Annotated in this window: 224 protein-coding genes and 2 pseudogenes (2 of these 226 running past the window's edge); 93 read left to right on the forward strand and 133 right to left on the reverse strand. The window is 47.2% G+C overall.

Annotation, left to right across the window (positions count from 1 at the left end; all coding sequences use genetic code 11):
- From J8N69_RS05645 to J8N69_RS05665, 5 genes are all read right to left on the reverse strand, one after another.
- On the reverse strand, positions 1-100 hold the 5' portion of the coding sequence (locus J8N69_RS05645; protein ID WP_168827461.1) for an IS5 family transposase. It extends 1,256 nt beyond the left edge of the window; the window shows 100 of its 1,356 coding nt (coding positions 1-100); it begins with the start codon at positions 98-100; the stop codon falls past the left edge of the window.
- A gap of 70 nt (positions 101-170) precedes the next feature.
- Positions 171-1,781 carry an IS66 family transposase gene (gene tnpC, locus J8N69_RS05650; RefSeq protein WP_227803989.1) on the reverse strand — a complete coding sequence of 537 codons (1,611 nt, stop codon included), beginning with the start codon at positions 1,779-1,781 and terminating at the stop codon, positions 171-173.
- Between the two features lie 26 nt (positions 1,782-1,807).
- Entirely contained in the window at positions 1,808-2,170 is a 363-nt protein-coding gene (gene tnpB / locus J8N69_RS05655) for an IS66 family insertion sequence element accessory protein TnpB (protein WP_227803952.1), read from the reverse strand.
- Between the two features lie 309 nt (positions 2,171-2,479).
- Positions 2,480-3,877: a mannose-1-phosphate guanylyltransferase/mannose-6-phosphate isomerase gene (locus J8N69_RS05660; RefSeq protein ID WP_168824725.1), complete on the reverse strand. Its 1,398-nt coding sequence runs from the start codon at positions 3,875-3,877 to the stop codon at positions 2,480-2,482.
- A gap of 118 nt (positions 3,878-3,995) precedes the next feature.
- A complete protein-coding gene (locus J8N69_RS05665; protein ID WP_168824727.1) occupies positions 3,996-4,904 on the reverse strand; it encodes a LysR family transcriptional regulator in 909 nt (302 codons plus the stop codon).
- 489 nt (positions 4,905-5,393) lie between these two features.
- Here J8N69_RS05665 and J8N69_RS05670 point away from each other — a divergent pair, with 489 nt between their 5' ends.
- Together J8N69_RS05670 and J8N69_RS05675 are read left to right on the forward strand one after the other, a co-directional pair.
- Complete coding sequence (locus J8N69_RS05670; RefSeq protein ID WP_168824729.1) at positions 5,394-5,987, forward strand: FMN-dependent NADH-azoreductase; 594 nt, start codon at positions 5,394-5,396, stop codon at positions 5,985-5,987.
- Between the two features lie 201 nt (positions 5,988-6,188).
- Positions 6,189-7,103: a lysine exporter LysO family protein gene (locus tag J8N69_RS05675; RefSeq protein WP_168824731.1), complete on the forward strand. Its 915-nt coding sequence runs from the start codon at positions 6,189-6,191 to the stop codon at positions 7,101-7,103.
- A gap of 26 nt (positions 7,104-7,129) precedes the next feature.
- On the opposite strand, the gene J8N69_RS05680 is transcribed toward J8N69_RS05675, so the two are convergent.
- The 6 genes from J8N69_RS05680 to J8N69_RS05705 all read right to left on the reverse strand — a co-directional run bounded on the left by J8N69_RS05680 (position 7,130) and on the right by J8N69_RS05705 (position 12,334).
- On the reverse strand, positions 7,130-7,765 hold the full coding sequence (locus J8N69_RS05680) for an RpiB/LacA/LacB family sugar-phosphate isomerase (RefSeq protein WP_168824733.1): 636 nt from the start codon (positions 7,763-7,765) through the stop codon (positions 7,130-7,132).
- A gap of 49 nt (positions 7,766-7,814) precedes the next feature.
- Positions 7,815-8,135, reverse strand: coding sequence for a cupin domain-containing protein (locus tag J8N69_RS05685; RefSeq protein WP_168824735.1), 321 nt, complete (start codon positions 8,133-8,135; stop codon positions 7,815-7,817).
- 231 nt (positions 8,136-8,366) lie between these two features.
- On the reverse strand, positions 8,367-9,155 hold the full coding sequence (kdgR, locus tag J8N69_RS05690) for a DNA-binding transcriptional regulator KdgR (protein WP_168824736.1): 789 nt from the start codon (positions 9,153-9,155) through the stop codon (positions 8,367-8,369).
- A 90-nt stretch (positions 9,156-9,245) separates the two neighbouring features.
- Positions 9,246-9,995: a 2-dehydro-3-deoxy-D-gluconate 5-dehydrogenase KduD gene (gene kduD, locus J8N69_RS05695; RefSeq protein WP_168824738.1), complete on the reverse strand. Its 750-nt coding sequence runs from the start codon at positions 9,993-9,995 to the stop codon at positions 9,246-9,248.
- Between the two features lie 272 nt (positions 9,996-10,267).
- Positions 10,268-11,122 carry an S-formylglutathione hydrolase gene (fghA, locus tag J8N69_RS05700; RefSeq protein ID WP_168824740.1) on the reverse strand — a complete coding sequence of 285 codons (855 nt, stop codon included), beginning with the start codon at positions 11,120-11,122 and terminating at the stop codon, positions 10,268-10,270.
- A 96-nt stretch (positions 11,123-11,218) separates the two neighbouring features.
- A complete protein-coding gene (locus J8N69_RS05705) occupies positions 11,219-12,334 on the reverse strand; it encodes an S-(hydroxymethyl)glutathione dehydrogenase/class III alcohol dehydrogenase (protein ID WP_168824741.1) in 1,116 nt (371 codons plus the stop codon).
- A gap of 168 nt (positions 12,335-12,502) precedes the next feature.
- On the opposite strand from J8N69_RS05705, the gene J8N69_RS05710 reads away from it, so the two are divergent.
- Together J8N69_RS05710 and J8N69_RS05715 are read left to right on the forward strand one after the other, a co-directional pair.
- Positions 12,503-13,393 carry a LysR family transcriptional regulator gene (locus J8N69_RS05710; RefSeq protein WP_168824743.1) on the forward strand — a complete coding sequence of 297 codons (891 nt, stop codon included), beginning with the start codon at positions 12,503-12,505 and terminating at the stop codon, positions 13,391-13,393.
- 72 nt (positions 13,394-13,465) lie between these two features.
- Complete coding sequence (locus J8N69_RS05715) at positions 13,466-13,729, forward strand: DUF3820 family protein (RefSeq protein ID WP_168824745.1); 264 nt, start codon at positions 13,466-13,468, stop codon at positions 13,727-13,729.
- On the opposite strand, the gene J8N69_RS05720 is transcribed toward J8N69_RS05715, so the two are convergent.
- On the reverse strand, positions 13,726-14,187 hold the full coding sequence (locus J8N69_RS05720) for a GNAT family N-acetyltransferase (RefSeq protein ID WP_168824747.1): 462 nt from the start codon (positions 14,185-14,187) through the stop codon (positions 13,726-13,728). The genes J8N69_RS05715 and J8N69_RS05720 overlap by 4 nt on opposite strands.
- 458 nt (positions 14,188-14,645) lie before the next feature.
- On the opposite strand from J8N69_RS05720, the gene J8N69_RS05725 reads away from it, so the two are divergent.
- Positions 14,646-15,344 (forward strand): aspartate/glutamate racemase family protein, encoded by a 699-nt coding sequence (locus J8N69_RS05725; protein WP_168824749.1) that lies wholly within the window; start codon positions 14,646-14,648, stop codon positions 15,342-15,344.
- A gap of 98 nt (positions 15,345-15,442) precedes the next feature.
- Here the strand turns inward: J8N69_RS05725 and catA are convergent, their stop codons facing one another.
- On the reverse strand, positions 15,443-16,372 hold the full coding sequence (gene catA, locus J8N69_RS05730) for a catechol 1,2-dioxygenase (RefSeq protein ID WP_168824751.1): 930 nt from the start codon (positions 16,370-16,372) through the stop codon (positions 15,443-15,445).
- Between the two features lie 71 nt (positions 16,373-16,443).
- Positions 16,444-16,494, reverse strand: a complete 51-nt coding sequence (locus J8N69_RS17055; RefSeq protein ID WP_229426430.1) for a hypothetical protein — start codon at positions 16,492-16,494, stop codon at positions 16,444-16,446.
- A gap of 60 nt (positions 16,495-16,554) precedes the next feature.
- Between J8N69_RS17055 and J8N69_RS05740 the strand changes: the two genes are divergently transcribed.
- Entirely contained in the window at positions 16,555-17,145 is a 591-nt protein-coding gene (locus J8N69_RS05740) for a LysR substrate-binding domain-containing protein (RefSeq protein WP_229426432.1), read from the forward strand.
- Positions 17,146-17,258: 113 nt separating this feature from the next.
- Here J8N69_RS05740 and J8N69_RS05745 read toward each other — a convergent pair whose 3' ends face one another.
- From J8N69_RS05745 to J8N69_RS05765, 5 genes are all read right to left on the reverse strand, one after another.
- Positions 17,259-18,635 carry a class II fumarate hydratase gene (locus tag J8N69_RS05745; protein ID WP_269751552.1) on the reverse strand — a complete coding sequence of 459 codons (1,377 nt, stop codon included), beginning with the start codon at positions 18,633-18,635 and terminating at the stop codon, positions 17,259-17,261.
- 3 nt (positions 18,636-18,638) lie between these two features.
- Positions 18,639-19,007: a hypothetical protein gene (locus tag J8N69_RS05750; protein WP_168824757.1), complete on the reverse strand. Its 369-nt coding sequence runs from the start codon at positions 19,005-19,007 to the stop codon at positions 18,639-18,641.
- Positions 19,008-19,231: 224 nt separating this feature from the next.
- A complete protein-coding gene (locus tag J8N69_RS05755; RefSeq protein ID WP_168824759.1) occupies positions 19,232-19,711 on the reverse strand; it encodes an FKBP-type peptidyl-prolyl cis-trans isomerase in 480 nt (159 codons plus the stop codon).
- A gap of 114 nt (positions 19,712-19,825) precedes the next feature.
- Complete coding sequence (locus tag J8N69_RS05760; RefSeq protein ID WP_168824761.1) at positions 19,826-20,413, reverse strand: DUF1439 domain-containing protein; 588 nt, start codon at positions 20,411-20,413, stop codon at positions 19,826-19,828.
- Positions 20,410-21,300, reverse strand: a complete 891-nt coding sequence (locus J8N69_RS05765) for a mechanosensitive ion channel family protein (RefSeq protein WP_168824764.1) — start codon at positions 21,298-21,300, stop codon at positions 20,410-20,412. The genes J8N69_RS05760 and J8N69_RS05765 overlap by 4 nt, the downstream gene beginning before the upstream one ends.
- Positions 21,301-21,426: 126 nt before the next feature.
- Here J8N69_RS05765 and J8N69_RS05770 point away from each other — a divergent pair, with 126 nt between their 5' ends.
- From J8N69_RS05770 to J8N69_RS05780, 3 genes are all read left to right on the forward strand, one after another.
- Complete coding sequence (locus J8N69_RS05770) at positions 21,427-21,843, forward strand: YebG family protein (RefSeq protein WP_168824766.1); 417 nt, start codon at positions 21,427-21,429, stop codon at positions 21,841-21,843.
- A 166-nt stretch (positions 21,844-22,009) separates the two neighbouring features.
- Positions 22,010-22,981 (forward strand): aspartyl/asparaginyl beta-hydroxylase domain-containing protein, encoded by a 972-nt coding sequence (locus tag J8N69_RS05775; protein WP_168824768.1) that lies wholly within the window; start codon positions 22,010-22,012, stop codon positions 22,979-22,981.
- 317 nt (positions 22,982-23,298) lie between these two features.
- The gene (locus J8N69_RS05780; protein WP_168824770.1) at positions 23,299-25,134 is read left to right on the forward strand and encodes an ABC transporter ATP-binding protein; all 1,836 of its coding nucleotides are present in this window, start codon (positions 23,299-23,301) and stop codon (positions 25,132-25,134) included.
- An 81-nt stretch (positions 25,135-25,215) separates the two neighbouring features.
- Here the strand turns inward: J8N69_RS05780 and J8N69_RS05785 are convergent, their stop codons facing one another.
- Positions 25,216-25,566 carry a DUF6172 family protein gene (locus J8N69_RS05785; protein WP_168824772.1) on the reverse strand — a complete coding sequence of 117 codons (351 nt, stop codon included), beginning with the start codon at positions 25,564-25,566 and terminating at the stop codon, positions 25,216-25,218.
- A 361-nt stretch (positions 25,567-25,927) separates the two neighbouring features.
- Positions 25,928-27,001: a zinc-binding metallopeptidase family protein gene (locus J8N69_RS05790; RefSeq protein ID WP_168824774.1), complete on the reverse strand. Its 1,074-nt coding sequence runs from the start codon at positions 26,999-27,001 to the stop codon at positions 25,928-25,930.
- 97 nt (positions 27,002-27,098) lie between these two features.
- Here J8N69_RS05790 and J8N69_RS05795 point away from each other — a divergent pair, with 97 nt between their 5' ends.
- From J8N69_RS05795 to J8N69_RS05820, 6 genes are all read left to right on the forward strand, one after another.
- The gene (locus tag J8N69_RS05795; RefSeq protein WP_168824776.1) at positions 27,099-28,115 is read left to right on the forward strand and encodes a LacI family DNA-binding transcriptional regulator; all 1,017 of its coding nucleotides are present in this window, start codon (positions 27,099-27,101) and stop codon (positions 28,113-28,115) included.
- Between the two features lie 168 nt (positions 28,116-28,283).
- Entirely contained in the window at positions 28,284-29,282 is a 999-nt protein-coding gene (locus J8N69_RS05800) for a TRAP transporter substrate-binding protein (protein ID WP_168824778.1), read from the forward strand.
- 54 nt (positions 29,283-29,336) lie between these two features.
- The gene (locus tag J8N69_RS05805; RefSeq protein WP_168824779.1) at positions 29,337-29,834 is read left to right on the forward strand and encodes a TRAP transporter small permease; all 498 of its coding nucleotides are present in this window, start codon (positions 29,337-29,339) and stop codon (positions 29,832-29,834) included.
- On the forward strand, positions 29,819-31,078 hold the full coding sequence (locus tag J8N69_RS05810; protein WP_168824781.1) for a TRAP transporter large permease: 1,260 nt from the start codon (positions 29,819-29,821) through the stop codon (positions 31,076-31,078). Before J8N69_RS05805 ends, J8N69_RS05810 begins: the two co-directional genes overlap by 16 nt.
- A 27-nt stretch (positions 31,079-31,105) precedes the next feature.
- On the forward strand, positions 31,106-32,065 hold the full coding sequence (locus J8N69_RS05815) for a sugar kinase (protein ID WP_168824783.1): 960 nt from the start codon (positions 31,106-31,108) through the stop codon (positions 32,063-32,065).
- A gap of 1 nt (position 32,066) precedes the next feature.
- The gene (locus J8N69_RS05820) at positions 32,067-33,044 is read left to right on the forward strand and encodes a 2-hydroxyacid dehydrogenase (RefSeq protein ID WP_168824785.1); all 978 of its coding nucleotides are present in this window, start codon (positions 32,067-32,069) and stop codon (positions 33,042-33,044) included.
- 44 nt (positions 33,045-33,088) lie between these two features.
- On the opposite strand, the gene J8N69_RS05825 is transcribed toward J8N69_RS05820, so the two are convergent.
- Both J8N69_RS05825 and J8N69_RS05830 read right to left on the reverse strand, forming a co-directional pair.
- Positions 33,089-33,331 carry a hypothetical protein gene (locus tag J8N69_RS05825; protein ID WP_168824787.1) on the reverse strand — a complete coding sequence of 81 codons (243 nt, stop codon included), beginning with the start codon at positions 33,329-33,331 and terminating at the stop codon, positions 33,089-33,091.
- Between the two features lie 87 nt (positions 33,332-33,418).
- Complete coding sequence (locus J8N69_RS05830; RefSeq protein ID WP_211084978.1) at positions 33,419-34,318, reverse strand: LysR family transcriptional regulator; 900 nt, start codon at positions 34,316-34,318, stop codon at positions 33,419-33,421.
- 116 nt (positions 34,319-34,434) lie between these two features.
- Here J8N69_RS05830 and J8N69_RS05835 point away from each other — a divergent pair, with 116 nt between their 5' ends.
- Positions 34,435-35,583 carry an alpha-hydroxy acid oxidase gene (locus J8N69_RS05835; RefSeq protein ID WP_168824791.1) on the forward strand — a complete coding sequence of 383 codons (1,149 nt, stop codon included), beginning with the start codon at positions 34,435-34,437 and terminating at the stop codon, positions 35,581-35,583.
- 184 nt (positions 35,584-35,767) lie between these two features.
- Here the strand turns inward: J8N69_RS05835 and J8N69_RS05840 are convergent, their stop codons facing one another.
- Both J8N69_RS05840 and J8N69_RS05845 read right to left on the reverse strand, forming a co-directional pair.
- Positions 35,768-36,229 (reverse strand): RES family NAD+ phosphorylase, encoded by a 462-nt coding sequence (locus tag J8N69_RS05840; RefSeq protein ID WP_168824793.1) that lies wholly within the window; start codon positions 36,227-36,229, stop codon positions 35,768-35,770.
- Entirely contained in the window at positions 36,229-36,675 is a 447-nt protein-coding gene (locus J8N69_RS05845) for an antitoxin Xre/MbcA/ParS toxin-binding domain-containing protein (RefSeq protein WP_168824794.1), read from the reverse strand. The genes J8N69_RS05840 and J8N69_RS05845 overlap by 1 nt, the downstream gene beginning before the upstream one ends.
- 255 nt (positions 36,676-36,930) lie before the next feature.
- Here J8N69_RS05845 and J8N69_RS05850 point away from each other — a divergent pair, with 255 nt between their 5' ends.
- Positions 36,931-37,143, forward strand: a complete 213-nt coding sequence (locus J8N69_RS05850; RefSeq protein ID WP_211084980.1) for a helix-turn-helix domain-containing protein — start codon at positions 36,931-36,933, stop codon at positions 37,141-37,143.
- 19 nt (positions 37,144-37,162) lie between these two features.
- Here J8N69_RS05850 and J8N69_RS05855 read toward each other — a convergent pair whose 3' ends face one another.
- Positions 37,163-38,050, reverse strand: coding sequence for a hypothetical protein (locus tag J8N69_RS05855; protein ID WP_227803991.1), 888 nt, complete (start codon positions 38,048-38,050; stop codon positions 37,163-37,165).
- A gap of 237 nt (positions 38,051-38,287) precedes the next feature.
- On the opposite strand from J8N69_RS05855, the gene J8N69_RS05860 reads away from it, so the two are divergent.
- A complete protein-coding gene (locus J8N69_RS05860) occupies positions 38,288-38,752 on the forward strand; it encodes an Lrp/AsnC family transcriptional regulator (protein ID WP_168824796.1) in 465 nt (154 codons plus the stop codon).
- On the opposite strand, the gene J8N69_RS05865 is transcribed toward J8N69_RS05860, so the two are convergent.
- Together J8N69_RS05865 and J8N69_RS05870 are read right to left on the reverse strand one after the other, a co-directional pair.
- Entirely contained in the window at positions 38,726-39,946 is a 1,221-nt protein-coding gene (locus J8N69_RS05865; protein ID WP_168824798.1) for a winged helix-turn-helix domain-containing protein, read from the reverse strand. The two genes, J8N69_RS05860 and J8N69_RS05865, sit on opposite strands and share 27 nt — an antisense overlap.
- 51 nt (positions 39,947-39,997) lie before the next feature.
- Entirely contained in the window at positions 39,998-40,963 is a 966-nt protein-coding gene (locus J8N69_RS05870) for a LysR family transcriptional regulator (RefSeq protein ID WP_168824800.1), read from the reverse strand.
- 176 nt (positions 40,964-41,139) lie between these two features.
- On the opposite strand from J8N69_RS05870, the gene J8N69_RS05875 reads away from it, so the two are divergent.
- Positions 41,140-41,793, forward strand: a complete 654-nt coding sequence (locus J8N69_RS05875; protein WP_168824802.1) for an NAD(P)H-dependent oxidoreductase — start codon at positions 41,140-41,142, stop codon at positions 41,791-41,793.
- Between the two features lie 105 nt (positions 41,794-41,898).
- Here J8N69_RS05875 and J8N69_RS05880 read toward each other — a convergent pair whose 3' ends face one another.
- Positions 41,899-42,570, reverse strand: coding sequence for a GDSL-type esterase/lipase family protein (locus J8N69_RS05880; RefSeq protein ID WP_168824804.1), 672 nt, complete (start codon positions 42,568-42,570; stop codon positions 41,899-41,901).
- Between the two features lie 153 nt (positions 42,571-42,723).
- Here J8N69_RS05880 and J8N69_RS05885 point away from each other — a divergent pair, with 153 nt between their 5' ends.
- Positions 42,724-43,464 carry an ElyC/SanA/YdcF family protein gene (locus J8N69_RS05885; RefSeq protein ID WP_227803992.1) on the forward strand — a complete coding sequence of 247 codons (741 nt, stop codon included), beginning with the start codon at positions 42,724-42,726 and terminating at the stop codon, positions 43,462-43,464.
- Positions 43,465-43,467: 3 nt separating this feature from the next.
- Positions 43,468-43,665, forward strand: coding sequence for a hypothetical protein (locus J8N69_RS05890; protein WP_168824806.1), 198 nt, complete (start codon positions 43,468-43,470; stop codon positions 43,663-43,665).
- Positions 43,666-43,671: 6 nt separating this feature from the next.
- Here the strand turns inward: J8N69_RS05890 and J8N69_RS05895 are convergent, their stop codons facing one another.
- Positions 43,672-43,827, reverse strand: coding sequence for a hypothetical protein (locus J8N69_RS05895; RefSeq protein WP_211084983.1), 156 nt, complete (start codon positions 43,825-43,827; stop codon positions 43,672-43,674).
- Between the two features lie 216 nt (positions 43,828-44,043).
- Between J8N69_RS05895 and J8N69_RS05900 the strand changes: the two genes are divergently transcribed.
- The gene (locus tag J8N69_RS05900; protein ID WP_168824808.1) at positions 44,044-44,397 is read left to right on the forward strand and encodes a helix-turn-helix domain-containing protein; all 354 of its coding nucleotides are present in this window, start codon (positions 44,044-44,046) and stop codon (positions 44,395-44,397) included.
- Positions 44,391-45,704, forward strand: a complete 1,314-nt coding sequence (locus tag J8N69_RS05905) for a type II toxin-antitoxin system HipA family toxin (RefSeq protein ID WP_168824811.1) — start codon at positions 44,391-44,393, stop codon at positions 45,702-45,704. The genes J8N69_RS05900 and J8N69_RS05905 overlap by 7 nt, the downstream gene beginning before the upstream one ends.
- A gap of 175 nt (positions 45,705-45,879) precedes the next feature.
- Here J8N69_RS05905 and hutG read toward each other — a convergent pair whose 3' ends face one another.
- From hutG to hutU, 4 genes are all read right to left on the reverse strand, one after another.
- Complete coding sequence (gene hutG, locus J8N69_RS05910) at positions 45,880-46,695, reverse strand: N-formylglutamate deformylase (protein WP_168824813.1); 816 nt, start codon at positions 46,693-46,695, stop codon at positions 45,880-45,882.
- Positions 46,695-47,975 (reverse strand): imidazolonepropionase, encoded by a 1,281-nt coding sequence (hutI, locus tag J8N69_RS05915; protein WP_168824814.1) that lies wholly within the window; start codon positions 47,973-47,975, stop codon positions 46,695-46,697. The genes hutG and hutI overlap by 1 nt, the downstream gene beginning before the upstream one ends.
- 108 nt (positions 47,976-48,083) lie before the next feature.
- Positions 48,084-49,622, reverse strand: coding sequence for a histidine ammonia-lyase (gene hutH / locus J8N69_RS05920; RefSeq protein WP_168824816.1), 1,539 nt, complete (start codon positions 49,620-49,622; stop codon positions 48,084-48,086).
- 198 nt (positions 49,623-49,820) lie between these two features.
- Positions 49,821-51,518 carry a urocanate hydratase gene (gene hutU / locus J8N69_RS05925; RefSeq protein ID WP_168824818.1) on the reverse strand — a complete coding sequence of 566 codons (1,698 nt, stop codon included), beginning with the start codon at positions 51,516-51,518 and terminating at the stop codon, positions 49,821-49,823.
- Positions 51,519-51,724: 206 nt separating this feature from the next.
- Here hutU and J8N69_RS05930 point away from each other — a divergent pair, with 206 nt between their 5' ends.
- Positions 51,725-53,170: a formimidoylglutamate deiminase gene (locus J8N69_RS05930; protein ID WP_227803993.1), complete on the forward strand. Its 1,446-nt coding sequence runs from the start codon at positions 51,725-51,727 to the stop codon at positions 53,168-53,170.
- The gene (locus J8N69_RS05935) at positions 53,163-53,780 is read left to right on the forward strand and encodes a HutD/Ves family protein (protein WP_168824820.1); all 618 of its coding nucleotides are present in this window, start codon (positions 53,163-53,165) and stop codon (positions 53,778-53,780) included. Before J8N69_RS05930 ends, J8N69_RS05935 begins: the two co-directional genes overlap by 8 nt.
- Here J8N69_RS05935 and hutC read toward each other — a convergent pair.
- Both hutC and J8N69_RS05945 read right to left on the reverse strand, forming a co-directional pair.
- Entirely contained in the window at positions 53,753-54,526 is a 774-nt protein-coding gene (hutC, locus tag J8N69_RS05940; RefSeq protein ID WP_227803994.1) for a histidine utilization repressor, read from the reverse strand. The two genes, J8N69_RS05935 and hutC, sit on opposite strands and share 28 nt — an antisense overlap.
- 93 nt (positions 54,527-54,619) lie before the next feature.
- A complete protein-coding gene (locus J8N69_RS05945) occupies positions 54,620-55,279 on the reverse strand; it encodes a cytochrome b/b6 domain-containing protein (protein WP_168824824.1) in 660 nt (219 codons plus the stop codon).
- Between the two features lie 177 nt (positions 55,280-55,456).
- Here J8N69_RS05945 and J8N69_RS05950 point away from each other — a divergent pair, with 177 nt between their 5' ends.
- The 3 genes from J8N69_RS05950 to J8N69_RS05960 all read left to right on the forward strand — a co-directional run bounded on the left by J8N69_RS05950 (position 55,457) and on the right by J8N69_RS05960 (position 60,661).
- The gene (locus J8N69_RS05950; RefSeq protein ID WP_168824825.1) at positions 55,457-56,488 is read left to right on the forward strand and encodes an SRPBCC family protein; all 1,032 of its coding nucleotides are present in this window, start codon (positions 55,457-55,459) and stop codon (positions 56,486-56,488) included.
- A gap of 369 nt (positions 56,489-56,857) precedes the next feature.
- On the forward strand, positions 56,858-58,183 hold the full coding sequence (gene pepQ / locus J8N69_RS05955) for a Xaa-Pro dipeptidase (RefSeq protein ID WP_168824827.1): 1,326 nt from the start codon (positions 56,858-56,860) through the stop codon (positions 58,181-58,183).
- 336 nt (positions 58,184-58,519) lie between these two features.
- Positions 58,520-60,661, forward strand: a complete 2,142-nt coding sequence (locus J8N69_RS05960; RefSeq protein WP_168824829.1) for a methyl-accepting chemotaxis protein — start codon at positions 58,520-58,522, stop codon at positions 60,659-60,661.
- A gap of 125 nt (positions 60,662-60,786) precedes the next feature.
- On the opposite strand, the gene J8N69_RS05965 is transcribed toward J8N69_RS05960, so the two are convergent.
- Positions 60,787-62,640 carry a bifunctional sugar phosphate isomerase/epimerase/4-hydroxyphenylpyruvate dioxygenase family protein gene (locus tag J8N69_RS05965; RefSeq protein ID WP_168824831.1) on the reverse strand — a complete coding sequence of 618 codons (1,854 nt, stop codon included), beginning with the start codon at positions 62,638-62,640 and terminating at the stop codon, positions 60,787-60,789.
- 315 nt (positions 62,641-62,955) lie between these two features.
- Between J8N69_RS05965 and pcaQ the strand changes: the two genes are divergently transcribed.
- The 3 genes from pcaQ (at position 62,956) to J8N69_RS05975 (ending at position 64,841) form a co-directional block, all read left to right on the forward strand.
- Entirely contained in the window at positions 62,956-63,921 is a 966-nt protein-coding gene (gene pcaQ, locus J8N69_RS05970; protein WP_168824833.1) for a pca operon transcription factor PcaQ, read from the forward strand.
- Between the two features lie 359 nt (positions 63,922-64,280).
- Positions 64,281-64,388, forward strand: coding sequence for a helix-turn-helix domain-containing protein (locus J8N69_RS17105; protein ID WP_269751566.1), 108 nt, complete (start codon positions 64,281-64,283; stop codon positions 64,386-64,388).
- A gap of 141 nt (positions 64,389-64,529) precedes the next feature.
- Positions 64,530-64,841: a cupin domain-containing protein gene (locus tag J8N69_RS05975; RefSeq protein ID WP_168824835.1), complete on the forward strand. Its 312-nt coding sequence runs from the start codon at positions 64,530-64,532 to the stop codon at positions 64,839-64,841.
- 134 nt (positions 64,842-64,975) lie between these two features.
- On the opposite strand, the gene J8N69_RS05980 is transcribed toward J8N69_RS05975, so the two are convergent.
- Together J8N69_RS05980 and J8N69_RS05985 are read right to left on the reverse strand one after the other, a co-directional pair.
- Positions 64,976-65,272 carry a Dabb family protein gene (locus J8N69_RS05980; RefSeq protein ID WP_168824837.1) on the reverse strand — a complete coding sequence of 99 codons (297 nt, stop codon included), beginning with the start codon at positions 65,270-65,272 and terminating at the stop codon, positions 64,976-64,978.
- Between the two features lie 103 nt (positions 65,273-65,375).
- Positions 65,376-66,131 carry an SDR family NAD(P)-dependent oxidoreductase gene (locus tag J8N69_RS05985; protein WP_168824839.1) on the reverse strand — a complete coding sequence of 252 codons (756 nt, stop codon included), beginning with the start codon at positions 66,129-66,131 and terminating at the stop codon, positions 65,376-65,378.
- 126 nt (positions 66,132-66,257) lie between these two features.
- Here J8N69_RS05985 and J8N69_RS05990 point away from each other — a divergent pair, with 126 nt between their 5' ends.
- The 5 genes from J8N69_RS05990 (at position 66,258) to J8N69_RS06010 (ending at position 71,314) form a co-directional block, all read left to right on the forward strand.
- Entirely contained in the window at positions 66,258-67,151 is an 894-nt protein-coding gene (locus J8N69_RS05990; RefSeq protein WP_168824841.1) for a LysR family transcriptional regulator, read from the forward strand.
- 161 nt (positions 67,152-67,312) lie between these two features.
- The gene (cysP, locus tag J8N69_RS05995) at positions 67,313-68,326 is read left to right on the forward strand and encodes a thiosulfate ABC transporter substrate-binding protein CysP (protein WP_168824843.1); all 1,014 of its coding nucleotides are present in this window, start codon (positions 67,313-67,315) and stop codon (positions 68,324-68,326) included.
- 118 nt (positions 68,327-68,444) lie between these two features.
- The gene (gene cysT / locus J8N69_RS06000) at positions 68,445-69,305 is read left to right on the forward strand and encodes a sulfate/thiosulfate ABC transporter permease CysT (RefSeq protein WP_168824845.1); all 861 of its coding nucleotides are present in this window, start codon (positions 68,445-68,447) and stop codon (positions 69,303-69,305) included.
- A gap of 9 nt (positions 69,306-69,314) precedes the next feature.
- Entirely contained in the window at positions 69,315-70,196 is an 882-nt protein-coding gene (cysW, locus tag J8N69_RS06005; RefSeq protein ID WP_168824847.1) for a sulfate ABC transporter permease subunit CysW, read from the forward strand.
- Complete coding sequence (locus J8N69_RS06010; protein WP_168824850.1) at positions 70,193-71,314, forward strand: sulfate/molybdate ABC transporter ATP-binding protein; 1,122 nt, start codon at positions 70,193-70,195, stop codon at positions 71,312-71,314. The genes cysW and J8N69_RS06010 overlap by 4 nt, the downstream gene beginning before the upstream one ends.
- 45 nt (positions 71,315-71,359) lie before the next feature.
- Here J8N69_RS06010 and J8N69_RS06015 read toward each other — a convergent pair whose 3' ends face one another.
- On the reverse strand, positions 71,360-72,283 hold the full coding sequence (locus tag J8N69_RS06015; RefSeq protein WP_168824851.1) for a histone deacetylase family protein: 924 nt from the start codon (positions 72,281-72,283) through the stop codon (positions 71,360-71,362).
- 161 nt (positions 72,284-72,444) lie between these two features.
- Between J8N69_RS06015 and J8N69_RS06020 the strand changes: the two genes are divergently transcribed.
- On the forward strand, positions 72,445-74,916 hold the full coding sequence (locus J8N69_RS06020) for a bifunctional acetate--CoA ligase family protein/GNAT family N-acetyltransferase (RefSeq protein ID WP_168824853.1): 2,472 nt from the start codon (positions 72,445-72,447) through the stop codon (positions 74,914-74,916).
- A 27-nt stretch (positions 74,917-74,943) separates the two neighbouring features.
- Here J8N69_RS06020 and J8N69_RS06025 read toward each other — a convergent pair whose 3' ends face one another.
- A complete protein-coding gene (locus tag J8N69_RS06025; protein ID WP_168824855.1) occupies positions 74,944-75,327 on the reverse strand; it encodes a septal ring lytic transglycosylase RlpA family protein in 384 nt (127 codons plus the stop codon).
- A gap of 116 nt (positions 75,328-75,443) precedes the next feature.
- A complete protein-coding gene (locus J8N69_RS06030; protein WP_168824857.1) occupies positions 75,444-75,641 on the reverse strand; it encodes a hypothetical protein in 198 nt (65 codons plus the stop codon).
- On the opposite strand from J8N69_RS06030, the gene J8N69_RS06035 reads away from it, so the two are divergent.
- The gene (locus tag J8N69_RS06035; RefSeq protein WP_168824859.1) at positions 75,640-76,719 is read left to right on the forward strand and encodes an AbrB family transcriptional regulator; all 1,080 of its coding nucleotides are present in this window, start codon (positions 75,640-75,642) and stop codon (positions 76,717-76,719) included. The two genes, J8N69_RS06030 and J8N69_RS06035, sit on opposite strands and share 2 nt — an antisense overlap.
- Positions 76,720-76,798: 79 nt before the next feature.
- Here the strand turns inward: J8N69_RS06035 and cdd are convergent, their stop codons facing one another.
- The 15 genes from cdd to J8N69_RS06110 all read right to left on the reverse strand — a co-directional run bounded on the left by cdd (position 76,799) and on the right by J8N69_RS06110 (position 89,588).
- A complete protein-coding gene (gene cdd / locus J8N69_RS06040) occupies positions 76,799-77,215 on the reverse strand; it encodes a cytidine deaminase (protein WP_168824861.1) in 417 nt (138 codons plus the stop codon).
- A 17-nt stretch (positions 77,216-77,232) separates the two neighbouring features.
- The gene (locus J8N69_RS06045) at positions 77,233-78,201 is read right to left on the reverse strand and encodes an ABC transporter permease (RefSeq protein WP_168824863.1); all 969 of its coding nucleotides are present in this window, start codon (positions 78,199-78,201) and stop codon (positions 77,233-77,235) included.
- Between the two features lie 9 nt (positions 78,202-78,210).
- Positions 78,211-79,308, reverse strand: a complete 1,098-nt coding sequence (locus J8N69_RS06050; RefSeq protein ID WP_168824865.1) for an ABC transporter permease — start codon at positions 79,306-79,308, stop codon at positions 78,211-78,213.
- Positions 79,305-80,891 carry an ABC transporter ATP-binding protein gene (locus J8N69_RS06055; protein WP_168824867.1) on the reverse strand — a complete coding sequence of 529 codons (1,587 nt, stop codon included), beginning with the start codon at positions 80,889-80,891 and terminating at the stop codon, positions 79,305-79,307. The genes J8N69_RS06050 and J8N69_RS06055 overlap by 4 nt, the downstream gene beginning before the upstream one ends.
- Before the next feature lie 91 nt (positions 80,892-80,982).
- Positions 80,983-81,975: a BMP family lipoprotein gene (locus tag J8N69_RS06060; protein ID WP_168824869.1), complete on the reverse strand. Its 993-nt coding sequence runs from the start codon at positions 81,973-81,975 to the stop codon at positions 80,983-80,985.
- A 244-nt stretch (positions 81,976-82,219) separates the two neighbouring features.
- Entirely contained in the window at positions 82,220-83,038 is an 819-nt protein-coding gene (gene mutM / locus J8N69_RS06065; RefSeq protein WP_168824871.1) for a bifunctional DNA-formamidopyrimidine glycosylase/DNA-(apurinic or apyrimidinic site) lyase, read from the reverse strand.
- Between the two features lie 173 nt (positions 83,039-83,211).
- Positions 83,212-83,382 (reverse strand): 50S ribosomal protein L33, encoded by a 171-nt coding sequence (gene rpmG, locus J8N69_RS06070; RefSeq protein ID WP_011978459.1) that lies wholly within the window; start codon positions 83,380-83,382, stop codon positions 83,212-83,214.
- Between the two features lie 11 nt (positions 83,383-83,393).
- Positions 83,394-83,630 carry a 50S ribosomal protein L28 gene (rpmB, locus tag J8N69_RS06075; protein ID WP_024023742.1) on the reverse strand — a complete coding sequence of 79 codons (237 nt, stop codon included), beginning with the start codon at positions 83,628-83,630 and terminating at the stop codon, positions 83,394-83,396.
- 229 nt (positions 83,631-83,859) lie between these two features.
- Entirely contained in the window at positions 83,860-84,522 is a 663-nt protein-coding gene (locus J8N69_RS06080) for an anthranilate synthase component II (protein ID WP_168824873.1), read from the reverse strand.
- 11 nt (positions 84,523-84,533) lie between these two features.
- A complete protein-coding gene (locus J8N69_RS06085) occupies positions 84,534-85,958 on the reverse strand; it encodes an anthranilate synthase component I family protein (protein WP_168824875.1) in 1,425 nt (474 codons plus the stop codon).
- Positions 85,955-86,185, reverse strand: coding sequence for a Trp family transcriptional regulator (locus J8N69_RS06090; RefSeq protein WP_168824877.1), 231 nt, complete (start codon positions 86,183-86,185; stop codon positions 85,955-85,957). Before J8N69_RS06090 ends, J8N69_RS06085 begins: the two co-directional genes overlap by 4 nt.
- A gap of 227 nt (positions 86,186-86,412) precedes the next feature.
- Positions 86,413-86,865 carry a type II 3-dehydroquinate dehydratase gene (gene aroQ / locus J8N69_RS06095; RefSeq protein WP_168824879.1) on the reverse strand — a complete coding sequence of 151 codons (453 nt, stop codon included), beginning with the start codon at positions 86,863-86,865 and terminating at the stop codon, positions 86,413-86,415.
- Between the two features lie 47 nt (positions 86,866-86,912).
- On the reverse strand, positions 86,913-87,845 hold the full coding sequence (locus J8N69_RS06100; protein WP_168824880.1) for an AEC family transporter: 933 nt from the start codon (positions 87,843-87,845) through the stop codon (positions 86,913-86,915).
- 49 nt (positions 87,846-87,894) lie between these two features.
- Entirely contained in the window at positions 87,895-88,596 is a 702-nt protein-coding gene (locus J8N69_RS06105; RefSeq protein ID WP_168824882.1) for a GntR family transcriptional regulator, read from the reverse strand.
- 131 nt (positions 88,597-88,727) lie between these two features.
- Positions 88,728-89,588 carry a shikimate dehydrogenase family protein gene (locus J8N69_RS06110; RefSeq protein WP_227803995.1) on the reverse strand — a complete coding sequence of 287 codons (861 nt, stop codon included), beginning with the start codon at positions 89,586-89,588 and terminating at the stop codon, positions 88,728-88,730.
- A gap of 338 nt (positions 89,589-89,926) precedes the next feature.
- Between J8N69_RS06110 and J8N69_RS06115 the strand changes: the two genes are divergently transcribed.
- The 3 genes from J8N69_RS06115 (at position 89,927) to J8N69_RS06125 (ending at position 93,332) form a co-directional block, all read left to right on the forward strand.
- Positions 89,927-91,141, forward strand: coding sequence for a LysR family transcriptional regulator (locus J8N69_RS06115; protein WP_168824884.1), 1,215 nt, complete (start codon positions 89,927-89,929; stop codon positions 91,139-91,141).
- 149 nt (positions 91,142-91,290) lie between these two features.
- Positions 91,291-92,238 carry a Gfo/Idh/MocA family oxidoreductase gene (locus J8N69_RS06120; protein ID WP_168824886.1) on the forward strand — a complete coding sequence of 316 codons (948 nt, stop codon included), beginning with the start codon at positions 91,291-91,293 and terminating at the stop codon, positions 92,236-92,238.
- A 113-nt stretch (positions 92,239-92,351) separates the two neighbouring features.
- Entirely contained in the window at positions 92,352-93,332 is a 981-nt protein-coding gene (locus J8N69_RS06125; RefSeq protein ID WP_168824888.1) for an aldo/keto reductase, read from the forward strand.
- A 113-nt stretch (positions 93,333-93,445) separates the two neighbouring features.
- Here the strand turns inward: J8N69_RS06125 and oadA are convergent, their stop codons facing one another.
- Positions 93,446-95,254 (reverse strand): sodium-extruding oxaloacetate decarboxylase subunit alpha, encoded by a 1,809-nt coding sequence (gene oadA, locus J8N69_RS06130; RefSeq protein ID WP_168824890.1) that lies wholly within the window; start codon positions 95,252-95,254, stop codon positions 93,446-93,448.
- 18 nt (positions 95,255-95,272) lie between these two features.
- The gene (locus J8N69_RS06135; protein ID WP_168824892.1) at positions 95,273-96,688 is read right to left on the reverse strand and encodes an acetyl-CoA carboxylase biotin carboxylase subunit; all 1,416 of its coding nucleotides are present in this window, start codon (positions 96,686-96,688) and stop codon (positions 95,273-95,275) included.
- 172 nt (positions 96,689-96,860) lie between these two features.
- On the opposite strand from J8N69_RS06135, the gene J8N69_RS06140 reads away from it, so the two are divergent.
- Positions 96,861-97,811 (forward strand): LysR family transcriptional regulator, encoded by a 951-nt coding sequence (locus J8N69_RS06140; protein ID WP_168824906.1) that lies wholly within the window; start codon positions 96,861-96,863, stop codon positions 97,809-97,811.
- A 111-nt stretch (positions 97,812-97,922) separates the two neighbouring features.
- Here J8N69_RS06140 and J8N69_RS06145 read toward each other — a convergent pair whose 3' ends face one another.
- The 6 genes from J8N69_RS06145 to J8N69_RS06170 all read right to left on the reverse strand — a co-directional run bounded on the left by J8N69_RS06145 (position 97,923) and on the right by J8N69_RS06170 (position 102,960).
- A complete protein-coding gene (locus J8N69_RS06145; protein ID WP_168824908.1) occupies positions 97,923-98,771 on the reverse strand; it encodes a class III extradiol dioxygenase family protein in 849 nt (282 codons plus the stop codon).
- A complete protein-coding gene (locus J8N69_RS06150) occupies positions 98,771-99,133 on the reverse strand; it encodes a protocatechuate 4,5-dioxygenase subunit alpha (RefSeq protein WP_168824910.1) in 363 nt (120 codons plus the stop codon). Before J8N69_RS06150 ends, J8N69_RS06145 begins: the two co-directional genes overlap by 1 nt.
- Positions 99,134-99,177: 44 nt before the next feature.
- Positions 99,178-100,050: an amidohydrolase family protein gene (locus J8N69_RS06155; RefSeq protein WP_211084985.1), complete on the reverse strand. Its 873-nt coding sequence runs from the start codon at positions 100,048-100,050 to the stop codon at positions 99,178-99,180.
- Between the two features lie 114 nt (positions 100,051-100,164).
- Complete coding sequence (locus J8N69_RS06160) at positions 100,165-101,253, reverse strand: 4-oxalomesaconate tautomerase (protein WP_168824911.1); 1,089 nt, start codon at positions 101,251-101,253, stop codon at positions 100,165-100,167.
- Entirely contained in the window at positions 101,246-101,923 is a 678-nt protein-coding gene (locus tag J8N69_RS06165; RefSeq protein WP_168824913.1) for a 4-carboxy-4-hydroxy-2-oxoadipate aldolase/oxaloacetate decarboxylase, read from the reverse strand. The genes J8N69_RS06160 and J8N69_RS06165 overlap by 8 nt, the downstream gene beginning before the upstream one ends.
- Positions 101,924-101,952: 29 nt before the next feature.
- Complete coding sequence (locus J8N69_RS06170; protein WP_168824915.1) at positions 101,953-102,960, reverse strand: amidohydrolase family protein; 1,008 nt, start codon at positions 102,958-102,960, stop codon at positions 101,953-101,955.
- Positions 102,961-103,658: 698 nt separating this feature from the next.
- On the opposite strand from J8N69_RS06170, the gene J8N69_RS06175 reads away from it, so the two are divergent.
- From J8N69_RS06175 to J8N69_RS06185, 3 genes are all read left to right on the forward strand, one after another.
- A complete protein-coding gene (locus J8N69_RS06175) occupies positions 103,659-104,672 on the forward strand; it encodes a DctP family TRAP transporter solute-binding subunit (RefSeq protein ID WP_168824917.1) in 1,014 nt (337 codons plus the stop codon).
- 83 nt (positions 104,673-104,755) lie between these two features.
- The gene (locus J8N69_RS06180) at positions 104,756-105,229 is read left to right on the forward strand and encodes a TRAP transporter small permease (protein ID WP_168824919.1); all 474 of its coding nucleotides are present in this window, start codon (positions 104,756-104,758) and stop codon (positions 105,227-105,229) included.
- Between the two features lie 2 nt (positions 105,230-105,231).
- Complete coding sequence (locus J8N69_RS06185) at positions 105,232-106,500, forward strand: TRAP transporter large permease (RefSeq protein WP_211084986.1); 1,269 nt, start codon at positions 105,232-105,234, stop codon at positions 106,498-106,500.
- A gap of 112 nt (positions 106,501-106,612) precedes the next feature.
- Here the strand turns inward: J8N69_RS06185 and J8N69_RS06190 are convergent, their stop codons facing one another.
- The gene (locus J8N69_RS06190; protein ID WP_168824921.1) at positions 106,613-107,092 is read right to left on the reverse strand and encodes a peroxiredoxin; all 480 of its coding nucleotides are present in this window, start codon (positions 107,090-107,092) and stop codon (positions 106,613-106,615) included.
- Positions 107,093-107,154: 62 nt separating this feature from the next.
- A complete protein-coding gene (locus J8N69_RS06195) occupies positions 107,155-109,131 on the reverse strand; it encodes a methyl-accepting chemotaxis protein (protein ID WP_168824923.1) in 1,977 nt (658 codons plus the stop codon).
- Between the two features lie 215 nt (positions 109,132-109,346).
- On the opposite strand from J8N69_RS06195, the gene J8N69_RS06200 reads away from it, so the two are divergent.
- The 3 genes from J8N69_RS06200 to J8N69_RS06210 all read left to right on the forward strand — a co-directional run bounded on the left by J8N69_RS06200 (position 109,347) and on the right by J8N69_RS06210 (position 112,003).
- Positions 109,347-110,822 carry an aminotransferase-like domain-containing protein gene (locus J8N69_RS06200; RefSeq protein ID WP_227803996.1) on the forward strand — a complete coding sequence of 492 codons (1,476 nt, stop codon included), beginning with the start codon at positions 109,347-109,349 and terminating at the stop codon, positions 110,820-110,822.
- A 220-nt stretch (positions 110,823-111,042) separates the two neighbouring features.
- Positions 111,043-111,453: a PilZ domain-containing protein gene (locus J8N69_RS06205; RefSeq protein WP_168824925.1), complete on the forward strand. Its 411-nt coding sequence runs from the start codon at positions 111,043-111,045 to the stop codon at positions 111,451-111,453.
- A 34-nt stretch (positions 111,454-111,487) separates the two neighbouring features.
- Positions 111,488-112,003 (forward strand): DUF501 domain-containing protein, encoded by a 516-nt coding sequence (locus J8N69_RS06210; RefSeq protein ID WP_168824927.1) that lies wholly within the window; start codon positions 111,488-111,490, stop codon positions 112,001-112,003.
- 105 nt (positions 112,004-112,108) lie between these two features.
- Here J8N69_RS06210 and J8N69_RS06215 read toward each other — a convergent pair whose 3' ends face one another.
- Both J8N69_RS06215 and glpK read right to left on the reverse strand, forming a co-directional pair.
- Positions 112,109-112,399, reverse strand: coding sequence for a hypothetical protein (locus J8N69_RS06215; RefSeq protein ID WP_168824929.1), 291 nt, complete (start codon positions 112,397-112,399; stop codon positions 112,109-112,111).
- A 92-nt stretch (positions 112,400-112,491) separates the two neighbouring features.
- On the reverse strand, positions 112,492-113,976 hold the full coding sequence (glpK, locus tag J8N69_RS06220; protein ID WP_168824931.1) for a glycerol kinase GlpK: 1,485 nt from the start codon (positions 113,974-113,976) through the stop codon (positions 112,492-112,494).
- A gap of 156 nt (positions 113,977-114,132) precedes the next feature.
- On the opposite strand from glpK, the gene J8N69_RS06225 reads away from it, so the two are divergent.
- The 3 genes from J8N69_RS06225 to J8N69_RS06235 all read left to right on the forward strand — a co-directional run bounded on the left by J8N69_RS06225 (position 114,133) and on the right by J8N69_RS06235 (position 117,469).
- Complete coding sequence (locus tag J8N69_RS06225; RefSeq protein ID WP_168824933.1) at positions 114,133-114,903, forward strand: DeoR/GlpR family transcriptional regulator; 771 nt, start codon at positions 114,133-114,135, stop codon at positions 114,901-114,903.
- 194 nt (positions 114,904-115,097) lie between these two features.
- Positions 115,098-116,585, forward strand: a complete 1,488-nt coding sequence (gene glpD, locus J8N69_RS06230) for a glycerol-3-phosphate dehydrogenase (protein WP_168824934.1) — start codon at positions 115,098-115,100, stop codon at positions 116,583-116,585.
- 113 nt (positions 116,586-116,698) lie between these two features.
- Positions 116,699-117,469, forward strand: a complete 771-nt coding sequence (locus J8N69_RS06235) for a TSUP family transporter (protein WP_168824936.1) — start codon at positions 116,699-116,701, stop codon at positions 117,467-117,469.
- Here J8N69_RS06235 and gcvA read toward each other — a convergent pair.
- The 4 genes from gcvA to J8N69_RS06255 all read right to left on the reverse strand — a co-directional run bounded on the left by gcvA (position 117,466) and on the right by J8N69_RS06255 (position 121,475).
- On the reverse strand, positions 117,466-118,404 hold the full coding sequence (gene gcvA, locus J8N69_RS06240; RefSeq protein ID WP_168824938.1) for a transcriptional regulator GcvA: 939 nt from the start codon (positions 118,402-118,404) through the stop codon (positions 117,466-117,468). The genes J8N69_RS06235 and gcvA overlap by 4 nt on opposite strands.
- Before the next feature lie 510 nt (positions 118,405-118,914).
- Complete coding sequence (locus tag J8N69_RS06245; RefSeq protein WP_168824940.1) at positions 118,915-120,288, reverse strand: glyceraldehyde-3-phosphate dehydrogenase; 1,374 nt, start codon at positions 120,286-120,288, stop codon at positions 118,915-118,917.
- Between the two features lie 263 nt (positions 120,289-120,551).
- Positions 120,552-120,878 carry a DUF3392 domain-containing protein gene (locus J8N69_RS06250; RefSeq protein WP_168824942.1) on the reverse strand — a complete coding sequence of 109 codons (327 nt, stop codon included), beginning with the start codon at positions 120,876-120,878 and terminating at the stop codon, positions 120,552-120,554.
- Between the two features lie 27 nt (positions 120,879-120,905).
- Positions 120,906-121,475 carry a uridine kinase gene (locus tag J8N69_RS06255; protein ID WP_168824944.1) on the reverse strand — a complete coding sequence of 190 codons (570 nt, stop codon included), beginning with the start codon at positions 121,473-121,475 and terminating at the stop codon, positions 120,906-120,908.
- A 140-nt stretch (positions 121,476-121,615) separates the two neighbouring features.
- On the opposite strand from J8N69_RS06255, the gene J8N69_RS06260 reads away from it, so the two are divergent.
- Positions 121,616-122,227 (forward strand): uridine kinase family protein, encoded by a 612-nt coding sequence (locus J8N69_RS06260; RefSeq protein WP_168824946.1) that lies wholly within the window; start codon positions 121,616-121,618, stop codon positions 122,225-122,227.
- A gap of 54 nt (positions 122,228-122,281) precedes the next feature.
- On the opposite strand, the gene dnaJ is transcribed toward J8N69_RS06260, so the two are convergent.
- The 3 genes from dnaJ to grpE all read right to left on the reverse strand — a co-directional run bounded on the left by dnaJ (position 122,282) and on the right by grpE (position 126,203).
- Positions 122,282-123,406, reverse strand: a complete 1,125-nt coding sequence (gene dnaJ / locus J8N69_RS06265) for a molecular chaperone DnaJ (RefSeq protein WP_168824948.1) — start codon at positions 123,404-123,406, stop codon at positions 122,282-122,284.
- A 204-nt stretch (positions 123,407-123,610) separates the two neighbouring features.
- Positions 123,611-125,524, reverse strand: a complete 1,914-nt coding sequence (gene dnaK / locus J8N69_RS06270; protein ID WP_168824950.1) for a molecular chaperone DnaK — start codon at positions 125,522-125,524, stop codon at positions 123,611-123,613.
- A gap of 100 nt (positions 125,525-125,624) precedes the next feature.
- Complete coding sequence (gene grpE, locus J8N69_RS06275; protein ID WP_168824952.1) at positions 125,625-126,203, reverse strand: nucleotide exchange factor GrpE; 579 nt, start codon at positions 126,201-126,203, stop codon at positions 125,625-125,627.
- A 352-nt stretch (positions 126,204-126,555) separates the two neighbouring features.
- Here grpE and J8N69_RS06280 point away from each other — a divergent pair, with 352 nt between their 5' ends.
- Complete coding sequence (locus J8N69_RS06280) at positions 126,556-127,086, forward strand: NUDIX hydrolase (protein WP_168824954.1); 531 nt, start codon at positions 126,556-126,558, stop codon at positions 127,084-127,086.
- Between the two features lie 112 nt (positions 127,087-127,198).
- On the opposite strand, the gene J8N69_RS06285 is transcribed toward J8N69_RS06280, so the two are convergent.
- Positions 127,199-127,990 carry a DODA-type extradiol aromatic ring-opening family dioxygenase gene (locus J8N69_RS06285; protein WP_168824956.1) on the reverse strand — a complete coding sequence of 264 codons (792 nt, stop codon included), beginning with the start codon at positions 127,988-127,990 and terminating at the stop codon, positions 127,199-127,201.
- Positions 127,991-128,150: 160 nt separating this feature from the next.
- Positions 128,151-128,588: an Rrf2 family transcriptional regulator gene (locus J8N69_RS06290; protein ID WP_168824958.1), complete on the reverse strand. Its 438-nt coding sequence runs from the start codon at positions 128,586-128,588 to the stop codon at positions 128,151-128,153.
- A gap of 146 nt (positions 128,589-128,734) precedes the next feature.
- Between J8N69_RS06290 and J8N69_RS06295 the strand changes: the two genes are divergently transcribed.
- Together J8N69_RS06295 and J8N69_RS06300 are read left to right on the forward strand one after the other, a co-directional pair.
- Positions 128,735-129,631 (forward strand): NAD(P)/FAD-dependent oxidoreductase, encoded by an 897-nt coding sequence (locus J8N69_RS06295; protein WP_168824960.1) that lies wholly within the window; start codon positions 128,735-128,737, stop codon positions 129,629-129,631.
- A gap of 312 nt (positions 129,632-129,943) precedes the next feature.
- Positions 129,944-131,068: an OmpA family protein gene (locus tag J8N69_RS06300; protein WP_168824962.1), complete on the forward strand. Its 1,125-nt coding sequence runs from the start codon at positions 129,944-129,946 to the stop codon at positions 131,066-131,068.
- Between the two features lie 101 nt (positions 131,069-131,169).
- Here the strand turns inward: J8N69_RS06300 and J8N69_RS06305 are convergent, their stop codons facing one another.
- The gene (locus J8N69_RS06305) at positions 131,170-132,387 is read right to left on the reverse strand and encodes a TIGR03862 family flavoprotein (protein WP_227803997.1); all 1,218 of its coding nucleotides are present in this window, start codon (positions 132,385-132,387) and stop codon (positions 131,170-131,172) included.
- A 127-nt stretch (positions 132,388-132,514) separates the two neighbouring features.
- On the reverse strand, positions 132,515-133,096 hold the full coding sequence (locus J8N69_RS06310) for a DUF502 domain-containing protein (protein WP_168824965.1): 582 nt from the start codon (positions 133,094-133,096) through the stop codon (positions 132,515-132,517).
- Between the two features lie 159 nt (positions 133,097-133,255).
- Between J8N69_RS06310 and J8N69_RS06315 the strand changes: the two genes are divergently transcribed.
- The 14 genes and pseudogenes from J8N69_RS06315 (at position 133,256) to J8N69_RS06380 (ending at position 145,837) form a co-directional block, all read left to right on the forward strand.
- Positions 133,256-134,158 carry a LysR family transcriptional regulator gene (locus J8N69_RS06315; protein ID WP_168824966.1) on the forward strand — a complete coding sequence of 301 codons (903 nt, stop codon included), beginning with the start codon at positions 133,256-133,258 and terminating at the stop codon, positions 134,156-134,158.
- A 106-nt stretch (positions 134,159-134,264) separates the two neighbouring features.
- Positions 134,265-135,065, forward strand: coding sequence for a putative hydro-lyase (locus J8N69_RS06320; protein WP_168824967.1), 801 nt, complete (start codon positions 134,265-134,267; stop codon positions 135,063-135,065).
- 110 nt (positions 135,066-135,175) lie between these two features.
- The gene (locus J8N69_RS06325; RefSeq protein WP_168824968.1) at positions 135,176-136,153 is read left to right on the forward strand and encodes a TRAP transporter substrate-binding protein; all 978 of its coding nucleotides are present in this window, start codon (positions 135,176-135,178) and stop codon (positions 136,151-136,153) included.
- Between the two features lie 180 nt (positions 136,154-136,333).
- On the forward strand, positions 136,334-136,852 hold the full coding sequence (locus tag J8N69_RS06330; protein ID WP_168824969.1) for a TRAP transporter small permease: 519 nt from the start codon (positions 136,334-136,336) through the stop codon (positions 136,850-136,852).
- Positions 136,852-138,159: a TRAP transporter large permease gene (locus tag J8N69_RS06335; RefSeq protein WP_168824970.1), complete on the forward strand. Its 1,308-nt coding sequence runs from the start codon at positions 136,852-136,854 to the stop codon at positions 138,157-138,159. The genes J8N69_RS06330 and J8N69_RS06335 overlap by 1 nt, the downstream gene beginning before the upstream one ends.
- A 35-nt stretch (positions 138,160-138,194) precedes the next feature.
- Positions 138,195-138,962 (forward strand): 5-oxoprolinase subunit PxpA, encoded by a 768-nt coding sequence (locus tag J8N69_RS06340; RefSeq protein WP_168824971.1) that lies wholly within the window; start codon positions 138,195-138,197, stop codon positions 138,960-138,962.
- 3 nt (positions 138,963-138,965) lie between these two features.
- Positions 138,966-139,670, forward strand: coding sequence for a 5-oxoprolinase subunit PxpB (gene pxpB, locus J8N69_RS06345; RefSeq protein ID WP_168824972.1), 705 nt, complete (start codon positions 138,966-138,968; stop codon positions 139,668-139,670).
- Complete coding sequence (locus J8N69_RS06350; RefSeq protein ID WP_168824973.1) at positions 139,660-140,583, forward strand: 5-oxoprolinase subunit C family protein; 924 nt, start codon at positions 139,660-139,662, stop codon at positions 140,581-140,583. Before pxpB ends, J8N69_RS06350 begins: the two co-directional genes overlap by 11 nt.
- A gap of 244 nt (positions 140,584-140,827) precedes the next feature.
- Entirely contained in the window at positions 140,828-141,385 is a 558-nt protein-coding gene (ahpC, locus tag J8N69_RS06355; RefSeq protein WP_011978188.1) for an alkyl hydroperoxide reductase subunit C, read from the forward strand.
- Between the two features lie 92 nt (positions 141,386-141,477).
- Positions 141,478-143,025: an alkyl hydroperoxide reductase subunit F gene (ahpF, locus tag J8N69_RS06360; protein WP_168824975.1), complete on the forward strand. Its 1,548-nt coding sequence runs from the start codon at positions 141,478-141,480 to the stop codon at positions 143,023-143,025.
- Between the two features lie 549 nt (positions 143,026-143,574).
- Entirely contained in the window at positions 143,575-143,847 is a 273-nt protein-coding gene (locus J8N69_RS06365) for a type II toxin-antitoxin system RelE/ParE family toxin (protein WP_229426408.1), read from the forward strand.
- Complete coding sequence (locus J8N69_RS06370) at positions 143,844-144,125, forward strand: helix-turn-helix domain-containing protein (protein WP_168824979.1); 282 nt, start codon at positions 143,844-143,846, stop codon at positions 144,123-144,125. Before J8N69_RS06365 ends, J8N69_RS06370 begins: the two co-directional genes overlap by 4 nt.
- 11 nt (positions 144,126-144,136) lie before the next feature.
- Positions 144,137-144,419: pseudogene (locus tag J8N69_RS06375) on the forward strand (NAD-binding protein); the annotation flags it as partial.
- A 245-nt stretch (positions 144,420-144,664) separates the two neighbouring features.
- Positions 144,665-145,837: a hypothetical protein gene (locus J8N69_RS06380; protein ID WP_211084988.1), complete on the forward strand. Its 1,173-nt coding sequence runs from the start codon at positions 144,665-144,667 to the stop codon at positions 145,835-145,837.
- A gap of 107 nt (positions 145,838-145,944) precedes the next feature.
- Here J8N69_RS06380 and nusB read toward each other — a convergent pair whose 3' ends face one another.
- From nusB to nrdR, 3 genes are all read right to left on the reverse strand, one after another.
- Positions 145,945-146,457, reverse strand: coding sequence for a transcription antitermination factor NusB (gene nusB, locus J8N69_RS06385; protein WP_168824981.1), 513 nt, complete (start codon positions 146,455-146,457; stop codon positions 145,945-145,947).
- A gap of 277 nt (positions 146,458-146,734) precedes the next feature.
- On the reverse strand, positions 146,735-147,886 hold the full coding sequence (gene ribD / locus J8N69_RS06390) for a bifunctional diaminohydroxyphosphoribosylaminopyrimidine deaminase/5-amino-6-(5-phosphoribosylamino)uracil reductase RibD (RefSeq protein WP_168824983.1): 1,152 nt from the start codon (positions 147,884-147,886) through the stop codon (positions 146,735-146,737).
- Complete coding sequence (nrdR, locus tag J8N69_RS06395; RefSeq protein ID WP_168824985.1) at positions 147,883-148,416, reverse strand: transcriptional regulator NrdR; 534 nt, start codon at positions 148,414-148,416, stop codon at positions 147,883-147,885. The genes ribD and nrdR overlap by 4 nt, the downstream gene beginning before the upstream one ends.
- A 163-nt stretch (positions 148,417-148,579) precedes the next feature.
- Between nrdR and J8N69_RS06400 the strand changes: the two genes are divergently transcribed.
- A complete protein-coding gene (locus tag J8N69_RS06400; protein WP_168824987.1) occupies positions 148,580-149,485 on the forward strand; it encodes a DMT family transporter in 906 nt (301 codons plus the stop codon).
- Between the two features lie 152 nt (positions 149,486-149,637).
- Positions 149,638-151,299, forward strand: a complete 1,662-nt coding sequence (gene ettA / locus J8N69_RS06405; protein ID WP_168824989.1) for an energy-dependent translational throttle protein EttA — start codon at positions 149,638-149,640, stop codon at positions 151,297-151,299.
- 62 nt (positions 151,300-151,361) lie between these two features.
- On the opposite strand, the gene J8N69_RS06410 is transcribed toward ettA, so the two are convergent.
- The 8 genes and pseudogenes from J8N69_RS06410 to J8N69_RS06445 form a co-directional block, all read right to left on the reverse strand.
- Positions 151,362-151,784: a hypothetical protein gene (locus J8N69_RS06410; protein ID WP_227803998.1), complete on the reverse strand. Its 423-nt coding sequence runs from the start codon at positions 151,782-151,784 to the stop codon at positions 151,362-151,364.
- Positions 151,785-152,031: 247 nt separating this feature from the next.
- Positions 152,032-153,513 (reverse strand): annotated as a pseudogene (gene tnpC, locus J8N69_RS06415) (IS66 family transposase); the annotation flags it as partial.
- 218 nt (positions 153,514-153,731) lie between these two features.
- Entirely contained in the window at positions 153,732-154,097 is a 366-nt protein-coding gene (gene tnpB, locus J8N69_RS06420; protein ID WP_168827675.1) for an IS66 family insertion sequence element accessory protein TnpB, read from the reverse strand.
- On the reverse strand, positions 154,094-154,417 hold the full coding sequence (tnpA, locus tag J8N69_RS06425) for an IS66 family insertion sequence element accessory protein TnpA (RefSeq protein ID WP_168827677.1): 324 nt from the start codon (positions 154,415-154,417) through the stop codon (positions 154,094-154,096). Before tnpA ends, tnpB (J8N69_RS06420) begins: the two co-directional genes overlap by 4 nt.
- Positions 154,418-154,492: 75 nt before the next feature.
- Positions 154,493-154,903 carry a DUF2971 domain-containing protein gene (locus J8N69_RS06430; protein ID WP_168826331.1) on the reverse strand — a complete coding sequence of 137 codons (411 nt, stop codon included), beginning with the start codon at positions 154,901-154,903 and terminating at the stop codon, positions 154,493-154,495.
- A gap of 263 nt (positions 154,904-155,166) precedes the next feature.
- On the reverse strand, positions 155,167-155,304 hold the full coding sequence (locus J8N69_RS06435; RefSeq protein ID WP_211085116.1) for a hypothetical protein: 138 nt from the start codon (positions 155,302-155,304) through the stop codon (positions 155,167-155,169).
- A 105-nt stretch (positions 155,305-155,409) separates the two neighbouring features.
- Entirely contained in the window at positions 155,410-155,592 is a 183-nt protein-coding gene (locus tag J8N69_RS17170; RefSeq protein WP_408631801.1) for a type II toxin-antitoxin system RelE/ParE family toxin, read from the reverse strand.
- A 137-nt stretch (positions 155,593-155,729) separates the two neighbouring features.
- The gene (locus tag J8N69_RS06445) at positions 155,730-156,407 is read right to left on the reverse strand and encodes a zinc metallopeptidase (RefSeq protein ID WP_168826335.1); all 678 of its coding nucleotides are present in this window, start codon (positions 156,405-156,407) and stop codon (positions 155,730-155,732) included.
- Positions 156,408-156,570: 163 nt separating this feature from the next.
- On the opposite strand from J8N69_RS06445, the gene J8N69_RS06450 reads away from it, so the two are divergent.
- Together J8N69_RS06450 and mltA are read left to right on the forward strand one after the other, a co-directional pair.
- Positions 156,571-157,149: a DNA-J related domain-containing protein gene (locus J8N69_RS06450; protein WP_168826337.1), complete on the forward strand. Its 579-nt coding sequence runs from the start codon at positions 156,571-156,573 to the stop codon at positions 157,147-157,149.
- Between the two features lie 147 nt (positions 157,150-157,296).
- Positions 157,297-158,484, forward strand: coding sequence for a murein transglycosylase A (gene mltA, locus J8N69_RS06455; protein WP_168826339.1), 1,188 nt, complete (start codon positions 157,297-157,299; stop codon positions 158,482-158,484).
- A gap of 122 nt (positions 158,485-158,606) precedes the next feature.
- Here mltA and J8N69_RS06460 read toward each other — a convergent pair whose 3' ends face one another.
- From J8N69_RS06460 to J8N69_RS06500, 9 genes are all read right to left on the reverse strand, one after another.
- Complete coding sequence (locus J8N69_RS06460) at positions 158,607-159,506, reverse strand: energy transducer TonB (RefSeq protein ID WP_168826341.1); 900 nt, start codon at positions 159,504-159,506, stop codon at positions 158,607-158,609.
- Positions 159,503-159,934, reverse strand: coding sequence for an ExbD/TolR family protein (locus tag J8N69_RS06465; protein ID WP_168826343.1), 432 nt, complete (start codon positions 159,932-159,934; stop codon positions 159,503-159,505). The genes J8N69_RS06460 and J8N69_RS06465 overlap by 4 nt, the downstream gene beginning before the upstream one ends.
- Entirely contained in the window at positions 159,931-160,356 is a 426-nt protein-coding gene (locus tag J8N69_RS06470; RefSeq protein ID WP_168826345.1) for an ExbD/TolR family protein, read from the reverse strand. The genes J8N69_RS06465 and J8N69_RS06470 overlap by 4 nt, the downstream gene beginning before the upstream one ends.
- A complete protein-coding gene (locus J8N69_RS06475) occupies positions 160,346-161,023 on the reverse strand; it encodes a MotA/TolQ/ExbB proton channel family protein (RefSeq protein WP_227803999.1) in 678 nt (225 codons plus the stop codon). The genes J8N69_RS06470 and J8N69_RS06475 overlap by 11 nt, the downstream gene beginning before the upstream one ends.
- 213 nt (positions 161,024-161,236) lie before the next feature.
- Complete coding sequence (gene corA, locus J8N69_RS06480; protein ID WP_168826347.1) at positions 161,237-162,190, reverse strand: magnesium/cobalt transporter CorA; 954 nt, start codon at positions 162,188-162,190, stop codon at positions 161,237-161,239.
- Between the two features lie 206 nt (positions 162,191-162,396).
- Positions 162,397-163,038 (reverse strand): DUF305 domain-containing protein, encoded by a 642-nt coding sequence (locus J8N69_RS06485; protein ID WP_168826348.1) that lies wholly within the window; start codon positions 163,036-163,038, stop codon positions 162,397-162,399.
- A 104-nt stretch (positions 163,039-163,142) separates the two neighbouring features.
- Positions 163,143-163,514, reverse strand: a complete 372-nt coding sequence (locus tag J8N69_RS06490; RefSeq protein WP_168826350.1) for a hypothetical protein — start codon at positions 163,512-163,514, stop codon at positions 163,143-163,145.
- Between the two features lie 127 nt (positions 163,515-163,641).
- Complete coding sequence (locus J8N69_RS06495; protein WP_168826352.1) at positions 163,642-165,051, reverse strand: sigma-54-dependent transcriptional regulator; 1,410 nt, start codon at positions 165,049-165,051, stop codon at positions 163,642-163,644.
- On the reverse strand, positions 165,048-166,505 hold the full coding sequence (locus J8N69_RS06500; protein ID WP_168826354.1) for a sensor histidine kinase: 1,458 nt from the start codon (positions 166,503-166,505) through the stop codon (positions 165,048-165,050). The genes J8N69_RS06495 and J8N69_RS06500 overlap by 4 nt, the downstream gene beginning before the upstream one ends.
- A 199-nt stretch (positions 166,506-166,704) precedes the next feature.
- Here J8N69_RS06500 and J8N69_RS06505 point away from each other — a divergent pair, with 199 nt between their 5' ends.
- Positions 166,705-167,088, forward strand: coding sequence for a DUF4168 domain-containing protein (locus J8N69_RS06505; RefSeq protein WP_168826356.1), 384 nt, complete (start codon positions 166,705-166,707; stop codon positions 167,086-167,088).
- Between the two features lie 84 nt (positions 167,089-167,172).
- On the opposite strand, the gene J8N69_RS06510 is transcribed toward J8N69_RS06505, so the two are convergent.
- The 8 genes from J8N69_RS06510 to J8N69_RS06545 form a co-directional block, all read right to left on the reverse strand.
- Positions 167,173-167,757 (reverse strand): LysE family translocator, encoded by a 585-nt coding sequence (locus tag J8N69_RS06510; protein WP_168826358.1) that lies wholly within the window; start codon positions 167,755-167,757, stop codon positions 167,173-167,175.
- Between the two features lie 73 nt (positions 167,758-167,830).
- On the reverse strand, positions 167,831-168,673 hold the full coding sequence (locus tag J8N69_RS06515; RefSeq protein WP_168826360.1) for an AraC family transcriptional regulator: 843 nt from the start codon (positions 168,671-168,673) through the stop codon (positions 167,831-167,833).
- A 162-nt stretch (positions 168,674-168,835) separates the two neighbouring features.
- Positions 168,836-169,351, reverse strand: a complete 516-nt coding sequence (locus J8N69_RS06520; protein ID WP_168826362.1) for a virulence RhuM family protein — start codon at positions 169,349-169,351, stop codon at positions 168,836-168,838.
- 77 nt (positions 169,352-169,428) lie between these two features.
- Positions 169,429-170,754 carry an MATE family efflux transporter gene (locus tag J8N69_RS06525; protein WP_211085118.1) on the reverse strand — a complete coding sequence of 442 codons (1,326 nt, stop codon included), beginning with the start codon at positions 170,752-170,754 and terminating at the stop codon, positions 169,429-169,431.
- Between the two features lie 99 nt (positions 170,755-170,853).
- Positions 170,854-172,080, reverse strand: coding sequence for a multidrug effflux MFS transporter (locus J8N69_RS06530; RefSeq protein WP_227804000.1), 1,227 nt, complete (start codon positions 172,078-172,080; stop codon positions 170,854-170,856).
- A 33-nt stretch (positions 172,081-172,113) separates the two neighbouring features.
- On the reverse strand, positions 172,114-172,518 hold the full coding sequence (locus tag J8N69_RS06535) for a DEAD/DEAH box helicase family protein (RefSeq protein WP_227804001.1): 405 nt from the start codon (positions 172,516-172,518) through the stop codon (positions 172,114-172,116).
- A 26-nt stretch (positions 172,519-172,544) separates the two neighbouring features.
- Positions 172,545-173,381, reverse strand: a complete 837-nt coding sequence (gene dinD / locus J8N69_RS06540) for a DNA damage-inducible protein D (protein ID WP_168826366.1) — start codon at positions 173,379-173,381, stop codon at positions 172,545-172,547.
- Positions 173,382-173,384: 3 nt separating this feature from the next.
- The gene (locus tag J8N69_RS06545) at positions 173,385-173,786 is read right to left on the reverse strand and encodes a virulence RhuM family protein (protein ID WP_168826367.1); all 402 of its coding nucleotides are present in this window, start codon (positions 173,784-173,786) and stop codon (positions 173,385-173,387) included.
- A 263-nt stretch (positions 173,787-174,049) separates the two neighbouring features.
- Here J8N69_RS06545 and J8N69_RS06550 point away from each other — a divergent pair, with 263 nt between their 5' ends.
- Positions 174,050-175,000 (forward strand): LysR family transcriptional regulator, encoded by a 951-nt coding sequence (locus tag J8N69_RS06550; RefSeq protein WP_168826369.1) that lies wholly within the window; start codon positions 174,050-174,052, stop codon positions 174,998-175,000.
- Positions 175,001-175,067: 67 nt separating this feature from the next.
- Here J8N69_RS06550 and J8N69_RS06555 read toward each other — a convergent pair whose 3' ends face one another.
- From J8N69_RS06555 to chvE, 7 genes are all read right to left on the reverse strand, one after another.
- The gene (locus J8N69_RS06555; RefSeq protein ID WP_168826371.1) at positions 175,068-176,576 is read right to left on the reverse strand and encodes an aldehyde dehydrogenase (NADP(+)); all 1,509 of its coding nucleotides are present in this window, start codon (positions 176,574-176,576) and stop codon (positions 175,068-175,070) included.
- A gap of 197 nt (positions 176,577-176,773) precedes the next feature.
- Positions 176,774-178,534: an L-arabinonate dehydratase gene (gene araD, locus J8N69_RS06560; protein WP_168826374.1), complete on the reverse strand. Its 1,761-nt coding sequence runs from the start codon at positions 178,532-178,534 to the stop codon at positions 176,774-176,776.
- On the reverse strand, positions 178,531-179,310 hold the full coding sequence (locus J8N69_RS06565; RefSeq protein ID WP_168826376.1) for an SDR family NAD(P)-dependent oxidoreductase: 780 nt from the start codon (positions 179,308-179,310) through the stop codon (positions 178,531-178,533). The genes araD and J8N69_RS06565 overlap by 4 nt, the downstream gene beginning before the upstream one ends.
- Positions 179,311-179,324: 14 nt before the next feature.
- Positions 179,325-180,293, reverse strand: coding sequence for an AraD1 family protein (gene araD1, locus J8N69_RS06570; protein WP_168826378.1), 969 nt, complete (start codon positions 180,291-180,293; stop codon positions 179,325-179,327).
- A 10-nt stretch (positions 180,294-180,303) separates the two neighbouring features.
- Complete coding sequence (gene mmsB, locus J8N69_RS06575) at positions 180,304-181,506, reverse strand: multiple monosaccharide ABC transporter permease (RefSeq protein ID WP_168826380.1); 1,203 nt, start codon at positions 181,504-181,506, stop codon at positions 180,304-180,306.
- Between the two features lie 44 nt (positions 181,507-181,550).
- Positions 181,551-183,092, reverse strand: coding sequence for a multiple monosaccharide ABC transporter ATP-binding protein (mmsA, locus tag J8N69_RS06580; RefSeq protein WP_168826382.1), 1,542 nt, complete (start codon positions 183,090-183,092; stop codon positions 181,551-181,553).
- A 120-nt stretch (positions 183,093-183,212) separates the two neighbouring features.
- The gene (gene chvE / locus J8N69_RS06585; RefSeq protein WP_168826384.1) at positions 183,213-184,274 is read right to left on the reverse strand and encodes a multiple monosaccharide ABC transporter substrate-binding protein; all 1,062 of its coding nucleotides are present in this window, start codon (positions 184,272-184,274) and stop codon (positions 183,213-183,215) included.
- Positions 184,275-184,568: 294 nt separating this feature from the next.
- Here chvE and J8N69_RS06590 point away from each other — a divergent pair, with 294 nt between their 5' ends.
- On the forward strand, positions 184,569-186,152 hold the full coding sequence (locus J8N69_RS06590) for a cation:proton antiporter family protein (protein ID WP_168826386.1): 1,584 nt from the start codon (positions 184,569-184,571) through the stop codon (positions 186,150-186,152).
- 87 nt (positions 186,153-186,239) lie between these two features.
- Here the strand turns inward: J8N69_RS06590 and J8N69_RS06595 are convergent, their stop codons facing one another.
- The 8 genes from J8N69_RS06595 to J8N69_RS06630 form a co-directional block, all read right to left on the reverse strand.
- On the reverse strand, positions 186,240-187,661 hold the full coding sequence (locus J8N69_RS06595) for an FAD-dependent oxidoreductase (RefSeq protein WP_168826388.1): 1,422 nt from the start codon (positions 187,659-187,661) through the stop codon (positions 186,240-186,242).
- Between the two features lie 119 nt (positions 187,662-187,780).
- Entirely contained in the window at positions 187,781-192,232 is a 4,452-nt protein-coding gene (gene gltB / locus J8N69_RS06600; RefSeq protein ID WP_168826390.1) for a glutamate synthase large subunit, read from the reverse strand.
- Positions 192,233-192,713: 481 nt separating this feature from the next.
- Complete coding sequence (locus J8N69_RS06605; RefSeq protein WP_168826392.1) at positions 192,714-194,243, reverse strand: SPOR domain-containing protein; 1,530 nt, start codon at positions 194,241-194,243, stop codon at positions 192,714-192,716.
- Positions 194,244-194,274: 31 nt separating this feature from the next.
- Entirely contained in the window at positions 194,275-195,381 is a 1,107-nt protein-coding gene (gene aroB / locus J8N69_RS06610; protein ID WP_168826394.1) for a 3-dehydroquinate synthase, read from the reverse strand.
- Entirely contained in the window at positions 195,381-195,929 is a 549-nt protein-coding gene (locus J8N69_RS06615) for a shikimate kinase (RefSeq protein WP_168826397.1), read from the reverse strand. Before J8N69_RS06615 ends, aroB begins: the two co-directional genes overlap by 1 nt.
- Before the next feature lie 42 nt (positions 195,930-195,971).
- The gene (locus J8N69_RS06620) at positions 195,972-197,150 is read right to left on the reverse strand and encodes a type II and III secretion system protein (protein WP_168826399.1); all 1,179 of its coding nucleotides are present in this window, start codon (positions 197,148-197,150) and stop codon (positions 195,972-195,974) included.
- Positions 197,143-197,853 carry a hypothetical protein gene (locus tag J8N69_RS06625; protein ID WP_168826401.1) on the reverse strand — a complete coding sequence of 237 codons (711 nt, stop codon included), beginning with the start codon at positions 197,851-197,853 and terminating at the stop codon, positions 197,143-197,145. The genes J8N69_RS06620 and J8N69_RS06625 overlap by 8 nt, the downstream gene beginning before the upstream one ends.
- Positions 197,825-198,757 carry a hypothetical protein gene (locus J8N69_RS06630; RefSeq protein ID WP_168826403.1) on the reverse strand — a complete coding sequence of 311 codons (933 nt, stop codon included), beginning with the start codon at positions 198,755-198,757 and terminating at the stop codon, positions 197,825-197,827. The genes J8N69_RS06625 and J8N69_RS06630 overlap by 29 nt, the downstream gene beginning before the upstream one ends.
- Before the next feature lie 159 nt (positions 198,758-198,916).
- Between J8N69_RS06630 and J8N69_RS06635 the strand changes: the two genes are divergently transcribed.
- Positions 198,917-201,370 (forward strand): penicillin-binding protein 1A, encoded by a 2,454-nt coding sequence (locus J8N69_RS06635; protein WP_168826405.1) that lies wholly within the window; start codon positions 198,917-198,919, stop codon positions 201,368-201,370.
- Positions 201,371-201,488: 118 nt separating this feature from the next.
- Here J8N69_RS06635 and J8N69_RS06640 read toward each other — a convergent pair whose 3' ends face one another.
- From J8N69_RS06640 to rpmE, 3 genes are all read right to left on the reverse strand, one after another.
- The gene (locus J8N69_RS06640) at positions 201,489-202,757 is read right to left on the reverse strand and encodes a malic enzyme-like NAD(P)-binding protein (protein ID WP_168826408.1); all 1,269 of its coding nucleotides are present in this window, start codon (positions 202,755-202,757) and stop codon (positions 201,489-201,491) included.
- A gap of 166 nt (positions 202,758-202,923) precedes the next feature.
- Positions 202,924-203,661 carry a thermonuclease family protein gene (locus J8N69_RS06645; RefSeq protein WP_227804002.1) on the reverse strand — a complete coding sequence of 246 codons (738 nt, stop codon included), beginning with the start codon at positions 203,659-203,661 and terminating at the stop codon, positions 202,924-202,926.
- A gap of 56 nt (positions 203,662-203,717) precedes the next feature.
- On the reverse strand, positions 203,718-203,933 hold the full coding sequence (rpmE, locus tag J8N69_RS06650) for a 50S ribosomal protein L31 (RefSeq protein ID WP_168826412.1): 216 nt from the start codon (positions 203,931-203,933) through the stop codon (positions 203,718-203,720).
- 266 nt (positions 203,934-204,199) lie between these two features.
- Between rpmE and J8N69_RS06655 the strand changes: the two genes are divergently transcribed.
- The 6 genes from J8N69_RS06655 (at position 204,200) to J8N69_RS06680 (ending at position 210,307) form a co-directional block, all read left to right on the forward strand.
- Positions 204,200-206,431 carry a primosomal protein N' gene (locus J8N69_RS06655; RefSeq protein WP_168826414.1) on the forward strand — a complete coding sequence of 744 codons (2,232 nt, stop codon included), beginning with the start codon at positions 204,200-204,202 and terminating at the stop codon, positions 206,429-206,431.
- Between the two features lie 76 nt (positions 206,432-206,507).
- Positions 206,508-207,143 carry an SPOR domain-containing protein gene (locus tag J8N69_RS06660; RefSeq protein ID WP_168826416.1) on the forward strand — a complete coding sequence of 212 codons (636 nt, stop codon included), beginning with the start codon at positions 206,508-206,510 and terminating at the stop codon, positions 207,141-207,143.
- A gap of 108 nt (positions 207,144-207,251) precedes the next feature.
- Positions 207,252-207,803, forward strand: a complete 552-nt coding sequence (hslV, locus tag J8N69_RS06665) for an ATP-dependent protease subunit HslV (protein WP_168826418.1) — start codon at positions 207,252-207,254, stop codon at positions 207,801-207,803.
- A gap of 55 nt (positions 207,804-207,858) precedes the next feature.
- On the forward strand, positions 207,859-209,181 hold the full coding sequence (gene hslU / locus J8N69_RS06670) for an ATP-dependent protease ATPase subunit HslU (RefSeq protein WP_168826420.1): 1,323 nt from the start codon (positions 207,859-207,861) through the stop codon (positions 209,179-209,181).
- A 79-nt stretch (positions 209,182-209,260) separates the two neighbouring features.
- Entirely contained in the window at positions 209,261-209,644 is a 384-nt protein-coding gene (locus J8N69_RS06675; RefSeq protein WP_168826422.1) for a gamma-butyrobetaine hydroxylase-like domain-containing protein, read from the forward strand.
- Between the two features lie 39 nt (positions 209,645-209,683).
- The gene (locus J8N69_RS06680; protein WP_168826424.1) at positions 209,684-210,307 is read left to right on the forward strand and encodes a ubiquinone biosynthesis accessory factor UbiJ; all 624 of its coding nucleotides are present in this window, start codon (positions 209,684-209,686) and stop codon (positions 210,305-210,307) included.
- 69 nt (positions 210,308-210,376) lie between these two features.
- On the opposite strand, the gene J8N69_RS06685 is transcribed toward J8N69_RS06680, so the two are convergent.
- Positions 210,377-211,222 carry a LysR substrate-binding domain-containing protein gene (locus tag J8N69_RS06685; RefSeq protein WP_168826426.1) on the reverse strand — a complete coding sequence of 282 codons (846 nt, stop codon included), beginning with the start codon at positions 211,220-211,222 and terminating at the stop codon, positions 210,377-210,379.
- A 107-nt stretch (positions 211,223-211,329) separates the two neighbouring features.
- Between J8N69_RS06685 and J8N69_RS06690 the strand changes: the two genes are divergently transcribed.
- The 5 genes from J8N69_RS06690 (at position 211,330) to phnE (J8N69_RS06710) (ending at position 215,952) form a co-directional block, all read left to right on the forward strand.
- A complete protein-coding gene (locus tag J8N69_RS06690; protein WP_168826429.1) occupies positions 211,330-212,247 on the forward strand; it encodes a DMT family transporter in 918 nt (305 codons plus the stop codon).
- A 199-nt stretch (positions 212,248-212,446) separates the two neighbouring features.
- Positions 212,447-213,412, forward strand: a complete 966-nt coding sequence (gene phnD / locus J8N69_RS06695; RefSeq protein WP_168826431.1) for a phosphate/phosphite/phosphonate ABC transporter substrate-binding protein — start codon at positions 212,447-212,449, stop codon at positions 213,410-213,412.
- A 67-nt stretch (positions 213,413-213,479) separates the two neighbouring features.
- A complete protein-coding gene (gene phnC, locus J8N69_RS06700) occupies positions 213,480-214,310 on the forward strand; it encodes a phosphonate ABC transporter ATP-binding protein (RefSeq protein WP_168826433.1) in 831 nt (276 codons plus the stop codon).
- Positions 214,307-215,125, forward strand: coding sequence for a phosphonate ABC transporter, permease protein PhnE (gene phnE, locus J8N69_RS06705; protein ID WP_168826435.1), 819 nt, complete (start codon positions 214,307-214,309; stop codon positions 215,123-215,125). Before phnC ends, phnE (J8N69_RS06705) begins: the two co-directional genes overlap by 4 nt.
- Positions 215,125-215,952 carry a phosphonate ABC transporter, permease protein PhnE gene (phnE, locus tag J8N69_RS06710; protein ID WP_168826438.1) on the forward strand — a complete coding sequence of 276 codons (828 nt, stop codon included), beginning with the start codon at positions 215,125-215,127 and terminating at the stop codon, positions 215,950-215,952. Before phnE (J8N69_RS06705) ends, phnE (J8N69_RS06710) begins: the two co-directional genes overlap by 1 nt.
- Before the next feature lie 245 nt (positions 215,953-216,197).
- On the opposite strand, the gene J8N69_RS06715 is transcribed toward phnE (J8N69_RS06710), so the two are convergent.
- Together J8N69_RS06715 and J8N69_RS06720 are read right to left on the reverse strand one after the other, a co-directional pair.
- Positions 216,198-218,234: an EAL domain-containing protein gene (locus J8N69_RS06715; protein ID WP_168826440.1), complete on the reverse strand. Its 2,037-nt coding sequence runs from the start codon at positions 218,232-218,234 to the stop codon at positions 216,198-216,200.
- 6 nt (positions 218,235-218,240) lie between these two features.
- Positions 218,241-219,797, reverse strand: a complete 1,557-nt coding sequence (locus J8N69_RS06720; RefSeq protein ID WP_168826442.1) for a methyl-accepting chemotaxis protein — start codon at positions 219,795-219,797, stop codon at positions 218,241-218,243.
- A 387-nt stretch (positions 219,798-220,184) separates the two neighbouring features.
- On the opposite strand from J8N69_RS06720, the gene J8N69_RS06725 reads away from it, so the two are divergent.
- Positions 220,185-221,747 carry a cryptochrome/photolyase family protein gene (locus tag J8N69_RS06725; protein ID WP_211085120.1) on the forward strand — a complete coding sequence of 521 codons (1,563 nt, stop codon included), beginning with the start codon at positions 220,185-220,187 and terminating at the stop codon, positions 221,745-221,747.
- A 79-nt stretch (positions 221,748-221,826) separates the two neighbouring features.
- Here the strand turns inward: J8N69_RS06725 and J8N69_RS06730 are convergent, their stop codons facing one another.
- Together J8N69_RS06730 and J8N69_RS06735 are read right to left on the reverse strand one after the other, a co-directional pair.
- Complete coding sequence (locus tag J8N69_RS06730) at positions 221,827-222,345, reverse strand: glycine cleavage system protein R (protein ID WP_168826444.1); 519 nt, start codon at positions 222,343-222,345, stop codon at positions 221,827-221,829.
- Positions 222,346-222,408: 63 nt separating this feature from the next.
- Positions 222,409-223,647: an MFS transporter gene (locus J8N69_RS06735; RefSeq protein WP_168826446.1), complete on the reverse strand. Its 1,239-nt coding sequence runs from the start codon at positions 223,645-223,647 to the stop codon at positions 222,409-222,411.
- Positions 223,648-223,855: 208 nt separating this feature from the next.
- On the opposite strand from J8N69_RS06735, the gene J8N69_RS06740 reads away from it, so the two are divergent.
- Complete coding sequence (locus J8N69_RS06740) at positions 223,856-225,505, forward strand: methyl-accepting chemotaxis protein (RefSeq protein ID WP_211085122.1); 1,650 nt, start codon at positions 223,856-223,858, stop codon at positions 225,503-225,505.
- Between the two features lie 95 nt (positions 225,506-225,600).
- On the opposite strand, the gene sstT is transcribed toward J8N69_RS06740, so the two are convergent.
- The gene (gene sstT, locus J8N69_RS06745; protein WP_168826448.1) at positions 225,601-226,821 is read right to left on the reverse strand and encodes a serine/threonine transporter SstT; all 1,221 of its coding nucleotides are present in this window, start codon (positions 226,819-226,821) and stop codon (positions 225,601-225,603) included.
- 221 nt (positions 226,822-227,042) lie between these two features.
- On the opposite strand from sstT, the gene J8N69_RS06750 reads away from it, so the two are divergent.
- From J8N69_RS06750 to J8N69_RS06760, 3 genes are all read left to right on the forward strand, one after another.
- Positions 227,043-227,681 (forward strand): NAD(P)H-dependent oxidoreductase, encoded by a 639-nt coding sequence (locus J8N69_RS06750; RefSeq protein WP_168826450.1) that lies wholly within the window; start codon positions 227,043-227,045, stop codon positions 227,679-227,681.
- A 208-nt stretch (positions 227,682-227,889) separates the two neighbouring features.
- Positions 227,890-228,426 (forward strand): DUF3750 domain-containing protein, encoded by a 537-nt coding sequence (locus J8N69_RS06755; RefSeq protein ID WP_168826452.1) that lies wholly within the window; start codon positions 227,890-227,892, stop codon positions 228,424-228,426.
- A 204-nt stretch (positions 228,427-228,630) separates the two neighbouring features.
- The gene (locus J8N69_RS06760) at positions 228,631-230,529 is read left to right on the forward strand and encodes an alpha-amylase family protein (RefSeq protein ID WP_227804003.1); all 1,899 of its coding nucleotides are present in this window, start codon (positions 228,631-228,633) and stop codon (positions 230,527-230,529) included.
- 5 nt (positions 230,530-230,534) lie between these two features.
- On the opposite strand, the gene J8N69_RS06765 is transcribed toward J8N69_RS06760, so the two are convergent.
- Positions 230,535-230,686 carry the final stretch of a DMT family transporter gene (locus J8N69_RS06765; protein ID WP_168826455.1) on the reverse strand. 715 nt of this gene lie beyond the right edge of the window, so 152 of the gene's 867 nt are visible here — the last part of the coding sequence; the start codon falls outside the window, past its right edge; the stop codon is at positions 230,535-230,537.

The raw sequence follows: 230,686 nt of genomic DNA on the forward strand, positions 1-230,686 counted from the left end.
TAGCCAGTCGAACTAAAGGATGATTGGGGTTAATGATGTCTAAGAGCTGAGGTTGGAATAAATCCTTTTGCGGGACGATCTTTGACTGACGAGGTTTCATAAAACTCACCCATTCTGCAACTTTTTAGGTCTAAAGGCGTATTTATCGTAAGATTTAGGTATTAACTATCTTATAAAAACGCATTAGATTCAATAGGTTGAGAGATTTTCAGGGACGACTTGATATTCCACGGCAATAAATCGTTTATGTCATCGTTTTCCTTTCTTCTCGGCAGCTCTTCAAACAATCTTACTAAGTAATCATACGGGATAAGTCCATTGGCTTTGGCCGTTTCTATTATACTGTAAAGCGTTGCACTGGATTTTGCACCATTACCCGTATTCGAGAACAGCCAGTTTTTGCGTCCAATCACGAAGGGTTTGATGGCGCGTTCTGCTCGGTTGTTATCGATGTTGACGCGATAGTCGGTCAAGTAAACGGTAAGTTTGTCCCATTGATTGAGATTGTATTGGATGGCTTTACCCAATAAAGATTTCGGCGGCACTTGTTGAGCCGATTTCTCAAGCCAGGCTTTATAGGTCGCTAGTACTTCGGGAGCTTGCTCCTGACGGATTTTAAATGCGCCTTCTGCATTGTCGGCCTGTTGGGCCAGCGTTTCGATGGCGTACAGTTTTTTGATGTGGTTGATCGCCATCGTTGCTTTTCCTGACTTGCCTTTCGGCATGCCTTTTTCCGCTTCGATAAATTTGCGACGTGCGTGGGCCCAGCAACCAGCCAACGTGGCTTGGGTGGATTCATACGCTTGGTAGCCGTCCACATTAAGATAACCATCGAAGCCTTGTAAAAAATCAACAGCACATTGCCCACTTCGTGTTGACTGGTAATCGTATAAGACGATATTCGGGATCGGGTTGTATTTGTCTGGGGCCTCTTTGCCTGTACAGTACACCCACATGTAGCATTTTGAACGAGCTTCTTTGATCACATTCAGGGTGGTTTCATCGGCTTGGATAACGGACTGTTTCAGTAATTCTTGATGTAGTCGTTCATAAAGCGGCTTTAAGGCATCGGCACATTTTTTCATCCAATCTGACATGGTTCGTCGGCTTAACTCAATACCGTATTGTTTAAATAAGGTTTCTTGTCGATAGAGCGGTAAGCTGTATTGGAATTTACCCGTGATAATCTGACTCAGCAGACTTGGGGTCGCGATGCCTTTGGGGATAATACTCGGCGGCATAGCCGCTTGTTTGATGGTGTTCTGTGTTCCCGTTTTTTCACATTCTCGACACGCGTATTTAGGGCGAACGGTTTCGATCACTTTAAGCTGAGCGGGGATAAAATCGAGCTTTTCAGAACGGTCTTCACCTATGCAATGAAGTGCACCTTGGCAACATAAGCAGACTTTGTCTGACTCAGCGATATCCAGTACAACCGTTTCGCGAGGTAAATCCTTTGGCAGGGGCTGACGCTTAGGTTTCGAGCGAGTGTAAGAGACGGTCTGCGTTTCAGTCTCCGTGTCGATGACATCAGATTCGGCCGCCATTTCATCAAACAACTCACCTTGCCCAGGTGAGGTTTCCGAGCTTTTGCCAAATTGCTTTTGCTGCGCCAAACGCCACTGCTCTAAAATGAACGTGTATTTAGATTGCCACTGCGCAAGCAGCGAGTCTTTTTCACTCAGAAGGCTGTCTTTTTTACCCAATAGTAAAGCTTGCTCAAGCAATAGTGCTTTAAGCGCTTCAACGTCATTGGGTAAGTCTTCTGGAAGTATTTTCATAGGTTGGATTATACCAACCTAATGGGCTATGCGTCATGATATCGGTAAGTTAAATGCGGATGTGCCCCTTGGGAACAAATGGGTAGGCCGTCCAACAACCAATTCAGTTGTCGATGAGATATGTGCAGCGATAAATGCTCATCCTCAATGCCAGGCCATTGGAAACGCCCTTTTTCCAATCGTTTGTAATGCAACCAAAAACCATTATTAGACCACTGCAATATTTTGATCTTGTCACGTGCTCGACCACAAAAGACAAAAATGTGCTCACTACAAGGTTCTTTTTTAAGATCGTAGGCGACAATATTGCAAAGTCCATCAATGGCTTTACGCATGTCGGTAGGCCCACAAATCAGTGTAACGTTAAGCTGGGAAGACGCGGTAAACATGAGACTGTTGCTCCGATTTAAAAGACAACAGACTTTAAGGTGTTTGAAGGTAATTAAAATGTGTGGTTTGCCGGACGCTTACTGAAGAACAACCTAAACGAGCTGCACTCAGTAAACCGTGAGCAATAGCACTAAGAGCAATACACCTATAAGAAAGAGCGCACAAATGCAAAGCAAATCTCAGGGGTTAAATCCTTGACCAAACTACGCACACCACATAGCACCGAAAACCACCCCCAATTCATTGCTGAGGTGTTTGACCTGTACATTCGTACTCATGCTACCCATCTCAACGTAACGTCCGCTATCTTAACGACCATAACGGTCACTAAAACGCACTATGTCATCTTCACCCAAGTAACTACCAGACTGGACTTCTATGATTTCCAAAGGTAAATCACTTGGATTTTCTAAAGCATGTACTACACCAACCGGAATGTAAGTCGATTCGTTTTCGGTGAGCAGAATTTCACGATCACCGTTTTGCACCTTCGCCGTACCAGACACCACCACCCAATGCTCTGCACGATGATGATGCATCTGCACACTTAACTTCTCGCCGGGCTTGACCATGATGCGTTTTACTTGATGACGATGACCAAGATCGACTGTTTGATAGGTTCCCCAAGGGCGATGCACAGTGGTGTGATACATATGCTCTTCACGACCTTCGGCTTGGATGCGTTTCACAATCTTCTTCACATCTTGGGCGTTGTTTTTGTCCATCACCAACACCGCATCAGCCGTCTCGACAATCACCAAATCCTGCACACCTACAGCGGCAATCAAACGCGACTCAGAGCGAATCAAACAATTCGTCGAACCTTCGGCCATCACATCGCCAAGCAACACGTTGTCGTCTGCGTCTTTATCCGCGTAATCGTACAAGGAATCCCAAGCACCAATGTCACTCCAATCCCCCGCATAAGGCACGACTTTCGCTTTTTTCGTCGGCTCCATCACCGCGAAATCAATCGACTCTTCAGGGCATTGTGCAAACAACTCGGCGTCGACACGCACAAAATCCAAATCTTCCGAACGCTCTTGGTAGGCTTGGCTCACCGCTTGATAAATATCATCACGATGAACCGCCAACTCACCCAAAAACGCTTTAGCACGGAACAAAAACATCCCACTGTTCCACAGGTAATCACCCGAATCTAAATACGCCTGCGCTTTTTCAAGATTGGGCTTTTCAACAAACTCCGCCACCGCGAAGTGCTCACCAGAGCGAATATAACCATAGCCGGTTTCCGGGCGAGTCGGCTGCACACCAAAGGTCACTAAAGCATCGTCTTTCGCCAGTTCAACCGCTTGCTTAATCGTGGTTTCAAACGCCGCAATATCACGAATCACATGATCCGCAGGCAACACCAACATCAACACATCATCCGCTTGACTGCGCAACGCTTCCAACGCCGCCAAAGCAATCGCTGGCGCGGTATTACGACCTTTAGGTTCTAGAACAATACGGGCGTTTTTAACACCAATAGACTGCAACTGTTGCGCGATTAAAAAGCGATGGTCTTCATTACACACCACGATAGGATCTGCCACTTCCAACGACAAAGTACGCAGCATAGTCTGCTGTAAAAGACTGTAGTGGGCATCTACTAATGCATAACACTGTTTAGGAAAATGGTCACGCGATAACGGCCAAAGGCGACTTCCTATCCCACCGGATAAAATCACAGGAACAATTTTCAAAACAGATCCTTCGCCTATGACAAAATAATCCGCAAGTCTATCAAAACTCTAAGATAAGAAATATAAAAACGCACAAATAAAGGACACCCTGTATTTGACTGGGCCTTAATATGGTTTTTTATACACTTGAGCGTTTGGGACAAGCATTGCATTCTGCCTGCAGCAGTTCGACCAATAAGCGTGTGGCTGGGCCGGTGCGTTCACCTTTGCCAAAAATAGCGTACATGTGAAAGTTGCGTTCACTGCCTGAAATAAGCGGCAATTTTTTGAGTTTGCCGCTTTGCAAGGCGTATTCTAAATCGGCTTTTGGTAACCATGCGAAGCCAATGCCGCTGGTCACAATTTCTAACGCAGATTGCACACTGGATACCGTCCAGCGACGGTCTGTACCAAGCCAGCCTGCGTCGACGGAGGTTTCTGACGCCGAGTCCCGAATCACGATCTGTAGCTCTCGACTCAAACGCTCATTGTTGATGGGGTCGGCTTCTTTATGCAGCACATGTGTACTGGCGGCGACGGCGATCATTTCTACTTCAACAATAGGGTCAGCAAGGTAGCCTTTGGGAACGATGCCACTTAATACTAAATCTGGGCGACCTTTTCGAAGGGCTTCTTCGCCACCACTGAGCACAGATTCTTTCAGCTGAACTTGCGTGCCTCGGCTTTGTGGCTCAAAGGCTTGCAAGGCTCGTAATAAGGCTGGCGTAGGAAACGCCTGATCGACTACCAATTCTAGCTCTGGTTCCCAACCTTGCCCCAACGTATGGGCTAGCTCTTCTAGGTCCACCGCCTCTTTTAATAGATGCCGAGAGCGGCGTAACAACACTTCGCCTCGTTCGGTCAGCTTGGCTTTGCGGCCTTCTATTATGAGCAAGGGATAACCCAGCTGCTCTTGCAGTTTTGCCACTGTATAGCTGATGGAAGATTGACTCTTATGAAGGGCTTCAGCGGCTTGGGCAAAACCACCTCTATCAACAACAGATTGTAAGACTCGCCACTGTTCTAGGGTTACTCTTGGTGCTTTCACGGTGATTCTCTTTGCTGATGTTTGGTTTGGGAGCTTTCGTATTATTTCGTATTATTTCGTATTAGAGAGATTGTCGCTAAACGACTTCCTTCGGTCTTGTCTCGATTTGTCCTTTAAAAATAGTATGCCGACAAGATGTAACTTACCACGACAAATTACGCCTTGTCGGGCTAAAGCCACGACCTACAAAAAAACTGCCATAGGTCAAGACACAACCCCATCCTAGCCTTCCCCTTGGAAGTGATAAGGGGAAGGGACAGTGACAATTCCGGCCTGCTCCTCCCCCTTGTGTCTTGAAGGGGGAGGCTGGGAGGGGGTTATGGTGCCATAGATCAAGACAAACATTTAAGTAACGTAAATGTATCGTTTTTTTCGATTGATATCTTCAGAAAAAGTCACTTTTTTATCGAATAATTTGGTTATACAATGGCTCCATTATCAAATAACGGCGCCAAATAGGCCCCTATTTATTACGGAGAATACTGTTTTATGGCTACTTTACTACGTATCGATTCTAGCGCTTCTGGCGACAATTCAAAATCACGTCAGTTGGCGAATGAGTTTATTGAACAATGGCTTGCTAAAAACCCAGGCGGCAAGGTCGTGGTTCGTGACGTCAATGCCAATCCTCTTCCTCACTTTACGAGCGAAACATTGGGTGCTTTGTTCACTCCAGAAGAAGACCGCAGCGCTGAGCAACAGGCTATTGTGGCGATTGGCGATGAGTTGATTGACGAAATCGAAGCCGCTGATGTGGTGACCATTTCTGCGCCTGTGTACAACTTCGGTATTCCGTCTACGTTGAAGTCTTACTTTGACTACATCGCTCGCGCAGGCCGTACCTTTAAATACACAGAAACTGGCCCTGTCGGTTTGTTGAACAAAGACGCGTACTTGTTTGTTGCTAGCGGTAGCTTTTTAGCGGAAACACCAATGGATCATCAAGTGCCTTACCTGAACACTTTCTTGGGCTTTGTTGGCGTGACCGTCAAAGAAACCTTTATCGCTGGCGGCCAAGCATTGGGCCAACCAGGCGAAGAGTCTTTTAATCAGGCTAAAGCGAAAATCGCCTCAGCGGCGTAACTGCTTAGTGTATAACGGATATTAATATCCCTTCTAAAAACCGGTTAGACATCTGTCTAATCGGTTTTTTTATGGACGCAAACAGTCGTCGTCCGTCGGTATGACTCTTTGCCATAGACAAACCCCATCACTAGCCTTGTGTTTAGCAAGAAATATCGAGAAAATGCCTGTCCACTATTTAATACAAGATTGATTTAATACATGACTATTCTCGTCACTCTCGGCCCCCTGTTGGTCGCTTTGTTTTTTGGTTACTGGGTCAATATCGCTTTATTCACTCCGGCCCGTGTTGCAAAAGGCTTAGAGCAATTGGTCTACGTAATTTTAGGGCTTATTGGCTTCAGTCTTGGTGCCCTGGATAACCTCACCGAAAAGCTGCTCATCGCGGGTTATCAAGCCATTGTGTTTTTCGGGCTGATTAGTGTTTTCAGTCTAGCGGGGCTGTATCTCAGCGGCTTGCGGTTTGGTGGCACTCACGCAGATAGTCTGGCAACAGGGCCGAGTGACAGCAAAAGCCATGCATTGATGGACGCCGCTAAAACCCTTGCTTGGGTGATTGGCGGGGTGTTGGTGGGGATTTTCGCCAGCGATTTACTCACCGGCGTAGATGAACTTGTCACCGGTTTGCTGTATGTGTTGTTGTTTCTAATCGGCTGTCAATTGCGCCAAGGCAACCATCGCTTGCGCAAGCTTTTCCTCAATGCTCAAGGCATGATTATTGCCCTAGTCACTATTTTTACCACCTTATTTGCCGGCTGGATAGGAAGCCTAGTGTTGGGGCTAAACTGGAATCAAGGACTGGCGGTGGTATCCGGTTTTGGTTGGTACAGTTTGTCTGGCATCTTGATCACCGGATTGGGGGATCCCGTGCTTGGCACAACGGCTTTTTTGCTAGATCTAAGTCGCGAAATTCTGGCCTTGATGCTGATTCCGTTTTTGGCGCGTCTCAACAGCCATATGTCGGTTGGATATTCCGGCGCGACGGCCATGGATTTTACCCTGCCAATGCTGGGGAAATTCCATGGCGCGCAGATTGTGCCGGTTTGTATTGCCAGTGGGTTTATTATGAGTATTTTGGTGCCTATTCTGATCCCGTTGTTTTTGGGCATCGGCTAGACATCATCCCACCAGGATAATTTGAATCAGAGCAAAGAGCGTACATAGGCTTCGATCTCAGGGGTTTGGTTGTGGTCGAAGAAGCATTGCTGAAAACGTTCGCCAGACACGGCGGTTTTGACCAGCGCTTGGTCCATGGCTTTTAAACCATCCAAGACGTTGTCTTTCATGGTGGCGGCTTTCACTTGGTTTAAAATACCGGCGTTTTTCACTTGTGGCTCTCTGCGCTCAATCGGGTAACCTTCACCACGAGGGCCAGTGAAAGCCTTCTCAAAAATATAACGCGCGTTTAATTCTGCTGCCCAACCGAAGCCTTTAGCAAAGGCCATGGCAATGGCATTGCCGTTGTTGATTTGGTTAAACAAAAAGGCATCGGACGGTTCTAGGCAGTAGCCGCACACTACACCAGGGTGAGCGTTTAAGGACATCATCGCGCCTTGACCTGTACCGCAACCGGAAACAACAAAGTCGACGGCTTTTGAATTGAGCAACAAGCTCGCCATGATACCAAGATGGATGTAGGTTAGGTGGTGGTCGTTTTCGTCGCTCATGCCAACATTAAATACGTCGTGGTTCAACGGGCCAGCAACCGTATTGAGTTGCTCTAAAATCGTGGCGTTTTTGCCCGCTTGGCTGTTTTCCATCATCAGTGCAATTTTCATTATTTTCTCCTGAATGGGTTCAATTATTTCAATGTCGTCAGTCGCTTGCTTATAAAAAGTCTTTGCGGACTGGGGTGAAGTTGTCGAGCAATACGCCGGGCTCTAAGCAGCGGCAGCCGTGCATGACGTTGGGTTCTTTGTACAAGGTGTCGCCTGGGCCAACGAGTTTGGTTTCGTCACCGATGGTGAATTCAAATTTGCCAGACAAGACGTAGGTTAATTGTTCATGGGGATGATTGTGCAGTGGGCCGATGGCGTCTTTTTCAAAATGCACTTCCACGGTCATGATGTTATCGGAGTAGGCCATGATTTTGCGCGATACGCCAGCGCCAAGGTCTTCCAAAGGGACTTCGTTATTGTAGACAAACATAGGGCAGCTCTTTGTATTCTTGTTTTAGACTGGTTCACTATAGCAGCACTAAAACATTATTCAACATTTTATGAAAAGCTGTTTTATTAAATTTCGTAATATTTGAAACATGCTTCGACATGCAGCCAGACAGTCATCTTGGTCGCACCAAATTCGCCGCTAAAGACAGTCGATAAGACATAAAAAAGCTGGCGTCATGGTGAATGAGGCCAGCTTTTTAACATGGGCTAATTAAGGTTTCTGAGTGTAACCCAATTTTTCCGATATCTTGGTTGTGGCGTCTTGTAATAAGCCGACGTATTTTTCAAATTTCTCTGGCGTATGACGTAGCGTCGGGAAGGATAAACTTAACCCAGCAATCACGTTGCCTAAACGGTCATAAATAGGCGCTGCAATACAGCGTAGGCCTTCTTCTTGTTCTTCGTTGTCGACGCCGTAGCCTTGATTTTTCACTGCCTTTAATTCGACCAATAACGAATCAACCGAAACATGAGTGTTCGCGGTGGAAGGAATAAAGTCAATGTTTTCAAAGGTCTGTCGAATGTCGCTGTCTGGTCGTTCTGCCAGCAACACCTTGCCTATTGCAGTAGAGTAAAGCGGGTTACGGCCACCAATGCGCGACTGCATACGCAAATTGTATTGCGCGTCGACTTTGTAGATATAAATAATGCCGTCGCCATCTCGTACGCCTAAATGCAAGGCTTCTTTGGTTTGCTCGCCAATGCTGGTCATGTAGGGCTCGGTCAATGACACCAGATCCACATGTTCCAGTGCTTTTGAGCTTACTTCAAACAGCTTGAGTGTGAGCCAGTAGCGGTCGTCATCGCCTTGCTGAGACACAAACCCGAGCATTTTCATGGTTTGCAAAAAGCGATAGACGGTGCTTTTGGAGCTCATCACGATTTGCGATAATTCCGTTATACCAAGGGATTTGTGTTCGGCCAATGCAGCAAGAATGGCAAACACCTTCATTACCGACGATACCGGTTCAATTTGTAGCGCGTTGTCTTCGTTTTTCATATGAGTTTCATTATTTTTGAAATGGGTTTTTGTCGTTTAACTATATGACATTTTTTGACCTAACAACACCCCACTCAAGACAAATGCCGGTTAACGCGCCAACCAACCCCCATCCACCGCAATGGTGTAACCGTTCACATAACGCGACGCGTCGGATGCAAGAAACACAATCGGCCCCGCCATGTCATCCGGTGTTCCCCAACGTCCTGCGGGGATACGGTTTAATATCTCGCTAGAACGGTCTTCGTCGGCCCGTAGCGCACTGGTGTTGTCGGTTGCCATGTAACCCGGCGCGATGGCGTTGACATTAATACCGTGTTTAGCCCATTCGTTGGCCAGCAAACGCGTTACGCCCATCACGCCGCTTTTTGACGCCGTGTAAGACGGTACTCGAATCCCGCCTTGATAAGACAACATAGAAGCAATGTTAATAATATTACCGGTGCTGCCCTGAGCGATGACTTGTTTGGCAAAACCTTGAGACATAAAGAAAACGGCTTTGATGTTCACGTCCATTACGTCGTCCCAGTCTTGTTCGGTAAACTCAAGCGCGTCGTTACGGCGAATAATACCGGCGTTATTGACCAAAATATCGACTTTGCCAAACGCCGCGACGGCTTCTTTTACCACACGATCAACGCTGTCCATTTTGCTCATGTCGGCGATCACACTGTGAAATTTCCGGCCGGTGCTTTCCATTAGCGCCATCGTTTCAGTCGGAGCGCTTCTGTTTACACCCACTATGTCTGCCCCCGCCTTGGCCAACGCCAACGCCATTCCTTGTCCAAGCCCAGTATTGCACCCAGTGACAATGGCGACTTTTCCCGTCAAGTCAAACACAGCATTTCCTCTTTATTTGGTTTTGGACAAGCGACCTTTGCTTTTTAGCCGCTTTACGAGGCCATACTAGAAGAACAAACAGAAAATAACAATATCAATTCTATTTTATTGAAACATCTTTTTATTATTTAATAAATCGCCCAACAATAAACAGCAAGAAGAGACAAATAGAGGGGGTCTTTGGGGTCAGATCAAGAAATAGCTGCCTCTCAGAGTTTAAGACTTCCACTATTCTATTTTTTGATCTGACCCCAAACTCCGCCAAACTCCGATTAACCTAACGCGTTAGAATGAAACGCTAGATGTTCGTCGATGAAGCTGGCGATAAAAAAGTAGCTGTGATCGTAACCCGGCTGACGGCGCAGCGTGATCGGGTGTCCGGCTTTTTCACAGGCCGCTTCTAGGGCTTCGGGTTTAAGCTGTTCTGTCAAAAAGTTATCCGCTTCGCCTTGATCGATAAACAAAGGTAAGCGTTCACTGGCTTTTTCAACTTGGCTTTCTACTAGATTTTCTACAAGACAAGTCGCGTCCCATTCCTTCCACGTGGCTTTGTCTTCACCCAAGTATCCGGTGAAGGCTTTTTCTCCCCAAGGACAGTCAGTGGGGTTGGCAATTGGCGCAAAGGCGGAAACGGATTGATACTTGCCCGGATTCTTCAAGGCACAAATCAAGGCGCCGTGACCACCCATTGAGTGACCAGAGATCGAACGCTTGTCTGTCACCGGGAAGTTCGCTTCCACCAAATGCGGCAGTTCTTGCACGACGTAGTCATACATATGGTAGGTATTCGCATAAGGTTCCACCGTGGCGTTGAGATAAAACCCTGCCGCGGAACCAAAGTCATAGCTTTCATGTTCGTGTGGATAATCCGTACCGCGTGGGCTGGTATCGGGACAAACGATAGCCAAACCTAGCTCAGCGGCTTTACGAAAAGCACCGGCTTTTTGAGTAAAGTTTTCATCGTTACAGGTCAGACCTGACAACCAATACAAAACCGGGACTTTTTGCGTTTCCGCCTGTGGTGGTAGATAAATCGCAAAAGTCATCTCGCTTTTTACGGACAAGCTTTCATGCTTATAACGCTTCAACCAACCACCGAAGCTTTTGGTGCTCGATAACAGTTCCATAGCTGTCTCCTTAACTGTGTTAAAAAAGCCCGCTCAGCGGGCTTATCAAAACGGTGTGATAACGATTATTTATCGAAAGCTTACTTATACAAAAGCTTACTTATCAAACAGAATGACAGTACGAATACTCTCGCCTTTGTGCATCAAATCAAACGCTTCGTTGATGCGCTCCAGCGGCATAGTGTGGGTAACAAATGGGTCGATTTCGATCTTGCCATTCATGTAGTCTTCGACATACCCTGGCAATTGGCTGCGACCTTTTACGCCACCAAAAGCAGAACCCTTCCAGACTCGACCGGTGACCAACTGGAATGGACGCGTAGAGATTTCTTGACCGGCTCCCGCCACACCAATAACGATGGATTCGCCCCAGCCTTTGTGACAGCACTCAAGCGCTTGACGCATCACTTGCACGTTACCGATGCATTCGAAAGAATAATCCACACCGCCGTCAGTCATATCAACAATGACTTGCTGAATCGGCGCCTCGAAGTTTTTCGGATTAATGCAATCGGTCGCACCAAACTGCTTCGCCATGTCGAATTTAGATTCGTTAATGTCGATGGCAATAATACGAGACGCCCCTGCCATGCGAGCGCCTTGAATGACTGACAAACCAATACCACCCAAACCAAACACCGCAACCGTCGCGCCTTCTTCGACTTTCGCGGTGTTTAGTACGGCACCAATACCCGTGGTGATGCCACAACCTAGCAAGCAGACTTTTTCTAGCGGTGCATCCACGTGGATTTTCGCCAACGAAATTTCAGCAACCACGCTGTATTCAGAGAAGGTAGAAGTCCCCATATAATGGTAGATTGGCTCGCCGTTGATGCTAAAACGGCTGGTACCGTCTGGCATTAGGCCTTTACCTTGTGTTTCACGCACCGCTTGGCAAAGGTTGGTTTTGCCCGATTTGCAGAACTTGCACTCGCCACATTCTGCGGTATAAAGAGGAATAACGTGATCGCCGACTTTTAGCGTGGTAACGCCTTCACCGACGGCTTCGACGACCCCCGCTCCTTCATGACCAAGAATAGCCGGGAAAATGCCTTCTGGATCTTCACCCGACAAGGTAAACGCATCGGTGTGACAAACACCTGTTGCGACCATGCGAACCAGCACTTCGCCTTTTTGCGGATCCTGAACATCTACTTCTTCAATTTTAAGGGGTTGGCCTGGGCCCCAAGCAACAGCGGCTTTACATTTCATTGCGTACTCCAAAGTGTGTTTTGAATCATTTTCGATGCCCACAGTGTAGACGCAAATGATTACCAGGATAATGCTCAATTTGGAAAATGATTATTGCCATACAGCAACAATCATTTTTTACTTCATCGAAAGTGAGTTAATCTAAGCTTTTTAATGGCAGGGGATAAAATGAAAAACTGGGAAGCCATGGAAGCCTTTATCGAGGTCGTTAGACAAGGCAGTTTTTCCGCTGCCGCGATAAAACTCGGCGTATCGGCGTCTCACATGAGTCGCTTAATCACGCAACTCGAAGCGGAACTTGGCACCACACTGTTATTTCGCACCACAAGACGCATTCGTTTAAGCGACGCCGGAGAGCTGTATTATCAGCATTGCCGAGGTTTACCCGAAGCGTTAAGCAGCGCCGAGGAAATGATTTCAACCTTAAACCAAGCCCCCATTGGCGCCGTCAAAATGACCTGTGCCACGACCTTTGGCGAGCGCTACATTGCCCCTTTGATGAATGATTTTTTATTAAATCACCCAAAGATCGAGCTGGATTTTCATCTTACCAATCGTTCGGTGGATTTAATCGAAGAAGGTTACGATCTGGCGATTCGCATGGGGGCGATGAAGGATTCTAGCCATTTGTCTCGACGTTTGTGTGATCGTGTGGAATACCTTTGCGCCTCGCGGGAATACATAGACCAACACGGTATGCCGCATACGTTAGCCGAACTGAACAAACACAGCTGCTTGATCGGTTCCAAAAACCACTGGCTGTTTCAACAAGATGGGCAACGCAAAGAAATGAAAGTCGCCAGCCAATGGCGCAGCAATTCTGGCCCCGCCTTGCTCGATGCGGTACGAAAAGGCTTAGGGATCGCACAACTGCCGGATTATTATGTGGGTGACGATCTCGCCAGCGGCAAACTCATCCCCTTGTTGACGCAATATCAGTATCCGTACAGTGGCGTTTGGTTGGTTTATCCCAAAGTACGTCAGCCCTCCCCCAAACTACAAAGCATTTGTGACTACCTGATTCAGCGCTTTAAGGAAAACCCACCATTTGCCAAATAACTCGGCTATGTTTAAATACACGTACAAAGTTTAAATACACATACAAACTCAACCCATCATTAAGCGAAGCCCATGTTTTCACAACAAGATCTCGTTCAAGTTGCTCGTCAAACCATGCCCTTTGGAAAATACCAAGGCCGTATTTTAATCGACCTACCGGAAGACTATTTGCTGTGGTTTGCGAAAAAAGGTTGGCCGAATGGCAATCTAGGGCAATGGCTGCAACTGGCGTTGGAGATTAAAATCAATGGCTTGGAAAAACTGGTCGATCCGTTGCGCAAACCGACCGAGAAAAAAACCAACGAGCCTAAAGTCCGCATTCGCTTTGGTGATTAAACTAGCGAGCTGGACTGTCTAAAAAACACATAATACAAAACACCGCTCTCTTCTTTGTCAAAGGCAAAACCCGCGCGCTCAACGACTTTGATAGAAGCCATATTGTCGCTTCTCACTTGCGCCACCAAGGGCCCATCAAGATAACTCACCAAAACCGATAGCATCTGATGAGCAACGCCTTTTCCGCGAGCTTCTGGCGCCACCGTCCAAGACAACTCCCACCTGTTTTCCACGCGATCCGCTCGGCACGTCCCGACAGCCTTACCCATCATCTCAGCTACCCACAAACGCCTTTGATCAGGCTTACTTAATGAGGCCTCGAGCCAAATGAGATGAGAGCTCAAAACCACTTCATCGGTATTATGCGACGCTTGACGTGTCTCAACATCATTACGCCACAGTAATAAAAGATCGGCATCTGCCATCTCAGCGGGTCGTAAAATTAATTGCTTTGTCATATCCATTTCGTTGCTCACAGCGACAGATCGAATAACACAAATTATAAATGCACCAGCCTCATAAACAAAACATCTTGTTTCGCAGGCCGGATGAGGAAGGCACGACCGTTATCCGGCGTGGATGTTATTTAGCCTGCAATTGGTTGATTTATATTGTTTTTTGTAGGTCGTGGCTTTAGCCCGACAAGGCGTAATTTGTCGTGGTAAGTTACATCTTGTCGGCATACTATTTTTAAAGGATAAATCGCGACCGACAAGATTAACGGAAGTCGTTTAGCGACAGGCTCTTGGAGGGGGTTATTTGGATGGCTAAGTACTTCCAGCGTTTTTATGACAAAAGAGCGTTGTAAAGCCTGCCATCACAGTTGGCTTTGTTATTCTGACTGTCTGTGCATTACGATCTTTCCATAAGCGCGTTAGACTTCATGGTTTGGTTATCCACATTAAAGGACGCAAGCATGAAAACAATCGGTATTATTGGCGGGATGAGCTGGGAGTCTTCTGCTCTGTATTACCAAAATATCAACGAGCTGACTAAGCAGCAACTTGGTGGCTTGCATTCGGCTAAGATAATCTTATCCAGTGTCGATTTTGCTGATATTGAGCGTCTGCAACATCAAGCTGATTGGGGGCAGTTAGGCGACATTCTCGCCGCAGAAGCCAAACGTTTAGAACAAGCGCAGGCCGATTTCATTCTTATCGCCACCAACACCATGCATAAGGTGGCTGATGCTGTGCAAAGTGCCATACAGATTCCGTTACTGCACATTGCCGATGCCACCGCGAAAGAACTGGTTAAACAACAGCATCAAAAAGTCGCTTTTATCGGCACTCGCTATTCGATGGAAGAAGATTTTTATATTAAACGACTTGAAGATCAATATGGTTTAGACGTTATTACGCCTTCAAAACCAGACCGAGACAGCATACATCGCGTTATTTACGAGGAGCTATACCTCGGAAAAATACGGCCTGAATCAAGAGCCGTTTATATCGATATCGTCAATCGACTCCAAGATGCTGGCGCAGAAGCCGTCATCGCAGGCTGTACAGAAATTACGCTTTTATTAAAGCAAGAGCACGTCTCTGTGCCTTTATTTGACACTGCGTATATTCACGCCAAAGCGGCGGTGGATGAGGCGTTGAATGGCTTTTAATGGTTTGGTTTTCTGGCAATAAAAAATCCCCGCTAGCATAGCGTCTAGCGGGGATTAAGGTTTTTATAAGAACATCATCTTACTGACAAGAGAGTCTCTTAAACCAGTGATACTCGTGCTCGGGTGTGTTTGTCTTCCAATTCCGTTTTTTCGGATTTGATCAAGGTAATGTTGAATTCTACGTCTAAATACTCACCGTCGAATTCGTGCTTTTTGATCATTTCAGGATCATTAGAGGGTACGGCTTCCACCACCAATTCATTGCGTGTTGCAAAGGCAAAGTCATCGTACGTGTATTTGTCACCCGCTAGGTTAATTTGTGTTGTTAAGTGCTTACGGCCCGGTTTAGAGACGAAATAGTGAATGTGCGCTGGGCGATTTCCGTGACGTCCAAGTAGGTTTAGCACCTTCATAGACGAGCCTTCTGGTGGGCAGCCATAGCCACTTGGTACAATGCTGCGGGCGAAGTAATGGCCATTTTCATCCGTCAGTACTTTACGGCGCAAGTTAAGCTCGCTCTGCGTCGTATCAAAGAATGAATAGCCGCCTTTGGTATCGGCATGCCAAATATCAACCAGTGCTCCGGCAATAGGCTGACCATTTTCATCTCTTACTTGACCGTGCAACCACATACCCTGCCCAGGTGTGTTGCCGTCGTCCATACGAGTTTCTGTTTGAGAAGTAGGCGCGCCTTCAACATACAAAGGGCCTTCAATCGTGCGTGGCGTACCACCCGCCAGTCCAGCGGCCTCGTCTTTAGCGTCTTCACGAATGTCTAAAAAGTGATCGAACCCTAGACCTGGCGCTAATAATACGGCTTCTTTATTCGTCCCTAGTTCATTTAGGTAGTTCGCAGCATGCCAAAATTCATCCGGCGTAATATCAAGATCTTCGATGATTTTATAGATATCAGACATCAATCGATACATGATTTCTTTTGCGCGTGGGCTACCTTGATCATTATCTAGACCCGCTACTTTTTTCAGTAACTCTTGTACTGCTGCTGTTTGAATTGTTTTAACAGTCATTTTTATCTCTCCGCTTTGATGTGTTTAATAAACACTTAGATTTATTGTTATTTTTACCAATAATCGTTTTTTTATTTAATGGAAGAAGGGTGCTGACAAAGCGCCACGACATTCATTTCCATAAAAGGATACAGGGGCAGTCCAGTTAACACCTCGTGCGGGTGGGACTAACACCAGTGACCATGGTGACTTTTTTTCCGTCTATTTATCGACAGTTTACCCAAGCCTTACCCGACGCCAGCTTGAGTTTAAAAGAAGGTTTATTGACGGGTATTATCCCTGACTTATTAGAAGGCAGACTGGATTTTGGTGTCGCCATTGCCGCCTCCACTCAGCTGCCCTCCGAATTAAGCTTCACGCCTATGGTTGCTATTCGCTCCTGCGTGGCGGGACGAGAAGCGCACCCCATGGCGCATTCACATGACTGGCCCACGTTATTACAGCAACGCTGGGTGCTAAATTTAAGCCAAGGCAGTAGTTCAAACCTTTTTCTGACTTGGCTTACGCAACAGAATTTACCTCATCCAGCACACATCGTTGAATGCTCCTCCCCCTTTTTAATGCTAGAAATGATGCGACGCACCGACTTGATAGGTTATGGCCCGGCACGTTTATTTGATGATCCACTCTGCGGCAACGGCGTACAAACGTTTGATATATCGCCTCAGCCGGGTGATGTCACCGTGGGAATTATTCGACTCCGTGGCACGCCTCTAACGCCAACCGCACAGGTCTTGGAAACCTTATTCAAACGTGATCTGGCGCATCTTTAAGTGAGGTAAAAACAAGTGTGCTAGACAAAAAAAGCCAGCGCGGACGCTGGCTTGTTTTCGTTATTTGGCAAGGGAATCAATCAATCAATCAACGAAACCTTGTTGGCCCTGTACTAGAGTCCGCCGCGGGTTAACTTGGCAGGATCCAGCAAAGCCAGCAATTCGTCTCGGCTTAGCTCGGTTTCTTCCTCAGCGACATCGACCACCGGGCGGCCTTCTTGGTAGGCTTTTTTGGCAATTTCGGCGGCTTTGCTATAACCGATTATTGGGTTCAACGCCGTGACCAAAATAGGATTACGATGCAGCGCTTGGCTCAATTTGCCTTCATTCACCGTCAAGGTCGCTATGGCGTTATCCGCCAAAAGCTGGCCACTGTTTGCCAAGAGTTTAATGCTGTTTAGCAGGTTCTTCGCGATCATTGGCAACATGACGTTGAGCTCAAAATTCCCCGACTGTCCACCAATGGTAATCGCCGCGTCGTTACCAATCACTTGAGCCGCCACCATGGCGGTTGCTTCTGGAATCACGGGATTCACTTTGCCCGGCATAATGGAGGAACCCGGCTGCAACGCCTGTAATGTAATTTCGCCTAGCCCCGCCAAGGGGCCGGAGTTCATCCAGCGCAGGTCGTTGGCGATTTTCATGTAAGTTACCGCAACGGCTTTTAACTGACCCGACAAGGCAACCGCTGTATCTTGGGAGCTGATCAAGGCGAAAAAATTGCGCCCTTTGCTAAAGGTCACCTTGGTCAAATCAGACAGCTCCTTGGCAAACAAATCGGCGAATTCGGGATGGGCATTAATACCGCTTCCAACGGCGGTGCCACCTTGGGCCAGTTGCGTGGTTTTACTTTCTAAATAGGTTAAATTATCAATATTGTCTTGCAGTTGTGCGGCCCAAGCGTGAAAGGTTTGATCCAATCGCACCGGCATGGCGTCCATCAAATGGGTGCGACCCGTTTTGGTGTAGCCTGCTAGGGCGTCGCCTTTTTCAACAATGGTCTCTTTTAGATGCACTAACGCGGGCAACAAATGACCGGTTAATTCCAACGTGGCGCTGACATGAATCGCACTGGGAATCACGTCATTGCTGCTTTGGCCATAGTTCACATGGTCATTCGGATTAACGGCTGAGCCGTGATGTGCGCTCGCTAGTGTCGCAATCACCTCATTGGCGTTCATGTTCGAGCTGGTGCCAGAGCCGGTTTGGAAAACATCCACAGGAAAATGCTGCATCAAATCATCGGTATTTAAAAGCTCATCACAGGCCTTTTGGATGGCTTGAGACAATTCAGGCGTTAGGCATTTAAGGGTCTCATTAGCGCGTGCCGCGGCGGCCTTGATCAAAATAAGCGAGCGAATAAAGGCTTCAGGAAGTGGCTCATCGCTAATGGGGAAGTTGTTAATGGCGCGTTGTGTTTGCGCGCCGTAGAGCGCTTTTTCAGGAACCTCTAACGCCCCCATGCTGTCTTTTTCAATACGCATATTCACCTCTCAATGTGGCTCTTGTTGCTCGAAAGAAGAAAGAAAATAATGGCTCAAAATTCGCAGATTGTGCTCCATTCTGAAATAGCTTTTCGCATCTTGATACGTCACGATTAAGTGCTTGAGATGCGACAAAGGCAAATACACCTTGTCTAAACAGATTTGACGCCAGTGCGGCGCAAGGCTGGTATCGCACACTGTGTCTAATAAGACATTGAACACTCGCTGGTGTAACAAAGTGGCATCGGTAATATTCAAACGCTCAGCGTATTCTTCTGTCAGGTTTAAATAATGATAGAGCACTTCTGGCGAGTCTGCGCACTGACCGGCTTGAATGGTTTGCTCGAGCACTGAAAATGGCACTAGATAATGGCTCATCACTTTATCCTCCAAACATATAAATGATAATTATTATCAATAATGTGCGGAGGAATCGACGCTGTCAAGGTGTTGATAACGATTCTTATTAAAATTTAATATTTGCTGCGCTTAGTTGATTAAAATCAACCCACGCCATAGACATAACAAACCTTAAAGCACAAAAGCCCCTGCTACGGCATCCATAACAGGGGCTTTAGGTAAATAAATTAGCTCAATAAAGCTTAGTGGTGGTGACCACCAACGCCATGGGCATGACCATGGGCGATTTCATCATTGGTGGCTTCACGAGCGTCTACGATTTGGATATTGAAGGTCAAATCTTTGCCAGACAAAGGGTGGTTTAAATCCACTGTCGCACGCTTCAAACCCACTTTTACCACGGTAACCTGACGCATACCTTTATCGGTTTGCACCATGGCAACCATGCCAGCTTTCCAGCGTTTCGCGCCTTGCAAGTGTTTGACTGGCACTTGTTGCTGACGGTCTTCATGGCGCTCGCCATACGCATCGGCACAGGCAACCGTCACCTCAAATTCGTCACCGACTTGTTTTCCTTCCATGGCTTTTTCAAGCCCTGGAATAACATTGCCGTGGCCATGTAAATACGCCGCGGCGTCTTTACCCGCCGAGGTTTCGATCAATTCTTCGCCGTGGCGCAAGGTGTAGTGAAATTGAACCACTTGATTGTCTGCAATCGACATGTTGTTTCCTCATTTTTAATTCAACGATTAAGCGTTACCGCTCATTTTATCGCGGCATTATAAAGCCAACTCTCAGCCTTGCCTAATAAAGAAACGCAGCCCAACAAAAGCGCATTAGAAAATTGACAATTCGAGAGAATCTTCGGTGATAATAATGTCTTTCACCAGCCTTGCCGCGGTTTTTTCAAACGGCGAGTGATTGAGCACATACACTGGGTGTTCATCAAAATACGCGACAAGGGCTTTTTCAAAGTCGTCATGTAAAGAGCCTAAAGTCGAGCGCAGCATTTGGTCATTAAAACTCGCGCCCTCGACGTCAATTTTGATGATTTTCGGGGCCACTAAATACAGACGATCTTCTTCAATGCGCACACCCGATTCAAAAGACGGATTGACTTTTGTCGTCAACGAAAATGTCTGACCGAATGCCATTAACGTACCTGTCATATTGCTAGTTAAATCAACCAGAACCAAGCCACCATCGCGTTCGGTAAAATCAATATCCGCCCCGGTCACCAGCAAATCCAAATTCAAGGTATTGCCATTTAACAAAAGCTTAATCGGCGTGTCTTGCTGCTGAGCCAGCTGCTTGGCGACTTCAGTGTTGACGTCATTTTCGCTCACACGAAAGCTATTGCACCCCGCTAACAATAACGACATGCCCACCACAAAAAGTGTGCTAATACGCAGGCCAACCATCATCCTTCCCCCCTAATCGCAATCGCCCTCGCATCGCGCTTCTCAAACCAAAATGCCATAAACGCTTCGGTGACTTTTTGTTCAATTTCCACCGCTTCTTCCGTCGGACAAAATAAAGACACGGTAAACACATTGTAACCATCTCGTGTCGTGGTGATGCGTACTCTTGGCTCAGGGCCAGATATTTTAATGTCTAAGCGCTTTTCAATCAGACTGTTATAGCGAATGGCCACGTCATGAAAATGCTCACTGTATTCACGAATTTTTTCCAGTATTTGCTCTTTTATTAAATATAAATTCACATCATCGGTTTGCCGTGAAATAGAAAACGTGTGGGTAACATAGCGCCGCATATAGTTCAGATTTTGTACGGTATGGACCAGCAATACACTATTAGGAACCACGGTGGTACGGCCTGTATAGGTATAACTTCCGCCTTTTAAGTCGACTTCAAACAAGGTTGTCGATAGCCAATCACTGTCTGTCACCTCACCTTCATAGTTAGCGATTCGTATCCAATCGCCTACTTGATAAGGTCGTGTGCTAGCACGATAGAACGCCCCTACAATACAAGCGATAAACTCTTTCGTGGCAATCACCAATGCCACCATAAAAGCCGCAATAGAAATGGCAATGTTTTGCAGTTCAGATGACCAAATCAACACCAAACCCACCACCAAAAACAGGTTAAAAAGATTATCGACCGTATTAATTCGTTGCCGTTTTTGGTCGTGTTCAATTTTTTGATGTGAACGAATTGCTCGTTTGGTATAACGGCGCATAACGTAAAAAAGCAGGACCCACGCTAATGTAAGCGCAATTTCCGCGTGCTCTGAGATAATAGAAAAATCCCATTGGGGGAAATCTATTTGAGAAAAGTCAAATGGCATAAACACAGCTTCCTTTATCAAGGGCGCTACTTTAGCATTATTGTCTCGATCAACAAATTAAAAGCACTGGACAAGGCGGGAAATAATACTGTACATTTATACAGTATTATTTCCATGAGGTGGATCATGCCTGTCATTATAAAATATGTAGTAGAACGCGATGGAATCGAAAAAATGACGTTTACTTCAAAAGCGCAAGCCGATGTTTATGACAAATTATTGGATACAGCAGAAGCTCTATACGACATTTTAGACCAAAGCCAACTAGCGAACGATCGCAGCCAGAAGGAAGCTCTTTCCATGTACCTGGCTGAACACAAAGACCTTCTCTTAGAGGTGTTAAGCAATAAGAAAAAAACCACACCAAAATCGAAAAAAAGCGCCACTAAAACCGCCCAACTCGACCTAACCGAGTCATCTCCTAAAAAGCCCCTTGAAGATCTTGTGATAGAACCGGACGAAGATGTCCTGTACGAAGAAGAGGAAAGCAATGTGGTGTTTGACGATGACAGCAGCGAGTTCGCTGAAAGCGATGCGGCATAAAGCCGCATCAAATTCACCTTTGACACCATAATCACTCAAATAAATACATCAATACGAAATTAAAGAGCAGATAAATGCATACCTCATTTGAGGTATTCACATTTCATGACGATTGGTAAATAATTAGCAAATAAAGAGACCGATCATCAAGAAATAGGAAATAAAAATGCAGCTTGCCGCAATCCTACTCGTCATTGCCACTTTTAGCATGTGCTCTATGTATTACATTTATACGCACAGAGGAAATATTCGCTATAACAGCTGGTCGGAATATTTTCGTAAAGGCTGGCCAATCTTCGCGCCATTAAATTGCCTGCTCTACCTATTTTCTTGCCGAAAGGTCCGCCATCCTATTATTGATACTCTCCAGTATAAAGAATTGGATGCATTGCGTGAGAACTGGGAAATAATACGGGACGAGGCTCTAGCACTCCAGCAGAAAGGGGAGCTAGAAAATATTAATAAACAAGGTTCAGATGCCTATTACGATGTAGGGTTTCGAACCTTCCACAAGTATGGCTGGAGAAAATTTTATCTAAAATGGTATGGCTACACACATACCTCAGCTCAAAATATGTGCCCTAAAACGACAGAAATTTTGAGTAAAATAAAAAATATCAATGGGGCGATGTTTGCCTTTATGCCACCTAATTCAGAGCTCACACGCCATCTTGATCCTGTCGCCTGTTCGTTACGCTACCATTTAGGCCTGGAAACGCCCAACACTCAAAGCTGTTTCATTAATATCGATGGACAACAGTATTCATGGCAAGATGGCAAGGATCTGTTATTTGATGAAACCTACTTACATTTCGTCAAAAACAACACAGATCAAAGTAGACTGATTTTAATGTGTGATTTTGACCGTCCCGTTAATCCCCTCGGTAAGATGATTAATTTTTGCTATAAAATTCTGATGAAGGCATCCATCGTTCCCAACACCAGTGACGATAAAAGCGGCCTGGCGAATAAAATATTCAAAACAGTGGCACCCCTACTAGCACAAAGTAAAACATTGAAACAGACTAATCGAAAAGCCTATAAACGCTTAAAATACACCGTTAATAGCCTGCTCCTACTAATATTAGCAGGCGCTATTATAGGGATAATTCAACTTATTTCTTGGCTGCTTTTCTAAAAAAAAGATAAGGCCTACAAAACCATAACTTACACCAACCCGTAGGCCGGATGAATCAAGGAACGAAGATGTAATCCGGCATCACAACCCCCACACAACCCAACGCCTGATAACGGTCGTGCCTCCCTCATCAGGCCTACAACACTTATCCAACCTTCGATGATTACCTTCTGCGACACCTTCTTTAACGGCCTTACAAAATCTATTTTTATTCCCACCAGCGGTTTAGGTGCGCAATTCATTAACAAATGATTAAACTTCTAATAGTTTGTACTATATAGCGTTTTAATGTTGCTATCTAACAGCTAGGACGGTTAATGAAACCCGCTAATACTCCCAACAATACACTTGATAAAAATATGCTTGGTGTCTTCCGTTACAGTCGTCGCGCCATTGAGTTGGTGTGGCAAACGTCACCCGCGTTAACCATCGGGCTAGCGCTTGCCACTTTAATTGCGGGTGTCTTGCCAGCGGCTATGGCGTACATTGGACAATTAATTGTCGATGCCGTGCTCGCCGCGATGAAACGCTACCAGCAAGATCAGGTACTGCATTATCAAACCGCGCTCAACTATGTGCTATTAGAAGGCATTTTGGTGCTGGTGATTGCCGCGGCCCAACGTTCATTAACCGCTCAGCAAGCCATATTGCAGGGGTTGTTAGGGCAAAAAGTCAACGTGATGATTTTGGACAAAGCACAAAGTCTCACCCTGTCGCATTTTGAAGATTCTGAATTTTACGACAAGCTGGTGCAAGCACGCCGCGAGGCTTCCAGTCGTCCACTCGCCTTAGTGAACAAGACCTTTACCTTGCTGCAAAATGCCATTTCTTTATCCAGTTTTGCGGTGTTGCTCTGGCATTTTTCCCCATGGGCGCTGCTGTTATTGATCTGTGGTGCCTTGCCCGCGTTTGTGGCCGAAGCGAAGTTTTCTGGTGATGCCTTTTTAATGTTTCGTTGGCGCTCACCAGAAGTCCGTCAGCAAAACTATTTAGAAACCTTGCTGGCGCGGGAAGACAACATCAAAGAAGTTCGCCTTTATCAATTAGGGGAACGTTTTTTACAGCGCTATACCGACATTTTTTTAAAGCTCTTCAAAGAAAGTAAACGGCTTATTTTACGTCGAGAAAGCTGGGGCTTTGCCCTTGGCGTGATCAGCACCTTGGTGTTTTACGGTGCCTATGCTTGGATCGTCAGCGACACCATTGTTGGCGCCATTACCTTGGGTCAAATGACCATGTATTTGCTCTTGTTTAAACAGGGCCAAAGCGCAGTATCGTCATCGTTAACCGCCATTAGTGGCATGTACGAAGACAACTTGTATCTGTCTAATCTCTACGAATATTTAGAGCAAGAAACGCCACTGGCGACCAATGGCCAGCTGATTGGCCCCAACCCCAACGACGGCATCCGTTTTGAAAACGTCACCTTCCAATATCCGGGCAGCGAACGGCCCGCCCTTGCTGACATCAACCTTCACATTCGCCCTGGACACAGCCTCGCCATTGTCGGTGAAAACGGCTCTGGTAAAACCACACTAATCAAACTGCTGACGCGCCTTTATAACCCAACGCAAGGGCGAATTTTATTGGATGGGTTAGACTTGCTCGACTGGGACGAAACCGCTTTACTCAAACGGGTCGGGGTGATTTTCCAAGACTTTGTGCGTTATCAGTTTACCGTTGGTGAAAACATTGGCGCGGGCGACAATGATAGATTTACGGACCAAACCGGTTGGGCAAAAGCCGCTGAATTAGGCAAAGCCACTGACTTTATCCGCGAACTTGAACAGGGCTATCAGACGCAGCTAGGGCGTTGGTTTAAAGGCGGGCAAGAATTGTCTGGCGGGCAATGGCAAAAAGTCGCCTTGGCACGCGCCTTCATGCGCGAAGACGCGGATATATTGGTGCTCGACGAACCCACCGCAGCGATGGACGCTCAAGCCGAAGCCAATATTTTCCAACATTTCCAACAACACACTAAGGATAAAATGGCGATTCTGATTTCCCATCGCTTTTCTACCGTGCGTTTAGCCCATGAAATCATCGTCATGGAACATGGGCAAATCAAAGAGCACGGCACCCACGAGTCATTACTGGCTCAACAAGGTCAATACGCGCATTTGTTTACCTTGCAAGCGCAAGGTTATCGTTGATAAACGAGCTCCTCAAACAAAAGCGCCAGAGCAAGGTCACTTGATCTGGCGTTTTTATTATCTGTGATCTAATCGCAGAGCTTATCGCTCTTCGTCGTTCTCTTCTGGCGCTTCGCTCTCTGCGTCTTCGTCTTGCTCGTCAGTCTCTTCACGCTTTGTACGTTGTGCTGGCGCGGCTAGAATTTCAAGGTAAAACTCAGTCCATTCTTGGCTTTCAGCAAAGCTGATTTTTTCGTTAATTTGAGCGACATGAATCTCTTCAGCCAACGCTTCGGTTTGACCAAAACGGCAATCAAATCCCCAAAAATCAGCGTACTCAGGCAAGGCTTTATTACGCTCTCTTTTTAGGTATTTTTTGACCTCGCTTTTCGTGGCTTCAATTAAGCGCGGGTATTTGATGGTGGGATGAGATAGTTTAAATGTCTTTTTCATTAGGATCCTAAAGAGTAAAAGTCAGGCGGCGGCGTTACACACGCCCATTAGCGAGCATGATAACGGATCGCCTTATTTGTCGCCATGAATAAGTCGTAAAATACACCACAGATAACAATTCACCACCCACTACGAGGGTGTCGCTAAACGACTTCCGTCGGTCTTGTAGGTCGCGATTTATCCTAAAAAAATAGCAGACCGACAAAAAAGCTTGTGACGACAAATTACGCCTTGTCAGGCTGAAGCCACGACCGACAAAAAAACAATATAAATCAGCCCATTGTAGGCTAAATAACGTCACACGCCTGATCACGGTCGTACCGCCCTCATCAGGCCTACAAAACCATCTCTTGTCGCGCCTTTATGCAGCTTGATAAGCCACTAACAAGCGATGAATAAAAGCCAATTTATTACGTACCGCTGGCACCAAGATAAAAGGATACAAATCCGGTTGTCCCATCCCTCGGTTCAGGTTGTTTACCGCAAAGGTTAACGGCACATATTGCGCCAAAATATCATCGAAATTATCGTGCCGGTACGGGTCAATATTCACCATTACCGACAAACTTTGGCGGTTCGATCCCACAGGCTGCAAACTCAAGCCCAGATCGCTGGCCATTTCCAAGGTGTCGACAATATGCAGATAATGCGCCCAGGTTTCCGCCCAGTCTTCCCAAGCGTGCGATGACGCATAGACACTCACAAAGGACTGCTGCCAATTAGCATTCGGGGCCTCATAATGCGCTTTGAGCGCTTCGGCATAATTGGCTTGATCGTCGCCAAAAATAGCCCGAAAATCAGCCAAAACCTGCTCATCTTCCAGAACTAGCCAATCCCAATAATAATGCCCAATTTCATGACGAAAATGCCCAATCACCGTCCGATAAGACTCATTCATGTCTTCGCGCATTTGCTCACGGTCAACCGAATTGCCTTCAGCGGCATTGATCGTCACCTGTCCAGAAGCATGGCCTGTCATGGCACTGGCATCTTCTGGCACTTGGTTATTTTCGGAAATAAAATCAAAGGATAAACCGTCTTCAGGTTCTGTTTTTTTGCTCACCAAAGGCAAGCCAAGGCGCAGCAAAGAATACACCAAGCGATGCTTGGCAAACTCAAGTTGCTGCCACGCCTGACGTTCTTCTATTTTGCCCAAATTGGGAATATGACGATTCAGTTCACAGGCCACACAAAACGTACTTCCGCCTTCCTCCACCAGCCAATTACACACTTGATGCTGATGATTTTCACAGTAATACCAACGCTTGGCAGGAATCGATTTATCCGCCATTGCGTACCAAGCGTTATCCACCGATTTTAACGCACTGATCACTAACTGATCGGGCAAAAAACCCAATGACGACGAACATTGCTCGCAGTGCGTGTTTTCAAATAACACCGTCTGTCCACATTGCTGACAACTGAAAATTTTCATAATACTCCGGCTTTCAAAAACGAGGCGCAATTGCACCTAACTGGGATCATAGTTTACAGTAGCGAAAAAATACCCACCCAATGATTGAGGCAACACCTTGCTGAAAAAGAATAATAAAGGTTTCACCACCATTTCAGACGTGGCCAACTACGCCAAGGTCGGCAAGACCAGTGTTTCACGGTATCTCAATGGAGAACAAGACAAATTATCAGACGCGTTGCGAGAAAAAATCGCACAAGCCATCGCTCATCTGGATTTTCGTCCCAATCATTCAGCCCGTATGCTCAGAGCGGGGCATTCGAAGCTGATTGGTTTAATGCTGGCCGATGTGACTAACCCTTACTCCATTGATGTATTGCAAGGCGTCGAACATGTTTGCCGGCGCGAAGGGTACATGTTGATGGTCTGCAATACGGACAACACAGAAGAGCTACAAGACCGCTATTTATCCTTACTCGAAGCTCACCGAGTGGATGGCATCATCGTCAATACGGCGGGCATGGCACAAAAACAAGTCAGTAATTTGCAACGCACCTCCTGCCCTTTGGTTCTCGTTGACCGGATCAATACGTCGCTCGGCTTCGACACCGTAGGCCTAGACAACGAAGCCGCCGCAAAAACCGCTTGCGAGCACTTACAAGGCCTAGATTATGACGCTATTTTGGTGATCACCGAATCCATTGCCATTGACCCGCGCCAAACACGCGTCGACGCGATTCAAGCCTTCAGCAAAGAAAACAACAACATCACTTGCGATGTGATTGAAATCGAAAAAATGGGCGTTGGCTTGTTAGTCAAGGCCATTGAAGGCTTTATCGCCGCTCATCCCGATCGTAAAAAAGCCATCTTCACCACCAACGGTGTTGCCATGATGAGCACCGCAAAAGCGTTGAAGCAGCTCGACATTCGCATCGGCTCGCAAATAGGCTTAATCAGCATCGACGACCCAGAATGGGCACAACTTTTTGAAGGCGGCATCACCGTCATGCGTCAACCCACCCAATTCATCGGCCAAACCGCTTGCGAGCGCTTGCTTGCTAGAGTCCAAGGCAACAACGAACCACCACAACATATCAAGCTCAAAGCCGAACTCATTATTCGTCATTCGACCTAGTGCCTTTACAGCAAAAGCCTTTAAACAAAATCATCTAGGACAAAAAACAACCACATAATACTCAAAAGCAAATAACAGACCCTATTCATGGAATCGATTCCATGATATCGTCTTTTACCTAAAGTGTGATCACCATAATCATAAAAATCGATCCATAATGGAGTTATCATGAAAAAATTATTTACTCTGCTCACCGCTGCCGCTGCCCTTTCTCTCGCTGGATGCAGCGATGACCCGGCGACATCAGACACGATCAAACTCGTTGCTGCCCACAACCAAACCAACCTTTCTAGCCCATACCAAACGGGCATGCTAAAACTGAAAGACGTTGCGGATAAATCCGGTCTTTTCAATGTAGAAGTACACGCTGGAACCATTGGCACCAATGAAAACGAACTGGTTGAAAAGCTGGTGCTTGGTGGTGCTGATATGGTGCTGGTGTCACCTGGTTTTATGACTTCCTCTGGCATTGAAGAAGTGGATCTGTTTTCTTTACTGTACCTATTCAATGATTACAGCCATTGGGAAAAAGTCGTGGATGGCAAAGTAGGCACCGATATTGCCGACATCATCTACAGCAAATCCGGTGAAAAATACCGAGTGGCAGCGTATTGGACCGCCGGGGTTCGTCATTGGTATGGCAAACAGCCAGTGAATACTTTTGCCGATGTAAAAGGCATGACAATCCGAACTCAAACTTCTGGTGTGGTATCTCAATATTGGAAAGAAATCGGCGCGGTACCCACCTCTGTTGCTTGGGCTGAACTTTACCAAGCCTTATCAAGTAACGTCGTGGACGCTGCTGAAAACGCGTATCCCTACTTCATTCCAATGGAACACCACAAAACGTCAAACGGTAAGTACATTTCTGAAACCGGACATGACTACACCACTCGCCTTCTGTTAGTGCGTAATTCTGTGTGGGAAAACTTCAATGATGAACAACGCACGGTGTTCAACCAAGCCGTAACAGAAGCGACTCAAGCAGAACGCCAAGCGCTGTACAGTGAAGAGTCCACCTACAAGCAACAAGCCATTGATGATGGCGCCATCATCAATACGCTAGACCGCACTCCTTTCATTGAAAAAGCCCTGTCTATCCAAGATCAATGGGCGGCAAAAAATGGCATGACAGAAGTACTTGAAACCATCCGTCAGACTAAATAACGCTCTCTGCTAGCCTAGCTCCGAGGACACCTCGGAGCGTCAAGGATATATGGTATGAAAATACTGACTACTTTTATTGCTCGACTCCAACTAAGCCTAGGCGTTTTGCTGCTGGTGATTTTTCTCGTCGCAACCTTAGTTCAGGTCATGACTCGTTATCTTGGTATTTCGGTGTTATGGACAGAAGAAGTCGCCGTAAATTCCTTTATCTGGGCCATGTTCCTTGGCACAGCGGTGATGGTAAAAGAAAACAAACACTTCGGTTTCGACGTGCTTACGCACTATTTTCAAGGCGATAAACGCGCCATTTTAGTGATAATTCAGAACACCATCATGCTGATTTTTTGTCTGCTCTGTTCACTATACAGCGTGGAAATCACTCAAGCTTTTTGGAACTCGCGCTGGATCAGCATCCCTGAATTTCGACAAGGCTATGTGTGGTTAATCATGCCAATCACCTTTATTAGCTCCAGTGTTTATCTGGTAGATAACATCTATAACGAAGCAAAAACATTGTCTTGCTTTAAGGGGGCTTCATGGAACTCGCGCTAATCACCTTATTGTTTATTGGTCTTATTATTCTAGGAATACCCATTGCGTTTTCCATTGGTATCGCCTCTTTGGTTGGCATCGGCACCATGACGGGCGCACCCGCCACCATGATTCCAATGAAGATGTTCTACGGTCTTAACTCTTATGTGTTGCTCGCGGTACCACTCTTTGTGTTAACCGCCAATATTATGAACAGCGGCCAAATATCGCACCGTTTAATCAACTTCTCTATCGCTTTGGTCGGTCGTAAACCGGGCGGCTTAGGCCATGCTAACGTGTTGGTATCCATGCTGTTTGCGGGGGTCAGTGGCTCTTCTACTGCGGACACCGCTGGCGTCGGCAAAATCCTCATTCCGAACATGATCAACAAAGGCTACAGCCGTGAAATGTCTGTGGGCGTCACCGCTGCGTCATCGACTATTGGCGGCATTATTCCCCCCAGTATTACCATGGTCATTTATGGTGGATTAACCAACACCTCCGTTGGTCAACTGTTTATCGGCGGCATGATTCCAGGTGTTCTGATTGGTCTTGGCATGATGTTTGTCATTAGCCTTATTGCCAAACGTGACAACTTACCAAAAGCCGAGAAAATCAGTCGCACGGAGTTTATCGCCTTAACCAAAGACGCCATTCCAGCGATGATCACACCGCTAATTATCATTGGCGGTATTGTCTTTGGCGTGTTCACGCCGACAGAAGCGGCCGCGTTCTCGGCGGTGTATGCTTACTTCGTTAGCGCGTTTTACTACCGATCTATTAGCCTCAAAGATTTGCCAAAGATTTTCACCGAAACCTTAAAACTTAGCTGTTTATCGCTCTTTGCTTTAGCCGCCGCATCGGCGCTCGGGGAGTTCCTTGGCTACTATCAAATCAACGCGCTGGTCTCAGGCTTTTTCAGTGGCATTGGTAGCAATGAATACGTGTTCTTATTCATTATTGTCGCCTTCTTCCTATTTGTTGGCACCTTTATGGATGCGATTCCAGCCATGGTGCTATTTGTGCCGGTTGTTTACCCTGTCGCGCTCACGTTAGGCGTCGACCCCGTTCAGCTTGGCATAGTCGTTATCATCACTTTATCCATTGGCTTAATTACACCGCCTTATGGTTTATGCTTGTTAATCGCCAGCGCCATTGGCGAGCTGTCCATAGACAAGTCATTCAAAGCCGTCATGCCCTATATTTCGGTGATTGTACTGGTACTGGTGGTGGTTATATTCATGCCATTTATTTTATTGACCTAAGAGAAAAACAAGAAGGAATCATCCATTATGGAAACCAATCCAACACATTCTTTTATCACTCTTGGCGAAGCCATGACCATGTTTGTGGCGAAAACACCCGGCCAACTGGCGGATATCGAGGAGTTTCATCGCTCTTTAGCGGGGGCGGAAGTCAACGTCGCGATCGGTATGGCGCGCTTGGGTTTTGAAGCCAGTTATATCAGTAAAGTCGGTCAAGACAGCTTTGGGCAGTTCATCCGCCAAGCCATCAGCAAAGAAAACATTCGCACAGATTGGATTTCTGACAGCGCCAATCACGCTACCGGTTTTATGCTGAAATCCAATGTCACCGATGGCAGCGACCCTAAGGTCGAGTACTTCCGCAAAAATTCGGCCGCTTCCACGCTGAGCCCAGCCGACATCGACAAAGCCTTATTCAAAACGGGTACTCACTTACACTTAACCGGTGTCGCGGCGGCGGTCTCTGTGCCTATGCGCGACGCCGCGAAACACGCCCTAACACTCGCTAAAGAACAAGGCTGCAGTGTGTCTTTTGATACCAACTTGCGCCCTTCCCTCTGGCCTGATCAAGCCACCATGGTGGCCACTATTAACGAATTTGCCTTTGCCAGCGACATTGTCTTACCGGGTATCGAAGAAGGCAAAATTCTCGCTGGCAGTGATCAACCAGAAGTAATTGCGGATTTTTATCTTCAACAGGGCGTCAAAACCGTGATCGTTAAACTGGGTAGCAAAGGCGCGTACTTTAAAACCAGCCAGGGGGACTCTGGCACGGTGGCTGGCTTCCCGGTAGCAAAAGTCGTTGATACAGTGGGGGCAGGCGATAGCTTTGCCGTCGGGGTAATATCGGCGCTACTCGATGGCAAAACCATGCAACAAGCCGCTCGACGCGGTAATCTGCTAGGCTCGTTAACGGTGCAAGTGCGTGGCGACAGCGAAGGCTTACCCACTAGAGCCACATTAAACAAGCTAGAACAGGAGTCATAGGATGAAGAAGAAAGTCATTTTATACCGAGACATTCCAGCACCAGAACGCCAGCGACTAGAAGCACAATGCGACGTTACCTTCTTTGATGGGATCAACCAAGACAATCAGCAGGCATTTGTAAGCGCCCTTGCCGACGCCGACGGCTTGATAGGCTCTAGTACCGATATGCGTCCTGAACTATTAGACCGTGCGCCCAAGCTCAAAGCTGCGTCGACCATTTCCGTTGGCACAGATCAATACGACCTAAACTATCTCGCCAAGCGCAATATCCCCCTCATGCACACACCGGGCGTGCTGAATGAAACCACCGCCGACACTTTGTTTACCCTGATCATGTGTACGGCAAGACGCGCGATAGAGTTGTCTAATATGGTGCGAGAAGGCCGCTGGACCAGCAACATAGGCGAATCCCTTTACGGCACAGACGTACATGGCAAAACCCTTGGCATTATTGGTATGGGGCGCATTGGTTACGCGATTGCCAAACGCGGACATTTTGGTTTTGACATGAAGATTCAATACAGCAACCGCAGCCGCAAACCCGACGCGGAACAAGACTTGCACGCCACTTACATGGACATGGAAACGCTGCTGAAAACCTCAGATTTTGTCTGTGTAATGACGCCATTAACCGCACAAACTGAACGATTAATTGGTGCGAAAGAGTTCGCCCTGATGAAGAAAAGTGCCATTTTCATCAACGGCTCCCGTGGTAAGGTGATTGACGAAGCGGCTCTTGTCGATGCTCTTAGCAATGGCACTATTCGCGCTGCCGGTTTAGACGTCTTTGAAGTCGAACCACTGTCAGGCGACTCACCGCTTTGTAAATTGGACAACGCCGTCTTGTTTCCACACATTGGCTCAGCAACCGCCGAAACGCGTCTTGCTATGATCACCTGCGCGGTGGACAACTTGCTCAATGCGCTAAATGGCGACCTCTCGCAGAACTGCGCCAATCTGCATTTATTGAACAGATAGCCTATTGGCTATCTGTGTTTTTCAGCTTGCTCTGCCCTCGTACCCTATAGAACTTGGCGAATTCGAGAAAAACGTGCCGCGTCGATAATCGACCAAATATGCAATATACCGCCAACCAACCACATGAAGAACAAAATCACCGTCGCACCTAAGGCATAGCTCACAAACGTCGCTACGAAGAAAAACAGCGCCATCAAAAAACGCCCCTGAACCAATTGGCCTAATCCAGGAATAAACACATTACAAAGCGCAGCCAATACATTGCCACCAGAACCTTGACCAGACATAAGTCATCCTAATCTAAAAAACCGTTGAAAAAGCAAGAATAAGGACAAAACAACCAAATGGAAAGCTTCTTTTTTTCAGCCATTTAGTCAAAAATATTCCGCCTTATCTTGGTAAGCCTGTTTAATGTGTTCTATTAGTAATCTCAGTTTTTCTGGCAGGTATTTGGTAAAGGGATAAATGGCGTAAACGCCGAGTCGACGCGGTTGGTAATCCGTCAAAATAGCGACCAGCTTGCCTTGCTGCAGATCTTCGTACACACAGCAGCGTGGCACATAGACAATACCGAAACCAGCCAAGGCGGCTTTGCGCAGGGCTTGGGCGTTATTCGTGGCGAAGCTGCCACTGATGCGCACACTTTCTTCAATGCCATTTCTGGTAAAGCGCCAATCAAAGGAACCTTGTGCTTGATAGGTATAGGCTAGGCAATTATGGTCTTTCAATGCTTCTAAGTCTCTGACTTTACCATGACGCTCGATGTAACTCGGCGAGCAACAAACCACCCAATTAGATTGAATCAAAGGCTTAGCAATCAGACTCGAATCTTCCAACTTACCGGTGCGAATCGCCAAATCCAAACCTTCACCCACGAGATCCACGAAGTCATTTTCAAGGCGCATATCCACGGTGATATTGGGGTATTTTTGACAAAACTCGGCAATGGCTTCGGCCAATAATAGCTCACCCGAAATGGTCGGCACCGACATTTTTATCGTCCCCGTTAAGCCTTGGCTAAACGCCGACACCGAGGCAATCGCATCGCTCACTTGGCCTTCAATATTTTTGGCGTGAACGTATAAACTTTCCCCCGCTTCGGTCAAACTGAGCCGTCTTGTGGTGCGATGAATCAACTGCGCGCCGAGGTCTTGTTCCAGCTTGCTAATACGTTTGCTGAGGGCGGGCGTCGATAATCCGGCTAATTCAGCGGCTTTATTAAACGAGCCTGAATCAGCAACATTAACGAACAATGTTAGATCTGTGGCGTTCAATGACATTACCTCACTAAATTAAGACGTTTTCCGAAAGAGTTTATTAGTTTATGTCGTATTTATTATAAATAGAACACAGTCTATAGTGAATGAATACAATAAAAGGAGCAAAACCCATGCGTCTTAAAGATTGCCATAACTTCCAAGATTTTCGTACATTGGCCAAAAAACGCCTACCAGGCCCGATCTTCAATTACATTGATGGCGGTGCTGACGACGAAACAACTTACCGCCGTAACACAGCCGCCTTTGAAACCTGCGACCTTATTCCCAGTGTTCTCGCAGGCGTAAAAGACGTGGACTTGTCTGTCACTGTGATGGGACAAAAACTCGCCCTGCCCATCTATTGCTCGCCCACCGCACTACAACGCTTATTCCATCATGATGGCGAAAGAGCGGTCGCGGGTGCGGCGGAAAAATACGGCACCATGTTTGGCGTTTCCTCCCTTGGCACCGTGAGCATGGAAGAAATCGCCAAGCAAACTACCACGCCTCAGGTCTATCAGTTTTACTTCCATAAAGACCGCGCACTGAATCGCGCCATGATGCAACGAGCCAAAGACTCTGGCATACAAGTGATGATGCTGACGGTGGATTCCATTACTGGCGGCAACCGAGAACGGGACCTGCGCACAGGGTTTTCCATTCCGTTTCGTCTTAATTTTAGCGGCTTGCTGCAATTTATCCTCAAGCCAATGTGGGGGATTAACTACGTCACCCACGAAAAATTTCGCTTGCCGCAATTGGAAGAACACGTCGACATGGGCAATGGCGCGACATCGATTGGCGACTACTTTACCAACATGCTCGACCCATCAATGAACTGGGACGACGTAGCAGAAATGGTGAAATTCTGGGACGGCCAGTTCTGCTTAAAAGGTATCATGAGCCGAGAAGACGCCCGCAAAGCCGTGGAAATTGGCTGCACCGGCATCATCATTTCCAACCATGGCGGTCGTCAACTGGATGGCTCGCGCAGCTCCTTCGATCAACTGGCGGAAATCGTCGATGAAGTGGGCGATGAAATAGACGTCATCTTCGACAGCGGCGTACAACGCGGCACCCACGTACTCAAAGCCTTATCCCTCGGCGCCAAAGCCGTCGGCATCGGCCGCATGTACTTATACCCACTCGCCGCTGCAGGGCAACCTGGCGTCGAACGCGCACTCGGACTGATGAAAGCCGAACTCGAACGCGACATGAAACTCATGGGTAAAACATCGATCGACCAGCTCAATAGAGAAAACCTACGGTTTCGGTCTTAGCTTTCCCTTATGTCTTTCAGAGGGTATAGCTGAAGATAGTCAGCGAAGGTCGGATACGTTTTGTAGGCCTGATGAGGGAGGCACGACCGTGATCAGGCGTGAAGTGCTATTTAACCTACAATTGGTGGATTTATATTGGTTTTTGCGACGCCCTCTTTCAAGGGGAGGGATTAATTACCGACTACTATCGTGGCGCTAACCTTGGATCGATAGAGAACGCGACTCGTTGAGCAATTGCTGTAAATTCTCGGCATTGATGGTGTTTTGGGTTTAATAACGCACAAAAGTCACCCGATATAACACTAGGCACCAACAAAACAAGGCTTTCAGCATTCTCAAGCCATTCAGCACCCATATCAGCTAACTCTTGCGGTGCTGGATAATCTCTCCAATTTTCTGGTAGATCACTCTCTTGAAACTCCATAATCAGTTCTTCTGGAACCTCGATGGACAGCATCGCGTACTGATCTAAGGCTTTTGCGTCAGTCAAATGTGCCATCGTCTCAAGTAGACAAACAGACTTTGATTCACCTAAATAAACACAATCCAACCCTTTTGGATTCCAGCGACCACCATAAGTTCTAGCGCCATAACCATCAAACGCAGTATCGGCAAACTCCATTTTGCACAAACGATAGAGCTTCATTAGATGATGACCCCATACTTAATTCGACCTATAAGATCTATCACCGCTTCTTGTCCTAGCGGATATTTCGCGTAATCGGCAGGACATATGCCGCCGAGGGCAATTGCGGGTGTATTTAGCCAGTTTTCTGCCTTTTGTTTGTCTTGATCAAACAAATTTAATGCGGCGTCAATAATCCGAGCCGCGTTATAGACCTTGATCGCAGAAGCCCCTGTCCACTTTGTACGCGCTCTTGTGTGGCGGCTCAACGTCCCTCGGTCAATTCCTGCCGTTTTCATCACTGTGGCCTGCTTGATCTGAGCTTGCTTAACAATGCGTCCAATAAAAGAAGAGTCAAACCCTTCTACCAATTGATTTGACGCGCTCACTGGATCATTAGACAACGCCAAGGCATGCAGAAGCCCTACTTTTTCTTTTTTACTGGGTTTAAACGCGCGAATTGTCATCGTACCTCCGAATACTGCTGCAACTGCAACATTTATTGTAGCACCTGCATCAAACTACGCAAGCCACACTCGTCTCTGATTATCCTATCTAGTCAAATTACCCTTTCCCCTACCCTCATAAAGTTTACCGCTATGTAAACATTCACTCTTTAAAAAGTTCACTTTAGCGTTAACGTCTAAGCATGTGGAATATGAAATTTGACCTCACAGTGGAGGCCAAACTTCCAAAGGCTGGTCTTATTTCGAGGCAGAAACATGAGTGATTTGAAAAAGTATTTAACAAACCGAAAAGCCATCGATAAGGATTTTGATGACGGTTACGACGAGGGTTATCAAGCCTTTAAATTTGGTGTGTTGCTCAAAGAAGCACGCAAAAATGCAGGGCTAACACAAGATGAGTTAGCGTTAAAATGCATACTCAAAAAAGCGCTATTTCTCGCATTGAAAACCACTAACAACGCCTCATGAAGTGTTCTTGCAATAAGCGTTACTCGCTGATTTTTTTGTACAAGTATTTACGACAAGTGTTTTCATCCAACCGTTTAAGAACAAAGACTAAAATCCCAATCACGGTCACTGAAAACACAATCCGCCCCCAAAAAATGGTCATAAAGTCCGCGCCAATCAACAAAATCAGTAGTGTATCTTCAATCAAGCTGTGGAGTAGGTTGAGCAGCATCATGGCGACAAAAATATCCCGTGGGGAAATATGCCCTCGTTTTGCCTCGCTAATCAGCAAACCGCCACCAAAAGACACGCCTAGCGTGATGCCAACAATGGTCAAATTTGTGGCTTCTCGGCTGATACCCAGTACTGACAAAATCGGTTTTAGCAGAACCGCCATCAGCTTTTCGATACCTAGCAGTTTGAGTAATCGTAAAAATGTCATTAACGCCGCAATGACCACAAAGATCATCGCGAGGTTTTTAAGCTGATCCATTGCCCAAACCACATAACTGGGATCACTCACTGGCGCATGTCGCCAAATCACGTCAGCAGGCGTATTGAGTAAGTCTCCGCCTTGGTAGGTTTGATGTAAAATCCAGCCCATCAGCAAGCTACCACCAAGGCGAATAACGAGTGTTGCTACCACGCCAACGCCTGCTTTTTTAGCCACCGCCACTTCAATAGGGAGCGAATGGGCGAGCAACATCAAGGTGCCAAGAATCGAGACTTGAGCGACGGTCAAATCGACATCTGTACTCATAAATACCACAAGTCCAGCGTACATATTAGTGACCAGCGTGGTTGCCCACACCAAGCCCATTTCACTGGGCAAACCTACCAGCGACATAACTGGACTCAGCCATTGGCTCAGTAGCTCAATGCCGCCAAACGCTTCAACGACCTTGATGATAATAATCATCGGGATCATGATTTTATAAAGCGTCCATGTGACATCAAGGATTTCTTGCTACAGCCCATTCAATAACAGCCCAACCCAATGGGACATTCGTTTATTCACTTGTCTTTCTCCAAACGGTTTATGGAGGAAGTGTATTGAGATAACAAGAAATATGCCGATCAATTTAATGATTGATAACATCAAATATTTTTAATATAAACACGATTGAGAAATTTTTAATCATAAAAATATGATTGTGAGAAATTCATGGAATTAGACAAGATAGACAGAAAGATCCTAGCCATCTTGCAGCGTAATAATCGTATGGCAAACGTTGATCTGGCCGAAGAGGTAGGTCTATCGCCACCCGCTTGTCATAAAAGAGTAAAACGACTGAGAGATGACAACATCATTGTGGGGGATGTTTCTCTGGTGAACCCAGAATTGAGTGGCAATAAACTGACTTTACTGGTGTCGGTCGAAATGGAGCGAGATCGAAAAGATGTGTATGACGCCTTTAAACGCGTCATTAGCAAGGCATCAGAAGTAAGACACTGCTACCAAATAACAGGCAACTACGATTTTATGATGGTCGTTACCGTAACGGATATACAAGCTTATGAAAGCTTCGTCGACCGAGTGCTTCATACTGAAGCGAATATTCGAAAATTCCAGACATCTGTGTCCCTTCGAACAGTGAAAACCTCAACAGAGATTCATTTGATCGAATAGGTTACGCAAAGCTTGGCTTAAATACTTCGGTTCAACGGACGTTAGGGTGACAGAATCGCATTGTTGGAATTGGCTAAAGGCTTTAGTCGCTTCGACAAAAGCGTTAACTATTATGTCGTCATCCAAGCTCTGTTTTTCCAGGTATAGAGATTTGATTTCTAAACGGCGCTCTTTGCGATGGGCTTTGCAATCCATTCGCCCAATAAACTCACCGCGAAACAATAACGGCAAGCAAAAGTAACCGTACTGGCGTTTTGGCTCTGGCACGTAGCATTCGATCTGGTAATCGTATTGGAATACATGCTTGAGCCGATCCCGTTGAATCACGCTGTTATCAAATGGCGAGAGGATTAACAAACGCTGATTCAAGTTCGGCAAACGACGTTCCAATGCGCCCGTTTCAATAAAATACACCTCGCCATTGTGTAGCACGACTTGCTCTAACAAACCTTGCGACAGGCGCTCGTTGACTAAGGTTTTCATGGCGTGGCGCAGTTCTGTATTACGGCGTAAATAGGTTAAGCCTTTCAGCGACACCACCCCATGACATCGCAACTGCTGATCCAGCATGTGCGTGACAAATTCGCCCAGACTGGGCATAAGGGTATTCACCTGATTCGGCAAAACACGCTCGGTTAGATCGTAGTTTTTTTGAAAGCCAACGCGATCTTTTACCATCAAATCGCCTTCCATAAACAACTGTTCGAGTGCTTTTTTCGCAGGCTTCCAATCCCACCAGCCAGCACGATTACTGGCTTTGGTTTCAACATCACGCGAACGCAACGGCCCTTCCGCACGAATACGCGCTAATAATTCGGCCATTAGCTTTCGATCAGGGTGCTTGTTCCAATGGGTTTGACCGCTTTTAATCGCCTGTTTGTAAGGCAGTGAAAAACGAAAGTCATCAATCGGCAAAAACGCCGCCGCGTGGGACCAATATTCGAATATACCTCCCTCCACTAGCATCTGATTCATCATCGTTGGCTCAAACTTGGGCACTCTAGAATGCAACACATGATGATGCGCTCGCTCCACCACCGAAATAGTATCGATCTGTACATAACCTAAATGATTCACCGCCTGACGCGCCCCAGCCAAACCTCGCCCAAAGGGCTGCGCCTGCAGCAAACCTTGCGATGCCAGCGCTAAACGACGAAGGCGAAATACGTCCTTGGGAGATTTCAGTTCAATCATGGTTGAAAACCTTATTGTGCATTGAAGTATGTCATCGTGAAATAATCCACATCAAAACCCTTTTCCGTCGTCTTCCAACACATGACGTTCGATAAAACCTTGCTCTACTAATTGCGTCAACAACGCTTTGGTTCGCTCTCGGAACATATCTCGTAACAGCCGAACGGTAGGCGTGATTGACTGACGGCTCGGGCTAATCAACCAAAGCTCACCTTGTGGGAGATTATACTCAGGCATCAGCGACACCACGCGCCCAGCCAGTAGATCCTGAGCAATATCCAAGCAAGACTTAACCGCCACACCTTTACCAGCCACGCACCAACGCCTCACTAAATCCCCATCATTTGACGCACAATAGGCGCTGGGCTTAATTTTGTAAGAGCGCTCGGCGCCAGACTCTTTACATGAGAAGTGCCACGTGTCGTTCAAAATATTCTGTAATTGATAAAACAGACATTGATGATTTAACAAATCTTTTGGCTGCGTAGGTGTGCCATGTAATTCAAGATACTCAGGACTCGCCACCAGCAATCTAGGCACATTACAAATTTTAAAACCATACAAATTCGAGTCGGCAGGCGCGCCATAACGCAGTGCAATATCCAACGCATCACGATAGAAATCGACATTGCTGTCGCTCACGTGCGCTCTAAGAGTAACCTGTGGATACTGCACCATAAAATCATCGACCCAAGGAATGGCGATATTTCGGCCCAAATCCGATGACACCGCAAGACGAATCTCGCCACTAATAATGCCCAAATCATTATGAATGGTTTGCTTTGCCTGATCCAACATAGACAGCGCCGCCGTGCATTGCGGCAAATAACGTTCGCCCGCAGTAGAAAGGCGCAAATGGCGCGTCGTACGCACAAAAAGCTCCACTCCTAACGCCACCTCCACACGCTTAACAGCTGCGCTGGCCGTCGCCATCTGCATATCCAAATGGGTGGCCGCCGCCGTAATGCTGCGAAACTCCGCCACTTTAAGCACAACCCGCAAATCTTCTAGCTGCATTATTCGACCTTATAGAGGAGTAATAAACACCTTATTATCAAATAATATTTGATAATAATTCAATAAAACCCCTGTTCTTCATTTAATAAAGCCTCGTTACTATAGCGCCATTCCTTTTAGCACTTCTTATTTTGTAGAGAAGGCTGAGTTATTTTATCCATCTTGGAGATCAGAACATGCCACACCCGATTATCGCAGACTTAGAAAAACGCCATACCGCCAAGCATTACGATGAAAACAAACGCATTTCAGCGGATGACTTGGCCATCATTTATGAAGCCTTGCGCTTGTCGCCTTCTTCTATTAACTCGCAACCGTGGAAATTTATCGTGATTGAAAGCGACAATGCAAAACAACGCTTTAATGATACCTTTGCGAACAAATTTCAGTTTAACCAAAAACACGCAAAAGCGGCCTCGCACACGATTTTATTTGCCCACAAAACCCACTACAAGCGTGACGATTACGCAAAAGTCGTCGACAAAGGCATTAAAGACGGTCGCACCAAAGCTGAAAATCGAGAACAAGCCTTTGGTGGATTCGCGTTCGCAGAATTAAACACAGATAAGAATGGCAACACTGGCGCGTGGACCAAAGCACAAACATACCTAGCGCTTGGTAACCTAATGCACACATTAGTACGTTTAGGCATTGATTCCACGCCGATGGAAGGCGTTGATCCAGAACTGATTAGCCAATTATTCCCTGAGCTTGAAGGCTACCAATGCGACGTGGCACTCGCCATCGGCTACCATCATGCAGACGAAGACTACAACGCCGCGCTGCCAAAATCGCGCCTAGCGCTAGAAGATGTAGTGACCGTTTTATAATTCGAGAGGCAAAAGAGCAAGCCATAAACAAGCTTGCTCTTTTTTTATAGCAATATTTTGATACTGATAGCCTCATGCTATAAACGCCCCGTCAGCGCCACTCGCTTAATCTGAAGCCATTAATTCAATAATATAAGGCTCTATTGCATCGGCAAAAAATTGATATTGGCTAGCATTAGGGTGTAAAAAATCGTTCATCACATCACTGGTGAGCTGACCTTTTTCGTCTAAAAATAGCGAATTTATATCGAGGAAAAACACCTTTTTATCGTCCGCATAAGTGCGAATAAGCTGATTCACCTCGTTGTTCAATGTTCTGAGTTTTTGCCTTGGTTTGGCGCTACGAGGGAAAATCGCCAACAGCAACACTTTAGTCTTCGGTAATTTTTCGGCCAACACAGACAAGATTTGCTTTATTCCTAACGCCGTGTCCTCGGCTTTGTCCATACGATGACCCGTGTTGTTTGTTCCAATCAATAAAACCAATAACTTAGGCTGAATGTTATCGACTTCACCATTAGCCAGCCGCCACAAAACATTCTCGGTTTTATCGCCATTAAAGCCCAAATTCAGCGCCTGCCTAGATTGATAAAAAGCCTGCCAAACGTCAGCGCCTTCTTGTTCCCAAGCTTGCGTAATAGAATCGCCAAGAAACACCAAATCGACTCGCTCCATGGCGTTTTTCTGTGCCAGTTTTACTTCATGGCGAGGCAACCACCAAAGCGTATCTTGCGGTGCGGGTTGCACTGACAAGGGCACTTTGTCTTCCTTATTCACAGCCTCTCCTTACGTTAAAAATCTAATGGTCAAAATAATACCGACAAAACAGGCTCAAAAACAAAACTTAATAGCGCCCTTTACGCTTTAAGGCAAAACCATACTGCTTTATGATCCTTGCATTCTAAAATGACATGATTAAAGAGATACGCAGTGAGTCTTATTCTTTTTTACTTCAAAAAAGTCATCGGCATGATGCTGATGCCCATTCCACTGACCTTAGTGGCTATGTGCCTCGCGTTTTTGCTAATGAAGAAATGGCCCAAAATCGCTAAGCTTTTCTTATTCTGTGGGATCTTATTATTGGGATTAACCAGCTGGAGCCCAGTGGCGGATAAACTCATCGCCACGATAGAACACGACTACCCTGTATTTGACATTCAACAGCCAGTGGATGTGGTTATCGTCCTTGGTAGCGGCCACAAAGACCTTAACAATACGCCTGAGATCATGAAGTTAGGCAACAGCGCATTGTTCCGACTTGAGGAAGGTTTGCGCATTCTACAAGCCAACCCCAACGCGCAATTATTTGTGTCTGGTTATTCTGGCGACATGACAGAACCTCACGCAGAAATCATGCGCAAAGCAGCAATGGAATTAGGCGTAAACCCCGATCGAATTAAAACCTTTGCTCTCGCCAAAGACACAGAAGAGGAAGCCAATAGCATGAAACCTTACCTAGACGGAAAACGCGCCGCGCTGGTCACCGAAGCCTCACACCTTAAACGAGCCTCTACCTTCTTCGAACAAGCTGGTATCAACATCATCCCAGCGCCCGCCATGTATTTAGGCTCAGAAAATAGCGACTGGCAAATCGACGCCAACGCCGCCTACAAAAGCCAACGCGCCTTTTACGAATGGCTTGGACGTGGCTGGCAATGGATTAAGGGGTAAGCAATGACATCTAAAGAGACATTTGAATCGGATAAAAAAGATAAGCAGATATCTCACGATACTTGGTTAATACAGCGAGTTAACGCCGCTTTCGACAAAATGGAAAACGGCCTTGCTATCTTTGTGTCGAACGAAGAAGCCAATGCTCAAATGGAAGATTTTAAAGCGAAAATCAGAGCCAGAAATAAGCCTTTATCTTAAACAGTTTTACAAGTTAAACCCATAATGACTGCCATCAGGTAATTCAACATCCACGGTGAGTTTGCCACCGGCCCCTTCAACATATCGCTTTAGGGTCAATAGCTTTACATCACGGCCTTTGCGTTCCATGCCTGCAATCGTTGGCTGCTTTATTGCAAGCACTGCTTATCCTTCATTTATGAGCAGAAATCGTTAAATGAACGTGTTAACTCTAGAACACAATTAATGGGTGTATTTTAGGTCATAATTTGAATTTTAAATAGATAATGATCTATATTTAGATCATTATATTTCACTAAATAGCATGAGCCTATGCAATGATCTAGAATACGGTCATAATGCGATTTTTATGTTCTATTGACTTTAAGGTAGGTCGTTATGACATCTAAAAACATATATTCCATGTCAGATGAGGCGCTCTCACTAGAACTTGGCCAACGAATTGAGAGGCGAAGACTTGATAGCCGCGCTGCTTTAACTCAGTCTCAGCTCGCTAAGAAAGCTGGCATTAGTCGCTCCACCTATCAGAACATGATAGAGGGTAAAGCAACCCTAGTGAATGTGATTAAAGTCCTCAGGGAATTAGAAGATCTAGAAGGAATTGAGTCATTCTTGCCTGATCCAGGTATCAGTCCAGTACAGCTATTGAAGATGCGAGGAAAGGTTAGACAGCGAGTGAGAGCCACAGGCGAAAAATCGAAAAGTGATGATGAGGAGGGCCTAGATTGGTAGTTCAAAAATACGATACGGCCAAGGTGAGTATCTTTGGTATGGATGTTGGTGCTTTGGCAATGAATCCAGATACCGGTGTCATAAGCTTCGAATATTTCGAGGACTGGCGGAAAAAAGGGTTCGCGATTTCTCATAAGCTACCTTTAGAGGCTGGCGTATTTAGTTTTCCAAACCTGAGTTACCCAACATATAAAGGATTGCCGGCTGCATTTGCGGATACCTTACCCGATGATTTTGGTAATGCTGTTATCAATGCTTGGCTTGCAAGGCAGGGTCGTGGTCCTCAGTCTTTCAGCGCATTAGAGCGATTGCTTTATACTGGTACTAGAGGAATGGGGGCGCTTGAGTACACACCAGCTCTAGTGGATGGCGTAACAAATAGCAGCGAACCATTAAAAATAGACTCCCTTGTGGCAATGGCACAATCGGTTCTCGATCAGCGTAATAACATAAGTGAAACGATTAATAATGACGATGCTGAACATGCGTTGTCAGGCATTGTTCAGGTTGGTACCTCGGCAGGCGGTGCGCGTGCAAAGGCCGTAATTGCCGTCAATGCAAACCGTACTCAGCTGCGTTCTGGGCAAGTAGACAGCCCTGATGGATTTGAACACTACTTAATTAAGTTTGACGGAGTCGTAGAGCGCTCTTCAAGCAGAGAGATTTTTGGTGATCCGAAAGGGTTTGGTTTGATGGAGTTTGCTTATTATCTAATGGCTAAAGAGGCGGGCATTTATATTTCGCATTGTGAGCTACTTAGAGAGAATGGACGAGCCCACTTCATGACGAAGCGATTTGATCGGATTGGTAATAGAAAGGTGCATTATCAATCCCTGTGCGCGATGGATCACGCCGATTTTAAAAAGCCTGGAACCTATAGCTACGAAGAACTATTTGTACTCTTACGAACACTTAGATTGGATCGAAAGGCTGCGCTCGAGGTATTTAGGCGCATGGCTTTTAATGTCATCGCTCGAAATCATGATGATCACACCAAAAATTGGGGATTTATTATCAATGACCATCGAAGATGGGCTTTAGCTCCAGCTTTCGATTTAGCATACAGCTACAAACCCGGTTCTCCATGGGTGGATAGCCATCAGATGACCATTAATGGCAAGCGCGATAACTTTGTTAAACAAGATTTGATAGGTGTTCTACCTGGATCTTTGAGAGACGAAGCGGAGGAAGTCTTGAAAGAAGTCCATGAAGCAATTTTGGGCTGGCGGGAAATCGCGAAAAATGTCGGTGTTGAAGGGCTGTTTATAGATGAGATTGAGTCCAACCATCGCCTTTCATTGATATAGGTTAGATCGCTTTGAACATATAAAAATTCCTTTTCCTATGGAATTTGATAAAACAACGATGACGCTCCATTGCACTATCGTCAAGAAAAAAGAGGCTAGATATCATCTAGCCATAAAAAAATCCCCATGACGCTTCTGGCATCATGGGGATTTTTAAACACTGACAACAAAGAGATTAAAAAGACACCTGCAGGCAGGCTTCTATCACGTCTTTCAGTTGTTGTGTGATCAACGGCTGTTTGTTTTCATCCAGTTTATATTCTGACTGTTTTGCCAGCTCGTCGTTTAGATAAGTCGCTTGAGACAGTTCAAGTTGAATAGCGTGGATGCCGTCGTTTGGTTGGCCGAAATGGCGGGTGATGTAGCCGCCTTTGAAGCGACCATTGAGTACCTGCGTGTAGTGTGGTCGCAGTATTTGTGTGACGACATTGGCTAGGTTTTCATCACAAGCCTTACCTTCGTTGGTGCCCCAGTTAAAGTCTGGCAGCGTTCCTTCAAACAACATAGGCACTTCGGCAGCAATGCTGTGAGCATCGAACAAGATAGCGTAGCCAAATTTGGCTTTTAGTCGCGCCAGTTCTTGCTCAATCGTACCGTGATAGGGCTTCCAGATGTGTTCTTTGCAAAAAGCTTTATGTTCGCCATTGGGCGCTTTGCCTTCGACAAAAACCGGGCTGTCTTCAAATAAAACATCCGGAAACAAGCCGGTGGTTTTGGTCGCGTAAAGCGGTTTGTCGTCATAAGGGCGATTCAGGTCGATGACAAATCGAGAGTAATTTGCCTTGATAAAACCCACTCCTAACGATTCCAAAAAGTCATAAAGCTCGGGGATAAACCAATCGGTATCCGGCAGCTTTTTGGCTTGATCGGTTAAACCCGCTTGCACTTCCTCGGTTAGGTTTAAGCCCGAATGCGGCATACTGACCAATACAGGCGAATCGCCTTGCACAAAGTTAAAGGCTGGTACCGTTAATACGTTATGTGTTGCCATTATGCTGTTTCCCCTTGGCTATTTTTACCTAGGCTATTTTTACCTAGGCTATTTTTACCGTCAGATTGTTTGCCTTCGTAGACCCTGGTTTTCACTAGGTCGCCGCCTAACCAATAACTGAGCTCGCCGGGGCTTTCTACGTCCCAGCAGATAAAGTCTGCGACTTTTCCGACGTCTAAACTACCATGAGAATCGGCTAGTCCCAATGCGCTTGCCGCATGAATGGTCGCACCAGCCAAGGCCTCTTCTGGCGTCAATGCAAATAAAGTACAGGCCATGTTCATCATCAATCGAAGCGATAACGCGGGCGAGGTGCCGGGATTAGCGTCCGTGGCAATCGCCATTGGCACGCCATATTGACGCAGCAAAGCAATTGGCGGGCGCTGCGTTTCTTTTAGAGTAAAAAACGCCCCCGGCAATAACACCGCCACCGTGCCGGACTCTGCCATGGCTTGCACATCGGCTTCTTCAATAAATTCAATATGATCCGCCGATAAGGCCTTAAAAGACGCCGCCATTCGAGTGCCGCCCAATGACGACAACTGCTCCGCATGGATTTTCACTGGCAAACCTAACGACTTTGCGGTGTTGAAATAACGCGCCACCTGCTCGGTACTAAAGGCAATGCCTTCACAAAACGCGTCTACCGCATCGGCCATGCCCAGTTTAGCGACTTTCGGTAAAACCGTGTCGCAGAGGTAATCAATATAGGCGTCTTTATCGTCAAATTCTGGCGGCATGGCATGGGCCGCCAAACAGGTTCGCTTGATGGTCACTGGAAAATCATTTTCTAACGCGGTCGCCACACGCAGCATTTTCAACTCGGAGTCGAGAGACAAGCCGTAGCCTGATTTGATCTCAACTGTGGTCACGCCATCGGCCATTAAGCTTTTTAAGCGCCGTGATGCACTGGCAACCAGCTCTGCTTCGCTGGCGTCACGCGTTGCTCTCACAGACGAAGCAATACCGCCGCCTTGCTTGGCGATTTCTTGATAACTCACACCATTTAAGCGTTGTTCGAATTCTCCCGCACGATTGCCGCCAAACACCAGATGCGTATGGCAATCGATCAAGCCAGGGGTGATCCAACCGCCGCCCAAATCGTGTTCGTTTTGAGCGTCATAGACGGGAAGTTTTTGCGCTTCGCCAATCCAAACGATACGACCGCCGACGACGCCAATTGCGGCGTTTTCGATGAGGCTATATTGGCCATTTTGCATGGTGGCAACATGCGCACCGCGCCATAAGCTGTGTAATTTCATGGGAGAATCGTGTGTCATATCGTGTACCATAGCCCCTCTTTTTCGCTCAAATTGTCAAAACTGCCATTAATGCAAAACGAAAAAGCAGCGCCTAAAGCACTGCTTTTTTCACCTGATTCAAATGCGTTATACCATCAAACTTGGCAACAAGCCTGCTGGCATGGTGTCGTTATGTACCGCTTCCAACAAGAGTTCATTGGCTTTTTCGATGTCTGGCGCAAAATAACGGTCTTTGTCATAGAAAGGCACGCGCGCGCGCAAAGTCGCCCGAGCGTTTTCCAAGCGTTTGCTGGATTTCAATGGCGCACGGAAGTCCAAACCTTGTACCGCCGACAAAATTTCCACCGCCAAAATACCACGGGTGTTTTCCGCCATGTCTTTCAAACGGCGCGCCGCGAAGGTTGCCATAGAAACATGGTCTTCTTGGTTCGCCGAGGTTGGCAAGCTGTCTACCGACGCTGGGTGCGCGTAGCTTTTGTTCTCACTCGCCAAGGCCGCGGCCGTGACTTGAGCAATCATAAAACCAGAGTTGACACCGCCGTTGTCCACTAAAAATGGCGGCAATTTACTCAGATTACTGTCGATCAACAGGGCCATACGACGCTCTGACAAACTGCCGATTTCGGCAATCGCCAAGGCCAAGTTATCTGCCGCCATGGCAACCGGTTCCGCATGGAAGTTACCACCGGAAATAATGTCGCCTTGCTCTGCAAACACCAATGGATTGTCCGATACCGAATTCGCTTCGATACACAACACGCTCGACGTGCTGCGAATTTGCTCCAAACACGCGCCCATTACTTGTGGCTGACAACGTAGTGAATACGGGTCTTGGACTTTTTCACAACCTTGATGCGAATCGCCCAGCTCAGACGTTTCGCCTAACAAATGACGATACGCCGCGGCCGCATCAATTTGTGTTTGATGGCCACGCACTTCATGAATACGCGCATCGAATGGACTACGGCTGCCAAGCGCCGCTTCGACCGACAAAGACCCACAAACAATGGCAGAGGCGAACAAATCTTCCGCTTCAAACAAACCTTCCAAGGCAAACGCCGTAGACGCTTGTGTGCCGTTCAGCAGCGCCAAGCCTTCTTTTGGCGCCAAAGCGATGGGCTCTAACCCTGCGATAGACAAGGCAGCACGACCAGAAATCACTTCGCCACGGTAGCGGGCTTTGCCTTCCCCTAATAAAACCGTGCTCATATGTGCCAAGGGGGCTAAATCACCCGATGCGCCGACTGAGCCTTTTTTCGGAATACAGGGATAGACTTCTTTGTTGATCAAAGTCAGCAAGGCCTGAATCACTTCAAGACGAATCCCAGAAAAACCACGTGCCAAACTATTTACCTTCAACGCCATAATCAGCTTAACGGTTTTGTCTTCCATCAAGGCACCAATACCGGCCGCATGAGACAATACAATACTGCGCTGCAATTCATCCAAATCCTCTGGTGCAATACGCGTATTCGCCAACAAACCAAAACCGGTGTTAATACCGTACACCGTACGGTTTTCGGCAATCACATCGTTGACCACTTGTGTGCTGGCGTGAATCGCCGGAAACGCACTTTCGTCTAGCGCTAATTTAACGTGACGACGACTGATTTGACGCAATTCATTAAGCGTCAATTGACCGGGTTTTATGGTTAATTCAAACATGGTGTTCCTCAATTTTTATATCCGCTGCGTTTAGGTGCTAATCACATTAACGCTTACCATTTTTTATAAGATGTCTTTGCTTACCAATCACAACAAGGTGTGAAAAAAGCCGCGCCCAAGGATGGGCGCAGTAGACCATTGCCTACATGGATGTAGGCTGGTCGGCGTTTTCTATCCTTGTTGACGACCCACAACAAATTATTTCGCTTGAGCGCCCGTGATCATCGGCAAGTTTAGCCCCTGCTCTTTCGCGCATTCGATGGCAATATCATAACCTGCATCCGCATGGCGCATCACGCCTGTCGCCGGATCGTTATGCAATACACGGGCAATACGTGCCGCCGCATCGTCGCTACCATCACACACAATCACCATACCAGAATGCTGTGAGAAGCCCATGCCAACGCCGCCGCCGTGGTGCAAAGACACCCAAGTCGCGCCAGAGGCGGTGTTCAACAAGGCGTTCAATAGTGGCCAATCCGATACCGCATCTGAACCATCTTGCATGCCTTCGGTTTCACGGTTTGGACTAGCAACCGAACCTGAATCCAAATGATCACGGCCAATCACGATAGGCGCTGACAATTCGCCGCTACGCACCATTTCGTTAAAGGCTAAACCCAATTTGGCGCGCTGACCAAGACCAACCCAACAAATACGCGCTGGCAAACCTTGGAACTGAATACGCTCACGAGCCATGTCCAACCAATGATGCAAATGCTCATCATCGGCGATCAGCTCTTTTACCTTGGCATCGGTTTTATAGATATCTTCCGGATCACCCGACAAGGCCGCCCAACGGAAAGGCCCAATACCACGACAAAACAAAGGACGAATGTAAGCTGGCACGAAACCTGGGAAATCAAAGGCGTTTTCTACCCCTTCTTCCATCGCCATTTGACGAATGTTGTTACCATAATCAAAGGTCGGCACACCCATTTTTTGGAAATCCAACATGGCTTGAACATGTTTCGCCATGGATTTTTTCGCCGCGGTGACGATTTCTTTTGGCTGAGTTTGCGCTTTCTCGCGGTACTCTTCCCAACTCATGCCCAATGGTAAATAGCCATTGAGTGGATCATGGGCTGAGGTTTGGTCGGTCACCATATCGGGACGAATACCACGCTTAACCATTTCAGGCAGGATCTCTGCGGCATTACCGCAAAGCGCGATAGACACTGCTTTGCCTTCGTCTGTGTATTTTTTAATGCGCGCCATGGCATCGTCTAAATCCGTCGCTTGCTCGTCCACATAACGAGTCCGCAAACGGAAATCAATGCGGCTTTGCTGACATTCAATGTTCAATGAACAGGCGCCTGCCAAGGTGGCCGCCAATGGCTGAGCGCCACCCATACCACCTAAACCAGCGGTTAATACCCAACGACCTGCCAGTTTGCCATCGTAATGTTGACGACCGGCTTCAACGAAGGTTTCGTAGGTGCCTTGCACTATGCCTTGGCTACCAATGTAGATCCAAGAACCAGCGGTCATTTGGCCATACATCGCCAAACCTTTGGCATCTAGCTCGTTAAAGTGTTCCCAGTTCGCCCAATGCGGCACGAGGTTTGAGTTAGCAATCAACACACGCGGCGCATTGCTGTGCGTTTTAAACACGCCCACTGGCTTGCCCGATTGCACTAATAAGGTTTCGTCTTCTTCAAGCTCTTTTAGGGATTCAACTATCTTGTCATAGCATTCCCAGTCACGCGCCGCACGACCAATACCACCGTAAACCACCAATTCTTCTGGGTTTTCTGCTACATCTGGATCGAGGTTGTTCATTAGCATGCGCATCGGCGCTTCGGTGAACCAAGATTTCGCCGTCAGAGTGTTGCCGGTCGCCGCTCTTACTTCGCCAGCACGAAAACGTTTTTGAGAAATTGTTTGTTTTGTCATTATTTTACACCTTTCCAAAAAGACCATAGGTGGCTTATTAAAGCCATTTATACGCCAGATAAATTCGACATGTATATACAACTAAAATAAAGATAAGAGCTAATTATCTATCTTGCAAGTTATTTTTAAAAAATAATAAAACAAACTTGTCTATACAACATAATTTACTTTACACTCAGATCATCTGGCCAACCGAGAATGGGATTATGACAACGCATCAATCGATAACAGACACTTCTGCGACAGACACGTCTAATACAAATACATCCGCCCTACACACCAAGCCGCGCGACTATTTTGCCGCGCGCGCTTTATTGGCTTCTGGCTGGGCGAACAATGTGCTGTTCTCGGTCAAAGACGGTCAATTTCACTCTTTTGAGGCAAATAGCACGCCGACAAAAGATTGCCATGTGTTATCTGGCCCTGTTTTACCCACGCTGGCTAATGTGCATTCTCATGCCTTCCAACGCGTGATGGCGGGCGCGGCCGAAGTCAGCCTAAACCCAAATGATAGTTTTTGGAGTTGGCGCGATTTGATGTACAAGATTGTGCAAAAACTCACGCCAGACGACGCACGCATTATTGCCACACAGCTTTACATCGACATGCTAAAAGCCGGTTACACCCAAGTGGGGGAATTTCACTATTTGCACCACGACATTGGCGGCAAGCAATATGCTCAAGTCGGTGAAATGTCGAATCAAATCATTGCCGCAGCGGATGACTCGGGCATGGGTTTAACCTTGTTGCCGGTGCTGTATTCTCATTCTGGCTTTGGTGGGCAAACCCCCAACGCGGGTCAAGCGCGCTTTATCAACACCACCGATTCCTATTTGGCTTTGCACCAAGCTTGCGATAAAGCGCTCGCAAACCATGCGCGCCATAAGTTAGGTATTTGCTTTCATTCGCTGCGCGCGGTGACCAAAACGCAAATCGAAACTGTTTTGCAATCTCTAGCGAAAGATTGCCCCGTTCACATTCATATCGCCGAGCAACAAAAAGAAGTGCAAGACAGTCTTGCCTTCAGCGGACAACGCCCAGTCGAATGGCTTAATAACGAAATCGGTTTAAACGAGCGCTGGTGTCTCGTTCACGCCACGCATCTCACCGATGCCGAACGCCACGCCATCGCCAAAAGCCAAGCGGTCGCGGGGCTTTGTCCTACCACGGAAGCGAACTTGGGTGACGGTATTTTCCCGGCAGTAGAATTCGAGAAAGAAAATGGCCGTTGGGGCATAGGCTCCGACAGCCATGTGAGCTTATCGATTGTTGAAGAGCTTCGCACACTGGAATACGGGCAACGCCTGCGTGATCAGCAACGTAATCGCCTCTATCGACCCGCGCAAAACAGCATCGGTGACAATCTTTACCAGCAAGCCTTATTGGGCGGTAATCAAGCTTGCGGCGTGGCATTGGGACTGACGAAAGGCAACCGTGCTGACTTTATGGTACTGGACGAATCTCACCCCTTTATCGCCGCCAGCGAGTCAAAAGACCTACTCAACCGCTGGTTATTTGCCACCAATGAGAACCTTGTCAAAGACGTGTTTGTGGCCGGTCAACAGCGCATCAAAGACTTTCACCACCAGCAAGAAGACAGCAGCCGTCAGGCCTTTATTCAAGTGATTAAAAAGGTCATGTACCATGCCTAATGTCATTATTATCGAGCAAGCACAATACCTGCGAATGCCATGGAAAAACGGCCTTGGCGAAACCCTCGAAATTCAACGCAATGAAGATGAAAACGGCCTACGCTTTCGTATCAGCCAAGCGTCTGTGGTTGAAGATGGCGTGTTTTCCGACTTCAGCGGCCTGCATCGCACCCTAGTCTTACTGTCGGGTGACGGCATGACACTCGAACACTCAGGCAGAAACACCGCCCAAGACTCAAGACATATTCATGTGCTAAGCAAAACATTAGACATGGCGCGCTTTTGCGGCGGCGATGAAACCCACGCCACCCTCAAAAACGGCAAGATTGAAGACCTCAATATTATGGTGCGAGAAACCGACACCCAAGCCAACGTAGAGGCTTGCGCCGCGCCTTGTTCGCTCTTATTTTCAAACGACGGCACCTTGCTCTGTGGCTTCTACGCGAGTGAAGAGAGCTTGCTTGAAATTGATGACGCCGATGCTGTAACAATCAACGCACACAGCATGGTCGTTTTCTCACCAAACACCACCGCAAGATTAACTAAGGGACTTGGTGTTTTTGTGCGTATAAGCGAATTAAATCACCGCCCAAAATGCCCAAATAACTGAAAGCGCGAGCCGGGGTGAAGCAAACGTGCGGCGGTGACGATGTCATCGCCCGCCCATGTGCGACGTTTGATTTGTAAACAGGGTTCTGATGTTTGGATTTGTAAACGCTCGCATTCACTGGTGTTGGGCAAAATGGCTTCCACCAAATGCTCGCCTTCTGTCATCGGCGCGACGCTCATTAAATATTCATAAGGCGTGTGCTTAGCAAAGTCTTGTTTAGCGTATTCTGGCGCCAATGTGGCGTTCACTATGCGTTCTTCAATTTGTATAGGCAGGTCATTTTCAAAATGCAGCACCACAGAACGAAAAATTCCATGATTGGTGCGAACGCCTAAGGTCATGGCTTCTTCCATGGAGGCTTTGGCAGACTCCAATACCAGCAATTCAGAACGATGTTGGTGGCCACGAGCTGCCACTTCTTCGGCGATGTTATGTACTTCAAATAACGCCGAGTGGGCTTTTTTCTCAGCCACAAACGTGCCTAATCCCTGATGGCGCACGAGAAAACCCTCAGCGGTCAATTCACGCAACGCTCGGTTCACCGTCATACGGCTTACACCCAAGGCTTTTACCACTTCGGCTTCCGATGGAATCCGTTGATTGGTCTGCCATTCACCGGATGAAATTTTCATCGTAATGGCCAGCTTCAGCTTGGCGTAAATGGGCAGAGGCGCATCCGGCAAATCATCGAACAAATTGGCGAGATGAGAGCTTGTTACATCAGACACTCTTGTTACATCAGACACTAAGGGTTCCATCTATTCATGTGTTTAGAAATTTTAACGAGCGGCAATGATAGCAAATAACCCGCCTGTCTATACATTTAAAAATCGACTGTTTTAGATGGGCATCATCCAAAGCGCCGCTAACCAAGCCAACCCCATTAATAAAGAAAAAATCACGCCCCAGCGAGGGGTTTGCACCCTAACCGAAGCGGCGACAGGGTGTTTTTTGCGGCCATGAATCATCGCCTCAATCAATCGTTCTTTAAGACACAGCTCATGATAAAGCACGGCGAGTACATGCAAGGCCACCAGCCCTAACAATACATTGGGTAAAAAACGATGGATAGACGCTAATTCACTTGCCCAAGCGTCTGGAATAAGCCCATAAAAAGGCCCAAACCAAAAAATCTCGTCGCTGGTAAACAGCCCTGTTCCCCACTGCACCGAAAGCCCCAATAACAGTGTCACGACCATTAGCCCGCCGAGCGGATTGTGTCCTAGGTATTTTTTCGGCTGAGCCGATAGCAGCGATTTAACGAACGTGAGCGCGGCGTTTGGCCCTCGGACAAACTGGCAAAAACGGGCGTAATACGAACCACAAAAACCATACAGAACACGGGCAACAATCACCGCTGACAACCCGTAACCCATGTGAAAATGATATTGAACATAGTCTGCTGTTGATTTGCCCGTGAGGATCAAACCGGTAAACAGCAGCACCATAAGCCAGTGCAATATGCGCACAGGCCAATCCCACACCAATGTCGATTTCATCCAAACCGCCCTTTGCTTCTATTCTAAAATTGCCCGCTCAAATAACGCCCACTTGCCAAAGAGTGACATTAAACACTATGCTTTGAAAAGTATTATTCATCTTGCTTGATTGTCGAACATGAAGGAAGACGCACCTTTCAACCTAACCGCCTTGTAACGCCATAAAGGATAAGACGAATGCTTGTCATACTGTGCTTGATTACATTGTTTTGCCTGCTCCTGCCGGCTTATTTTTTATTATTTACAGGGCGGTTTTTTAGTCGCGAAAACACCGTGATCGATGCGCCTATCGAGGCGATCGCTGAGGATTTAGGTGACCTAAACAACTGGCAAAACTGGCTACCTTGGTTAATCTATGAACCCTCAGCCGAGGTGACCTACGAGTACCTCAATTCCGGTATGCACTCGGTTTTTCCGTCCTGTCTGGTGTGGCGAGGTAAGCACATCAAAGAAGGCTATATGTCGCTGGAACCCACTCGCTCCAGCGCCCATTATTTCCACACTTTATTAGAAGCACCAGCATTTTTCCCCAATGATGTGCATTTCAATATTGACCTCACCAAGCAAAAAGAGCGCACCTTAATCACCCTACAAATAACCGGAAAACTGCCCTTTTTAAGGCGCTGGAAACAAAAAGACTATCAACTCCGAGCCGCCAAAGACACCGAACTGGCGCTTCTCAAACTCTTAGCCTATTTGGCTAAACACAACACCAATCCAAGCCATGAATACCATCAACCTGACTTTGCATGGCTCGGCCAAACAAGGCTCAACAACATAGACGCGGTCACTCGTCCGTTTGTGGTGAGCAACCAACCCATGTCACAAAAAATGGACCAAGGATTTCACGATTTAATGGTTGAGCTTGGTTCCGATAACCCCCCTGCTGGGCCAAGTTTTGCCCTGTATAAAAAAGTCGATATCGCCCATCATTTCTTTTCGGGGCGCTTAGGCATTCCCGTGCAAAATATGGTACCGTGCGAGCTTTGCCCCGAACGCATCGTGTTGCGTGGCGACTATCTACACCTTCGTTATACGGGGCGTTATCAAAGTTTATCGCTGGCGTGGCACGTGCTTTATAATTTTATGCGACTGCATAACCTAACGCCGCACCCGCGTCGCCATGGCGTGGAAGTTTTTGAAGTGGGTCCGGCAGACACCAGCCATTCGAAAGATTATGTTACTTCTGTTTATCTGCCCATCAAATAATTGGCTTAGGCGCTCTTTTGTGGGACAGTCTAGGTTTTAACATCAATAAGGAACATCAAATTGGTCACGTCACCCAAGGTTATGCAATTGGTCGAGAGTCTTTTGCGCATCATTTTAACGATTGTTTTCTTCTATGCGTTTAAAGGCTTATTTGATGTCGAAAATGATTTATTGTTGGCATTCTTTTCCGTACTTTGTGCTTTCATCCTCTTTAGAGGATTGGTGCTCGGCTTCAATAAATTGACCGCCAAAAAATAGTGCCAAAGCACCGTTAACTTAGCGTATCCTTATCTTTTCACTCCCCCTGAAAAACATAAAGCAGACAGAATGGACACCAGTCTGCGTTCTAGCTAACACTTGCAGATAAACATGAGTCCTTCTATGACCACACTCTATCAACAACATCTCGTCATTCTCACCACTCGATACGACAATGCCATGGCGCATTTCGGTCTCGATGCCATCGTTTTAGCCTCAGGGGAAAAAAGTTATTACTTTCAGGATGATCATACTCACCCTTTTCACGCTTATTCAGGCGCGCAGCAATGGCTACCTTTTACCCTAGGAGCGGACACTTATATCGTCCTGCAAGCAGGCAAAAAACCTACCTTGGTGTGGCCTGTGCGTGACGACTTTTGGCACGCGCCTAACCCAGTGCCGAGCGGCGATTGGCAAGCAAACTGGGACATTGTCAGCGCGAAGAAAACCGATCAATGGTGCGTCGGCTTACCTAAACAAACCGCTTGGCTGGGTCCAAACGCCATGCCATTTGCGGTCGCTTGTGAGGGCTTAAAAGCCTATGTGGATTTCGCCAAGGCGGTGAAAACGGACTTTGAAATTCACGCCATGCGCCAAGCCAATCTACGCGGTGCCGCTGGGCACATGGCCGCAAAAGAGGCTTTTTTAGCGGGCACGAGCGAACTCGAAATTCATCTTGCCTTTTTAAACGCCAGCCAACAGAGTGCCTTTCAAGAACCTTATCCTGGCATTGTCGGCTTAAACGAGCACGCGGCGGTGCTGCATTATGAGCATAAATCGACAGCAAAAATGCCAGCATCTCGCACGCTGTTGATTGATGCCGGAGCAAACGAACACGGCTACGCCAGCGACATTACGCGCACTTTCACCCGTCACAATGATGATTTTCGTGCCTTAGTCAATGACCTAGACGCCATGGAGCAAACCCTTTGCCGTAGCGCCCTGTCTGGCGTTAGCTTCCGAGATTTGCACCAAGAAACACTGGTGGGCATTGCTACGTTACTTCACCAACATAAAATTTGCTCATTGAGTGTTGAAGCGCAACTCGCCAAACGCATCCCGCAAGTTTTCTTCCCTCACGGCTTGGGTCACTTGCTGGGCTTACAGGTTCACGACGTAGGCGGCCATCAAATAGATCAAGCTGGCACATTAAGCTTGCCAGACGAGCAAGCGCCGTTCCTCAGACTCACCAGAACACTTGAACAAAACATGGTGATCACCATCGAGCCCGGTGTGTACTTCATCCCCATGTTGATAGACAAGATGCAAGCAGAAATCAACAACCACGGCTGCGACATGGCACGTATAGCGCACTTTATGCCCTATGGTGGCATTCGCATAGAAGATAACATAGTGGTAAAACACGACCGACCTGAAAACCTGACTCGTGAGGCGGGCTTTAGTCAGCTCTCACCAGAAGCGTTTGGCAGCCATTGAAATCACCCCATTTGACAATAAGTTAGATGCGACGCTAGGTTCACTCCATCCTCATTGGTAAAAATCTAAAACGGGTGAACCTAGCGCCTGCCCAACCATGAAGCAAAACAGGCAAAAAAATACTATTTTGGTGCACCACAAGCATTCTCCTACCTTGGACATTCACTGCTTTTTCCAATATATCCAGTCGAATGCCAATGCATTTTTCTCTGCTCGCAGAACATCAAACTAAAGTTTCGACTATCAATACAAATGGCAAATATCTTGCTTTTTTAAAAGCTCCCCCTAAGCATCTGCAACGACGTAGCGCTTACTGCAATGGAGCAAAAGTTCAAGATGAATTTAAAAAGCAATCATATGTCACTGTCATCAGCAGAACGCCGCTGGCTACCTTGGTTTGGCAGCAATGGTCGGTTCTCGCTTTTCAGATCATGCTACTTAAACAAAAACACTTATCAAAATGTCGAAAAAACCTTTGAAAATATTGCCAATACACGAGTCAAACTGCTCAATAATTGGGTCAATACTCAGTGGTCTCAGTTGGATGTTTTACTGGAAATCGTCGGCAGCTCTTTTCCAGCTATTGAACAAGACGCCCTAGACGAACGCTTAAACATCGTGCCCGACGTATCAGAATACTTTGTCATAGACACCCAAGGCAAAGTGCTAAAATCCACCTATCAACCTCGTATCCATTCAACCGATTTACCTGCCGCAGCGATAGCCGCAGGATTAAAAGACACATTTCTTCACGGCCCTTATATTGACCCAAACACCTTAACGATTGGCGCCTCTAGCTCAAAATTTCATGACGCTGTCACTCTGATGTTTTACCTGCCCATCAAGAAAAACGGTGTCTGTGTTGGTGCCATTTGTGCTCGCGTGCCCAATGATGTTGTTGGCGATATTATCCAACGAGAAGCCGGACACATTTACAAAGAATCCGGCGACAACTACTTATTCATGGTGAAATCAGAATTTGATCAATCCCTCTCACCCGGCACCGCCCTGTCTCGCTCACGCTTTGAAGACAACACCTTCAGCCACGGCGAAAATCTAAAAAGCGGCATTAATACAAAATTCGGTACCGTGAAAGTTCAAAAGCACACAGAGTTTGAAATCCGCTTTACCGACCCTGCAACAAAAGCATTGCACCCCGGTGTTCGAGAAACCATCAAAAACGGCCAAAACCTTTTTGTCACTTACCCGGGCTATTCCGACTATCGACACATTCCGGTTATCGGCAAAGGCGTGACCTTTCAGTTAAAAGGCAGCCCAGATACGTGGGGCATGATGTGCGAAGGCGATTTAGAAGAAGTCTATCGGCGTCGTTCTATCAACTTAAAACTCATGCGCAGCTACTTACTCGCCTCCAGTGTGCCTCTTGTCATCAGCAGCTCATTACAGGCTTACACCAATTTGTCTATTCTCATGACGAGCGTGGTGGCTTTCGCTAGCTTAGGTGTGGCGGGATTGCTTTTTAACCGACTTAGCACGAAAAAAATAAGTAACCGCATGAGCCAAATGACCGAAGTGATTCAGACCATTGCAGAAGGCGAAGGCAACCTTAAACAACGCCTTGACGACAACCTTGCCAATGACGAAACCGGTGATATGGGACGCTGGATGAACAGCTTTATTGATAATCTAGACAACACCATGGGACAAGTTATTTCCGCCAGCACCAACGTCAAAAAATCCAACGACTTTATGATTCGCACCAATGAAGAAGCTCGGCAAGCTTCGCACTACCTTGAAGCCACCGTCGAAAGCATGCTGACCGTGTTCCAACAGCAAATAGACGAAGTGCAAAGCGCCTCACAAACCGCCGAAGCCCTGAAACAAACCATGGATCAAGTGGTGGCAGAAACCCAATCACGCCTAAAAGAGGCTAAAGCAGGCACACAAGAAATTCGCGATGTGGTACGAACCACAGCCGAGTCGGTAAAATCACTGGATCAGAAAACCAATGAAATCGCTGGCATTATCACCACCATCTCGGACATCACCAGTCAAACCAATCTACTGGCACTCAATGCCGCCATTGAAGCCGCCAGAGCCGGGGAACATGGGCGTGGGTTTTCTGTCGTGGCCGACGAAGTGCGCAGCTTAGCCTCCAAAACCGCCGCCGCGGCCGAAAAGATACAAACCATGTTAGAAGGCATTCAAGAAGAAACCCGCAGTGCCGTGAGTTTTATGGAAAAAGGCGCGGAAAACGTCGACAGAAATCTCATGGCAAACGAGCAAACCAACACGGGAGACAGCGCCTTGTATGAACTCGTCGACACCATATTTGACGCCATTTTATTGCTAAACGACAGCAACCAAGAAAACGCCAATACCGCACAGGAAATGGGCGCCGCAACCGAGCAAATGCGACGCTCAATCGCGGCCTTACAAAGACGTTCATCCCGCGTTGGATTGTCCGCGTTAAAGCTCGATTCTCTGGTGGGGCAATTTCAAGTAACCGCCAAATAACAAAAAGATGCAGCTGTCTTTTCCACTTTTTAAAGCAAAAAAAGCCGGAGGAAGTTTCCTTCCTCCGGCATAATTTCCTCACAAAAAGACGCCAACAATCAATCATTCCCCGCAATGACAATGATTTATTGTTTCTCTTGGCGCGCCTGTGAGGCAAGACGAACAAACGCATTCGCTTCACCGTAACGGCTGTAATCACCCACCCGTTGCACCACTTCAAAAAACACGCCATGCACTTCTTCCGTATAGAAATGGAAGAATTCACCTTCGTCGTTTTTGTCGTACATAATATTGTGCAACTGCAATGTCTTAATCAGATCGGAAGACAAGCCAAAACGCGCTTCTATATCACGGTAATAATTCGGTGGAATGGGCAGCTGTTTCTCGCTATCAATGTTCTTTGCCGCCGCAAAAATATCATCACAAGCAAACGCAATTTGGTGCACTCCAGAACCCTTTGATTTCTGAATAAAGCGCTGCGCTGACGCACCACGAGCGTTGGTCATATTCAATGGAATACGCACCCGCTTGTCTTTGCTTAACGCAGTACGGCTCACCACTAAGCCATGAATATCAGGCAAGTCTTGGCTGGCATCGATGTCGAAACCAAACAAGGATTTGTAAAAGAAAGTCGCCGACAAAAAGTCCGTGTTGGACACCGTTTGACCGATGTGATCGAAACGCGTTAAACCAACGCCAGTTTCGCCTTGAATGCCTTGAATGGGTTTAAAATCTACCTCGAAAAAACGCACGGCCGCATCCGCCGACACCAGATACACCAAGCTATCGCCAATACCGCGAAGCGCTGGGATATTTAATTCACCAGGACCAGCCTGATTTTCAAAACGCTCCACCCGATAGCGCGCAGCCAACGACAAGGTGGCTTTAACGTTTTCCGAAGCAAACGCCATCGCGCACACCGACACACCGTGTTTCTGAAAATGCTCGTGGGCTTGGCTTTTCGGCTCGCGGTTGAGGATCAGGTTAATGTTTCCCTGACGCATCAAACTCACGTTTTTAGAACGGTGTTTGTGGGTTTCATGAAAACCCAACTGAGCTAAGGTATTGGTCAGCGCTTCTCCACTCTCACCTTCTATCGCAAACTCAATAAACTCCACATCGCTCACTTGTGGCGCCACAATCGGAGCGGTTTTTTCTTCACGCTTGCTCACCGTTTGATCGTCTAACCAAATCAAGGAACGCATGCCATCAATGGCTTTTTCTAATGGCGAAGAAGAACGAAACTCATCGTTGAAAATTTCATGGGACAAATAATCGTCAAAGCCTTTGTCTTTCAGCACTTGTAAAAACGCGACCACTGGCATGTCGCCTTGACCGGGGAAACAACGAAAATGTCGGCTGTATTGCAACACATCCATTTGTAGGCTGGGCGCATCGGCGACTTGCACCAGCGCAATTTTGTTTAACGGAATCTCATCACGTAGCACATCTAATGTATTACCACGGGAAAACATATGAAAAGTGTCTAAAATAATGCCCAAATTTGGATGGTCAACACGCTTCACCAGATCCCATGCGTCATGGTAATCGGCAATATAATAGCCCCAAGCAAGAGCTTCATAGCCCAACATAATGCCTTCTTTTTTGGCTATTTCAGCAAGAGCAAATAAATCCGCCGCGCAAACGTCACGATCCGCAGAAGAGTAAGGCTGCACATTACTGCAAAATAACAAACGATTCGTACCCAACTCATGAGCTACATCGATTTTGTGCTGCAACATCTTTGCCTTTTGCGAGCGCATTGGCTCAGGCATACCTTCCATATCACGGAATGGTTGCAAAGCAATAATTTCCAAGCCTAGATCTTGCGCCATACGACGCACATCTTTTGGCGTACCATCAAACTGAGTTAAGTCATTCTCGAAGATTTCCACGCCTTGGAAACCGGCTTTTGCCGCCGCTTCGAATTTTTCTCTCAGCGTGCCAGATATGGTAACGGTTGCGAGTGCTGTCTTCATTCTTACGCCCTGACTGTCTACATTTCATAACGAAAACGATATATGAGAAACAAACCTGATTTTTGCTTCTATATTTACTAATATTGATGCTAGCACAAGATTTTTACTTTTTGCGTCAACTTAACAATGAAATAAAACACTAAAAATATATCGAAAAAGGAATACATAAGCTCTTTTAAAAGGCGCAGGATAAGAGTGTAATATAACAAAATTATTCCCTTATTAGCGCTTGCGATGAGCCTGATTCTTTAGTGTTTCTGACTTAGCGGCTAATCACTGCCGACTAAACCATGCGTATACGATGGGAGACTTTTTATGTTAGAAAACCGTATTAAATATCGTCACTTACAATGCTTTTTAGAGGTCACTCGCCAAGGTAGCGTAGTGCGTGCCGCCGATGTATTGGCGCTCACCCAGCCCGCCGTATCGAAAAAACTCAAAGAATTAGAAGACATTCTTGGTGTTCGGTTACTAGAAAGAAGCAAAAAAGGCGTTGAACTGACGCCTTTTGGCAATGTGTTTCTGGAACACGCCAGCACCAGCGTGGCGGCATTACGAGAGGGCACAGAACGTGTCGCCCAAGCCCAACAAAAAGGCATCAGCCGCATCAGTATTGGCGTACTGCCGACGGTGGCCACAAGCATTTTGCCAGAGTCTGTGAAGCGTTTTCGCACCGGGGGAATGGATGCTCGTCTGCATTTGGTTTCTGGCCCAAATGCGTTGTTAATGAGCCAGTTACGCGTTGGCGAATTAGACTTAGTGGTCGGCCGTTTAGGCGTTCCTGAAGCCATGTCTGGCTTGTCATTCCAGCATTTGTATTCTGAACAAGTGACCTTTACCGTGCGCCCAAATCACCCATTGCTCACAAAAGAAAATTTCCAAATCAGCGACATTGCCCATTACACCGTGCTCTATCCGCCCAAAGGTTCCATTACCGCGCCCTACGTGGATCGCTTTTTATTGTCCCAAGGCGTTGGCACTCTCACCGATAGAATCGACACCGTATCCGACTCTTTTGGTAAAGAGTTTATTCGCAACAACGATGCGGTGTGGATCATTTCTCGTGGCGTCGTCGCGCGGGAAATTTCCGATGGAGAACTGGATGAACTGCCCATCGACACCAAAGAAACCTTAGGCGCCGTTGGCCTCACCACGCGAGCGGATTCCATTCCATCGATGGCCTTAAAACTGTTTATGAACGCGGTTCGCGACACCGCTCAAACCTTAGACAGCTATTACAAACCCATTGAACATCATCATAAAGACAGCCCTGCCATTTGATTCAAGACACAGGCGACCTCCGTAAAGTCAGAATGGCAGTAGGTAACCAAGTAAAGCGGCAATATAAGAGTTGTGTACTTCTTGGCAACAAAAGAAATTATCTACTGAATCATGGCGCGAAAGATAGCCTGACGAATGCAGAGAAAGCTGAACTGAAAAAGCTATTGAAGAAAGAGGTTTAACATCAGTATTTTTAATGAATAAAAATCGTCATTAGAAGAGGCGGTAGACATCCGCCAAGGCCGTCATGAAGCGTCCCGTATTACTCGCTTTGAAATCACGGATGTAAAGTCTATTCGCGATAGTCTTCAAGTTTCTCAGCTGAATTTGCCAAAGCGCTAGGCACCAGCGAGGATACGATTAAACGCTGGGAAAGCCGGCGCCACAATCCAACAGGTTTGTCTGCCAAAGTGCTGGCAACGATTCAAGATAACCCAAGTTTTTATCAAGAGTTATCGGCTCACTAACAACACATTCCCTCTACTCCCTGATAAAACGTCGCTTTCACCGTCAGAGTGACGTTTTATCGCTTTCTCGCTTGGCTAACGATTAAGTAGCTTGTACTTTTTACGTATCAAACAATTTCTCAACGTCAAAAAGGTCAGTTCATGACATTCATCAAAGCCAAAGACTTCACTGCCGATCGCCCTTGGGGCGCTTTGGACATTGCTAATATGAACGGTGTGACGACGCGTTTACATTGGACGAATCAGCCTTACAAATGGCATATCAACGATGGTGAAGAAGTGTTTGTGGTGTTAGATGGCGAGGTGAATATGCATTATCGAGTCGATGGAAAAGAGCATATTCAGCTGATGACCATAGGTGATATTTTCTTCGCGGCGATTGGTACAGAACACGTGGCGTACCCGATTGGTGAAGCCCGTATTTTGGTGATTGAAAAAGAAGGCAGTATTTAACCAACCTAATACCGAAATTTTTTGCATGAGTCATAAGAAAAAAGACACAGAAATAAAAGCCCTCACGTATGAAGTGTCCAACTTTATAAGGCCACTTCACATAGAGGGCTTTTGGAAAGCATATAAAGAGGCTTTTAAATACTGTAATCAATAATAATCATATCACTGAGCAACGGACCTAGTAGTTTTTTTATCTCGTCATGCGCTGCATGCGGCAAATAATGATTGCGTGCCGCTTCATCGATAAAGGTCATCATCACACAATGTGTAAACCCTTTATTAGCCCCTTCGTTACTATTATTTACGCCCCATTCTATTGACGCAATCCCCTCTACCCTCTCGGTGATGCTATCGAGTGTTTCAAAAAATATTGAGATATTTGAGAGCGCTGCAAATTCATTAAACTGAATAAGTAAAATATGCCGAATCATAATACGTATCTCCAAATTACAGTGGTTTTGCCTCGATAAAAGTACACAAGGCGTTCATTTATTTGTGTTAATAATAAAGTCACTTAATTATTAGTCTGGCCAACTAGAGAAACATCCCGCCAGACGCTTCAATACGTTGTCCCGTAATCCAGCCGCTACCTTCACTCAACAACATGGCAACTGCGTTACCAATATCATCGGCTTCACCGACACGACCAAGTGCCGTGATAGACGACACCATTTGATTCATTTGTGGGTTATCACGTACATTACCATCGCGAAAATCCGTCGCGATTGCTCCCGGTGCCAAGGTATTTACACGAATTTGTCGATTTGCGAACTCTTTTGCCATATAACGCGTCATGACTTCTACTGCACCTTTGGCTATAGCGTAGGCACTTGAACCTGACATACTAAAACGTGCCAAGCCAGAAGAAACATTCAGAATGTGTCCGCCGTTTTTAATAAAGGGCAATAACGCCTGTGTTAAAAAGAACGGGCCTTTCACATGAATAGCCAACATATCTTCCAACTCTTCATAAGTCGTGTCTTCAAGACTGGCATGCATGCCTGTACCTGCGTTGTTGAGTAAATAGTCCACATCCGAACGCCCAAATTCACGCTCTAGTATGATGCCTAATTGACTAATAAAGACCTCAAACGCTGCCACATCTCGTGTATCCAGCTGAACAGCAAATGCTTTTTGGCCTTTTTGCTGAATGGTCTCAACCACGTCGTCAGCCGCTGCTTTATTTTGGTGGTAGGTAAACAGCACATCGACGTCTTTGTCCGCCAGAGCTAATGCGCTGCTTTTTCCTAATCCTCTGCTTGCACCTGTGATGATCGCTAACTTTTTCATAGTCTATTCCTCGTTGTTTATTTGTTCGGTTGTCGAAACACAAGTGCAGAATAAAGATTTTATTAATCTGGATATACGTACCAAAAGTGATAACATTGTTCGCATTAGGCGAACAAAGGAAAAGTAATGGACAAGTTTGAAGCTATGCAACGTTTTGTCTTAGTCGCTCAATTTGGTAGTTTCACTAAAGCAGCAGATGCTCTTGGCTTGCCAAAATCGAGCATCTCCAGTGCAGTCCAAGGTCTTGAACGTGAACTGGGGACACGACTTTTGCATCGCAGCACTCGCAATATCACGTTAACCCAAGACGGTGAGATCTATTTACCACAGTGCCGAGCATTACTCGCTAATTTAGACGCACTAGACAGCCAATTCCAACGAGAACCAAGTGATGTTCGCGGTGTACTTCGAGTCGACATGCCAAGCCGCTTTGCAACCACTGTCGTTATTCCCCAATTAGCAAAGTTTATCGATCAATATCCAAACATCCGCCTAAAGATAAGTAGTGCGGATTATCGAGTAGATATGATTAAAGAAGGCATTGATTGCGTCATTCGAGTGGGTAATCTTGCTGACAGCAGTCTTATCGCTCGTCCCTTAACACAGTACAAAAGCCTAAACTGTGTATCACCCTGCTACGTGAAAAAGTTTGGCATCCCACAAACGCTTGCAGAATTAACCAATCATAAGCTGATCGAATATTCCCATTCACTAGGCAATCTCGATGCACAATTTGAGTACATGGAAGACAACAAGGTAAAACAACAATCCATGCCAAGCAGCCTAGCGGTTAATGGCACAGACGCCTATTTGAATGCTTGTTTGTCGGGTCTTGGTATTGCACAACTCCCTGTAATTGGTGCGGAAGGTTTCATCGAAAAAGGCCTGCTTATTCCTGTATTAACTCAATTCGAAGCAGAGCCAATGCCGGTATCTTTGCTCTATCCATCACGCAGACAACCAACCAAACGCCTGACTGTCTTTATGGATTGGCTACAGTCAATAATGCTAACGAAATAAAAAAAGTCACAACTCATTTCATTAAATTATCAAAAAGCATTTGTTTTGAATAATTGTCCTATCTATATTCCAAAAAAGTTTATTTATGGACATTGTAATAACTAAATCTTTTAAGTAACCTCTTTCTTAATGAAATATTAAGCTTCCCAGACGAGGGTACTATGAAATCTAAACCACGCTTTTTGAAATCCATTATTGGTACATTGTTGTTGAGCGGCGCCGTACAAGCGTCGGCGGCGGATCAAACCATTCTTAACACGTCTTACGACATCGCTCGTGAGTTGTTCGCGGCTTACAACCCAACTTTTGAGCAACATTGGTTGGACAAAACCGGCAAAACCATCGAGATCAAACAGTCTCACTCGGGTTCTTCCAAACAAGCAAACGCCATCATGAATGGTTTGTCTGCTGATGTGGTGACCTTCAACCAAGTCACCGACGTGCAAGTCTTGCATGACAAAGGCAAGATGATCCCAGGCGATTGGAAAGAGCAATTCCCTAATGCCAGCTCGCCTTACTATTCAACGATTGCCTTCCTTGTTCGTAAGGGCAATCCTAAAAACATTCAAAACTGGGGCGATTTAGCGGCGCAAGATGTGGCTTTGGTATTTCCTAACCCAAAAACCTCTGGCAACGGTCGCTATACTTTCCTAGCCGCTCAGGGTTATGCACAAAAAACCTTCGGTAAAAACAACGAAGCACAAGTCGACGATTTCCTAGGCACGTTTCTGAAAAACGTCTCTGTGTTTGATACCGGCGGTCGTGGCGCGACGACAACCTTCGTTGAGCGTGGTATCGGTGATGTATTGATTACGTTTGAGTCCGAAGTAAACAACATCCGTAACCAATACGGTGCCGATAACTACGAAGTCGTGGTACCAAAAACCTCTATCTTGGCGGAATTTCCCGTGGCCGTGGTTGAGAAAAATGTTAAAAAGAACGGCACCGAAGACGTGTCTCGTGAATACCTGAGCTACTTGTACAGCGAAGCATCCCAGCGTCTATTAGCGGGTTTTAACTACCGTGTTCACAACGATGTAGTGAAAAAAGAATTCGCAGACACCTTCCCTGAAGTAGATTTGTTAACCGTCGAAAATATTGCTGGCGGCTGGCCACAAGCGACTAAAGACATCTTCACTAATGGTGGTAAACTAGACCGACTTCAGCGTCGCTAATATCAAAACAGATAACAACTAGCCGGATACGCTTGCGTGTTCGGCTTTTCTGTCTTTAATTTTCTGTCTTTAAAGTCACTAGCGCCTTCATTGCAACACTGTTATCGAGACCATAAACATGGCAACACATTTAAGCGCGGCCGACACGCGACCTCGCCATAAGCGAGTCTTGCCCGGACTCAGTTTAAGCTTGGGAACCTCTCTGCTGTTTATCAGTTTGATTCTGCTCCTGCCCATGACAGGGCTGATCATGCAATCTGTCGATATGGGTTGGGACAGATATTGGCAAGTAATCAGCGATGAACGTGTGGTCGCCAGTTACAAGGTCACCCTATGGGCGGCGTTATTGGCGTCTATTTTTAACGGTTTCTTTGGTCTATTGCTCGCGTGGGTTTTAGTCCGTTATGAATTCCCCGGACGTCGCATTTTAGACGCGTTAGTGGATTTGCCCTTTGCGTTACCAACCGCGGTTGCCGGTATTACCTTAGCCACCTTGTACGCACAAAACGGCTGGTACGGTGACATACTCGAAAGCCTAGGGCTCAAAGTCGCTTATACGCCGTGGGGCATTGTGCTTGCCATGGCCTTCACCAGTATTCCCTTTGTGGTCAGAACCGTGCAACCGGTTTTGGAAGAGCTGTCCCCCGAAGAAGAGGAAGCGGGTATGACTTTAGGCGCGTCCGATTGGTCGGTGTTTCGTCGGGTGATTTTTCCGGCCTTGTGGCCAGCCTTGATGACGGGCATTGCCTTGTCGTTTACCCGTAGCTTAGGCGAATTTGGCGCGGTCATTTTCATCGCGGGCAACATGCCTTACGTCAGTGAAATTACTTCCTTGATGATTTTTGTCAGCTTACAAGAATTTGATTTTGCGGCGGCCAGCGCCATTGCGTCCGTTGTCTTAATGGCGTCCTTGGTACTGCTGTTCGCGATTAACCTCTGGCAAGCACGGTATTTACGCCGTCTTCATGGACGCAGTTAGGAAGAGATTATGTCATCTACGAAAAACGTATCTAGCCAGCTAAGAGTCGGCGACAGCCCTTGGGTAAAATGGTCGCTCATTGGCATTACCCTGTTTCTGACGGCCATTTTGTTAGTGGTGCCACTCATTGCCATCTTTCAACAAGCCTTTATGGAAGGCGCGGCGCATTACTTTAGCAGTTTAATCGAAGCCGACACCTTGCACGCCATAGGATTAACACTGCTCGTTGTGCTTCTAACCGTGCCCATTAACTTGGTTTTCGGCGTCATGCTGGCGTGGGCTGTGACCCGCTTTGAATTCCCCGGCCGTAAATTATTAATGACCCTGATGGACATTCCGTTTGCGGTATCGCCTGTGGTGGCGGGTCTGCTTTACCTTTTGCTGTACGGCAACAACGGTTGGATCGGCTCATGGCTATATGACCAAGACATCCAGCTGATGTTCGCGTGGCCCGGCATTGTCATGGTGACGGTGTTTGTCACTTGTCCGTTTGTGGCGCGTGAATTAATCCCCTTGATGCAACAACAAGGTCGAGAAGACGAAGAAGCCGCCGTAATTTTAGGCGCGTCTGGCTGGCAATTGTTCCGCCGCGTTACCTTGCCGAATATCAAATGGGCGCTGATTTATGGGGTGATTCTCACCAATGCTCGAGCGGTGGGGGAATTCGGTGCTGTGTCTGTGGTGTCCGGTAATATTCGTGGTGAAACCAACACCTTGCCATTATTGGTGCAAGCGCAATATGAAGACTATCAAGCGGCAGCGGCCTTTGCCAGTGCGTCTCTACTAGCCATGCTCGCTTTACTAACCTTGCTGCTTAAAGCCTTCATCGAATGGCGTCTGGAACGCAGTTTAAAAATTGAAGCTGAAAAAGAAAAACAGGTGACACAATGAGTATTTTGATTGAAAACATCTCCAAGAAATTTGGCCACTTTCAAGCCTTGTCACCTTTGTCATTGGATATTAACGAAGGCGAAATGATTGGCTTACTGGGGCCGTCCGGCTCGGGCAAAACCACCCTATTGCGTATTATCGCGGGGCTTGAAGGCGCCGATACAGGACGCATTCAATTTGGTGACCGAGACGTGACCAACTTACACGTGCGCGATCGACGCGTAGGCTTTGTGTTCCAAAACTACGCCTTGTTCCGCCACATGACAGTGGCTGACAACGTAGCCTTTGGCCTAGAAGTCTTGCCTCGTAAAGAGCGGCCCAGCGCCACTGAAATCAAAACACGGGTGATGCATTTATTGGAAATGGTGCAGCTTGAGCACCTTGCCAACCGTTTTCCATCCCAGCTTTCTGGCGGGCAAAAACAACGTATCGCCTTGGCGCGTGCTTTGGCGACACAGCCCGAAGTCTTGTTGCTAGACGAACCCTTCGGCGCCTTGGATGCCAAGGTGCGCAAAGAACTGCGTCGCTGGTTGCGTGGCTTACACGATGAACTTGGCTTCACCAGTGTCTTTGTCACCCACGACCAAGAAGAAGCCTTAGAATTGTCAGATCGCGTTGTGGTGATGAGCAATGGACACATTGAACAAATCGACCAACCGGGTGCGCTTTACGCCTCACCGAACAGCCGCTTTGTGTTCGACTTCCTTGGCAACGCCAATGTTTTTGACGGCAAAATCGACAGCGGCAAATGGCACAATGGATCGGCTAATATCGCTTTACCGACCACGACCGAGCTAAAAGACGGTCAGTTATATATACGCTCCCACGAGTTTTTTGTTTCTAAAGCGCCAACAACGCAAGCCAACTTGCCACTGAGAGTGATTGCCATCAACCCGATTGGCGCCGAAGTCCGCCTCGAACTCACCCCAATCGACTGGCAAAGCAACGACGTCTGGGAAATCGACCTGCCCCACAAGGCGTTTGACAAAAACGGCTTCGAGAAAGGCCAAACCTTGTACGTCACCCCGAAAGCCGGCTATTTCTTCGCCCATGACGCACAACAAGCAGTGCAATTGAACTGGGAAGCAGAAAAAACAATCACCGCGGGAAATGTCTAATTAACCTCAACCTAAGAGCGACACTTATAGTGTCGCTCTATTGCGTTAAAGCCTCATCAGGCTTTTGATATGACAAAACGCGGCGCGGCCGAGGGCGTCTATGTTGTAGCCGCCTTCCAATACCGAGACGACTTTCCCGCCGCAATGGCGATCTGCTACGTCCATCAAAAGATCGGTAATCCAGGTAAAGTCCGACTCGCTCAATCTAAGCTGCCCCATGGGGTCTTCTTTATGAGCATCAAAGCCAGCTGAAATCATAATAAGCTGAGGTTTAAACGCATCGAGCGCTGGAAGCAGTTGCTCAGTCATCATCGTTTGAAAGGCTTCACTACCGGAACCTGCGGCCAAAGGCATGTGTAGAATATTATCGTGGGAAGCGCCGGGGTCGCTGTAGGGATAAAACGGGTGTTGATAGCTGGACGCATAAAGCACGTTAGGATCGGTCTTAAAAATGTCTTCGGTGCCGTTGCCGTGATGTACGTCAAAATCCACAATCGCCACGCGCTCCAAACCGTATTGCTCGATGGCATAACGGGTGCCAACGGCGATGTTATTAAACAAGCAGAAACCCATGGCTTTGTCGTATTCTGCATGATGACCCGGTGGGCGAATCGCACAAAACGCATTGTCCATCTCGCCTGACATGACTAAATCGACCGCTTTAATCACCGAACCTGCTGCATACAGTGCCGCGTCTAACGTGTGCGGCATCATCAAGGTTTCTGGCTCCAGTTCCACATGACCTTCTTCTGGCGCGCGGGCAAAAATAGAATCCACATAGGCTGTATCATGGGCGAGAATTAGCTGGTCACGCGTTGCTGGATCGGACTCCAATCGACGCAAAAAATCCATTAACTGCCCCATGATCAAGCGATTTTGAATCGCGCCAAGCCGCAGTGGCGATTCAGGATGATCGTCGCCCATATCATGTTTGTCACAATACGTGTGTGTGATGTAAGCCGTTGTCATTGGATGTCTCTGAATTTTTATTTTTCTATAGTTGTTATGACTGTGTCTTGTATCAAGCCACAAATGAAAAAGACAATCCATCCTACCATGGTCTACCATTCATACGGATGAAGACTATGCTACTGTCATAAGATGTACATTGAGTTTATGGAGAAGATCAGGTGAGCCAACACGCATTACAGTCTCTACTCGCCCCGACCTCTATGGTGGTGCTCACGGGCAACGACGCCCACGACCCTCTCATGTTGGCGCTGTTAAACGCCTTATCTAACACACAAAAGTCGCACCCAGAAAAGTCGTATCAAGAGTCCAGTGCAGCAAAATCTTGTCCTGTGAGTCTGGTTGGCGTTCGGCCCGCCACAGCGTTTGCTTTTCCGCTGTATTCAACGCTCAGCGAATTACCCCAAAGCCCTGATCTTGCGGTGTTGGTCGGCTCTTATGCTGCCCAAGAAAGCCAACCTTCCATGGAAGACATTATTGCCGCCTGCGGCGCGGCGGGCATTGGTTCCTTATTAATGCTGTCGTGGACAGGCGATAGCCAAGCATCACTGGTCGACTCGTTACGCAAACACAATGTGCGTTTACTGGGCCCAAACAGCTTTGGTATTTGTCGCCCGAAACAAGGCGTGTTTGCTTGGCTTGGCTTGACTCAGCCATTATCGGGGCGTTTGGCGCTGATGTCGCAATCGGGCACGGTGGCCAGTGCGCTTGTAGATTGGGCCACATGGCAAGGTATCGGCTTTTCCCAAGTGGTTTCCATGGGAACACCGGTCGATGTGATGCCGTCACAAGTCTTGGACTATTTATCCAATGATTTCGACAGTCAGGCGATCTTGATGTATTTGCAGAAAATAGGCCATCCGACACGTTTTCTTAGCAGCTTACGCGCCACAGGTCGAAGCAAACCCGTTGCGGTGGTCACCGAACACTCGGTCGGTGCTGATGAACGGGTGCTCGACGCCGCGCTCAGCCGAACCGGTGCGGTACGTGGTCGACGTTTAAATGATTTAATCGCGGCGGCTTCCGTGATGACCAATGCCCGTCGAGTCAAAGACGGCTCGCTGCTCATTATCGGCAATGGCGCAGGCCCTGGGGAGCTGGCCGCACAAAGAGCCATGGAACTGGGCATTGACCTACTCACGCCAGCAGGCGAACTACACGACAGATTAGAAGCCACCATGGCCGGTCGCGGTGGCATTGGCCCCGTCACAACCGTGTGGGCCAGTTGCGCCACGGATCTATTCATCGATCTCGCGGTCGATGCCTTGCAAAACAAGGATTGCGGCGCGGTATTACTGACGCTCAGCCCAACCGCGCTGATCGACATTGATTCCTTGTACGATCTGATCATCAAGTTGCATCGGACACAGAAAAAGCTCGTTATGGTGTGTTTGCTGGGCGGCGGTAATATGACCAATATGCGCACGCGCATTAATGAAGCCGGCATTCCAACCTTTAGAACCCCCGAAACCGCTATTGAAGGCTTTCAGTTTTTGGTGCAATTCCAACGCAACCAATTACTCGCTAAACAATCGCCTGACAGCCATGCGTTTCGTTTTAAAATTGATGTCTCAGAAGCCACCAAAACCCTTAATCAGCTTTTTGAACAAGAACGTAAACAAGAGCTAAAACAAGGTGACAAAATTCCCCAAACCGATACGTTAAGAGACGTTTTTGAACTGTTCCATATTCGCTTAATTACCCGTCGTCAGCCTGCTCATCAGTTATCCGCGCCGATCCATTTACGCGTCTTTCAAGATGCCATTTTTGGCCCTGCCATTGGTTTGTCTTTAGAAGGTGCTCAGCAACACAAACAAGCCGAAGCCGTTGCCTTGCCGCCACTCAACACGATTTTGGCGAAAGATTTAATCCAGCGCGCCTTTCCCGGCGAAGCGTCCTTTGAGCTGGAAAGTCTACTGCGCAACTTATCCACCATGGTGTGTGAATTACCCGAAATTGAAAGCCTAGAACTGGCCGATGTCAGACTCCACGACAGTGGCAGTGTGTACGCTGACGTTACCGCCAATCTGCGACTTTGCAAACATTGGCGGCGCTATGAACATCTCGCGATTCACCCTTACCCAAGACAATGGGTATCAGAAAAAGTATTGAAAAATGACGAAATCGCCACCGTTAGGCCGGTTTTACCCAGAGATTCCGGCATATTGGCGGATTTTGTCCGCAGCATGTCCCACGAAACGCGATACTTTCGCTTCATCTCCAATATCGAAGAACTCACGCCACGTATGCTCGCCAGCATGTCGCATATCGACTACGACCGAGAAATGGCGTTACTCGCGGTCATTAACCGTGACGGACAAGATTTACTCATCGGCACCGCACGCTACATAGACAACTTCGACGATCAAAGCTGCGAATTTGCCGTCGTGCTAGGCGATGCATTCCAAGGCCTAGGCTTGGCGTCTTACCTGATGCGACAACTGTTTCAAGTCGCCGCTGACAAAGGCGTTCGTGTGATGAAAGGCATTGTCCTAGCAGAGAACAAACGCATGATCGAGTTTTGCAAACATTTAGGTTTCAGCATACAAAGAGACCCAGACGATTTTAGTCAAGTGATCGCCAGTATTAAACTAACGCCAAACTTACTTGAAAAGTGTCGAGACGCTTGCTGATAAATAGTAGAGCTGAATATCACGAGGCTAGCGAAGCACCTCAATCTCAACTTCTACAACACCATCCCGAGTATTGCCGATACGTTGGAAGGCGGATTTACTCAAATCAATAATGCGACCACGAACGAATGGCCCACGATCATTGACGCGTACCACGACGTTTTTGCCATTCTCGACGTTGGTCACTTTAACTTTAGAGCCAAATGGCAAGCGCTTATGGGCGGCGGTCATGGCGTTTTGATCAAACAATTCACCGCTGGCGGTTTTACGCCCTTGGTACTTCATCGCGTAATAACTGGCTTTACCACTTTCTTCGAATCCAACTGAATCCGAGCGACTGATTGGACCGCTCGCGCAGGCCGTCAGCATCAGCGGCAAGATTGCCCAACATAAAATACGGATTGTTCGCATGGTTTTTCATTCCCTTTAAGTGGCTTTGCTTTTAAGTGACTTTGCTTTTAAGTGACTTTAATTGTCAGATGCTATGCTCTTAGTCTCATAGTAACAGATACGTCCGCCTAGCAAACTCAACCTAACGAAACATTGGTCAGCTTGTTGTCAGGTTTCTGCAGTATATTGTTTTTCTTTGCCTGAATGATGCCCAACCGCTCAGCAACATAAGCTGAGAGTATGCTTAACATCACCAGAGACGCCAATCGTGCCAGTCTATTTAAGGTATGCTTTGCACCCTTGTAACCCCATTGATTTTTTTGAATAATTAGCATGATTTCCTGTCTTTTATCTCGTTGTAAAACGCCCTCAAGTTGGACAACGCCTTGGCGATTAACCGTCTTATTGGTTGTCTCTTTTGTTTTAGTAGTTTGCTTTGAATATGCAAATTTGCCCGCGGCGCTGCTGCTTGGCCCTATGATTACTGCCATTATGTTAGCCACCAGCGGCGCTGGCATTACGCTACCCAAGCCAATGTTTTTAATGGCGCAGGGCATTTTGGGGATGATGATAGCGAACAGTTTGCCGTTAACGGTTTTCGCAAAAATCTCACAAGAATGGCCGTTGTTTCTCATTGGTACCGTGTCGACCATTGTGACATCCAGCTTTTTGGGGTGGTTACTCAGCCGCACCGGCTTATTACCCGGTACCACCGCGATTTGGGGATCGTCGCCCGGCGCAGCATCGGCCATGACCATTATGTCGGAATCCTACGGCGCCGATATGCGACTGGTGGCCTTCATGCAGTATTTGCGCGTCGCTTGTTGCGCCATTGCCGCTACCGTCGTTGCGACGGTGTTTCATGTGGATGAGTTAATTGTCGAACCCACAGATTGGCTGGGAGTTTCATCTTGGTCAGGTTTTACCCTCACGTTGGCTATCATTTTAGTCGCCTGCGTTGCGGGGGTGATTTTACGCTTGCCTAGCGGCCCCATGCTACTGGCCCTCGCTGTAGGCTTGATGATTAAATTCTCCGGCATTCTGCCCATTGTCTTACCCAATTGGTGTTTAGCGATCAGTTTTGCGGTGTTAGGTTGGTCGATTGGCTTTCGCTTCACTCGCCAAGTATTACGACATGCGTGGTATGTTTTCCCTCACGTATTAGGGGCCATCCTCGCGCTGATTGCGATCAATGCTTGTGTTGCCATGCTGTTGATTAGCTTTGCGGATATCGACCCACTCACAGCCTTTCTCGCCACCAGCCCAGGTGGGGCCGACTCCGTTGCTATTATCGCCGCGTCCACCCGTGCGGATGTGTCGTTTGTGATGGCGATGCAGGTAGCGCGCTTTTTATTGGTGCTGCTTGCTGGGCCAATGCTCGCCCGCTGGCTTTCGAGCATTAAAGCAATCTAAAACGAAAGCAATCTAAAATAAAAACAGCCTAAAACGAAAAAACCACCCGAAGGTGGTTTTTAAAAACAACAATTAAGCGCTAGCTGGCTTGTTCAAGATTTTCCGGACCAAATGAAAAAGGCAATAGCTCGTTCAGAGTAAGGGATTTTCTTACCCCTTCTGCGCCGCAAATATGAACCTTGGTATCCACCGAAGAAAATTCACGAATCTTTTGCCGACAACCACCGCAAGGCGTAACCAATCCGTCGCCTTTGCCTATAACGTAAATGTCTTGAATTTGCGTTTCACCATCCAGCACCATAGCGGCAATCGCCCCCGCTTCAGCACAGGTGCCTTCTGGGTAAGCAGCGTTTTCCACATTGCAACCAGAGTAACGCTTACCACTGGCGGTCAAAATAGCCGCACCAACAGGAAAGTGAGAATAAGGCACGTACGCCTTATTCATCGCGTCTTTCGCAAGTTCAAACAATTTAGCACCTTGTTTTACATCAGGCATGGTTTAAATCCAACATATTAAGCTCGCTCTTTCACATAGGGTCGACCAATGGCTTTTGGCGCAATGGCTTTACCGATAAAACCCGCCAGCAACAACACAGTCAACACATAAGGTAAGACTTCAATGGCTTGCACTGGCACTTGGCCAATACCTGGAATCTCAACACCTTGCATACGCACTGCAACCGCGTCTAAGAAGCCAAATAACAAACAGGCTAATAGCACAGGAACCGGACGCCATTTACCAAAGATCAACGCCGCTAACGCCATATAGCCTTTACCGGCACTCATGTCTTTTAAAAAACCCGCATTATGGGCGGTCGACAAATACGCGCCTGCCAAGCCACATAAAATGCCACACACGATCAAAGCGCGATAACGAATTAAAGCAACGGAAATGCCCGCCGTATCCACCGCATGAGGGTTTTCCCCCACCGCCCGCAAACGCAAACCAAAGCGCGTTTTGTAAATCACCCAATAGGTCACAGGCACCATGGCAAACGCCAAGTACACCAGGATATTATGCCCACTGAGCAAATTCGAATAAATCGCGCCAATCACCGGCACATCTTGCAAGGCATCGGCAAAGGGGAAGGTGATGTCTAAGAAACGTTCGTTCCCAGACAACGCCGGAGTTTGTCCGCCCATACCAAACCAATGCATCGACAAGGTAACGGTCAACCCCGCCACAATGGTATTAATCGCCACACCCGACACAATATGATCGCCGCGGTGCGTAATACAGGCAAAACCGTGGATCATCGCCAAGGAGACCGAGGCTAAAATACCAAAGCACAAGCCAATCCAGGCTGAACCAAATATCGCCGCCCCTGCGGCAGCGGCAAACGCGCTACCAAGAATTTTCCCTTCTAAGCCGATGTCGACAATCCCCGCGCGCTCAGAAAACAAGCCCGCCAACGCGGCGAAAATAAGCGGCGTAGAAACGCGCATTGTCGCGTCTAACATGAGTATCAATGTTTCAAACATAATTGTCCCCTACGCGACCGCTCTGCGAATAAAAAAGCCTTCGATACGATCTTTAAACATATGCTCAAGCGCACCTGAAAATAAGATCACCAAACCTTGAATCACCACGACAATTTCAGGCGTAATGGTGGGAATCTCAAACGCCAACTCAGCCCCACCTTGATACAAGGCGCCAAACAGTACCGCCGCTAAAACAATACCAATCGGATGATTACGTCCCATCAAGGCCACCGCAATCCCCGCAAAACCATACCCTGCGGTAAAGTTTAGCAATAGGCTATGGTTTACCCCCATGATTTCATTTAGGCCCACAAAACCCGCCAAACCGCCCGATATCAACATCGCCCAAATGGTCACTTTCGCGGTATCAATCCCAGCGTAACGCGCCGCGCTAGGGCTGGTTCCTAATGTACGCAACTGATAACCCCAACGCGTATGCCAAATTAATCCCCACACAAACACACAACAAATCAGTGCCCAAATAAACGCCAGATTCAAGGGGGAATCACCGATATCTATCCCCAAAGGAGAGAAGATTTCATGCAAATACGGTAGCCATGCATTCTCTTCAAACGTTCGGCTATTGGGCGCCATGCGACCGTCTTCTTTTAGCCAATTGACAATTAAGTAAACCATCAAAGACGAGGCAATAAAGTTGAACATAATGGTGGTGATAACAATGTGACTACCACGGCGCGCTTGTAAATACGCTGGAATATAGCCCCATGCCGCCCCAAATACCGCGGCACCAATAACAGCCAAAGGCGCAATCACGTAAAAGGGCATGGTGTGATCCAATGATAAACAGATCAAGCCAACCCCTAAACCACCAATATAGGCTTGGCCTTCACCACCGATATTGAACAAGCCGCCTTTAAAGGCCACCGATACGGCCAAGCCAGTAAAGATAAGATTGGTGGCGTAATACAAGGTGTAACCCACACCTTCGCTATAACCAAATGCGCCGTAGATTAAGTAACCCGCGGCTTCAATGGGGTTTTCGCCAATCGCCAGAATCACCAAACCAGACACAAAAAACGCCAGTGACACATTTAAAATAGGAATAAGGGCCATGTTGACCCAAGCTGGAACTTTTGCCTGACTCATACGGACTCCCCTTCTTTTTCTGTGCCTTCTTTTTCTGTGCCTTCTTTTTCTGTGTAATGGGCATTCGCCATCATTAAGCCAAGGGTTCGTTCGTCAGCGTCTTTTGCATCAAGCTCACCCACCACCGCACCATCAAACATCACTATAATGCGATCACTCAGTGCCATAATTTCATCCAATTCAACCGACACCAGCAAAATGGCTTTGCCCGCATCGCGTAATTTAACAATTTGCTCGTGAATATTTTCTATCGCGCCGATGTCCACCCCGCGGGTTGGCTGACCAATCAGCAACACTTCAGGGTTTTGTTCCACTTCACGGGCAATCACAATTTTTTGCTGATTACCGCCTGAAAAATTAGCGGTTTTCAAATATGGGTTAGGTGGACGAACGTCCCACGCCGTCATGCGCTCATTACATTCATCAAGCATCGCCTTGCGATTCATCAAGACTTTGCCGTTGTAAGCAGAGGAATTATGATAACCCAACACCGCGGCTTCATAGGCTTCAAAGCCCGTAACCAAGCCCATTTTATGGCGATCTTCTGGCACATGAGCCATTTTCAGATCACGCATTTGGGCGGCGTCTTTTGGCGCTTTCGCGGTAATCACTTGACCGGCAAAATGAATTTCGCCTTCGTCCATCGCAGTGATACCAGAGAGCACATTCAGCAGCTCACTTTGTCCGTTACCAGACACACCCGCAATGCCTAAAATCTCACCCGCACGCAGCTCTAGACTGACATTTTTCAGACGCTTAACGCCTTGGCTGTCCAATTGAGACAGGTTCTGCGCAGACAGCAAAACCTGACTCGGCTTGGCCTCGCCTTTATTAACCGTAAGGCGAACTTTCTTACCCACCATTAATTCGGCAAGCTCTTCCTTGCTGGTCTGAGCCGTTTCACGATGGGCGACCATTTCACCTTGGCGCATCACTGACACATTGTCGGTGGAAGCCATGATTTCACGTAATTTGTGGGTGATTAACAAGACAGTAACGCCCTGATCTTTTAGGGCTTTTAAAATACGGAATAGATGATCCGCTTCTTGCGGTGTCAACACACCGGTGGGCTCATCTAGAATCAGAATACGGGCACCACGATACAGTGCTTTTAAGATCTCAACTCGCTGCTGTAAACCCACCGGAAGTTCTTCTACTATGGCGTCGACATCAATATCCAAGCTATATTCGTGGGCTAAGCGTTGTAGCTCTACACGCGCCGCGCCAATGCCATTTTTTAGCAAGGCGCCGCCTTCGGCTCCCAGCATCACGTTTTCAAGTACGCTGAAGTTTTCCACTAACATAAAATGCTGATGCACCATGCCGATACCCGCATTGATCGCGTCTTGCGAACTGCGAATATCAACACGCTTACCATCGACTTCAATATGTCCGGTATCGGCCTCATAAAAGCCATAAATGATACTCATCAAAGTGGATTTACCCGCGCCGTTTTCACCGATAATTCCGTGAATCGTACCCACCGGCACTTGTAAGCAAATGTCTTTATTGGCCTGAACGGCACCAAAACGTTTACTGATGTCTCGCAACTCAATTGCGTATGGCATTGTTTTATTTGTCATATCAAAAAGGAATTCATCTGCTTATAAATAAAAATACTAGGGCAAAAAAAACAGCTACCTACCAACGTAGATAACTGTTTCCGTCTGCAACTTAGTAGTTACACGTATTATCAGACATGTAATCGTGTACTTTAATGTCACCGCTGATAATTTTCGCACGAATATCACTGACCTTCGTTTTCATTTCCTCGGTAATGAGATTCACATTATGCTCATCCTGAGCCCAATCAACACCACCTTCGGCTAAACCAAGTACCACTAAACCCGGCTCCCAAGTACCCGCCGCCGCGTCTTTGTAAGTCTTATAGGCCGCTTCATCCACTCGCTTAACCATAGAGGTCAACATGGTGCCTGGCTGAATGTGGTTTTGGTTTGAATCGACACCAATCGCCAATTTGCCTTCGTCTTTTGCCGCTTGGTACACACCGATACCTGTGCCGCCCGCCGCCGCAAAGACAACATCTGCGCCTTTAGAGAACTGGCTCTTAGCAAGTTCAGAGCCCTTTGTTGGGTCATTAAAGGCCGCGCCAGTGGAACCCGTCATATTTTGCAGAATGGTCGCGCTAGGCGACGCGTATTTCACCCCTTGCTCGTAACCACAACCAAACTTACGAATCAGAGGAATATCCATCCCACCGACAAAACCAACCGTATTGGTTTTCGATGCCATAGACGCTAGGGCACCAATCAAAAAGGACCCTTCATGTTCTTTAAACACCACCGACTGAACATTTGGCAGGTCAATCACACCATCAATAATAGTGAACTGAACGTCTGGAAAATCTTTCGCGACCTTCTCTACCGCCGACGTCATATTGAAGCCAACGGTAACAATAGGAGAATAACCGCGCTTAGCAAGACGACGTAAACCTTGTTCTACCTGTGCTTCGTTTTTCGGTTCAAATTCGCGTACTTTAATACCAGTATCCGCGATGTACTTTTTAACGCCGTTGTAAACACCTTCATTAAAAGACTTATCGAATTTACCAGCTTGGTCATAAACCACTGCAGGTTCGGTTGCCGCGTGAGCCATGCCCGATGAGATGGCCAGCGCCGTGACTGACGCAAGAAAGACTGCTTTCATTCCAATTCCTCTTATATGTAATTTAATCTAGGTACAATTTAATCAAGGCAATAAATCTTGCCTAACTGGTCAAAAATAAACCCATTAGCAGAATACCGCAATGTAATCTGCACATTTCAAGCAACATTTTTACGCCTATCGTCCATCTGATAGGCGTTTTTCGCAGACCGACACGCTCAACCTTCGCATACCGGTACTTCAACCATAGTCGATAGCAATTCTTATGCCTACTATACACAAATGGTCAAGATTGGCATTGGCTACAAAATACCGTACTGCGCTGGGCTTGGCGGATCTCTTTAAGGGGAGCGCTACAGACTAAACAAGGCTTTTCCGCTCGACCATAAACCGCCAGCTCCTGCTTAAAATAACCTGGCTTACCATCACCACCAACAAAGTCTTTTAACGTCGTACCGCCCTGTTTAATAGCCGCCGCCAGCACCACTTTAATGCACTCAACCAAACGCGCCAAACGGGCTTTACTAACCTTACCAGCCAAACGATCAGGACGAATCCCCGCTTTAAACAAGGCCTCATTGGCGTAAATATTGCCAACTCCCACCACAACCTTACTGTCCATAATAAAGGTCTTAATGGGAACCTTACGACCTTTGGCACGCGCAGATAACATATCGACATTAAACGCTTCAGATAAAGGCTCAGGCCCCAGATGCTTTATTAGCGCATGTTCGTTCCAGTCATCTGTGGTCCACAGAATCGCACCAAAGCGACGAGGGTCGGTATACCTTAGCCATACGTCATCATCGGCAAAACAAAAATCCACATGATCGTGAAACAGCGGCGGCGTCTCGGCAGGGACAAAATACAAGCTACCTGACATGCCTAAATGAACAATCAAGGTGCCTTTTGAGGTATGAATACCAATGTATTTGCCACGTCGAGAAAGATGCGTGATCTCTTGACCCAGCATCTCTGAGCTTAGCTCTGGTGTAATCAACCAACGCAGCTTTGGCTGACGAATATCGACCCTAGCAAGCGAACGCCCCACTAGCTTGGGCTCAATGCCTCGTAACGTGGTTTCTACTTCTGGTAATTCTGGCATGATTGACCTCAATGATGACCAAGTACAGACAATACTGAGTAAATAAATAAAGCGCCGCTAACAACGACAGAAAACATACTGACCAAATGAACAACTTTCTTCTACTACTATCTTTATACTAGATACAAAAAAACCGACTCAATGAGTCGGTTCTTTTTGACAAAAAACAAAAATTATTTAATTTTCGCTTCTTTGTACATAACGTGCTTACGTACCACTGGGTCAAACTTTTTCATTTCAAGTTTGTCAGGAGTATTTCGCTTGTTCTTGTCAGTTGTGTAAAAGTGACCAGTACCAGCAGAAGATACCATGCGAATTAGATCGCGAGCGCCTTTAGAAGCCATGATTCAGATCCTTATACTTTTTCGCCGTTAGCGCGCATTTCAACAAGTACTGTTTCAATGCCCTTTTTATCGATAATACGCATACCTTTAGAAGATACACGTAAACGGATGTAGCGGTTTTCACCTTCGACCCAAAAACGGTGCCAATGAAGGTTAGGAAGAAAACGGCGCTTAGTACGACGCTTTGAGTGAGAAACGTTATTACCTGTAATAGGACGTTTCCCAGTAACTTGACATACGCGAGACATAATTAAATACCTTTTGCTATCCAGAAAGATTATTGGAAGTGTTTCACTTCCTCAGGCGGAGCATGATTCCTTATGAATCAAAAAAATCCCATACCGAGGATATAGCGGCGCGCATTTTCCCATAAGCTCACCCATTGAGCAATTCTTTTGTTAAAAAATGATCAATTCAACAACCTAATGCGAAGCGAGGCTTGGATTCAGCAACGACTCCCCAACCCTCTCCCGTCCATCAAACCTGAAACAGGAAGTTTTTGATCAGGTCTTTACCGCCTTCTGTTGCGAAGGATTCTGGGTGAAATTGAATGCCTTGAATCGGGTATGCTTTGTGGCGAACGCCCATCAGTTCAAATGCTCCGCCTTGATGAATCGTGGCGATATCCTTGAAGTCGGCTGCTTTTAAATCTCCCACCGAGGCAGTGACTTCCAATACGTCTGGAAAGCTTTCGGCTTGCGCGATGAGCGAGTGATAACGCATGACTTCAAGCTGATCTGGAATGTCATGAAAGATGCCTTCGCCGTTGTGCGTAATCGGGCTGGTCTTGCCATGCATTGGCAAGGGCGCTTTCACCACCTTGCCGCCGAACACATGACAAATACCCTGCATGCCTAAGCAAACACCCAGCAATGGAATGCTTTTGCCAAACTCTAAAATCACCTCTGCACAGACACCAAAGTAAGCCTTGTCGTCTGGCGAGCCTGGCCCTGGAGAGATAATAATCCGATCTGGCGCCGCGGCACGAATGTCATCTAATGTCACTTCGTCGTTGCGTTTGACGATCACCTCAAAGGCGTCCATCTTGCCACGGCTTTTTTCGGTTTCCAGCACTTCACCAATAAACTGATACAGGTTGTAAGTGAAGGAATCGTAGTTGTCGATAATATACACTTTCATGTCGGCTTCCCTTACGCTTTGTCTTGTGTGTTGGCTGGTGCAAAACTGTCTAGCACACGTTTGGTGCCCGCAAATTTGCGTTGGATTTCTTCGTATTCGTCTTCAGCGTTTGAGTCATAGACGTTACCGCCACAAGTTTGCACATAGGCTTTGTTGCCCTTGGCGAAAACAGTACGAATTGGAATGGCAAACATGCAATCGCCATTGAAAGAGAACTGACCGACCGCACCGCCATAAGGGCCGCGGCCGTCGTTTTCCAAATCGTCGATGATCTTCATCGCTTCGATTTTCGGCGCGCCCGTCAAGGTTCCGGCAGGAAAGTTACTCGCCAATGCGGAGAACATGTCGTGATCTTCCGCCATAATGCCGACAATTTCGCTGGAAATGTGTTGAACGTGGCTAAAACGTTTAATGTCCATCAAACTACGCACTTTCACTGTACCGAAGCGCGCCACGCGGCCAATGTCGTTACGGTGCAAGTCGACAATCATATTGTGCTCGGCGATTTCTTTTGGATCATTCAACAAAGCACGAGCCAATGCCGTGTCTTCTGCCGCGTCTTTACCACGCTTCGCCGTGCCTGCTAATGGAAAGGTTTCCATTTCCCCTTGGCGCACACGGAACAACAATTCTGGACTTGCGCCAATCACTTTTTGCTCACCAAACTTGATGTAATACATTTGCGGTGAAGGATTCACTTCGCGCAATTGTTCGTACAAATTAATAGTATCGCCTTCCATATCGAACCATTTTTTAAAGCCCACTTCACACTGAAAGATTTTACCTTCGATGATGTCTTGCTTCACCTTAGCGACTGCATTCGCATGATCCGCTTTGCTCATGGACTCACCCGCTGGCGTGACCACAAAGGGACCATTTGCAGGCGTTGGTTCTGCCATCATGGCGTTCACCAAGCCCACACGGTTTGCGTCACCAGACTCGTCTTCATAGTAGAAGTAAAAAACTTCGCCTGTCATCTTGTCCAAAATCAGACCGTCTTTGTACAAACCAAAACGAAACGCATCAAACATCTCGCTCGATTGCAGATCCAAAGTCGGCTCAAAATAGTTCATGCTGTCGTAACCAATATAACCCGTTAAACCACCAGCAAAACCGCGCGACAAAATATTCTGCGGCACAATGTCACGCAGCAAATAATAAGGGTTATCGGATTCGAAAGATTCCGTGCGGCCGTCCCGTTCTTGGATAAACAGCTGTTTACCTTCGGCCCAGATCAGCTTTTCAGGGTCAAAACCAATAATCGAATGGCGGGAAATAAAACTCTCTTCGCCAAGGGATTCCAACATAAAGCAGTTCTCAAAACGCTTCTCGACCTTCTTAAACAAGTCAAAAAAATCACCGCTAGAACTGATAGTGACGTACTTAGGCTTACGCGGCAGCGAGATGCGCTGCGGCTTTTTATGGTATGAATTCATGCTTCTTTTAATTCCTTTAATGCTCGGGAACCACGGGTCACCGTGGCAATGCCCACCCCCAATTGCTTGGCAATATCGCGCTGTGGCACGCCTTGCTCCAATAGGGAAAATATTTGTAATCTGTGCTGCATCTCGTTGATTTCATTCGGCGTTAACAAGGCTTTTAAACGCTTTTCCAACACCGCGTCATCACCGGCCTCGGTTAAAAACTGGAGCAAATCTTTCATAGGTACTTCTACTTAATAAAGCAGTTATGTATTCACGTACTAGTACATTATATTTTTACGCATTATTAAGCAATAGCTGAGCGTTAAGCGGATGTTCTTTTTCGATCTGATTTTTCACTCAATAAAAGCGTACCAGAATGAGGTTGAGAGCGAAAAAAATACCGAATGCCTTCTGCACAATCAGCAGTAGCATTCGGTATTTTTGTTTTCTCTATTTGAACTGAGTCTTAGGCTTTGAGTTTATGCACTAACCCTTGAATACCTAATACATAACCTTGCACGCCCATGCCGACTACAATTCCTGCAGCGGCAGGCGAGATATAGGAATGATGACGAAATGCTTCACGAGCGTGTACGTTGGAAATGTGTACTTCGATTACCGGCACGTCGGCGCCTTTTATTGCGTCGTGAAGGGCAATAGAAGTATGCGTGTAAGCACCTGGGTTGAAGACCACACCCAACACGTCACCGGCTTTAATACGACGACCCGCTTCATGAATGAGGTCAATCAGCACGCCTTCATGATTTGATTGGTGACATTCTACCTTGTGGCCTAGTTTTTCTGCAGCATCACCACACATACTTTCCACGTCGGCTAGGGTTTCGTAGCCATACGTTGCTGGCTCACGAGTTCCCAGTAGGTTTAAGTTTGGGCCGTTTAATATCATAATAGTAGACATAGTAATTTTTCCTTAACATCCGCGTAAAAATGCAATCGTCCGTGCCGTTACACCAAAAAGCGCAGCAACACGCTTAACGTAAAAAACGACAATACCGTTGTGATCAGCAAGGTGCTCGCACAAAAACTCTGCTCACCATATTCTCCCCCCACAATCGGATAAATACTTAACATCGGTACCGAAGCCAAAATAATCATCGCTGTTTTTAAATCGTTTGGCATATTAGGCGCCAATAACAAGAGTGCTGCCACCACCATGGGGAAGAAAATCAATTTCGCAAACGCCACCAAAGACATTTCGCCAATGCTGCCTTTTATTGACAACCCCACTAATGAACCACCGATCACAATCAATGCCGCTGGGGCGGAGCCCATCGCAAGCATGTCTAGGCCTCGCATCATAAATACCGGAAAGCTCACTCCCAGCAAAGCACATACGATCCCACTAAACACCGCCAAGATAATAGGATTACTGACAACTCGCTTCAGCACTGGCAGCAAAACGCCTTGACCATTTGCGCTGCGTTTTCCCAATACCGTTTCGATAAAAATAAGACTCACAGGAAACAAAATGATATTTTCCACCATCACGGCCATCGCAAAAGCATGCACCATTGAATGATCGAAAAACTGCAACAATATGGGAAAGCCTATAAACGCGCTGTTTGGCATCGCGGCGCCAAGCCCGCGAAGGCCGCAACGCTCCCATTGCCTACGAAACACCATTCGGCTCAATAGGACGGTAAACACAAAGGACGACAGCCCGCCTGCAGCGTAAATTAAAATATAGTCTGGGTTAATTAACGCTTGAAGATCCATACTCAGCAGCTTGGTAAAAACCAACGCTGGCAAGGCAAAATACATGACAAATTTACTCAGCCCCGGCAAAAATTCTTTGGCAATAAAACCAAGGCGAATCCCCAAATAACCAAGCAAAATCAGAAAAAAAATCGGGGCAGTAATATTGATTACGGCTTCCATGTCACGCGGTCCTCACTGTGTTTCATCATTCGTCGACTAGCTCCTTTCATTAAGCAGACACTCTCGTTTTGACAGGCGTAGCTTCTGGGTCTGGCAAGACCAAGCCTTTTTGAATATGTGAATCTAACATGGCCAATACCGCATCAAGATCATCATCAAGAAGGGATTTGAGCAGCTTTTGATGCTCTTGCACCGACGCTTGCCCACGAAAGGGACGACGGTGCAACGCCAACACTTGATAACGCATATACAGCTCAATCACTGACGCGTGATAACGAATCAACTGTTGCGAACCACAATGGGACACCATGGTCACATGAAAGTCCCGATCCGCTTTTTCCCATGCCTGAACATGGCTGGCTTCATCATCCAACATCTGCTTTTCAACACAATTTAAGCGAAAATGCGCGCTGATCAGTGCGGATTTCCATTCCATATGACCTTGTTTGTTCGCCATCGATTTACACACGCCTGACAACTCTAGCATTTGTCTCAGCTCTAATAATTCACGCAAATCTGCAGTAGAAACCGGCTTTACCGAAAAGCCTTTTTGATCAACGAACAACACAAAGCCGTCTGACACTAAGCGCATCAAGGTTTCACGCAAGGTATTCACACTGGCACCATAACGAATACGCAAAGCGTTTAATTTCAGCTTTTCACTTGGCGCCAACTTGCCCGTCACTATGTCTGAACGCAGCTGTTCATAGACAGATTGCCCAACCAATTTGCGCTCATCAGAATTAATCATAAAAAATCTATCGGCCTTTTCGTTTTTATAGTAATCGCCAAAAAGTAACCACATTAAAAAACGCCATGCGGCGTCTTTAATTGTGTCTTCTCATTGGTCATTCTATGAATTTATTGGCGTGCCAACAATCTCTAGATCAACGAACTCGTCACATCGTACTTTTTACGAAACTGATCCCAAACCGGCTTCACATCCGTCACTGCTTGGCCGGTGAAAATTTCGAAAGCATCAATACCTTGATAAAAGAACAAATCAAAACCTGACACTATTTGCAGACCTTTTTTATTCGCAGCCACCAAAAATTCCGTATCCATTGGGGTATAAACCGCGTCAAACGCCCATTTTTGACCTTGAATCAGCTCAGCCGCCAATGGCATGCCGGGGCTTTTCAAATGGCCAACGGGGGTACAATTTACCAACCCATCGACTTGCGCCGCCGCTTCAGCAATGTCCTCTTTCGCCACGACACGCGCCTTGTAACCCGCTTCGTTAATAGCATCCACCAACGACTGCGCGCTGCGCTCGCTCAAATCGGTCACTAAAACTTCTGTTGCGCCCACTTCAAACAAAGCAAAACCAATCGCACGACCGACACCACCCGCGCCAATCATCAGCACTTTACCAGCGCGGGAATGTCCCATTCGACTTTTATAGCCGCGAATAAACCCAGTGTAATCAGTATTAAACGCACAGACTTTGCCGTCTTTTAATAACAAGGTATTACTGGCACCCACCTTCTTCACCGCGTCGTTTACTTCGTCTGCGCTGTCGATGGCGATTTGCTTATAGGGAAAAGTAACGTTAGTACCGACAAAGCCTAAGGCACGAATTTCCGCCAACTTGGCATGAAAAGACGCCGCCGTATCGTCTTCCGGCACCTGCAACTGGTAATCCACCGGCAACTGATTAAGCTCACCCAACATCATGTGTAAAGAAGGAGATCGAGAAGCGGCAATTGCCTGACCAATTAAACCTAAATGTAACATTGTCATTGTCTCCAACGTATTCCAAAAAAGATAGCAGAAGCCTATACCAAAACTCGCGTTTTGTTGTATGACAATTTGGACTGTATTTTGAGTGGAAAAATTATATCAGTATTGGCAACCACTAAACGGCATCGTTTGTTATGGCGACAAACCTTGATCCATATCCAGTTTTTCCTATTTGAAAAATAGAATAGCCTAATTAAACAGTATATTATCAATAGGATAAAACTCACCCTATAGAGTAAGAAACAGCCTTTTTATGGGTTGTTTATATTCATTCAGTGTCCATTTAACACCCATTTAGCATTCATTTTTGATATAGTTATTAAAAATAAGGAGGTCTTATGGAGATCGCAATTCCCAACTTACGACACTTGCGTGTCTTTCTCGCGGTAACGGAGTTAAAAAGCATCACCCGAGCTTCCGAAAGCATTTTTTTATCTCAGCCCGCTATCACGCAAGCTATCGCCAAGCTAGAAGGCTTACTTGGCGCGGCCTTGTTTGAGCGCCACTCCGATGGCATGTACCCCACGCCCTCTGGCGATATATGGCAAAAACGTGTCAGTCGTGCACTCGACCATATTCATAGCGCGACACAAGAGATAGTCAAAGACAACAGCCCCAAAGATCGCAGTCCAAAAAACTTAATGTCCTTAATCAGCACCACGCAGTTAAGAGCGTTAGTTGCCGTCAGTGAAGCGCAAAACTTTAGTATTGCCAGTCGTAACTTGTCGGTATCTCAATCGTCGGTGCACCGTGCTGCTCGCGACTTAGAAAAGTTACTTGGCGTGGTGTTATTCGAAAAAAACAGCCTAGGCACCAATGTAACAAAAGCGGCACAAACTTTAGCGAAAGCCACTAAATTAGCCTTCAGTGAACTACGCCAAGGCATTTACGAAATCAATGCGTTACAACGCAAAGACGTCAGTATGATCACTGTCGGCAGTATGCCTTTGGCGCGGATGACAATTCTACCCAAATCGATTTTGCAATTTAACGAGCGCCACCCCGACGTCAATATCAACGTCACCGAAGGTCCGTATGCTGATTTACTGCATCACTTACGCCAAGGCGACATTGATATTATCTTGGGCGCATTGCGTCACCCGTCTCCCGCTGACGATGTGGTGCAAGAAGAGTTGTGGGCGCCGCCGCTGTCTGTGGTGGCTCGTAAAGATCATCCCTTAATGAACAAAAACACCATTAGCGCAAAAGATCTGGCTGAGTTTTCCTGGGTGGTTCCCGCCAAAGGCACACCGACTCGACACGCTTTCGAAGACATTTTCAAAGACGCTGGTGTCGCCTTGCCAACACGCTTGGTTGAATCCAGTTCACAGATACTGATTCGTGAATTGTTAATCGAAAGCGATCGATTAACCCTAATTTCAGCACACCAGGTGGAGCGAGAAATTAATATTGAATTGCTCAGCGTGATCCCCTTTCCGCTGGAGCACACACGTCGACCGATTGGGCTTTGTGTGCGCAAAAGCTGGCTTCCCACTCTCACTCAGTCTCACTTTCTGAGTTTATTACGAAAAATTTCAGAGCATTTTCGTTAACAGCGTATCGATGCCATTGCAAAAAATGAATATCCCATGCGGTTAATGGATTATCCCGATCGGGGATCGAATGTTAGATTTGTCATTAATATAGACTTGAGGATGTCATTTCCTCACCACTAAACCCTCGTATTTTTAGGAGCAGACGAATGAGAATTTGTATCGCTGGTGCATCAGGCGCTTTTGGCATGAAACACATGGACGCCATTGCGGCGATCGAAGGCGCAGAAGTCGTTTCTGTGGTTGGCACAAAAATCGAGACGATTAAAGCCTTCGCCGAAGAGCGTGGCGTTATCCACTACACAACAGACCTCGCTGAAAGCTTGGCTCGTGACGATGTCGATGCCGTTATCCTAGCCACCCCAACGCAAATGCACGCGGCACAAACTATCCAGTGTCTTGAAGCGGGCAAACACGTCATGTCTGAAATCCCCATGGCAGACAACATTGAAGACGCGCGCAAAGTAGTCGCAGTACAGAAGAAAACCGGCCTAGTGGCCATGGCAGGTCACACTCGTCGTTTCAACCCTTCACACCAATGGATTCATAACAAAGTCATGGCGGGCGAACTCACCGTCCAACAAATGGACGTGCAAACCTACTTTTTCCGCCGTTCCAACAAAAATGCCCTTGGCCAAGCGCGCTCTTGGACAGACCATCTACTATGGCACCATGCTTGCCATACAGTAGATTTGTTCCAATACCAAACCGGTGAAACCGCCAGCAAGGTACAAGCACTACAAGGTCCAATCCACCCTGGACTTGGCATTGCCATGGACATGAGTATTGGCCTAAAGGTGCCTAACGGCGCTATTTGTACTCTGTCTTTGTCTTTTAATAACGACGGTCCATTCGGTACTTTCTTCCGTTACATCTGCGACAATGGCACCTATATCGCCCGTTATGACGATTTGTTCGACGGCAGCGAAAACAAGATTGATCTCTCTGGCGTGGCGGTGTCAAACAACGGCATCGAATTACAAGACCGCGAATTCATTGCGGCGATTCAGGAAGGCCGCGCGCCAAACGCTTGCGTCACTCAAGCCATTGACGCCATGGAAACCTTACACCGCCTAGAAGAATGTCTAGAAGCCTAAGTCGCCATGTTCTAAAATGACTCAACGACACTTTAAAGCGACAGTGCTCTAAAACGACTCAACAACACTCAAACAGGGAGCTTCGGCTCCCTGTTTTTATCAAGGATTTTGTTATGTCAAAACATCCCCATTTAGCCAACCCAAACATCGGCCTAGGCTGCATGAATTTATCCCATGCTTATGGCTCACCCGTGGCCGAAGAACAAGCCATCGAAGCCCTTCATCAAGCCTTTGAAATGGGCTATCGCCACTTTGATACCGCGACCTTGTATGGCGCTGGTAACAATGAATTATTGGTCGGCAAAGCACTGAAAGACCGCCGCGATGAATTCTTCCTTGCCAGCAAATGTGGCATGGCCATGGTGGATGGCAAAAAACAGATTAACGGCCGACCTGAAAACATTCGTAAGCAATGCGAAGACAGCTTAAAACGCCTACAAACAGACCACATAGACTTGTACTATTTGCATCGCTTAGACTTTAACGTGCCCATCGAAGAAACCACAGGCGCGCTGGGCGAGTTAGTCAAAGAAGGCAAAATCGGTGCGATTGGCTTATCGGAAGTGTCAGCAGACACCCTAACCCGTGCTCATAACGAATTCCCCATTAGCGCCATTCAGTCTGAATATTCATTGTGGACACGCAACCCAGAAATCGCCGTGTTAGAAGCCTGCAAACGACTGGATATTACCTTTGTGGCTTTCAGCCCATTGGCGCGTGGTTTTTTAACCGGCACATTACAAGACGTTGCTGATTTAGAAGCCAAAGACATTCGTAACAACATGCCACGCTTTAACGCCGAGCATTACCCTAACAATTTGGCGTTGTTAAACGACTACTTTGCCCTTGCCAAAGACATTGGCTGCACACCAGCGCAACTGGCCTTGGCTTGGCTGACCGCAAAAGACAGCAATATTGTCCCTATTCCGGGCACTCGTTCGGTTAACCATATGAAAGACAATTTTGAATCCGCGCAATTGAAGCTGGATGCCAAACAAGTCAGCTTGCTTGATGAAATGATCCATCAAAATAACGTCCATGGCACGCGCTATACCGCCGCGCAACAAGCCGAAATAGACACCGAAGAGTTCTAAAAACGAAAGCGCTCTAACAGCAAAAAACGGCTAACAAAAAGCCCCTTTACTATTTATCTAGCAAAGGGGCTTTGTTTACAAACGCTTTTTCAGGACATTAACCGTGCTTCGATTTACACAATCTCAATCAGTGTTTCACCCGGCGTGACTCGGTCGCCTTTTTTAACGAAAACGCCTTTTACCGTCCCCGCCACATTGGCGTGCACTTCGGTTTCCATCTTCATGGCTTCCGTGACCAGTACCGCTTGACCCGCCGTCACTGTGTCGCCTTCGGCTACCAAGACATCAATAATATTACCCGGCATGGCCGCGCTAACGTGACCTGGTTCCGTCGCGCGAGATCGGCCTGTGCTGCCTTCCGACACGTATTCATTCAGCGATTCAAACACCACTTCTTCTGGCATACCGTCCAAAGACAAATAGAGCTTGCGTTTGCCAACCCCAAAGTCACCCACGCCGGTGATTTCGACATTGTAGATTTCACCATGCACATCGATCTTATACTCAGTTGCCAAACCACCCGCTACTGCGCCTTGGCCCGCTTGCTCTGGTGGCAACAAGACTTCTGGCACCAAGCTGCCATCGGCACGTTGTTGCAAGAATTCACGGCCTAACTCAGGGAACATCGCATAGGTCAGCACGTCTTCTTCCGATTTTGCTAACGCGCCAATGTCATTGCGTAATTTATAGAGTTCAGGCGACAACGAATCCGCTGGGCGAGTGTCGTTCACCGATTCGTTACCCACGGCTTTTTTCTGCACGTCTGGATTCACCGTGGCGGGCGGTTGTCCGTAGCCACCCAGTAAATAGCGTTTTACTTCATTAGTGATGGTTTTATATCGCTGACCCGCCAACACATTATAAACCGCCTGCGTGCCAACGATTTGCGAGGTTGGCGTGACCAATGGCGGATAACCAAGATCTGCTCGAACACGCGGAATTTCGGCAAATACTTCACGAATTTTGTCTAAGGCATTTTGCTCTTTTAACTGATTCGCCAAGTTCGACATCATCCCGCCCGGTACTTGGTTGATCTGCACCGACACATCTTCGCGAGTAAATTCGCTTTCAAATTGATGGTACTTTTTGCGCACCTCGCGGAAGTAATCGGCAATCTCTGACAACAAGGCCAAATCCAGCCCAGTGTCGTAATCCGTGTCTTTTAATGCCGCCACTTGAGATTCGGTCGCCGGATGGCTGGTTCCGCCACCAAAGGACGAAATAGCGGTATCAATACGATCGGCACCGGCCTCGATGGCTTTAAGCTGACACAAAGGCGCCAAACCTGAGGTTGAATGGCTGTGTACCACCAAAGGCAAATCCACCGCGTCCTTGATCGCTTTAACCAAATCATAGGTCGCGTAAGGCGTTAACAAGCCAGCCATGTCTTTGATGGCGATAGAATCCGCGCCCATGGTTTGCATGGCTTTGGCTTGCTCAACAAACAATGCCAGCGTGTGAACAGGGCTAGTCGTGTAACAAATGGTCCCTTGGGCATGTTTACCAGCTTTTTTCACCGCTTTCATCGCGGTTTCGATATTGCGCAGATCGTTTAAGGCATCAAAAATACGGAACACATCGATACCGTTATCGGCCGCTTTTTGTACAAAAGTTTCCACCACATCGTCAGCATAATGGCGATAGCCCAGCAGGTTTTGACCGCGCAGCAGCATTTGCAAACGCGTATTGGGCAAAGCGGCACGCAATTGGCGCAAACGCTCCCAAGGGTCTTCTTTCAAAAAACGCACGCAAGCATCAAAGGTTGCGCCGCCCCACACTTCTAACGACCAAAAGCCCACTTGATCGAGCTTTTCACAAATCGGCAGCATGTCTTCCGTACGCATACGCGTGGCGATAAGGGATTGATGCGCATCACGCAAGGTCACATCTGTCACTTGTATTTTTTGTTTAATCTGACTCATTTTCTTCCTCCTGCGGATTTATCGACCAAGGTGCGCGGCAATAGCGGCGGCAAGCACAAGTGCAATGTCACTTGGATCACGTTTAACGGAATAATTTAACAATTCTGGGTGCGCTGGCACGAACCCTGTATTGAACTTACCTTTAATAAAGTCGGGGTGTTTGAGAATTTGCTGATAATAATTCGCCGTGGTTTTGATGCCATGCAACCGCATATCATCAATGGCACGACGACCTCGCGCCACCATTTCATCCCAGGTCAAAGCCCAGACCACCAGCTTCAAACACATGGAATCAAAATACGGCGGAATCTCGTAACCGGTGTAAATCGCCGTATCAACACGAACCCCCGGACCGCCCGGCGCATAATAATGGGTAATGCGGCCAAAACTGGGTAAAAAATCGTTCTTCGGGTCTTCTGCATTAATACGAAATTGCATCGCATAGCCACGATAATGAATGTCTTCTTGACGAAAACTGAGCGGCAAACCCGCCGCAATACGAAGCTGCTCACGCACAATATCGACACCGGTAATTTGCTCGGTAATAGTGTGCTCAACCTGTACCCGCGTATTCATTTCCATGAAATACACTTCATTGCCAGACAGCAAAAATTCCACCGTACCGGCGTTAACATAGTTCACCGCTTTGGCAGCCCGCACCGCGAGATCACAAATATATTGACGTTGCTCTGGTGTTAGTTGAGGGCTTGGGGCAATTTCGATCAGCTTTTGATTGCGACGCTGAATCGAGCAATCGCGCTCAAACAAATGCACCGTATTGCCTTGAGAGTCGGCTAATATCTGCACTTCGATATGGCTAGGATCAACAATGCATTTTTCTAAAAACACTTCCGCAGAACCAAAGGCTTTGGTGGCTTCTGAAATAACCCGAGGATATTGAGAGGTTAACTCTTCTGGCGTGTCGCAACGTCGAATACCTCGACCGCCACCACCAGAGGTGGCCTTGATCATCACCGGATAACCCACTTTCCCGGCTAAGGCGATGGCTTCATCAAGGTTCGCCAAGTTGCCTTCTGACCCCGGAGTAATCGGAATTCCTGCCGCGCGCATGCTGTCTCGAGCTTGGGTTTTATCGCCCATTTTGTGAATAACAGACGAATGAGGGCCGATAAACGCCACGCCTTTTTGCTCACACAATTCAGCAAAATGCGCATTTTCAGACAAAAAACCATAGCCTGGATGAATCGCATCACAGCCCGTCTCGACGGCTAAATTGACCAAACGCAAAGGATCTAAATACCCGGCAAGTGGATCATCACCCAATGAATAAGACTCGTCCGCGCGCTTAACATGCAGAGCGTATCGATCCGGCTCGGTAAAGATCGCCACAGAGCGAATCCCCGCTTCTGAACAAGCGCGAATGATACGAACCGCAATTTCACCTCGGTTAGCGATCAACACTTTTTTTAACATGAGTCACTCCTTTCTTGTTGGAAAAGACCAGTGCACAGCTTTTGCACAATGTCTCTGTCTATTCAGACTACTCAAAGACTAACCAAAGTAAAAATTGATATTTCGACAGCTATGTATAAGCTATACCTGATAGATAAGGGTCTGATAGATAAACCAAGAGGAATCAAAAACAATGCCTCAAAGCGTACAAAGTTTGGTCAGCCGTCTTACGTTTAGACAACTGCAAGTGTTTAAGAGTGTTTATGAATTGAGCAGCTACAGCCGAGCAGGCGACATGCTAGGCTTGAGCCAACCCGCCGTTAGTCACCAAATACGACAACTTGAGCAAGCACTTCAACAACCGCTGTTTGAATACGTCGGTCGCCAGCTTTACAGCACCGCAACCGCTAATCGTCTCGCACAATGTATTGGCGCTATGTTTAATGAAATCCAAAGCTTTCAAGATGACTTATCCGCAGAAACGGGGCTGATTGCAGGTGAATTAACCTTGGTGGCGGTTAGCACGGCACAGTACGTCGTGCCCTATTTGCTTCGAGCCTATACCAGCTTGCACCCCAAGGTAACCATCAATGTTAAGGTTATGAACCGCGCCGCTGCCATTGAACGGCTCAATGAAAGCCATGACGAATTAACGATTATGGGCTTGGTGCCAAATGACAAGCCTATCGTTAGCATCCCTTTTTTAAACAACGAGCTGGTCGCCGTGGTGCCTCGAAATCACCCTCTTCTCGCGCAGCAAGAGGTCACGTTAAATCATTTTTTAGAACACAATGTATTACTAAGAGAAGCGGGCTCTGGCAGCCGATTAGCGCTAGAACTGCACTGCCAAAAACAACGTGTTCGCCTACAAGCGGAGATGGAAATTGGCTCGAATGACGCCATAAAACACGCGGTTATTGCAGGGCTTGGTGTGGCGGTATTACCAAAGCTGGGCATTCTTTCCGAACTGACTCTGGGCGCCTTGGTCGAAGTCCCTATCAAAGACTTTCCCCTACGTCGTTCTTGGTGCCTAATCCATCCGCAAGCTCGTCACCCAACTCCAGCCATGCGCTCTTTTATCGATTATATCCAACAAAATATTGGTCAATTTGAAACCATGTTCTCTCGAATGGCAGACATCTAATCGCCACCACAAGATGCCACTCAAAAAAATCCGCTACGGCGGCGACCATAACGGATTTTTATTCTAGAGGTTGTTTCACAAGCGTTGTTTAAATACTTTTAGCTTAAGAGGTTATTTCGGCATCTCGTGCTCAAGCAACAGCAGCCCTGCACCGGTATTGGAAATCGGGGCATGATAATTACGATGCAACTCCGTTACCTTACCGCGTAACACGCCACGCATGGCGATCCACATGTTCAGCTCAACGGTTTGCGCGCCGCCGATTTTGACCAAATCTAAGTTAGAGTATTTGGTTAATTCTTCAGGGTTCGTCACCAGTTTATCCATGCACTCAAGGTCAAACTTGCGATTAAGTGTCCCCGCCGCTTCACCGTCTAATTGATGGGACAATCCTCCTGTGCCGAAAATAGCCACGGTCATGTCCGAATCAAACGACTCAATCGCCTTACCAATCGCTTTACCCAATTCAAAACAGCGCCAAGGCTGCGGCATCGGGTATTGTTCGCAGTTAATGCAAACTGGAATCACCTTCACATGGCCATAATTATTACCCGGCCACATCAAGCTCAGCGGCACCGTCAAACCATGGTCAACTTTCATTTCTTGGCAAATGGTCATATCAAAACCATCGTCTACCAAACTGTTGGCAATGTGCCATGACAATTCAGATTCGCCGGTGACAGGCGGAATGGTCGCAATCCCCCAACCTTCATCCGAATTGTGGTATTCGTCTGCTACGCCGATGGCAAACGTGGGCTTTTTATCAATAAAAAACTCCAAACCATGATCGTTATAAAACAACACAATCACGTCTGGTTTTTTCTCATTTAACCATTTACGCACCGGAGGATAACCATCAAAAAACGGTTTCCAATAAGGCGTGTCTTCTGCTTTATTGGCCATTGCATTAGCAATCGCTGGGATATGGGACGTTGTGACCGCGCCAATAATATTCGCCATTATTCTTCTCCTGAACCGCGTTTAACCAACATCGCTTTAAAGTCATCAAGACTCATACCCGTTTGGATTGCGCCGATGTCTTGCATGTTGAGTTTGAGAAGGCCGGCGAATTTCGCCACGTAATAAATACTGCCACCTTCTTGTAATAAGCCAATGATATCGCGCTCATGAATGGCTTCAATCTGTTTTTGGGTTAAGCCAAACTTTGCGCAGTAAGCATCTGGGTCTTTATTGAACTCATCGCGAGCGCTTTGCTCGTTAAAAGAGAAGCACATTTTATTCAGCCCATAGCCTTTCTTCGCCATCTTGCCATCGAACAGGTAAGTACCGGGAACAGGCTGAGAAGGATCTTTAATTGTCATGGTTAACACCTTTTATTTTGTTTATTCGTCTTTCGATTAAAAAGTTATGACCAGTAAAGACGCATAGGATTGTCCACCAACAGCGCTTGTTGCAGCGCTTTGGTTGGCGCAATGTGAGGAATCACATCGACAAGATGTCCATCATTAGGCGCTTCCACTTTCATGTTTGGGTGCGGCCAGTCAGTGCCCCACAACACACGATCAGAGAACTTCTCCACTAAGGTACGAGCAAAAGGATAAACATCAGAATAGTCCGGCGCGTGTTGCGTCAAACGTTCTGGGCAACTTACTTTGCACCAGACATTGTCGTTGTCGGCCATAAAATTAACAAAACGCTGGAAGTCTGGGTGATCCACGCCATTGGCCACACTGGGTGTGCCCATGTGATCCACCACAATCGTCGTGTTCAACTCTTTTAGGAAGGGAATCAGATCTTCTAAATCCGCCGCCTCAAAGTAGACCACAATGTGCCAGCCGAACGGACGAATCTTATCCGCGATGGAGAAAAACACCTCTCTTGGCGTGCTGTCTACAAGGCGTTTTACAAAGTTAAAACGCACGCCACGAACACCCGCCGCGTGCATTTTTTCGATTTCTTCGTGAGTGATAGAATCATCCACAAATGCCACACCACGGGCCAAGTCACCGGCCGTTTCTAAGGCATCAATCAAGGCCGAGTTATCCGTGCTATGACAAGATGCTTGCACGATCACATTACGTGAAAAGCCTAGATGATCGCGCAAAGCAAACAATTGCTCTTTAGAGGCATCGCAAGGCGTGTATTTGCGTTTTGGGTGATAGGGGAATTTATCCGCCGGGCCAAAAACGTGACAATGCGCATCTACCGCACCCGCTGGCGCTGTAAAAGCCGGTTTGCTTGGGTTTGCGTGAAATGGAATATAATCTTTGTCCATCATGTTCAAATACCTGTTTTATTATTCGTTTTATTTAATAAGTCGTTATGATCAATAAAAAGCACGCGCTACAAGGAATAAGTAGCCTAGTGATGGCAAGCACCAAGCCTAAGGCATCTACAGACCATTACTATGAGCAAATACCCGACCATCGAACAGCTTTCTCGCGGTACGTAAAATGGCCGCCGAGCCAACGTCGCCGTTCTCGTCTTGATCTAAAATCACCGTCATCGCACCAATCGGATGCTCAACATCTAGCGTCATTCGAGTGCTTGGCGCATAACTGGCGACTTCATTGGCTGGCGAGCCTTTCAAAACAGCCGCTGTCGCCACACTCACCGCGCCCAATACACCAATCGATGCGTGACAACGATGAGGAATAAAAGTACGCGTGGAAATCGCGCCGCCCTTGGTCGCCGCACTCACCATGGTCATTTTAGGCACGGACTTTTCTGTCACGTCACCCAAATTCATCATCGGGCCAACTTGCAAGCGAATGGATTCTAGCTTGGCACGCAGCACATCATTGGCTTCCAGTTCTTCGCGGGATTCCGTACCCGTAATCCCCATGTCCGCCGCGCGCAGAATGACGACTGGCATACCGTTATCGATGCAGGTGACTTCGATACCATCAATGACATCCACCACATTACCAGTTGGCAACAAAGCGCCACAGCTTGATCCCGCTGTATCTTGGAACACAATCGGCACCGCCGCCGAAAAACCCGGTACGCCATCAATACGGGCATCACCTTCGTACTGCACTTCGCCGTCTTTTATAGCGACACGCGCCACAGCGATTTGACCGGTGTTTTCCATGAAGATACGTACCGACGTCTCGCCTTCTTCCGCCGCAACCAAACCACGTTCAATCGCAAAGGGCGCAATGCCCGCTAGAATGTTGCCGCAGTTTTGTGCGTCAGTAACAATAGCTTGATCCACAAACACCTGCAGAAACAAATAATCTACATCGGCGTCGTCTCGGTCGGACTTTTTCACTACCGCGACCTTGGATGCCAACGGATCAGCGCCACCAATGCCGTCGATCTGACGTTCATCAGGCGAGCCCATCACACGCAATAAAAACTGCGCGCGCGTCTCAATATCGGCCGGTAAATCTTCTGCCAAGAAGTACGCCCCTTTCGACGTACCGCCACGCATCCACATACAAGGCGCACTTTTTATAACGCCTGCCTGCTTAGACATATTTTAGACCTTTCTCTTTTAGACGTGGGCGCATTTCATAAATGTCTAAACCCAATTCGCCATTCGCCATGCGGACGCGTTTTGCTTCTTCGTTGGCCATACGTTTACGCGCCAGTTCCAATACTTCGGCGGCATTCTCACGACGCACCACCACCACACCGTCATCGTCCGCCACAATCACATCACCCGGATTGATCAAGGCATCTGCGCAGACCATAGGGATATTGACCGAGCCGACAGTTTCTTTAATCGTACCTTCAGAAAACACCGCTTTTGACCAAACAGGAAAGTTCATCTGACGTAAATCGCGCGTATCACGTACGCCACCGTCAATGATCAAACCGACCACGCCACGAGACTGGGCTGACGTCGCCAGCAAATCCCCAAAGAAACCGTGATTTGAAGGCGATGTAGGCGCAAACACCATGACATCACCGGCTTTACATTGCTCAATCGCCACGTGCATCATCCAGTTATCACCGGCCGCACCAGAAATCGTGATCGCCGAGCCAGCAATGGTTTTGTCCATTTGAATAGGACGCATGTAATGCGCCAATAAGCCAACACGGCCTTGAGACTCGTGAATCGTCGCGACGCCGCATTCTGCTAAACCATCGATGACGGCCTGATCAGCACGTTCGATATGTTGTACTACTACATTATTTCGCATTATATGTTCCTTCCCTTAAATCGAGAGCCTTAGGCTTTCAAACGACTAAATACACGACGAGCATTGCCTTCAAAAATCGCTTGTTTCTGTTCAGCAGATAACACAGCGCTGTTGTCGATATAACGTTTGGTGTCGTCAAAATAATGACCTGTTTCTGGGTCAATACCACGCACTGCGCCAATCATTTCAGAGGCAAACAAGATGTTCTTTGTTGGAATAATGTCTAACAGCAAATCAATCCCGCGCTGATGGTAAACACAGGTATCAAAATAAATGTTGTTTAACACTCGCTCGGCTAGATCAAAGCCTTGATCCAACGCCATACCACGGAAACGTCCCCAGTGATAAGGCACCGCGCCACCGCCATGAGGAATGATGATTTTTAATTCAGGAAAGTCTTTGAACACATCCGACATCATCAACTGTTGGAAGCCGGTGGTGTCAGCGCCTAAATAATGAGAGCCCGTGGTGTGGAAACAATCGTTACAGGCCGCGCTCACGTGGATCATCGCTGGAATGTCGTATTCGCACATTTTTTCGTAGATAGGGTAGAAAGAGCGATCCGCCAAGGATTTATCTTGCCAGTAACCGCCACTTGGATCTGGGTTCAAGTTGATGCCGATAAAGCCCATTTCTTCAACCGTACGCACGATTTCAGCTACCGATTTACCAGGATCAACACCTGGAGATTGTGGCAGTTGCGCAACAGGCGCAAAGTTTTCAGGAAATAAATCACACACGCGACGAATCAAGTCATTTTGGTGTTCTGTCCAATATTGGCTCGTGTACTCATTGCCAATATGGTGTCCCATCCAGCTGGCGCGAGGAGAAAAAATAGTCAGGTCCGTGCCGCGTTCTTGTTGTAAGCGCAGCTGATTATTGATGATGCTGTCACGGATCTCGTCATCCGAAACCACAACCTTACCTTTCTCACCCACAAAAGCAGGATCTTTAGCGACCTGTGCTTTTTGCTTATCGCGGTATTCGCCAACACCGGCGGGCGTCGTCGTATAATGTCCGTGGCAATCTATAATCATCTTAGTACTCTCTATTTTTTAAGGCTGTTCTTATTAAAGCCGCTTTATATTTAGGCAATACGTACGGTGAAACGGCAAGCCAAACATCGCATGTCATCTTGTCAATTTACCCTTGCCAACACCGCCATTCCATCACAATCCTTGAAGAGTATTGTTTTCCACCATCAATTTGGCTATTTCAATTTAACCAAAAGGGTATTGTATTTTGATATAGCGTCTTTTTAACGCAGAGAAAATGCCTATTTATTTAAGATATTTATAACCGATATCCGCCACAAACAGACGAGCACTGACACCCAAAAAATGCCATTAACACCTTGAAAAAACTCGTTTTTCCAAAAACAAATTCACTCTGTTGGCTTTTAGTATTCCCTTTTCGATATATATGAGACATTAAAAATTCATTTCTAAAAAAACAATATTTACGACATTTTGGTGTTGTTGCCTAATGAAAGAGCAAATATTGCACAGAGCATCATGACCCCTTTCTAACGTTAGACTGGATTTAACCGTGCTTGGCTTTCAGTAAAAAATATAGGGTATTTTCTGAATGATCCTATATTATTTAAAGCCTTAAAAACGTAAATTGCGTAGGTGAGAAGCACTACTCCTAACTGCCAATGCGCAGAAAAGCCGAGTAGACAATACAAAAATAAGACTATCTGGGTACTCAACCCCTTGAATTTGGAGAGATAAAAATGAATCTAACAAAAAAAATCACGCTTAGCTTAATGGCCGCCGGTGCCGTCAGTGTTGCCAGCGCAGCAGACCTGACCTTAACCCTTGCACATGTTGACCCTCAAGAATGGACCAACTCGAAGAAAGGCGCCGCTACAGAGGTGTTCAAAAACCTAGTGGAAGCCGAATCGGGTGGCCGTATTGAAGTAAATGTTTACCCTTCTGGACAACTTGGCGGTGAAACCGACCTAGTCCAATCCACTCAAGAAGGTACTTTAAGCATGACGATGGTGTCTGGCGCGTTTGCGAAAGTGTGTAAAGAAGCCTCCGTGTTAGAAATCCCTTATTTATTCCCTTCTGCGCCGATTGCCTGGGAAGTATTGGATGGCGAGTTCGGCAAAGCGCTATCTGAGCATTGCTTAAAAGAAAGCGGCTTGCGCACTCTTGCCTATGGCGAAACGGGCTTTCGTAACTTCACTAACTCTAAACGCCCTGTAGCAGAACCAAAAGATTTAGAAGGTTTGAAAATTCGCGTTCAAACCTTGCCATTGTACGTTGAAATGGTAAAAGCCATGGGCGCAGAACCAACCCCCATCGCATGGCCAGAAGTACCTTCTGCACTCACAACCGGCGTGGTGGATGGACAAGAAAACCCTGTTAGTGTGATTGAAGCAAACAAGTTCTATGAATTCCAAAAATACCTAACACTAGATGGTCACGTTTATGGCACAGATTTCTTGCTGATCAATGAAGATATCTATCAATCATTGAGCGATGAAGACCGCACCATCATTGACCGTGCCGCTAAAGTAGCGGGCGTTTTAGGCCGTGCAGTACAGCAATTCAATTCAGCAAAAGGCTTAAAATCTCTTGCCGAAAACGGTATGCAAATTACCACACCGACACCAGAACAATTAGCGAAGTTTCGTGATGTAGCGCAGCCAGCCGTCATTAACTGGCTAAAAGGGGAAGTACAGCCTGAGTGGATCGAACGCGCTCAGATGTCTGTTAAAGTGGTCAGTAATTCGCAATAATCTACACCTTGTAATCCGATAACCGAAGGTGACGACACTCACTTTCGGTTATTCTCCTTTTGTCACAGCCCGGAAAGCTCACCATGAAGCGCCTCTATAAAAATACTCTTGCAACCTTAACTGGCACCTCCCTATTCGTTATCTTTGGCGTTGTGTTAGTTAGTAGTTTGAGCCGTTACTTATTTAACTCACCGATTCAATGGAGCGAGGAAGTCGCGAAATACGCCATGATCTACGGCACTATGTTTGGCATGGCATTGTGTTATTTAGAAGGCATTCACATTCGCTTTACCTTCCTAGAAGACATGGTGTCGGCCAAAGTTCGTCATATTTTGCATATTATTTCTGATCTCATCGCGCTGATTAGCGGTGCTGTCTTTGTTTATTCTGGCTATCTCTTCATGATGAAACGAGGCGCGATACAAGCCCCCGGAACCGGCATTCAAATGTACTATTTTCAAGTGGCCATGGTTATTGGCGGCGTCTGCTTGGTTATCGCAGCGCTGATACGACTTGCCGACTATTTTCAACCCAAAAACACATCGGAAGGACAATAATCATGTTAGGCATCGGAATTCTTATTGTTCTTTTAGTGATTGGCAGCCCTATTGCCTTCGCGATTTTATTAGGCGTTGTTGGCCATGTTTATACCCTGCCTTTTAATGTTAGTTTGGTGGCTCAGCGCGTTTTTAGTGGGCTGGATTCTTTTTCTATTTTGGCCATTCCGCTTTTCGTTTTAGCGGGTGAACTGATGAATGAAAGCGGCATAACCGGTCGCATCATTAATTTTGCCAATGCGCTAGTCGGTCACATGCGAGCTGGCCTTGCTCATGTCAACATTTGGGCGTCGGTGATTTTTGCGGGGCTTTCTGGTTCTGCCGTTGCTGACACATCAGCTCTAGGGCGGGTGTTTATTCCGACCATGGAAAAAGAAGGCTATCCACGCGCCTTTGCGGCGGCGTTGACAGCCGCATCGTCGGTGATCGGGCCGATGATTCCACCCAGCATTCCAGTAATTATTTACGCCTTAATCACCACCGGCGTCTCGGTACCAGCGCTCTTTCTTGCGGGTGTCACGCCGGGGTTATTTCTTGCCACCGGCTTGTCGGTTTATGTCTACTTTTTTGCGGGTCATTACGCGCCACTCAAAGCAAAACTGTCGATGAAAGAACGCCTACAAGCCTTTGTTAATGCGTGGATTCCGCTGTTCATGCCGGTCTTTATTGTTGGCTCTATCTTGACGGGCATTGTGACGCCAACCGAAGCGGCCGCATTCGCCGCCGCCTATGCATTATTAGCCGGTATGTTTATTCTGAAAAGCCTGAAGGTTTCTGATCTTCCGCGCATTTTCATTCGAGCCATGCGTGACTCATCCGTCATATTGATCGTCATCGCCGTGGTGGCCGCCGCCAATTGGCTACTGACGTTTTCAAGAGTGCCGCAAACCGTTAGTCAGATGGTGCTAGAGCACGTTTCAAGTCCTTGGGTGTTTTTAATTCTAGTCAATGGGATATTGCTGGTCGTCGGTCTGTTCCTTGAAGGCATCGCCGCAATGTTGATATTGCTACCGATTCTACATCCTATTGCAATGAGCTTAGGCATCGACCCGGTACACTTTGGCATTGTGGTGATTTTCAACTTGATGATCGGCCTTATCACCCCGCCAATGGGGATATGTTTATTCGTTTCCAATTCGATTGCGAATGTTGGTATCGCCGCTATTTCGAGACAAATCATGCCACTATTCTTAGTCGAATTAGCGGTTCTGATATTAATCACCTTTGTGCCTAGTACGGTAACCTTCTTGCCAACGCTATTTGGTTACTAACCATAATCAGTAGACGTCAACACTCGACAGATATAAAAAACGACGCACTGGGCGTCGTTTTTTATTGAATGGCTTATTTGAGCGGCTTAGGCTTAGCTCAGAAAAGTGAGATCTACAGCTGAGACAATACGTATTCGGCGGAGCTAACGTTGTACTCACCCGGCTCGTCTAGCCAAAGTTGCTGAACAATGCCATTCGTGACTAGCATGGCGTAACGACGACTGCGAATGCCCATTTTAGCCGCGGAAATATCCAACTCTAAGCCCATGGAACAGGTAAATTCAGCCAAACCATCGGCGGCCATAATGAGGTTTTCGGCGTTATTCGCCTTGCCCCATGCATTCATCACGAACACATCATTAACAGAAAGACAGACAATCTCGTCTACGCCTTTTTCTTTCAGTGCATCAAAGTGCACCACAAAACCAGGCAAGTGGCTGGCGCTGCAAGTGGGTGTAAACGCCCCCGGCAAGGCAAACATCAGTACGGTTTTACCCGCAAAGAACTCGGTCACATCAAGGGTTTCAGGGCCTTCTTCAGCCATTACTTGAAACGTACCGTGGGGCAACATATCACCAACAAGAATCGACATAGACGTTATCTCCGAAAAGTTAAGATGCGTTTATCTTAACGCAACCTTTCGTAAAAAAACCATTAAACAATCTTAAATTGGCTAAGCAGTTGTTTTTGATGAGAGGCTAGTTTTGCTAAACCCTCACTGTCCCTCTCACTTTGATCCGCTCCCAATGCCGCTTGTTCGGACATGCCCGAGATCTCTAAGACATGATGCTTGATCTCTTGCGCAACGGCAGATTGCTCTTCCGCTGCGGTGGCAATTTGCGTGCTCAGGTCGCGAATCTCAGCCATACTCGTTTGCACTTCGGCCAGTGATAAGCCCACAGAACGAGCCTCTTCAACGCTCGAATTGGCGCTATTACGACTGACTTCCATGCTACCAACCGTTTTCGTCACGCCTTGCTGTAACTGCGTAATCACCAATTGGATTTCTTCTGTCGAACGGTGCGTTCTGGTTGCCAGCGTGCGAACCTCATCCGCCACCACCGCGAAACCTCGACCCTGCTCCCCAGCTCGGGCCGCCTCGATCGCCGCATTCAGTGCCAATAAATTGGTTTGCTCGGCTATTTCTTGAATCACATCCAAAATACGATCAATATTCTTCGAGTGTTCATCGAGCTGATTCACCACCGCTGTCGATGCTTCTATTTGCTCAAGCAAACGCTCAATTTTTTCAATATTGGCGTCCATCTGCACACGGCTTTGATGGCTGGTTTGATCAACCGTCTGAATCTGATGCAAAATCACTTCCGAACTTTTCGCTACCTGATCCACCGTAGACACCATCTCTGACATAGAGGATGCGACTTCCGTTGTGCGTTGGTTTTGTGCGCCCATTAAACGCTTAGCGTCGCTCGCCAAACGCACATTATTACCGGCTGACTCCGCCACATTGTTAGACGCTTGATCAATCTCAGTCATCACACTTTGCAATTTAGCCACCAAGCTATTGACCCAAGCAGACAGCTCACCAAACTCGTCTTTGGTGTTGACCTTGCTGCGCTGCGTAAAATCGCCATCGGAAATTTTCCCCAGTACCGTCATCACCTCTTTTAATGGCTGACGAATACTGCGGCTGACCCACAACGCCACCAGCACCGCAATCACAATCGAAATAATCAGCACTAGGCCAATAATCAGCGTAGACAAGGAGGCCGCATCGTTTGCCTCTTGCTGAGCATTTTGCCCTATTAGGCGCATTTCGGCTAACAAGGTCTGAGCGGACACATCAATAAGCGTCATACTGTCTGACAATTGCTTAGCCAGTACCTCAGCCGCTTGTGCCAAACGGGCATTTTCATAGTGCTTTGCGATCACCCCATCCGCGGTGGTCACCGCCACGTCTATTTCTCGAACCAAGTCATCAATATTGTCGTCATTCACATAAGCTTGCTTGTCTTTCAAACTGGTAATAATAGTCGCCATTGACGTGCGCAGCGCCTGCATATTATCCAAACCACGCACATCAAAATAATCACTCACTGAAACCAGCAAACTTTCGACCTGACTCTGCATATAGGAAGCGGCAAATTGGATTTCTGAGGTGTCACCATCACTGACCAGCATGGCTAGATCTTCCGCAGCAAAGCTAATCACATCTTTTAGATCGAGCTTTTCATCAGGCAAAACCGCCTGCAACTCCAACCTGGTTTTGTGGTTTGAGAAGGCCACATCGGTCTGTGCAAAAAAGCGCGTCACGTCATTATTGATGGCATCCAAGGTTTGTTGCATTTGCGGAAAATCTTGCAGTTGGGTGGAAAGCTGCGCAGAAACTTCGCTATATTCGGTTTTATAATGCAAAAATCGCTCAGACAAGCTTTCTAATGAACTCGGTGCGTTACTCAACAAATACTGCAACACCGCACCATTCGCCAAACTCACATTCTCTTTTAGCGCGTTACTGGTCGACGAAATACGCTCCACCGGCCCGGTTACAACATTTAATCTATCTTCAATTTTCTGAATACCAACAAAGCCCGAAGCGGCAATCATCAGTAAAAGTAACAATAAAATACCAAAGCCAAATAGGATCCTTTGGATCACAGATAACGACATAACCGACCTCTACATTATTTACGTGGTTATTATGAGCTCCATAACGAAGTTCACATAACGACAAAGCTGACTAAGGATACAGGAATAACATAACATTTTGTTGACCAATGGAGATCTCTACCAAGGTCAGTTTAGCTGAGATTTTGCCTTGGCAGCGTCATCTTATCCTCACCGCGCCGCCATGATTCCTTTCACCCCTCCAATCTGGTAAATTTATGGCTTCTTCTTATGACCCAATTGACCAGCGCTTTATGGAATGCCCTCTCTACGAAAAAATCGCCAAGCAAATTGAACAACAAGTTCACGAAGGTATTTTCTTACCGGGCGCAAAAATCCCATCGGTGCGAAAGTCCAGCAAACAAATGGAAGTCAGCGTTGCGACGGTACTGCAAGCGTACAGCTTGCTAGAAGACAGAGGAGTCATAAAAGCGCGTCCACAAAAAGGCTATTTTGTACAAGAGAACCAACTCCAAGCACTTCCTTTAGCAAAAATTACGCCGACTAAAAACGACGGCAGCATACACGCACTCTTGCGCCGCTTACTGCACGCTTCGCAAGATGAGAATATTATTCAGTTTGGCGCCGCCATTCCCAAAAGCCAATTTTTACCCATACGGCAGCTACAACGTTCCGTTGGGCGTTTAATGCGCCTAGAGCCTGAGATTTGTGCGGCGTATGAATTTACCCCCGGCTCCCCCAGCCTACGCCGTCAAATTGCCATACGCATGCTCGATAGCGGCTGCCAGTTGCAACCAGACGACATCACCATCACTTTAGGCTGCCAAAACGCCCTCATGCTGTCACTGCAAGTCGTCGCAAAAGCCGGCGACACGATTGCCATAGAAAGCCCGGCTTACCATGGCGTCTTACAAGCCATCGAAGTGCTAAATTTAAAAGCGGTCGAAATCCCCTGCTCTCCTAGCACAGGGATCGATCTAGCGCTTTTAGAAAGCGCGGCCATTGAATGGAACATAAAAGCCTGCATCGTAACGCCCAACAATCAGAACCCGGTCGGGGCGACACTCAATCAGCAGGCAAGACAACAACTCATTGATCAATCAATAACACATAATTTCACCTTGATTGAAGACGACGTATACGGTGAATTGAGCTATGCCGATCGGCGCGAGCGCGCCCTAAAAGCCGATGACAAACAAGGCACAGTGATTTATTGCAGTTCATTTTCAAAAAGTATTGCACCGGGCTTTCGCATTGGCTGGGTTGTTGGCGGTCGCTTTCAAACACAAATCGAACATTACGCTTATGTACAATCTCTCGCTATTCCGACACTCACACAAACCGCCATCGCCAATTTTCTAGAAAATGGCGCCTACGATCGTCACTTGCGCAAGACTCGACTCGCCTATCAAGACAACCTCGCCCGTTGTCAGGCTCTCATTGAGGAGCATTTTCCAGCAGGCACCCAGACATCCAGCCCCAAAGGCGGTTTTTTATTGTGGGTCATACTGCCTGACAGCATCAACGCCATGACACTTCATACCCAAGCCTTAGAAAAAGACATTGGTGTATTACCCGGATTAGCCTTCAGTTTAACGGCACAATTCAGCCATCATTTTCGGCTTAATTACGCCCTAAATTGGGACAATAAAACCGATGCCGCATTAAAAGAGCTCGGTCGGCTTTGCCAACAACAAATACAGCCACAAACGCCACAACAAATACAAGCGTAAACGCCACCAGAACCGCCATCAATGGCAGTGAACAACAGAACAAGACGCGCCGGAAATAAAAGAGCGCTTTCATATAAGCGGAGGTTATGAACTTTCACTCAGGCATCTTAAAATCCATCTGTACAGACAGGGCAAAAAGCGTACAATTCGCATTCTTTTTTAAACACTCTGCCTTATTGGCCGATAACATGAATATCTAAATAGTAGCTGGCTTGTTGCGATGGAATTTGTTGCCCATCCGAGAGACCTTCCATTAGACATTACGCTAATTGAAGATCAACCCTTTCCTCCCGTAAACGAGGCAAGAGTTGGGTTTGTCGGTATCACATACACTACCCTTCATCCTTTCGATAATGGACGTTCGGTTAGAATTACATTAGAAGAAATAGACCCCAATTTTTGCGTCTCTGGGCGTATTGTTTGGTGTCGAAAAGAAGCCGACGGCTATCAAATTGCGATTGACTTCCCCAGCAACGAAGAATGCTACTGTGTGCGCATGATTGAGCAACTCTCTCAAATAGAACACTATCGACGTCAAGCCAAAAGCGAAGGTCGACGACTGAACTACAATGAAGCCGCCGCGGAATGGATTCAAAAGTTTGCCGCGAGCTTTCCGACCTTCTCTGTTTGATTTTCTCACTTTTATTTTCAGTTAATAAGACATTATGACAACCACACTTTCTCAGCGTGATATTGATATCATCACGGCACAGCTTGGACGAGCGCCTAGTGGCATCAACGCCATCGCCCATTACTCACCTAACGGCACACCACAAGTACTGGAAATGGAAACCTGGGTATTTGATCAGCCTTTCCCAACGCTCTACTGGCTCTCAAGCAAAGCCATCGACAAAGCCTTAGCGAAAATAGAAAGCCATGGCGTCGTCAAAGAGCTTGAACAACGCATCAAAGATGACGAAACATTACGTGAAGCCCACCACGCTTCCCATCGGGATTACATCGCAAGACGCTGGGCCGTCATGAGCGATGAACACAAAGCCATTATTGAAGCAAAAGGCTTTAAGCCATTGTTTGATAAACTGGGCATTGGCGGGATTGCAAATTGGGATCAGGTTCGATGCTTGCACATGCAATACGCTCATCACCTTGCTGGCAACAACGTCATTGGCCAAATTTTGGATGCCGAATACGGCATGAAAGCCATCGCTGACGCAGAATAACCTCGATTAAAAAACACAAAAAAAAGGGGAATAGCCAATGACTATTCCCCTTTTTTATATTATTTAGCCAAAGACTCGCTTTGGTCTTGGTTGCGTTAAAGCGTTTTACTTTGGACTTTTTAACATGACTCTTAGCTCTTCCGGGGTGGACGCCTTTGGCAACAGCTCCCGAATACGATTAAATGCCGCTTGCGCAACCGCCGCACGTTGCGCGTAAGTGGTTAGCGCCCCGCCCGTCCAACCGGCCAACTTTACCATCTCATTTTTGAAATGATTGCCACCAACCCCATGCCCCCCTAGCGTCATTAAGGCATCTTCAATGTCTAAATAACTGGGGCGTTCACCGCCAAATTTCATAAAATCATCTTGCTGCACTTCGGTAAACTGCTTTGACATTCTGCAAACCCTTTGTAAAAAAATATTCTTCCCTAAAATTAGCGATTATTACCTTGTCGTACAAGCGATGACATGTATCAAATCGTAAAGCATTAATCTCGTGTGCGCACTCGATCTACCGCTTTCTGCCAGCCACGATATAATGTATCTCCCGTGCCTTTTTCCATGGCGGGTTCAAAGCATTTATCCGCTTGCCATAAAAGCGCCACCTCATCCAACGATTGATACAACCCGACCTGCAAGCCCGCTAAAAATGCCGCGCCCAGCGCCGTTGTTTCCGTGACACAAGGACGCTCTACGGTAATCTCTAATAGGTCGCTTAAAAACTGTACCATGACATCGTTAATCACCATGCCACCGTCCACACGCAAGGTGCTAAAGGTTGCGCCATCTTGCGCCATCGCTCCCACAAGGTCTCTGGTCTGATAACACACAGAACGCAACCCCGCACTCACGATATCGGCCACGCTAGTGTCCCGAGTTAAACCAATCATTGCACCACGCGCATCAGGATCCCAATAAGGCGCCCCTAACCCCGTAAAGGCAGGCACGAGGTAAACCGAATCATCGTTTAAAGCCTGTTGCGCCAAGCTTTGCGTCTCTTTCGCATCAGAAAACAGCTTCAACCCATCTCGTAACCATTGGATCGCCGCGCCCGCCACAAAAATGCTGCCTTCTAAGGCGTACGTCACCTTACCATTTAAACGATAACCCACCGTGGTAAGCAACTTATGCTCGGAGCGAATGGCCTCATCGCCAGTATTCAGAATCATAAAACACCCAGTGCCATAGGTGCTTTTCACCATGCCAGGCGTAAAACAAGCTTGCCCAATCAACGCCGCTTGTTGGTCCCCTGCAATACCATTCACCGGAACCTCAGCACCCAACCAAGACGCATCAATGACACCAAAGTCAGCACTGCAATCCATCACCTCTGGGAATAACACATCGCCGATGCCTAACAGATCAATCAGTTCCTGATCCCATTCTTGCGTATGAATATTAAACGCCATGGTGCGTGCCGCATTGGTCGCATCGGTTTTATGCGATTGCCCATTGGTCAATCGCCACAATAAAAAGCTATCAACCGTGCCAAACGCCAAACGCCCTGCTTGGGCTTTTTCACGCGCGCCCTCAACATTGTCTAATATCCAGCGAATTTTCGTCGCCGAAAAATAAGGGTCGATTAATAAGCCCGTTTTGGCCTGTACCTTCTCGCCCAAACCTTGCTTACTCAATGTTTGGCAAAATTCACTAGTGCGTCTATCCTGCCAAACAATCGCATTATAAATCGGCTTACCGGTTTCGGTATCCCACAAAATGGTGGTTTCACGCTGATTGGTGATGCCGATGGTTGCTATCGCTTGCGCGTCGATCCCTGTATCCTTCAGAACAGATCGACAAACCGACAGTGTTGACGACCAAATATCTTCTGGATCATGCTCTACCCAGCCATCGTGCGGGAAAATTTGCGGGAACTCTTGTTGAGATTGGCCAATACGCGCGCCTTTCTCATCAAACAAAATAGCTCGTGAACTGGTAGTGCCTTGATCGATAGCCAGAATATAATGCGTCATAGTGAATTCTCTTTGAAACCACAGTCACTCAGAGAGTAACCTTTATTGTTGTTTTGTTTTTTGAACATGAATATTCAAATGCGAATATTCTACATTAAAAACCAATGCGCACTCATTTAGCAAGCAGTAACCTTTTTTTAGGGGGAATAAAACCAGATGGGGCAACTTTCTCGCCAAGACAACATAGTCGCAATAGTCAAAGAAAAGGGCTACGTGACCATAGACGAACTGGCCAACCAATTTTCTGTCACGCCACAAACTATTCGTCGTGATATTAACGAATTAGCCAAGTCAGGCCACATTCGTCGACACCATGGTGGCGCCAGTAACGACTCCAGTACCACCAACGTTGCTTACGCCACTCGACAAATTTTACAACTTCCCGCGAAAGAACAAATAGCCAAACGCATCGCGGCTGAAATCCCTAATAACGCCTCTCTTTTTATTAACATTGGCACCACCACAGAAACCGTCGCTCGCGCTCTGTTGAATCATCAGGGCTTACAGATCATCACCAACAATCTCAATGTAGCCGCCATTTTAAGCAGTAAAGAAGACTTTACCGTGATTATCGCCGGCGGCACGGTGCGCTCACGCGACGGCGGTGTCATGGGGGAAGCGACCATTGATTTTATTAATCAATTCCGTGTCGACTTTGGCATCGTGGGGATCAGTGGCATTGACCCAAACGACGGCTCATTGTTGGATTACGATTACCAAGAAGTCCGCGTTGCACAAAGTATCATACATAACTCCCGCACTGTTTTTCTTGCGGCAGACAGCGCTAAATTTGGCCGCAACGCCGTCGTACGATTGGGCAATATTACCCAAGTCGACCGCCTGTTCACAGACGAACAGCCTCCCAAAACCATTATCAAGCTAATGAAAGAGCACAAGGTTCGTCTGGAACTCTGTACGCCCAAGTAACCCTTGGGCGCTACCGCTCGCCTCTTTGACACAACTTCTCGCCGCGTTGACACACAAGCAACCTCACCCGAGCGCACAAATTTTCATCAAAACTTCATACTATGACCTTGTCATATGACCCATAGGGGTTTAATATCGAAAATAAATGTTCACTTTCGAACATATGTATTCGAACTTTAATCGTGAGGCTTTGTATGAATCACTCCCATTTTGACCTATTTGTAGTTGGTGGCGGCATAAACGGCACGGGGATTGCCGCAGACGCAGCAGGGCGAGGCCTAACCGTTGGCCTTTGTGAAATGGGAGACTTAGCACACGCGACGTCATCGTCGAGTAGTAAATTAATTCATGGCGGCCTGCGCTATCTGGAGCACTACGAATTTCGCCTTGTAAAAGAAGCGCTAACAGAACGTGAGGTATTGCTCAAAGTCGCGCCACATCTAGTGACCCCCATGCGTTTTCAAATGCCACATCGACCGCATTTACGCCCAGCGTGGTTGATCCGCATTGGTTTATTCCTTTACGACAACCTTGGCAAGCGTGAAACATTGCCAGCGTCAAAAGGTGTCAAATACGGCATAGACAGCCCACTTAAAGCCGACATAACACAGGGATTCGAATACTCAGACTGTTGGGTTGATGACGCCAGACTGGTCGTCACCAATGCCCTAAGCGCACAACAACATGGCGCCGCCATTTTCGCCCGCACGCGCTGCACCGCCGCAAAACGCGTCGATAATCTGTGGAAAATCCGTTTAGAAGATCAGATCACAAAAGAAACCCATGACATCACCGCAAAAGCATTAGTGAACGCCGCTGGGCCCTGGGTATCATCCTTTATCGAAACCAAGCTAGACCGCAAGGCCCCTTATGGCATTCGGATGATCAAGGGTAGCCATATTGTGGTGCCTAAACTGCACTCTCAACCTAATGCCTTTATCATGCAAAATACCGATAAACGCATCGTCTTCGCCATTCCGTACCGCGAGCATTACACCCTGCTCGGCACCACCGATGTGGAATACAAAGGCGATCCCAATGATGTCGCCATCTCCGCAGCGGAAACCCAATACATTCTGCAAGTGGCAAACGACCACTTCAAAAAAACCCTGACCCCCGCCGATGTGGTGTGGAGTTACTCTGGCGTTCGGCCTTTACTGGAAGATGAGTCGTCTGACCCATCCGCCGTGACCAGAGACTACACTCTACATTTAGAAGACCAAGCACAACACGCGCCCTTATTGAGTATTTTTGGCGGTAAAATCACCACTTATCGCAAACTGGCGTTATCCGCGCTGAAAAAGCTGGCGCCTTATTTTGATAATCTTGGGGACGAATGGACTCACAGCAAGCCGCTTCCTGGTGGGGATTTGGGCATGTCATTGGATGCTTTTGCCATGAAACTTCAGCAAGACTACCCTTTTATAGGGCCATCACTTGCCCGCCGTTTCGCAAACAGTTACGGCACACTCACTCACACCATGCTCAATAAAGCACATTCAATAACCGAGCTTGGGCTACATTTTGGCAACCAGCTTTATCAACAAGAAGTAGATTATTTGATACAGCATGAATGGGCTCGCTCAGCAGAAGACATTCTATGGCGCCGCACTAAGTTGGGCCTTGAGTTCAGCGCAGAGCAAACCAGCGCGCTTGAGGATTACATCAAGGCAAACGCTTGATTCTGCAAACACAATAAATCTTTTATTAGCCCGTCTAAATAATTGTCTAGACGGGCTTTTTTTGTTTAACTAAAACGCTTCGTAACCGCCTCTCAAACAGGAACCAAGACACAATGGACTTTGTTTTTTTCGATATCTCTATTTGGATTTATTTAGCCTTGTTTGGCGCGGCATTTCTTGCGGGTGTCATTGATGCCATTGCCGGTGGTGGTGGCTTGATTACCGTTCCCGTTTTATTGGCCGCTGGACTGTCGCCGGCCGAAGCCCTTGCCACCAATAAGTTACAAGGCTGCGCAGGCACAGTATCAGCGTCTTATCATTTTGTAAAAAAGGGCCAAGTGAAACTTGCCGATATGAAACTCCCCATTGCCATGACCGCCATCGGGGCGATTTTGGGGACGCTGCTGGTCTCTTATTTAGACAGCAGTCTATTGCTAAAAGCGGTGCCGGTTATCTTGATTGCCGTGGCGATTTTCTTTTTCTTTTTGCCAAAACTACAACCCTATATTGCCAGCAAATTTTCGCTCAGCCATGTTCAGTTTGCGCTGATTATTGGCACCAGCATTGGCTTTTATGATGGCTTAATTGGCCCTGGTACGGGCGCTTTTTTCTCAACTGCTTACTTATGCTTGATGGGATTAACCGTGGTATCAGCCACGGCGCACACAAAAGTACTCAACGCCACCAGCAATCTAGCGTCTTTGGCGATGTTCGCTTTTAGTGGTCATCTCATTTGGGCATTAGGCATTGTCATGGGCATAGGCCAATGGTTTGGCGCACAAATTGGTTCTCGCCTTGTGATCACCAAAGGCGCCAAACTGATTCGCCCTATGGTGATCATTATGTGTTTGGCCATTTCCGTTAAACTGCTACTGGACAACTAGTTCAGATCATCAGGCGTCGTCAAAGCATCTTCCGGTGAATACTGGTAGCACTCTGTTACCAGCCAACTGAGCAACTGCTGAACCGGCTCTCGCTGACGCTGCATATCAGGACAGGCAAACAAATACGCATGACCTTCGTCTAACACTGGCGAAAATGGCATAACCAAGCGCCCTTGCTGAATATCATCCATCACCAGCGGCGTTCTCCCCAAGGCGACGCCTTGTCCTGCAATGGCGGCTTGCACCGCAAGATCACCGCGATTGAAGCTGATGCCGCGCGATGGCTTCACGCCTTTTGCATTGGCCAATAACAGCCATTTTTCCCATTCCGCGTATGGGCTGGAAAAACGCCACTCAGAGTCATCATTCAATAAAGGCACTTGTGCCAACTGGCTAGGCTCCGCCAAGGCGCGCGACTGTGCAAATGCAGGACTGCAAACCGGAAACACCTTGTCTTTCATTAGGGGGACAATGTGCCCTTTAGAGTGATGAACATGACTGTGTACGATGGCCACATCAATCCTATCGCGCTGGAAATTAACCTCTCTATCATTGGCCTGAATCCGCAATTGCAAATCAGGGTAAGCCTCCTGCAAATTGCCCAAACGAGGAATCAGCCATTTGGTCGCAAACGACGGCATGACTGAAACGGTCAAAATATTAGAGGTTTCCTCTTCCTGCAGTTCTAGAATTAATTCATTGATATCATGAAAACTGTGATTCAGCTGCACCGCTAAACGCGCACCCGCCACCGTTAACGCCAAGCGCCGGTGATAACGAATAAACAAAGAAAGCCCCAAACGCTCTTCCAACTGGCGCATTTGCTGACTCACCGCGCCCTGTGTTAAGTGCATTTCTTGCGCGGCCTTGGTAAAGCTTAAATGACGCGCCGCAATCGCAAACGTCCCCAGCCCAGACAAAGGAATCGATTTCATAAAACAACCACCATAGACAAGCTGAACTACTGCAAAGCAAAAAAGCCGTTAATATTAAGCGATACAAGAAAACTTGATAAGTTATTGATAAAACAGCAACTTAGAGCTTTATATTTTTCGGCACTCTAGACAAGAATACACACAACGCGAATCCGATGACATTTTGCATTAATTTAGCTAATCCAACAAATCAATTTATATCGTTTGTCACTTTTATCTAACAAGATAGAATGCTTGCATCTCTTAGGTTGAACAGCGACCTAATATTGACCAATACAGCCCTAACTGTATTGCCCCTGAAACAGGTCCCACAGTCGTGTTTCAGGTGAATATCAGCATTCCCCACAGGATGATGTTATTCGCAACCGCTAGTTACTTTTGTTGAAGCCGGACTTGTCCGGCTTTTTTTTGCTTACAATTCGGGCACGTCTTTGGTCTTTAAAGCAAAAAACGGCGACCCAAAGGCCGCCGTTAAATAACACAAGTGACTGTGTCCAATCATTTCATTGCTTAAGCTGCTTTCGATTCAAGCAACTCAGCCTGAGTAAAATTTGCTAGGGCAAGTTTCTCCATCAAGCGCACTACTTGGCAGCTGTAACCGTATTCGTTATCGTACCAAACGTATAAAATTGCCTGATTACCGCGAACCTTGGTTGATAGCGAATCTAAAATTCCCGCCTGTTGCGAACCGATAAAGTCAGAACTGACGGCATCTGCACCATCGCTGTAGCCAATCTGTCCGGTTAGCTCAGCGCTATTTGATGCCGCTTTTAAAAGCTGATTAATCTCTTCAACCGAGGTTGCCGTTTTCAGATTTAAACTTAATACCGCGATAGAAACGTTAATCACAGGAACACGAATCGCGCTGCCGCTCAGCTTACCTTCTAAAGAAGGAATGGCTTTCGATACCGCTTTTGCCGCGCCAGTTTCTGTCATCACCATGTTCATACCTGCGGCACGACCACGACGATCCCCTTTATGAATATTGTCGATCAGGTTTTGATCGTTGGTGTAAGCATGGACGGTTTCGACATGGCCAGACTCAATACCAAAGGTTTTTTCCAACACCGACAAAATGGGGGTAATGGCATTCGTGGTACAAGACGCCGCGGATACAATACGATCGGCATCGGTTACATCACTGTCGTTGACACCAAATACGATGTTTTTCATCTGCTTGCCTGGCGCTGTCAGCACCACACGCTCAATGCCGGGACGATTCAAGTGAACACTCAAACCATCGTGGTCACGCCAGCGGCCCGTATTATCAACTAACAACGCATTATTAATACCGTGTGCTTGATAATCCACTTCTGCGGGGTCAGAAGCATAAATGACTTTTACGGTTGCACCATTGATGACTAAAGCTTGATTCTCTTCATCCACCTTAACCAGACCATCATACACACCATGAACAGAATCGTATTTCAGCAAGCTGGCACGCTTAACAAGGTCATTATCACACGCTTTGCGCACCACGATGGCAGCAAGCGCCATGCCTGGCGTCGTATGGCCAAGCGCGCACATGCGACGCGCAAGTAAACGACCAATGCGACCAAATCCGTATAATACCACTGGGGTTTCTGTGCCATCGTTTGACTGAACCGCTAACACAGAGGCGACATCGGCTTCAGCAACCAAAGACTCTAACTCAACCACGGTGTGGGTGGTGTCACTCGCCAACACTTGCTCTAACACTTGATACACTTGGACCAGATCCAATTCAGGATGTTGATCAAAAGCGGCCATTAAACCAGTGACAGAATCCGCCATTAAGGTGTTGCCTGCCAATTGAACTTTGACGGCCTTTTCACGCCCCAATTTGCCTAAAAGAGGAATCATAGATTCTGCTTGCGAAAGTGCTTGTAACCAAGTGTTTGTCATTTTCTGCCCCCGAAAAAAGACGCTGTTTATATCAATATGGACGCAGTCTAACGACAGATAAGGACAAAAACAAATTGTAAGAAGGCAACGAAAAACCTTTAAAAACGGGCATTTAGCGCATTATTTTATAGAAATAACGAAATTACCCGAAAGGTCTAGAAACTTTACTACATAATCTGAATATTAAGCGCTGAATCACCAGAGACAGTCTGATTATGTTGTAATTTGGCAACGAAAACTGACAGGAAATTTCATCAATTATTTTATAAATGACGCTTTCTTTCCGCTAAAATCCCCAAAAAACAAAAACATCCCACCACTAACGCTGGCCGATAAATCAAATCCACCTGCACAATCCCCCAATACACCAGCGGTTGACTCCACAAGGTCAGAAGACCATAGCCAAAAGTACACATCAAAATAAACGTCATCACTCTGGCAATAAACACCCAAGAAGACACCAATTTTTTGAGCGACGCATTGACCTTATCTCCGTAAATAACCAAACAAGTGGCGACCAAGGCCAGTGAGATATCCTGAAGATAAGGTTGCATAAAATGCGCTAGGCGAAGATTCAGATCAATAAACATAAGTACAACGACACCAATAAGGTAAAACTACGGATTCTCGCGCGACAAGGCTTCAACATCAATTTGACCAGAGCGAATTACCACTCGTGGGCGCTCATCCACATACAAGACAGACACATCAAACGTACTGTTACGCAATTCAATCCTGGTACTGTCCTGAAATAGCCATATGGCATGACCCATACCACTCTGCAGATCGCCATCACTCGGATCGCCATACTTTTTTTCCAATAGCTGACCTAATGCCTTACGTTGTTCGCGGCTTTCAATCACCCCAGACAATAGCGCTTGGTGCACATAACCCGACGTATTAGAATGCAGCGTGGCATTGGTGACCCCTAAAATCCCTTCTGGGCCTAAGCCATAACTCACCACACCGTCTTTATAAGACGGGTCACTGCGCAATCCCATGCCACTCAACTGGTTTTCTAAACGCGACAAACTCAAATCATTAAAAGGCAAAGCAAACAGTTCCGCTTTTTTAGAAATACGAGGGCCGATATCCTTTTGCGCCGCAGTCAGCGCCGTATTGGCGAACACCCCGCTTGTCGCCAACAAAGCGACCATCGTCACTATCAGCGTAATTTTTCTTGGCATTAGGTTTTCCTATAAAGTTCCAACATTCAGACACCATGATTCAGTTTAGCAAGTCAAAAAGATCCGAACTAATATATAATGAGACCTGATAAACGCCTCAAACTCAAGGCGTGCAAACACTTTATTTACCGAGGTAATACATGGCTCTTGTTATTGGCATTACAGGCGTATCCGGCAGCGGAAAAAGCCGACTTTGTTCTCTATTAGCAGAAGGTCAAGCTGACAAAATCACCATTCTATGCCAAGACAGTTTTTACAATGGATGCGGTAATATTGACCCAAATGTGTATAACTTTGATGATTTAAGCTCCTTAGATCTTGAAAGCCTAATGCTGGCCATTCACAACTGTAAAAACCGCCAACAGCCTAATGACATTCCAGTTTACGATCACTCACAACATAGGCGCACAGGTTACCGTAACCTAGACCCGACCCACGTCGTACTCGTGGAAGGCCACATGATGTTTCAAGATGCGGGGATTCGTGACGCAGTGGATTATTTATTGTACGTCGATACAGACATGGACATCGCCGTGGTACGACGTTTGAAGCGCGACATTGCCGAACGTGGCCGCGACGTCAACGAAGTCACTGGTCGCTACATGCGCCATGTTCGCCAAGCGTCGCTCAAGACCATCGACATTCGCAGCAAAGCGGACTTTATCATCCCAAACAATAAAAGCTTCACCAACGCCGCCAGCTTATTGCGCAACCACATTGATTATTTACTAAAAGAAAAAGGCGCCAAATAAGCGCCTTTTTCTTTTGCCGTACATTGCTCAACATCCGTCGTTCAATCGACAATATTACTTTTTAATATCATCGAAAAAACGCTTCACACCATCAAACCAGCTTTTTTGCTTAGGAGAATGATTGGTGCCTTCCCCCATGCTTTCTGCCAATTCGGTGAACAACTCTTTTTGACGAGACGTCAAGTTGACTGGCGTTTCTATCACCGCTTTGCAAATCAAGTCACCCACTGGACCACCACGAACCGGCTTAACGCCCTTGTTACGCAAACGGAACAACTTGCCTGACTGACACTCAGCCGTCACTTTCAAACGCACACGACCATCTAGCGTCGGCACATCAATTTCGCCACCCAGTGCCGCGGTGGTAAAACTGATCGGCACTTCACAATACAAGTTGGCGCCATCGCGCTCAAAGATACTATGCGCTTTGACAGATACTTGAACAAATAAATCGCCCGCTGGGCCGCCATGCGTCCCCGCTTCGCCTTCACCAGACAAGCGAATACGATCACCCGTATCCACGCCCGCTGGAATTTTTACATTAAGGGTCTTGTACTCTTGTATACGGCCTTGACCATGACAATCTGAACATGGATCAGAAATAACCTGACCTGCGCCATGACACTCAGGGCACGCTTGTTGAACCGAGAAAAAGCCTTGTGACATCCGCACTTGGCCTGCGCCACCACAAGTGCCACAAGTTTTCGGCGTCGAACCTTTTTTAGCACCAGAACCATCGCATGTATTGCAATTGACCAGCGTTGGAATACGGATTTTTTCTTCGCACCCCCATACCGCTTGCTCAAGATCCAGCTCTAATGTGTAGCGTAAATCGGAGCCGCGGCGCGTTCGGCTTTGACCGCCACCACCGCCAAAAATATCACCGAATACATCGCCAAAAATATCACTAAAACCGCCCGCTCCAGCGCCGCCGCCATAACCACCCGCTTGCCCATTTACCCCGTCATGCCCAAAACGGTCATAAGCGGCACGCTTGTCATCAGAAGACAAAATTTCATACGCTTCCGCCAGCTCTTTGAATTTATCAAGTGCTTCTGGGTTATCTGGGTTTTTATCTGGATGGTACTTATTCGCTAAAGAACGATAAGCTTTTTTAATGTCTTTCTTATCCGCGCCTTTGGCCACCCCAAGAACGTCGTAATAGTCTCTTTTGCTCATCGCAGCAATTCCTGAATTAAAAAGCCTGAATTTAAAAGTTCGAATTAAAAAGCTCGAATTTAAAAGTTCGAATTGAAAAATTAAATACGGAACTTTGAAGTAAAGTAGAAGCCTGCAAAACAGCAAAGCACGGTCATAAAACCGTGCTTGCTATTTTTTGCAATGCTCTTAAAGAAGAGGCAAAAACAAGGTAGTCACTAACGCTTATTTTTTATCGTCTTTCACTTCTTCGAATTCCGCATCAACCGCGTCATCCTGAGACTTGGCCTGCTCACCTTCAGCAGACTGAGCACCCGCTTCGGCGTCAGCGTACATCTTCTGAGCCAAAGTGCCAGACGCTTGAGTCAAGGCGTTGGTTTTCTCTTCGATCTTCTCTTTGTCGTTAGACGTTAGCGCTTCTTCCAGTTCAGTGATCGCTGTTTCAATCGCTTCTTTCTCTTCCGCTGTTGCTTTATCGCCAGCATCAACTAAGGTCTTACGCGTTGCGTGGATCATGCCATCCGCGGTGTTGCGAACCTGTACAAGCTCTTCGAACTTACGGTCTTCTTCCGCATTCGCTTCAGCGTCTTGAACCATTTTTTCCACTTCTTCATCGCTCAAACCAGAAGACGATTTGATCACGATAGACTGCTCTTTACCTGTTGCCTTGTCTTTCGCAGACACGCTCAAGATACCGTTAGCATCAATGTCGAAGCTTACTTCGATTTGTGGCACACCACGTGGTGCAGGTGGAATGTCGGCCAAATCAAAACGACCTAGCGATTTGTTCTGCGACGCTTGTTTACGCTCACCTTGCAATGCGTGGATAGTCACCGCATTTTGGTTGTCTTCTGCGGTTGAGAACGTCTGAGATTTCTTCGTCGGAATCGTCGTGTTTTTCTCGATCAATGCGGTCATAACGCCACCCATGGTCTCAATACCTAGAGACAGAGGCGTCACGTCTAGAAGCAACACGTCTTTTACATCACCAGACAATACGGCACCTTGGATAGACGCACCGATTGCAACGGCTTCGTCTGGGTTGACGTCTTTACGTGGCTCTTTACCGAAGAATTCAGTGACTTTCGCTTGCACAAGTGGCATACGAGTCTGACCACCAACCAAGATAACTTCATCGATATCAGCGGCTGTCAGATCGGCATCTTTCAACGCTTGGCGGCAAGGTTCAAGAGATTTCAATACCAACTCTTCAACCAAAGACTCTAGCTTAGAGCGCGTCAATTTAACGTTCAAGTGCTTAGGACCAGAAGCGTCGGCAGTGATGTAAGGCAAGTTCACTTCTGTTTGAGAAGAAGAAGACAACTCAACTTTGGCTTTCTCACCGGCTTCTTTCAAACGTTGTAGTGCCAATGGATCGTTGTGTAGATCGATGCCAGATGATTTTTTAAATTCAGCGGCCAAAAATTCGATAACACGCATATCGAAATCTTCACCACCTAGGAAAGTATCACCGTTGGTAGACAATACTTCGAATTGCTTTTCGCCATCAACGTCGGCGATTTCGATGATAGAAATATCGAATGTACCACCACCCAAGTCAAAAACTGCGATAGTAGAATCGCCAGTGCTCTTGTCTAGACCATAAGCCAAGGCCGCCGCTGTTGGCTCGTTGATAATACGTTTAACATCAAGACCCGCGATTTTACCGGCATCTTTGGTTGCTTGACGCTGAGAATCGTTGAAGTAAGCAGGCACAGTGATAACCGCTTCAGTGACTTTCTCACCTAGGTAATCTTCTGCTGTTTTCTTCATTTTCTTCAGTACTTCAGCGGAAATTTGTGGTGGCGCTTTTTTGTCGCCTTTTACTTCTACCCACGCATCGCCGTTATCAGCCGCAACAATTTTGTAAGGCACCATAGAGATGTCTTTTTGAACCACGTCGTCTTTAAACTTACGACCGATCAAACGCTTAACCGCAAACAAGGTATTTGTTGGGTTAGTGACCGCTTGACGTTTAGCAGATTGACCCACCAACACTTCACCGTCTTCAGCAAAGGCAACAATCGAAGGCGTAGTGCGATCGCCTTCTGCGTTTTCAATAACACGTGCTTTTTCGCCATCTAGTACAGCAACACAAGAGTTCGTTGTACCTAAGTCAATACCAATGATTCTACCCATGGTTTGTATCTCCAATAAATTCGTTTATAACAATGATAATTCTGTATTTGGGTTCGCTTATGAGTATTTCAAGCGTCAGTGTCAAAAAAATGACAGGTATTTACGCAGCGCTTGAAACCACGACCATCGCTGGGCGTAATAAGCGGCCATTAATGGTGTAACCCTTCTGCACAACATCCATAACGGTGTTCGCTTCTAGTTCAGGGTTTGGCACCATAGTGATGGCTTGATGCAACTCTGGATTGAACGGTTCGCCATGTGGATCAACCACTTTCACTTCAAAACGCGCCAAGGTTTCCAGCAAATCTTTTAATGTCAGCTCAACACCTTCGCGTACCGGGTCAGGCTCACCTGAGTCGGGTGCCGACGTCAAAGCGCGCTCAAGATTGTCCGCCACGTTCACAATCGATTTAGCAAACTTTTCTAAACCAAATTTGTGCGCTTTCTCGACATCTTGTTCAGCACGACGGCGTACGTTTTGCGCGTCGGCATGAGCACGAAGTGCCGCTTCTTTGTACTGAGCGACTTCTTCTAATGCTTTTGCAAGCTCGTCATTTTCAGTCACTTCTTCTAAAGTCTCTACCTCAGGCTCTAAAAGCGCTTCTACTGCTTCGTTTTGCGTTTCGCTGTTCAAATCTTGCTCCGCGTCTAGATTAGGTTTTTTTTGCTGTTCACTCATTCTTCAACTCCAAATAACAGAAACAATTCTTCGTCTGTGCTGGATATATGGGGACAGCTTTTAACCTTTCAACGCTAAAGCCGCATTAATTTTATGGGAATGTGAAGGGTAAATTGTAAAAAGGCAAAGTGGGACGACAGACAAGGTTTTATCCGTGTATTGACATAGAAGCGCTCACTCAACAGTAAAAGAAACATCCGCTGTGATAGCCTAGCTTATCTCTTTCTGTTATCGGATCCACTTCCTAACACCACCTCCCAACACCACTTCCTAACACCAAAGAACGCAAGCCATGCATTTTGCTCACGATCCACGTAAAATGCCTACTTTTTACAGGTTACGGATTAGCGCCATGAAACTGATTAAAGAACTGGTTCACCCAGAGCTAAGCTCTATGGAAGGACGAGTCCTACGTCGTCACGCTGCGCGTGGCATTGTGTTGCGTGATGACAATATTCTATTGCTGTTTACTGAGCGCTATAACGATTTCAGTTTACCCGGTGGCGGGGTGGATGATGGCGAGGACATACAAGCGGCGCTAAAACGCGAGTTAGAAGAAGAAACGGGGGCGCGCGATGTTAAGGTCAATGCCCATTACGGCTTTATCGAAGAGTACCGTCCCTATTGGAAACCCGAATACGATCTGATGCACATGACATCGCACTTTTTTATTTGCGATGTGGCACCAGAGCTGGCGGAAGTCCGTATGGAGCATTATGAAATTGCGAACGGCATGCGCCCCGTCTGGATATCTGTCAACGACGCCATCCTTCATAATCGTCAGGTGATGTCTCGCCAAGAAAAAACCATGGGGCAATCCATCCAACGCGAAACCTTCATGCTGGAAAAAATCGCCTTGGAACGGGCGTCTCTCACTCGCTAAGATAAGAAACAATGGCCACTTACTCGAAAAAAGCCTTAGCACTCTGCTAAGGCTTTTCCGCTAAAACCACTCTGCTAGACAGCCACAGCGCAATAGGCTGCATGCTTAACGATTAATCAAACCGAAAGCTAGACGCGGTCCAGCCGCCAAAGAGTCCTTCGTCATGATAAACACAGGTTGCTTTGCCATTTTCAGCGGCACCAAGAGCAACCATAAGCGGGATAAGATGATCCTCCCTAGGATGACAGAGACGAGCATAAGGTGCCTTATCCCATTCCACTAAACGTGCGCTGCGATCTGCAGGCGCGGACGCTAATAAGGTCTCTTGTAACCAAGCATCGAACGCATTAGAAGGTTTGATCGCTTGTGGACCTCTTAACCCAAGATTATGAAAGCTCAAACCACTACCGACAATTAATATGCCTTCTTCCCGCAAGGGTGCCAATGCACGACCCAACGCGAGATGTTCTGCCGGGTTTAGGTTCGATTTAAGCGACAGCTGAACCAGTGGCATGTCAGCCTCTGGATACATCACCGCCATCGGCGCAAATGCCCCATGGTCAAAACCTTTATTATCATCCAGATCCACCGCAAAGCCTGCGCCTTTAATGAGCTCAGCGACACGAGTCGCCACCGCTGGCGAACCCGGCGCTGGGTATTTCACCTCATAAGTATGCGCAGGGAAACCGTAGTAGTCGTACTCCATACCCGGTGCAGAATGAGACTGAACGCCAAAAGTTTTGCGTTCCCAGTGGCCAGAAATCATCAAAATCGCTTTGGGCTTTTCAGGCAATGCTTGCGTCATGGCCACCAAAGACGCCTCAAGATTCGCAAACATAGCGCGCATGTCCGTCATGTAAGGCCAAGGGCCACCGCCATGGGAAATAAAATAAGTGGGTAACATAGTCGTAAACCTCTAAATCTAGAATAATCAGCCATCTAGCACGATGCTAAATACGCTTTATTTAATAACATCAAGTCTAGGCCTGCCAACCCACTTGATCAATACGCATCCAGTTAACCCATCATTTCATTCTGATCAATAATCCATGTCAAAACTCCATTTATATTTCTTTTCGATTAAGCGAGTAATCGGCAAAGCCAACCGCTAAAACATCTAATGTCACGTCTCGAAAGCGTTCTAGCAATAGCGCTTCCGCTTCGATTAACACATCACTAATGGCTTGATTCACGGCGATTTCAATCGGGCAAGACGTGTGTTCATCAGACAGGCCAATGGTAAACACGGAGCTTTCCCCAAGCGCGTTATGAATATCTAACAAGGTGATATCAGACAATGCCATAGCCAATGACCAACCGCCGCCATGACCTTTGACCGAGGTAACGTAACCTTTGTCTCGCAAGCCCGCCATGGTGCGGCGCACCACCACAGGGTTGGTATTGAGCATACCGGCAATTTTTTCGGACGTGGCTGGCGCATCCAGCTGATCCATGTGAATAAGTACGTGCAGCATGCGGGATAAACGGCTGTCTTTTCTCATTAGAAATCTCATGGCAAATCACAATATTTGTATTCTAACTCAGATTATCATGAAACATTAAAAGTATCGTGTGTTGACTTTAGTATTTCACGTAACTTATGATGTTTCTTAATATTTGTATTTAATCAAAAACGAGGAACCAACCCATGTTACTTGACGTTATTATTATAGGTGGAAGTTTTGCTGGACTGTCCGCCGCCATGCAACTGGTTCGAGGACAAAGAAAAGTCACCGTCATCGACGCAGCTGAACCCAGAAATCGTTTCTCTGATGAATCTCATGGTTTTTTCGGATTAGACGGCGTATCACCCTTTGCCATTCAGCAAGAAGCCTATCGTCAACTACTAAAATACCCGACAGCAAACCTTGTCAAAGACAAGGCTGTCGCCGTCGAAAAGCTCGCTTCAGGTTTCCGTATTACGCTTGCTGACGGCACTCACCTTGATGGCAAAAAACTCATATTGGCGACGGGATTAAGAGATGAACTGCCTAATATTCCGGGTTTAAAAGAGCGATGGGGGGCGACGGTGATCCACTGCCCTTATTGCCATGGTTATGAAGTCCGCAATCAACCACTCGGCGTTATCGCATCCGGTCCGTTGTCTGCTCATCAAGCCGGAATGATTCCAGATTGGGGCCCCACCACTTACTTTACTCAAGGTCTGTACGAGCCAGATGAAGAACAAGGTGCTTTCCTAATCAAACGTGGGGTCACCATTGAAAGCACACCCGTATTGGAAGTACTAGGACGAGCGCCAGAGATTTCTTCTGTTTACCTAGCTGATGGCCGTACCATTCGTATCGCAGCGATATTTATTGGACCAAAGACTCATATGGCAAGTCCGTTTGCCGAGCAACTAGGCTGTGAATTTGAAGAAGGGCCACTTGGTCTGGTTATTAAAACCGATGCTTTAAAACAAACCTCAGTAGAAGGCGTGTTTGCTGCTGGCGATGTATCTAACCCAATGCAAAATGCCACATTGGCATCCGCTTCTGGAGTGATGGCTGGCGTTGGTGCTCACCAATCACTAATGCGAGATTAAACACTTATTCCATCCGCTTAGGGCAATAACAGTTGTCTATCGCCCTATTTTTTAACACCTAATATGCAAATCTCGTGTAATGAATATCGCCTTTGCTGCGCTTTTGAACACACTTCTGCGGCCTCATTCGTGTTGAATGAGCTTATTGGGTCAATACCGCGTCATGATTGCGCAATACTAGATGACATAAGGGGTGTGGGTGGTTTTTTTGGCGTTTTTTAAAGACGAAAAAACGCGCTATGCTTATAAGCAGAACAACTGATACAGAAAAACGGCTACAGAAAAACATAACTATTTATCAGGAGATAAAACATGTCTTTTAACATCGCAAAACGCACGCTTCTCAGCAGTATTATTGCAGCGTCTTCACTATCCACATTAGCGTTGGCACAGCAACAGGAAGGATTCACCGTCACGCCAAGTATTGGCTATTACAATATGGATAATGACCGCAATACCAAAGACGACACGGCCTATTCATTGGGCTTAGGTTACCAATTCAACAACCCATGGGCAGTCGAATTTGTTTACCTCAATGCCGACTCTACACAATCGGGTGGCGGTGACGTCGATGTAGACCAGTATCGAGTCGATGGCTTGTATCATTTGCCCAATGTCGGCCCGCTTAACCTAACGCCGTATTTGGCGGCGGGTGTGGGTACAGCCGATTTTAGTAATGGCGCCAGTGACAACATGCAAATCAACGCGGGTGGTGGTTTAAAATACGCGGTGAATGACACAGTGTCATTGCGTGCAGACTTCCGTCTGGTTGACGACGTCGAAGACCATCACTTGGATAATATTACCTCGCTTGGCGTACAAATGACGTTTGGTAGCCCTGCTCGCTCAACATCTAGCAGCTCAGCATCTGATTATACAGAAGACAACGCGGCTGAAGACAACGCGGTGGAGGCCACTCAGCCAACTTATACGCAAGCAGAGCCTGAACAAGAGCCCGTGTCAGAGCCACAACAAACCGCTCAAGCAGACAGCACAGCGGCCGACCCCATTGCGGAACCAGTCGACGAAATAGCGCAACAATCGCCAGCAGAAGACATCATCTCCGAGCAGCCAAAGGTTGTGGTTCAACCACCTGCCAACATCAACATTCAATTTGGTGTTAATAAAGCCGATGTGGAGCAGAAGTTTTACCCAGAGATACAAAAATTTGCCACTTTTCTACAAGACAACCCAGGCAGCACAGTGGTAATCGAAGGGCATACCGATGACTCAGGAGCCGCTAGCTACAATCAAACTATTTCAGAAAAGCGTGCTAAAGCCATTGCAGAGGTGCTGATTCAAACGTTTGAAATTTCCGAAGATCGCGTTAACGCCATTGGATACGGTGAAGAAAGACCGCTGTTTGACAACGATACCGCCGAGCATCGTCAAGCCAATCGTCGTGTTGTTGCCGTTATCTCCACTAGCGAAGCATAAAACATAAGGTGGTGCTTAAATCACCACCTTATGCGCCATCAACAAACTGTTCCCTATCGCCTAACTCAGGCTACGCTCGATGACATCATCGGGCGTTTTTTTTATGCTAACCAATCACAAACGCCCTTCGCGGCCAAGCGCCCCGTCGCAAAGCAAGCGGTTAATAAGTAACCGCCGGTTGGCGCTTCCCAATCGAGCATTTCACCCGCACAAAACACGCCCGGCATCGCTCTCAGCATGAGTTTTTCATCAACACTGCTTTCGCACACACCGCCCGCGCTGGAAATCACCTCATCTATTGGCTTGGTTTTGTAAAAACTCACCGGCACAGCTTTTAAGCATCGCGCTAACGCTTCTGGCGTCTGAAAAGCCTCTTTAGAAAACGACTCGTGTAATAATGATGCTTTCACACCACTGATGCTCAGCGTGCGTTTTAGGTATTTGCCAAAGGATTCTTTGGGTTTGGTATTGTACAGCTTGTTGATGACTTGCTCTTCGCTTTGCAAGGGCAAAAAATCCATCAACAAGGAGGATTGTCCTGAGTCATTAATGCCATCACGCAGGTATTTAGAAAAGGCATAAATCAGGCTACCTTCCATACCGTCTTGCGTGACAATGCATTCGCCTTTTTTGGTCACCACTTGTCCGTCTTCTAAGGTAAAAGAAAACGCCACGTCTTTCAGTGGACTGCCCGCAAACTGGTTTTTTAGATGCTCACTCCACGCACTGTAAAAACCACAATTGGCGCTTTGCAATGGCGCCACGCTGACGCCTTTTTCAGTCAATAGCGGAAACCACGCTCCATCGGAGCCCAACTTCGGCCAGCTGGCGCCCCCCATGGCCAAGACAATCGCATCCGCCCGCACAGTAACGCTTTCTCCTGCATGATCAAACACCGCCTCATTGGCCGACAAACCGACCATTTTGTGACGCATATGAAACTGCACTCCCGCGTCGCGCAAACGTTTTAACCAATTGCGCAATAACGGCGCGGCTTTCATGTCTTTGGGGAACACTCGACCCGATGTGCCGACAAAAGTCTCTATGCCTAAATCATGAATCCAATCACACAAGGCATCGGCATTAAACTGACCGACCGCCGTATCCAGCCATGCCGCTTTGTCATAATAGCGTTGCATAAACTCAGGGTAAGCCTCGGAATGGGTAATGTTCATACCGCCAACGCCGGCCAATAAAAACTTCCGGCAGGCACTGGGTTTGGCATCGTACACATGAACCTGATGACCCGCGGCACAACTCTCTTCTGCTGCCATTAAGCCCGCTGGGCCTGCGCCAACCACAATGACTGTTTTTTGCATTTGCACCCTGTCTTGCATAACCGACCAACATCCCCTTAAAGAACGACTTAAAAAGAAACGCATCATAAAGCGTTTTGACTCAAGCCTCTATCACTCATAACAGCAACCCATTAACGCGCATCAACCATTAAGACTTAGGCTTACTCTGCACGCCCGCTGTCAGCGCCAAACGCATGGCTTCTTCGACGCCAATGTCCAGTTCAGTCAAACGATCACGGGAGAGATAAAGCGTCATACCACCGATTTGGTAACTTAAAGGGACATACACACCCACCAAATCCTGATCGCCAAACAGCTTTTTGCCTGTTTGTTCACCGGTAATAAAACCAATCACCTGAGCCCCATTCCACTCAATCGACACCACGCTTTTCATTTGCTTTTTTTCGGCCAAATTAAACACCATCATCATGTCTTTGATGGCACCATAAATAGACTTCACCAGAGGAATGCGCTCAAAGATATTATGGCTAAGCTTGACCAAATAACGCACGCCGTACAAATTCACCAATGAGCCCACTAACACCAAACCGCCTAAACTGGCAATCAACCCCAAACCAGGGAAGTACAAAACGTCGGGGATCAGCCATAACACAAGCGGCCGAGCAATGGCCTCGCCTGTCGCCAACAACCAGCAAATCAAATACACCGTTAAACCTATCGGTAAAACCGCCACCAAGCCTTTTAGCAATAACGCAATCAATTTGTTCATGATAAAAATCACCCTCTAAAATAGTTCACAGCATACCGCAAGCTTTATGCCACTCCTATGGCTCTGACCAGACTTAACGAAAAGATTGCTGAAATATTGCCCGCCTTATACTCTGCCACTCACTATCGACTTAATTAAGGTCTCTTACGGAGTAACAATATGAACTACAAACGCCTAGAAACCTTTGTATGGGTGGCGTCATTAGGTAATTTTCGTAAAGCAGCAGAACGGCTACACACCACGCAACCAGCGATTTCAGCGCGAATTTCTGGCTTAGAAGACGAGTTGGGCGTTAAACTTTTCGAACGTGAAGGTGGCTCCAGCCCGATTATATTAACCTCCAAGGGCAAAGAGCTTTTGCCCTATGTGGAAAAAATCCTCTACCAAACCGAGCAATTACGCAAGCGCGCAGGGCTGTCCACCGCCCACTCTGGCGTGCTGCGTTTAGGCGTCTCAGAAACCATAGTGAATACTTGGCTGCCCGACTTCCTCGCGCGTTTGCACAAAGACATGCCCAATTTAGATGTAGAAATGACGGTAGACATTACCGCCAATCTAACCCATGCCATTAAAGACAGAACACTGGATTTAGGCTTACTAATGGGGCCCATTTCTGAACCAAACATCGTTAATCGAGCGCTTTGCACCTTCTCACTTTCTTGGGTCGCCAGCCCACGTTTAGAGTTGCCAGAGCGATTGTTGTATTTGGAGGAATTAGCCAAGTGGCCAATCATTACCTACGCTCGCGCCACCAAGCCTTATGTAGAAATCAACCAAAAATTTCGCGAACTTGACGGGCCACCCACGCACTTTTTTGCCTCTACATCCTTAGCGGCGTGTCGCAGTTTAGCGATTGACGCGGTCGGGATTTCTACCTTGCCGAACATCATGATTGCCAAAGAGTTAGACAACGGCAGCTTGAGAAAACTACACGCCGTCTGGACGCCCAGCGACCTAACCTTCACCGCGTCCTATTCCAGCGACCCTTTCAACCCACTGGCAGATGCAGCGGTTGAATTAGCCATTGCCGCCGCCAAAGAATACGAACAAAAACTAGCTTGATAAAAAAAATTGATCAAAAGACCCAAAAAAACACGATTAGACTTTTTATAGGAACTAGATCTACTCTTAATGAAAACGTATTGTGATAAAAATAAGGAAAACGCTGATGAAGCACGCTCCATCGCCATTACTGCAACAAACCTCCGCACTGCGCCAAGCCATTCGTCGCAAAGCACACACTGGCGTTACCAGTGGCTTAGCACAAGGCGCGATGCAGGGGAATGTGGTGATTTTGCCAGCCGATTGGGCGAGTGAATTTTTGCTGTATTGTCAAAAAAACCCAGTGTCTTGTCCTTTAATCGGCGTGTCGGAAGTGGGTGACTTCACCATGCCAGAACTCGGCAACGACATTGATATGCGCCATGACATTCCAGAATACTACGTCTATCGCAATGGCGAAAAAGTCGACAGCCGCTCGGACATTGAAGACTTGTGGCAAGACGACATGGTGGCGTTTGTATTGGGTTGCTCTTTTTCCTTCGAGCACGCGTTATCACAAGCCGGACTCACCCCCAGAAACATCGAAGAAAACGTCAATGTCTCCATGTTTGAAACCAATATCGCCACCGTTCCAGCCGGCCGTTTTTTCGGTAACACCGTGGTGACCATGCGCCCTTATGTGCCCAAAGACGCCATTCGAGCGATTCAAATTACCACACGCTTTCCCAAGGCCCACGGCGCACCACTGCATTTTGGTTCGCCACAAGACATTGGCATCAAGGATTTAAGCAAACCTGACTATGGCGACGCCGTGAGCATCAAAAAGGGCGAAGTGCCGGTTTTTTGGGCCTGTGGTGTGACGCCTCAAGTGGCGGTTCGTAACGCTAAACCCCCTATTTGCATAACCCATGCACCAGGAAAAATGCTGATAACAGACATATTAGATACTGATCTCGCCGTTCTTTAACGCGTGAAGAGCGCTGGAATAAGCTTGTACAGGCAAAGAGGCAGCTGAAAACACTGCGTCATTGATAATAAAAAACAAACCATAACGACACATAAAATAGGAACGAAACCATGCTGAAACTAACCAATGCATTACTGATAGGCGGCGTTGCGATGGGCGGCCTTACTTCCACCGCAAGCTTTGCTGAAAAATGGCATATGCCAACCCCTTATGGCGATGGCAATCTACAAACCCAAATTGCCTATACCTTCGCAAAAGAGATCAAAGACAGCACCAACGGTGACCTCGATATTACCGTTCACTCTGGTGGCTCCTTGGTGAAGCACACTGAGATTCCACGTTCGGTAAAATCCGGACAAGTGCAAATGGGCGAAGTCTTCTTAGGCATTTTGGGCAATGAAAACCCCATCTACAAACACGACAACATTCCATTTTTGGCCACGTCTTTTGAAGACGCTAAAAAACTCTGGGAAGCGGCGAAACCGTCCATCAGCAAGCAACTAGACAAAGACGGCATGATGCTGCTTTACACCGTGGCTTGGCCCGCTCAGAGCCTTTACAGCGAAGAACCAGTCAACAGTTTGGCCGACCTAAAAGGCCAGAAAATGCGCGCCTACAGCCCAACTCAGTCACGTCTTGCCGACTTAATGAGTACGACGCCGATGACGATCCAAACGCCAGATATTCCACAAGCGTTTAGTACCGGCATTATCCAAGCGATGATCACCTCGCCATCCACTGGGGTCGACAGCCAAGCGTGGGACTATGTCAATAACTATACCGACGTCAAAGCGTGGATCCCTAAAAATATCGTTGTCGTCAATAAGCGCGCCTTCCGTCGCTTAGACAAGGCGACGCAGCAAGTGGTACTGGATGCGGCGAAACACGCCGAAGCAGCGGGCTGGACACAAATCGCAGCACGAGCGGAAAAAGACAAAGCGTCCTTACGCCAAAACGGCATGACAGTGTCTGAGCCTTCAGCACAACTGGTAGAAGAACTAAAAGCCATTGGTAAAACAATGACCGAGGAATGGAAAAGCGAAGCACCAAAAGAAATTGGGGAAATCTTGGCACGTTACCAGAACTAAATCTCTATAACGAACCCCACCCTAGCCCTCCCCTTCAAAGACATAAGGGGAGGGAACAAACCAGCTATCTCATCTCCCTATTAAGGGGGAAACAGGGAGGAGATCTGTGTATAAGTTCCTCCCTTGCTAAGGGGGAGGCTAGGTGCGGTATCTAATTGCTCTTCAAAAAAAGAGAACCCTATGAGCCAATTAAAAGAAAAACTTTACCTCTGTTCTGGCCTGTTGTCCGGTTTGTGTATCGTGATCATCACCTTACTTTTATTAGCGCAAATCGTCGGTCGTTTATTCAACTTTATTGTGCCTTCTGCTGAAGATTTCGCCGGCTATGCCTTAGCAGCTTCGACGTTTTTAGGCTTGGCTTATACTTTCCGTGAAGGTGGCCATATTCGTGTCACCTTGTTAATAGAGCAGTTTTCTCCCGCACCACGTAAGATCCAAGAAGCCATTATTTTAATCTTATCCTTTTGTCTATTGTGTTACCTCTCGTACGCTTGCGGCTACATGGTCTACGAATCCTATGTTTATAACGAAGTGTCCTATGGCTATGTTCCGGTGCCGTTATGGATTCCGCAATTACCCGTTGCCATTGGCGTAATAGCTCTTAATCTTGCCATTTTAGACGCCTTGATCACCGTCTTACGTGGTAAAAAACCCACTTACAGTGAACACGAAGACGCTCTGTCGTTGGAGGAAATCTAATGGACATGATGTGGATCTCTATTTTATTGGCGTTCGCCATGCTTGCGCTTTTGTCACTGGGCGTTTGGGTCTCTTTTACCCTTATCGCCATCGGTGGTTTAGGGTTAATTCTGTCTGAGAATTATCAAGTGGATTTGCTGTTCGCTACCTCTAGCTGGGGCGCCAGTACTGCATGGTCGCTTACCGCTCTGCCGCTGTTTATTTGGATGGGCGAAGTCTTATTCCGCACGCGCTTGTCGGAAGATTTGTTCAAAGGATTGTCTCCTTGGTTGGGCGGCGTACCGGGTAAATTACTGCATGTGAACATCCTTAGCTGTGGCATTTTTGCGGCGGTCTCTGGCTCTTCTGCGGCCACTGCGGCCACCATTGGACGCATGACCTTGCCAGAATTGCGTAAACAAGGTTACAGCGACCGTATGGCCATCGGTACTTTGGCGGGCTCAGGGACGTTGGGGTTGTTGATTCCACCGTCGATTATCTTGATTGTCTATGGTGTCGCGGCAGAAGTATCCATCGCACGTTTGTTTATCGCGGGCGCGTTACCCGGTTTGTTATTGGTGTCGCTGTTTATGGGTTTCACCATGATTTGGGGCTATTTACACAAAGACGAATTACCCAAAACAACCGGACACGAAACCAGCTGGTCGGCACGCATTAAAGGCTTGCGTAAACTCTTGCCTGTCGTCGGGCTAATTGGCTTTGTTTTAGGCTCTATTTACGGCGGCATTACCACGCCAACCGAAGCCGCGGCCATTGGGGTCACCGGTGCGCTGGTGCTAGCAGCTTGTACAGGATCGCTCAGTCGCCATAGTTTCATGGACAGCTTATTAGGTGCGGTAAAAAGCTCTTGTATGATTGGTTTCATCTTGGTCGGTGCGCACTTTTTAACATTAGCGATGGGCTTTTTGGGCATACCAAAAGCCTTGGCGTTGTGGATTTCAGGCATGTCGCTCTCGCCAATGGAATTAATCTTATACCTCACTGTGTTGTTCGTGATTTTAGGCTGTTTCCTCGATGGTATTTCTGTGGTGGTGCTGACGGTTGCGGTGATTTTACCTATGGTGCAAGCGGCAAATATTGACTTGCTGTGGTTTGGTATTTTCATTGTTTTGGTAGTGGAAATGTCGCAAATCACTCCGCCCGTGGGCTTCAATCTCTTTGTGATTCAAGCGCTAACTGGGAAGAATATTTTATATGTGGCAAAAGCGGCCTTACCCTTCTTCTTATTGATTGGCGTGGCCATCTTGTTGATCAGCATTTTCCCTGAAATTGTCACCTATTTGCCGACCACCATGTCGCAAAACTAACGCTCACAACAATACACAAGCATGAGGAATCAATCATGAAATTGAACTGCGATATGGGCGAAGCGTTCGGCGCTTGGAAAATGGGCTTAGACGATCAAATCATGCCCTTTGTCGATCAGGCTAACATCGCCTGTGGCTTTCACGCTTCAGACCCTCTGACCATGGCGAAAACCGTCGCCTTGGCAAAACAACACAATGTCACCATTGGTGCGCACCCAGCCTACCCGGATTTAGTCGGCTTTGGGCGTCGTAATATGGACATCGCACCAGCGGAATTAAAAGCCATTATTCAATACCAAATTGGCGCGTTAAAAGGCATCTGTGAAAGTCACAACAGCCAAGTGGATTACGTCAAACCCCATGGCGCGTTGTACAACACCATGATGGCGGATTTTTCTGTATTGGACACTGTCATGCAAGCGGTCAGCGAGCTAGACGCCACCTTGCCATTAATGGTGATGGCGGTGCCAGAAGCGCCTGAAATCCAAAAAATGGCGAAAAAATACGGCCTACGAGTTTGGTTTGAAGCCTTTTCTGATCGTTTGTACACAGACGAAGGTCGGCTGACGCCACGCAAAGAGCCCAATGCGGTTCACGCGAGTTTTGATTTGATCGAAAAACAAGTCGAGCAATTGTGCGAACACGGCACGCTGACCACCGCTTCTGGCAAGCAGCTGGCCATTCACGCCGACACTATTTGCGTGCATGGCGATGGTGCCCATGCGCTGGATGCCGTGACACGTATTCGCACACTGGTGGATCGCCTAAAGCTTTCTCAACCCACCAACGCAAATGTGAAATAAATCATGAGCCATGACAATTTTCCAAACCTAGCGATGGTCAGCAATCAGGCCTGCTTATTAACCTTTAGTCAGGTGATTAGCGAAGCGACTTCCAACTACATTGTCCAAGTGACACAACACTTGTCGACACTGGCGGGCATCGTCGATTTAGTGCCGTCTTACACCACGCTTTTAGTAGTATTTAATGACGATGATTATGACCGTTTTGCGATTTTCAAAGCCATTAACCAAGCCATAGACGCCATTGATCCCAATGACTTCTCGCTCAAAGATCAGCGCGAAGTGGTGATTCCTGTGTATTACGGCAAAGAAGTCGGACCCGATATTGAAGACGTGGCTAAGCATTGCAAACTGAGCGTCGACGAGGTGATTAAACACCACCACGAGACCACCTATCGCGCCTACGCGATTGGCTTTACGCCAGGGTTCGCCTTCTTGGGCAATACGCCAGAGGAACTGCACGTGCCAAGAAAAACCACGCCGCGCTTAAAAGTACCGATTGGCAGTGTGGCGCTGGCCGAGAATCAAACCGCGGTATACCCCAGCGTGACACCCGGTGGCTGGCAAATTATTGGCCGTACGCCCGTCAATCTGATCGATTGGGGCAGTGAAAATCTTGCCCTCATTGCCATCGGCGATTCGGTGCGATTCGAGCCCATTTCTCGGGATGAATTCTTAGTACTAGGAGGTCAACTCGATGGCTTTTAAGGTAATCAAACCCGGTTTATTGGCACTGCTTCAAGACTTGGGCCGCCATGGTCATCAATCCATTGGCCTCACCACGGGCGGCCCAATGGATGAAATCGCCTTTCGTTGGGGCAATGCGTTACTGGATAACGACAGCAACAGTGCGCAGATCGAAATCACCTTTGGCATGCTCACCTTAGAAGCCCAAGCGGCTACCAGCATCGCCATCACAGGGGCCGATCTTGATGCGACGCTCAACGATAAAAGCCTCACACCTTGGCAAACCTACGCCATTAAAAAAGGCGACGTTTTGGCCTTTCATCAGCCGGTTTGGGGCTTACGGGCGTATCTGGCGGTGAAAGGTGGCTTCCTTTGCGAACCGACGCTCGGCAGTGTTGCCACGGTCGTTCGTGAAAAAATTGGCGGGCTTACCGGCAAAGGCGACAAGCTACAAAAAGGCGATGTCTTAGCCTATCAAACTTGCCATGAACATCAGCAGCGATCGGTACCGCGCTTGGCGATCCCACATTATGGCAACAAAGAAATCCCGGTCATTTTGGGCTATCAATATCAGTCTTTTTCGGCCTTAGATCGAGCCAACTTTTTTTCGAGCGATTATGTGGTGTCGTCCCATTCAGACCGCATGGGTTATCGCTTGGAAGGCAAAGCCATTCACAGCGAGCTTAACGGCATTATTTCGGAAGGCATTGCCTATGGCGCGATTCAAATCCCTAAAGACGGCCAACCGATTGTCTTACTGCAAGACAGACAAACCATCGGCGGCTACCCTAAAATAGGCTGTGTCACCCGCGTTGGCGGCGGTATTTTGGCACAACAAAAACCGGGCGATAGGATTCAATTCACGCCAATCACAGTAGACCAAGCCGAACGAGAACGTCATTTGCAAATGGCGCGCCTCGCGCAATGGCGTTAAAGCGAACCGCACAAGGCTGAACGGCCAGCTTTGTGCGACTTCCGCTACACCTTATTACAGCCATTTCCCAGCAGATCACCAGTGTTCGACAGCAAAACGCTGATGAATAGGCAAACCCAACCAAACCCCATCGATAGTTTTTAACAATAACATTTTTAGTAAATGACAATTTCATCTATAGAAGTATTTCCCTTACTATGTATCTCGTTGGTAACGCACTCAAACACACATTAGGAGAAATACAATGATCAACACTCAAATCAAACCTTTCAATGCAACAGCGTTTAAGAACGGCGAATTCGTAGAAATTTCTGAAAAAGACGTGTTAGGCAAATGGGCCGTATTCTTCTTCTACCCAGCTGACTTCACTTTCGTATGCCCTACTGAACTTGGCGACGTGGCAGACAACTACGCTGAGCTTCAATCTCGTGGTGTAGAAGTATTCTCTGTCTCTACCGACACTCACTTCACTCACAAAGCATGGCACGCCAGCTCTGAAACCATCGGCAAAATCCAGTACTACATGGTTGGCGACCAAACAGGCAACATCACTAACAACTTCGGCGTAATGCGCGAAGGCCAAGGTCTTGCTGACCGCGCCACTTTCTTGATCGATCCACAAGGCACGATCCAAGCGATGGAAATCACAGCAGAAGGTATTGGCCGTGACGCTCAAGACCTACTTCGCAAAGTAAAAGCAGCACAATACGTTGCCGCTCACCCAGGCGAAGTTTGCCCAGCAAAATGGAAAGAAGGCGAAGCAACATTGACTCCTTCTCTAGACCTAGTTGGCAAAATCTAAGCTGACTGAATAAAGAACCCAAAAGGGGTCACACCAGACCCCTTTTACTCTCAGCACAGTAAACTACTCAATCAAACACAGGTTTCATCATCATGTTAGAAGCAAACTTAAAACAGCAGTTGGGCACATACCTGCAAAATATCGTTAATCCGATTGAAATTACTGTGTCCACCAACGGTTCTGCAAAAGCACAAGAATTACTTGAATTGGCTCGCGAAATTACCGAGCTAAAAAGCGACAAAATCACCCTAACGGTTGACGAAAACGCATCAGGACGTGCGCCACAAATGGCCATTGCGCCAAAAGGCGAAGCAGCACGTGTGCGTTTTGCAGGCATCCCAATGGGTCACGAATTTACCTCTCTTGTGCTAGCACTATTGCAAGCAGGTGGTCATCCATCCAAAGCAGCACAAGATACGATAGAGCAAATTAAGTCTCTAGACGCTGAATTGAATTTTGAGGTGTACATTTCCCTCTCTTGCCACAACTGTCCAGACGTTGTGCAAGCGGTTAACTTAATGGCGGTTTTAAACCCTAAGATTACGGCCACCATGATCGACGGCGCCTTATTCCAAGACGAAGTTGAAAAGCGCGAAATCATGGCGGTGCCGTCTGTTTACCTAAACGGCGAATTATTCGGCCAAGGCCGCATGACCTTGGACGAAATTATCAACAAAGTTGACACCGGCGCGGCCGACAAACAAGCGGCCGCTTTGTCTGAAAAAGCGCCTTACGACATGCTAGTTGTGGGGGGTGGCCCAGCGGGCGCCGCAGCCGCGATTTACGCCGCTCGTAAAGGCATCAGAACTGGCGTAGTGGCTGAACGTTTTGGTGGACAAGTCAGTGACACCATGGCGATTGAAAACTTTATTTCCGTGAAAGCCACAGACGGCCCGAAATTGGTCGCTGGCCTTGAGCAACATGTCTTAGATTACGATGTTGATCTGATGAAACTGCAAAAAGCCGTTCGTCTAGAGAAGAAAGAATTCATCGAAATCGAATTGGAAAACGGCGCGATCTTAAAAAGTAAATCCGTTGTGCTAGCCACTGGCGCTCGCTGGAGAGAAATGAACGTACCGGGCGAACAAGAATACCGTGGTAAAGGCGTGGCTTACTGCCCGCACTGCGATGGCCCATTGTTCAAAGGCAAGAAAACCGCCGTTATCGGGGGTGGTAACTCAGGTATTGAAGCGGCCATCGACCTTGCCGGTCTGGTTGAACACGTAACGGTTTTGGAATTCAGCGACACCTTACGGGCCGACGATGTCTTGGTGAAAAAAGCCAATTCCTTGCCAAACGTTACTATCATCAAAAACGCCATGACCACCGAAGTGATCGGCGATGGGCAAAAAGTCATCGGCCTAAAATACACAGATCGTCTAACCGACGAATCGCACCTTGTTGACGTTGCGGGGATCTTCGTACAAATCGGCTTGGTACCAAACAGCGAGTTCTTAAAAGACACGTTGGAATTGACTAACAGAGGCGAAATCGTCATCAACGCCCACGGCGAGACCTCTATTCCCGGCGTGTTTGCCGCGGGTGACGTCACCACAACGCCGTACAAACAGATCATCATCTCCATGGGAGGTGGCGCAACCGCGGCCCTTGGTGCCTTTGATTACTTGATTCGTCACTAAACACCAGTCTTCAGCAACACCCGAACCGACCAACGCCCCTTGCTCCACGCGCAAGCGCGAAAAGTCGCTTCAGGGTGTGGTTGGTTCGTCTTAACGAAACAAACAACTAGAGTCATCTAAACCGCCCTCTTGCCTAGCGAGATGGCGGTTTTTTTATCTCGAAACTCTGTTGGCAAGTCAGAAACAAACACCACGCCTCGCTCCACGCGCAAGCGCGAAAAGTCGCTCAGCGTGGTGCTTGTTTCTACTCGATTACAGTTAAGCCAACTTATGAATCACTAAACCGTTCCCTTTCCAATAAATCGATAACAATTACTTCTAACTCCTGAACTCCGGGATGGTTTTCAGCGGCACTTAGCCAATAAGTTTTGAGCTCGCTAGAAAGCTCCAAGCTGAATTTCTTCCATCTACCCCCCCACGTAAAAAACAACTATACAAATTTGTACCATTTATGGTACAAATAAATTCATGAAAAGCATAAAACACAAGAAAGTGTCTGTTCACTTTTTCCGAACTGCGTCGGGAGGTGAGCCTGTCAGGGAATGGTTATTGTCTCTTACAAAAGAGGATAGAAGTGCCATAGGACAGGATATCAAAACAGCAGAATACGGTTGGCCTGTCGGTATGCCCATATGTCGTTCTATGGGTGATGGGCTGTGGGAAGTGCGAACCAATTTGGAAGGTGGGCGTATTGCAAGGGTATTATTTTTCTTTAGAAACAACGAATTGATTTTACTGAATGGCTTTATGAAGAAAGCCCAAAAGACACCCAAGTCTGAATTAGATTTAGCTAAAAAACGAAAACGTGAGGCTGAAAAATGACTAACAAACACATCGGCTCTTCCTTTGATGATTTCCTCGAAGAGGAAGGCACATTGGCTGAAACCAATGCCGTTGCCATAAAGCGAGTGGTTGCTTGGCAGATTCAGCAAAAGATTGAACACGAGCATTTATCTAAAACAAAAATGGCGCAACTGATGAAAACAAGTCGCTCTGGATTGGATAGACTGCTTGATCCAAGTAATACGTCCATCACGCTTCATACCTTGGATAATGCCGCGAAAGCGTTAGGTAAAAAGCTAAAATTGGAACTTATTTAAAAATCAGGCACAAAAGAACCGCCGTTATCGGTGATGGTTATTCAGGCATCGAAGCGGTGATTAACTTAGCAAGTATCACAGAACACATGACCGTTTTTGAATTTTCTGACGTCTTACGTGCCGACGCGATGTTTTGGTGAAAAAGGCCAACTCCTTGCCCACGGCGAGACCTCTATTCCCGGCGTGTTTGCCGCGGGTGACGTCACCACAACGCCATACAAACAGATCATCATCTCCATGGGTGGTGGCGCAACCGCGGCACTAGGTGCCTTTGATTACTTGATTCGTAACTAAGCACCAGTCTTCAGCAACACCCGAACCGACCAACGCCCCTTGCTCCACGTGCAAGCGCGAAAAGTCGCTTCTGGGTGCGGTTGGTTCGTAACTAAGCAAACAAATAGAGTCACATAAACCGCCCTCTGGCTTAGCGAGATGGCGGTTTTTTTTATGTTCTTGGTGCGCTGTGGCAGGTTGAATGTAGGCAATAATTAAAGAGTGGTTATCATTACAAAAAATTCGTTGTTGGGTCTAGGCTATAAATGAAGTATATTTTTCTCTTACTAAACAACCTTGTTATGAAGAATTTTATGTCTCAATTCATATTGGATGCAGAGTCTACCTACAAACCACTATCAAGCGAACCTCAACTGATCCAGTCACTCTACGCTGCGCTGACCAAAAAAGAAGGCTTTCATATTTTTCTTAATCAGATAGCAAGCGCTATCAACGCATGTGCAGCAGAGTTAGTCGTCGTCAAAAAAGCCCCCTTACAAATTAGCCATATCTGGTACTCTGGCCTCTCTGCAGAATTCATGGAGTGGTATATTAGCAATAATATGATTGAGAATGACTTGGTTTCCAATAACGCAATACATTGTCAACCAGGCTTATTTCAAACAGCCTTGTCCTTGATTGAACAAGTAAAGCACTTACCTGATTATGGCCGCTGGCAACAAGATCAAAATATGATTGATAGCGCTTGGTTAGTCATAGACAACACCAAAACGCATACAACATTCGTCGCAATACAAAGAACCGTAGAACAAGGAGCCTACCAACAAGCAGAACTTACCCAATTGAATCGGTTGGTGCCTTATATTAAACAAGCCGTTTTTTTATATCAGAAGCTTGATAAAACGAATTCGCTCGCTCTCTCTCTTGCCAACCTAGTCGACGCCTTACCTAACCCCAGCGTCATCCTTAATGAGCGATCAGAACTGCTATATTCAAATAAAAAGGCAGAAAGACTGCTTGCTAAACATGATCAACTAACCATAAAAAATAATCGTTTAGAATTCAAAGAACGCCAACATCAACAATCTTTTTTCACCGCTTCGACTCAAATCATTCGCGCCAGTATGGGGCAAGATGTGCTTGATAATGATGTCATCATACTGAAAAACAAAAACATTCCCCTCCTAACGATGACGCTTTCGCCAATAGAAGGCGGTGGTATTTTGGTCACCCTATACGACTGTAATAAACGATCCATGCCCGCACCTGCACTGATTGCTGCTTATTTTAATTTGTCGCCAGCGGAGTCAACTCTTTGCGCTAATTTAATACTAGGAATGAGCTTAAAAGAGATCGCAGAAAGCCGTTTTAAAAGTGAGGCAACCATTCGCTCCCAACTCAAGCAAATCTTCCCCAAAGCAGGAGTAAACCGTCAAGGCCAGCTTATCTGTACAATTCTAATGGCATTAATGCGGTAAAAAATAGGCACAAAAAAGCCCCCGTTTTATCACTTCAATTTGGCGATAATAACGGGGGCTTTTTTCAATAGTGCTTTCGGTGTCGCTTAAATAATCGTGTGGTCCGATTACTTATTCGCTGCTCGGCGTGCGGCGATTTCTTCGCGGCGCACGCGTTGTGCGAGTTTGTCTAGGATGCCGTTAACGTATTTATGGCTTTCTGTCGCGCCGAAGCCTTTGGCGAGTTCAACGCTTTCGTTGATCGCAACGCGGTATGGCACGTCTAAACGCTGTGACAATTCATACGAGCCAATGCGCATCACGGCCAATTCGATTGGGTCGAGTTCGCTTAGTGGGCGATCCAGTAATTCTTCAAACAAGGCATCCAGTTTCTTCGCGCTGGCGGTAACGCCTTGCAGCAATTCGCGGAAGTAAACTTTGTCACAAGCGTCCATGTCTTGATCTTGGTCCATGACGAACTGGGTTTCTATCTCACTCACCGCCGTTTTGTTCATCTGCCATTGGTAGACAGCTTGTAATGCCAAACGACGTGAAGCACTGCGCAATTGCGAACGTGAAGGTTTTTTGTCCTTACGTTTTGGTGCTGGAGTTTGGTCGTTTGTTGTTTCCACTTCGCTCATTTTTTGCCTCAATTGTCCAGACTACGCTGCCTTATGGGCTGACGCTTTTGTCTGTTTTAAAGTACCCTTGGTTGTTAAAGAGCTATATTAGATACTGCATTTGGACAGTATCTGAGTCATATCGACCAAAGGTACGAATATACGGGTTGTCTTGGGCGGCGATTATAGCAACATTTATGCTAGGTTTCTCGGCAAAGTTGGCGAAATATCAGCAAGAAAAAACAATTTCCAGGGATTTTCAAAAAAAAGCCTGAGAAAGCAATGACTCAGCTTTTGGCTATTCGTCAAAATCGCCTTCAAAATCTTCATCAAGGTATTTTGGTATATAGACCAAGCGCACATCTTGCCCAACTTGGCGTACCGATTTAAGCGTCAGCTCTACTGCTTCGTCCATCGCCTCTAAAGGCAATTTAAATAACGGACGTGCGCTGGAACCCAATAGTTTCGGTGCCATGTAAACCACTATTTCGTCGATCAGACCCGCTTCTAAAAAACCACCAGCCAATTCTGCGCCAGCTTCTAATAAAATTTCGTTAATGCCTGCATCAGCAAGTTGTTCCATCGCATCCAGCAAGTCGAGTCGACCATCTTCGCCACGTGGTGCAAAACGTACAGTTACGCCTTTTTTAGTTAGCACTTCTAAATGTTCTGCTTCGACCTCTTCTTCTACTGAAAATACCCAAGCTTGATTTGCTGGATAAAGAATTTTTGCTTCTGGAAGAATTGACAAAGCTGTGTCCATTACCACTCGAATCGGCTGACGCACACTTTTCGGATCGGCTTCTTGGTCATTGTTATCTATACGAACTGTCATGCTTGGGTTGTCTGCCAGCACCGAGCCAATACCTGTGACAATGGCGTCGCTTTGCGCACGTAAACGTTGCACATCAAGACGCGCCGCAGAATCAGTAATCCATTGGCTTTCGCCAGACTCCATTGCCGTGCGGCCATCCATGCTCATGGCAAGTTTCACTCGCACATAAGGAAGACCTTCACGCATGCGTTTGATAAAACCAGGATTCAGCGCTTCGCAATCAGATTCCAACACAGGACCGATGATTTCAATGCCGGCTTTTTTGATTTTTACCAAACCATTACCTGACACTTCAGGATTTGGATCTTGCATACCGTAAACAACGCGCGCAACGCCGGCTTTAATCAAGGCATCTGCACAAGGTGGCGTTTTACCTTGGTGGCTGCAAGGCTCTAAAGTAACGTAGGCGGTGGCGCCAATGGCGTCTTGTTTGGCATCCGCCAAAGCATTGACTTCGGCGTGGCCTGCTCCGGTTTTAACATGAAAGCCTTGGCCGATCATTTGCTGATCTTTGACCAATACACAACCCACTCGCGGGTTAGGATGTGTGGTGTAACGGCCTTTTTTCGCTAGTTGAATGGCTTTTGCCATCCAGTATTCGTGGTTATAAGTCATGCTTTATCTTCTTCTTTCGATTCTGGGGCGGCGTTGTTCGATTCTGGGGCGGCGTTGTTCGGTTCTATGCCAGAGAGGCTGTGGCTTTCTAGGCGGTCTATCGCCTCGCGGAATTCGCTGATGTCTTTAAAGCTTCGATAAACGGAAGCAAAACGGACATACGCCACTTGATCGAGACGTTGTAACTCTTCCATCACCGCTTCGCCAGTCCAACGGGACGGCAATTCGCGCTCGCCTGTGGCTTGCATTTTTTCCTTGATTCGAGTGATCGCGGTTTCAACGGCTTCAATGCTAACGGGGCGTTTTTCAATGGCTTTAATAATGCCATTGCGTAATTTGTCTTCATCGAACGCCTCTCGGCTGCCGTCGCTTTTGATTAGCTTCGGCATTTGCAGCTCCGCCACTTCAAAGGTGGTGAAGCGCTCTTGACACTGAATACAGGTACGGCGACGACGAACTTGTGCGCCTTCAGAGACTAACCGAGAGTCCACTACTTTTGTATCTTGAGTTCCACAAAAAGGGCATCGCATGGCGCTTCCAATATGACTGATTTGGTGTAAGAATGCCTGAAAATTAGGCCATCGTGTGATGGGTGAAATCATACCAACCCAGCCATAATATAGCTACCGAGCGACGGTGTGCGCTGCTGTCATTCTACTACGTCGAAGACTAGGTGAGTTTATAAGGATTTATATGCCGTTCGCAGAATTATCTGGCTTGGTTGCCGCCTTATGTTGGACCATTTCGAGCTTAATGGCGCCGGGGCTGATCCAGCGTTTTGGCACCATGCGTTTTAATACTTTTCGCATTGTGATTGCCAGTTCCATTCTATTGCTAATTTGCCTCGCCACGCAGCGCTTTAATGCAACCTTGTGGCAACACGCGGACATTGTCATCTTGTCTGGGTTATTGGGGATTTTTATTGGCGACACCATGCTGTTTACCGCGGTGCATCGCCTTGGCCCACGACGCACTGGGGTATTATTTGCCACCAATGCGCCCATGTCGATTTTGTTAGGCTGGTTATTTTTAGGGGAAAACCTGTCTTTTCACCAATTATTCGCCTGTGGTTTGGTATTGAGCGGCGTGGTGATTGCTATTTTATTTGGTCGCAGAAACAGCTTGCATGCTTGGGAGCAAACCAAGGGCAAGCTGAGCGTGGGTATTTTGCTCGCACTCGGCGCGGCGCTTGGCCAAGCCAGTGGTGCGCTACTGAGCAAACCCGCATTGCTTGATGGCGCTGACCCTATTGCGGTTTCAACATTGCGGGTGGGCACCGGCGCGGTGGCGCTTGTGCTGGCTTATGGCTTGTTTTATCGACACAAACAACCCGCTGACGCGATTCCCTTTGACCAGCTAACGCGCTTTGATTTTATCGGCATCGTGACCCTCGCCACCATTGGTATGGTCATCGGCATGAGCGTCTTGGTTTGGGGCGTTGGCAACGCTAACGTGGGTATCGTTACCACCCTGTCGGCGGTTGTTCCCGTGCTTATTTTGCCCGGATTATGGATCACAACCGGTCAACGCCCCGCATTAGGTGCTTGGCTAGGGGCTGTTTTCGTTGTGGCGGGTGCCGCTTTGATTATTCTGAAATAGCCTTGATTGTGCTATCCTTAGTCCCACTAATTGCATTTGGCTCTCCATCGACTTGCTAGACTTTTTTGGCAACCCTCTGGAGCGTTTTAACGAAATTCATGCACGACATTAATAGTGCATGGATCTTCAATCATAGGATAAGTTGATTCTTTATGGCTCAGTTTGTATACAGCATGAACCGCGTTGGGAAAGTTGTTCCGCCTAAACGCGAAATTCTTAAAGACATTTCCCTTTCATTTTTCCCTGGCGCTAAAATCGGTGTATTGGGTCTTAACGGTTCTGGTAAATCGACGCTTTTACGCATCATGGCCGGTGTTGATACCGAGCATAACGGTGAAGCGCGTCCCATGCCGGGCATTAAAATCGGCTACTTGGAGCAAGAACCTCATCTTGATCCAGAGAAAAACGTGCGCGGTATCGTTGAAGAAGCTTTCTCTGACGTTATCGAAGCGATGGCGCGTTTGGATGCGGTTTACGCAGAATACGCAGAGCCAGATGCCGACTTTGATGCCCTAGCAAAAGAGCAAGGCCAACTGGAAGCCTTGATCGAAGCGAAAGAAGGCCACAACTTAGAGCGCGCATTGGAAGTGGCAGCGGATGCGCTTCGCCTTCCACCTTGGGAGGCGAGCGTAGAACACCTTTCTGGTGGTGAACGTCGCCGTGTGGCGCTGTGTCGTTTGTTGCTAGACAAACCAGACATGATACTGCTCGACGAGCCAACCAACCATTTGGACGCAGAATCCGTTGCTTGGCTAGAGCGCTTCCTAAAAGATTACCCCGGCACTGTCGTGGCAATCACCCATGACCGTTACTTCTTAGACAACGCGGCGGGCTGGATTCTAGAGCTTGACCGCGGTCACGGTATTCCATACGAAGGCAACTACTCGTCTTGGTTAGAGCAAAAAGACGCGCGCCTACAAACCGAAGCGAAACAACAAGCGTCTCACCAAAAAGCCATTAAATCGGAATTGGAGTGGGTTCGCCAAAACGCCAAAGGTCGTCAGTCCAAATCTAAATCACGTTTGGCTCGCTTCGAAGAAATGAGCTCGAAAGAGTTCCAAGACCGTAACGAAACCAACGAGCTGTACATTCCGCCAGGACTTCGCCTTGGCTCTAAAGTCATCGAAATCGAAGGCGTCAGCAAAAGTTTCGAACACAAAATGCTACTAGAAGACTTCAACATGGTGGTGCCACAAGGCGCGATCGTTGGTGTGGTGGGTGGTAACGGCGCCGGTAAATCGACCCTGTTTAAAATGATCGCTGGCATAGAGCAACCAGATACCGGTACCGTCACCTTAGGTGAAACCGTGCAGCTGGCTTACGTTGACCAAATGCGTGAACTAGACGGCGATAAAACGGTTTTCGAAGAAATCGCCGACGGCCAAGACATGATCACGGTACACAACTACAAAGTACCGTCTCGTGCTTACATCGGTCGTTTTAACTTCAAAGGCTCGGATCAACAAAAATTGGTTAAGCATTTATCTGGTGGTGAGCGTAACCGCTTGCACCTAGCAAAATTGCTGAAAGAAGGCGGCAACGTATTGCTACTGGATGAGCCAACCAACGACCTAGACGTTGAAACCTTACGCGCACTGGAAGACGCACTACTCGCCTTCCCAGGTTCCGCGATCGTGATTTCCCATGACCGTTGGTTCCTAGACCGTATCGCCACACACATCCTAGCGTACGAAGGCGATTCTAAAGCCGTCTTCTTCGAAGGTAACTACGCAGAATACGAAATCGACCACAAAAAACGCACGGGTAACGATGCGACACCAACACGTATCAAATACAAACGTATTGATGCGTAATTCTATTTAATAGGATTGGTTGGGGTTGAATGGAAAGCCGCTTTCAGAGATGGAAGCGGTTTTTATTCTTCTCTTTTTTCAATATGTATTTTGAAACTATTCTTTTTGGTAATTGCATACTCAACTTTATTCAAAAGACCTAAACCTTCTAAAGTATTTAACAATACAGCCTTATCACTTTTATCCATTCGCTCTCCTATAATCACTTTTGAGAGAGATTCAATACGATAGTGTTTAAGACCAGGCTTCTCTGATAAAAATCGATACTCTCTTTCATTCAAAAACTCTTTAGGCTTTTGAAAAAAACAAAAACTGCATATCATCTTTTTATTAGAGGTCTTGAAGTCAGTTCCAGGGACTTCTTCTGTAAGCGCCCTTAAATCAGCATTCTTGTCGTTTAATTTGTTTTGTGTTGTTGTAAATGACCTTGTAGTGATCATCCATCGATAATGTAAATTGATACGTGAGGTTGCATCAGGTGTCAAAAAAGGCTAGGGTAAATATAGACAGAGGGCGAACGGATTTGCCTACGCCTCCAGGAGGGAGGCTCTGTCTCTTTTCAGGAAGATTCAGTGGCTGCAGGGATGCGGCGGTAAAGCCTTTCTTTGATTTCTCTTCTTTGCTTTTACGATTTCTATTTTTTTATTTTACTTTTTTATTTTACGCCTACCCGTTTCTTTTTTATCCCGTGCTTTTTGCTGTTGTGTCCGTTTGCTTGATGGGCGTGTGCCTTTACAGCGCCGCTTTAACACGCCAAGGCAATAAGGCTTCTAATTTTTCAACGGTGTCGGCGCTAGCGATGTGCTGCAGGATATGCAAAATATACGCATGAGGCTCTAGGCCGTTGGCTTTGGCGGTTTCGACAAGACTGTACCAAGCCGCGCTGGCTTTGGCCCCTTGTGAGGTGTCGGCGAATAACCAATTCTTACGTCCAATTGCGAAGGGGCGGATGGCGTTCTCAGCCAAGACATTGCTGATGTGCAATTGCCCATCCTCGCAGTATCCCGTGAGTGTCTCCCATTGGTTGAGGGCGTAGCGGATGGCCTTGTAGGTCAGCTGGTCTTTTGGGGTTTTATCGACATTATTGCCGAGCCATTCTTTAAAGGTGTTGAGGGCCGGAAGGCTTTGCTCTTGGCGCACGCGATGTTTCTCAGCGTCGCTCAGGTCTTTTATCTGTGTTTCAATCCTGTAGAGTTTACGGATATGGCTTAATGCCACCTCGGCTTTGGTAGGGGGTGAGTTTTTGTTTTTCTTTTTGGTGTCAGCGCCTTTGCTGGCCTCAATAAATTTACGGCGCACGTGATCCCAGCAACCAATGCGAGTTAGGTTGTATTTCTGGCACACGGCATTGTAGCCGCCATAGCCATCGGCTTGCAGGACACCTTTAAACCCATCGAGCAGCTGCACGGGTACCTCCCCATTTCGGGAAGGGTTGTATTCAAAACGCACGATAGGTTTGTCTGGCGGTCCGCCGCGTATCACCCACATCCATTTATCCGATTGGGCGGTTTTGCCGTCTTCTTTGAGCACTTGGATACGGGTTTCGTCACCCTGTAGGTACCCCGCTTCCAATTGGGTTTCCCAAGCAAGATTCAGTAGGGACTGGACTCTGTCAGTCAGCAGGATGACGTGGTGGGCCATGCTGGTGCGGTCATAATGCCCTCCGTAACGTTCGATCTGTTTTTCCAAGCGATACAAGGGCAGGCCATCCGCATATTTTCCAGCGATGATGTAAGCCAGCGCGCTGATGCTAATGGCACATTTACCGAGTGGGTGAAGAGGACGTTTGGCGACAACGATGTGGTCTGCTTGGTCCTCTTGTGTTTTAAAGACGGCTTTTTCCTGCCAGTACTCTAACACTCGAACCTGGGCGGGTATGATGTCCAGTTCTTCTTTGACCTTGCTGAAAAAGGTAGACGTGGCACCGGCTTTTTCTTCTTCTGACAAACGCAGTTCCACCCGTACGCGAGTCAGTTTGTCAGAGAAGCCACGTTGGCGTTTACGAGATCGAACCGCTTCTGGAAGCACGTCTTCGGGCAGTTGTTCGATCAGAGCCGCAATGGCCGCTTCCAATTCCACCTCATCAAACAGATCGATTTGATAGACGGACTTTTCACTGCTTGCCGCAAACTTCTGAGCCTTGGCTAAGCGCAGGAGCTCCTCTAACTGTGCAATTTTACGGTCTCTTTCATCCAGCAAGGCTTTTTGATGCTGAATAACCTGATGGTGATCATCAAGGAGCTGATTTTTCAGCTCTAGTACCTGATCTCTTTGCGCTAACACCTGATCTTTTTGCACGAGATCTTGGTCTTTTTTGACCAGCAACGACAACAACTCCGCCTGTGACAGAGTCGCATAATTGACCGAGATGTTGTGCGTATTAGGGGCTGTTTTCATGTACGTTATTTTATCATAACAGCCCCTAAAACGCGTTAAAAAACAGACTCATAATGCAATTTTTTATGGCCTTTCATCGCCGTTATATCATAGCCATCCAGCAGCCAATTAATCTGTTGTCCAGTAAGAGAGATCACCTCGTCACCCTTTTTGGGCCAACGAAACTTGTCCTCGGCAAGGGTTTTGTAATACAGCACAAAACCATTGTCCTCCCAAAATAAACATTTAATTTTGTTCCGGTGCCGATTGGTAAACGCATACAAAGCACCATCAAAAGGATTCTGCGCCAACTCCTGCTCCACAATCGCTGCCAGCCCCACAGCGGCTTTACGAAAATCCACTGGCTGACGATAAAGATAGATCTTAGGCATGTCGACCGACGGGCGAAAATAACGTGTCATAACGCCCACTCCAACAACTGACGAACCAAGGTCACATTGGTCGAATCAATACCGTGGATTTGCATGCCATTTGGCAAAGACACCGACAAGCCTGACCCTAACTGGCCCAATGAAGGTTCCACTTTGATAAAACTGGACGACTTGTCCTCCGATATTGGGGCTGATGGTGTCTGACATTTCTGCCGCCAATACATGAATTGAGAATAATTGAGATCGTTTTCTTTGCAGAACCGAGCACTGGACATGGCCGCTGCCTCAGCAGCTGTGACTTGCGCCCGCCAAAAGTCAGCACGGGATTGAGGATCCGAAAAAGTATTCATAAAGACACCTGTTCATGGTTAAAGTAAACAGGTGTTAGGTTCTGATATTACGAGAAGGTCAGCAAGAATGCAGATTTAAGGGCGCTTACCTTCTTCTAACCCGCTGTTTGAATTAATCAAACTTGGAAAGATTCTGCCATCACAGTACTGAACATCTTGATTTAAATAAACGTCCTTCTCAATACTATTAACAAACTCTTCAAAATTAAAAGCCAAACAAAAACCTTTTAGTTCGTTACCATAATGAGCCCACATAAAAGGAGATTGCTCTACTTCATTAGGCTCACCTTTAGCCATAGCAAGCACCCCAACCCCATCTAAGTCAGTAAAGTCGGGCAAATACTGATCTTTATCATACATATCTAGTAGGTTAAACATCCCTTCAGTCGCATCATTCAATTTCTTAGTTTCTGCGAAATACAAACTATGCTTTAACAATGCATCAAGGGATCTAGTACTGACCGTTTGAAACTTATATAAATTCATGGTTTTTCCAGTCCACCTAAGCCTAATGGGCGATCAAACTTTAATCAATCATATAATACTTAGTCTCTCATTTATTAGCAAAAATGAGAGACTAATGGATTTGATGCACACAAGTGAGAGACAAATATCCTTGCGCCTCACTTTTACAGAAAAATGAGAGACAAACTTCATGTCAGTCACCCTTGAATTCATAAAGCTAGGCTATCGTTTCTACCCCTTTTCTTTCCACAAGAGTAAGCATTTTAATTGCAGCTCTTCTTGTTTTACTTTCGCCTTACTCCCACTTTTGCATTGCTTTGATCCTGACGCCTAGTGACAGAACACAAAGCATCAAATTGACGCATGGTGGTTTTATCAATCGCGCCAACTTTATTAAGACCTTTGGCTGTCATATCACTCATGGCGATCTCCTTCTTGGCAGGCTTCTACTTTGATTAACTCTTTCGAGGCTATCAAATTTTCTAATTCAACTTGGCTAAAACCAATAAAAATTTGGGCTAGTTTTCTTAGCGCCATTTATAGAGAGCCCCACCGAGATCAGCATCAACGAGCCCCTTCTGGATCTCCTCAGATGCTTGAATGAGACTCTTATCAAACAAGCCATCTTTTTTGCTTAAAGAACAGAATCCCTTTGTTTTATATATAAAAACATACCCTCCTTGGGTAGCATTTAAACAACGCATGAACATCACTTTATGCTGTGCGGTTGATATTCGTTCATCCTTAAACTTATCTTATTGATAGTATTATATTTCCATCATGACAAATTAAGATGACCGACCGCTTTTCATCACTGAGCACCAATCAAGCCAAGGTAAAAAAGCCACTAACGTTTAAACCAACGCCAGACAAACAAGACACGAATCAGCGCGGCGGCGACGTAGGTCAGGGCGCAGGCGGTGAGGATTTTTTTCACTTTGGGCAGGTCTTCCTGTGGAATATAGTTGCCTTCGGCTAGGATGGGTAACGCTTTATTGAAGCTGGCGTCCCATTCTTCTGGCAAAATCACCAGTTGCACCAGTACAGCCAGAAACCCCGACACACCAACGACCAAGGCATGCAGCGGCACAGCATAGGGCAATTGCAACACCAAGGTAATGACAGGCCAGCCCAATAGTAGGCCTGCGGTTATACGTCGAGCAAAATGCGCCAAGGGTAAATAGCGGGTGCTCAAGCGGGAAATGGTTTCTTTTTTCTCATGCGCAATAGCGTGACCCACCTCATGGGCGGCCACCGCAACGGCGGTCAAAGAGCGGCCGTTTAGCACACTAGGGCTCAGTCGAACGACATGCTGAACAAAGTCAAAGTGATCCTGACCTTCTTGGGCCGCCTCAACATTCACGTTATTCAACTCAAACCGCTGCACCAAATGACGGGCCAATTCCCCTCCTGTTCCGGGAAAGTCCAAGCGCTCAGTCGCATAACGCTTTAAGGTAAATTTTACCCAAGCGCTTGGACCAACAATTAAGGCCACAACGATTAAAATACCCACTAGCCATAACATAAACGTGCCTTTTGCCTATTAGAACCAGAACACCAACATGGCGCTCAACCAATGTCCCCAATCAATAAAAATATTCCCTGTCACTTTGACCTTTTTTACTCTCCTCACATACACTGTTAAAACCGATCCACACAAAATAACGCTAAAGCAATAAGAGCTTAATATGAAAAACCCTTTAGTTGGCCCGATTCTCGCGATCTTAAAAGCCCACCCGAACGGCATCAGTGAATTTGATATTCTCAAAGCGCTGAAGGATCAATTAGCAGAATTCAATCAGCTTGCCGATGACCCTAACTTGCAGCTTTTCCGGCAGCATTTTCTGATTATGAATGCCTTATATCAACTGCAAAGCAGTCTTTGGCAAGAAGAAAACCTCACTCTCAGCATCAGCGCCATGCGTATTCACCTGCTTAGCACCACACAAATCACGCAGTCTGACAGTACGACACTAAGCGATAGTGTGGACGCAAAACTGGCCGCTTACTACCTAGACTGGGGCGAATATGAAAAAACCGATGCCGACGAAGTATCTCGCCTACTGAACAGTTTTTATCAAGGCATCCATTTAGAAGGAGACCGTGATTCCGCCCTTAAAACCCTGCAAATTGAACACCACAACCCCAGTAAAACCATCATTAAACAACAATATCGTAAACTCGCTCAACAACATCATCCAGACCGAGGCGGCGACAAAAATACCTTTATCGGTTTAAGGCAAGCTTATGAGTATTTAATGTTTTAGCCCGCTAAACGTAAAGCTTAACGCAAAAGATTGCTTTCATTTTGATAACTCACCAAGATGAACCTCTTGCTTTATTTGTGGTCAACATCACCATGATGAAGCGCACACGCTTTTACTTTTTTGATGTCTTTTATAGAAACAGGGCTTATGATTTTTTCTTCTTTTTTTCAGCGTTTTCGACCCTCTCGCTTTCTTTCTTCTTACCTTCGACCGCTGTGTTTGGCGTCGTTCACAACACTACTGGCCAGTTGCAGTTTAACGGAAATCGATCATTCCAATGATTTCGAAAACAACGGTCGAGACGTCACCGCCTTAAAACGTGACAGCTTATACCTGAAAGAGAGCCTTCCTCCTGGATTACCCTACCCAGATGAAAGCTTTCAGTCTGGCTTAGCGCAACAAATCGCGTATTTGAATCGCATCAAGGAAAAAGATTATCTACTGAAAAACACCCAAACCAGCGTCGCGGACTTAAAATTAGTCGCACAAGAGATTGATCAATGGCTCAACAATCCCGCCCAGCAACCTCAGTTAGTGGCGCATCAAATAGCGGGACAGGATCAGCGCGGCAATGTACAAATCACAGGCTACTATGTCCCTATTCTGCCCGTTCGTCATCAACCTGATGACACCTATCGTTACCCACTTTACCGCAAGCCAACGCTGCGCGATGCAGAAGGAAAATACCCTTCTCGCGAAGCGATTGATTTTGAAAACGCCTTGGCTGGACAAGGGCTAGAAATTGCTTATACGGCGGACTTGGTCGACAATTTTTTCTTGCACGTGCAAGGGTCTGGTGTGGTTGAATACGAAGACGGTGAACGTAAATTACTCTCTTGGGGCGGCGTCAATGGCCACCCTTATCGCAGCCTAGGAAAAGAACTTATTGAGAGAGGCGAAATTGATCGAGCCGATATTTCTGCGCAAAGCATACGCCAGTGGCTATTAGAGCACCCAGAACGCAAGCGTGAAATACTGTCAACCAACCCCAGCTACCTGTTTTTCAGCGAAGGTCCACAGCACCCAGTTGGGGCGGCAAATGTGCCATTGACGCCACTGTATTCTGCCGCCGTTGATCCAAGCGTCATCCCCCTTGGCGCGATTCTGCTGGCCCAAGTGCCTAAACTAGACACCTATGGCAACTTGATTGGCCACGAGTTTCGCCTATTGTTAGCACAAGACAAAGGTGGGGCGATCAAAGGGCCTGGACACATAGATTGGTATCAAGGCATAGGTGAAGAAGCGCATTTCCATGCCGGCCAGCTCAAACACTTTGGCAAAGTCTGGTTGCTGCTACCAAAGAACCCAACACCACAGATACTTATTGCCCAATAATCTGTTTTTTAATAAGAAACGCCGCACTCATCGCCTAATACCAAAAAAGCGCCGCCCCAATTGCTTAGGGACGGCGCTTTTTTATTCATCGCGGTCTATGTGACTGTCTATGCTTTGCAGCGCTAGCGGTAATCGCTTAGCTTAAATGAGACAGGTAAGTTTATCCGCAACTCGGTTTCTGTCATGCCGTTGGTGAATTTAGGCAAGGGCGTGGAACGCTTAATCATATCCAATACCGCATTATCCAAACGTCGATGGCCAGAGCTTTCGGTGATTTTCACCTCTGATACTGAGCCATCCGCGTGCGCGACAAAAGACAAAGACACCACCCCTTCTTCGTTACGACGACGTGAGGCTCTTGGGTAACGTTTGTTCTGCGCCAAGACCGATTTCAATTGAGTAAAATAACTCGCCTTAGCGCCTGGGTTACCGCCGCTGCTCGCCGCATTGGCACTCCCTGTTGTGGCTTTTTGACTCGCCGTAGAAGGCGGGGCCGTTGCTTTAGGCGCAACCTGTTTAGGAGCGACTTTCACAACCTCTTGTGCTGGCTTTTTGGGCTCAGGCTTAGGCTCTGGTTTTTTTACCGGCTTGGGTTTTGGTTCTGGTTTTGGTGTTGGCTCAGGCTTTTTAACCTCAATCGGTGATGCTTGCTTAACCTCAACAGGCTCCGGCTCTTTGATAATGTCTGGCTCAACCACAGGCTCAGGTTCCACCACGGGTTCTGGTTCAATAACGGGTTCTGGTTCAACAACTGGCTCTTCAATCACTTCCGGCTCGACCGCCTCTTGAACCTCTTCAACAGGCTCCTCGATAACCTCTTCAGCTTCTTCAACCTCTTCCTGAGCCATCGTGGTTTGAGCGGCAGCACCAAGATCGCCCAACATGCCTAGGTCAAACTCAATACCTTGTGAGCCCGGTGAGTGGCTACCCTCAGAAGCATTATAAAATACGCTATAAAAAGCAGCTGCATGAAGTGAAATCGCCAACCCGCCAGCGATCACCCAATGACGCGTGGAAATCATTCTTTTCCTCGCTCTAATTGTGTCGCCAAGCTCACCTTGGTCAACCCCGCCAATCGCACTTGATTAAAGACCGGACGTAATTTTTCTAACGAAATGGCGCCATCGGCTTTGATTTGTACCCAAAACGCCTCTTTATTGGGTGCCGCCATGAATTGTTGCTCTAAATAGGCCTGAATATCCTGGATGGCAAACACCTCATCGTCGACATAAAGGCTGTCATCTGCGCCTAAAACGATTTCAATACTGGGGTCGGTTGCCGCTCGGTGATCGTTGATCGAGTGTGGAAGAATCACCGCAACAGGGTCCGCTTTTTGAATTTGACCCGCCACCATGAAAAACACCAACATCAGAAACACCACATTAATTAATGGCACCATGTTGTCATCGTTACTGGCGACTTTAGCGGCGTATTTTTCGCCTATTTTCATTTTGTCTCCGGCATAGCAAAGGCGTTCGCAATAGACACGGTTTTTGCGCCATTAAGCTTCAAACGATCAGCAAGATGCATCAGGGTTTGGAGCGACACACCGTCTTCTGCTTTGATAATGAACACACCTTCGTTATGGTCCGCCACCAGCGTTTGAAAGCCCGTTTGGTCAGAAAAACGTACGATTTGGTCGTTTACCCAAACTTGGTCGTTATTGCCTTTCAACGTCAAAATCAGCTGACTTTTTTCTTCTGGCGGTGTTTTTTGGGTGTCAGCAGCAACAGACAATGGCGTATCAACGACGCGCCAAGGCACGAAGCTGGACGTCAACATAAAAAACAACAGCAAAATAAACACCACATCAATCAGCGGCGTTAAACTGATCGCGTTTTTACGTTTCGGTTGAGCAAGGTTAAGCGGCATGCAACATCTCTTTAGCGGCCTTTTCAACCAAATGCTTGGCTTCTTTGCTGGTAAACACTTGCGTCACGGCATCGTTCATATTGTGCGCTATACGCTCTACTTTGCGTTCCAACCAGCTGTGCAAGGTCACCACGGGGATCGCCACCGCCAAGCCCACCGCCGTCGTCAGCAACGCCTGCCAAATACCACCAGACAACACAGAAGGATCAACTTGGTTACCCGCGCCTTCCATTTGCTGGAAAGCGGTGATCATACCTAACACAGTTCCTAACAAGCCTAACAATGGACTCAAGGTCGCAATAATTTCCAATGGACGCAGGTAAGAGCGAAGCTGGTTGAGCCGATTCATGGCACGACGCTCAACTTCTTCACGAATCAAGTCCGCTCGGGTATTCGCGGCCAACAAGGCGCGCATGGTGTAGCCCACCAAGGCATCGATTGGACGCTTTTCATCTAGTTTTTCAAGCGCACGCTCCGCGCCATCATTGCGCCACGCATCAAGCGCTAAATTGGTCGTTTTAAGACTTTCTGCACGCAAGGATGAAAACTGCCACAGTTTTAAAAGCACGATAGTCAAAGCGACGACAGAAAACACCATCAAGATCCACACGACAGGCCCACCGACCTCTAAGAAAGCCATTATTTTCTGCTGTACTGAATTTTCCACAAGACTCTCCGCTGAATAAAACACATCCGACAAATGGTAGTCATTCTCAACCGTATTTTCAATATGTAATTACCAAATGCAAAAAATAGATCCAGAAAGGCGTCATAATAAAGGAAAGAGTCGAGTGACAAGACAGGTCACAGCGTCATGGCAGATTCGCCATGACGCTGTGACCTTAAAGCAGCAACATTATTAAAGCGGTGAAAATACGCGTTACAACCAACCACGATGTTTAAAATACCAATAAGGTGCAAAGGCCGAAAAGACCATCAAACCTAACGCCGCAGGGTAGCCAAAATCCCAACCAAGCTCAGGCATGATGCTAAAGTTCATCCCATAAATACTGGCCACCAATGTAGGAGGCAAAAACACCACCGACGCAATGGAGAAAATCTTGATGATTTTGTTCTGCTCAATATTAATAAAGCCCTGTGTCGAATCCATCAAAAAGTTGATTTTATCAAACAAAAAAGTCGTATGAGACATCAGGGTTTCAACGTCTCGCATCACCTCACGCAGCGTTTCTGAATAGTCTTGTCGATTCGGTAAATGTCGCAACAAAAACGAAATATTACGTTGCGTGTCCATCAGGCAAAGACGAATTTTGCCATTACTGTCTTCTAAGCGCGCTAATTTCTCAATGATGGTATCCAGCTCTGTTTCATCATCTTCAAGCACAAGGTGGCTCACCTCTTCCAGCTGACGATGAGAATCTTCTAAAGTATCGGCATGATTTTCGACTTTGTTTTCCAGTAAAGTAACCAAAAGATGAGCGGGCGAATCCACCACGATTTGACCTCTTCGCACACGCATTCGCAATAATCTAAAATCGGCCAATTCGGTTTCACGAATAGTGATCAGCCTATCTTGCTGCAGGATACAGGCAACGGTGGAGGTTTTATGACGGCCTTCGGTTTGATTCAGAAACAAAGAGTGAACATGGATGCCGGCTTGATCGACGAAACAACGGGCAGAGGCTTCAATCTCTTCCACGTCATCGGATTCTGGAAGATCGGTTCTCAGCAAGTTCTTTAGCTGTAAACGTTCCTCATCGTCTGGCTCTGCCGCATCAATCCAATTGGCTTCTTTTTGCAGCGTGGCAAAGTTCTCATCATCTTCGGGAATTTCTTGAATCAACCCCTTGCTGATTTTAAAAAATCTTAACATTTTCTTTCCTCGATATACTCGATACCTGTCTCATTCCAATGACTCAACCCGCTTCCCACAACACACAAGCCTGGGAAGTAATAGGCCAATATTATACCGAGATTTAGCAACAGGTCTGTTACCAAAGACCTAATAATCAGAAAAGAAATAACAAAGAAAAACCCTCCCGATCACGCTATCGGGAGGGTTTATTGTGAAGAAAGTGCTTAGTATTGCTGCATCAACTCAATCTCACGAGCCTGTTCGCGAATCACCGCGTTGGCCATTTTTATCAACGCTGGATCATGGCTAAATTGCAATAGCACTTTTGCCATGGCAACCGCGGCTTCATGATGCGGAATCATCCCGTTGACGAAGTCACGGTTCACATCTCCGCTCGTGGCCAGACTCATGTCAGACATCATTTGCGCATTAATCGCGCTATACGCCGCGATGATTTGCTCAGCATTATCGCTCGGACGCGCCGCGCCATAGCTCGCCAACCACGCCTTCATAAAGGAAATTTCATTTAATTGCGCAGCAATAATATCCTCTGCCAGAGGACGTAACACATCAGCAACCTTATCCGACTCTAATAATTGTGCCGCCATATCAATAGCGCCTTGATGATGCGGAATCATGCCCATCACAAAATCATAATCCACATCTCCCGTTAATTCCGTGGCATGCATGTCCATCATCATTTGCTGATTGGCTTGGGTAAATAACGATGCATCACGGCTTGCTGGAGAAGGCATAGCATGATGACCCTCATGAGGATCGGTAGGATCGGTTGCAGTGCTACAAGCAGACAAGGCCACACTGCTGATTAGCACAGCGGCAACAAGGTATTTTTTAATCAGTATCATTATTTTATCTCACGTTATTGAGTGTTTTCCCATCGCTAAAATCTATCCAAAGAGCGAATAAATTCGTACGAACGGTGATCATTAAGCGCCTTAAAATGCGCGATTTAGCTCACAATAAACGTGGGTGTTCGAGGCGGAGGGGTGACTAATTCTGGGAAATGATGCAGCCACGGCTGGCGTGATGCCAACAGCGGCCAATAGGTCGTAAGCGTCGAAAACGCCTCAACAAACGATGGCAAAACCGCCAACGTACAATGGTCGATACAATCCAAATATTCTAGATCCAGCGTGCTTGAAGCGTCTGAATCCGGCCTTGCCAGCTCATCATGATGCCCAGCGTGCAACGACTCAGACGCGAGCGCACGCGAATGCGACATCGACTCATGACTGCCAGCCATGATAGAAGGCGATGGCAACAACCAAGCTCCCATCAACACACACAGCATCATCCAAACAACACGCGGCATTCTCAACACGACATCACACCTAGGTTAAACGTCTCAGCAATATACTACCGAAACCGCCAATCGACAAATACCATTCTCTGACTTTACTCGCCCTTATTTAGTTACGTCGCCATGGGCGTTTCAGATCAATGCGCCATTAGTCGATGGGGTCTTTTTCTTCTAACCAACGATACAAGGTTCGCCGACCAATCCCCAGCAAGGCGGCGGCTCTGCGTTTGTTACCACTGACTTCTTCTAGCACTTTTTTCACATAGCGTCGCTGTAGCTGGTCTAAGGTTGGCAATACCGCGCCGATGAGTAAGTCCTCATCCTGCACACTATTGCTCGACTGCTGACGCTCGCCTTCTAGCGTCGTTGCTTCCGTGAGGCGGACAGGTAAATGCCGGGGCTGTATCCAATCGTCCTCACAAAACGCCAACGCTCTTTCCACCACATTTTGAAGCTCTCTGACATTACCAGGAAAAGAATAGCGCCGAATCAGAGTCAACGCTTCGACGCTAAAGCCTTTCACCACTTTGCCCTGAGCAATCGCCAATTGCTGTAAAAATTGCTGTGCCAACAATTCCAGATCGTCATCCCGCGCCCGTAGCGGTGGCACCGTCAAGGCAAAGGTTTCCAATCGATAAAACAAATCTTCGCGAAAACTGCCTTCCTTCACCTTCTGTTTTAAATCTCGGTGCGTCGCCGCAATAATGCGCACATCGACCTGTTCTTCCGTATTCTGTCCAACCGGTCGTATGGAACCATCTTGCAACGCACGCAACAATTTGACTTGCAGTGACAACGGCATTTCGCCAATTTCATCTAACAACAAACTGCCGCCGTCCGCCTGTTGCAACAAGCCTTTACGCGCCTTATTCGCGCCAGTAAACGCCCCCGCAGCATGCCCAAAGAATTCACTTTCCAATAACTCCTGAGGAATACCAGCACAGTTCACCGCCAAGAAAGGCCCCGCCGCTCGCTCGCTCTCCAAATGCAGCGCCTTAGCGACCAACTCTTTCCCGGTGCCGCTTTCCCCATTAATCAACACTGCCCCTTGTGCTCTGGCAATCACCTTTACCTGATCCACCAAAGTGCGCATGGCGACGCTTTGGCCAAACATACCGTGAAAACCTTGATGACGCCCCAGCTTACGAAACCGAAACACTTCATCTTTGAGCTGACGATGTTCAACCACCCGCTCTATGGTGAGCAAGAAATGCTCTAAATCCAGTGGTTTGGTTAAAAAATCATCCGCACCAGCCTGCAAGGCTTCCACCGCCTGCTTAACGCTACCAAATGCCGTAATAACAATCAGACCTGGCCGCTTATCGTCGGGAAAGTCATTCACCACACGCTCCACCAACGTCATACCATTGCCGTCTGGAAGCCGCAAATCCGTGACAATCAGCGCTGGTTGATGCGTTTGCAACCAATGCTCAGCACTGGCCAATTCATGATGAACCACCAACGACCACCCTTGCGTCTCTAATTCATCCTGAATCAGTTGAGCCAATGCTTGATCATCTTCAACCAATAATATCGGCTTATTGCTGTGCTTTTTCATGGTTTAACTCCGTCAGCATCGACACCTAAGGTAAAGCGTAAACAAAATTGCGCGCCGCCCAACGGGCTATCAGCGCATTGCACATCACCACCGTGCTCTTGCATGACGCGATGCACAATGGCCAACCCCAAACCACTGCCCTCACCGGGCTTTTTGCTGGTCACAAAGGGCTCGAACAGCTGGCCACGCATCGCGTCTTCAACACCTGGCCCAGCATCGTCAACATAAATCAGCACATGGCCGGACTCTCGCTGCCAACGAATTTCTACAGCGCCTTCTGGACAAGCCTGACAAGCATTGCGCAACAAATTCACCAAGGCCTGTTCCAAACTTAATGGATCACCATGAATACTTGCTTGAGGGCCAGACACAAGACGGATTCTGTCACTGTGCCCTTCAATCAACGCCATCGATCGAGCAACCAGAGCGCCGACATCTAACGGTCTTTTTTTAGCCCGGGAAGAGCGCCCAAAATTTAATAACTGCTCAATAATCGCCGTCATACGGGTAACTTGGTGACGAATGTCGTTCAATTCTTGATGATCTTGTTGACGTTCGCTTCGCCTTAACAAACGACTGGCGCGACCATCCACAACGGTAAGCGGCGCGCCTAATTCATGCGCTACACCCGCCGACAATTGCCCCAATGCCGCCATGGTTTCTGCACGGCGCAAGCGTTCAGCCATTTCTTCCCGCGCCTGACGCTGAGCATTTTCACTGACTTCAGCAGACTCGATCGCATCCAACATACCATTAAGCCCTGTCGCAAGCTGCTTGACCTCTAGCGGCCCCTGTGGATTAGTGCGATGTTTGCGTTCACCACCACTGACTCGACGTATACTACTGAGCAAACGATTCAACGGTTCGCCAATGGCGCGTTGGTGAGTCAGCATTAGAATCCCCATGATTAGCACCGACATCAATATAAAACCGCCCCACGTCCAACGCTGCAATTGTGATAACTCATCCTCAATGTCTCGACGCCGACGAGTCACCTGCAACAAGCCACTTGGCTGTCCCGCCTCATCAAACAGTGGCATAAAAAAAGAATACACCTGACGCCCTCGAATACGCTCGTATTTAGCAAACTCCCCTTCGCCCATCATTTCCAAGGCTTCTGCCGCTTGTCGACGGGTCGGATTGACCACCCCAAAACTGCTCAGTTGTTGGCCTTTGTCATCAAATAAATACGCGCCATACACCTCGGTAATAGCAAACACTGAGGTCATACTGTTTTGTAACTGCTCAAGATCCTGACGCTCTAAAGCCTGTGAGACAGGCAGGTGAATGGTTCTCGCCACCAGTTTTAAATCACGCTGCAGACGATCCTCAACAAACTGCCCCACCAAGGTCAGCCCGACCGCCAAAATAATGCCCAACAGCAACAACACGGGCAAGGCGACCTGCAACACCAACACAAATCGTAAACTGCTAAAGGTCACGGGCATTTTCATTCATTGTCTCTTTTATCAAATTTAGGCACATGCGCCAAAATGACACACATTCGCGCACAGTTCAAGTTTTGCAAACCTCTAAAAACGGACTCTGAAATGATAAAAATTCTTTATTTTCATAGGGTTAATGAAAAATAAAAAAGCTGGCATGCTTCTCGCTATAAGATAGATTCATTTATTAAACGGAACGGAGATAGTCATGAAGTCTACAATCGCCAAAGTAACAACACTCCTACTTGCTCTAGGGTTAAGCTCTGTGTTGTATGCTAACGAAGGACAGACCAACTCGACTCAAGCACAAGCGCCGCAAGCGGCACCCGCAGCAACCGATATTAATAAAGCAGATCTTGAGAAGTTTGCAGCGGTGCAAACCGACCTAGAAGCCATTCGCGATGAATATGCCGGTAAACTAGAAGGCACCAGCGACCCTGAACAAGCAGCAGCACTGCAACAAGAAGCCGCTCAAACCATGGTCCAAGCAGTAGAAAGTACGGGATTGGATGTTAATGTCTACACTCAAATCGCTCAAGCCGTAAACAGTGACCCAGCACTGCGCGAGCAAGTAATGAAAATGATGAACTAATTAGCACGACCCTCAGCGTCTTTAGCCAGATCATGCAAACATGATCTGGCTTTTTTGCTTAGCAAGCCTCTCATTTTTTGCAGCTTACTGAATAAATATAAACCGATACGCCACATAGAATAACAACAGTGCCATTATACGATTTACCCACGCCATCACCTTGGGGTTCATCGCGGCTTTTTTGAGACTAGATCCGGCCAGTAAATACACACTCGGCGCGCCACAGGCCATGGCGGAAAGCCCAAGTGACCACAGTGCGATTTGCCCACCTTCGATCTGAGAACGGGGAAACTGCACCGTCACAATTGGTACGATGGCCACTAACGATTTCGGATTACACAGCTGCAATATCAGCCCTGTTTTAAAACTCACCTGAGTATCTTTAGCTTTCAGTGCGCTTTGTTGAAAACTCGCCTGCAGGATTTTCACCCCAAGGTAAGCAATATAAACTCCGCCCAATATGGCAATAAACGATTGATATTCTTGAGGAATAATCCCACCACCAAGATAACCTATCAGTAAAAACAAAATCAGCATGGCGAACCCTACGCCAACACAGTACAAAAAAGCCCGCCAGCCCTGTCCATTTACACCAGCAAACAGCGCCAGCATATTGGCAGGCCCAGGACTGTACATGACACCAAAGGCATAGATGAGTATTGCGAGCATAGGAACCTCTCAAATGGATATTTGATTACAATAAAATGGGAGAAAATAGTGAGATCTAAAGCGAGCGTTGCGGCTAGGTGCGAAGCAACGTTCGCCTAAACTGATAAGGCGTAAGGCCAAACATCGGCTTAAAGCGGCGATTAAAGTAACTCAAATCAGTAAAGCCAAAAGTAAACGCCACGTCAGCCAACGGCATGCCCAATTCCAACGCGGCTTTGGCGCGATTAATTCGATAATTTTGCCAATATTGATGCGGTGTCATACCAAAATAATCACGAAAGCAACGTAACAAATGATACTTCGACATGTGCGCCACTTGGCTTAACTCATCCAGAGATACGTCTTCACCCACATGAGCATGCAAATAGTCGCGTACTCGTTCAAATACTGGGTCTTTCGTGCGACGTTTGGACTTAACTAGACTAACAGAGCGCTGAATGCCCTTTTGGCGCGCCAAGTATTCGGCAAATTCAAACAACGCCGAAGAGTACTCCAGAGCGGATGACGTGTCGTTCTCGACTAAGGTCGCTAAACGCAAGATATGCGCTTTAAGCTCAGCATCGTTTTGCACAGGATGTTCGATACGAAAGCCTTGTGCTCGACGAACGCCAGCACTCTCAAGCATTGGACTTAATTGATCAGGATGAACATAGAGCATTTTGTAATGCAACGGATCGTCCGCGCCAGAATGGCCATCGTGAGCATCGTCTGGATTAAACACAATCACATTGCCCGCATGACTCTTGTGATGCTCTCCCAGCGCGAAGAAATCTTGGCGGCCAGATAAGGTCACCCCAAACGAAAATTCTTCATGGGCATGAGTGCCATAGGAAAAGTCGCTCATAGACGCTTCCAGCAACATGACCTCGTCAAGGACGGCACTTTTCGCAAACTGAAAACGATTTTCTGTCGACATCACACCCTCTAAACTCGCCCAAACCACAGTAATAGACTAACCAATGATAGACAAAAAAGATTGGACGATATTGCGCAACTAAGATTAATTGTAAACGGATTTTAACTACTTCGAGTTAGCATGTTCATGATTAAGCGAATCAGCGTTTCTTTTTGATCTGGCTTAGATTCTGCCACCAATAAGGTTAATGCTAACAATATCGACCAATCCACTGCCCGCTTCGGCGGTTAAGTCTGGCGATTTAGCGGTTTTCTGAATTAGCGCAATAGCCTGTTGTAACTCTTGTGCATTTTGCTCAAAACGCTGCTGATTAATAGTGTAACCCTGCACCAAATGCTCTTTTAAACGCTGTGTTGCCCAGATGCGAAATTGGGTTCCTTTCTTAGAATTTACCCGATAACCAACCGAAATAATGGCATCCAGATTGTAATGCTTTATACGTCGAGCTACATTTCTTTTGCCTTCTTGTCGAACTACCGAGTATTCCTCGGTAGTTGAAGATTCCTCTAGTTCATCTTCATTAAAAATATTTTTAAGATGAAGACTAATATTGTCAGAACTGGTATCAAGCAATATAGCCATTTGCGCTTGAGTTAGCCAAATTGTCTCTTGTTCCGAATCTAAACGAACTTCTATTTGTTGCCGATCATTTTCGTAAATAACAATGTCATTATGCATATCTTACCTCCTTGTTTATTGTTCATTTTTCGTAAAAACACGTTCAAACCCAGCAGAGCCGACTAACCATCAATGAACTAAAGACTCAGTTCTATTTTTGTGAACACCTTGCGATACATGTTCCAAGCACACCAACCCGCTAAAACATTGCCGATCAAAACGCCAAAGAATAAGCCTTTCAACCCAGCAATTTCAGAACCAATCCACAAACAAGGCAGGAAGAAGGCAAACAAACGTAAGGCTGAAATAGCCAGTGCGGTATAGGGCTTTCCTAAGGCGTTGGCGATAGACACCATCAACATACAAATGCCCAGCAAACCAAGGCTCACTGGCACTATCATCAAATGCCAATGCAAAATCTCTGCAACTTCTTGGTCGCTGGTCATTAAATTCGCCAAGGCACCTGAAACCAAAAAGGTCATCACAGCAATCAGCAATTGAAAGGATAAGACAAAACGACACGCCAAACGCACCACATAACGCACATCGTCCAAACGCCCTTCGCCCAATAATCGCCCGACCATGGGCGGCATCGACATGGTCAGCGCCAATACAGCAACAATCGAGAAAAACTCAAAGCGCGAGCCCAGCGCCCAAGACGCCACCGCCGCCGTACCAAAGCCCGCAATCAGTTTAGTCGCCAACATAGATGAAACCGGCGGCAGCAACTGACTCATCATCGCTGGCCCCATAATATGGCCAATCGACGCCAAGCTTTTGCCGATGTTTAAATCTTGCCAATCAAAACTTGTCCAATGTTTACGCGTCACTTGCGGCGCAACAATCAAGGTGCCCAAACCAAACGCCACCGTGGTCGCCATTGCCGCGCCATTCAAACCAAGATCCAGCGTAAAGATAAAAATAGGGTCCAGCACCAAGTTCAACACGCTGGTCACTATCATCATAATGCCAGGCAACAAGGTATTGCCGTTGGATCGACAAATGCTGTAATAAAAATAGATTAACGCCCCGACCCAAGCACTCAGCAACCAGTGAGGCCAGTAAGCATCAATGATAGGATAAACAGAGTCCGGCGCGCTCAATAACGCCAAAATAGGGTGACGTAACAACCAAATAAGCACACTAAAAAAAGCAATTCCCACGCTGCCCATTACCAAGATCAAGCCGCCAAGCTGCTTGGCATACCGCGTATTCCCCGCCCCCAAGGCGCGAGAAATAATCGCCGTCGTCGCAATGCCCAGACCCACTTGCAAACCAATCACAATCATCTGAATCGGCAAGGTAAAACCCTGCGCCGCCAGCGGCAAAAGCCCCAATTGCCCAATAAAAGCACTGTCCACCAGCTGGAAGCTCATCAGCGACAACACACCAAACAACATCGGCCACGTCATGGAAAAAAGCTGCTTCGCTAAAGAGGCGGATTGGGGTACTTGAGAAGACATAGAAGTGCTCATACAAAAAACTGAGCCTATATTCTAACCTACTTTGCTGGAGACAGGATGACACCCACCTCCACCAAACAAACTATGCGATGAAAAGCCTTATTCTTCACCGTGGCGCTGGCTAAACTGGTAGCCATACCTCAGCATCAACAAGGCAATGATGGAAAAAATGACAAAGCCACTCGCCAACGGCGTGACGGTGAAGTCATAGAACTGCCCTACTATTGTCGCCAGCACAATGGCAATCACGCTCGATAACGACGAAATCAGCGAGGCGCCAAGCCCTGCCATATTCCCTAACGGCTCCATCGCCATGGCATTCACATTGCCGAACACCATACCAAAGCATGAAAACATCACCATGCCCAAGCCCATAAACAGCGCAAAAGGCGGCACACCATCAAAATACAAGGTCACTAAAAGCAGCACAAAAGACGTACTCAGCAAGACAGCTAAAGCGCCAATCACACAACGCAGCATGCCTACCCGCAGCACAATTTTACCGTTTGAGAAATTGATAATAGCAGAGCCAATCGCCAGCATGGCAAAGAACAAAGGAAAACGCTCACCCGTGTCGTATACATCCTGGAAAAGAGACTGCGCGGTGCTAATATGCAGTATCAAGCCAGCAAAAATACAGCCCAGCAGCACAGTGAACGCCATCACATCACGACGAGCAAGAATGACGCGTACATCGGCGATTAAGCGTTTTCGACTCAACGGGATGCGGTTTTCTTTTAACAGTGTCTCCGGCTGACGCAGTAACAACCAGATTCCGGCAATTGACGCTTGCGCAATTAACAAGGCAAAAATCCAAGGCCAATCGGCTACCTGCAATACCAACTGCCCAATACTTGGCGCTAATAAGGGCACCAAAATAAACACCATCATCACAAACGACATAATGCGCGCCATCGCCGCGCCCTTGTACAAGTCTCGAATCAAGGCGCGAGAGGCAATTTTTGGCCCAGCAACGCCAAAACCTTGAATCATCCGACCCAGCAAAAACATCTCAATAGACGACGCCAAAAGCGCAATCACAGAACCCGCAACATAAATACTGATGCCAATTAAAATGCTTTTTTTACGGCCAATCGCGTCCGACAAAGGACCAAAAACAATCTCGCCAAACACCATCCCCAGAATCATCGCTGAGACAATCCACTGGGTTTGTTGATAATCGACAATGGCTAACGATTCCGCAATAAAAGGAAACGCCGGCAACATAGCGTCCATACTCAACGCCGTCAGCGACATCATCAAGGCAAACAGCGCCACCAACTCCTTTTCAGGTAAGCGTGTAATAGGCTTTTTTGATCCCTGCACTATTTAAGACTCACTAACTTGGCTTGCCCGTGTTCATACTGATACCCGATCATCGCTGTCCATAAAGGCTTTAACGGAATTCACCTTACCGCCATCTTCGCCGGGCGCGTTACACAAATTCCACTTAGGCGCGACTTCCCAATCCCAATAAAAACCATATTGACTCAATGCTTCATTGTTAAAGCTCGCGCCAATGGATTTTTCTGGTACAACAATAATCGCTTTTTTCACCTTTTGGTTGTAAAGCTTATCCAGCGCGATAAACATCAGCGCACGGCTTTTGCCTGAAGCGGGTGGCGACTTAATCAACAAATATTGCTCACCGCGTTTTTCATAGGCACGCTCCTGCATGGCGCGCATACCCAACTCATTGGATTTTTTCGAACTACCATTACCCGCGTAGTTGACTGAGACAGAAGGAATCTGTTTATTGATCATGGTTTAGTTTTCTCATTATGTGACGACTAGGTTTGGGTCTGCTTCGCCAGTTTCTTTTCTTCGGATTTAACCCGCCGTTCTAGCTTTTTTAAATCTTCCTCAGCAGCTAACTTCTCTGGCTTAATACCTCGCTGCCCCAGCATAGCGCGCACGCTTTCATTATTTTGAACATGCTCACCTGTTATCGCCCGCTCGCCCTGCAAGTTGTCTCGTTCAACATTGTGATTGGTAATTTCGGTCGCCAGGTTTTTAGCGGCAATGGTGAGCGTCGGTAAAAAATCGGCCAATGCACGGTTTTTGACAATGCCAAACCTGTCTTTCATCGCTTGGGTGGTATGGCCGCCAAATAGTGCTTTATCGCCTTGTGAGCGAATACGGCCAAAACCGGCATCGTCTACCCCGCGTTCGTAGATATTTTGCGACAGCGCTTTTTCGGACTCTTTTAGCCTGTCACGGGCTTCCAGCCGCGCCTGCAAACGCATACGGTCTTCAATCAACTCCTGCTTGCGGGTTTGAATGGCAAAATAGCTTTGGGCAAAAGCGATCTCGGGCTTGCGTGCGTCACCATTCTGGGCAATGAGGTAGCAGGCATAGCGAGTGAGCATAAAATCATCAACGGGGCGCTGCCCACCCTTACCCAATTCGATCATTTTCGTGACGCCACGAAAATGATCTGAGGCCCCATGCCCACTGGCTTCGCAAGAGTCTATGGCGCGATTGATCGCCGTTTGGAAATTCTCCCAGCGGGCATAACCCAAAGGGCCTTGCAGGTCGCGGGCAAACCAGAATTCAATGCCCTCTGCGTCGGTGCGCTGAGCGGCAGTTTCCAGGTTGGTTTGCAGGGTTTGTAATTGTTTATCCATGGTTTAAGTCCTTTTTAGACCTAGATTTAATCGGCATTGCGTCAATTTTCTACACACTGTGTAGAAAATCCGCACTCCCTCATCAAAAGTACTGGCCCAGCGACGAAACTGCACACCACGCGGCGAACGCACTCGATAACCCACGGCCAAAATAGCATCTAGGTTGTAGTGTACAACCTTATATTTTTTGCCATCAGAAGCAGTTGTCAACCATTGGTTTACAACTGCTTCTTGGACCAACTCCCCATCAAAAAAAATCGCTTTAAGATGCTTAGCTACATTTTGTTTCGAGGTGAGAAACAGCTCGGCCATGTCCAGCTGACTGAGCCAGACTGTGCCATTATCGGCCCGCAGTTGAATCTGGTTTTTTCCGTCTTCTGTGGTGTATAAAATCAGTTCATTCATGCGTTGATTTCCTTATCAGGGTGAGTGGGAATGGGATGCATAACCATCATACTATGTGGCACCTTTTTCACTGCTTTTTTTATTGATATGCCACAATCTCTCATTTGGTTATTAAAATTTTTTATCCTCAGAACGGTTGAAGAGAATAGGGGGAAATCGAGGAACTCTCAACCAAATAGATCTAACCAAATCTGTCTGGGCGCTTATACGATACTTCAGATTAGAGTAAAATATCCCTCTTAAAAACAATAACAGAGGTCGATATGGACATAGGTCTGGCCAAGCATTTAAAACTCAATCAGTTACGTTTGATTTCGGTCATTTCGGAGCATGGGCAACTTGGCATTGCCGCTGACGAAATGGCGATGACACAGCCTGCGGCGTCGCGTATGTTGAGCGAAATTGAGCAAACCATCGGCACACGTTTGTTTATTCGTCACGCCAAGGGCATGGAACCAACCTTGGTTGGTCAGGCGGTGGCACGTCGTGCGCACAATCTTTTGGTTGAATTGCGCGATCTTGCCCGTGAAGTAGGTGAGCTAAAAGAAGGCGGCGGTGGCACCACAGCCATAGGCGCCGTAACGGGCGCGGCGGTGGGCTTTGTGATTCCGGCCATCCAGCAGTTACGCGCGATCGCCCCCAGAGCGGAAATAGACATCAATGTCGACACCAGTGATGTTTTGGTTCGTGACCTTGTCGCGGGGCATAATGATTTTGTTTTGGCGCGAATTCCCCAACAATACGATGCCAACGAATTCGAAATTTATCCGGCTCGCACCGAGTCCGTCACGCTCATGGTGCGAAAAGACCACCCATTGGCCAGTTTAGACACCGTCAAAATTCGTGATCTAGCGCACTTTGAATGGGTGATGCAATCTCATCGAGCGCCCATACGCGAAGCCGTCGAAGCGGCCTTCATGGAAGAACGCGCCGAGCTGCCATTAAGCATCACCAACAGCACGTCTTTATTGGCCTTAATCGCCATTCTTGTCTCGTCCAACGCCATTGCACCGATTGCCCGCGAAGTGAGCGATTTGCTGGTCGGCCATAAAGTCAAAGCCGATCTCAAAGCGCTCAAATTAGACCGCAAGATTGTCATGAGTCCGTATTATTTATTGCAAATGCGCGGCCGTCAGCTGTCGCCATTGGCCAACCAACTCAAACGCTTAGTGCTCGCCGAGCTGGAACAGAAACCCAGCACAAATGACCTATAAAAAAAGCGAGTAACCGGTTTAACCCGCTACTCGCTCAAAACCCGCCTAGGGTGTTTCAACTAAAAAATTAACCAATAAGATCCTTAGGTAACAAGGCTTTTGGAATGTTTTGATAACAAACGGGGCGCAAAAAGCGACGAATCGACAAGGTTCCCACTGAGGTAGCACCAAAGTTTGTTGACGCTGGATAAGGGCCGCCATGCACCATGGTGTCGTTTACTTCCACCCCTGTCGGAAAGCCATTTGCCAATAAACGCCCTGCTTTGCGTTCCAGCACGGGTAAAAGTTTTTGACACGCCGCGTAATCGCCTTCATCAAGGTGAATCGTACAAGTAAGCTGACCTTCCAAATGACGAGCCAGTTCAACCATTTGCTCAACACTGTCTGCCAATACCACTAAGCCAAGTGGGCCAAATACTTCGTGATGTAACGTGGGATGATCCAACCACGCTTGCCCGGTTACCGTGAATAAATTGGGTAAGGCGGTGCGATCTTGACTGTCGGCGGAACGCACCACAGACTGAATGCCGGTTTTTTCTATCGCCGCGACACCAGAGCGATACGCATCCGCAATGCCGTCCGTTAACATGGTTTGCGCGGAAACGTCTGACAAGGCCGCACTCGCCGCCGCTATCATGGCGTGTGAATCGGCGTTGTCTAGCATCACCGCAATACCTGGGTTGGTACAAAACTGCCCAGCGCCCATAGTAAGAGAGCCAGCCCAACCTTTGCCTAGTTCTTGCGCTCGATTTTTTAGTGCTTCTGGCATCACAAACATGGGATTGACAGAGCCCAGTTCGCCAAAGAAAGGAATCGGTTCTGGGCGCGCGGCACACAAATCAAACAAGGCGCGACCGCCAGCCAAGCTGCCAGTAAAGCCAACCGCTTTAATCAACGGGTGCTGCACTAACGCCTGACCCACTTGACGATTGCCGCCTTGGATCAAAGAAAAAACCCCAGCAGGCATCTTGCAACGTTTTATCGCCGCTTCAACCGCTTGCGCCACAAGCTCGCCCGTTCCCGGATGAGCAGAATGGCCTTTCACCACAACCGGACAACCTGCGGCAAGAGCCGCCGCCGTGTCGCCACCTGCGGTTGAAAACGCCAACGGAAAGTTAGACGCACCAAACACCGCAACCGGGCCGATGGGGCGTTGTACCATGTACATATCTGGACGCGGTAATGGCGCGCGATCTGGCAAAGCTTCATCGAAGCGACGATCTAAATATTCGCCCGACACAATACGTTCAGCGAACAAACGTAACTGGCCCGTGGTGCGGCCGCGCTCGCCTTGTAAACGAGCCGCTGGCAAACCGGTTTCTTGCACGCCGACTTCGGTAATTTGATCGCCTAACACATCAATTTCATCGGCAATGGCGTTTAGAAAAGCCGCTCGGTCTTCACGAGAAGAATAACCAAATTCCTCAAAAGCCGCCTCAGCCGCTGCCACTGCGGCATCCACATCGGACACTCGCCCCACGGCAAATTCATAAGAAGGTCCAGAAGAAGGCTCGGAAGAAAATGTCGCGTCGCCCTCTACCCATTTACCGGCAATAAAATGCTGTCCCGTTAACATACTCACTCCTCTCTACTTTGTTCAATTAATAAACGTATCTATTCAGTACGATTTTTTCAGACCGAAGAGGACTTGATTGCAGAGGAAACATTTGCGACATGGATGTCGAAACCGAGCCTACAGGGAGGTATTCACGGCGTTTTCCTCTAAACAAGTCCATTTGGTCTTTTCACTGAACAGTTACGAATAACTATTTATTAATGACTATCTTTCGGTACGGCGGCGCCACGACAGCCTTTTAAGAAGTCAAAATCAGCCCCCGTATCAGCGCCTTGTACGTGGTCGTGGAAGAGTTTGATGTAACCACTTTTGGGTGGCTCCAAATGACTTTTCCAGTTGGCTAAACGTGTCGCCATTTCTTCTTCAGAAATATCCAGATGCAGACGACGGTTTTCGACGTCTAGCTCAATCATGTCGCCATTTTGAACCACGGCTAGCGGCCCACCCGCGGCGGCTTCTGGCGTAGTGTGCAACACCACGGTGCCGTAAGCGGTGCCCGACATACGCGCATCGGAAATGCGCACCATGTCTTTGATGCCTTTACGCAGCACCTTGGGCGGCAAACCCATGTTGCCCACTTCCGCCATGCCTGGATAACCTTTCGGCCCACAGTTTTTTAATACCATGACGCAGTGTTCATCGATGTCCAACGCCTCGTCATTGATCTTGGCTTTGTAGTCATCAATGTCTTCAAACACCACGGCTCGGCCGCGGTGTTGCAATAAATGCGCCGACGCAGCAGAAGGTTTTAATACCGCGCCTTGTGGCGCAAGGTTGCCTTTCAAGACCACAATACCGCCTTTTTGTGTCAGGGCTTTTTCAACCGGTAAAATCACATCTGGGTTCCAATTACGAACCTCTTTGACTTCGTCCCAAATCGACTCACCAGACACGGTAATCGCGTTTTTATGTAACTTGCCGGCTTCCGCCAAATGCTTGATCACCACTGGCAAACCACCCGCGTAGAAAAACTCTTCCATCAAGTATTTGCCCGATGGCATTAGGTTCACTATGGTGGCGATTTCTTGGCCCAGTTTGTCCCAATCGTCCAAAGACAAGTCCACACCAACGCGACCCGCAATGGCCAATAAATGAATCACCGCATTGGTGGAGCCACCAATCGCGCCATTGACACGAATCGCGTTTTCAAAGGCGTGGCGAGTCAAAATGTCCGACGGTTTCAAATCGTCTTTCACCATGTCAACAATGCGACGACCAGTCAGGTGCGCCATGACTCGACGACGGCTGTCTACCGCGGGAATCGCCGCGTTACCAGACAGCGCCATGCCTAAGGCTTCCGCCATAGACGCCATGGTGCTAGCGGTGCCCATGGTGTTACAAGACCCCGCCGAGCGCGACATAGATTGCTCCGCTTCGAGGAAATCTTCTTGGGTCATTTTACCGGCTTTAATGTCTTCCGACATTTGCCATAAGGCGGTGCCAGAACCGACACGTTCGCCTCTAAAATAACCGTTCAACATCGGGCCACCAGACACCACAATCGCTGGAATATCAACGCTGCACGCGCCCATTAGCAACGCGGGCGTGGTTTTATCACAGCCTGCCAACAACACAACGCCATCAAGCGGATTGGCACGCAAGGCTTCTTCCACATCCATCGCCGCCATATTGCGATACATCATGGCGGTAGGACGCAGTGAACTTTCGCCCACCGAAAACACTGGAAATTCCAGTGGCAAACCACCCGCTTCATAAATCCCGTGTTTAACACGGTCGGCAAGATCGCGAAGATGGGCGTTACAAGGCGTCAGTTGCGACCAAGTATTGCAAATACCAATCACTGGGCGACCATCAAATAAGTCCGCCGGTAAGCCTTGGTTTTTCATCCAGCTGCGGTGGTAAATATGATCACGTGAGGTACCGCCAAACCATTCGGTTGAACGCAACTTGCGCGGCCATTCTTTTGGTACAAACTTGTTTTTCTCAGCATCACTCATACCCAACCTCCATCAACAATAAAGTTCTGCGCCGAGCACATGGCCGCCGCATCGGAGCCTAAAAACAACGCCATATTGGCGATGTGTTCAGGCAGCACCTTGCCCGTTAGGCATTGGCTTTGTTTAATTTTTTCTTCGGCGGCGTCATCGACCCACATGCGCAGTTGTTTTTCTGTCATCACCCAGCCCGGCACCAAGGTATTGACCCGAATGCCTGAGCCACCTAAATCACGGGCAAGGGATCGAGTTAAACCATGCGTCGCGGCTTTGCTGGTGCCGTAAGTCGGATAACCGGCGGTTGCCATCATCCAGCCGACGGAGCCAAAGTTGATAATCGAGCCACCGCCGAGTTTACGCATCATTGGCGCGACCGCTTGCGCAGCAAACATAGCGTGCTTGATGTTCACGCCTACCAGTTCATCAAAACGCTCTTCTGTCAGCGACTCCAAAGAATGCCGTACGTCGTTGGCGGCGTTGTTCATCAACACTGAAATTGGCCCAAACACCTCTGCGGCGGCGCGGATTTTGCGTTGATAATCCTGAATATCCGTAATATCACAGACCTCAAAGCGCACCTCGTAACCGTCTTTGGTCAAACGTTTGGCAAGCGCCGTGCCGGCTTTTTCATCCAAATCCACAAAAGCGGTTTTCGCGCCTTGTTTGGCATAGGCTTCCACAATGGCGGCGCCAATGCCGGTTGCACCACCGGAGATAAACACCGAACGATCTTTTAAATCTGGGTAAACGGCACTGTTTGTCTTGTTTACCTTATTCATGCTGTTTGCCTTATTCATAACGGCGTTACCTCGGTATCGAGTTCATCCGCTTTTGCCAATGAATTTCGCAATGGCAAACCAAAAGTTGGCGAAGAAATTTCAAACACATCGCCTTCCTGCGCTTGAATGCCATCGGCAAACGACAAGGTCGCGGTGCCAAACATATGCACATGCAGATCACCCGGCTGACGGAAAATCGAATATTTAAAGTGATGATGCTCTAGGTTTTTAAAGGTGTGTGACATGTTGTCTTCGCCGGATAAAAAACCTTTTTCCCATAGAGTTTTCTCGCCACGCTCGATACGTGAATGGCCATCGATGTGCATGGGCAATTCGCCCACCAGCAATTCAGGGCCAAAAGACGCAGGACGCAATTTCGAATGCGCCAGATACAAATAGTTTTGACGTTCTGTGACGTGATCGGAAAATTCATTCGCCAAGGTGTAACCCAGACGATGCACTTTGCCGTCTTCACCCACTAAGTAAAAACCGGCGATTTCAGGCTCTTCACCGCCATCCAAAGCAAAAGATGGCGAAGACAAAGCCTCACCCGGCGCCACAACGCCCGCGCCATTGCCTTTATAAAACCACTCTGGCTGAACACCTTCTTGACCGTCTTTAGGTTTACCGCCTTCCACGCCCATTTGGAAAATCTTCATCGAATCCGTCAGCTCTTCGCTTTTCGCGTGCATGGCATTACGCGTTGCAGCGGAGCCTAAATGCGTCAAGCCTGTGCCCGTCAAATACATGTGCGCTGGGTCTGGGTGACGCACTGGGCAGTCTAGCTGGTTATTCTGGGCTAATTCAGCCAAGTTTACTGACTCGCCCAAGCCATGTTTTTCAATAATAGACGTCAGCGACACGCCATTTTTAACGGCTTCTTGTGCCAATTCATATACGCTAATCGCATTGTTCACTCGGCGAGCGTCCTCAGCTTGACGACACACCACACCACCTTGTTTGATTTGAGATAAAAACAACATAAATCGCTCCTTAACGCGCTTTTTGTTTGTTGTAGACGTCGAAAATAACCGCCGCGAGCAAGACCAAGCCTTTAATAACCTGCTGCCAATCTATTCCTATACCCAATATCGACATCCCGTTATTCATCACGCCCATGATGAAGGCACCAATCACCGCACCGATGACTTTACCCACACCACCAGACATAGAGGCGCCACCAATGAAGACCGCCGCAATAACGTCTAACTCCATGGCAAAACCCGCTTTTGGCGTGGCAGTATTTAAGCGTGCCGCAAAGATTAACCCTGCCAGCGCGGCTAACATGCCCATGTTGGCAAAGGTCAAAAAGGTCAAACGTTCGGTATTAATGCCCGACAATTTCGCTGCCTTTACATTGCCCCCTAAGGCATAAATACGGCGGCCAACGGTCGTGCTATTGGTCAGAAAAGTATAAAGCGCGATCAACACCGCCATGATCATCAACACATTCGGTAAGCCACGGTAAGTGCTCAACATGTAAGACAAATAAATAATAGCCACGGCGATCAACGCGTTCTTAACAATAAAGAACGAAAAAGGCTCGTCTTGAATGCCGTATTTCAAAGCTTGAAACCGGCTGCGAGCCGCAAGAAACACAATCGCGCTGGCGGCTAACACACCCAATACAAGCGCGGTTACGTTAGGACGCCCCACACCGAACACATCAGGAATAAAACCGGTACTTAATAATTGGAAACTTTCCGGAAAAGGACCAATAGACTGGCCTTCTAGTAAGGCCAAGGTCAAACCACGAAACACCAACATGCCTGCCAAGGTGACGATAAACGCGGGGATCTTCCAGTAGGCAATCCAATAACCTTGTAAACCGCCGATAATCAAACCGACAACCAGACACGTAGGCACGACCACAATGGTCGGCAAGTCATAATTCACCGCCATGACCGCCGCTAACGCACCGATAAAACCCGCTACCGAGCCGACCGATAAATCGATGTGCCCCGCGACGATAACCAGCAACATGCCAATCGCCATAATGATGATGTAGCTGTTCTGTAAAAATAAATTGGTTAAGTTAACCGGACGCATCAAGATGCCATCGGTCAAAAACTGAAACATGCCCATGATGACCACCAGGGCGATCAACATGCCATAATCACGCATGTGCGTTTTTAAGTAATTGACAACCGAAGGAGCGGCTTGCTCCTCAGTGGACGTTTCTTTTGTTGTAGCCATTATTCGTGCTCCCGCTATTATTCTCGCCGTTATTATTGCTATCGCTAGGCTTTTACTATCATGGACATGATTTTCTCTTGGCTCGCGTCGGCTTTGTCTAACTCGCCAACCAAACGACCTTCGTTCATCACATAAATACGATCACACATGCCAAGTAACTCTGGCATCTCTGAAGAAATCATTACCACGCCTTTGCCGTCATCGGCGAGCTGGTTGATAATGCTGTAAATTTCAAACTTAGCGCCCACGTCTATGCCGCGGGTAGGTTCATCTAAAATCAACACATCGGGTTGTGAATACAGCCACTTACTCAGCACCACTTTTTGTTGATTACCGCCGGATAAGTTCATCACCTTTTGAAACACACTTGGGGTGCGGATATTGAGCGCTTTGCGATAGTCTTCTGAGACACCGCGTTCAATGTTTCCGTCAATCACGCCAAATGAAGAAACGCGCGGAAGATTCGCCAATGTGGTATTGATTTGAATGGTTTCTTCCAGAATCAAGCCCAACTCTTTACGGTCTTCGGTGACATACGCCAAGCCGCTTTTGATGGCTTTTGGTACGGTCGATAAATCCGCCACTTCTCCGCGTAAACGCACTTCCCCTTGAATGTGTTTACCGTAGCTTTGGCCAAACAAACTCATCGCTAACTCAGTTCGACCTGAGCCCATTAAGCCCGCAATACCGACTATTTCGCCCGCGTGAACATTGAACTCGATATCGTGAATCATTTGGCGGTCAGCCGCGTCGGCGTGCCACACGTTCCAGCCACTGACTTCCATTAGCGTTTCACGGGGCTGGTTTTCGGACGTAGGCTTTTCTCGGGCGGGATAGCGGTGCGCCATATCTCGGCCCACCATGTCACGAATAATGTCTTCTTCACTGATGTTCTGAGCATGACAATCCAACGTAGAGACCGACGCGCCATCACGAATCACCGTAATGCTGTCTGCTACGCGGCTGATTTCGTTCAATTTGTGGGTAATCAGAATAGAAGCAATGCCCTGAGCCTTCAGCTCCAGCAACAAATCAAGTAACTTAGCGCTGTCGTTTTCTTGTAGCGCCGCAGTGGGCTCATCCAAAATCAATAGTTTCACGTCTTTGGCAAGGGCTTTGGCAATTTCCACCAGCTGCTGCTTGCCCACACCCAATTGACCCACTAACGTTGAGGGTGACTCTTTTTTCAAACCGACTTTTTCTAATAAGTCTAAGGTACGAGAAAAGGTTTTTGGCCAGTTAATCACGCCGCCTTCGACATTTTCATTGCCTAAAAACAAATTCTCAGCAATCGATAACAGCGGTACGAGCGCTAGTTCTTGGTGAATAATAATGATGCCTTTTTCTTCGCTGCCCTTAATACCCGAGAACGCGACGGTCTCACCATTAAAAAGAATATCGCCATCGTAACTTCCGTGTGGATAAACCCCGCTCAACACCTTCATTAGGGTCGACTTACCCGCACCATTTTCACCCACTAAAGCGTGAATTTCACCGGCTCGAACTTTCAGATTCACCGAATCGAGGGCTTTTACACCAGGAAAGGTCTTGGTAATGCTGCGCATTTCCAAAATGATATTTTCCATAAAACATCCCATTAGCGTGCGCACTACCACGGTATCAACACAGTGAGTAATGCGTACGCTGGCTTATTATTGTTGAATTAGGACAATAGAAACTTTGTTTAGCACAGTAGTCGTGTGCGTTTATTCGACTTGGGACTTGGTGTAATAACCACTGCCTAGCAACACATCTTGCCAGTTGGATTTATCCACCGTGACAGGCTCAAGCAAGTAGCTAGGAATAACTTTTATACCGTTATCATAGGTTGTCGTATCATTGATTTGCGGTGTAGCGTCATTCAATACCGCCTGTACCATACCCACGGTGACGTTAGCCAATTCACGCGTATCTTTAAATATGGTCGAGTATTGTTCACCCGCGATAATAGATTTCACCGATGGCACTTCAGCGTCTTGACCACTCACAACCGGCATAGGCAGGTCACCGGAGCCGTAACCGACACCTTTAAGAGAAGACAAAATACCAATCGAAATACCGTCATAGGGAGACAAAACACCGTCGATCTGTTTGTTGGTGTAATGCGCCGAAAGCAGGTTATCCATACGCGCTTGAGCAGTAGCGCCATCCCAGCGTAACGTGCCCACTGTGTCCATGCCCATCTGACCAGACACAACGTTTATCTTGCCAGAATCGATCATTGGCTGAAGTACAGACATGGCGCCGTTATAGAAGAAATAGGCGTTATTATCGTCTGGCGAACCGCCAAACAATTCTACGTTGTAAGGGCCTTTACCACTTTTTTCCATGCCGCTCACCAACGATTTCGCTTGCAGCACGCCGACTTTGAAATTATCAAACGTCGCGTAGTAACTCACATAAGGGCTGTTTTTAATCAGGCGATCATAGGAAATGACTTTAATGCCAGCCGCATCGGCGTTTTCTAATGCGTTAGACAATGTCGTGCCATCAATCGCGGCGATCACTAACACATCAACGCCTTTTACGATCATGTTTTCAATTTGAGATAACTGGTTGGGGATTTCATCTTCTGCGTATTGCAGATCCACTTTATACCCTGCGTCTTGGAAAAGTTTTACCATGGAATCACCATCGGTGATCCAGCGAGCAGAGGACTTGGTTGGCATGGCAATACCCACATAACCATTCGCCGCCAAAGCGCTCGCAGAACTTAGCGCTGTGGCACCCAGTACTAAACCCGCAATGGCATTCTTTAGATAGTTCATTAGCGTCTCCTGTTACGGCCGAGCAAGCACTATCAAAGAACAAGTATCATGCGGCCATAGAATTTTTATGATTATTTTTTTAGCGCTCATTAGGTCTTGAAAAACCTACCATGCAGATTAGGTAAAATGAACATATCATTCAAATAGAATAAACGACGTTAGACATACCACAAATGGTATGAAAAATAATTAAGGCAATGCATCAAATAGCCGTATTAGCTGCTGCACGGCTTCTACAAATTTCGTATGATATTTTTAGTCTTTATACTCCCCCTATCAACCTAGAAGGATACTATGGAATTTATTTGGATTTTGTTCGCATTTGTCTGCGGACTGGCCGTCAAAATGATCAACTTACCGCCATTGATCGGCTTTTTGCTTGCTGGTTTTCTACTAAATTACTTTGGCTTCGAGTCTAATGACACCCTAGAAACACTGGCCAACATTGGCATCACCTTGATGCTGTTTAGTATTGGCCTAAAACTGCATGTCAAAGATCTGCTAAAACGCGAAGTATGGGCATCCACCCTCAGTCATATGGGTGTTTCGAGCCTGCTGTTCGCGGCAATTGCCTTGCTGCTTGGCATTTTTAGTTTGCCTTATTTTGGTCTGCTTGAGTTTAAAACCGCGGCACTGATTGGCTTCGCACTGAGTTTTTCCAGTACCGTCTGTGTAATGAAACTGTTAGAAGAAAATGGCGAACTAAAAACCCGCCACGGCCAACTCGCACTGGGCATTTTGGTCATGCAAGACATAGTGGCGGTGATATTCCTCGTCGCGGCAACGGGTAAAATCCCTTCTATCTGGGCCTTAGGCTTATTTGGCTTACTGCTTATTCGTCCGCTAATCAACAAAATCGTCGACAAATCTGGGCACGGCGAAATGCTGCCATTAACCGGGCTTTTTCTCGCGCTGGGAGGTTACGAGTTATTTTATTTAGTCGGTGTAAAAGGCGATTTAGGCGCGCTCATTTTTGGCATTTTATTGGCGTCTCACCCCAAAGCCACGGAAATGAACAAATCGCTGATGAATTTCAAAGACCTGTTCCTGATTGGCTTCTTTTTATCTATTGGTTTTACCGCCTTACCCACCGTTAGCATGATAGGTATGAGCTTGATTATCACCTTAATCATTTTGGTTAAATTTGCGCTGTTCTTTGCCTTAATGACCAAGATGAAACTGCGCGGTAGAACCTCTTTTTTATCGTCACTGATCCTTTCCAACTACAGTGAATTTGGCCTAATTGTGGTGGCATTAAGTGTCGCTAATGGCTGGCTCGAAAAAGAATGGTTAGTCATTTTAGCCCTCGCCGTGTCTATTTCCTTTATCATTACCAGCGTCATTTATCGCCAATCTCATCGCCTCTACCGCAACAACAAAGAAACCATTCGTCAATTCGAAAGCCGCCAATGCCTGCCGGAAGACACCTTCACCCAACCTAAAGGCGCCGAGGTATTAATCGTCGGTCTGGGTCGAGTCGGACGAGGCGCTTTTACATCGCTTAAAGGCGTGATGGGTGATGCCGTCGCAGGCATGGATACCGACCGTAAGCGCATCCGAATCATGCAAGACGTCAATGAAAATGTGTTTTATGGTGACGGGGAAGACGCCGACCTCTGGGAGCGTTTAGACACCAGAGGAATTCGCTTAATCATGTTGGCCTTACCCATAGCCGAAGACAGCACCAACATTGCCATCCAGCTGCGCAAAGCCAACTACCAAGGCCAAATCGCCGCCATCGCCCGCTACCAAGACGAACGCGACACACTGCTGGCATCTGGCATCAACAACGTCTTCAACTTCTACACCGAAGCCGGAACGGGGTTTGCAGAAGAAAGCTTGGCATTGATTCAACCAGCGGAAAGCACCGCAGCGTAGATGCCATTCAAAAAACAGACAAAAACGCCAATCAGATGACTCTGATTGGCGTTTTTAATAAGACATTGGTTAGCTAAGCCGTTGTGATTATACGTCTAAGAAATCCATAATACCTTCTGCGGCTTTACGACCTTCATCAATGGCAGTAACCACTAGGTCAGAACCACGCACCATGTCGCCACCCGCAAAGATTTTTTCGTTGGTGGTTTGGAACATGAATTTGCCTTTCTTCGGGGCGATAACACGACCACGAGCGTCGGTTTCGATGCCGAATTTTTCGAACCAAGGCGCTGGGCTGGCTTGGAAACCAAAGGCGATCAATACGGTATCAGCCGGTATAATTTGCTCACTACCTTCAATGATTTCAGGGCTACGACGACCATTTTCGTCAGGCTCGCCCATTTGGGTTTCCACCACTTTAACGCCTTCCACTTTGCCGTTACCAATAATTTCCACTGGTTGACGGTTGAAAAGGAACTGCACACCTTCTTCTTTGGCGTTTTGTACTTCTTTACGAGAACCCGGCATGTTTTCTTGGTCACGACGGTAAGCACAAGTCACGCTTTTCGCGCCTTGACGAATCGCGGTACGGTTACAGTCCATGGCGGTGTCCCCCCCGCCCAAGACAACCACTTGCTTACCTTTTAGATTCACATAATCAGCTGGGTCTTCTTCGAAGTCTAGGCAATGATTGACGTTGGAAATCAAGTAATCCAAGGCATCATGAACACCTGGCAGGTCTTCACCAGCGAATCCGCCTTTCATGTATTTGTAAGTCCCCATGCCTAAAAACACGGCATCGTACTCTTCCAACACATGTTCAAATGGCACGTCATCACCAACAGACGTCCCAAGCACAAACTCGACGCCCATTTCTTCGAAAATTTCACGACGACGTGTCATGACGCTTTTTTCCAGTTTGAACTCTGGAATACCAAAGGTCAGCAAACCACCGATTTCTGGGTATTTATCAAACACCACAGGCTTAATGCCATTACGAACGAGAATGTCCGCACAAGCCAAGCCAGCCGGACCTGCACCAACGATAGCAACAGTTTTGTTAACCGGTACCACATTAGACATATCAGGACGCCAGCCTAAAGCAAACGCCGTGTCTGTAATGTATTTTTCAACAGAACCGATCGTTACCGCACCAAACCCGCCTTCACCCAGCGTACAAGCACCTTCACAAAGACGATCTTGTGGGCAAACTCGGCCACAGACTTCGGGCAAGGAGTTGGTTTGATGGCTCAACTCAGCGGCTTCCAAAATACTGCCTTCGCTCACTAGCTTCAACCAGTTTGGAATGTAGTTGTGAACAGGACATTTCCATTCACAATAAGGGTTGCCACACTCTAAACAGCGGTGCGATTGATCTTTCGCACTGGCTTCTTCGAATGGTTTATAAATTTCGACGAATTGCGCCTTACGCGTAATTAAAGGCTTCTTTTTCGGATCTTTACGATCCACTTCGACGAATTGAAATGCGTTGTTCAAGCGCTCAGACATAAGCTGCTATCTCCTCGGCTGCTTGTAAACAAGCAGCGCTTCTCTCAAATGGGTCAGACTGATTCGTTCATAACGCTTGGATTGATTCTTAACTCAACCAAGCGCGATAACAGCGTGTTTTATTCCGGACGTTGACGAGTGTTTGCCAAGAGTGCGCCTAAGCTGGCGGCTTTTGGTTTGACTAGCCAGAACTTGCCAATGTAGTCATAGAAGTTTTCTAGGATCTCTTGGCCCCATTCGCTGTCGGTTTCTCGGACGTATTCTTCGATCACAGAGCGAAGGTGTGAACGATATTCTTCCGTCAATTCCGTACCGATGCGGTGAATTTCCACCAATTCGTGGTTGTACTTATCCACGAAGGTACGGTCTAAATCGAGCACATAGGCAAAACCGCCTGTCATACCCGCACCAAAGTTGTAACCAGTATTACCCAGTACCGTCACCATGCCGCCGGTCATGTATTCACAGCAATGGTCGCCCGCGCCTTCAATAACGGAGTGAGTACCAGAGTTACGCACCGCAAAACGTTCACCGGCCGTACCGGCCGCAAACAATTTACCGCCCGTCGCACCGTATAAGCAGGTGTTACCGATAATGGCAGAATCTTGTGATTTGAAAATCGAGCCTTTTGGCGAGCGAATCACCAGCTTGCCGCCTGTCATGCCTTTGCCCACGTAATCGTTGGCATCGCCTTCTAGGTACATGTTCAAGCCACCCGCGTTCCATACCCCGAAACTCTGACCTGCTGTCCCCGTCAGTTTTAAGGTTAATGGCACATCAGACATACCTTGGTTGCCATATCGCTTGGCAATTTCACCAGACAATCGCGCACCAATAGAACGGTCACAGTTGGTCACGTCAAACGCAAATTCGCCGCCTTCTTTCTCTTCAATCACGTCTTTTACCGTGTCCCACATTTTTAGCGCCAATAGGCCTTTATCATGTGGAGGGTTAAAGGGTGTTTCACAGTATTGCGCTTTGTCCGCTGGAATCAGGTCGTTTTTCAGAATCGGCGACAAGTCTAGGTTACGTTGCTTATCGGTTTCCCCTGGCAAAATCGCCAATAGATCCGTGCGACCGATCAAATCTTGTAATCGCGCCACACCCAACTTCGCTAACCATAAACGTGTATCTTCAGCCATAAAGCGGAAGAAATTTTTGATCATCTCGACCGTGCCGATGAAATGCTCATCGCGCAGCATTTGATCTTGCGTCGCCACACCGGTTGCACAGTTATTCAAGTGACAAATACGCAAGAACTTACAGCCCATGGCCACCATTGGCGTGGTACCAAAACCAAAGCTTTCCGCGCCTAAAATAGCCGCTTTCACCACGTCTAGACCGGTTTTTAAACCGCCGTCGGTTTGTAGGCGAATTTTGCCACGCAAATCATTAGAGCGAAGCGCTTGTTGTGCTTCCGCCAAACCTAGCTCCCAAGGCGAACCCGCATGACGAATAGAGGTAATTGGCGACGCCGCCGTACCACCATCGTAACCAGAAATAGTAATCAAATCGGCGTACGCTTTCGCTACACCGGCGGCGATCGTGCCCACACCCGGTTCAGAAACCAGTTTCACCGATACCAAAGCATCTGGGTTGACTTGTTTCAAATCGAAAATCAGCTGCGCCAAATCCTCGATAGAATAAATATCGTGGTGCGGTGGCGGTGAAATCAAGGTAACGCCTGGCACGGCATAACGTAGACGAGCAATTAAGCCGTTGACTTTACCACCGGGAAGCTGACCGCCTTCACCCGGTTTCGCGCCTTGCGCGACTTTAATCTGCAGCACTTCTGCGTTGACCAAATATTCGGGTGTCACACCAAAACGGCCAGAGGCGATTTGCTTGATCTTAGAACGACGCTCAGTACCGTGACGAGCGGGGTCTTCACCACCCTCACCAGAGTTAGAGCGACAACCTAATTCGTTCATTGCTTGGGCTAGGGCTTCGTGTGCTTCTGGTGACAAGGCACCCAACGACATACCCGCTGAGTCAAAGCGAGGTAGAATCGCTTCAATGGATTCCACTTTGTCCAACGCAATCGCTTTCGCTTTATCTGACAAGGTAAACAAGTCGCGCAACATAGACGCTGGGCGGTTGTTCACTAGCTCAGTGTATTTAGTGAAATCTTCAAAACGTCCACTGCCTACTGCGGTTTGTAGATTGCGTACCACGTCTGGGTTAAAGGCATGATATTCCGCTTCATGGACGTATTTTAAATAGCCACCTTGCTGAATCGGTTTACGCAATTTCCAAGCATTACCGGCGATGGTTTCTTGATCTTTTTGGAAGTCTTCAAAACGCGCGCCTTTAATACGGCTTGGCACGCCTTTGAAACACAGGTCGACCACTTTTGTGTCCAAACCAACGGCTTCAAACAATTGCGCGCCACGGTATGAAGCAATCGTCGAAATCCCCATTTTGGAGATGATCTTCATCAGGCCTTTGTTGATGCCTTTACGGTATTTCACGTGGCAAGCGATTGGATCACCCAAGACTTCGCCTTTATCAACCATGTCGTTGATGAGACGATAAGAAAGATAGGGGTAAACCGCTGTCGCGCCAAAGCCGAGCAACACCGCGAATTGATGAGGATCACGGGCAAAGCCAGTGTCAGCAATGATGTTAGAATCACAACGCAAACCCTGCTTCGACAAATGATGATGCACCGCGCCTACGGCCATAGGCGAAGGAATCGGCAAATGACCTTTGGCGATATCACGGTCCGTCAGCACGACAATCACCGCACCATTACGCACCACTTCTTCCGCTTTCAATTGCAAGTTTTTAATCGCTTGCTCAAGAGACACGTCTTCTGGGTTGTAATTGGTGTTTAAGCGAATCAAACGGAAACGGTGATCGTCTAACGCCAACAAACGGCTGTATTTTCGAGCCGACAGAATCGGTGACGACAAGATAATACGGTTAGCGTGCTTTGGCGTTTCTTCAAATAAGTTACGTTCTACGCCGATGCAAGTTTCCAGCGACATCACCACAGATTCACGCAGTGGATCGATTGGTGGGTTCGTCACCTGAGCAAACTTCTGGCGGAAATAATCCGTCACGGGGCGAGTTTGGCTCGACATAACCGCCATTGGCGTATCGTCACCCATAGAACCAACCGCTTCGTGGCCGCTTTCCGCCAAGGGACGGAAAATCTGCTCGCGCTCCTCAAAAGACACTTGGAACATCTTCTGATACGTGAGCATTTCTTCTTTAGTGAAAGGTTCAAACTCAAGAGAGGACTCTTCCAACAAAGATTCGATCCGAATCGCTTCCTGCTTCAACCATTTTTTGTATGGGTGCATGGATTTAAGACGATTATCAATGTCATCCGTATGCAGCACTTTGCCATTTTGCGTATCGATGACCAACATTTGGCCTGGGCCAACACGGCCTTTCGACACGACATCTTCTGGTTTATAGCCGTAAGTACCGACTTCAGAAGCCAGCGTAATAAAACCGTTCTTAGTGATAACCCAACGCGCTGGGCGTAAACCGTTACGGTCTAGCATACAAATCGCATGACGTCCGTCGGTCATCACCAAGCCTGCTGGGCCATCCCAAGGATCCATGTGCATAGAGTTATACTGGTAAAAAGCACGCAACTCTGGATCCATGTTTTCCACGTTTTGCCACGCTGGTGGAATGATCAAACGCGCCGCACGGAAAATATCCACGCCGCCGGTTACCAAGACTTCCAACATGTTATCCATGGAAGAAGAGTCAGAACCGGTTAAGTTAACGATAGGCTGAAGGTCTTGCAGCTCAGGGATAAGCGGTGTGCGCAGCTTGCTACTACGCGCCAATGCCCAATTACGGTTACCTTCGATAGTATTGATCTCACCGTTGTGCGCCAACATACGAAACGGTTGCGCCAATGGCCACTTAGGCAAGGTGTTAGTGGAGAAACGCTGATGGAAAACACAAATCGCCGTTTGCATTTTTTCATTGCCCAAGTCTTTATAAAAGAAAGGCAAGTCCACTGGCATCATCAAACCTTTGTACGCCAACACCTTGTCGGACAAAGAACAGATATAGAAGTTTTCGTATTGCGCTAGGGCGATTTCCGTTTGACGACGTGCGACAAACAAACGCGTTGCAAAAGTTCGCGCATCCATACGATTGCTGTCGACAAACACTTGCTCGATACGAGGCAAGCAATCCATCGCAATCATACCAAGACAAGACGCATCGATTGGCACATCACGCCAACCCACCACATTCAAACCTTCATCGATCAGCTTTTTAGTTAAGGTGTCGCGCTGCTCAGTGGCAAGCGTTTCATCTTGATCAAGAAACACCATGCCGATGCCATAAAGGTCAGACAAGGTGTGATTAAATAGCGCATGTGCTTCGCCACGTAAAAATAGATCTGGCTTTTGGATAAGAAGACCACAGCCGTCACCCGTTTTACCATCAGCGGCGATACCGCCACGGTGCGTCATACATGTCAAAGACTCAATGGCTGTTTTAAGTAATTCATGGCTAGTATTGCCTTCCATATGCGCAATTAAGCCAAAGCCACAGTTGTCTTTGAACTCGCCAGGACGATAAAGACCTGCATTCATACACCAACTCCCACAATTGAAACGTAAAAATAAAAATTAGATAAAATTCGACTATCAGATGGCTGGGCTAAAAAGCGCAAGCATAGACAAGTTCGCTTCGAGAATGACTATCATCTACCCAAAACACCACCTAAATGGACGGTCATACTACCCTGCCAAAGATCACGACTCAAATGGACACAGGCTTGCTTTATGTCATTTTGGCGTTTTTTACAGGGGGTTTAGCGGCAAATAATCAGGAGTTAGAGAATTATCTATGGCTGGAGTTTTTCCAAGCAGAAAATTCCACTGTTCATTGAGGTTTTTCAGGGAATTACAGTGATTTTTACTTAATTGAGGGTTTTACCATACAAAAGCCTCACAAAAAGAGGCTTTGATGGCATTTTATACAGGTTTAATCCGCAACAAGGGGCAAATAAAACAAGCTGACACCTTGGTGCGGTAACAGGCGCCAACGAAAGTAAGGCGAAGGCAGAGGTGATCACTGCGCTTTTTTAATGTCATCCTGTATACCACGAGCACTTCGCGCCCAAGGATTTAGATCACGGATATCTTTGGGCAAGGACTCCGCCGCCGCGATCGCTTCACTTCGATTACGATACGAACCATACACCACCACAAACCAATCTCTGCCATTGTGCTTGGATTTAAAGTATCCAAAGGCACTGATGCTGCCTTGATCACGAATAAAGTCTTTTACCGTATCCTGATTATGAGTGCCTAATAACTGCAAGGTGTAGCGGTTTGGGTTTTGCGATAACCACCATTGCGTTTTATCAAACGGGTCTGTCTCCTTTAGATTGCTCGGTGCCTCTTTTCTTATTGGCTCAACTTTCCCTTCCGCTTCTGGCGCAGGCGCCACGGTTGGTGCTTCATTGCGCAGAGGGGCCGTAGCGATAGCAGGCGACAACATCGATGGCGAAGAAGATACGCCATTAGACGTACTGATTGGCGGCAAAGACGTACCCACCGGTATCGGCGGCAGCAGAATCTCCCCTTCTTCACCGATTCTTCGTTGCATGGCATCAATGCGCGCAATGGTTTCTGTGGAGGATTGCCCTTGTCGCGGCGTCAGCGGAATCACATTATTGCTTTTGGCCGTCGTGTTTGATGTCGATGGCGTGTCAGAAAACAGCACCGCCACTAAGATACCCAACATCACCACCGAAAGCAGCGCCATGTGCGCCAACGGAAACCCCATCGCAAGGTTAAAACGTAACGCGGATTTTGCTGGTTTATTGCCATTGCCCATCATCGCCTGAGCCAGCTGATTGATGCGCCCAGGGTAACCGCCCGATTCTTGGTGTATCTGCTTCACCTGCTTGTCATTAAACGGCAAGTTAATCTCCCCTCCCACCGCACGCACACGATGCAACAAATAGGCTCGGGTTTGCTCTAGTGAATAGGGTGCTAAGGTAAAAGAATGGCTCAGTTGTTCATAACGAGAACGTTGAAATGCATCAAGATTGCGCGCTAGAGAATACTCACTAAACAACACAACATGGGGAACGGTTTGATTTTCGGTGGCCAATGACATCATGTCCAACAGCATTCCCACCGCGTCGCTGTTTAACTCTTGGGCATTATCAATCAATACCAGCGCCGCTTGGCCTTTTTCATCTAAATCATGGGAAAACTTGAGCAAAGGACCAAAGGTGGTTTCATTGGGCGGCTGTGAAAAGTGACTGGCAAAACCAAGATACATGGCTTGCAGTAGCTGCCCAGCCGTCATCAACATTGTGGCTTTGACGTGGCTGACTACCGTGGTGTCGTCTTGATGACGAGCGAACTCCATTAAAAAACGACTTTTGCCACTGCCTTGCGGCCCTTGCACCACGGAAAGCAAACTGCTGTAGCGGCTTAGGTGTTCAAGCAATGCTAGCTGCTGATTGCCTTCTTCCGAAGCAAAATACACAGACGCGTCTTTCGAGCCAAAGGGATCCCTCAGCGTGGCTTTTGGCGGCTGATTCAGCGCATCTTCTAAATCAAACTGAAAGTCTGGCTTAGACATAGTCGTCCTTCAACAATAAGTCACCTACAGGTCAAGCAAGGCTGGCTTGCTTACTCACTTCAAGCGCATCGAAAAGGCAGGCGTCAAAGTCTTGCAGCGGAAAGTCAGACGTCACAATAGCGTCGCCCATCGATCCCAACAAAACTAAACGCAAGCTGCCATCAAGCACTTTTTTATCCAACGCCATGCGCTCAACAAACGCCTCACGTGTCATTTCAGCCGGTGGCAACACCGGTAAATTTGCGGCTTTAAACAGCGCCACAGCACGGCTGACATCTTGTTCAGAGACATTGCCCATGCGCCAAGAAAGGTCTATCGCTAACACGCTGCCCGCGGCAACCGCTTCGCCATGCAACCAATTTCCATAACCCATTTCCGTTTCAATCGCATGGCCAAAAGTATGCCCAAAATTAAGGATAGCGCGAAGGCCACCTTCTCTTTCGTCTTGCGCCACTACGTTCGCTTTCGCCAAACAAGACCGGTAAATAGCGTCGCTAATTTTGTCATTGTCCAACGCCATCAACTGAGGCATTTCTTGCTCTAGCCAATCAAAAAACGGCGCGTCACAAATCAAGCCATATTTGATGACTTCCGCCATGCCCGCAGACAACTCTCGCGGCGGCAAGCTTAATAAGGTTTCGGTATCAATAATCACCGCTTGAGGCTGATAAAACGCCCCAATCATGTTTTTACCTAGCGGGTGATTCACCCCCGTTTTGCCACCAACGGAAGAGTCCACTTGTGACAACAAGGTCGTCGGCACTTGAATAAACGGCACACCGCGCTGATAGGTGGCCGCGGCAAAGCCCGCCATATCCCCCACCACACCGCCGCCCAAGGCAATCACCGTCGTGGTACGGTTGTGTTTTGCTTCTAACAAGGCTGACATGATCATGCCGTAGGTTTCTAACGTCTTATAGGATTCACCGTCCGGCAAAATACAAGTATCGACTTTATAGTCTACTGATAACATAGACACCATGGCGTCTAAATACAAAGGCGCGATGGTGTCATTGGTCACTATCATGACTTGTTTGCCATGAATAGCGTCATCAAACAGCGATTTCTGCTGGCGAATTCCACTACCGATAAAAATAGGGTAACTGCGATCGCCAAGATCAACGGTTAACGTACGCATTAGGATACAGTGCTCTCCATTTTCAGATGTCGCTTTATCGCGTCCAGCACCTTATTGGCGACAGAACGAGGATGGCGCGCATCGGTTTCGATAATCAAGGTCGCTACTTCTCGATAAAGAGGGTCGCGCACTTCAAATAGTTTTTTTAATGTCGCTTTCGGATCGCCGGTTTGCAACAGCGGCCTGTGGGTACTTTTGGAAGTACGATACAGTTGCTGAGCAACGGAGGCATAGAGATACACCACTAGAGCATTGTCGCGCAGAATGTCTCGATTCTCTTCGCGCATGACAATACCGCCACCGGTGGCTAATACGCAGTCACCTGTATCAGATTGTGCAATAGCGGCCAGCGCTTGGGTTTCACGACGACGAAAACCGTCTTCGCCTTCTCTTTCAAAGATCCAAGGAATATCCGCACCAGCATTGTCTTCAATGACTTTATCCAAGTCATAAAACGCTTTGCCCATTGATTGAGAAATCAAACGACCTATGGTGGTTTTTCCTGCGCCCATCGGGCCTACTAAAATAATATTGGGGGCTTTTATCATTGTATTCAATTACGTCGGAATTAAGCAGATTTAGACTGCGGCCTAGTTAACTGACATTTGTAGCAGCTTTGGCGTAATAAATACAAGCAATTCAACCTTTTCTTGCTGTTCTGAACGCCTTTTAAACAACTCGCCCAGCCATGGGATGTCACTAAAGAATGGCACCCGACTTTCCGATTCGAAACTTTCTTCGCGGAAAATCCCCCCTAAAACAAGCGTTTCTTGGTTTTTCACCACTACTTGCGTCTTTAAGCGATTGGTTTTTAAACTCGGCACACCGTTAACCAAATCCCCTACCGAATCTTGATGTATGGTCAACGACAACAAAATATGTTCGCCGTCTTTGACAAAGGGTGTCACCTCTAACATCAGTGCAGCCTGACGAAATTCAACGTTAATATTGTCATCATTCACTGTCTGGTAAGGCACTTCTGTGCCTGACTCTATCCTCGCAGGTAAACCTTCCGAGGTGACTATTTTGGGTTTAGAGAGAATATTGGCGCTGCCTTCGCTTTCCATCATGTCTAAGGTAAACGCCAATAACCCCGCGCTGCCAGCGGTGGAAAAATCCAGACTGCTGGTCGACACCAACGCGCCTAAATCCACCGCGCCACCGAACGACGAGCGCACGCCATCGGATAAATTAGTCTGCCAATTCACCCCAAATTGCGATTGTGCAGAGCGACTCACCTGAGCAATTTGCGCACTGATTTCAATTTGCCTCAACGGCGCATCGAGCCAAGCCAGCGTTTCTTTAACGCCGGCTATCGAATGACAAGAATACGTCACAATAGAGTTAGTACGATTGTCTACAATAAGGCTAATGGAAGGGTATAAGGTTTGTAAGTGCACACCAACTTCTTCGGCTTTGGCGTGTTTCAATACCCAATAATCTCGCTGACAAACCGACGACTCAGGCGCTTCAATAGAGATAACATCTTCCTCTGCCAGCAAAATAGCGACGTCACCCTGCCACTCAAGTCGAATCCTTGGTTGCTGCGCAACCGCTTCCATCACTTCGCGCCAGCTGGCGTCTTTAATTGACAGGGTTAAAACCGCGTCTATGTCTGGACTAATCACCACACTTTCATTCATCTGTGACGCCAGCCAAGGCAGCACCTCCTGCAATGGCCGCGCTTCAAAATACACATCCATCGCCCAAATCGGCCGTATCGCAAGCAACACAAAAAGCACACAACCACGCCGTATTCGCTTAATCATCTGCCCGCTCCTTTTCCCGAATCATCAACGCCATCTGCGCACCATCCTTTGCCAGTAACATGACCCGATCAAAAAACACATCACTGACGGTCAACCCAGCCACAGACAACCAACTTCCCTTGCGCACCCAGTGTCGATGTTGTTTGTATTCCAACAAGGCCGATGTCACATTCCCCGCTCGCATCGTCGATAATAAGCGCCAATCGCGCTCAACAAACCGATACGCACGCAAGGGGGTTGGCAACCAATTGTGGTAACTTCGATTGCCATGCATCCCCTGCACATCAAATGATAATCGCCCAAACCAGCGGCCGTCCGACGTTCTTTGCCAATCAACCGACAGTAAACCTAATGCGAACTGAGCCTCGATCACTTCAAACAAGTGCTGCCATTGCGCTATCGAGGCGGTGCCTTGTATCGACCATTTCGTTGGCACCTGATCTTTCTCGGCAGCCACGTCATGAGTCACCCAAGGCACCGCTGAAAGCACGAGGTCATTAAGTTGCTCCGCCTGTAACCGGGTCTTGCTCCAATCCTCTGACGCTTGCTCTTTTAGCCGGATGTGGCGTGTCATTTCACTGTGCGACTGAGACAAAAAAGGGTACCAAGCCGCTATTTGCAACAGGCTCAATAGCACGACAAGCGAGACGGTCATGCCATAAAAGAGCGAATGACTAAGGTTTGAACACACTGATATGCGCATCCACTACACCCTCCTGATTAAGTCCAGACGGTGAATGATAGAGGTCACGTTTTACTTCCCAGCGCCAGTCAGGTTGTTGCTGTCGCCATGCCGTGAGCAAGAGGCTCAATGCTTGTTCCGGCAAGGTCACACTAAAGGTCACGCTTGACGCCGCGCCCTCAAACCGCGCCAAGCGAGCCGAAGACGGTAAGCCTTGGACCATCTCCAGCGCCGACGCAACAAAAGCATTCGCCGTTTGATCGTCTTGCCAAGCCATCTGATCTGCCAATGCCCGCTGACGCTCCTGTAGCGCAAGCACGGACTCTTGCTGCCAAGCCATAAAATAAAACAACGCCGCAGCATGAATCAGTAAACTCGCCAACAGCAAGTATCCCCATAAGCGCAACGCGGTTTTACGCTTTTCTTGATTTGGCTGATAAACCGACAGGGCATGTTGTGCGATATAAGACCAAGACCGCGCTTTAGTGTGACGGTTTTCCCATAGGCTGAGAGGCATTAACAAACAAGACGTTGCCGCCGCTTGAAAGGGTAAACACACCGCTTCCGCCCAATCCTTGGTGCAAGCAAACACCGTCAATTGCGCACTTGTCGTCGACAGCACATTTTGTTGATAACTAAAGCATACTGACTCAGGGGGCGAAAAGGTGGTTTCTACCGCATAGCTCAACGCCGCCAGAGGCAATAAAGACCTAGGGATAACATGATCTAATGCATGCTGAGAAACAGACAAACAATCATCTGGCACCAACACAAGCAGACGTGACGATTTAGATGACAGTGAATCAATGTTGTGGGGGTCAATGCAGTGTGGATCGATAGAGCGCGCCGCATCATGGGCAGACTCATACCAAGTGCCGTTTTCAGGCCTGTACAGAACCACAGAATAGGTAGGCGTAAGCGTCATTATTCATCCTTGAAATACTCAGCAAAAGTAAGCAATTACAATCTGGCATCCTAGCCAAACTTGCACAAAGATAACACGATTTGAGGCAAAGTTAACCACCTATTCTGGGCAGATTTTAGGTATAATGCTTTTTTTTCATCCAGCATTTATTAGACTCATATGGCCAAGGCACTCAAATTATTCTTTCTTCTCAGTCTTTTTGGTGCGCTTTGCGCCGCAGGCATCACCTATGCCGTTTACTACAATGTAAAGGATCGCATTCCCACTGTTGCCGAGCTCAAAGACATTGAGCTTAGAATCCCACTGCGCATTTATACCGCAGACCATCAACTGATTGGTGAGTTTGGCGAACAACGCCGTACACCGATCAACTATGATGACATTCCACCCGATTTAGAACACGCGATATTAGCGGCAGAAGACGCCAATTTTTACCATCACCCTGGTGTGGATGTTTTCGGTTTAGGGCGCGCTGTGATGCAGCTGATTACCACAGGAGAAAAGCAAGGCGGCGGCAGTACCATCACCATGCAAGTTGCCAGAAATTACTTTTTATCCTTTGAGCAAACCTACACCCGTAAATTTACCGAAATATTTATTTCCCTCAAAATGGAACAGGAATTAACAAAACACGAAATTCTTGAGCTGTATGTCAACAAAATCTACCTAGGAAACCGCGCTTATGGTTTTGAAGCCGCCGCCCAAGTCTACTATGGTAAAAGTTTAAACGAATTGGACCTTGCCCAGCTGGCAATGATCGCAGGCTTACCAAAAGCGCCATCACGTTATAACCCAGTGGTCAATCCATCGCGCTCCCTGATTCGTCGAAACTGGATTCTGCAACGCATGCTGTCTCTTGGCATGATAGACAAAGCCGCGTACGAAGCGGCGGTAGAATCACCCATCAGCGCCAAAAATCATGGCGTCATGCCAGATATAGAAGCCGACTACATTGCCGAAATGGTCCGTTCTGAGCTTTATACTATCTTTGGCGACGACCTCTACAATACCGGCATGACCGTTTACACCACGATAGATTCCACTCGTCAAAAAGCCGCCAACAAGGCCGTCTTCAACGGCGTTCTTGCTTACGACACGCGACACGGTTACCGCGGCTCGATCGACACACGCAGCGATTTGGTTGAGGCATCACTAGAAGAACAAGAACAAGCGCTACAAGACATAGCACGCTTTAAAGACTGGCAAACCGCCTTAGTCATCGCAACGAAAGACACCACCGCCGATGTTCGATTGGCGAATGGCGCGCGCGCCACCCTAGTTTGGGAAGCCATGAAATGGGCCAGACCCTACATCAATGAGGATTCACAAGGGCCATCACCCAAAACCGTTGCCGATATTTTAGTGCCCGGTGACATAGTGCATTTGCGCCCCGACGAGCAATACGAGTGGGTACTGACACAAAAACCCACCGTTCAAAGTGCGCTTCTTTCTCTTAACAGCAAAGATGGCGCTATTCAGGCGTTAGTCGGTGGCTTTAACTTTTACGACAATAAATTTAACCGGATTACTCAGTCTAAACGCCAGCCGGGGTCCAACTTTAAGCCGTTTATATACGCCAGCGCCTTGAATAGAGGCTACACGGCCGCCAGTATTATCAACGATGCTCCGGTGGTATTTAACGACACTAATCTCGCTTCAGCATGGCGTCCCACCAATGATGGCGGCAAATTTTATGGTCCAACACGATTACGCCAAGCCCTATACCGTTCACAAAACATTGTTTCGGTTCGACTTTTAGACGAAATGGGCATACGCCCTACGCTCGACTTTTTGCGTCGCTTTGGTTTTGACCCAGACCAACTACCTCACAACCTTTCTTTGTCATTAGGCAGTGCCAACTTATCGCCATTGCAACTGGCGGCGGGTTATGCGGTTTTTTCGAATGGCGGCCATCAAATACAACCCTACCTGATAGACAAGGTCGTAGGCCGAGACAAGCAAACGCTGTTTCAAGCCAACCCGGTGACCGTATGCGTCACTTGCACCTTGCTAGATAACAAAACAGATAATGAACCGGAGAGCGAAACTCAAACCGGGCTATTTGAAACAGCAGACGGGATTCGCAACCTACCTGTGGCACCTCAAGTGATTGACCCAGAAGTAAACTACATTGTTTATGACATGATGAGAGATGTCATCAAATACGGCACAGGACGTCGGGCTCTGGTGCTTCGAAGAGATGACATTGCAGGAAAAACCGGCACCACAAACGATGGTCGCGACGCGTGGTTTTCAGGCTTTAACGGTGATATTGTCACCTCGGTTTGGAGTGGCTTTGATAATAACTCACCGCTTGGCCGTGGTGAATGGGGTGGCTCGATATCGCTACCGCCATGGATAGAGTACATGCGCGAGGCATTAAGGGACACTCCGCCCTCTTTCATTCCCAAGCCTTCGTCACTCGTGACGGTGCGCATTGACCCTAATACCGGTGAACGCGCGCTACCAGGCCAGTCTAATGCCATTTTTGAGATCTTTAGAAAAGACCACGTTCCACCTCAACGTAACCTACACCTGCCCACAATGGACGGGATAGGAAGCGGCACACAGGAAGACAAACAAGAAAACAACGCCTTAGAAAACCTATTCTAATACCCGTTTTTTAGCTTAAAGCTTTTTAAGCGACGCTATTTAGACCAAAAATGTTATTCAGACCAAAAAAAAGCGACGCTATGTTCATGCGTCGCTTTTTTTACGAGAGATACGTCAATTACGCACCGAAGTGATCAAGACTCTCAAGCGGGTAAAAGTCTGGATAAGGTAGCATAGCCACACCAGAATCAACCGCAGCACGAGCAACCGCCGCCGACACGACGTTAAGCAAACGAGCGTCCATTGGTTTTGGCAAAATATACTCTTTACCGAAGCTCAATGGTGCGCCACCGTAGGCTGCAACCACATCCGCAGGCGCGGCTTCTTTGGCAAGATCTTTAAGCGCATGAACTGCCGCCACTTTCATTTCTTCGTTGATCTTAGTCGCACGAACGTCTAAAGCACCACGGAAGATGAAAGGGAAGCCAAGCACGTTGTTTACTTGGTTCGGATAATCAGAACGACCTGTTGCCATGATCAAATCATCACGCGTTGCACGAGCAAGCTCTGGATTGATTTCTGGGTCAGGGTTTGAACAAGCAAAAACGATAGGATTAGCGGCCATTTTAGCAAGCTGGTCAGCAGACAATAGATCTGGACCTGATACGCCGATAAACACATCTGCGCCTTCCATTGCATCATCAAGCGTGCGCTTGTCAGTATCAATCGCAAACATGGCTTTGAACTGGTTCAAGTCAGTGCGGCCAGAATGAATAACGCCATTACGGTCAAGAACGAAGATATTTTCACGTTGTGCGCCACAAGCAATAATCAGCTTCATGCACGCTGTCGCGGCGGCACCTGCGCCCAAACAAACGATCTTCGCATCAGCAATGTTTTTACCTTGAAGCTCAAGCGCATTCAGAAGACCCGCTGCGGTCACAATTGCCGTACCGTGCTGGTCATCATGAAAGACAGGGATAGAACAACGTTCAATCAATTGACGTTCAATTTCAAAACACTCAGGCGCTTTAATGTCTTCTAAGTTGATACCACCGTACGTGTTGGCAATGCGCGCAACCGTATCGATGAAAGCCTGTGGGCTCTCAGATTCTACTTCCACGTCAACCGAGTTAATGCCAGCAAAACGCTTAAACAACAAGCCTTTGCCTTCCATAACCGGTTTACTGGCCAATGGCCCTAAATTACCCAAACCTAAAATAGCCGAGCCATCAGAAATAACCGCGACTAGATTGCCTTTACCCGTATAACGGTAGGCATTTTCTGGGTCTTTTGCGATTTCACGACAAGGTTCTGCCACACCTGGACTATATGCCAGAGCAAGATCACGAGCGGTTGCGGTAGGTTTTGAAATAGTAACGCTCAGTTTTCCTGGAACTGGATATTCATGATAATCCAGTGCAGCTTGCTTAATATCTTCTGCCATTATGATGTTTCCGTCTATTTGGTGTTATTAATTAGTTTTATGATAGCCAAACTGGGCCTTGTCCCCAAGCCTACAAAAGCTTCGAAAGTGGCACCTTATAATTTTGAATCATCAGAATAGTCGATCTACTCAATACTTTAAAGCGTAAACCCATAGGAATATTCTATCAGTCAAGGACCGAGAAGCTCTCTACTTCACGCAAATCGTTCGGGTGTCTTACAGTAAGAACCCAAGACTTAAACTTTGAATAGCGACTTTTCCTCTGATGTTGCCAACCTCGTACTTCTAGCGTCTTACCTTCAAGATAAAACACCTTTTGAGCGGGCCAGTAATCGGTCACGTAAGGTGGTAAATTGATCACTAGATCCTGATCGGTTTCTAGCCACCAACCCCCTCGGTTCTGAGTAATTGAAGTGATGTTAACACGAGAGATTGCAAAGCCAGCTTGTGGCTGCCATTGCAAAGATTGCCGCCATACTCCCTTATGCGCATCGCGAGCGGCGTTTTCAGCCGCCTCAAAACAAGCTTGATAGGCCAAGTTTGGAGGCACGGCAATACGATAACCAAGTCCTTCGGATAGTAACTGACTTGCTAGTGAAATACGATCTTTATCGAAAAGGTAGTACAGAAAACGACCGTATCGGTCACGTTCATTTTTGGCTGGCTGAATATAGACAAACCGGTCAAGACGCGAGCGAAGGAACGCTGTTGCCGCCACTGCATAAGGCTGATGATGACCGTTTTTATGATCAAGCTCAGGAGTATCTACTCCCACCAAGCGCACTTTTCGCCCATCGCTCAGGTGAATGGTGTCGCCATCAACCACTCTTTTAATGCGCGTTTTTTCCAGCTCACCCGTTGCAACACAAGACTCGCTCGCGTGAACAGAAAGTGACAAAAACAAAAAAAGCGCCAAGAAAACTGGGCGCTTTTTTAATGCGATTACTATCATACCAGCAATTACTTAGCGGTACGACGAGCTCCGAAACGCTTGTTAAAGCGATCAACACGACCACCAGTATCCAACATTTTTTGTTGGCCTGTGTAGAAAGGGTGACAGTTGCTACATACGTCGATGTGCATGTCTTTACCCGCTGTTGAATTTAGGTTCAGAGTGTTACCACAAGTACAAGTTGCAGTAAGCGCAGAGTAATTTGGGTGGATATCTTTTTTCATCGTAGTTACCTTAAGTTTGGTGTGCCGCCACTTGATCAATATAAATGGGCTATTGCCTCGCCAAGCACCGCACGTTTCGTTGTACAGACATTGTACAGTGGATCCAAGAGTGGCGTATTTTAGGGATGTATGACCCAATCAGCAACCTTTTTATCATGCTTTGCGGATAAAATTGTGACTCGCACCGACCCACCACTCTGACGTACACTTAATCCATCGTCGATGAATTCTATTTTTGCTTTATTAAACAAGGTCTAACCTAACGCATGCAAGAGGCGCTTCTTACCCCTTACCCCTTTATCAAAGTCGCTTTGCCGGTGCCTATGCGCACGCTGTTTGATTACAAGGTACCCAAAGCCATTGCCCTTAGACATGAATTAGCACCGGGAATGCGGGTCAAAGTTCCGTTTGGCAAAAGCACTCGCCTTGGCGTCATTGTGTCACTCAGTGACACCAGTGACTGGGACCCCGAACAGGTCAAGCCATTGACCTCATTGCATGATAAAAGCCCTGTTATTACAGCGGAGCTAATGGCTTTGTGTGAGTGGGCCGCGCGCTATTATCACCATCCCATTGGCGATGTTATCTTCCATGCTTTGCCAGTTTTATTACGCAAAGGCGAAAACGCTGAGTTTCGCACCGAAAATTGGTGGTTCACCACACCACAAGGCCAAATACTGCCGCTTGAACAACTCAGTCGAGCGCCACGCCAACAAGATTTTTTAAAAGCCGTACAGCAGCACCCTAATGGTTTAAGTCAGCATGCGGCGTCCGTGCTAGACCTAGCGCCTAACGCGGGAAAAAGCTTAGAAGAAAAAGGCTTATTGCGCCGAGAGCCGCGCGCCTTTAATAAAGGCGGAGAAAGACACGCCCACCAAACACAAGTACCGCCAACCCTCAATCCAGAGCAATCGCGAGCGACAGAGCAGCTATTAGACCACCGCAAGCACTTCCATGTGGCCTTATTAGACGGCGTCACTGGCAGCGGTAAAACCGAAGTGTTTTTGCGTCTCATGGCACGTTTGATAGAAGAAGATAAACAAATTTTAGTCATGGTGCCCGAGATCGGCCTGACGCCACAAACGCTAAAACGCTTTGAAAATCGCTTCAACACCGACATAGTATTAATGCATTCCAATATGAGCGACCGAGAACGCTTAGACGCTTGGTTATTAGCCGCCAGTGGTCATGCAAAAATCATTATCGGCACACGCTCAGCGGCGTTTATTCCCGCCCCAAATCTTGGCTTAATCGTCATAGACGAAGAGCACGATTCCTCTTACAAACAACACGAAGGCTTCCGTTACCATGCTCGGGATCTTGCCATTAAGCGCGCCCAAGCCCTCGACATTCCGGTTTTACTCGCCTCGGCCACGCCGTCTTATGAAAGCCTAACCAATGCCCTGCAAAAGCGCTTCGCTTGGCTCAAGTTACGACAGCGGGCAGGCAATGCACACATTCCACAAATGGAGCGCGTCGACCTACGCGGCAAAACCTTAGTACATGGTTTTAGCGAACATGCCTTGGCCAGCATGAAGCTTTGCTTGGAACGTAAAGAACAAGTCTTGGTATTTTTAAACCGTCGTGGCTACGCACCCACATTAATGTGTCACCAGTGTGGTTGGATTGCGGCTTGTGATCATTGTGATGTTAATCTCACCGTCCACAAACGTGCCAACAAGCTGCATTGCCACCATTGTGATACGCAAAAAGCACTGCTTCAAACTTGCCCAGAATGTCAGTCGGAAGAATTATTCACCGTCGGTGAAGGCACAGAGCAGATTGAAACCCAGCTCAGTACGCTGTTTAAAGACACGCCCATTCTGCGCATTGATCGCGACAGCACACAACGCAAATTTGCCATGGCAAAGCTCACCCAGAAAATCCATGAACACGACCAAGCTATTCTGATCGGCACACAAATGCTGGCAAAGGGCCATCACTTCCCTAATGTCACCCTAGTGATCATCATGGACGCCGATGCGGGGTTATTTTCCTCTGATTTTCGCGGTATGGAACGCACCGCTCAGCTCATAACTCAAGTCGCTGGACGGGCGGGGCGAGCGAAAAAGCCGGGCCATGTGTTATTGCAAACCTACCACCCTGATCATGCCGCCATTGAATGCCTGTGTACTCTTGGCTACGAACACTTTGCCATTGATGGCTTGGCGGAACGCAAATCCCTTGCGCTGCCGCCCTTTTATCATCAAGTCATTGTGCGGGCAGAATCAGGCAACGAACAAGAAGCCATGCAGCTGTTAGCGGCCATGCGAAACGACCTTGAACCTTACTTTGCTAAGGAGGTTTATCTGGTTGGCCCTTACGCGGCAATCATCGTCCGTAAAGCAGGGCAACACCGTGCGCTGATCTCGATCAAAGCCGCTCAACGAGCGCCTTTACACCAAACTGTCCAAATCATGACACAATGGTTAGAACACGCCACACGGCAACATAAAATTCGTTTTGCAATCGACGTCGATCCACTGGAAACTTACTGATCTTGCCCGCATAATGTGCGCAACTCTCACTGCGTTTATTTATTGACGCTAAAGCTAACTGCAAAAAGTCCAAATTATGTTTAACCCTATGCAAATTGCCACCAAAGGGAGTCGTCCAAGAAAAGGCGCGACTCGCCGCACGCCACCCCCACCAAAGCGTAAAACAACCTGGTGGTTATGGCTTCTTGTGCCCGCCATTCTTATCGCCTTTGTTTACGGATTAACACAGCTGAGCCAAGTCCCTGCCGCTAAAAAGCCCGCTCAACTGAATACATCTAAGCCTGAAAGTAAAAACAACACCGAGAGCAACCGTAAGCCTGAAAGCAAAAGCAAACCAGCGCCCACCAACGATGCGGTTAAACTTATCCCCCAAGACACATTCGATTTTTATCAGATACTACAAGACAGTAAAGTGGACACCAGCCACGTAGAAGCTTATCAATCCACGCCGCGTGGTGAGCAAAATTATTACTACATGCTGCAGGCCGCGTCGTTCAGAAACCCTGAAGATGCGGATCGTATGCGTGCACAACTTATTTTATCGGGCTTGGTCGAAACCAGTGTGAACAAAACCACCGTCAAGGATAATCAACCTTGGTATCGAGTGGTGCTTGGGCCCTATGATTCACGCTCCAAAATGAACCGAGCCGAAGACAAACTCGTCTCCATGGAGATTTCGCCGTATTCCTACAAAGTAGATAAAGAGCAATAACATGGCGCTTTATCGTGCACAGAAGATGAAAGCGTCTTCCGTGCACCCTCCTCGCTTGAAATTCTTCCTCTTGCCCCCATTTCGTTAGAATCGAAACGGGAGTAAACCATGACAACGATTCTTACGGTACGAAAAGGCAACCAAGTCGTCGTAGGCGGCGATGGGCAAGTTTCTTTAGGCAACACAGTGATGAAAGGCAACGCCCGCAAAGTGCGTCGTCTATACCGTGGTGAAGTGATCGCTGGCTTTGCGGGCGGCACCGCAGATGCTTTCACCCTTTTTGAGCGCTTCGAAGGTCAGCTCGAAAAACACCAAGGCCACCTTGTACGTGCCGCAGTGGATCTGGCTAAAGACTGGCGTTCAGACCGAGCGTTGCGCAAACTAGAAGCCATGCTGATTGTCGCCAACAAAGAAAGCACCTTAATTATTACCGGTACCGGCGATGTCGTTGAGCCACAACACGGCGCATTAGCCATTGGTTCCGGCGGCAACTTCGCCGAAGCCGCAGCGCGCGCCTTGATTGACAACACCGACTTATCCGCCAGAGAAATCGTTGAAAAAAGCCTCAACATCGCGGCCGATATTTGTGTGTTTACCAATCACAGCTTAACCATCGAAGACATCACCATAGACTCGCAGCTTGAAGACAAGTCAGAATAAGGCACTCTACACGCGACGCAGAAACCATCACCCAAGAACATAAAAGAGAATTAATATGAGCAGTATGACCCCAAGAGAGACGGTTAACGCCTTAGACAAGCATATTATTGGTCAGCAAAAAGCAAAGCGTGCGGTGGCCATTGCGTTGCGCAATCGCTGGCGTCGTATGCAACTTCCTGAGGAAATGCGGGCCGAAGTCACCCCTAAAAACATCCTTATGATAGGGCCAACAGGCGTCGGTAAAACCGAAATTGCCCGCCGTTTAGCCAAGCTATCCAACGCGCCTTTCATCAAAATAGAAGCGACGAAATTCACCGAAGTCGGCTATGTTGGCCGTGATGTGGAATCGATCATTCGTGATCTGGTGGAAATGGCCATCAAAATGTTGCGTGAACAAGAAACCGCAAAATTGCGCCACAAAGCCGAAGATGCGGCAGAAGACCGCATTTTGGATGTGTTATTGCCACCGGCTCGCGGCGGTGATCCAGAACTACAAGACAACAGCACACGCCAAACTTTCCGTAAAAAACTACGCGAAGGTCAGCTAGACGATAAAGAAATTGACATCGAAGTGTCTGACGCGCCTATCGGCGTAGAAATCATGACACCGCCTGGCATGGAAGAAATGACCAGCCAGCTGCAAAATATGTTTTCTAGCTTTGGTTCACAAAAAACCAAAAAGCGTAAAATGAAAGTCAAAGAAGCATTGCGCCAAGTGCGTGACGAAGAAGCCGTTAAGCTAGTCAATGAAGAAGAACTCAAAGCCCGCGCCGTTGAAGCGGTTGAGCAAAACGGCATTGTGTTTTTAGATGAAATCGATAAAGTCGCAAAAAGCTCAGAACGCTCTGGTGGCGAAGTGTCCCGCGAAGGCGTGCAGCGTGACTTATTGCCTTTGGTCGAAGGCTGTACCGTCAGCACCAAATACGGCATGATCAAAACCGATCACATTCTCTTTATTGCGTCAGGTGCGTTTCACTTGTCCAAACCATCAGACTTGATTCCTGAACTTCAAGGCCGCTTGCCCATTCGCGTGGAGCTGGATGCGCTGACAGTGGATGACTTCAAACGCATTCTGGTTGAACCCAGCGCGTCTTTGACCAAACAGTATGTGGCCTTGGCAAAAACCGAACACATCAACTTGAACTTCACCGAAGAAGGCATTCAGCGCATTGCCGAGATCGCTTTCCAAGTCAACGAGCGTACCGAAAACATCGGCGCACGCCGTTTACACACTGTGCTAGAGCGCTTATTAGAAGAGGTGTCTTATTCCGCCAGTGATATGCCCGACGAACAAACCGTCGACATTACGGCGGCGTACGTGGATGAACAACTTGGGGAAATCGCCGAAAACGAAGACTTGAGCAAATACATTTTGTAATTTGCCCCATCCTTCTTACCAACACCCAATCTTTCTTACAAAAGAGCCCCTGCCTTAAAGGGGCTCTATAGGAAACAGCATGACCACACCAGCGCCAATAAAAATACACTACCACAAGCAATCTCGTGAATTGGCGCTAACGTTTGCGGATGGCCAAACATTCCGCCTCAGCGCAGAATACTTGCGCATCCACTCGCCGTCGGCAGAAGTGCGTGGCCATGGCCTGCAAATGCCGATTCTACAGTTCGGTAAAAAAAACGTTGCCATCAACAATGTCGAAGGGGCGGGCAATTATGCGCTCAAGATATCCTTCGATGATGGTCACGACACAGGCCTCTATACTTGGGAATATCTCTACAATATTGGCAAAAATCACGATGAACTCTGGCAAATGTATCTCGATCGTCTTGAAAAAGAAGGCCAGACACGGGACACTTCCGTCATTCAAATCCACCAGCTTTAAGCTTTAACCACATTCAAGCAACCATCGGGAAGATTTTTTATGGGCTCACTCAGTTTATCGGCACTCAGCGCTATTGAAAACGCCATCAACCTCGCCCTTAAACAAGACTCCCCTTCCCAAGATCGCCTCTGCAAATTAGCAGGACAACAAGTCTTCCTCTATGTGGAAGACTTCTCCTTTATTTTACAGATACACATTCTCGAACAAGGCGTGATGCTAAATCGTCCAGCAAGCCTAGACGACATCGAGTTAGACCCGCGACTCGATACCCTGGTTCAAGGGCCCAGTGCGGCTTACCGAAAACTACTCGATGGCGACGGTTTCTTCGATGGCGACTTACGCATTCAAGGCAATGCTCAAGCCCTAATGACATTGCATAAAGTGATGGAAAACTTTGAATTCGATTGGGAAGGTTTACTCGCCGATCACCTTGGTGATTTACCCGCAGCGGCCTTGGCTCGCTTGCTGCGCGCGCAATGGTCATGGAGCAAAGAGTTCGCCACCAACACTAGAATGCAGCTGGTTCACCACCTCCAAACCGACAGTCAGCTGCTGCCCAGCAAAATTGAATTTGAGCACTTCGTCGATAATGTAGAACGCCTTGGCACCTTGATTGACCGAGCCGAAGCCAGACTAAACTTACTGGTCAAAAACACCCGCTAATAAAGCCCTTGTGAAGGATTATTGAAACGCCGATTACGGCGCATTTTTACGTCAAACGCCACAAACAAATCACCCCAACGTACTTTCTATAAACGCATTAATCGCGCTGGATGGGTTGTCTTTTCGCGAGATCAAATACGTGGGTGCGTGAGCAATATCATAATCTATGGCTCGAAATGCCAACCCATCTGTTTTATGCAATGACAGCAGCGAACGCGGCACCATACCAATGCCCATACCCGCGATAACACAACCTATCATGGTGTAATGGCTAGGAATTTCGATCACTTTTTCACAGACTCGACCTTGACGTTTTAGCCATGTTTCTAATCGATGTCGATAAGAACAGCCCTTGCTGTAACCGACCATGGTGAGAGCCTCTGGCAGCTCCTCCAATTCAGCCCATGCCGCTGGTAGGATCAAAACCAACTCCTCGTCAAAGCAATGTGTCGTCGATATTCGTGGGTCATCGGGTGGATCGGATGCCATGGCAATGTCGAGTTCTCCGTCAATCACACGGTTAATCAATAACATAGAAGCCGCGGTCATTAATTCAATTTGCACAGCGGGATAAGTACGGTGATAGCGCGCCAGCAAACTTGGTAAACGCGACGCCGCACTGCTTTCCATTGAACCTAAACGCAGTAATCCAGCGGGTTCTGCGTGAGTTAACTCGGCAATGGCGCTTTTTTGTAATTGCAGAATTTTATCGGTGTAATCCATTAATCGCAGACCGGCCGAAGTCACCGACAAACGGTTGTTTTCTCTAAGAAATAGATCGACGCTTAATTCGCTTTCGAGCTTTTTTATTCGCGCGGTGACATTAGATGGCACTCGATGCAAGGCCTGCGCCGCTCGGGTAACGCCTTTGTACTCAACCACGGCCTTGAAAACAACCAGATCTGAAATATCCACCAGCAAAAAACCTTCATATTTTATGAATGAGTTGTTCTTTATTATTCATTATTAATGAAATAAAGATGATCCTATACTGTAAAAAATTAAAGTAAAAGGCGCTAAAAATGACTCAATCGAGTATTAAAGCATCTTCTTTGCCCTTGGCAGGTTTGGGTTATGCCTTAGCCGCCGTTGCCATTTGGACAGGGTTTATTTTGGTGTCTAAAGCCGGAGCCTTGGCCGCTTTAGCGCTGCCCGACATGATGATGGTGCGCTTTGGAACCGCCTTTGTACTGTTTTCACCCTTCATTTGGCAGCACCGCAAAACCATCTTGCAATGGCGTATGTTTGCCTTAGGCAGTATTGGTGGTTTGGCTTACGCGCTGTCTGTTTTCAATGGTTTTCAGCACGCACCAGCGACACACGCCGCTCTATTATTACCGGGTTTAATGCCCATTATGATCGCAGTCTTCGCGTATTTCTTAGCAAACGAACGCCACACAGCAGCCTCTTGGATTGGCATTTTAATCAGCAGCTTAGGCATTTTGGCACTGTTGATTGAAACCTTGCTTTCTAGTGCATCTTACTGGCAAGGCGATTTAAGCTTTGTATTAGCCTGTGTGTTTTGGGGGATGTTCACTGTCTTGTTACGGCGTTGGAAATTTGCCCCTTGGCAAGCAACCTTAGGCATCATTGCCGTGACAAGTTTATTGTTTACGCCTGTGTATGTGCTGTTTCTACCTCATCATTTAGGCGAGGCGTCTTGGGAAATGATCGGACTACAGGCTTTTTACCAAGGCGTCATGGCCACCACAGTACAAATGGTCTGTTACGGACGCGCGGTACATATTTTAGGCGCCACAAAAATGGGTGGTCTCATGGCGCTTGTCCCGGTGTTCGCCAGTGTCTTGGCGGTTCCCTTATTTGGAGAACAATGGACCCTTGGCTTAATCATTGCGCTCATTCTAATCATCATCGGCACGCTAATAGGAAACCTGCCATTAACAAAACTGCGCGATTGGATGACGGCAAAAAATACTTGAGTGCAACAGAAGTAAGATGGCGCTGCTAAAAACAGTAATACCTTAAATACCGGCTTTAGCAACGCGTTAGTCGTTGTTTTTTACACTTTAAAAAAGCTGACTTTTTGGCTGTCATATTGACGTCATTAAATTGTCGCTGAACTGACACAGTAGCGCCTTATTGTTTAACGACATTTAGAATCCTAAGGATACCGCTGCAATGAATATAATCTCCGAGATCAAGATCACTTCGCTGCCTTTATTATTGGGTTTGGCGGTCACCAGCACAGCATTGCAAGCCAGCGATTTGGCTTCTCGCTTTACCGATAACAATGGCGATCTGACGGCCGATGCGCCAAGCGATGTGAAAAAGTGGATTGACCCAGATACCTTGGTGTTTGCTTATACGCCGGTAGAAGATCCTGCGGTTTACGCTCAGGTTTGGGATGATTTCTTGAAGCATATGGAAAAAGTCACCGGTAAGCGGGTGCAGTTTTTCCCAGTACAATCCAACGCAGCACAGTTAGAAGCCATGCGTGCTGGACGTCTTCATGTGGCTGGTTTTAATACTGGTTCGACGCCTGTTGCCGTCAACTGCACCGGATTTGTGCCTTTCACCATGATGGCAGGGAAAGATGGCAGCTTTGGTTACGAAATGGAAATCATCACACGCCCAGATTCTGGCATCAGCAAAATAGACGACATCAAGGGACGCAACCTTGCCTTTACCGCACCAACGTCTAACTCAGGCTTCAAAGCGCCATCGGCGTTATTGGCCGCAGAATTTAACTTGCAAGCCGACCAAGACTTCACACCATCCTTCTCTGGTAGCCATGATAACTCCATTTTAGGCGTGGTAAACAATGACTACGATGCGGCCGCCATTGCCAATTCCGTCCTACAACGCATGGTATCAAGAGACGTTGTTTCCACCACCGATTTCACCACGATTTATAAGTCACAAACCTTTCCAACCACAGGTTATGGCTATGTGTACAACCTAAAACCAGAATTGGCCGCCAAGATACAAGACGCTTTTTTTAGTTACCAGTGGGCAGGTTCGCCATTAGAAGCCGAATTCAAAAACTCTGGCGAAGCGCAATTCATTCCGATTACCTACAAAAAACATTGGGATGTGGTGCGTACAATCGATAACGCACTGAATGTTTCCTACAACTGCAATTAATTCAGACCGTTAAACGGGCTTTTTAACCCCTCTAAGGAGGGGGTGTTTTTTAGTCTGTGGAGTGAAAATGTTAACCATCGAATCCCTTAGTAAATCTTACAATAGCGGTGATAAAGCCCTAACGGACGTCAACATCACCCTACCCAAAGGCCAAGTCGTGGCCCTGATTGGCCCTTCTGGCGCAGGAAAAAGTACCCTTATTCGTTGTGTCAACCGATTGGTCGAACCGACACAAGGAAAAATTTTCTTAGCTGACACGCCCATTACACAGCTCAATAGTGGTCAGCTGCGCGCCGCAAGACGTCGCATGGGGATGATTTTCCAAGATTACGCCCTGATAGATCGTTTATCCGTGATGGAAAACGTCTTATCTGGCTATTTAGGCTACAGCGGGTTTTGGCGCAGCTTTCTACGTCGTTACCCTCAGGACGTCATCACAGAAGCCTTCCGCCTACTTGAACGGGTGGGTTTAGAGTCTTTTATCGACAAACGGGCTGATGAACTATCGGGCGGACAACGCCAACGCGTCGGTATTGCTCGTGCCTTGTTACAAAACCCACAGATTCTGCTTGTCGACGAACCCACCGCGAGCCTAGACCCTAAAACCTCTCGTCAGATTATGCGTTTGATCAAAGAGCTGTGCGCAGAACGTCAATTGTCCGCCATTATTAACATTCATGATGTTTCGTTAGCCCAGCAATTTGCTGATCGAATCATTGGCCTAAAGTCAGGCCAAGTGGTGTTTGATGGTCAACCAGACGCCTTAGACACCGACATGCTGACGCTGATTTATGGTGAAGAAGATTGGAACCCTCAGACCGATAACGACGATGAGAAGGAAGCGCCCGTCCATTCCTCTAAACCTATGATGATGAGCAGCAAGGCAGCCTTGGTATGAAGACAGATGATCGTATCCATCTGGCTCGACAAGGCCAGTGGAAGCCGTTGCCATTAATTCGTGACCGTCGCTATCGCTATGCTCTATTGCTCGCCAGCGTGGCTTATTTCTGCGTGGCGTTTTTAAGCATCGACGTCAACTGGTCTCGAGTGGCGGAAGGCATGAGCCGAGCGGCGCGTTTCTTATCGGCTTTTTTACAGCCTGACTTTACCAGCCGCAGCCAAGATATTATCAGCGGTTTGTTAGAGTCATTAACCATGACTTTTACCTCGACCGTGATAGGGATTTTACTGGCGATTCCGGTTGGCGTGGGCGCAGCACGTAACCTAGCGCCCCTGCCTATTTACCTATTTTGCCGTTCGATTATTGCCATTTCACGAACCTTTCAAGAAGTCATTATTGCCATTTTATTTGTGGTGATGTTCGGCTTTGGCCCCTTGGCAGGCATGATGACGCTCGCCTTTGCCACCGTTGGTTTCATGGCAAAACTATTGGCAGAAGACATAGAAGACATTGATGAGCGACAAGTGGAAGCCATTCGTTCAACCGGAGCTCGCTGGCTGCAATTGATAAACTACGCTGTGCAACCACAAGTCATGCCGCGTTTGATCGGTCTGGCGGTTTATCGCTTGGACATTAACTTCAGGGAATCTGCGGTGATTGGTATTGTCGGTGCTGGCGGCATTGGCGCAACACTCAATACCTCATTAAGCCGCTACGAATACGATACGGCAGCGGCCATCTTGCTGATTATTATTGCCATCGTCATGTTTACAGAATATTGCTCGGGTTACATCCGTAGGTGGGTACAATAATGCCAGTACGCTATTTGGATCATTCAAAGTCGTTAGCCACCGCCAAGTGGAGCCTAAAAACACGACGCCAACAGTGGTTTAGTTGGTTGGCTTGGTTGATCGGTGTTTGCTTGTTTATTTTGTGCTGGAAGCTGATTTCAGACAACACTATGTGGGTCTTTGTAGAAGACGCACCCAAGCAAGGCATAGACCTCATTAGCCGTATGATCCCACCGCAGTGGGATTACACGCCCAATTTATGGCAACCCTTATGGGACACCATCAATATTGCGACCTTCGGTACGGTACTGGGTATTCTCATGGCGTTTCCGTGTGCTTTTTTAGCCGCGCGCAACACCACGCCTCACCCGCTTATCCGCTCGGCCGCACTCATGCTTATTGTGTCGTCTCGCTCCATCAACTCGCTCATTTGGGCCATGTTATTGGTGACCATTTTAGGGCCAGGATTGTTGGCGGGCATTTTAGCCATTGCCCTACGCTCCATCGGCTTTGTTGGTAAATTACTCTATGAAGCCATTGAGGAAATTCATCCGACACCAGTCGAAGCCATTACCGCAACCGGCGCCAGCCGCTTACAAGTCATGTCTTATGCGGTATTGCCTCAAGTCATGCCGGCCTTTGCCGGTATCAGCATTTATCGTTGGGACATTAATATCCGCGAATCGACAGTATTGGGGTTGGTCGGCGCAGGCGGCATTGGCCTACAGTTAAACGGGGCAATTAACACCTTGGCGTGGGACAAAGTCAGTGTGATTTTCATTTTGATCTTTGCCACCGTCTTAGTATCCGAATGGATATCGGCGAAAGTGCGTAAGGCGTTTTTGTAAAACCAATCTAAATTTCTGACGTCAAAGACCTTTTACATAGCGTAAAAAATGGCAACACGATTAGTCACAGGTCAAATATTGTTCAGAACGCTGTAATCGCCCAAGCAAATAGGCTGTGGAGTATCCGCCAGCAATTTGCTGTAAAACAGGAAAAGCAGCGTCTTTTGGCAACACATGTACATTCGAATCGCCAAAAAAGCTCAGTTGGTCAGAACCGGGGGAAACCTATAAAGCCATGTCGTAGATTACGCGGGCTGATAAGACGCAAGCCATTGCGGAATATCCTGAACAGGTATGCCTTTTGAATAATAAAACCCCTGCGCGTATTCACAACCAATGCTGGCGAGAAACGCTTGCTGATCGGGCGTTTCAACCCCTTCTGCTGTTACCGTCAAATGAAAAGATTTTGCAATTGACACGATTGCTTCCAACATTAATCGACCACTTTTTTGTTCCGACTCAATCACAAAGCTGCGATCTATTTTTAAGTTATCCAAAGGCAACTTGCCTAAATAGCTCAAGGAAGAATAACCTGTACCAAAATCATCTAAACAAATTTTCACACCAGCCGCTCTAAGCCTATTGGCGTTTGATTTCACTTGATCGCCAATGGTTAATAAAGCGTCCTCAGTCACTTCGACCTCGATCGATCTGGGGTCAATGCCATGCGCTTCTATCCCTTCAATAAGCACACCTATGATTGGCTTCATACTAAAGCTTTTCGCTGAAATATTAATCGCCACCGGTGTATCGGCATTAAAAGTGTCGGGGTTCGCTTTAATAATAGACAAGGTTTTATTCACTACACACTTGTCCAATTCAAGCAGAAAATTCAGTTCTTGAGCGGTTTCGATCATTTCCCATGGGGAAATGTAATCATATTCGAGGCTAAACCAACGCATGAGTGCTTCATACCCCGCGACCCGATTGTGCTCGAGGTCAATTTTCGGCTGGAAATACACATCGATTGCCACGTCTTTGATTGCTTTGATCAACGCTTTTTGGATGCCTTTTTTACGGTCTGCAGCTTGGTGAATGGATTCGTTATAGCAAGACAGGAATTGCATATTCTGACGAGAATATTCTATTGCCATTAAAGAACGCTCGACTACATCATGAAAAGTGTCTTTATTTTTCGAAAAATACGCGCTGCCAATACGAGTTTCTGAGCTAATTTCCCCAACAGTTCGTTTTAATTCTGAGTGCAGAGAAGCGGCTTTGTGTTCCACTTGTTGCTCCACACCTTGCGTAGAATCCACATCAAAAATGATTAAGAATCGGCTTGCTTGTAGGCGGCAGCAATGCAGGTAACTCACTCGTTCTTCTAACGAGCGAGCCAGCTCTTCCAACATTTTATCGGCTAAGACTTCTCCATTGAGTTTTCGTATACGATCAAAATCTGTCAGCTCAAAGGCCATAAAACAAAATAGGGTATTTTCAGCTTGATTGGCATTGAAAAGTTGTTGGACATAATCGATTTGTGGCAGTTTCGTCACCGAGTCAAAGTTTCTCAGAAAAAAAGCCTCGTTGGCTGCGACCACTTTCTCAGAAACATCAATGCCCACACCTTGAATATGACAGCCAATGTTGTCTTTCACTATTTTGAAACGCCATTCTACTTCAGTATTAGACGAGGCGCCTTTCATCATCAGCGACATTTTTAATTCATTTTTAAAACCATTTTTAGACAACGAAAACAGCCATTGCGCGTCTCTTTTCGAAGAGCCCGCCACGCAATCTAGAAAGTCATCACCACTCACTTTATTGAAATGGAATTGCTGAGAAAACGATTTATTGGATAAAATAATAGCGCCGTCTAAGGTAATCCGAACAATAAAAAGCCCTTCTGAATCAAAAACATTTCGATAACGTATATCTACTCGTTCTAGCTGCTCGACCACATTTTTGTACATGGATAAGTCATGGCAAATCCCCACAAAAAACGGCTCGCCTTCTGGGGTTTCGGCGCGCCCAACGGATAAGTGCATTTGAAAAAGTTGACCGTTCTTTTTCATAGCGATTACTTCGCGACCTTGACCAATAATCGCTGTTTTACCCGTATCAAGGTGATTTTTTAGATAACCATCGTGTCGCTCACCGTCACTTTTTGGCATCAATATTGATACGTTCTGACCAAATACATCGGCTTCCGAATAACCAAAAAGCAATTCGGCAGAAGGGGAAAATGACTGAATGATGCCACGACCATTAATAATGATAATGCCATCTGCAGCGGCTTCAAACAGTGCTTTGTAAAGGGAGCTTTCCTTGTTTATAGCCATAATGTGTTACTTGAACCTTTTAACCAATTCGTACAATGCTTTTGTGGATTCAGTTGAGCGTAAAATAGACGCTTCAGTTGCTTCCATTTTTTGTGTGTTTTCATGGCCTAGATTGGCAATATTATGCACTTGATGAGTTGTTTCCTCGATTACAATAGATTGCTGCTGAGTGGCTGCGGCCATCTGTAATGAGCGAATCGCTATTTCACCCACGACAAGATTCACCTCTTTCACCAACTCATCTTCTAATTCAACTCTGTTTAAACTTTCACGAGAAAGAATAACCCCTTCTTCTGCGACTTTTGACGTTGCTTTTACGCCATTCAATAAGTCTTCAATGGCTTTGTCGATCTCCTGGGTCAGTGTTTGTGTTTTTGAGGCCAAGTGACGAACTTCATCGGCAACCACTGCAAAACCTCGACCATGTTCACCCGCTCTCGCAGCCTCAATAGCGGCGTTCAACGCCAGTAAATTCGTCTGTTCGGCAATTTGATCGATCATATTCGTTGAGGTTGAAATTCTTTCGGCTAATGAAGAAACATGGCTAACTGATTTTCCAATACTCATTACTGTGGTGTTCAACTGCTCTATTGACAACTTAGCTTCATTGCCAGCGAGTGCTGCGTTTTTGCTAATCTCAGATGCTTTGCTCGCGAACTCTGCGGTTTCGGAAATGTTCTGGGATACTTCCAGAATAGTCGATGACATTTCTGTCATTGATGTTGCGATTGAATCCGTTTCTGACTGCTGACTTAAAATTTTAACTTTGGCACTTGAGATCGATTTATACGATGCTTCCATCTCCTTTTCTACGCCTGCTGCTCCATTTTCAATACGAGTTAAAATCGTCCCTAAACGAGAGTGTAGACTTTTTATTCCGACTGAAATATCGCCAATAGAAGCCGCTTGGCTTGTATAAGTCGCCGTTGCAACAGGGTGTTTAAATGCGGCTTTGCCAAGCTTATGTTGTAAATAATTTAAGAACTTTCCTTGCTGCCATTTTAATATCACAACATAAATAAACAGAACAGCGGCAAATAACGACACTGCGTATTCGAACGAAAAAAACAGCAGCGTCAAGCCAACTAATATCCCCGCGAAAAACAGCATGGCATTTTCAATATTAAAAACAGTGCTAGCAGTAAAGACCGACTTATTCTTGTTAATACGACGATATAGCGCTTCTGCACGAGTTACATCTTTTCGGCTGGGACACACACGCACGGATTCGTAACCGACCGTTTTGCCATTTTCCGTTATAGGCATGACGTAAGCGTCTACCCAATAAAAGTCCCCGTTTTTACAACGATTCTTTACCAATCCCATCCATGGCAAGCCTGCCCTGAGTTGAGTCCACATTACTTCAAACGCCGCGGGCGGCATATCTGGGTGTCGCACAAGGTTATGAGGTTGGCCAATCAGCTCTTCTTTGCGGTAACCACTGACGTCAACAAAAGCACTATTACAGTCTAAGATGTTCCCCTTCAGATCGGTAACGGAAATAAGTTTGACACCTTCCGAAAAGGTTCTTTCTGAGTTAGAAACGGGTAAATTTTTTCTCATATTTCCTCAACTATTTAACTGACCTTTTAGTTATAACCTAACCAACATAACATCATTAATTTGGCTTATATTAGTAAGTCGCACTATATAGTCATTAACAAAAAAACATAGAAAATTAGGAAAAATAAGCTATTTTTTTGATATATGTCATTTTCACCGAAAACAAATAAAAAAAATTCTCATTGCTTTTGTTTGTCTTTTATCTACTAACGTATTCAAACCCATCTTTTGATTACATATAGACACATCTCACTAGTTGATTTCACCCTAGTATTTTTTGCCTCTCACAGTATCAGCTAGGGTTACTATGAAGAAGAGTGCGAAACACTAAACCAAATAACGGTTATGTGCGTAATAACATCAAATAAAACAACGAAGAAACAACTAATGACGATGACTAAAACCTACCACACCTTGCGTGTCATTCTTGGCGATCAATTAAACGCGGCGCATGCTTGGTTTCGTGAGCAAGACCAAGGGGTCTTGTATGTTATCGCTGAGCTCCACCCAGAAGCGACTTACGTTAAGCATCACATTCAAAAGCTGTGTGCGTTTTTCCTCGCGATGGAACGCTTTGCAGATGCCCTAAAAAACGCGGGTCATCACGTCTGTTACCTCACGTTGGACGACACTAAAGGTCAAAGCTTAGAAGAAGTAATTCTGACGCTGGCAGAGCAACACAATATTGCCAACGTAGCACTGCAGCGCCCAGATGAATATCGCGTATTACAGCAATACCAAACACTGATCACTGGCTCGACCAAGCCCTCGATTACTATGGTCGATAGTGAACACTTTTTACTGCCGTTCGACGAAATCTCCCAATACTTCAAGCCTAAACACAGTGTGCGCATGGAGAGTTTTTATCGCAAAATGCGCCAGCGCTTTAATATCTTGATGGCAGACGATAAACAACCAGAGGGCGGTCAATGGAACTACGACAATGCCAACCGCAATAAGCTCAAAGCAAAAGATCTAGCCGACATTCCAGCGCCTTTGTGTTTTCAACATGATGTGACCCATTTGCTTGAGCGCATGCAGCGTCACAATATTCCTTCCCTTGGCAAAGCAGAATCCAATTTACTTTGGCCCGTCACCAGCCAAGATGCACTGAACTTACTCGCCTTTTTCTGTGAGCATTTACTGCCCAATTTTGGCCGTTTTCAAGACGCCATGACCAACCAAACGCCCCACCGCTGGAGCCTGTACCATTCGCGTTTGTCTTTTGCCCTCAACGCCAAATTGATCAGCCCAAGGCATGTGATAAAAGCGGCTATTTCGGCTTATCAAGAAAACGACACTATCAACATCGCCCAAATCGAAGGCTTCGTGCGGCAACTCCTCGGCTGGCGCGAATATGTGCGTGGCATGTATTGGATCAATATGCCGGATTACCAAGAGCAAAATGCGTTAGCGGCCCATCGAGCCTTACCCAGCTACTTCTGGCATGGCCAAACCAAAATGAAATGCCTTGCCAGCGCCATTGGACAATCGCTTGATTACGCCTATGCCCATCATATCCAGCGATTGATGGTGACAGGCAACTTCTGCATGTTAACCGAGATTGAGCCCAAGCAAGTTGACGAATGGTATTTGGGTATTTACGTAGACGCTTTAGAATGGGTAGAGTTGCCCAATACGCGTGGCATGAGCCAATTTGCCGACGGCGGCTGGATTGCCTCCAAACCTTATGCCGCTAGCGGCAGCTATATACAGAAAATGAGCGACTACTGTGGCGATTGCCATTACAAGGTAAAAGAAAAAACCAGTGACGAATCTTGTCCACTCAACAGTTTATATTGGCACTTCATGGTAAAACATAGAGAACGTCTCGCCACCAATCCGCGCATTGGCATGATTTACGGCAACTGGGATAAACAAAACGACGTGCAAAAGCACGCCGTTTTACAAAGAGCCGAATGGTGTTTAGACAACATCGAGGCCTTGTAGGAAATAATATGCTATGTCGAGTACTGCAGCACGGTGAATGCCATCAGGCGGCATTTTTGCACTAGGTTGATGAGCAATGTTAAGCAAACTGGCTAACGGATAATTCAACCATCAAATCGCTACTGATTTTCTCCAGAGCCGCTTCTAATTCAGACAAAGGCAAATCGGTTGGCACCACCAGCACCATGTCTGCCTTGAACAACATATCGGAGCTCATTGGTGCCGGTTCACAGACCGTCGTCAGTTCTTTCACATTAACCTTCAATGAGTGCAGTACTTGAGACACTTCCTTCACAATACCCGAACGATCATTACCGACCACAGACAGTGACAAGGTTGAGCCTTCCGACGCTTTTTGACTCGCCAATTCGACAGTGACATGCAAGCCAAGTTGTTCAAAATTGCGCAGCGCGTTGACCAGTGCTTCTTCGTGCTCCAAGGGCACCGTCACGGTTAAAATGCCAGCAAATTTATCGGCTAGGTGCGCCATACGGCTTTCCAACCAATTGCCATGATGGCGAGCAATCGTATCGGACAAACGTTCAACAATGCCGGGGCGATCTTCACCAATAAAACTTAAAACTAGATGCTGTGACATGGGCCTTCTCCATTCTTGTTTTTAGAGTGATGTAATAGATCAAATCTAGATTACTGCAATTTATCACCGGACTCCATCTTTCTGCTCGGTACGGGCTTGTTTGCGCAAAAACCAAAACCCTAATAGCGCCGCCGCAAGACCAGACAAGCTGCCCATTCCTATCGACCATCTGGCGCCAAAAGTATCGGCGACCCAGCCCACCAAAGGTGCCCCCAAGGCGGTACTCCCCAAAGCGGTTGCCAACACCACGGCCATCACTCGACCGCGATAACGTTTTTCTGTGGCCACTTGCATGTAAGACGTCGTCGACGTGGTGAACAATTGCAAACTAAGACCCAGCAAAACCAGCAACACGGCAAACGCCCAAAACGACGTACTGATCGCCACCAAAAAACAACTCACGGCAAACATCGCCGCAACGTAAATCATAAAGCGAAATGACGGCGACGAACGGCGACTGGCCGTCACCATGGCGCCAGAGATAGAGCCAATTGCCATCATAGAGATTAAGAAACCATATTGATCAGCGTGACCTTGAAACACGTGCACTGTCATCGCCGATAAATACACCGAGAAATTCATCCCCAAACTGCAAATCATAAACGACATAGCAAGAATCACCGCCATCTCACGATGCTGCCAAATATAACGAAAGCCCTCTAAGAATTTAGTCATATCAGGGGTTGCTTTACTGTTGTCTGAAACCACCGCAGGCAAACGTCGCTTGAATTGATGTAAGGCGATTAATAACGGGATGAAGGACAATACGTTGATCATAAATACCCAACCCGTGCCGATCAATGCGATCAATACCCCCGCGATCGCAGGCCCGACTAAACGGGCGGAGTTAAACGATACGGAATTAAGCCCAACCGCATTCGACAGCTCTTTTTCACTGACAATGTCCGACACAAAAGCATGACGAGCTGGCGCATCAAACGCGGCCACACACCCTAACGCAAAAGCACAGGCACACACTTGCCACAATACAACATGACCACTCAGCACCAACAAGCCGAGAATCAACGCCAACATAGCCATTAAACACTGGGTAATAAAAAGTAACTTACGGCGATCCATACGGTCTGCCGTCCAACCCGTGATAGGCAATAACAAGATTTGCGGAGCGAATTGTAAAAACACCACCAGCCCCACCGCGGAAGCATTTTTGTCCGATAACTCCGCAATGACAATCCAATCTTGAGCCGTGCGTTGCAACCAAGTGCCAATATTAGAAATGATCGCCCCACCAAACCAAAGTCGGTAATTTGGGTTGGCGAGAGACCGAAACGTCTTACTCAATGCAAGCTCCTTTGATTAGTCATAAAAAGTGCGTCACTACTCGCTAAAAGGCGTCATTTATTAGGCTTAACATAATAGGTTCATAACAGCGTACAAAAACGGAAGTTCCTTGTATAATTAAGCGAGCGCACCCTCTTCTGTAAAAAAGCGAAGAGTTGACGTTTTCTCCATTAATGACACCATTTAAAAACATAGCAGGTAACACATAGTGATATTCAATAAACTGTCTCTGAAAATGCAATTTGTGCTTGTGATTGCTTTACCTTGTCTTGCTCTGTTTCTCGTTAGCTGGGCCGGATTACGCGGCCTTTCTAGTGTACAAGAACAGACTAAACAGCTCGCCCAAAACACCAGTGCGCCGATGCGCTCCCTTGCCGAAGTGGCGTCACGTATTCCGCGTATGCGGGTCGGTATCGACATTATTTTATTGCAAGAAATTCCCGCCATGCAGGATAAAAAAGGCGTTATTACTCGCATAAAAGAAACGCGTACCGAAGATATTCCTGAAATGGACATGGCACTAAAGCAAGCGCTGGATACTCAGGTAAATCCAAAAACACGCGCCGAAGTACAAAAAATCATCGATATTTTTGCCAAGGTTAAAACCGATGAATTAGCGCCAATGCTGACCGCTATGGAAAATAATAACCTAACCGCCGCGCAGGAAATATACAAAAACCAATATGCCAGCAGCTATGGTGTCATGCGTATTGCCGTAAATAAAATATTAGATGAGCTGCTAGCACAAGGCCAACAAGGCTACGCTCAAAGCCAAATTAATTATGAAAGTAGCCGCAACAACATGATCATTTTAATTGTCATCGTATTGGCCGCGTCTATTTTCCTTGCTTGGTTGATGTTACGTCGTCTTAATCAACGCGTTTCTTATTTACAACAACACATTTCCAGCGCCAGTGATAAATTAGACCTTGGCACTGTGATGAATATGGACGGTAAAGACGAACTTAGTGACATAGCACAGCACTTTAATCAGTTTATCGCCAAAGTCCATACCGCCATTGAAAATGTGGCCGAAAATTCGCGTCAGCTCGCTCGTACCGCAAACGATGTCGCGGCCAAAGCCAAAGCCACTCATGTTAACTGTCTAAATGAACGTGACCGTACCACTCAAATTGCGACGGCCATTCATGAAATGGGCGCCACAGTGGAAAACATCGCAGTGAATGCCTCCCAAGCTGCCAAAGCCGCTCAAGAAGCGGATAAACAAGCCCATAATGGTGCCGGATTGGTCGCACGCGCTCGCCAAGGCGTCACCTCACTGTCGACAGAAATCCAGCACATCAGCTCAGATATTGGCTCATTAGCAACACAGACGGATTCCATCGGCAGCATTCTAGACACCATTCGTAGTATTTCAGAGCAAACCAACTTGCTAGCCTTAAACGCGGCCATAGAAGCCGCCCGTGCTGGCGAACAAGGTCGAGGATTTGCGGTCGTTGCGGATGAAGTTCGAAACCTTGCCAGTCGTTCTGCGGCTTCCACCGATGAAATACAAAAAATGATCGATCAACTGCAGGAGCAATCGGCTAAAACCGTCTCTACTATTAAATCGGGTCAAGATCAAAGCAATACCGTGATGGGTCAAGCCAACGAGGCCAACAGCTCCCTTGAACAAATCACCAAACACATTGGTCAAATTAGCGATATGAATATCCAAGTGGCGACGGCCACGGAAGAACAAGCGATTGTTGTCAACGACATGAGTAAAAACGTTGAAGAGATTAATCAGCTGACGACGGAAACCTCTGAAATCGCCGATGAACTCACGGCTTCCAGCAACAACTTACAAAAACTGTCGGTTCAACTGGATAAACTGGTGACCCAGTTTAAGCTTTAAAACACACAGCTATTTGGCTAGAAAACCGAAAAAAAAACAAGAAAGGGAAGCGAGCGGCTTCCCTTTCTTTTTATGGTTCTTTGGCTGCCCTTTAGTTAGTGCTTATCATTTGAAAGACACGCCGCGGCCGTAAACAACACGTCAGTCGAACTATTCAAAGCGGTTTCTGCAGAATCCTGCAATACGCCAATAATAAAACCGACCGCCACAACTTGCATCGCAATGTCATTGGGAATGTTAAACAAGCTGCACGCCAGCGGAATCAATAATAACGAGCCGCCCGCCACGCCAGATGCACCGCAAGCAGACACGGCAGCAATCACACTCAGCAAGAGCGCCGTGCCAAAATCCAGTGAAATGCCTAAGGTGTGCACCGCCGCTAAGGTCAATATGGTAATCGTAATCGCTGCACCCGCCATATTAATGGTGGCGCCCAACGGAATGGACACAGAATAAGTGTCTTCATCCAATTCTAAACGCTTACATAAGTCCAAGTTAACCGGAATATTGGCCGCCGAGCTGCGGGTGAAAAAGGCCGTCACACCACTTTCTTTTAGGCACTTAAACACCAAAGGATAAGGGTTACGACGTATCTTCCAAAACACCAATAATGGATTAGTCACCAGCGCAATAAATAGCATGGCGCCTATCAGCACAGCGAGTAAATGCGAATACCCAAATAAAGCCTCAAAGCCTGTCGCAGCAATAGTACTCGCCACCAAACCAAAGATCCCAAAGGGGGCCAAGCGAATAATCACCGACACAATATTCGTCACGCTGGCAGACACCTGCTGCAACAAAGCTTTTGTTGTTTCAGAGGCATGACGCAAGCCCAAACCAAGGCCAATTGCCCAGGTTAAAATGCCGACATAGTTGCCTTGCACCAAGGCATTCACGGGGTTATCCACCATTTTAAACACCAAAGAATGCAGTACTTCACCGCCCCCCTGAGGCGCACTCTGGCTTAAATCTGGCGCCACCAAACTTAACTGAGTCGGAAAGGCAAAGCTGAATACCACCGCTGTTAATGCCGCCACAAAGGTGCCAAACAAATAAAGCACCAGCACCGGACGAATATGACTTTGTTGTGCTTGTTTATGATTCGCAATCGACGCCATCACCAGCAAAAACACCAAAATCGGCGCAATGGCTTTTAAGGCTTTCACAAAAAAGTCACCCAATAAACTGGCAGACAATGCCGTACTGGGTGAAACGTAGGCCAATACCACACCACAAAGAATACCGATGGCAATTTGTAGTACTAAACTACCGCGTAAATAGCGTTGTAATAACGATGGTTTTTGAGCAAATGTCATTAGAAGGGGTCCGTTGAAATTTTGAGCTCGCACCTTACTGTATCCCAGTAAAAAAATGAACTGTTTTGGGGCGTTATTAAAGAAATTATTGCAAGATATCAACCAAGTTAGATATTTAACCACTTATTCAACTTTCTTATTCCTTGCGTAAAACACGGCTTGTACTTGGCTAAAATAAACCCCATATTGTTGTTATACATAAATGTTACCAAGGAATTGATATGTCGAATTTATTAGAAAAATTGCACTGGCGTTATGCCACGAAAAAAATGGATCCGAGCAAAGCCGTTGAAGCAGAAAAAGTAGCGCGCATTTTAGAAGCGATTCGCTTAACCGCCACCTCAAGCGGCCTTCAACCATACGAAGTGATCGTGGTCAAAAACACAGCATTGCGTGAAGCCATCGTGCCGCACGCTTGGAACCAAGCCCAGATTACCGATGCTTCTCACTTGCTCGTCTTCGCCGCATGGGACAACTACACCGAAGACCGTATTAACAAGATGTTTGACCTTGTTAATGACGAACGCGGCTTCAAAAACGAAGGCTGGGAAAACTACCGTCAAATGATTCTCGGCGCTTACCCGTCTCGCGACGCGGAAGTGAATTATCAGCACGCGGCGCGCCAAGCTTACATTGGTCTGGGCACCGCCTTAATTGCGGCCGCTGAAGAAGGCGTAGACAGCACGCCAATGGAAGGGTTTGATCCTGCAAAGGTCGACGAAATTCTAGGCCTAAAAGAACGCGGACTTCGCTCGGTGATTCTACTGCCTTTGGGTTACCGTGCCGAAACCGGCGATTGGTTGAAAGACCTGAAAAAAGTACGTCGCCCAGCAAACGAGTTTATTACTGAAATGAACTAATTTGTTTTTTAGCTCTACTAAAAAAGCAGAGAAAACAGCCGATCTAAAACGCCAGTCTTCTGGCGTTTTTTTATGCTCTATTTTTGCATTTGATAAAAAGTAGGGAATAATACTTATAAACTAAAAAACAATAACCGAAAAAACAATGAGCCAAACCGCGCTTATTTTGCGTATGTTAATCACCAACCTATCAGCAACAGGAAACAGAATGACAAAGTATCTAGGGCTCTTATTGGTCAGTGTATTGTTAAGCGCTTGTTCTTCAAATGATGACTGGCGCACGGCGAGTCGTGAGCCCGCTGGCATTGCCCCATCACCAGAAGAGCAAAAAGACGCGGTGATTGAGTTTTATGCAGCAGACGCGTTTAGCTGGCGAGGCTGGTTTGCGGTTCATACTTGGGTGGCAACAAAAGAAAAGAACGCGCCTGAATACACCGTCTATGAAGTCGTTGGCTGGCGAGTAGAACGCGGATTACCAGCGTTGTACGAATACCAAACGGCCACACCTGACCGCTATTGGTTTGGCGCAAAACCAGAAAAAGTCCTTTCGATTACCGGGGAAAAAGCCGAAAGCTTGATTCCACATATTCACGCCGCGGTAACCCGTTACCCTTGGGCAAACGAATACACGGTTTTTCCTGGCCCAAACAGCAACACCTTTCCGACTTGGGTTGGCTTACAAGTGCCAGAGCTGGATCTTGATATGCCCTTTAGCGCCATCGGCAGTGGCTATGCAGATAACTAGGCTAATGGTGAATTTTTGCGAAGCGCCGCGTTCAAAAAATTAAGCCAGTATTTAGCAAGTCGCCATATTGACCCACCCTAGTCCTTACGCTACGTTTTCCCGTGGCAAACGAGGAACACCATGTTGTTCAACGACCCCACTAAATATAACAACGTAATTTGTGCTTAACGTCACAAGTTCTTCTAAAAAGGCAACAATATGGTCATGGATTTCTCTTTCGAAGCACAAAAAACACAGCAGCGCTTGCTATCCGAATTGGACTTTAGCCCGCTCACCTCAAAGCAAAAATCCATTTTTACCGCACGCTTAGAAACGAACTTTAAGCCCTTGTTTGAACAACTTTTTCCACTCTATCAACACCATTTCGACCTGCATTTTCATCTCAAAACATTACTGCAATCTTTTATCGATTTTCAAAAGAAAAAACGCCCAGCGCAAATCAAAGACAAGTCAGATTTTTGGTTCGAGTCCAATAAAAATGTCGGCATGGCGGTGTATGTAGACTTGCTGGCCGATGACCTAGGCTCTTTAATCGACAAGATTCCGTATTTTGAATCCTTAGGGATTAATTACCTGCACCTGATGCCGCTGTATCTGGCGCCAGAAGGCAACAGTGATGGCGGTTACGCAATTTCAGACTATCGCACCGTTTCACCCAATCTGGGCACCAACAAAGACCTAAAAGACCTGGCCTCTGCGCTGCATAAAAAAGGCATTCGTATGGTGCTGGACTTTGTCTTTAATCACACCTCAGACGAACATCGCTGGGCCGCAGCGGCCAAGTCTGGCGATCAAGAATACCAAGATTATTATCACTTCATGGGCGAACAAGACGCCATGGAATACAACCAAACCGTACGAGAGATTTTTCCGCAGATTCGTCGTGGCAGCTTCACCTATCTACCGGCATTAGACCGCCACGTTTGGACCACGTTTAACTCCTTTCAGTGGGATTTAAACTATGCCAACCCAGCGGTGTTTGTCGCCGTAGTGGAAGAGATGTTGCATCTGATTTTGAATGGCTGTGATGTATTGCGACTCGACGCTCTGGCCTTTGTGTGGAAAGAAAAAGGCACCGTATGTGAGAACTTACCCAAGGCTCACAACCTAATAAAAGCGTTTAAAGCCTGCTTAGACATTGCCGCACCGCAAGTGGTGTTTAAATCCGAAGCCATTGTGCACCCTGACGAAGTCAATAAATACATTGGCACTGACGAGTGTACTTTGTCTTATAACCCGCTGATGATGGCCTTGTTATGGGAAAGTCTAGCCACCCGCCAAACCAGTTTGTTGTACCACTCTCTTGAGCGCAGTTTCAAGATTCCAGAGCACACCACTTGGGTCAACTACATTCGCTGTCACGACGACATTGGTTGGTTGTGGGACGACGCCATCTCCGGTCGCCTAGGCATGGACGGATTTGGCCATCGTCGCTTCTTAAACCAGTTTTATACCGGTCAATTCGAGGGCTCTTTTGCCGCGGGTGTGCCATTTCAAGAAAACCCAGTGAATGGCGACTGTCGCGTGTGCGGCACCTTGGCCTCACTAGCAGGCGTGGAAAACGCCGTTGCCGCAGACGATCCAGTTTTGCTTGATCACGCCATCAAACGTATTCGTTTGCTGAACGGCATTAACTTCGCCATGCCCGGCATTCCATTGCTCTACCAAGGTGACGACCTTGGTGTGCTCAACAATAACGACTACCTAAACGACCCAAGCAAAGCAGAAGACAGCCGTTGGGTGCATCGTAAGAAGCTTACAGAGCAGGATTTCGCCTTAGCGCAAGACATAAAAACACCACAGGGTAACATTGCCCAACTGGTTCAAGAGATGATTCAAATCCGCAAAGCCAACCCGCTTTTCGCGGCACCAGAATTTGAACTTGTCTCACTGGGTAGCCCACACGTATTCGCCTTTAAACGACAAATGGGCGACAAAACCTTGTTAGTCATCGCCAATATGAGTGAGCACCTAGTATCGTTTGAGCGCCCACTAAACAGCATTATGCAAAAAGACAGCGCACACAACCTGCTAAACAAGGCTGTCGTTGACTTAGTCACGCTTAACACCATCGAACCTCTGGATATTCTTTGGCTAGCTTAACCCGACTAAACTGACTTTTTAGCCCGACTAAAATATACGCCAACAATCGTCACAACAAAGCCGACTATTTGAATCGGGCTCATAGATTCACTGAATAAGAAATAACTTTCTAGCGCTGCCAAGGGGGGCGCTAGTAGCAACATAGTAGACACCTGAG

The sequence above is a fragment of the Marinomonas profundi genome (assembly GCF_020694005.1).
Classification (GTDB): domain Bacteria; phylum Pseudomonadota; class Gammaproteobacteria; order Pseudomonadales; family Marinomonadaceae; genus Marinomonas; species Marinomonas profundi.

Bases quoted from the DNA above. Each gene is read 5' to 3' on its own strand.
- tnpC (WP_227803989.1), bottom strand. From the start codon at position 1,781: ATGAAAATACTTCCAGAAGACTTACCCAATGACGTTGAAGCGCTTAAA.
- tnpB (WP_227803952.1), bottom strand. From the start codon at position 2,170: ATGTTTACCGCGTCTTCCCAGCTTAACGTTACACTGATTTGTGGGCCT.
- J8N69_RS05670 (WP_168824729.1), top strand. From the start codon at position 5,394: ATGGCTACTTTACTACGTATCGATTCTAGCGCTTCTGGCGACAATTCA.
- J8N69_RS05675 (WP_168824731.1), top strand. From the start codon at position 6,189: ATGACTATTCTCGTCACTCTCGGCCCCCTGTTGGTCGCTTTGTTTTTT.
- J8N69_RS05680 (WP_168824733.1), bottom strand. From the start codon at position 7,765: ATGAAAATTGCACTGATGATGGAAAACAGCCAAGCGGGCAAAAACGCC.
- J8N69_RS05685 (WP_168824735.1), bottom strand. From the start codon at position 8,135: ATGTTTGTCTACAATAACGAAGTCCCTTTGGAAGACCTTGGCGCTGGC.
- kdgR (WP_168824736.1), bottom strand. From the start codon at position 9,155: ATGAAAAACGAAGACAACGCGCTACAAATTGAACCGGTATCGTCGGTA.
- fghA (WP_168824740.1), bottom strand. From the start codon at position 11,122: ATGGAACTGTTATCGAGCACCAAAAGCTTCGGTGGTTGGTTGAAGCGT.
- J8N69_RS05705 (WP_168824741.1), bottom strand. From the start codon at position 12,334: ATGAAATGTAAAGCCGCTGTTGCTTGGGGCCCAGGCCAACCCCTTAAA.
- J8N69_RS05710 (WP_168824743.1), top strand. From the start codon at position 12,503: ATGAAAAACTGGGAAGCCATGGAAGCCTTTATCGAGGTCGTTAGACAA.
- J8N69_RS05715 (WP_168824745.1), top strand. From the start codon at position 13,466: ATGTTTTCACAACAAGATCTCGTTCAAGTTGCTCGTCAAACCATGCCC.
- J8N69_RS05720 (WP_168824747.1), bottom strand. From the start codon at position 14,187: ATGACAAAGCAATTAATTTTACGACCCGCTGAGATGGCAGATGCCGAT.
- J8N69_RS05725 (WP_168824749.1), top strand. From the start codon at position 14,646: ATGAAAACAATCGGTATTATTGGCGGGATGAGCTGGGAGTCTTCTGCT.
- catA (WP_168824751.1), bottom strand. From the start codon at position 16,372: ATGACTGTTAAAACAATTCAAACAGCAGCAGTACAAGAGTTACTGAAA.
- J8N69_RS05740 (WP_229426432.1), top strand. From the start codon at position 16,555: ATGGTGACTTTTTTTCCGTCTATTTATCGACAGTTTACCCAAGCCTTA.
- J8N69_RS05750 (WP_168824757.1), bottom strand. From the start codon at position 19,007: ATGAGCCATTATCTAGTGCCATTTTCAGTGCTCGAGCAAACCATTCAA.
- J8N69_RS05755 (WP_168824759.1), bottom strand. From the start codon at position 19,711: ATGTCGATTGCAGACAATCAAGTGGTTCAATTTCACTACACCTTGCGC.
- J8N69_RS05760 (WP_168824761.1), bottom strand. From the start codon at position 20,413: ATGATGGTTGGCCTGCGTATTAGCACACTTTTTGTGGTGGGCATGTCG.
- J8N69_RS05765 (WP_168824764.1), bottom strand. From the start codon at position 21,300: ATGCCATTTGACTTTTCTCAAATAGATTTCCCCCAATGGGATTTTTCT.
- J8N69_RS05770 (WP_168824766.1), top strand. From the start codon at position 21,427: ATGCCTGTCATTATAAAATATGTAGTAGAACGCGATGGAATCGAAAAA.
- J8N69_RS05775 (WP_168824768.1), top strand. From the start codon at position 22,010: ATGCAGCTTGCCGCAATCCTACTCGTCATTGCCACTTTTAGCATGTGC.
- J8N69_RS05780 (WP_168824770.1), top strand. From the start codon at position 23,299: ATGAAACCCGCTAATACTCCCAACAATACACTTGATAAAAATATGCTT.
- J8N69_RS05785 (WP_168824772.1), bottom strand. From the start codon at position 25,566: ATGAAAAAGACATTTAAACTATCTCATCCCACCATCAAATACCCGCGC.
- J8N69_RS05790 (WP_168824774.1), bottom strand. From the start codon at position 27,001: ATGAAAATTTTCAGTTGTCAGCAATGTGGACAGACGGTGTTATTTGAA.
- J8N69_RS05800 (WP_168824778.1), top strand. From the start codon at position 28,284: ATGAAAAAATTATTTACTCTGCTCACCGCTGCCGCTGCCCTTTCTCTC.
- J8N69_RS05805 (WP_168824779.1), top strand. From the start codon at position 29,337: ATGAAAATACTGACTACTTTTATTGCTCGACTCCAACTAAGCCTAGGC.
- J8N69_RS05810 (WP_168824781.1), top strand. From the start codon at position 29,819: ATGGAACTCGCGCTAATCACCTTATTGTTTATTGGTCTTATTATTCTA.
- J8N69_RS05815 (WP_168824783.1), top strand. From the start codon at position 31,106: ATGGAAACCAATCCAACACATTCTTTTATCACTCTTGGCGAAGCCATG.
- J8N69_RS05820 (WP_168824785.1), top strand. From the start codon at position 32,067: ATGAAGAAGAAAGTCATTTTATACCGAGACATTCCAGCACCAGAACGC.
- J8N69_RS05825 (WP_168824787.1), bottom strand. From the start codon at position 33,331: ATGTCTGGTCAAGGTTCTGGTGGCAATGTATTGGCTGCGCTTTGTAAT.
- J8N69_RS05835 (WP_168824791.1), top strand. From the start codon at position 34,435: ATGCGTCTTAAAGATTGCCATAACTTCCAAGATTTTCGTACATTGGCC.
- J8N69_RS05840 (WP_168824793.1), bottom strand. From the start codon at position 36,229: ATGAAGCTCTATCGTTTGTGCAAAATGGAGTTTGCCGATACTGCGTTT.
- J8N69_RS05845 (WP_168824794.1), bottom strand. From the start codon at position 36,675: ATGACAATTCGCGCGTTTAAACCCAGTAAAAAAGAAAAAGTAGGGCTT.
- J8N69_RS05850 (WP_211084980.1), top strand. From the start codon at position 36,931: ATGAGTGATTTGAAAAAGTATTTAACAAACCGAAAAGCCATCGATAAG.
- J8N69_RS05855 (WP_227803991.1), bottom strand. From the start codon at position 38,050: ATGATCCCGATGATTATTATCATCAAGGTCGTTGAAGCGTTTGGCGGC.
- J8N69_RS05860 (WP_168824796.1), top strand. From the start codon at position 38,288: ATGGAATTAGACAAGATAGACAGAAAGATCCTAGCCATCTTGCAGCGT.
- J8N69_RS05865 (WP_168824798.1), bottom strand. From the start codon at position 39,946: ATGATTGAACTGAAATCTCCCAAGGACGTATTTCGCCTTCGTCGTTTA.
- J8N69_RS05870 (WP_168824800.1), bottom strand. From the start codon at position 40,963: ATGCAGCTAGAAGATTTGCGGGTTGTGCTTAAAGTGGCGGAGTTTCGC.
- J8N69_RS05875 (WP_168824802.1), top strand. From the start codon at position 41,140: ATGCCACACCCGATTATCGCAGACTTAGAAAAACGCCATACCGCCAAG.
- J8N69_RS05890 (WP_168824806.1), top strand. From the start codon at position 43,468: ATGACATCTAAAGAGACATTTGAATCGGATAAAAAAGATAAGCAGATA.
- J8N69_RS05900 (WP_168824808.1), top strand. From the start codon at position 44,044: ATGACATCTAAAAACATATATTCCATGTCAGATGAGGCGCTCTCACTA.
- hutG (WP_168824813.1), bottom strand. From the start codon at position 46,695: ATGGCAACACATAACGTATTAACGGTACCAGCCTTTAACTTTGTGCAA.
- hutI (WP_168824814.1), bottom strand. From the start codon at position 47,975: ATGACACACGATTCTCCCATGAAATTACACAGCTTATGGCGCGGTGCG.
- hutH (WP_168824816.1), bottom strand. From the start codon at position 49,622: ATGTTTGAATTAACCATAAAACCCGGTCAATTGACGCTTAATGAATTG.
- hutU (WP_168824818.1), bottom strand. From the start codon at position 51,518: ATGACAAAACAAACAATTTCTCAAAAACGTTTTCGTGCTGGCGAAGTA.
- J8N69_RS05930 (WP_227803993.1), top strand. From the start codon at position 51,725: ATGACAACGCATCAATCGATAACAGACACTTCTGCGACAGACACGTCT.
- J8N69_RS05935 (WP_168824820.1), top strand. From the start codon at position 53,163: ATGCCTAATGTCATTATTATCGAGCAAGCACAATACCTGCGAATGCCA.
- J8N69_RS05945 (WP_168824824.1), bottom strand. From the start codon at position 55,279: ATGAAATCGACATTGGTGTGGGATTGGCCTGTGCGCATATTGCACTGG.
- J8N69_RS05950 (WP_168824825.1), top strand. From the start codon at position 55,457: ATGCTTGTCATACTGTGCTTGATTACATTGTTTTGCCTGCTCCTGCCG.
- pepQ (WP_168824827.1), top strand. From the start codon at position 56,858: ATGAGTCCTTCTATGACCACACTCTATCAACAACATCTCGTCATTCTC.
- J8N69_RS05960 (WP_168824829.1), top strand. From the start codon at position 58,520: ATGAATTTAAAAAGCAATCATATGTCACTGTCATCAGCAGAACGCCGC.
- J8N69_RS05965 (WP_168824831.1), bottom strand. From the start codon at position 62,640: ATGAAGACAGCACTCGCAACCGTTACCATATCTGGCACGCTGAGAGAA.
- pcaQ (WP_168824833.1), top strand. From the start codon at position 62,956: ATGTTAGAAAACCGTATTAAATATCGTCACTTACAATGCTTTTTAGAG.
- J8N69_RS05975 (WP_168824835.1), top strand. From the start codon at position 64,530: ATGACATTCATCAAAGCCAAAGACTTCACTGCCGATCGCCCTTGGGGC.
- J8N69_RS05980 (WP_168824837.1), bottom strand. From the start codon at position 65,272: ATGATTCGGCATATTTTACTTATTCAGTTTAATGAATTTGCAGCGCTC.
- J8N69_RS05985 (WP_168824839.1), bottom strand. From the start codon at position 66,131: ATGAAAAAGTTAGCGATCATCACAGGTGCAAGCAGAGGATTAGGAAAA.
- J8N69_RS05990 (WP_168824841.1), top strand. From the start codon at position 66,258: ATGGACAAGTTTGAAGCTATGCAACGTTTTGTCTTAGTCGCTCAATTT.
- cysP (WP_168824843.1), top strand. From the start codon at position 67,313: ATGAAATCTAAACCACGCTTTTTGAAATCCATTATTGGTACATTGTTG.
- cysT (WP_168824845.1), top strand. From the start codon at position 68,445: ATGGCAACACATTTAAGCGCGGCCGACACGCGACCTCGCCATAAGCGA.
- cysW (WP_168824847.1), top strand. From the start codon at position 69,315: ATGTCATCTACGAAAAACGTATCTAGCCAGCTAAGAGTCGGCGACAGC.
- J8N69_RS06010 (WP_168824850.1), top strand. From the start codon at position 70,193: ATGAGTATTTTGATTGAAAACATCTCCAAGAAATTTGGCCACTTTCAA.
- J8N69_RS06015 (WP_168824851.1), bottom strand. From the start codon at position 72,283: ATGACAACGGCTTACATCACACACACGTATTGTGACAAACATGATATG.
- J8N69_RS06025 (WP_168824855.1), bottom strand. From the start codon at position 75,327: ATGCGAACAATCCGTATTTTATGTTGGGCAATCTTGCCGCTGATGCTG.
- J8N69_RS06035 (WP_168824859.1), top strand. From the start codon at position 75,640: ATGATTTCCTGTCTTTTATCTCGTTGTAAAACGCCCTCAAGTTGGACA.
- J8N69_RS06030 (WP_168824857.1), bottom strand. From the start codon at position 75,641: ATGCTAATTATTCAAAAAAATCAATGGGGTTACAAGGGTGCAAAGCAT.
- cdd (WP_168824861.1), bottom strand. From the start codon at position 77,215: ATGCCTGATGTAAAACAAGGTGCTAAATTGTTTGAACTTGCGAAAGAC.
- J8N69_RS06045 (WP_168824863.1), bottom strand. From the start codon at position 78,201: ATGTTTGAAACATTGATACTCATGTTAGACGCGACAATGCGCGTTTCT.
- J8N69_RS06050 (WP_168824865.1), bottom strand. From the start codon at position 79,308: ATGAGTCAGGCAAAAGTTCCAGCTTGGGTCAACATGGCCCTTATTCCT.
- J8N69_RS06055 (WP_168824867.1), bottom strand. From the start codon at position 80,891: ATGACAAATAAAACAATGCCATACGCAATTGAGTTGCGAGACATCAGT.
- J8N69_RS06060 (WP_168824869.1), bottom strand. From the start codon at position 81,975: ATGAAAGCAGTCTTTCTTGCGTCAGTCACGGCGCTGGCCATCTCATCG.
- mutM (WP_168824871.1), bottom strand. From the start codon at position 83,038: ATGCCAGAATTACCAGAAGTAGAAACCACGTTACGAGGCATTGAGCCC.
- rpmG (WP_011978459.1), bottom strand. From the start codon at position 83,382: ATGGCTTCTAAAGGCGCTCGCGATCTAATTCGCATGGTATCTTCTGCT.
- rpmB (WP_024023742.1), bottom strand. From the start codon at position 83,630: ATGTCTCGCGTATGTCAAGTTACTGGGAAACGTCCTATTACAGGTAAT.
- J8N69_RS06080 (WP_168824873.1), bottom strand. From the start codon at position 84,522: ATGAAAGTGTATATTATCGACAACTACGATTCCTTCACTTACAACCTG.
- J8N69_RS06085 (WP_168824875.1), bottom strand. From the start codon at position 85,958: ATGAATTCATACCATAAAAAGCCGCAGCGCATCTCGCTGCCGCGTAAG.
- J8N69_RS06090 (WP_168824877.1), bottom strand. From the start codon at position 86,185: ATGAAAGATTTGCTCCAGTTTTTAACCGAGGCCGGTGATGACGCGGTG.
- aroQ (WP_168824879.1), bottom strand. From the start codon at position 86,865: ATGTCTACTATTATGATATTAAACGGCCCAAACTTAAACCTACTGGGA.
- J8N69_RS06100 (WP_168824880.1), bottom strand. From the start codon at position 87,845: ATGGAAGCCGTAATCAATATTACTGCCCCGATTTTTTTTCTGATTTTG.
- J8N69_RS06105 (WP_168824882.1), bottom strand. From the start codon at position 88,596: ATGATTAATTCTGATGAGCGCAAATTGGTTGGGCAATCTGTCTATGAA.
- J8N69_RS06110 (WP_227803995.1), bottom strand. From the start codon at position 89,588: ATGACAATGTTACATTTAGGTTTAATTGGTCAGGCAATTGCCGCTTCT.
- J8N69_RS06115 (WP_168824884.1), top strand. From the start codon at position 89,927: ATGGAGATCGCAATTCCCAACTTACGACACTTGCGTGTCTTTCTCGCG.
- J8N69_RS06120 (WP_168824886.1), top strand. From the start codon at position 91,291: ATGAGAATTTGTATCGCTGGTGCATCAGGCGCTTTTGGCATGAAACAC.
- J8N69_RS06125 (WP_168824888.1), top strand. From the start codon at position 92,352: ATGTCAAAACATCCCCATTTAGCCAACCCAAACATCGGCCTAGGCTGC.
- oadA (WP_168824890.1), bottom strand. From the start codon at position 95,254: ATGAGTCAGATTAAACAAAAAATACAAGTGACAGATGTGACCTTGCGT.
- J8N69_RS06135 (WP_168824892.1), bottom strand. From the start codon at position 96,688: ATGTTAAAAAAAGTGTTGATCGCTAACCGAGGTGAAATTGCGGTTCGT.
- J8N69_RS06140 (WP_168824906.1), top strand. From the start codon at position 96,861: ATGCCTCAAAGCGTACAAAGTTTGGTCAGCCGTCTTACGTTTAGACAA.
- J8N69_RS06145 (WP_168824908.1), bottom strand. From the start codon at position 98,771: ATGGCGAATATTATTGGCGCGGTCACAACGTCCCATATCCCAGCGATT.
- J8N69_RS06150 (WP_168824910.1), bottom strand. From the start codon at position 99,133: ATGACAATTAAAGATCCTTCTCAGCCTGTTCCCGGTACTTACCTGTTC.
- J8N69_RS06155 (WP_211084985.1), bottom strand. From the start codon at position 100,050: ATGATGGACAAAGATTATATTCCATTTCACGCAAACCCAAGCAAACCG.
- J8N69_RS06160 (WP_168824911.1), bottom strand. From the start codon at position 101,253: ATGTCTAAGCAGGCAGGCGTTATAAAAAGTGCGCCTTGTATGTGGATG.
- J8N69_RS06165 (WP_168824913.1), bottom strand. From the start codon at position 101,923: ATGCGAAATAATGTAGTAGTACAACATATCGAACGTGCTGATCAGGCC.
- J8N69_RS06170 (WP_168824915.1), bottom strand. From the start codon at position 102,960: ATGATTATAGATTGCCACGGACATTATACGACGACGCCCGCCGGTGTT.
- J8N69_RS06175 (WP_168824917.1), top strand. From the start codon at position 103,659: ATGAATCTAACAAAAAAAATCACGCTTAGCTTAATGGCCGCCGGTGCC.
- J8N69_RS06180 (WP_168824919.1), top strand. From the start codon at position 104,756: ATGAAGCGCCTCTATAAAAATACTCTTGCAACCTTAACTGGCACCTCC.
- J8N69_RS06185 (WP_211084986.1), top strand. From the start codon at position 105,232: ATGTTAGGCATCGGAATTCTTATTGTTCTTTTAGTGATTGGCAGCCCT.
- J8N69_RS06190 (WP_168824921.1), bottom strand. From the start codon at position 107,092: ATGTCGATTCTTGTTGGTGATATGTTGCCCCACGGTACGTTTCAAGTA.
- J8N69_RS06195 (WP_168824923.1), bottom strand. From the start codon at position 109,131: ATGTCGTTATCTGTGATCCAAAGGATCCTATTTGGCTTTGGTATTTTA.
- J8N69_RS06200 (WP_227803996.1), top strand. From the start codon at position 109,347: ATGGCTTCTTCTTATGACCCAATTGACCAGCGCTTTATGGAATGCCCT.
- J8N69_RS06205 (WP_168824925.1), top strand. From the start codon at position 111,043: ATGGAATTTGTTGCCCATCCGAGAGACCTTCCATTAGACATTACGCTA.
- J8N69_RS06210 (WP_168824927.1), top strand. From the start codon at position 111,488: ATGACAACCACACTTTCTCAGCGTGATATTGATATCATCACGGCACAG.
- J8N69_RS06215 (WP_168824929.1), bottom strand. From the start codon at position 112,399: ATGTCAAAGCAGTTTACCGAAGTGCAGCAAGATGATTTTATGAAATTT.
- glpK (WP_168824931.1), bottom strand. From the start codon at position 113,976: ATGACGCATTATATTCTGGCTATCGATCAAGGCACTACCAGTTCACGA.
- J8N69_RS06225 (WP_168824933.1), top strand. From the start codon at position 114,133: ATGGGGCAACTTTCTCGCCAAGACAACATAGTCGCAATAGTCAAAGAA.
- glpD (WP_168824934.1), top strand. From the start codon at position 115,098: ATGAATCACTCCCATTTTGACCTATTTGTAGTTGGTGGCGGCATAAAC.
- J8N69_RS06235 (WP_168824936.1), top strand. From the start codon at position 116,699: ATGGACTTTGTTTTTTTCGATATCTCTATTTGGATTTATTTAGCCTTG.
- gcvA (WP_168824938.1), bottom strand. From the start codon at position 118,404: ATGAAATCGATTCCTTTGTCTGGGCTGGGGACGTTTGCGATTGCGGCG.
- J8N69_RS06245 (WP_168824940.1), bottom strand. From the start codon at position 120,288: ATGACAAACACTTGGTTACAAGCACTTTCGCAAGCAGAATCTATGATT.
- J8N69_RS06250 (WP_168824942.1), bottom strand. From the start codon at position 120,878: ATGTTTATTGATCTGAATCTTCGCCTAGCGCATTTTATGCAACCTTAT.
- J8N69_RS06255 (WP_168824944.1), bottom strand. From the start codon at position 121,475: ATGCCAAGAAAAATTACGCTGATAGTGACGATGGTCGCTTTGTTGGCG.
- J8N69_RS06260 (WP_168824946.1), top strand. From the start codon at position 121,616: ATGGCTCTTGTTATTGGCATTACAGGCGTATCCGGCAGCGGAAAAAGC.
- dnaJ (WP_168824948.1), bottom strand. From the start codon at position 123,406: ATGAGCAAAAGAGACTATTACGACGTTCTTGGGGTGGCCAAAGGCGCG.
- dnaK (WP_168824950.1), bottom strand. From the start codon at position 125,524: ATGGGTAGAATCATTGGTATTGACTTAGGTACAACGAACTCTTGTGTT.
- grpE (WP_168824952.1), bottom strand. From the start codon at position 126,203: ATGAGTGAACAGCAAAAAAAACCTAATCTAGACGCGGAGCAAGATTTG.
- J8N69_RS06280 (WP_168824954.1), top strand. From the start codon at position 126,556: ATGAAACTGATTAAAGAACTGGTTCACCCAGAGCTAAGCTCTATGGAA.
- J8N69_RS06285 (WP_168824956.1), bottom strand. From the start codon at position 127,990: ATGTTACCCACTTATTTTATTTCCCATGGCGGTGGCCCTTGGCCTTAC.
- J8N69_RS06290 (WP_168824958.1), bottom strand. From the start codon at position 128,588: ATGAGAAAAGACAGCCGTTTATCCCGCATGCTGCACGTACTTATTCAC.
- J8N69_RS06295 (WP_168824960.1), top strand. From the start codon at position 128,735: ATGTTACTTGACGTTATTATTATAGGTGGAAGTTTTGCTGGACTGTCC.
- J8N69_RS06300 (WP_168824962.1), top strand. From the start codon at position 129,944: ATGTCTTTTAACATCGCAAAACGCACGCTTCTCAGCAGTATTATTGCA.
- J8N69_RS06305 (WP_227803997.1), bottom strand. From the start codon at position 132,387: ATGCAAAAAACAGTCATTGTGGTTGGCGCAGGCCCAGCGGGCTTAATG.
- J8N69_RS06310 (WP_168824965.1), bottom strand. From the start codon at position 133,096: ATGAACAAATTGATTGCGTTATTGCTAAAAGGCTTGGTGGCGGTTTTA.
- J8N69_RS06315 (WP_168824966.1), top strand. From the start codon at position 133,256: ATGAACTACAAACGCCTAGAAACCTTTGTATGGGTGGCGTCATTAGGT.
- J8N69_RS06320 (WP_168824967.1), top strand. From the start codon at position 134,265: ATGAAGCACGCTCCATCGCCATTACTGCAACAAACCTCCGCACTGCGC.
- J8N69_RS06325 (WP_168824968.1), top strand. From the start codon at position 135,176: ATGCTGAAACTAACCAATGCATTACTGATAGGCGGCGTTGCGATGGGC.
- J8N69_RS06330 (WP_168824969.1), top strand. From the start codon at position 136,334: ATGAGCCAATTAAAAGAAAAACTTTACCTCTGTTCTGGCCTGTTGTCC.
- J8N69_RS06335 (WP_168824970.1), top strand. From the start codon at position 136,852: ATGGACATGATGTGGATCTCTATTTTATTGGCGTTCGCCATGCTTGCG.
- J8N69_RS06340 (WP_168824971.1), top strand. From the start codon at position 138,195: ATGAAATTGAACTGCGATATGGGCGAAGCGTTCGGCGCTTGGAAAATG.
- pxpB (WP_168824972.1), top strand. From the start codon at position 138,966: ATGAGCCATGACAATTTTCCAAACCTAGCGATGGTCAGCAATCAGGCC.
- J8N69_RS06350 (WP_168824973.1), top strand. From the start codon at position 139,660: ATGGCTTTTAAGGTAATCAAACCCGGTTTATTGGCACTGCTTCAAGAC.
- ahpC (WP_011978188.1), top strand. From the start codon at position 140,828: ATGATCAACACTCAAATCAAACCTTTCAATGCAACAGCGTTTAAGAAC.
- ahpF (WP_168824975.1), top strand. From the start codon at position 141,478: ATGTTAGAAGCAAACTTAAAACAGCAGTTGGGCACATACCTGCAAAAT.
- J8N69_RS06370 (WP_168824979.1), top strand. From the start codon at position 143,844: ATGACTAACAAACACATCGGCTCTTCCTTTGATGATTTCCTCGAAGAG.
- J8N69_RS06380 (WP_211084988.1), top strand. From the start codon at position 144,665: ATGAAGTATATTTTTCTCTTACTAAACAACCTTGTTATGAAGAATTTT.
- nusB (WP_168824981.1), bottom strand. From the start codon at position 146,457: ATGAGCGAAGTGGAAACAACAAACGACCAAACTCCAGCACCAAAACGT.
- ribD (WP_168824983.1), bottom strand. From the start codon at position 147,886: ATGACTTATAACCACGAATACTGGATGGCAAAAGCCATTCAACTAGCG.
- nrdR (WP_168824985.1), bottom strand. From the start codon at position 148,416: ATGCGATGCCCTTTTTGTGGAACTCAAGATACAAAAGTAGTGGACTCT.
- J8N69_RS06400 (WP_168824987.1), top strand. From the start codon at position 148,580: ATGCCGTTCGCAGAATTATCTGGCTTGGTTGCCGCCTTATGTTGGACC.
- ettA (WP_168824989.1), top strand. From the start codon at position 149,638: ATGGCTCAGTTTGTATACAGCATGAACCGCGTTGGGAAAGTTGTTCCG.
- tnpB (WP_168827675.1), bottom strand. From the start codon at position 154,097: ATGACACGTTATTTTCGCCCGTCGGTCGACATGCCTAAGATCTATCTT.
- tnpA (WP_168827677.1), bottom strand. From the start codon at position 154,417: ATGAATACTTTTTCGGATCCTCAATCCCGTGCTGACTTTTGGCGGGCG.
- J8N69_RS06430 (WP_168826331.1), bottom strand. From the start codon at position 154,903: ATGAATTTATATAAGTTTCAAACGGTCAGTACTAGATCCCTTGATGCA.
- J8N69_RS06435 (WP_211085116.1), bottom strand. From the start codon at position 155,304: ATGAGTGATATGACAGCCAAAGGTCTTAATAAAGTTGGCGCGATTGAT.
- J8N69_RS17170 (WP_408631801.1), bottom strand. From the start codon at position 155,592: ATGTTCATGCGTTGTTTAAATGCTACCCAAGGAGGGTATGTTTTTATA.
- J8N69_RS06445 (WP_168826335.1), bottom strand. From the start codon at position 156,407: ATGTTATGGCTAGTGGGTATTTTAATCGTTGTGGCCTTAATTGTTGGT.
- J8N69_RS06450 (WP_168826337.1), top strand. From the start codon at position 156,571: ATGAAAAACCCTTTAGTTGGCCCGATTCTCGCGATCTTAAAAGCCCAC.
- mltA (WP_168826339.1), top strand. From the start codon at position 157,297: ATGATTTTTTCTTCTTTTTTTCAGCGTTTTCGACCCTCTCGCTTTCTT.
- J8N69_RS06460 (WP_168826341.1), bottom strand. From the start codon at position 159,506: ATGATTTCCACGCGTCATTGGGTGATCGCTGGCGGGTTGGCGATTTCA.
- J8N69_RS06465 (WP_168826343.1), bottom strand. From the start codon at position 159,934: ATGAAAATAGGCGAAAAATACGCCGCTAAAGTCGCCAGTAACGATGAC.
- J8N69_RS06470 (WP_168826345.1), bottom strand. From the start codon at position 160,356: ATGCCGCTTAACCTTGCTCAACCGAAACGTAAAAACGCGATCAGTTTA.
- corA (WP_168826347.1), bottom strand. From the start codon at position 162,190: ATGTTAAGATTTTTTAAAATCAGCAAGGGGTTGATTCAAGAAATTCCC.
- J8N69_RS06485 (WP_168826348.1), bottom strand. From the start codon at position 163,038: ATGATACTGATTAAAAAATACCTTGTTGCCGCTGTGCTAATCAGCAGT.
- J8N69_RS06495 (WP_168826352.1), bottom strand. From the start codon at position 165,051: ATGAAAAAGCACAGCAATAAGCCGATATTATTGGTTGAAGATGATCAA.
- J8N69_RS06500 (WP_168826354.1), bottom strand. From the start codon at position 166,505: ATGAAAATGCCCGTGACCTTTAGCAGTTTACGATTTGTGTTGGTGTTG.
- J8N69_RS06505 (WP_168826356.1), top strand. From the start codon at position 166,705: ATGAAGTCTACAATCGCCAAAGTAACAACACTCCTACTTGCTCTAGGG.
- J8N69_RS06510 (WP_168826358.1), bottom strand. From the start codon at position 167,757: ATGCTCGCAATACTCATCTATGCCTTTGGTGTCATGTACAGTCCTGGG.
- J8N69_RS06515 (WP_168826360.1), bottom strand. From the start codon at position 168,673: ATGTCGACAGAAAATCGTTTTCAGTTTGCGAAAAGTGCCGTCCTTGAC.
- J8N69_RS06520 (WP_168826362.1), bottom strand. From the start codon at position 169,351: ATGCATAATGACATTGTTATTTACGAAAATGATCGGCAACAAATAGAA.
- J8N69_RS06525 (WP_211085118.1), bottom strand. From the start codon at position 170,754: ATGTCTTCTCAAGTACCCCAATCCGCCTCTTTAGCGAAGCAGCTTTTT.
- J8N69_RS06535 (WP_227804001.1), bottom strand. From the start codon at position 172,518: ATGATCAATAAACAGATTCCTTCTGTCTCAGTCAACTACGCGGGTAAT.
- dinD (WP_168826366.1), bottom strand. From the start codon at position 173,381: ATGGATAAACAATTACAAACCCTGCAAACCAACCTGGAAACTGCCGCT.
- J8N69_RS06545 (WP_168826367.1), bottom strand. From the start codon at position 173,786: ATGAATGAACTGATTTTATACACCACAGAAGACGGAAAAAACCAGATT.
- J8N69_RS06550 (WP_168826369.1), top strand. From the start codon at position 174,050: ATGGACATAGGTCTGGCCAAGCATTTAAAACTCAATCAGTTACGTTTG.
- J8N69_RS06555 (WP_168826371.1), bottom strand. From the start codon at position 176,576: ATGTTAACGGGACAGCATTTTATTGCCGGTAAATGGGTAGAGGGCGAC.
- araD (WP_168826374.1), bottom strand. From the start codon at position 178,534: ATGAGTGATGCTGAGAAAAACAAGTTTGTACCAAAAGAATGGCCGCGC.
- J8N69_RS06565 (WP_168826376.1), bottom strand. From the start codon at position 179,310: ATGAATAAGGTAAACAAGACAAACAGTGCCGTTTACCCAGATTTAAAA.
- araD1 (WP_168826378.1), bottom strand. From the start codon at position 180,293: ATGTTGTTTTTATCTCAAATCAAACAAGGTGGTGTGGTGTGTCGTCAA.
- mmsB (WP_168826380.1), bottom strand. From the start codon at position 181,506: ATGGCTACAACAAAAGAAACGTCCACTGAGGAGCAAGCCGCTCCTTCG.
- mmsA (WP_168826382.1), bottom strand. From the start codon at position 183,092: ATGGAAAATATCATTTTGGAAATGCGCAGCATTACCAAGACCTTTCCT.
- chvE (WP_168826384.1), bottom strand. From the start codon at position 184,274: ATGAACTATCTAAAGAATGCCATTGCGGGTTTAGTACTGGGTGCCACA.
- J8N69_RS06590 (WP_168826386.1), top strand. From the start codon at position 184,569: ATGGAATTTATTTGGATTTTGTTCGCATTTGTCTGCGGACTGGCCGTC.
- J8N69_RS06595 (WP_168826388.1), bottom strand. From the start codon at position 187,661: ATGTCTGAGCGCTTGAACAACGCATTTCAATTCGTCGAAGTGGATCGT.
- gltB (WP_168826390.1), bottom strand. From the start codon at position 192,232: ATGAATGCAGGTCTTTATCGTCCTGGCGAGTTCAAAGACAACTGTGGC.
- J8N69_RS06605 (WP_168826392.1), bottom strand. From the start codon at position 194,243: ATGTCTAAGCCAGACTTTCAGTTTGATTTAGAAGATGCGCTGAATCAG.
- aroB (WP_168826394.1), bottom strand. From the start codon at position 195,381: ATGCGTACGTTAACCGTTGATCTTGGCGATCGCAGTTACCCTATTTTT.
- J8N69_RS06615 (WP_168826397.1), bottom strand. From the start codon at position 195,929: ATGATAAAAGCCCCCAATATTATTTTAGTAGGCCCGATGGGCGCAGGA.
- J8N69_RS06620 (WP_168826399.1), bottom strand. From the start codon at position 197,150: ATGATTAAGCGAATACGGCGTGGTTGTGTGCTTTTTGTGTTGCTTGCG.
- J8N69_RS06625 (WP_168826401.1), bottom strand. From the start codon at position 197,853: ATGCGCATATCAGTGTGTTCAAACCTTAGTCATTCGCTCTTTTATGGC.
- J8N69_RS06630 (WP_168826403.1), bottom strand. From the start codon at position 198,757: ATGACGCTTACGCCTACCTATTCTGTGGTTCTGTACAGGCCTGAAAAC.
- J8N69_RS06635 (WP_168826405.1), top strand. From the start codon at position 198,917: ATGGCCAAGGCACTCAAATTATTCTTTCTTCTCAGTCTTTTTGGTGCG.
- J8N69_RS06640 (WP_168826408.1), bottom strand. From the start codon at position 202,757: ATGGCAGAAGATATTAAGCAAGCTGCACTGGATTATCATGAATATCCA.
- rpmE (WP_168826412.1), bottom strand. From the start codon at position 203,933: ATGAAAAAAGATATCCACCCAAATTACTCTGCGCTTACTGCAACTTGT.
- J8N69_RS06655 (WP_168826414.1), top strand. From the start codon at position 204,200: ATGCAAGAGGCGCTTCTTACCCCTTACCCCTTTATCAAAGTCGCTTTG.
- J8N69_RS06660 (WP_168826416.1), top strand. From the start codon at position 206,508: ATGTTTAACCCTATGCAAATTGCCACCAAAGGGAGTCGTCCAAGAAAA.
- hslV (WP_168826418.1), top strand. From the start codon at position 207,252: ATGACAACGATTCTTACGGTACGAAAAGGCAACCAAGTCGTCGTAGGC.
- hslU (WP_168826420.1), top strand. From the start codon at position 207,859: ATGAGCAGTATGACCCCAAGAGAGACGGTTAACGCCTTAGACAAGCAT.
- J8N69_RS06675 (WP_168826422.1), top strand. From the start codon at position 209,261: ATGACCACACCAGCGCCAATAAAAATACACTACCACAAGCAATCTCGT.
- J8N69_RS06680 (WP_168826424.1), top strand. From the start codon at position 209,684: ATGGGCTCACTCAGTTTATCGGCACTCAGCGCTATTGAAAACGCCATC.
- J8N69_RS06690 (WP_168826429.1), top strand. From the start codon at position 211,330: ATGACTCAATCGAGTATTAAAGCATCTTCTTTGCCCTTGGCAGGTTTG.
- phnD (WP_168826431.1), top strand. From the start codon at position 212,447: ATGAATATAATCTCCGAGATCAAGATCACTTCGCTGCCTTTATTATTG.
- phnC (WP_168826433.1), top strand. From the start codon at position 213,480: ATGTTAACCATCGAATCCCTTAGTAAATCTTACAATAGCGGTGATAAA.
- phnE (WP_168826435.1), top strand. From the start codon at position 214,307: ATGAAGACAGATGATCGTATCCATCTGGCTCGACAAGGCCAGTGGAAG.
- phnE (WP_168826438.1), top strand. From the start codon at position 215,125: ATGCCAGTACGCTATTTGGATCATTCAAAGTCGTTAGCCACCGCCAAG.
- J8N69_RS06715 (WP_168826440.1), bottom strand. From the start codon at position 218,234: ATGGCTATAAACAAGGAAAGCTCCCTTTACAAAGCACTGTTTGAAGCC.
- J8N69_RS06720 (WP_168826442.1), bottom strand. From the start codon at position 219,797: ATGAGAAAAAATTTACCCGTTTCTAACTCAGAAAGAACCTTTTCGGAA.
- J8N69_RS06725 (WP_211085120.1), top strand. From the start codon at position 220,185: ATGACGATGACTAAAACCTACCACACCTTGCGTGTCATTCTTGGCGAT.
- J8N69_RS06730 (WP_168826444.1), bottom strand. From the start codon at position 222,345: ATGTCACAGCATCTAGTTTTAAGTTTTATTGGTGAAGATCGCCCCGGC.
- sstT (WP_168826448.1), bottom strand. From the start codon at position 226,821: ATGACATTTGCTCAAAAACCATCGTTATTACAACGCTATTTACGCGGT.
- J8N69_RS06750 (WP_168826450.1), top strand. From the start codon at position 227,043: ATGTCGAATTTATTAGAAAAATTGCACTGGCGTTATGCCACGAAAAAA.
- J8N69_RS06755 (WP_168826452.1), top strand. From the start codon at position 227,890: ATGACAAAGTATCTAGGGCTCTTATTGGTCAGTGTATTGTTAAGCGCT.
- J8N69_RS06760 (WP_227804003.1), top strand. From the start codon at position 228,631: ATGGATTTCTCTTTCGAAGCACAAAAAACACAGCAGCGCTTGCTATCC.